Consider the following 230,686-nt stretch of genomic DNA (forward strand, 5'->3'; position numbering starts at 1 on the left):
TGAACATGCCCGAAACCGGTTATCTCGCCGTCTTCCTGATCGGCCTCCTTGGAGGCACTCACTGTGTATCGATGTGCGGCGGCATTGTCGGAGCGCTTACGGTACAGGTGCAGACGCCATCGAGTCGCAGTCGGCAGTGGCCGATTCATCTCGCCTACAACCTTGGCCGGATCACCACCTACACCTGCATTGGTGCCGGACTCGGCGCGCTGGGCTCGGTCGGCATGCTCTACGATGGCGTTCTGCCGGTCCAGATCACGCTCTACGTGCTCGCGAACCTCATGCTGGTGGCGCTCGGGCTCTATCTCACCGGATTCACCAAGCTGCTCGTTCCGGTAGAGCAGCTCGGTCACCGCCTGTGGCGCCGCATTCAGCCGCTGAGCCGTCGCTTCCTGCCTGCCCGCTCGGTCAAGCAGGCCTTGCCGCTTGGCCTGCTGTGGGGCTTCCTGCCTTGCGGACTGGTGTATTCGGTGCTGGCGACTTCCCTGGTAACCGGCTCTGCGCTGCGTGGTGGGGGGCTGATGCTGGCTTTCGGGCTTGGCACATTGCCCAACCTGATGCTGGCCGGCATGCTGTTCAAGCGTTTTCGTGACATCACGCGCAATGGCAAGGTCCGCTTCGCCTCGGGCTTGCTGGTGCTCGGCTTCGGCGTGTTTGGCCTGTTCCACGCCCAGACGCTGGGCGGGCAACTGTGGAGCGGAGTGGTGTGCGCGGTCTGAGCGCCGCCTTCAGAGCAATGGTTCAGCGCTGACGCGAGGTCTTACTCGCTCGACAGTGCGCGAAGGATCGGACAGGGGGCGGGGGCATCAGTGCGCTGACAGCACCCAACCAGTTCGGTGAGCGCGTTGCGCATTTCCTGCATCTGCCGGATGCGGGCATCCAGCAGTTCGATCTTGCTTCGCGCCAGTGCGCGCGCGCGGTCGCGGTCGGTGTCCTCGTTGAGCGCCAGCAGGTCATCGATTTCTTCAAGCGAAAACCCCAGTTGCTGTGCCCGGCGAACCGCGCGCAGACGGGCAAGTTCGCGCTCGCCATACACCCGATAGGCGCCGCGTTTCTGCTGAGGTTCTGCGAGCAGGCCACGGCGTTGATAGTAGCGGACGGTTTCCACGCCCACGCCTGCTGCCTTTGCAAGTGCGCCGATCGTAAGCCCCTTGCTTGTTTGCTCATTCATTGCTTGACTCCGTACATGAGTACGGGGTTTACACTGCGCTCTATCGAATCGTCCCGCAAGGGAGAAACTCAATGACCGCACAATCAACATCATCGGCAGGTCCGGCGCAATCAGCGTCCGCTAACGCAACGCTTGAACTCGCCATCAGCGGCATGACCTGTGCTGCATGTTCCACCCGCCTCGAGAAGGTGCTCAATCGCCTTCCCGGTGTCGAGGCCACGGTCAATCTTGCAACCGAGCGTGCAGTCCTCCACTTTGAGCCTGGCGCGCTTACGCTCGATGCGGCGAAAGCAGCCGTCGAACGTGCCGGATTTGGTGCGAGCGAGGCGGCCACCATTGTGCGTGAAGAGGCCCGTGCGAAGCAGAAAGCGGCGTGGGACGTCGAATTGCGGCATTTCTGGATTGCTGCGGCGCTCACCCTTCCTCTGGCGCTGCAGATGCCGGCCATGTTCGGCCTGTGGCCGGGCGGTGAGGTGCAGCACGACCTTGTACCGCGCTGGCTGCAGCTGTTGCTGGCAACGCCCGTCCAGTTCTGGCTTGGTGCGCGCTTCTATCGTGGCGCCTGGGCCTCGCTGCGCGGTGGCGGTGCGAACATGGACGTCCTCGTCGCGCTCGGCACCTCAATGGCGTATTTCTACAGTCTCGTGGTGACGCTGGCTGGACGGCACGATCTGCACGTGTATTTCGAAGCCTCGGCGATGATCATCACCCTGATTCTGCTCGGCAAGCTGCTTGAGGCACGGGCCAAGGCCCGCACCACGGCAGCGCTCGATGCCTTGCTGCGCCTGCAGCCGAAAATGGCGCGTATCGAACGCGATGGCATGCTGGTCGAGGTGCCGGTCGAGAGCCTGTCACCGGGTGCGGTGTTCGTGCTGCGCCCGGGCGATGCCGTACCGGTGGATGGCGTGGTCGAGGAGGGCAATTCGGCCCTGAACGAAGCCATGCTCACCGGAGAAAGCCTGCCGGTGGACAAGCAGCCGGGCGACAAGGTGTTTGCCGCCACGGTGAATGGCGATGCCGTGCTGCGTTGCCGTGCCACCGGCGTGGGTGCCAGTACCCTGCTGGCGGGCATCATCCGCCTGGTCGAGCAGGCGCAAGGCTCGAAGGCGCCCGTGCAGCGTCTGGCGGACCGCATTGCGGCGGTATTCGTCCCAGTGGTCGTGGCCATTGCCAGCCTCACCTTTGCAGCATGGTGGCTGTGGTCGGGCGATTTCCAGCTGGCCCTGATCAATGCAGTGGCAGTGCTGGTGATCGCCTGCCCGTGTGCGCTTGGCCTTGCAACGCCGACGGCGATCATGGTGGGTACGGGGCAGGGCGCGCGCGCCGGGATGCTGGTAAAGAACGCCGAGGCCCTCGAGCTGGCAGAGCGGCTGACGGTGCTCGCGGTGGACAAGACCGGGACCGTGACCGAAGGCAAGCCGGCCGTGACCGATGTTGTACCGACTGGAGGCTGGACAAGATCGACCCTGCTTGCGGCGGCTGCGGCGCTCGAGCAGAGCAGCGCCCATCCGATTGCCGCTGCGGTGGTTGAGGCCGCGCAGGCCGAGGGGCTGACGCTGGAGCGGACGAACGATGTTCGCGCCGTCGCCGGAAAAGGAGTGGAAGGCAGGGTGGGCGATCAGCTGGTCATGCTGGGCGCGCCCGCCTTTCTGGTGGCGCAGGGCGTTTCCGTTCCCGACGCAGACAGTACGCCGCTCGCCGCCGAAGGCAAGACGCTCGTCGCCGTGGCCATCGACGGCATGTATGCGGGGGTGATTGCGGTTGCAGATCGCGTACGCAGCGACTCGGCTGGCGCGGTCGAACGCCTGCAACGAAACGGTGTGAAAGTGGTGATGCTGACCGGTGATCACCCCGCAACGGCGAAGGCCATTGCCGAGCAGACGGGCATTGCGGAGTGGCGCGCCGGGGTTCTGCCGGCAGACAAGGCTGCTGCGGTGAACGCGCTGAGGGCGTCAGGCGAGCGTGTCGGCATGGCGGGCGACGGCATCAACGATGCGCCGGCGCTGGCGGCCGCGGACGTGTCGTTTGCGATCGGGGTGGGCGCCGACGTCGCGGTCGAGGCGGCGGACATCACCCTGGTGCGCAACAGCCTGCATGGTGTGGCCGATGCCATCGACCTGTCGCGCGCGACCTTGTCGAAGATTCGGCAGAACCTTTTCTTTGCCTTTGTCTACAATGTGCTCGGCATCCCCCTTGCTGCAATGGGGATGCTCAATCCCGTAGTGGCCGGGGCGGCGATGGCCATGAGCTCGGTATCGGTGGTCAGCAATTCATTGCTGCTCAAGCGCTGGAAGCCTGGGCGGTGAAAGCGGGTTGTTTCTCAAGGAGAATGAACGGTGACTGAAGTGACGATCAAGGTGGCTGGCATGAGTTGTGGCGGCTGCGTGCGCAACGTAACCGGCGTGCTCAAGGCGCTGGCCGGCGTGGATGACGCCGAGGTATCGCTCGAACAGGCCACGGCGACCGTGCGGTTCGACCCTTCGAAGGTCGATGTTGCCGGTTTGCGCCAGGCTATCGAGAATGCCGGCTTCGACTCGCCGGCGTGACCCGCTCTTATATCTTATAATTCGGACACTTTTTCCACGGGAGGGTTAAATGGGCTTAGACCTCGTAAAAGCCGGCAAGGACTTGCCGAACGATATCAACGTCATCATCGAGATCCCGGCGCAAGCCGATCCGATCAAGTTCGAAGTCGACAAGGAAAGCGGCGCAGTTTTCGTTGACCGCTTCATGGGTACTTCGATGCGCTACCCGATCAACTACGGGTACGTGCCGCACACCGTTGCTGGCGATGGCGATCCCGTGGATGTGCTGGTTGTGACGCCGTTCCCGCTGTTCCCCGGTGCAGTCATCCGCTGCCGTCCGGTGGGCGTGCTCAAGATGGAAGACGACGGCGGCATGGATGCCAAGGTTGTTGCAGTCCCCGTCTCCAAGCTCACCCCGCTGTACGACAAGGTGCAATCCACCGACGACCTGCCGGAACTGCTGATGAAGCAGACCGTGCACTTCTTCGAGCACTACAAGGATCTCGAGCCCGGCAAGTGGGTCAAGATCCTGGGCTGGGGCACGGTTGATGAGGCCCGTCAGGAGATCCTCAACGGCGTGGCCGCCGCAGCCAAGTAAGGCTTGCGACCGGCCCGGGCCGGTCTCGCACAAAAACCCGCTTTCGAGCGGGTTTTTTTATGTGGGACTGCCCGTGTCGTTGCCTTTCGGCAGCCACCGGTGCACACGCGCTTGTCGCCGTCAGGTCGTCAAAGGATCATAATCAGGGTGTTGAAACGACGATGATTGGCGATTGCCTCCGTCAATTCCTGCGGTGGTGCTCGCCATAAGGGGGCGTGTCATCATGAGCCACAAACATCTGAACCTGCTGCGCACGATCTTTCAAGACCCCGTCAACGGCAATATCCACTGGCGAGAAGTCGAATCCCTGCTGCAGAACCTCGGCGCAAGCGTCGAACCGGCGCATGGCGCGAGATTCCGTGTCGTGCTGAATCAGGTCGAATTCTTCCTGCATCAACCTCATCACAGCAGTACGTGCACCAAGCAGGACATCAAGATGCTGCGAGAGCACCTCGCGCATGCCGGCGTCAGTCCGTCTGCCTACGAAGAGCAAGCCAGACAGCAACAGTAGCCATGCGGTCCGGACACGCTCAGCCCGTTTCCACGGGCTGAGCGTGCTGCCGCTTGCATGGACCGAACTTCAGGCCAGCAGTTGCAGCAATGCCTTTGCGGCCGGTTCGGACGAGGCGGGGTTTTGCCCGCTGATCAACAGGCCGTCAGTGACGACGTAAGGCTGCCAGTCCGCTGCCTTGGCGTACAGGGCGCCGCTCTCCTTGAGCATGTCCTCGACCAGGAATGGCACCACCTTGGTCAGGCCAACGGCCTCTTCTTCGGTGTTGGTGAAGCCGGTGACCTTCTTGCCTTGCACGACCGGAGCGCCGGCGGCGGTTTTCGGGTGGCGCAGCACGCCGGGTGCATGGCAGACGGCAGTAACCGGTTTGCCGGCAGCCAGCATGCCCTCGATGAGCTTGATCGAGGCAGGGTCTTCTGCCAGATCCCATAAGGGGCCGTGCCCGCCGGGGTAGAACACGGCGTCGAACGCTGCCGCGGACACGCTGTCGAGCCGGCGTGTGTTGGCCAGTTCGTTCATGGCTGCCGGGTCGGCCTTGAAGCGTCGGGTTGCTTCGGTTTCGAAGGCGGGATCGTCACTCTTGGGGTCAAGCGGTGGCTGTCCGCCGAGGGGCGAAACCAGGGTGAGAGTGGCGCCGGCTTCCTTGAAGCTGTAGTAAGGGGCCGCAAACTCTTCGAGCCAGAATCCGGTTTTCTCTCCGGTCGAGCCGAGGGTGTCGTGTGAGGTCAGTACCATGAGAATGTTCATTTCCTGCTCCTGATCGTATAGCAATGTCTTATTGGGCCGGCGTGGGACCGGGCGCCCGGGATTTCCATCCATGGGCGCCGTCCTGCACGCCTGCATTGGCTCATCGCCCCTGCATCTGCGTCTGCGCCTGCGCCTGCGGGGCGAGATTGATCATGAATTTGCGACGCGTACCAGCAACTTGCCAAAGTTACGCCCTTCGAGCAGGCCCATGAAGGCTTGCGGCGCATTCTCTAGGCCGTCCACGATGTCCTCGCGGAACTTGATCTTGCCTTCCTTCAGCCAGGCACTCATCTGGGTGAAAAACTCGTTGTAGCGATGGCCGTAGTCATCAAAGATGATGAAGCCCTGCATCTTGATGCGCTTGACGAGCAGCGTGCGTGTGAGCAGGCCGAGGCGGTCGGGCCCAGCGGGCAGTTCGGTGTCGTTGTAGTGGGAGATCATCCCGCACAGCGGAACCCGTGCGCCGGTGTTGAGCAGGGGCAATACCGCGTCGAAAACCGCTCCGCCCACACTCTCGAAATACACATCGATTCCGTTGGGGCATGCCGCGGCCAGCGCAGCTGGCAGATCGGGGCTGCGGTGATCGATGCACGCATCGAAGCCGAGCTCCTCCACCACATAACGACACTTCTCGCTGCCGCCTGCGATACCCACCACGCGGCAGCCCTTGAGTCTCGCGATCTGGCCCACAAGTGCGCCTACGGCGCCGCTGGCGGCGGCGACCACGACCGTGTCCCCCGCCTTTGGCTGGCCGATGTCGAGCAGGCCCATGTAGGCGGTGAAGCCGGGCATGCCGAGTACGCCGAGCGCCATCGAGGGCTGAGCCATGTCTGGAGCGAGCTTGATCAGGCCGGTGCCATCCGAGATGGCGTAGTCCTGCCAGCCGGAAAAGGAGAGTACGAGGTCGCCCGCCTGATAGTCAGGATGTTGAGATGCCTCGACCTTTGCGACCGTGCCGCCGACCATGGTTTCGCCGATGCCGACCGGCGCTGCATAGGACGGACCGTCGCTCATGCGGCCGCGCATGTAGGGGTCGAGTGACAGATACAGGGTGCGCAGCAGCACCTGACCCGCTGCTGCTTGCGGAATCGGTGCTTCGTCGATGCGGAAGTTGGCGTCGACCGGCGCACCGACAGGGCGCGAGTTGAGCAGGATGCGGCGGTTGCGGGTGGTGTTCTGTTTCATCTGTTCAGTCATTTCAGCGTGCCCCTTCCAGAATGGTCCGGCTGACGGCCGGGGTGATGTCCTTGTGCTCGCCAAGCTTCGTCATGCCGTGGACCTCGAGCTGGGCGACGATGTTGTCGATGGCCTCAGTGCCGAGCTCGTAGTCGGCGAGCCGGGTCTTGACGCCGAGCGACTCGAAGAACTGCGCGGTGCGGCGGATGGCCTCGTCGATGCGCTGGTCCTCGGTACCGCTGTCGATCTGCCACACGCGGGCGGCGTACTGCAGCAACTTGTCGCGCTTCTGTTCGCGCTGAACGTTCAGAAGCGAGGGCAGTACGATGGCCAGGGTGCGGGCATGGTCGATGCCGTGAGCCGCCGTGAGTTCGTGACCGATCATGTGCGTCGCCCAGTCCTGAGGTACGCCGGCGCCGATCAGTCCGTTCAGTGCCATCGTCGCAACCCACATCAGGTTGGCCCGTACATCCGCGTCTTCGGGGGTCTCAAGGGCTTTTGGTCCGATCTCGATCAGGGTTTGCAGCAGACCTTCAGCAAAACGGTCCTGCACCATGCCGCCGACGGGGTAGGTGAGGTATTGCTCGACGGTGTGTACAAAGGCGTCGACCACGCCGTTGGCGATCTGTCTGCGCGGCAGGGTGTAGGTCTTGCTCGGGTCGAGCACCGAGAAGCGCGGGAACACGTGGGGGCTCAGGAAGGCGAGCTTGGTCTGGGTTTCGCTGCGGGTAATGACCGCTCCGCAGTTCATCTCGGAACCCGTCGCGGGCAGGGTCAGCACGCTGCCGAAGGGCAGTGCGCCCTCTACATTCTGGCCGTGGGTGAGCAGGATCTCCCACGGATCCCCGTTAAAGTTCACTGCGGTCGCGACGAACTTGGTGCCGTCGATGACCGAGCCACCGCCCACCGCGAGCAGGAAGTCGAGCTTTTCGCTGCGGATCTGCTCGACCGCCCGCATCAGCGTTTCGTAGGTCGGATTCGGCTCGATGCCGCCGAATTCGCGCACCGTTCGTGCGCCCAATGCCGATTTGACTTCATCCAGCGTGCCGTTCTTCTGCGCGCTGCTGCCGCCGTAGAGGATCAGCACACGGGCGTCCGATGGCACCAGCTCGGCGAGGCGGGAGATGGTTTCAGTGCCGAAAACGATTTTCGTCGGGTTGTAGAATTCAAAATTCTGCATTTATATATTTCCTGTAATAGACCGGTCGTCTTGGTGTTGGGTAAAAGTCGGCTTGTGAGGGTGATGCATAGCCGGAGAGGGTTTGAATAAACGGTAGAGCGTCTGTTCTGACGCTCAGGGAGCCTGTTTCAGCAGTTGCCGGGTGGTGGTCATGGCCGCTTCGAGCGCACTGCTGTCACGACGGATCTTGGTCAGTACCGTTGCACCCAGCCAGAGGTTGTAAAGCGTCAGGGCGCACTTGTCGGCATCGATTTCGGCGGGCAGTGAGGCGTCCTGCTGTGCCTCCCGAATGCAGCCGGCGATGAGTTCGACAATGCTGCTGGTGCCGCGCGCAAGTGCAATCCGCATCGGCTCCGAGATGTCTGACACTTCTCCGCCCAGTTTTACCGCGAGGCACTTACCGTCGGTGCCGTCGCTGGCCTGGGTGTCGAGCCACTGCTGCCAGTAATTCATCAGGCGCTCGCCAGCCGATCCGCCGCCGCTGTTCAACAGGTCGGACAGGCGCGAGCGATAGCTGGAGAAATAGCTGTCGAGCAGCGCTTCGCCGAACGCTTCCTTGGATTTGAAGTAGTGGTAGAACGAACCCTTGGGTACGTCGGCAGCCGACAGCAGTTCGTTGAGCCCGACGGCGGAGAAGCCCTTTCCCAGGATGATGGGTTTGGCGGTATCGAGAATGTGCTGACGCACGTCGGTGTGTTCGGTGACCATGGGGCGAACGATACACTCCATTAGACCGGTCGTCTAGTGCCTGGCTCCGTGCGGGGGCAGTTTTTCTGTAATGAAGCTCAGATCGGCGTGATCTCGCTCATGCGGCACTTGGCAGTGCCAAGGTCGGTTGAAACAAGCAAGGGATAGACGGCACCGTGATAAGGCCCGAACGTGCCGATGTTGAAGCCGATTACGCGGCCTTCGACCTGTCCGATCCGTACCCGGCGGCCAATGCAGTAGCCGTCCTGTATGGCGCTTGCGATGGCATGTTCGATGGAGCCATGCCAGTGGTTGGGGTCTTCGTTGCTGCGATCGCCGTCAACGATGACAAGTTGCGTCCTGTTCATGATGGGCCTCTGTCAGTTGTTCCAGACGGATTGCTCTTGCTATTACTAACGGCAACTGCGTCCCGGTCTTGACTTACTGTCGACTCAATAGTGCGCTCATGTTGTGCGCTTTGACACGATTGATCGATTTTTCGGTACGCAGAATCGCGATTTGTCGCTTTTTTGCAATCTTCGTGTGATTCATAGGGTGCCGGGTGATGATTCCCGGTGGCGCTGGACGCCTCATGTATTGCGAAAAGGCGAGCGTTCGGAGAGCTCGTCCAGATAGAACTGGATGCCAGTGCTCTCCTGCTCCAGAAAGCGGTCGACCGCATCGCGAAAGCGCCGGTCTGCGATCCAGTGGGCCGAGCGGGTGACGACCGGCTCAAGACCGCGCGACAGCTTGTGCTCGCCCTGGGCGCCGCCTTCGAAACGGCTCAGGCCATGGCGAATGCAGTAGTCGATCGCCTGGTAGTAGCACAGCTCGAAGTGCAGGAAGGGCAGGGGCTCGGTCGCACCCCAGTAACGTCCGTACAGGGCTTCCCCGTCGCAAAGGTAGAAGGCGCCCGCAAGCGCTTCGCCATCGCGCTCGGCGAGCAGCAGACGTACGCCGTCCGGCATGTCGCGGGCCAGCGTGGTGAAGAAGTCGGGGGTCAGATACGGGGTCGAGCGGTGCAGGGCGTAGGTCGTGGCGTAACAGCGGTAGAAGAACGCCCAGTCGGATGCAGTGGCCGTATGTCCGTCGAGCCAGCGTATCGACAGTCCGTGGCCTCCGGCGCGACGGCGCTCCTGGCGGATCTTCTTGCGCTTGTCGTGGTTGAGGTGGGAGAGGAAAGCGTCGAAGTCGGCATACCCGGCGTTATGCCAGTGAAACTGCACGCCGTTGCGCAGCATCATGCCGGCTTCGCGCATCCAGAGGCCTTCCTCCTCGGTCGGAAACAGCAGGTGGAAAGACGACAGTCCGCTGTCCGCCGCCAGTGCGAGCACCGCGGCGAGCAGCGTCTTGCGGTCGTCCGTGCTGCGTCCGAACAGGCGCGTACCGGGGATGGGGCAAAAGGGCAGGGCGGATAGCCATTTGGGGTAGTAATCGAGGCCATTGCGCGCGTAGGCGTCTGCCCAGGCCCAGTCGAAGACGTACTCGCCGTAGGAGTGGACCTTCAGGTACAGCGGCATGGCCGCGACCAGTTCGCCATCGTGCCAGAGGGTGGCGTGCTGTGGCGTCCAGCCGGTTTTTCCACCAACACAGCCGGTGCTTTCCAGCGTGCTGAGGAATGCGTGGGACAGGCAGGCCTGTCCGCCAGCGATGGCGTTCCATTGCGCAGCTTCGATGTCGACGAGGGATGGGATGAGATGGAAACCGTTTTTCTCGGACATTTTTCTGTCTTTACTGTCGGGCGGTGTTGGATGGCTCGCGACTGCCTGTTTTTTGTGCAATTGCAAAAAGTGCTTTGCATGCAACTGCTTGAGCATGGTGCCCCGCTCTTATCCACAGCTTTGCCCACGCAGTCTGTGAAGATTTTGGCGCTACGCACCGCAGCGGCACGGGCTCGACGCGGTATAGTTATATCCCATGAATACCACGCTTTCGATCGCTGTTGCCCAGCTTAATTTCACCGTTGGCGATCTCGCTGCCAACGCGGACCGCATTATCGATGCCATCGCGCGCGCGCGCGCTGCGGGGGCCGATCTGCTGTTGACGCCAGAGCTCGCGCTTGCCGGTTACCCGCCGGAAGACTTGCTGCTGCGCCCGGACTTCTATCGCGCCTGCGATCGCGAGCTGCAGCGCATTGCGCAGGCCGCAGACGGGCTGTGTGTCGTGGTCGGCCATCCGCAGCAGCGTGGTGAGCGACGCTATAACGCGGCCACCGTGATTACGAATGGTGAGATTGTCGCGACCTATCACAAGCACCTTCTGCCCAATTACGAAGTCTTTGACGAGCTGCGCTATTTCGAGGCGGGTTCGGATGCCTGTGTGTTCAGCCTGAAGGGCGTGAAGCTGGGCATCAATATCTGTGCGGACGTCTGGGCGCCGGGGCCTGCGGATGCTGCACGTGCGGCGGGGGCCGAGGTGCTGCTGTCGCTCAATGCCTCGCCTTACCATGTCAACAAGCAGGCGCTGCGCCATGAAGTCCTGCGCGAACGGGTAAGCGAAACCGGCCTGCCGGTGCTGTATTGCAACATGGTGGGTGGGCAGGACGAACTCGTGTTCGACGGTGGCTCCTTCGCGCTCGATGCCGACGGAGCGCTCGCCTATCAGGCCAGCGCATTCGAGGAGCGGGTCGATATCCTGGCCTTGCGCGACGGACGCTGGGTGTCGGATATCCGCTGCGAGCGGTCGGGGACGGAGGCCGAGGTGTACGAAGCCCTGCGGGTGGGCGTTCGGGACTATCTCGGCAAGAACGGTTTTCCGGGTGTGATCATCGGCCTGTCGGGCGGTATCGACTCGGCGCTCACGCTCGCGATTGCGGTCGATGCGCTGGGCGCAGACCGTGTGCGTGCGGTGATGATGGCCTCGCCCTACACCGCGCAGATGAGTCTTGACGACTCGCGCGAGATGGTGCGCCGGCTTGGGGTACGCTATGACGAGATTCCGATCGAATCGGTGATGAAGGGCTTCGAGGCGCTGCTTGCGCCGCAGTTCGAAGGCTTGGCGGCCGATACGACCGAGGAGAACCTGCAGAGCCGGATTCGGGGCATGATCCTGATGGCGCTGTCGAACAAGACCGGTGCCATCGTGCTGACCACCGGCAACAAGAGTGAAATGGCGACCGGCTACGCAACGCTGTACGGCGACATGGCGGGTGGCTTTGCGGTACTCAAGGACATTTACAAGACGCTGGTCTATCGTCTGTCGAACTGGCGTAATTCGGTCGGCGAGGTGATTCCGCAGAACATCATCGACCGTCCGCCGTCGGCCGAACTGAAGCCGGATCAGACCGACCAGGACAGCTTGCCCGAGTACGAGGTGCTCGATGCCATCATCGAGGCCTACATGGAGCGTGACGAGTCGCCGCGGGAGATCATCGCCGCAGGCTACCCTGCAGCAGACGTGCGGCGCACCGTGGGCATGCTCAAACGCAACGAATACAAACGCCGGCAATCCCCGGTTGGTATCCGCGTGACCCAGCGTGGTTTCGGCAGGGATTGGCGTTATCCGATAACATCGCGCTATCAGGACGAATATTGAGCGCGCATGCGTCATGGCCTTTACCGTGGCGCCAACCAGGAGAATGAAATGAAGAAAATCGAAGCGATCATCAAGCCGTTCAAGCTCGACGAAGTCCGTGAGGCCTTGTCCGAAGTGGGCATTACCGGCCTGACCGTGACCGAGGTGAAGGGCTTTGGTCGCCAGAAGGGCCATACCGAGCTCTATCGTGGCGCCGAGTATGTCGTCGACTTCCTGCCCAAAATCAAGGTCGAGATCGTGATCGGCAACGACCTGGTCGAACAGACCGTTGAGGCCATCATCAAGGCTGCGCAGACCGGCAAGATCGGCGACGGCAAGATCTTTGTGTCCTCGGTTGAGCAAGTGGTGCGCATCCGCACCGGTGAAACCGACGAAGCTGCCATCTGATCGGGCTTGCCCCGGCTCGGGTTGCCGGGGTTGTTCAGCGACGGGCTGCGTTCGGTGCCCTCATCAGCACCAGCAGGGCTCCGCCGCCGCCATCGTGCGGCCCCGCCTGGCAGAAGGCGAGAATCTCTTCGCGCTGAGCGAGCCAGCCGCGCGAGAGTTGCTTGAGAATGGACACCCGTCCGGGTGAGCCCAGTCCCTTTCCATGTATCACCCGAATGCAGCGCCGGCCCTGTTGCAGGCTGTGCGCGAGAAAGTGAGCGAGCGCATCGCGTGCTTCGTCACGGGTCAGACCATGCAGGTCGAGTTCGCCCTGGAGCACCCAGCGCCCGCGGCGCAGATCGGTCAGCACGCGTCTGGGCAGGCCGGGGCGAAGGAAGGCGGCCTCATCGCCCATATCCAGGCGGTCTTCAAAGGTCAGCGGGGCGGAGAGCGATTCGCTCAAGGCCTCGCGCTCGTCGGCTTCACGCTTGAGTGGTGCGGGAGCCGGGGCGTTTGTCGGTAGTTCGACCCGATTGCGGTCGTCGATCTGTTGCGCACCGCGTGCTGCGAGGCGGAACAGCTTGGAAGGATCGGACAGGTCGGCGTCAGGTGGCAGCACGACAGGTGGCATTTCGCCGGGAGCAAGGCTGGTCTTGTCTGTGGTCTCGGGTTCATCCGATGAGTAGACGCGGCGACTCGGCGCCTGTCCGAGAACGACCCGGCCACTGTCAGCAATCGGCGTGACGTCGGCATACGCTGCGTACAAGGGGTCGTCTGTCTTGCGGGCGGGGGCAGGTTCAGGCGCTGCCTCGGGCGTCTTGCTGCGCGGAACCGGGGCAGGGCGAGGCGTGTCGATTTCGGCGCGGTCCTGCCTGGCCAGCGGTGCGACGCCGGCCTGCGAGCGTCTAAAAAGCTCGAGATCGTCGGCGTCGGTTGGTGCATCCGGCGCCGGGGTTTGCTTTCTTGCCGTTTCGGCGGGCACGCCAGACGGTGCGGTGCGCCCCCTCAGGGCCGCGAGGGCCTTGAAAGGGTTGTCTGCACGTTTGCCTGCATCCACTTTTTTGGTGCTTGCGGATGCCGGGCGTGACTGGCGTGCCATCGGCGCTTGTGCGGCCCGGGCTCAGTGACCCAGCGCGTCGAGGTAACGCTCGGCGTCGAGCGCAGCCATGCAGCCGGTGCCGGCCGAGGTTACGGCCTGACGGTAGATGTGATCCTGAACGTCACCTGCGGCAAAGATGCCCTTAATGCTGGTCTGGGTTGCGTTGCCGTTGCGACCGCCTTCGGTGACGATGTAGCCGCCCTCCATCTCGATCTGACCCTCGAAAATGTCGGTGTTGGGCTTGTGGCCGATGGCGATGAACACGCCTTGCAGCGCCACGTCGCGCGTCTCGCCGGTGTTCACGTTCTTCACCCGCATTCCGGTCACGCCGGAATTGTCGCCGAGCACTTCGTCGAGGGTGGAGTCGAGCACGAGTTCGATTTTGCCGGCTGCAACCTTTTCCATCATCTTGTCGATCATGATCTTCTCGGCGCGGAACTTCTCGCGGCGATGGACCACGGTGACCTTCTTGGCGATGTTGGAGAGGTAGAGTGCTTCCTCAACGGCGGTGTTGCCGCCACCGACCACGGCCACGTCCTGATTGCGGTAGAAGAAACCGTCGCAGGTTGCGCAGGCAGACACGCCGCGACCGGCGAACTTTTCTTCCGACGGCAGGCCGAGATACTTTGCGGTGGCGCCGGTGGAGATGATCAGTGCGTCGCAGGTGTATTCGCCGGAGTCGCCGATGAGTCTGAACGGGCGCTCGGTCAGCTTCGCCGTGTGGATGTGATCGAAGATCATCTCGGTGTTGAAGCGCTCGGCGTGCTTCTGGAAGCGTGACATCAGGTCGGGCCCCATTACGCCGTCTGCGTCCGCCGGCCAGTTGTCCACCTCGGTGGTCGTCATCAGCTGTCCGCCCTGGGCGAGGCCGGTGATCATGACCGGGTTGAGGTTGGCTCGGGCCGCGTAGACAGCCGCGGTGTAGCCTGCGGGTCCGGAGCCGAGAATGAGCAGGCGGGCATGCTTGGTGGTCATTGTGTAGCGTTCCAGCGTGTTGGCAATGGCGCGAATTATAGCCGACCGACCGCACCGCTCAGATCAATCGATTCGATAGCCGCCGCCAATTGAAGGCAGGAGCGTGGAAGGCAGCGGACGGAGCGGCCTCGCAGCCGGTGACCGGAAAGCACCGGTGGTCTCGCGGCCCATGTTGAGCAGCGTTACCACCCATTCGTTTATACTCTCGCCCATCATATAAACTCAGACGATCGTTGCCGTTCAAACGCCCGCCAGACGGAGACTTCATGAGTCAAGCTACTTCGGTTTCAATCACTGCTCTCAAAACCTTCCCGCTGTTCGTCGGTTTTCCGGACGACGTGCTCGCATCGGTCGCGCGTGTTGCGATGATGCGGCGTTTTCCGCGCGGGCAGTCAGTGGTCCGTGCGGGCGATCGCACCGATTATGTCTATTTTGTATTGACCGGCAGCCTCAAGGTGGTGGTCAGCGACGAGGACGGGCGCGAGGTCATCCTGTCCATCCTCGGGCAGGGCGAACTCTTCGGTGAAATGGGCATGTTTGGCGAACAGCCCCGTTCGGCTTCGGTGGTGGCGGTGGTGGCGGCTGATCTGGTGATGATTTCCAAGCAGGATTTCCGCCAGCTGATGCAGGAAAACTTCGAAGTCGCATGGCGCATCATGTGCAATCTGGCTGAGCGTCTGCGCAATGCGGACCGAAAGATCGAAAGCCTTGCGCTGATGGACGTGTACGGCCGGGTCGCAGGTCTGCTGATCGAGATGGCCGAGGATGTCGATGGCGAGACGGTTGTGGTACGCAAGATTTCCAAGCAGGACATTGCCAAGATGATCGGGGCCTCGCGCGAGATGGTGAGCCGGGTCATGAAGGACCTCGGCCAGCAAGGGCTCATCGAAGAGACTTCGCAGGGCATTATTCTGCGTGACCGTCTGAGCGAGATCTGAGTATCGAAACCTGTCCCGAGGCACGCCGGCGGGCGCTGGCTGTGTGCCAGTTTGTTTCGCGGGGCAACATCGGGGGCGGCGGGGCCGGCTGATCGCATATAATCGGGGTCCGTCGTTCCTGTCCCGATTGCAGATCCTCCTGATGCTGTCTCGCTCGTCATCCCGTTCCCAGCCTCTGCCCGAAAAAATCTCGCTGTTGTTGCAGGAAGCTCGCTGGCTGATTCTGGGCGTGATGTCGCTCTATATCGGTCTGGTGCTGCTGGGCTACAACAAGGCCGATCCGGGCTGGTCCCACGCCTCTGCGGTATCGCGCGTCAGCAATCCCGGCGGACGCTTCGGTGCGTGGCTGGCCGATCTCCTGCTTTATCTCCACGGCATTTCGGCCTGGTGGTGGTTCGTCTTTCTCGGCTACGCACTGATGTGGGGGCTGCGGCGGATCAAGAAGCAGCTCACGCTTGATCGCCGCTCCTTCTTCTTCGTGTTCGCGGGCTTTCTGGTTGTGCTGGTGACCAGCAGCGCGCTCGAGTTTCTCCGTTTTCATTCGCATGGCGCATCCTTGCCGCTCACGCCCGGTGGTCTGTTCGGCATGGAATTCGGACAGATCGTGCAGCGCAACTTCGGCTTTACCGGCGGCACCTTGCTGCTGCTGGCGCTGATGGCGTCCGGCCTGTCCTTGTTTACCGGCATCTCCTGGCTGTCTGCTGCTGAGCGCATGGGCGGCCTGATAGAACAGGCGGTGTTTGGCACCCAGGACATGTGGAAGCGCTGGCAGGACCGCCGCGTTGGCCAGGAGGTGGCCCAGAAGCGTGAAGCGGTCATCGAGACCCGGCGGCGCAAGGTCGAGCAGGCGCCACCGCAGCCCCTCCGCATCGAGCCCGCAGTGGTCGAAGTGCCGCGTTCGCCACGGCTCGAGAAAGAACGTCAGCAGAAGCTGTTTACCGATGTCGGCGACGGCGCGATTCCGCCGCTGGGCCTGCTCGACCCGCCAACGGTCAATGGTGAACCGCCTTCGCCTGAGGCGCTTGAATTTACCTCGCGTCTGATCGAAACGAAGCTGGCCGATTTTGGCGTTGAAGTGAAAGTGCTCGCGGCCTATCCCGGCCCGGTCATCACGCGCTACGAAATCGAGCCTGCCGTCGGCGTGAAAGGCAGCCAGGTGGTGAATCTGGCCAAGGATCTGGCGCGTGCGCTGTCGATGGTGTCGATCCGCATGGTGGAAACCGTGCCCGGCAAGTCCTGCATGGCGCTCGAACTGCCGAATCCAAAGCGCCAGACCGTGCGTCTGTCGGAAATTCTCGGCTCGCGAGCCTACAACGACATGAATTCGCCGCTTACGGTGGCGCTGGGCAAGGACATCGGCGGTCAGCCGGTGGTCGCCGATCTGGCAAAGATGCCCCATCTGCTGGTGGCGGGTACCACGGGTTCGGGTAAGTCGGTCGGTATCAACGCGATGATCCTGTCGCTGGTGTACAAGAGCGAGCCCGAGCGCGTGCGCCTGATCATGGTCGACCCCAAGATGCTGGAACTGTCGATCTACGAAGGCATTCCGCACCTGCTGGCCCCGGTCGTGACGGACATGAAACACGCGGCCAACGCGCTCAACTGGTGCGTGACCGAGATGGACAAGCGCTACAAGCTGATGGCAGCGGTTGGTGTGCGTAACCTTGCGGGCTTCAACAAGGCTGTGGTGGAAGCGCGCAAGAACGAAACCCCGCTCACCAACCCGTTCTCGATCACCCCGGAAAGCCCCGAGCCGCTCGAAACCCTGCCGTACATCGTGGTCGTGGTCGACGAACTCGCCGACATGATGATGGTGGTGGGCAAGAAGGTCGAAGAACTGATCGCCCGTCTGGCACAGAAGGCGCGGGCAGCAGGCATCCACCTGATTCTTGCCACCCAGCGTCCTTCGGTCGACGTCATTACCGGTCTGATCAAGGCCAACGTGCCGACGCGTATTTCCTTCCAGGTGTCGAGCAAGATCGACTCGCGCACCATCCTCGACCAGATGGGTGCCGAGGCACTGCTGGGCATGGGTGACATGCTCTATCTGGCGCCGGGTACCGGCCTGCCGGTGCGGGTGCACGGCGCGTTCGTGGCCGACGAGGAAGTGCACAAGGTGGTAGATCACCTCAAGCGTCTGGGGCCGCCGGACTACATCGACGGGATTCTGGCCGCGCCCGAGGACGATCTCGAGGCTGCGCTTGGCAGTGGGGGCGAGGGTGGCGACACCGAAACGGATGCGCTCTACGACCAGGCGGTCGAGATCGTGGTCAAGACCCGTCGCCCCTCCATTTCACTGGTGCAGCGACACCTGCGCATTGGCTATAACCGTGCGGCGCGCCTCATCGAACAGATGGAGCGGGCGGGGCTGGTGTCGCCGATGGGCAGCAACGGCAACCGCGAAGTGATCGTGCCGCCGAAGGAAGGCGAATGAATATGAAAGCTCTCAAGCTCGCTGTGGCGATGGTGCTGACGCTTGCTGCGGGTTCGACACTGGCGGCAGACGCGATTGCCCAGTTGCGCCAGTTTGTTTCGGTGACGCGCAGCGCGGAAGGTGAATTCGAGCAGACCGTGGTGGCGCGCTCGGGGCGCAAGCCGCAGCAGGCGGCGGGCCGTTTCGCGTTTTCACGGCCGGGCAAGTTCCGCTGGGAATACGAACTGCCTTACCAGCAGCTGCTGGTAGGCGATGGCGAGCGCCTGTGGTCGTGGGACCGCGATCTCAACCAGGTTACGGTACGCCCGATCGGCGATGCGCTGGGCGCTACGCCGGCGGCGATCCTGTTCGGCCAAGGCGATCTGGAGAAGGACTTCGTGCTTGGCGAAGGTGGCGACAGCGACGGCCTGTCCTGGGTCGATGCCAGCCCGCGCAAGGCCGAGAGCAGTTTTGAGTCGATGCGCATCGGTTTGCTCGACGGCCAGCTCAAGCGCATGGAGTTGCGTGACAACTTTGGTCAGACCACGCTTATTCGTTTCACCCGCCTGCAGGCCAACCCCGCGCCGGACGCAGGGCGCTTCCGTTTTGTGCCGCCTGCCGGTGCTGACGTGATCGGTACGCCCTGACGCACTGCCGATGAGCGATCTTTTCGAATCACAATCGCCGCCAAGCGTGCCGCTGGCAGAGCGCATGCGCCCGGCCACGCTGGACGAAGTGGCCGGGCAGCGTCATCTGCTCGGGCCGGGCAAGCCGCTGAGGCTGGCTTTCGAGTCGGGCAAGCCGCACTCGATGATCCTGTGGGGGCCGCCGGGTGTGGGCAAGACCACGCTGGCGCGCCTGATGGCAAAAGGCTTCGATGCCGATTTTCTGGCTCTGTCCGCGGTGTTCTCGGGCGTCAAGGAGATCCGCGAGGCCATACAGCAGGCCCAGGCAGCCAAGGCGCGCGGCCGGCACACGATTCTGTTCGTGGACGAAGTCCACCGCTTCAACAAGTCGCAACAGGACGCCTTTCTGCCCTTCGTCGAACAGGGCCTCGTCACCTTCATCGGCGCGACCACCGAGAACCCGTCTTTCGAGGTCAACTCCGCATTGCTGTCGCGTGCGGCGGTGTATGTGCTCGAGTCGCTTGATGCGGAGACGATGAATGGGCTGTTCGAACGTGCGCGCCTGATCGCCTGCCCCGAGCTTGAAGTGGACGAGGCGGCGCGCGAACGCCTTGTCGGCTTTGCCGATGGCGATGGGCGTCGCCTGATGAATCTTGTCGAACAGATTCAGGTTGCAGCCGAAACGGCCGGTGTGAATCCGGTTGGTGCCGAGTTCGTCGATCAGGCCCTGTCGCGCAACCTGCGTCGTTTCGACAAGGGAGGCGAGGCCTTCTACGATCAGATCTCGGCCCTGCACAAGTCGATTCGTGGCTCGAACCCCGATGCCTCGCTCTACTGGCTGTGCCGGATGCTGGATGGTGGCGCCGATCCGCACTACATCGCCCGTCGTCTGCTGCGGATGGCGGTGGAGGATATCGGCCTTGCAGACCCGCGGGCGCAGGAGATCTGCCTGAACGCCTGTGCAACTTACGAACGCCTGGGCTCGCCCGAAGGCGAGCTTGCGCTTGCCCAGGCCGCCATCTTTCTGGCGTGCGCGGCCAAGTCGAACGCGGTGTACAAGGCCTACAATGCGGCGCGCAAGCATGTGGCCGAGTCCGGTTCGGAACCGGTTCCGCTGCACCTGCGCAATGCGCCGACACGGCTCATGAAGTCGCTCGGCTACGGCAAGACCTACCGTTACGCACACGACGAGCCCGAAGCCTATGCGGCAGGCGAGAACTACTTCCCTGAAGGCATGGCAGCGCCGGGCTGGTATCAGCCGGTGCCACGCGGAATGGAAGCGAAGATCGCCGACAAGCTCGCACATCTGCGCCGCCTGGACGAGGCCGCTGACGCGCGACCCGACCCGGCGCAGACTTCACGCTGACGACTGCGAAATGATGGATTTGATGCGGAGAGACTCAGTGCGGCAGAGGGTGGTCGGTCATGAACTTCGAGCACAGGTCACGCGCCACTGTGGCCTTGTCGGTTTCGCCACGAGCGTCGGCTTTCTCGATCAGGTCGAGCATGTAACGCGTCAACAGTACGACCCCTTCGGGGGTCTGCACCAGACCGCAGGCCATCTGAGCGGCCGCACAGTCGGGAATGCCTTCATGTTCGGCAATCAAGGCAACTTCGTCTTCAGTGAGATCACAGTAGTCCAGGCAGTCTCGAATGGATAGCATCCTTTACTCCTCCAGTTGTGTGCTGTCTGACGCAGCTTTGTTTCCCCATTCCATTTTATGCTTTGGCGTTTCATTTACAAGAAAATTTATGCTTTGAATGTGTTGTAAGCGATTGTTTTATATAATCAATTTGTGCAGTGTACCATTTTGGTGCAATCTCGAAATTCGCTTTTTGGCCCTTGGCTTAGACGCCTGAGCAACAGCAAGTTCTCAGCTGCCCTGTCTAAATATTTGATTCAAAACCGCTTCAGGAATAACCGATGCTCGATATCCAGATGCTTCGCTCTCAGCTCGACGTGGTGTCGGCCCGCCTGGCCACGCGCGGGCTTCAACTCGACACCGCTGCCTTCCTCGCGCTCGAAGAAGAACGCAAGCAACTCCAGACCCGTACCCAGGACCTGCAGGCCCAGCGCAACAGCCTGTCCAAGCAGATCGGCATGCTCAAGGGCAAGGGCGAAGATGCCTCCGCCGTCATGGCCGAGGTCGGCCAGCTCGGCGACGAGCTGAAGCGTTGCGAGCAGGCGTTGCCGCTGGTGCTGGAGAAGCTCAACGACTTCCTTTCAGGCCTGCCCAACCTGCCGCAGGAAAGCGTTCCGGTGGGCGAGGACGAGACCGCCAACGTCGAAGTGCGTCGCTGGGGAACGCCCGCTGCCTACGATTTCGAGGTCAAGGACCATGTCGACCTGGGCGCAGCGCTCGGTCTCGACTTCGATACCGGTGCCAAGCTTTCCGGCTCGCGTTTCACCTTCATGCGCGGCCAGATTGCGCGCCTGCATCGCGCACTTGCGCAGTTCATGCTCGACACGCAGACCGGCGAGCACGGCTATACCGAGTGCTACACGCCCTATATCGTCAATCGCGACGTACTGGTCGGCACGGGCCAGTTGCCCAAGTTCAAGGAAGACATGTTCTGGGTGCTGCGCGGGGGCGACGACGAGAGTCCCGAGCAGTATCTGATCTCGACCGCCGAGATCTCGCTCACCAACAGCGTCCGCGAACAGGTGCAGCCGGTGGATGTGCTGCCGATCAAGCTGACGGCCCACAGCCCGTGCTTCCGCTCGGAGGCGGGCAGTGCGGGGCGCGACACCCGCGGCATGATCCGCCAGCACCAGTTCGACAAGGTTGAAATGGTGCAGGTCACCCATCCCGAGCAGAGCGATGCCGCGCTCGAGGAGATGGTCGGCCACGCCGAGGCCATTCTGCAGAAGCTCGAACTGCCCTATCGTGTCATCACCCTGTGTACCGGCGACATGGGCTTCTCTGCCGCGAAGACCTACGATCTCGAAGTGTGGCTGCCCGCACAGAACACCTATCGCGAGATCTCCAGTGTGTCGAACTGCGAAGCCTTCCAGGCACGCCGCATGCAGGCCCGCTTCAAGAATGCCCAGGGCAAGAATGAACTGGTGCATACGCTGAACGGATCGGGTCTCGCGGTCGGTCGTACCCTGGTTGCCGTGCTCGAAAACTATCAGCGCGCGGACGGATCGGTCGAAGTGCCTGCGGTGCTGCGTCCTTACATGGGTGGTATCGAGGTGCTCACGCCTGGCGCCTGAGCCACCCTGCCTACTCCTGTCGGCTCAACCGCAGTTGCGGTGAGCCCGACAGGGTAGGGCTGACAACATGCAGGCGGGTCAGAATGTCGTGAAAGTTGCGCACGTTCTCGGTCATGATGACCGCCTCGCCACCCCGTGCGGGTCCCGACTTCAGGCGCGCCGCATACTCTGGCCGCGACATCAGCGGCAGCACGGACTTCATCTCCCACCACGAAGTTTCATCCTTGCCCAGCCGGCGAGCGATCGCGCGCGCGCCGTTGAAGTGCCCCATCCCCAGGTTGTACGCCGCTGTTGCCATCCACAGGCGGTCCGGAGATGGAATTTCGTCCGGCAGCTGGTCCACCATCATTGAGAAGTAGCGGGCGCCGCCCAGGATGCTCTCGCGCGCATCCAGGCGGTTGCTCACCCCGAGGCGGTCTGCCGTTTCCGAGGTCAGCATCATCATCCCGCGCACCCCGGTGCGTGAGGTGGCCAGCGGGTCCCAGTGTGACTCCTGGTAGGCCATGGCCGCGAGGTAGCGCCAGTCGATGCCGGTCTTCGCTTCTGCATCCTGAAAGTGCTTGAGGTAGCGGGGCAGGCGCTCCTGAATGCGGGCAAGAAAGGTGGTGATGTCCTGTTCGTCGAGTCGCCGGACGTGGCCGAAATAGCGGTCGGTGATGCGGGCAATCAGGCCGCCCGACCGCGCCTCCTCAATGAAGGTGGCAACGTGCCCGGCCAAGCCACCGTCACCTTCGATCGGCAGAGCCCAGGCAACATGGCTCTTGACGGGCAACTCGTAGGCCACGGTAAGTTCGGGCGCGATCTGTGCTGCCACGCTGTAATGAACGCGGTCGGTTGCGACGAGGTCGTGCCGGCCTTCGGCGAGCTGGGCGAGCAGCACCTGATCGCCCTCGCGTGCGGCGTACTTCGCGGTAAGGGTCGGAACCCGTCTGCGGATGCGATCGATGGTCTCCGACGATAACGAGCCCCTGCGCACGGTCACCGTGCGTCCAGCGAGATCGCTTTCACGCGTGATCTCGGGACTCCCCGCTGTGCCGACCAGAACATATTCGACGTCCCGCAGCGGTGCCGACCAGCGCAACGGAAAGCGATCATTGCGTGCGAGCCCGGCTGCAGCCATGTGGGCCTCGCCATTGAGTACGGCATCGATTGCCCGCGCTGCATCAGGGTAGATAACGTAGTGTACAGGCACCCCGAGAGATTCCCCGAGGCGCTCCAGCAAGTCGTGCTCAAAACCCGAGATCGTGCCGTCCTCGTCCTCCCGGTACGAGATCGCATCTATCCGCGTGGCGACCCGCAGCTCGCCCTGCGTCCGGAAGTCGGGCAGGCGGGCTGGCGGCTGTGGCTCACAGGCAGCAAGCAGAAGCGTGGAAAGAAACAGAAGGAAAAGGCGCAAGGGCGTCGTTTGCTCGATGAGGTCGCCGGATTCTGCGCGTAGCCTCTCCGATCTGCAATCAACCTGTGAGCCGTGCTGCGTTGCGCAATGCTGCTTTGATCGAAGTCATGAAACAGACTTGAGCGAGATGGTAAATTAGCGTTTCATTAAATACTGCTGGAACCCCCATGTCCAAATCCTTTACCCAGATCACCGGTGACGTCTCTTAAGCCCTTGGCAACCTGCGCTCCGAGATCCCCGACACCATGCAGGCATTCGGCGCCATGTCGAAAGCTGCAATGAAGGCGGGCGCCCTGTCTGCCCTCGACAAGGAATTGATCGCACTGGCGATCGGCGTCTCTTCGCGCTGCGACGCCTGCGTCGGTTTTCACGTCAAGGCGCTGATTCGTCTCGGTGTAACGCGCGAGCAGCTTATGGAAACCCTTGCCGTATGCACCTACATGGGCGGCGGCCCGGCCCTGATGTATGCAGCAGAAGCCGTGCGCGCTTTCGACGAATTTTCGCCCACGGCCTGAAATTCGTTCGAACCCCTTCACTTTTTCCGCGAATGGTCTATAATCGCGACCTTCGAGCGGAGAGGTGGCAGAGTGGTCGAATGTACCTGACTCGAAATCAGGCGTAGGTGCAAGCCTACCGTGGGTTCGAATCCCACCCTCTCCGCCAGTAACACCATAACGGCGCTATCCGGCGCCGTTTCTAGGTAAAGCGCGTCTAGCGCTTCTGCACGTGGTGTTACTCGGTGGCGTACAAGCACCAGCAGCATTTCTGATTTTTAGGAGATGTTGCGATGAGTTACTTGACGTTTCACCACGGTTCCTACTACTTCCAGCTTCGCGTCCCCAAGCCCCTCGTTGAGCACCACGGTCCGCTGATCCGAACCAATCTTCAGACCGTAGATGAGCGTTTCGCGAAGATAGTTGCGCTCAAACTTGCAGGCGACTGGCTCTCTCGTTTCGAAGCAGATCTCGCCGGTCTGGCTTCATCCGAGGTTGAAGCGATTGGTTCTTCCCTTGCGTCTCAGCACGTGGACATTTCAACCACGAGAAACGACAACGACGTCAGTATCGGATCCATTCCCTCACCGCTACCGAGGCGAAAGCCGCCCGCATCGGCTGCCAACACAGTATCTGACGACAGCTTGCTCGTTGGTTGGAAACGCATCGATCCCGACCGCGCGTCAACGACGGTTCGGGAAATGCGTGCTGCGATCCGTTTCTTTCGTGCCCAATGCAAGCTGCCTTGGTCCGAAGTGGCCCGTGCAGACATCGCAAGTTTTCGCGATCAACAGCTAAAGAAAGGGCTTGCACGAAAGACCGTTGCGAAACGTGTCGGCATGATCTCGACGCTGCTTCAGACCGGTTTCGATGCCGGGGTATTGCCCTCAAATGTTGCACGAGGCCTCAAGATACCCAAGGCGGACATCCCAACAATCGTGCGCCGAATCTTCACGGCTAACGAACTCACCCGCTTGTTTGATCTCCCTGCCTATCGAACGGGTGTTCGCCCTGCTGGCGCTGGCGGGGAGGCGTGCATCTGGATCCCGATGATTGCCCTCGCAAGTGGTCTCCGGCTTGAGGAGATTGCACAGCTTCGTACCATCGACATCCTGAACGACCCCGAGCACGGCGTACTGATTCGCGTCACAGATGAAGATCCCGAGCAACGGGTCAAGACCGAGGGCTCAAAGCGGATCGTTCCAGCCCACGCTCAGTTGATCCAGTCCGGGTTCGTAGATTACATCTCTGACGTCCGCGCAGCTCGGCAAAAGTGGCTATTTCCCGCACTTGACCCTGACCACGACGGTCGCCGAGGCGCGAACTTTGGGAAGTGGTTCATGCGCCAACTGCGCTCCAGAGGTGGGGTGAACGTTCAGGATCCACGACTCGTCTTTCATTCATTTCGCCACACGTTCAAGACGCTTTGCCGCGCTGCAGAGATTACTAAAGACGTGCATGACGCCCTAACAGGTCATGTCTCGGGTTCAGTCAGTCGCACGTATGGCGAAATGCCCATTGCTCCACTCGTTCGCGCTGTTGAACGGATCAAGCTTCCTGTCAACTTGCCGCGGATTGTTGGAGGTGTCCGCAATGATTGACCTCGCACGTTTGTCGCACAAGCAAACCGGGCTATATCGCAAAGCAACTAGAAAGATACTGAAACGGCAGATTACGGGGTTTGTCGATTGTGCCCTGCGCGCGCCTCGGCTTTGGATCCGGCTGCGTGCTGAGCCGCTTGTGCGTCGGCACATTGCAATAGATCAGGGTTGGAATACGGCGGTCTCTGGGCTTGCTGGCTCATTAGCGGGCTTCGCTGCCGATCTGGATTGCTTATTGTGTCGCGGGTATCAGAATGCGCTCGAGGTTTGGCTTGAAGTTCCTGAGCTCTGCGAGCGATACCTGGAGCACGGGCTCCTTAACCTGACTTTCGATTTTCTCTCCATTGAGCAGATTGGTACCAGTGTTGCCCGCGAGAGGCTCCTATCGGCACGGCATCATCTCGAAGTATGCATCCTGCAGCTAGCTGCTGCGGATGCACGAGCGTCTCGTGCCTTGGATGCATCCGCGAGCATCCCGCTTTTGCTTAATGCAATCGGTCGGAGCTCCGTCGGCTGGCCGACCGTTGGAGGCGCGGTGCTTCTCTTGCCCGAGTTGATGTTCGCGCGTTATCTAGAGCACCAAAGCGAAAGCTTCGAGGTCCGTGATCCGGGTAGCAGTCTGGTGAGCTTTGAGCTCGTTTCCAGGGGCGTAATCTTTCACTTCGACAGCGCATGCGTGAGCGATGACTCAGCGCAAAGAGGCGGGCATTACGTTGAACTCAGCGCGTCGCTCATTGAACAGCCCGGCAGTGTCGTTGCATTCATGCAGCACGTTGGAATACAGCTGCGGCGCGCCGGGGTCGGGCGAAGCGAAGATGCGCCCACGCTTGCTCAGTTACTCAGCCCGACCTCGCTCTGGCACGGCCGGGAGGGTACATGATGCCCCCATCAGCTTGTCATTTCCGAGCGGGCGGGTTGAGTGTCGATAACGAGACTGTTCAGGGTCGGGGCTGCACACATCAAGTCTTCAGCCGTCAACAGCTCAGCCGGATCGTAGTGCCTGTCGTGTATGTCGATATCCGCGTGCCCCAGGAGACGCCGCCGGACACGCGGATCAACTCCAGCGCGGCGAAGGTTCACCCCGGCGGTGTTGCGTGTGGATTGGAGAACAAGTCTGCGATCAGACGAGATCATGCGGAGGGTGCGGTTGAGACGCTTGCTCTCGGCGTTCCCAAAGTGCCCGTACTTGTCGGGGGTCGCGTCAGGAAAGAGCCTTTGACCGGACGCCACTCTCGCGTCGATCCACTTTCTAAACTCCGTGAGCCCAGTGAGATCGATTGGGATCTCACGGACCGATGTGCCGTTTTTCAGAGTGTGCTCATCATCGCTGAAAGCCACGGAGAACTGATTCCCGGCGAGATGCTCAATATCCGTCGCTTTCAGTTGAAGGACTTCGCCCAGTCGTGCGCCGGTGAGCGTCATGAGCTCCACCAGGCGGACGTCGTCCTCCGGAAGCTCGCGGTCTTCAATGGCTGTCCTGAACGCCTGAAGCTCTTTGCCCGTGAACGGGTGTCTTTTGCGGTGCATGAGGGCGGTCCGGGGAACGAAGCGTTTGCACAGTGTTCCCCCTGCTTCCGAAACCGGCGTTATCAACGATGCCAAAATCGTCAGCTTGTCGCGAATTGTAGTCGCCGTGTTTCCATCCTCTTGCCACTGAAGAGCAAGGCGTTCGAGATCTGCCGCGGTCAGCAATTCGACAGGCCGTCGTTGCAGCACGACCGCAAGCTGGAGCGCGATCCGCTCAAACTTGGCGCTTGTTTTCGGCCGGACCGGCTTGCTGAGCCGTTTGAGCCGATCACGCCGCAGAGTCTCGAGTTTTGCCGCATCTGTACCGAACACTTCGACAAGGGGCAGCATTTCGTCCGCGTTGACGCTCAAGTCCGTCAACTTTCGTGTGCCGTCGAGAACATCGAGCCAGTGTCTCGTGATCGAGACTTGGTCAGCATTGAAGGCGTCGACGAAGGCCCGCTGCTCAAGCTCACTCATGTCGAAAACAACCGAGTGGTTTGCTTCCAGTTCGCAAAGAGCGCACGCGGCCGCAGTCGATTCTCCCCGTTTTGCCGCATGCTTGAGCGTCAAGAGCGTCCTGTGACTCTCACTTTCCTCTCTGCCCCAAGCGTCCGCATCGGAAGCCCGAAGTGCGTCGAGTCGACGCTTCAATGCCCCGAGTTTAACCGCTCGAATCGACGCAAGCACGCGGTTGGTCATTCGTTCGTCGATGTGAATGCGTTCTATCTTGACGCACGTCCGCGTAGCCTGTCGCTCAGCCGAAGACATGCCTCTTGCGTCTGCAAAGCGCTTTATCCAACACGCCCACAGTTCCTTCGCACGAAGTTTTGCAGCCCCCTCCGATACTTTGCCGATCGCGACTCGGATCGTCGTTCTGTTCCCGAAGTTGGAGCGGAGTCCAGTCGGCACCCGGATCTGAAAAACCCACCGTTCTCGCTTGGTCTCATACGTCAAGTAGTTCGCTTTACACATCAACGTCTCACGGACCCACTTCGTGTCAGCAGCGAGACGAAGGGGGTGCGTCACGTGTTTGTGAGCTGCTGACTGCGAGTCTAGCGACTAGGGCGCGGTTCAAACGGGGCGGAACGAAAAAAGTGCGCCGAGGGGATAAGTGATGGGGAATCAGAAAAAATCTCAAAGAGTTGCGCCAGTTGCTATACGGGGTGCAGTCCCTACTGATGGACCCGCCGCTGGGTTGGTCGGACTGCCGCCCCCGGTCGACGCGCTCATTTCGCTCCTCGTCGAACGTCTCGTGCTTGATCTTGATCTTGAGCATGCGAAGGCGACGTCAAGATCTGGAGAAGATACGGAATGAGTACTTCGGCAACACTGCTGCAAGTGGCAGCGTCAACTTTGGCGTTCTATGCGCGCTACTCTGATGAATCACAAAGCCCGACGTCGATCGACGATCAACTTCGACGTTGCAGGGACATCGCCGAGCGACACGGTTACCCGACATCCAACGCCCTGGTGTTCACTGACGAAGAGGTGTCGAGCTTTCGAGCTGACAAAGCTGCGTCTCGCGAGGGCTATCGCAAGCTCATGGACGCCTGGGAGCAGGGGCGGATCGACATACTGATCGTCGATGAACTGAGCAGACTTGCGCGGAACGGGCGCCAGCAACTCGAGCTGTTTGAGTCGATCGACTCGACCGGGGTCCGCTTTTTGACAGCGAACGGGATTGACTCAGCGCTTGAGGGTTGGCGGTTGGTCTTCAACATACAAGGCATGATGGCTCAAGAAGAGAGCAGAGCGACGAGCTTTCGCGTGATACGCGGGATGCGCGGGCAGCTTGAACGTGGCTACATGATTGCGCAGCCCCCGATCGGCTATCAATCAGAGCGGGTCCTTGAGAATGGCCGCGAGTTGGGTACAAAGTGGAGTGTTGATGAGGCAAGTGCCAGCCTCGTGCGTGAAATGTACGCGCGGCGCGGCAAAGGTGAGTCGTTCGGAAGCATTGCTGCTTGGCTCAACGGGTGCGGAGTTCCCACGCCCCGCAACGGTCGACTGTGGCGAGCGGCTGGCATACAGCGGCTGCTAGAGAACGCCATTTATCGCGGTGAATTCATTCTGAACGGTAGCTCATTCGCGAAAACAAAGGCGAGGAAGCTTCGGAAGAAAACAAAATTGACCCCGCAGGCGATCTCGTTCGATCGCCCGCTGCTCAGGATTGTTTCCGATGAAGTGTGGTACGCAGCTCAACCCCGTTCAAGAAGTGGTGAGGGACGTACTCAGTACGGAGGTGGGCGAAATATCTACTCGGGGTGGATGCGCTGTGGTCACTGCGGTTCTTTGCTATCAGCGACGTCGGGCGGAAGCGCGTTCTCGTGCGGGGGGTGTATCTCGAACCGGCGAGCGGCTGATCCGGCGGCACCCGCCGCGGTTCCCACTATATCGAAGAGAGGCATCGAACAGGTCGTGCGACACGCCCTCAGCTACACGCTGAGTGCTGATCGGTTAGACGAGCTTCGTGAGCGCTTGAAAGAACGCCTTTCCGAGGACCCTGAGTCCGAACTCAAACGACTGCGGCTTGCCCGCGAGCACGCGAAGCAACGTGCGCAGAGAGTGCTGCGCTTGATCAGCCTGGATCCCGATTCTGACGAGCTGGCGGAGACCGAATACGCCGCAGCAAAAGATGCGCTGAAAGTCGCGGAGCAGGCGCTCAAACGAGCGGAGGGGTCCGCAGACGTGCTCCTGAAGCGAGATCTGGTAGCCCAGTTGAGCCTCACACCCGAGGATTTGGCCGGGAAGCTGCTTGATGGTGAACTTGAGGTCGCACATGTCAGAACTGTTCTATCCAGGCTTTTCTCGCACTTCGTGCTGACGGGACGGGAAGGGCGCGTCTCGATTTTTCATATCGAGTTTAGGCCGGGCGTGGCTGCCGCGTGGTTGACTGATAGTGCCGTTGTGGACGAGAGCATTTGCGCCCTCGAAGTGCGCATATCGTGCAGCGCAAAACGGCCGGTCGAGTGGAAACTTGAGGCGCAGCGGGTCAAACCGCGCTCACCACTACCCTCGGGTCCGGGTCACGAGGTCACGAGGTCACGAGGTCAATCGTAACGTTCCATAACGTAACGGAGCACAAACTACACACGCTGGCGGAGGCAAGAGATGCGACAGACGACGATTACAGCGGCTGAAGTAAGGGGGCATGCGGAGCAGATGCTTGCACGAGGTGAGCATCCGACCGCGCGTGCTATGCGTGCAGCGCTAGGTCGGGGAAGCATGGATACAATACTAAGGTTTCTGAACGAGTGGAGCGAGGTGCGTGAGCGGCAGAAACTCTCACCCGTAACACTTCCGGAGGAGATCGAGCGCGGGATTCAGAGCTATCTCGTTGAGCAGGTTTCTCGTGAGACAGCCGGGCTTCGACTAGCGCTCGACGCGTCGCGTCGCGACAATTCGGACCTGCTTGCGGAGTCGGCGGACTTGCTTGCGCGCTTTGAGATGAGGGAGCAGGAAATCCAGCGGCTTCAGGATCATTTGTCGAAATCAGATGGTCAGCTCTCGCTAATCAGGCAAGAGCTTAGCGAATGGCAGCTGCGGGCGTTGACGGCTGCCGAGGAGGCTGCTGCGTTACGTGCCAAGGTAAAAGATGCGGAGGCGCTATCCGCAAAGGTAGCCGAACTTCAATCAAATTTGGAGTCAGAACGGACATCGCGAATGGCTGCAGAAGTCATCGAACTGCGGCGGCGGTTGGCACGACCAAAGCAACGCAGTGCAAGCAGCTAGCTGTGCAGTCTCGGGAGTAGGGGTAATCTCAATCTTTTGGCATGGTTTCGGGATTGCACGAGGGTTGCGAAGGTTCTCCAGTGGCTACGAAATACGCTCTCATCGTCGCAGTGGTGACTTGAGCCAAAGATTTTTAGCGCCAGTGCGATTTGTAAGCCAAGGCGGAAGGCTGGTCGTCGGCCATTGCTGACGCTCATGGTCAGCGGAAGGAGTGGCTGCCATCAGGCAGTCAGCTGTCATCCAGGCTACTTTAGGGTCGAACGGCATCTTTCCCTGCTGCCGGCTGGCAGGATCCGACCCAATCGTGCCGTTCGTCTGCCTAACCAGACCCATCGGACGCCTCGAAACGTGGGGCGGTTCAGTGCTTCACGCGAAGGGAGGCCGGCCCATATGGGCAGATGCCTGCACAAGAACAACGCATCGCTCTTTCGCGCGTGTCACTGCGTTATAGAGCAAACGCCTCTTCTGGTCGTCGCTGCCACCCACCGCTGCCGGCCAGAGAACAATGACGTTGTCAAATTCTCGGTTCTTGGCACCGTGAACCGTCATCCCCTTCCATCCACGAACTTCGCTTCTTCGAGATTGACGGCGCTGGGTAAAGGATTGCTCGACCAACTTTACGACCTCATCCTTTGAGAACTCCACCTTCGACCTGGTCCGACGTTGAATCTCCAGCCATTCGGTCACATCCCTGGCTGTTCTAGCGTCACCAGCAGCCGCGAGGACGGCTGCGATAGAAGGACCATCAGCTTGGTCCGCAAGTTGGATCGTTGCGAGATACTCGGTTGCAGCTTTTGCTTCAGACTGTTCCCACGGGATGCTGTACGGGCCTGCACCTTTTTTGGTCTTGTTCTCAGCGGCCCAGGCCAATGCAGCTATGGCAAAAGCTCTATGGGTTGGCGTGATGATTGCAACACTCTTGCCTCCGCCGTACCAGCGCAAATTGGAGTTGATCCATGCACCAGCCAGCGGTGGAGTCGAAGTTTGCGCAATCACGAAGAATTTCTCTGACTTAGGCGCTTCGCCGGCGCGAATCGCTCGAGCTGCATTGAGCAACTCATCGACCTTAGTCCGACGCGGCTGCGTAAGTTCTTCAGGCGCGCATACCAGAGAGAGCCACGCGCATGCCGGATTGGGTCGAAGCTCCTCACTGAGGCATTGAAACTCGTCGGCAGCAACGAAGACCTCCAACCTGTTGGCCAGACCTGCAACCATGCCAAGACGATTCACGGTCATGTCTTGGGCTTCGTCCACGACAAGGATAGGAAACGTCGCCGCCACCCAGTTTCGGACCTCCTTGACCTGCGCGAGGGCACTGGCAGCTTCACATACGCTTTCGTACTCACTCGGTGCGATGTTCACAAAGCCGAGAGCGGCGGCAAGCGAACGCCAACGCCGAACCAGACGCCATGCAAAGCTGTCAATAGTCGCGCATTCCGTTTTGCCCTTCAGGTTCTGAAGCATCCCGAGACGCTCTTCCAAACGCCTACGAGATCCATGCATGAATGTGAGCGCTAGGACTTTCTGACCGACTTGGAGAGGTGTTGCGTCCAGATACGCAGACAGCGATTCCATGAGTTTGTGGGTCTTGCCGCAACCAGCACCACCGGTGAACGCGCGGACCGTCACGGCTGAAACACCCACACTCCATGGGCTCCGCGAACAAAGTGCTGAGTCGTTTCATCGCCAGCACAAGCAGAAGCCAGACCGCTCAGCAGGTCTGCCGCCCGCTTCCTACAGGCTGGCGTCGTAGCAATGGCTTCGGCAAGACTTTCATAGGCGATGATGTCCATCTTCTTCGTCTTCAGGTACGCCACTACCGCCGCACTCGAAGCAGGAGGCTGCGGAGATATATCAGCCAGCTTTTCTACCACTGTCGGCTCGTCCGCACTGAGAATCCACCCGATGGCATCCTCAATCATTGCGCCGTCGTGCCAACGGATGATCGCACTTGGCGGCGCGGCGCCTTGCCTTAGTTGATCCGCATAGTCCAGTCCAGCTGCGTCGCCGTCGACCAGACAGCACACGCACTTGTGAAGCCGCCGCATCAGTTTGTGAGTTTCAATGACTTTCGCATCTTCTGTGGGAACCACGCCGACTTCGATGCCGAAGGGGCGCCTCATCGTGTCGATCCATCCTTCGGTCATCATCAAAGGCCTAAGGATGCAGCGCAGTAGTTGGAAATCGGCTCTGCCTTCTGGAACGAGGAGTGCAGGTTGCATCAATGCACTCAATACATCGATCCGGCTGTGTTGGAAGAACTTGCGTTTCCAGTTCGGAGCCGCCGCGGTGAGTGGGCTTGCCAGGAATGGCTCGGCTGAAAGAACGCCATCATGCTTCTTTAAGATCAGCACCGAGGTCGGATCTGCGATGCTGGCAACGAGCGGCGAATGGGTCGTCACGAAGGTCTGAGTGGACAGCGCTTGAACACGCTGAACCAAGCGCTGCTGTGCAGAAGGTGGGAGATGGACTTCCGGCTCCTCCAGAGCCATCAAAAACTCACCACCGCTTGCAGCGCGGGCGCGACCGAGTTCGAGCAGCAGTAGTAGGCCTTGCATGGACACCAGGCCGCTGCCCTGTCTCGCCGCGGGAATACTGAAGCCATCGGTTCCAGCAAAGTGAGCTGAAACTGCCTCCATCACAGACCGGCTGTCGGTGCTGGTGAGCCGCAACTGGACTTTCGGAGCATTCGGAAATGAAAGCGCAAGCTCGTTGTTCAGATTCTGGATCAGCGGTTGAATACCGGGATCAGCGTCGATTGGCTGAGCTGGCGCCCGCAGACGATCTCGTTCAGCGAGCAGTGCATCCGCAGGTTGAGCAGCTGCCGCCAACACGGTGCGCTTGAAGAGCTCGTTCCCCCATGAAAAGACTTTGTCCCAGGTCCGGCTCGCACGCACGAGATAGAAGCTCAGCTCCTGTATGAGCTTGCCTGGGACGGAGGCCGGTGCCTCATCTGCGAAAGGATCGATGGGTTCATCGTGGTCATAAAAGTAGCGCACGGTCTCCACTGCCAAGCTGTCCTGATCGAAGCGCGCTTGAACGCCGAGCTGACAGCACAGCTTCCACGCAGGGTTCTTGCGCGCGGGATGCACATGGCCTGTCACCTCGTCAAGCCATTTGACAACCGCCCTCTCATCACGAAACCACTGGCTACTCTGCTCTGGGTCGTCACCGGGAAAATCGGTGACCGTTGCTACGACTTTGATCCTATCGGCAGCCTGTGGGTTGGACCCGAAGAAGTCATGCTCGGTCAGTTCGCGAACAAGGCGATCTCTGCCAAGCACGAGAGTCAAAGCTTCGATCAGGGTAGTCTTGCCGGTGTTGTTGTCTCCGACAAGAACGGGATGTCTGCCGAACTGCACAAAGCCACTTCTTACGCCCCGAAAGTTCTCGATTCTCAAGTTGGCTATTCGCATTCTTCTCTTCCTTTTTGTGGGTGTTCAGACCCACGGACTCAGTCTTCCAAGTGCCTTTACTCGCTAGGAGACTTCCAGCGCCGATGGCCTCCGTGACGCTCAGTCAGGAGACCAGGGCGGGTATGGGCAAAGCCCTTCTCGCCACTGCGATTACGGACGGAGTCGAACCTGCCCGCAGCCTCAATCGTGCTGACCAATGGGGACTGGGGTTTCGATTTCAGGCAATGCGCGCCGCAAGCCTCCATCGCCGCCAACTGACGGTTGCGGCGCCAGAAAGCAGCCGTCGACCAATGGCGGCTACTGGCCGATAATACGCGTTGAGCATCATCCCCGATAGCTGCTGGCCGCCATGAGTTCCGGAATCAGGCTCCGATTAACACCAGGGAGCGATCATGGATCAGTGAACATTCGGAAGCTTGGAACAAGGGGACGTTGGTTGGGCAGAAGGCGTCACTCACGCCCAAAGACATCTGGGCCATCGGCATCCACCTGAAGAACGCTCACGCGGTGCGCGACTTTGGCCATGTTCAACCTCGCGATCGACAGCAAGCTTCGAGGCTGACCGCAACGGCAGACACCGTCAATGGACCAATCGCCGAAGCCCGTTGCTGGGAAAATCTGGGCAAAGACCTATTTGTCGATATAAACGAGGGACAACGGTGACGAAAAAGAACACAAGTCAGCCCGACAAACCAGAAGACATCGCAGAGGATTTCTTCGACAAGGAGACTGACCCGGCGCCTAAAGGTGGGCTCGGCGATGGCCTCGAGCTTAGCGCCAAACCCGACTCCGACGCCGAGGCGATGCTGGTGTCACTAAATCAGTGCATCTATGGCGGCGAAGACTGCGTCGAGATCTATGCACATGGCGAGGCCTATCCCAAAGACGGGACGGAGAAGACCCGGAAAACGGTGCTTCTCGCACGTGTGACCGAGCGCGCGCTCACCATGTTCCCGCTGGTTTCGGCCTCGTATCGGCCCACGTTCCTGACCCCGAAGTATGACGAGTTGACCACGATCACCGTGCTAGCCGAAGAGGGTGAGCCCTGGTGGCTGCCTGAGGACATCATGGACTTCGACGCCATGCTCGAAAGCCTGCCCACTGGCTTTGGTCGCCACGCCAAATACGGGCTGGGCTTTAAGTGGGAGTACCGACTGATCCCACTCGCAATCCTCGAAATGCACGGCATCACCGAGCTAGTGATCGAGCCGGGCAATGGCGCGTCAGCAGAGCTGCCCAAGTTCAAGCTGGGCATCGACCGGTTCTCGGCGATCAAACGATCCATCGACTCGATCACCACGCGCTCACGAGCGCGGTCGCTGCGCGAACGCCAGTTGCTTGCCTTTAATGAGTTGCTGCACGTTGCCGATCCAGCCCAGTTCGAGCGGCGTTTCCCCAAGGTGGCGCCCGGCGAAATCTATGAGTTGGTCAAGCTAGGCGGGCGCGCGCAGAACCGCAGCCCCGGCGACCGCCTCGCGGCGGCCACGGTCATCCGCGATGACGCAGCCAAGATTGCCGCGGATCAGCCGTCGCAATTGCTGGAGCTCAAGGCAGTCATTGAGCAGGTTACGTTGAAGGAACTGATCGCCAAGATCGAAGACATGCTCAGCAAGAACCTGCCCGAGCCGAAGTGGCAAGCATTCTTCAAGGCCAACCCCTTCGTCCTGGGGCTAGCATTCCCCCATCCGGTGATCATGATTCAAGACCAGGCGCACGTCGGCGGCACGATGCTGCGTGGCGCTGGCGAGAGCATCGTGGATTTCTTGTTCGCACAGAGGTTTACCGGCAGCCTCGCCCTCATTGAGATCAAGCGCCCTGCGACCAAGCTAATTGAGACCAAGACATTCCGAGGCGACCTGCATGCGCCACACAAGGACTTGACCAGCACGATGGCGCAAGTGCTCGACCAACGCTTCCAGCTCTTGAACAACTTCGCAGCTAAGTCCCATGACCCCGGGCTCAAAGACACGCACGTTTCAGCGGTCCACTGCATCGTGATTGCCGGCACAGCGCCGACCGCGATCCAAGAAAAGCGCTCGCTGGACCTGTTCCGCCACTCCTCAAGGGACGTGGTTGTAGTCACGTTCGACGAACTACTGGACAAGCTGCGCGAGATTTTGCGCCTGATGACCGCGGGGGTGCCTGGACCTGCGCCGACTCCCGCCCCACCGGCAGATAACAATGACCTCTTTTGACGCCGATTCGACAGGTCGGCAAGCCCCCCCGATGACGAGCCAAAGCGCGTATCACCAAATCACAACGGGAGTTGGCTTTCACCGATGTTTGAAATGAGAAGCTGCTGCTTGGTAGTGCCAGCTATTGAATGTCCGGTAACTGGTGCAGTTCAGCCCGATTCCGCGCCTTAGGCCAAGGGCCGCTCCGGCCGATCAGCAGACCTTGGGCTGCGTACGAGGTCCCATTTGCATCAGTCCTCGTACCGTTCATAGGGCTTATATGCGGCGGTTGGCAACAACCTTTTCATCCCGTTCTGGGACCACAATGAAACAAATATGTGTTTGCCAATGTGAGTGTTTGTTGAGATGCTTTTCTAATGATTTCAGTACCTTGTTTGAAGCTCTTTGCAAACACGCCGGCTTGTGATCAAGACGCTACCGGTTGGTAGCCCCTCGGGCTGTAACTAGGATGTGTCTACGAGATACTGCAGCGATGAAACTTACGAGGAGGCGTGCCATGGACTGTGAGACGCTGCCTGATTTCTCAAGGCTATCGGAGGACGAACGTGCGTCGTATATCGACGAACTTGCGCACGATGTATGGTCTGACTCGGACGCTGCGGTGCAGTATCTGACGACGCCATCGAAACACTTTGGGGGAGTGTCGCCGGTAGATATTTCAAGATCGTCAGACGGTGCGAGCAAGGTATGTATTCAGCTGTTCAGGCTCTATTACGGTATTTTTCAGTGAGTGCTGATCTGATTTGTATTTCCTGAAGCAACGTACCTTGAGTCGAGTTCGGTAGCTCTCCTCTGGTTTCATGCCTCTGGCTCTCGGCAGGAGGCCACCACCTTGTTGCCGTCCAGATCGAGGATGTAGGCGGCGTATGCGTTTGGCGCGAATGGGCGTGGCCCTGGGGCGCCTGCATCGGTTGCGCCGAGCTCCATGGCACGTCGATGAAACTCTCTGATCGACGAACGGTCTGGCGCCAACAGGCCAATGGTTGTGCCGTTGCCATGGCTTGCTGTATTTCCGTCGCGTGGGTAGAGGACGATGAACTGGGGGTGCTCGTGACCCCAAGCGCAAGCCTTGCCTTCAACATGCATTAAACGCTTCATGTGCAGTGGTTCGAGTACGGCATCGTAAAACACCCTGGCACGCTCGAGGTCCGAAGTGCCAAGGGTTACATGGGTAAAAATGCTCATGATCGATTCCTTTGTGCGGGCGTCGTCGCAACTATCGTTTGCTGACCTTGATGTCAGTCGTTTCAAGGTCCCAAGTGTTCGGGGTCTTTCCTTCGTCTCTCAATTGATACTTGAGAACGCGACCCTGCGGATTCTTGGGCATTGAGTCGCGGAACTCGATATAGCGGGGCAGGGCGTAATAGGGAACGGAATCGACGGCCCATTTGAACAGGTCTTCTGGGCTCAGAGCACAGCCTGGTTTGAGGATGGCAGTGACTTTGACGTCGTCTTCGCCTTTGTCCGATGGAACAGCGTGAACCGCGACTTCCTCTATTGAGGGATGAGCGGCGAAGGCTGCCTCCATTTCGAAGCTGGAGATATTTTCCCCACGACGCCGCAGGTAGTCCTTTTTGCGGTCGACAAAATAGAAGAAACCTTCGTCGTCGAATTTTCCGATGTCGCCCGTGTGGAACCACATGTTGCGCATCAGCTTCATCGTGTCGGCAGGACGTCCCCAATATCCCATGAACATGATATCTGGGCGCTGGGGTCTGACGACGATCTCGCCCGGCGTGTTGGCGGGTAGTTCGCGGTCGAGGTCGTCAACGATGCGCACATCGAAATCCGCAATGCGCTTGCCTGACGAGCCTGGCGCTGCATATTCGCCACCAGGCAGCGATGTGATCACGCTTGCCTCGGTGAGGCCGTAGCCGTTGCCCCCCACTTGCTTTGCGCCAAAGCGCTCACGCCAGATTCGCTTCGAGTCCTCTGTAAATGGGTTTCCTCTGACGGTGTGGATCTGGCCGAAACAGCGTTTCATGGACTCGTTGTCGGGTGCCAGGGCGAGCAGACCACCCATACCTCCGAGGATTGACGCGATGGTGGCGCCGCTGCGCTCGACCTCCTGCCAGAAATTCGATACCGAGAATCGCTGTACGATTGCAACTCGCGCACCAACCATGATGTTCGACAGAATTCCAACGCACAGCGCGTTCATATGGAATAGCGGAAGCGGTGTGATCGTCACATCGTTCTCTGTAGCTGGACCTGCACGCAATTGAAGGCGCGCAAGATTACACATGTAGTTGTAGCTGAGCATGCACCCTTTGGAAGGTCCGGTTGTTCCAGACGTATAGACGATGCATGCAAGCTCCCAAGGGTTGGGCTTGGTTTCGATTGGAGTTTGGTCTGAACCGCGATGCTCATCCAGCGGTGCCATCTGAATTGAGCAGGGCGGAAGCTCGGTTGCGACGCCTCGGTACAGGATTAGACGCACATCTGACAGCCCGTCTGCCACCTGTGCAATCCGCTCAAGATAGGCCGCTTCGCAAATGACGATGGCAGCTTTGGAATCGGCGATCTGGTGGCGCAGGAACTCGCCTCGAAGAGCCGTGTTGACTGGCACGCTTACGGCACACAGTTTGTTGATCGACAACCAGCTGGTAACCGCGTCGATGTTGTTGTCGAGCATGCTCAGCACTGTATCGCCAGACTTGACGCCGAGCGTTGCGAGCGAGTTTGCAAAACACGTAGAAAGCTGATCTAGCTCGCCGTAGGTGAATAGCTCGCCACCGAAATCGAGCAGAACCCGGTCAGAGTGTGCGGCGACTGCGCGATCCAGCGCAGCAATTACCGTATCTTGCTGACCAACCGACCATGATTCCGGATTACCCATGCCTGCCATGCTCTCGTCTCCTGTGCCCAAGGGATGCCCTACCGGGCTTTGCGTGCCGTTAGAATGATTTTGGATGCAAAACATAAACATAAAACGTAAAACTGTCAAACAAACAACGGAAAGACTTCGGTCGCCTGGGCGAAGTGATGCCTCGCTTTCGCGAGAAGGCTACAATCCGGCTATGAAAAAGGGAGACGTAGCAATGGAGGATGTGAGCGCGATGCCTGAGGGTGACGTAGCGCCGAAGAGCGCGCGCACGAGAAAGGCCTCTGGCGCGGACGCGGGGACTGGCAAGGTGCGGGCGGTACGCCGGAATCGGCGATCCGACAGCACCATTCAAACAATTCTTGCTGCTGCAGAAGAAGTGATTCTGCAGTCAGGGGCGGATCGAATCTCCATACTCGACGTCTGTGTCCAAGCGGGGATTTCCCGCGGTACGTTCTACCGCTATTTTTCCTCACAAGAAGACTTGCTTGATGCTTTTTCGCGCCACAAGCGCGACCGCTTTCATAAGGCCCTTGGTGAGGCGCTTGAGCCCTACGTCGACCCCGATGAGCGCTTTGAGGCGGTAGTCCGCTTTATCGATGACTACCTCGAGAACAGCCGCTCAAGGCGCCTGCTGATTGTTGCACCTGAGTATGCGATGCGCTGGTTTCAGCGCATCTTCCATGACTCGGTTGTCCGTTTCCAGGATGCGCTAAGTCTCGTATTTGATGCTTGGGAGACCCGGGCAGGAATCGTTCTTGATCGTGAGCTTGTTTGCGAACTCCTTGTTCGCTACATCCTCAGTGAGCAACTTGTTCCCGCTGGTCCCGAGCGGAAAAATCTGCCACGTCGTCTTGAGCGGCTTGCCTCCATGTTGATGTCGGGGCGTATTGCACGACGCTGACGTCTGTCTGAAGGGCGCTTTGACTTGACGTCAAACCGAACTTCTTTGTCCCTTCCGCTGGCGTGCTTCAATCTTTATTGCATGTTCAATCGAACACTGCCATCAAAGAAGAAGATCCGGCCCCCCGGAAGGAGACTGCATGAATACGTCCAACCAGTACGACGTGGCAATTGTCGGTGGTGGTCACAATGGCTTGTCTGCCGCCTGTTATTTGGCTGAGGCAGGCAAGCGCGTGATCGTCATAGAGGCCCGAGACAAAGTCGGAGGGATGGCCTCCAGTGGTTACCTCATTCCCGAGGCGCCGCAACACCTGATTCATCCATGCGCACTCGACCTGATGTCGTTGCGTGTTCATCCAATGATGCCTCAGGAGTTGCAGCTTGAGCGGCATGGATTTCGTCAGGTCGAGATGTCGCCGGGTTACGTCTACGCGCATCCAGACGGCAGTTCTCTGATTTTCTGGCGAGACCCGGCGCAGACCGCAAATGAGATCGCACGCTATTCGGCGCACGATGCCGAGGAATTTCTGTCATTAATGACACTGGTCAATGCTTTTGTCGACATGGCCGTGCCCATGATGCGTGTTGATCCGATGCAGCGGAATTTCAGAGCAAAGTGGCAGGCTCTTAAGGCCGTGCTACGAAATCGTCATCTCAAGCCTGAGATCATGGCGCTGGTTGGTAGTCCGGCTTACACCTCGATCATGGAGCGCTTTGAGCATCCCGTCGTGCAATCGGCATTGTGCTGTTTGCTTGGCGCGGCGGGGCCGATCGCCAACGAGGCGACTGGGATTTACTTCGCTTTGCTCGGATTCATTCATCGCTTCGGTCTTGGACGCGCTGTGGGCGGCATGCAGACGCTGTCGAATGCGCTGGGTGCGCGGTTGGCCGAGCTTGGTGGTGAGATCATACTTTCTGCACCAGTCGCTGAAATCGTCGCGGAAGGTGGCAAGGCGACCGGTGTCCGGCTGAAGGACGGGCGCCTCATTAAGGCCCGTGCCGTGGTTGCGTCGATTCATCCCAAGATGGCGCTGGAGATGGTTACTCCGGGAGCGCTCGACCGTCGCACGTTGACGCGGGTTGCGCTGGCCCCGTCGAACGCGCATGGTGCATCCCCGCTAAAGGTCGATGTCGCGCTCAACGGACTGGTTAGCTATCAACGTCTCGAAGCAAAACGGAACGATGGGATCAGCTTGCGCAAGTGCGTGATTCTGATCGGTACCTCGGAAGGCGTGCTGGACAACTTCCGCTGCGCGGCTCGCGGAGAGGTCTCGAATCAGCCGTACATGTGGGTTACGGCCCCCACTGCCGTTGATCCGACACAGGCACCGCAAGGACAGGATGTCGCCTACCTCTACCCCGTCGCCATGCCGGTCGAGCCGCGTGAGGGCTGGGAGGTTCTTCGCGACACGGTTGCGCAGCAGGTGGTGGATCAGGCTGCCAACTACATGGAAGGCCTTAAGGAGTTCGAAATCGCCCGACGCATCGAAGCCGCACCGGATTTGGCCGCAAGGCTAAATGTACATCGTGGTTGTGTCGTGCATATCGACACCAGTACGACCCGGTCTTCATCAATGCGCCCTGCTGCGGGTCTTGGTGGCGACACCTTGCCCATCGCAGGTTTGTTTCTCGGCGGCGCGGGTATTCATCCTGGTGGCGGGGTCAACGGATTGCCCGGCCGTATTGCCGCTGGTCGTGTGAAGCGGTTCCTGGCTGCTTGATCCTCGGTGTGCCCGTACGGCGGAGGTGTGGCGGTTTCAGATCAGTTCCGCTGCTCGGGTGGCAGAGGACGCTTTAGTGAATGGCAGTCACTGCGCTTTGCCTCGATTGCAGCCATTACGAAATCCACCGAATAGCGCCGCCAGATGTCGGCATCCTCGTCGCGGTTTAAATCGAGTCCGCACAGGGTCGCTACCGTGTAGCGACTCACGTAGGCGCTTGTCGTTGTTTGCACCGCGGCAGCGAGGAAGAGGTCTGGATCGACATCCGACCGAAACTCGCCGGCCCTGACACCACGCTCGATGGTGTCGCGCATCTTTTCTTTCAGCTTGGGAGCGAGATCCGTAAAGCTGTTGCGCGGTGTGATGTGATTCTCGTGATAGCGAATTCCCTCTTGGGCGAGTGCGCTCAGCATTGGATCGCTATAGGGGCTGATCATGTGATTGAGTAACGTGCGCAGCGCCTCTCGCGGCGGAAACTGGTCCAGTTCGATGGCGACCAGATCGATCATAGTTGTTGCCGATGATTCGTCAAGCACGCACGCAAAAAGCTCCTCTTTGCTTCGGTAGTAGTGATAGACGAGTTGCTTTGTCACGCCCGCGGCCTGAGCGATGTCATCGATACGCGCATCTGCAAGGCCTTTGGCCGCAAAGGCCTGGCGCGCCGCTTCCGCAATTCGTCTCAGCGTCTCGCGTTTGTCGGGGGATGGACGCTCTGACGGCTTGCCTGAGTTTGTCATGGGATTCTGAAAGGGTAGGACATAAGGACAAGCGTAACGCACTTGACTCGAGGTCAAACGAAGCGCGGCCCAGATTCAGTCTTGGTGGACGATCTCACGATAACATGTGATCAGAAACTAAAAAAATGATCATATTTTACGGCCCAGTGCCATGTGAGCATAACAAGGAGACTGAATTGAGCAGCGATCTGAACGACCTCGACCTGAAGAGTGCCTATACGGCTGTTTCCGACACCTACAAGGGTACTGGAGACATCCACGCAGCCTGCCGCGAGATGCGTGACAAGTCTCCGATTTTTGTGGGTGACTTCATCAAGCAGTTTGGCGTGCCAACCAATGCGGGTTTGCAGCAGGGTACGCGTCCGACCTTCGCGCTTTTTCGTTATCACGATGTGATGAATGTGTTGCGTGATGCGACCACATACACAAACAGCTTCATTCTCGAGGGCTTGGGCGCTGCCTTCAGCGACGGTCTGTTCATTCTAGGCATGGACGGAGAGGCACACCGTCGCGTTCGCGCGCTGTTGCAGCCCGCGTTCATGCCCGACACCGTGAACAAGTGGCGTGACACGATGGAAACGCTGATCAGGAAGGATTTTCTGGAGCCACTCGTGCCACAGAAAAAGGCCGATCTGATGGAGTTCGGGCTCTACTTTCCTATCCGCATCATGTACGCCCTGATGGGCTTTCCGACCCAGGATACCGACAAGTACAAGAAGTACGCCGCCTGGACGCTGGCAATGGTCGGTGGGAATCAGATTGACCCGACCAAGGTGGAAGAGGCCCGCCGTAATGCTGGCACTGCAGCCAAGATGCTCTACGACTCAATCATGGAGGTCGTTGTTGCACGGCGTGCCGCAGGCAGCCAGGGTGACGACCTGATCGGCCGCTTGCTGCGTGCGGAATACGAGGGCGAGGGGCTCGACGACCATCAGGTCGTTACCTTCGTGCGCTCGCTACTGCCTGCGGCGGGCGAGACCACGACGCGTACCCTGGGGTCGGTGCTGACCTTGCTGTTCAACACACCGGGCACGCTTGAGCGCATCAAGGCGGATCGCAGCCTGGTGCCCAAGCTGATCGACGAGACCATCCGCTACGAGCCACTGGCAACGTTCAAGGTGCGCGAGGTCGCCAAGGACGTGGAGTTCTACGGCGTGAAGATTCCAAAGGGTTCTTTCGTGCAGTGTCTGGTTGTCTCGGCGAACCACGACGGCGAGATTTTCGAGAACCCGGATGTGTTTGATATTGATCGCAAGCAGAAACCTAGTTTCGGCTTCGGGTTTGGGCCGCATATGTGCATCGGTCAGTTTGTTGCTAAGGTCGAGATCGCCTGTGCGATCAACTCTATCCTCGACCTCTTCCCTAACATTCGACTTGATCCTGACATGCCGCCGCCGGTGATCGAGGGTGCCCAGTTGCGTGGCGCATCCCATGTGCACGTGATCTGGGATTGAGGCAGGAAGCGGCCCATGAGAACCTTCAAGACAATCCCTCAGCGAGGCGACTTCGCTTATCAATGCCTGGTTGCCCCGCAAAAGGTGAGCGGAACCAAGCTGGCGGACCTACGAGACCATTTCGGGCTAAAGCTCACAAAGCACATGCCGTTCGGTAGCGTACGGGACGAGGAGGGGCATATCTACTCAGTCGTGCGCGCGGTCAATGCTCCCAACAGCACGCCGAATCCGACCAAATTCATTTACCAGTCGACACGGATTGATAACGCCCATATCCGCGTGGACAAGGAACGGATCGCACCGCGGGCGATGACAATGTTTCCCAAGCGCTGGCTCGAAGGCGATACGGCGTGCTGGTCGAGCATTGACGGAGAGCCGGGTGAGCCGTGGCTGATCACCGCTTCCGGGGAGCGTTTCAGCTGGAAGGAGGACGGCCTCCTCGACATCGCCGGCTCGCTGATCGGAAATGGAATGCAGTGGTATTTACCCGGTGAGCATTGGGGCACCTTCTACGTATCACAACTCTACGATGTGGCTGGTACTTGCGAAGGACGCCCTGTGAAGGGGGTGATCGCGCTCGATCAGGCTTGGATGGCAGAGGGAGGCGCCATTCACTTCCAGAAAGACCTTGTAGTGAACAACAAGATGCACGTCATCTGGTGGAGTTTTGCCACAATTTACACGGACGGCAGTTGGGATGCGGGCTCGTTCATGGTGGGCCATGACAATCTCGGCTATGCAATCTTCCAGAATGATCGCGGCGAGGTGTACTGCACGACCGACATCGAGGGCGAAGTGCGACACAAGGACGGCAGCTACTTTGCCGAATACGCCCGTATCGTTGTCGATGGCAAGGAAGCGTGGGAGTTTTTACCCGATCCGAAGGGAGAGATGATGGATTTCGTCGGAGGCTTTCCCATCACCGCGCAGCAGGAGGGGCGATGGCGAAAAGTAGGTGACGAGCGCGAGCCCGATCGCTGGATGGCCTGGGGCGAATCGGATCGTCGAAATGGTTCGGCACGTAACCGGTATGGATGCGATCTCTGAGCTGCGATACCCCCTTCTCAACCCACTGACAGGACTGGACATGAGTATCGACGCGAACGCAATTGAGCACTTCATTCACACGCAGATTTCCTGCTGGAATCGTAATGATAAAGACGGCTTTCTTGCTGCCTATCGTGAAGCCGCTCCGGGAGGCCTGTCGATCGAGTATGTCGGCCGTCCGGCAGCAGACGGCTGGGCAGTTCTTGAGGGCATGTGGGAGCAGCAGAATGCAAAGATCGAGATTGAAGAGGTCACGATGATCGTGAATGCCAACGAAGCAGCCTGCCATAACCGGAACAAGGTGAAGGGTGCGAGCATGGCCATCGAGACTATCGAGGTCTATCGGTTTGGCGAGGACGGCACACTTTCCGTTCGCTACTTCATTCGTCACCCATGATCTGGGCGCTATCGACAGGCACGTCTGCGTCAGATAAAGTTGTACACAAAAATATAAAGTGATCAATAAAAAGGAGGCCTCAGCGATGGGACGTGTGGACCCCGCAGCAATCGAGCGCTTCATGCGCGGTCAGGTGACGTGCTGGAACGCCCACGACAAGCCTGGTTTCATGGCGCACTATCGCTCAGTCGCATCAGAGGCGCTCGATATTGCATACGCCGGACGTGACGAACAGCAGGACGGGTGGTTTGTCATCGAGGAGATGTGGGACAAGCACAACGAGCGCTTCGAGCTTGAGGTGCTCAACACCATCATCAACGGCGACGATGTCGCGGTACATCATCGCAACTGCATCCGTGGCACTGATCTAGTGATCGAGAGCATCGAAACCTACCGCTTCTCGCCTGGCAGGCTCTCGGTGTGCTATTTCCTCCAGCCGCCGTCGAGCGCAGAAGTCGATCTCGCGCAATTCCGCGGATTTGCCTGACGCTACACTGCTTGACTCAGGCCTCCATTCTTGCAGGAGAAATCTGTGGCGCGTATTCCGCCTGTTCCACTCGACGAGTTGCCGCCCGCACTTGCGGACGCTGTCGCGAAAGGTCTTGCAAACCGGATGCTGAGCTCCCCTGTGCCAGTGCAAGTCTGGGCGCATCGCCCTGACATTGCGCAGGCTTGGCTTGCGGCACTTGAGACAATGCATTTGCACGGAGTACTTGATGCGCGTCTAAGGGAGTTGGTGCGGCTGAGGATCGCTGCAATCACGACATGTAAAGCCTGCCAGGTCGCGCGGAAAAACGATGATGTGAGCGAGGAGGATATTTCGTGCCTCGGCAGCGACGATCCGCGCTTCTCTCCGACAGAGCAGGTCGCGTTGCGTTATGCCGAACTCTTTGCCGGTGACTATCTGTCGATCGACTATTCCATCTTCAAGCGATTGGGTGAGCATTTCACGGCAGCCGAGATTGTCGAACTCAACATGTTCTGCGCACTGATGCTGGCCGGAGGACGCATGACCTACGTTCAGCAGGCCTACGAGGAATGATGTGATGAGCGCTGCCGCGTGAATGCAGAGCCCGCGGAGCTGACTACTGATAGCAACCCCATGCGCGGTGCGCTCTTTGCCTTGATCGTTTGCCAGGTAGGTCTGCATGCGTGCCTGCAGGGTGCTCGTCTGGCGGTTCCGCTCTCGGTTCTGCGAATGGGCCATGACGCATGGTCGGTTGGCGTGGTGATGATGATGTTCGCCATTATTCCGGCCCTCTTTGCGATTTCGGCCGGACGTCTTGCGGATCGTCGGGGTTATCACTTTCCTGTCCGGATCGCAGCCGCACTCTCGCTCAGTGGCACTGTGATCGGCGCGTTGATGCCGAGTTTTGCCGGGCTATGCACTGCGGCTGCACTATGCGGAGGTGGCGCCGGCTTCGGCATGATCGCAATTCAACGTACGGCAAGCCGGTTTGCGCGCAACGACGCGGACCGGTTGCGGGTGTTCAGCTGGATTGCCTTGGCTCCCGCGCTTGCTGCACTGCTTGGCCCGCTGCTGGCGGGCACGTTGATCGATCACTTCGGCTTCCGTATTGCCTTCGTCGGTCTTGCCATGCTGCCGGTGATTTCGCTCCTTGTTACGTGCGCCGTTCCACATGAAGTGCCGGTCGCCATCGATGCCAGCGTACGGAAAAAGTATTCGGTGCGAGAGCTACTGAGAATGCCTGGTTTCGCACGTCTGCTATTCATAAACTGGCTTGTTTCCGCAAGTTGGGATGTGCACGGCTTTGCCCTTCCCGTGCTTGGCGTGGAGCGCGGCCTGAGTGCATCGACCTTGGGCGCGGTGCTTGCTGCTTACGCTGTGGCCTCGATGGCAGTGCGCCTGGTAATTCCGTTCATTGCGGAGCACCTTCCTCGCCGTCACCTGCTCCCCGGCGCGCTGGCATTGACCTGTCTTGTGTTTGCCCTCTATCCCTTGCTCGAAAGTGCATGGGCGATGGCGGGCTGTGCGGCAGTGCTGGGGATCGCATTAGGCGCGATTCAACCGGCGATTCTGACCACTCTGCACAATGTTACGCCACGACAGCATCACGGTGAGGCACTCGCGCTGCGCTCGATGTCCGTTCATTTGTCGATGATGGGGATGCCGCTGATCTTTGGCCTGATCGGCGCGAGCGTCGGTGCGGCTGCGCTGTTCTGGGTGATGGCGGTTTCACTCGGTATTGGCAGCCTGGAGGCCCGGCGCCTTGCGGCAGCACATGACTAGGGCAGGTTAGCGGAGGCGGATGGTCCGCGCTAAATAGTTACTTGGCGGCTGATAAGATATAAGGCACTATTCTAAAAAGTGTTCAATAAACGTCGAGGCGGGCCCGTGCAAATCCCGCCGGGACCGTCAAGACAGTAAGCCGACGAGGAGACAGATCATGAACAATGCCAAGAATGTGACGCTTGAGGATGCATTTGCCGGGGTGGCTGATAATTATCGTGGCGAGGACGTCGATCTCAACGCGATCTATCGCGAGATGCGCAAGAACTCGCCCATCATTGCCGAGAACTTCATGGGCAAGCTCGGTGTCCCGAACATCGCCGGCCTTGATGCCAATCGGCCCACGTACACCGTGTTCAAGTACAAGGACGTGATGAACGTGTTGCGCGATGCGACCCACTACACCAGTGGATTCATCGCAGAGGGACTCGGCGCCTTTTTCGACGGCCTGATCCTTACCGGTATGGATGGCGAGGCACACAAGAAGGCTCGGGGACTGCTGCAGCCGATCTTCATGCCGGATGTCGTCAATACGTGGCGCGACAGCAAGATGGACCCGATCGTGCGCAACGAGTATCTCCTGCCAATGGTGTCGGAGAAGAAAGCTGACCTGATGGAGTTTGCGCTCTATTTTCCGATTCGCCTTATCTATGCACTGATTGGATTTCCCGACGATAAGCCAGAGAAGGTCAAGCAATATGCGGCATGGGCGCTGGCGATTCTTGCCGGCCCTCAGGTCGACGCCGAGAGGGCTGCGCTCGCACGCAAGGCTGCAATGGAGGCGGCGAAAGCACTCTACGATGCAGTCATGGAGGCTGTGGTCGAGGTCAGGCGCAATGGCGCCGAAGGCAACGATCTGATCAGTCGGTTGATTCGTGCCGAGTACGAAGGCCGCAAGCTCGACGACCACGAGATCACCACTTTTGTTCGCTCGCTGCTGCCTGCTGCGGGTGAAACCACAACCCGTACCTTTGGCTCACTGATGGTGCTGCTGCTTGAACGCCCCGAGTTGCTCGAACGGATCCGCAATGATCGCAGTCTCGTGGGCAAGGCTATCGATGAGGCTATCCGTTTTGAGCCGGTGGCAACCTTCAAGGTGCGTCAGGCAGCGGAGGATATCGAGCTTGCGGGCATGCCTATCCCTAAGGGCGCAATGGTGCAATGCATCGTCTCATCGGCCAACCGCGATGAAGAGGTCTTCGAGAACAGCGAAACCTTCGATATCGATCGCAAGCTCAAACCGTCTTTCGGCTTCGGCTTTGGCCCGCACATGTGTATCGGTCAGTTCATTGCCAAGACCGAATTGCAGGTGGCGCTCAATGCAGTGCTCGATTTGCTGCCCAACATACGCCTGGATCCTGACTTTCCCGCGCCTCGTATTACTGGTGCGCAGCTGCGAGGGCCGCATTCAGTCAGGGTCATCTGGGATTAACCGAGGAGACGGCTAGTCGAGCCCGATTGCCCATGGGGGAGACCTCATGATGGTTTTCGGGCTCTGCCCTTTCGTGCGCTCCCTTCGCATGGGAAGCGTGCTGTTGGATGAAGACCGTAGCACCAAGGATTGTCTAGATGTCTGTCCAAACTGGACTCGCCAGAGGTCCAAATCTTCCCCCGCTTAATGTTGCCGCCCGTGCTGCGGCACAGGCTGCGCTTGCGGGCGAGACGCCGCAGCGCGACCGGTTGATCGAGTATCTGCACCGTCTGCAGGATGCGCACGGTGCGCTGTTCGCGGATCACCTCGCGGCACTGGCCGAGGCGATGAAGCTGGCGCGGGCCGAGGTGTATGAGGTCGCGACCTTCTATCATCACTTCGATGTCGTGGCTGAGGGCGAGGCCGCGCCGGCTGGGCTCACCGTGCGGGTGTGCGATTCGCTGACCTGCGCGATGCACGGCGGCGAAGAACTGGCTGGGGCGCTTGAAGGCCGTTTCGGCGCGGGTGTGCGGATACAGCGCGTACCCTGCGTCGGGCGTTGCGACTGCGCGCCGGTGGCGGTTGTGGGGCAGAACCCCGTTCATCAGGCGAGTGCGGACAAGGTGATGGCCGTGGTGGACGCCGATGATCGCGTCGAACCCGCGCCTGACATCATCGATTTCGACGCCTACCGCGTGGCGGGTGGCTACCACCTCTATGAAACGATGCGCAGCGGCGAACACGACGTCGACGAGGTGCTCGGCGTGCTCGACACCGCCATCCTGCGGGGCCTTGGCGGCGCGGGATTTCCGGCGGCGCGCAAATGGCGGACGGTGATGGCGCAGCCGGCGCCGCGCAACATGGCAGTAAATATCGACGAGGGCGAGCCCGGCACCTTCAAGGATCGCCACTACCTCGGGCGCGATCCGCACCGTTTCATCGAAGGCATGCTGATAGCAGCCCGCGTGGTCGGCATCGCCGCGATCTGGATCTACATCCGCGACGAATACCCCGCCTTGCGCAAAATGCTCATCACCGAACTCGACAAGGTGCGCGCAGCCTGGCCCGACCTGCCGCCGATCGAAGTGCGCCGGGGCGCGGGCGCCTATATCTGCGGCGAAGAGTCGGCGATGATCGAATCGATCGAAGGCAAACGCGGCATGCCGCGGCTGCGCCCGCCCTATGTGGCCGAAGTGGGCCTCTTCGGGCGTCCGACGCTGGTGCACAACCCGGAAACCCTGTGGTGGGTGCGTGACATCGTCGACACCAGCCTGGTGCAGGGCTACGACTGGCTGGAAAAGCGCGGACGCAACTGCCGTCAGGGCCTGCGCAGCTTCTCGGTCAGCGGCCGCGTGGCCAAGCCCGGCGTGATCGTCACCGATGCCGGCATCACCCTGCGCCAGCTCATCGACGAGCACTGCGGCGGCATGGAGCCGGGGCACGAACTCTACGGCTATTTCCCCGGTGGCGCCTCGGGCGGCATGCTGCCGGCGAGCCTCGCCGATGTGCCGCTCGACTTCGACACGCTCGCGCCCTACGGCTGCTTCATCGGCTCGGCTGCCATCGTCGTGTTCTCGCAGCAGGACAAGGCACGTGCGCTGGCCGAGAACGCCATGCACTTCTTCGCCCACGAATCCTGCGGCCAATGCACGCCGTGTCGTGTGGGCACCGCCAAGGCCGCCGGCCTGATGGCCGCGAAGACGTGGGATGCGCCGCTCCTTGAAGAACTGGGCAGCGCGATGATGGACGCCTCGATCTGTGGCCTCGGCCAGGCCGCGCCCAACCCGGTGCGCTCGGTGCTGCGCTATTTCCCGCATGAGGTGGGTGCCACGCCAGCCGATGCGCGCGCAGGGGAGGGCGCAGCATGACGACCTTCACCACTGGGACCCTCGCCACCGACACCATCGCCTTCGAGCTCGACGGCCAGACCGTCGAGGCCGCCCCCGGCGAAACCATCCTGCTCGCCGCCCGCCGCGCCGGCGTCGATATTCCGCACCTGTGCTACACAGACGGACTGCGTGCCGACGGCAACTGCCGCGCCTGCGTGGTCGAGATCGACGGCGAGCGGGTGCTCGCCCCGTCATGCTGCCGTGCGCCCAAGCCCGGCATGAAGGTCAAGGCCACAAGCGATCGCGCCCGTGCCTCTCAGCGCATGGTGCTCGAGCTGCTGCGTGCTGACGTCGCACCCGAAACCGAGAAAGTCGACTCCGAACTCGCGCACTGGTGCGACGAGCTTGGTGTCGGCGCCAGCCGCTTTGCCCCGCGCGAGCAGCCTGCAGCTGATATCAGCCACCCCGGCATCGCCGTCAATCTGGCCGCCTGCATCCAGTGCAACCGCTGCGTGCGCGCCTGCCGCGAAGAACAGGTCAACGACGTCATCGGCTACGCCCACCGTGGCGAAGCCTCGAAGATCGTGTTCGATCTCGACGTAAGCATGGGCAGCTCAACCTGTGTCGGTTGTGGCGAATGCGTGCAGGCCTGTCCGACCGGCGCCCTGCTGCCGGCGACCGTCAGCGCGAACGCAGCCGTGGCAGAGGCGACGGCTGCGCGCTACGTCCCAACGCGCAAGGTCGATTCGCTGTGCCCCTTCTGTGGCGTGGGCTGCCAGCTCACCTACCATGTGGCGGGCGAGGGTGCCGCGCAGAAGATCGTCTTCGCCGAAGGCCGCGATGGCCCCGCCAACGCTGGCCGGCTGTGTGTTAAAGGCCGCTACGGTTTCACCTACAGCCGTAACCGCGAACGCCTCACCGTGCCGCTGATCCGCAAGCCCGGTATCCCCAAGGGCGTGAATCTCGACCCCGCCAACCCGCTCGCCGCCTTCCGCGAAGCCAGCTGGGAAGAGGCGCTCGACTTCGCCGCCGCAGGGCTCGCCCGCATCAAGCGCGCGCACGGCCCGCACGCGCTGGCCGGCTTCGGCTCGGCCAAGGGCAGCAACGAAGAGGCCTACCTGTTTCAGAAGCTCGTGCGTACCGGCTTTGGCACCCACAACGTCGACCACTGCACCCGGCTGTGCCACGCCTCATCGGTGGCGGCGCTGCTCGAAGGCATCGGCTCGGGTGCGGTGTCCAACCCGGTGCGCGACGTCGAGTTTGCCGATCTCATGATCGTCATCGGCGCCAACCCGGCGGCCAATCACCCAGTGGCGGCAAGCTTCATCAAGAACGCCGCAGAGCGCGGATCGAAGCTGGTGATGATGGACCCGCGCCAGACCCCGCTCGCACGCCATGCCTGGCGCACGCTGCAGTTCCGCCCCGATGCCGATGTGGCGCTGCTGCTGTCGATGGCCTGCGTCATCATCGAAGAAGGCCTCACCGATCCGGCCTTCATCGCTGCCCGCACCGAAGGCTTCGATGCCTTCCGCGACGCCGCCCTGCAGTACCCGCCCGAGCGCATGGCGCCGATCACCGGCATCGAGGCCGACACCGTGCGCGAAGTCGCCCGCGCCTATGCCCGTGGCCCCAACAGCATCATCTTCTGGGGCATGGGCGTGTCGCAGCACACCCACGGCACCGACAACGTGCGCTGCCTGATCGCGCTGGCGCTGATGACCGGCCAGATCGGCCGCCCCGGCACCGGCCTGCATCCGCTGCGTGGGCAGAACAACGTGCAGGGCGCGTCCGACGCCGGTCTCATCCCGATGATGTTCCCCGACTACCAGCGCGTGGCCGAGCCCGAAGTACGCGCCCGCTTCGAATCCCTGTGGGGTGCGAAGCTGGCAGAAGAACCCGGTCTCACCGTGGTCGAGATCATGGACGCCGCCAGCGCCGGGCGCATCCGTGGCATGTACGTCGAGGGCGAGAACCCGGCGATGTCCGACCCCGATCTCGAACACGCCCGTGCCGCGCTGGCCGGGCTCGAACACCTCGTCGTGCAGGACATCTTCCTCACCGAAACCGCAATGCTCGCCGACGTCGTGCTGCCCGCCTCCAGCCTGTACGAAAAGTCCGGCAGCTTCACCAACACCGACCGTCTGGTGCAGATGTCGCAACCGGTACTGCCACTGCCCGGCGAGGCACGGCAGGACTGGTGGATCATCCAGCAGATCGCGCAACGCATGGGGCTGGCCTGGGATTACGCCGGCCCGGCCGAGATCTTCGGCGAACTCACCCGTGCCATGCCCAGCTACGCCGGCATCACCTGGGCGGCGCTCGAAGGCGAGGGCGCCGTGGTCGCGCCGAAAATCGCGGTCGAGGCGCCGTCGCAACCGGTGCTGTTCCAGACCGACTTCCCCACCCGCAACGGCCTCGGCCGCTTCGTCCCAGTCACGCCGCTGCCCGCAGCCGAACTGCCGGATGCCGACTACCCCATGGTGCTCATCACCGGTCGCGTGCTCGAACACTGGCACACCGGCAGCATGACGCGCCGCGCCGAGGTGCTCGACGCGCTCGACCCCGTGCCCTGGTGCGGCATGCATCCGGACGACATGGCAAAAACCGGCGTCAGCCATGGCGAGCACGTCGAGCTCGAAACCCGTCGCGGCCAGATCGAGCTCGAAGTCCGCGCCGACGAAGGCGTGCAGCGCGGCTCGGTGTTCATGGCCTTCTGCTACGTCGAAGCCGCCGCCAACCTGCTCACCCAGCCCGCCCTCGACCCCTTCGGCAAGATCCCCGAATTCAAGTACTGCGCCCTGCGGGTACGTTTCAAAGGGGTCAGAGTCGTTTGATCTGCAACGAGGTCGTTTGCACCGCTCTTAATATGAACAATATTAAAAAAAGTGTTTAACAAAATGACTTTCATGCTCTAAGATGAAGGCTCGATAACAGTTCGCGCATGTGACGCGAACCCAACTCCAAGAGGAGACACATGATGCAAATGGAAGACCTGATCCTCGTCAGCGTTGATGACCATGCGATTGAGCCGCGCGGTGCCTTCGACCGCCACATGCCCGCGAAGTACAAAGGTCGCCAACCCAAGGTCGAGAATCGCAATGGGCGCGATATCTGGGTATTCGAGGAGCAGGCCACCGGCTACATGGGCTTGAACTCGGTTGTTGGTCGGCCCAAGGAGGAGTACGGCATGGAGCCGCTCTCTTACGAGCAGATGCGTCGCGGTACGTGGGACATCAAGGCCCGCGTCGAAGACATGAACGCCAACGGCGTGCTCGGTTCGATCTGTTTCCCGACCTTTCCTGGCTTTGCCGGGCAGCGCTTCCAGGTTATGCCCGACAAGGCCGTCAGTCTTGCTGCAATCCAGGCCTACAACGACTGGCATCTGCACGACTGGTGCAACGCTGCGCCGGGTCGCTTCATCCCGCTGATGATGGTGCCATGGTGGGATATGCAGGCTGCTGCTGCCGAGGTTCGCCGCATGGCCGCGCAAGGCGTGCACGCGCTTACCCTCTCGGACAACCCCACCGTGCATGGCTATCCGTCCATTCACAACGCGCACTGGGATCCGCTGTGGCAAGCCTGCGAAGAAAACAACGTGGTCATCTGCTGCCACATCGGCACGGGCGTCAAGGCCGCCCATGCGTCCGACGAGTCGCCCATCGATGCGTGGATTACCTCGATGCCGATTTCAATCTCCAACTCGGCTGCCGACTGGATCTGGGCGCCGATGTGGAAGAAGTATCCCAAGCTGCGCATGGCGCTGTCAGAGGGCGGCATCGGATGGATCCCCTATCTGCTTGAGCGTGCTGACTTCACCCATAACCACCATCACGCCTGGACCAACTCAAACTTCGGCGGCAAAAAGCCGAGCGACATCTTCAATGAGCACTTCATCACCTGCTTCATTGAAGACGCGTTCGGTCTGCGCAACCTCGATTCGATCAATGTCGACAAGGTGACCTGGGAATGCGATTACCCGCATTCGGACTGCACCTGGCCGAATTCCGCAGATGTGTTCTGGAATCAGGCAAAGCATCTGCCTGAAGAGATCATTAACAAGATCACTCACCTCAACGCGATGCGCGAGTTTTCCTATGACCCGTTCGCGGTTCTGGGGCGCGAGAACTGCACAGTGGGTGCGCTGCGCGCGCAGGCCGGTCACGTCAGCATTGAGCCGGCGCTCGGACTCGGCGGTGCCGCCCCTGAACGCGATCCGACGAAGCCGGTGACCTCGGGTGACATCAACAAGATGTTCGCCTCGGCAGACGCTCAGACCGCGCTCTGAGTTGTTGTCCCCGCACCGGAAGCGTTTCCGCTCCCGGTTCTGTTCGGGGCCTGCGCCGTCGCTGACGGCGTGGGTCGCGTATCCAACGCCGTCTCCATGTGCTGACGGCTCATATGCGAACGCATCATGTCCATAGATCAGTTCAAATACAGCCGTATTCCGCCTGAAGCCGAGGCTTTGCGCGGCGATGTGCGCGCCATTCTTGCAGATGCACTTAAGGACTATCCGACGATCCGCCGGGCAGATTCGTGGATGGGCTTCGATGCCGAATTCAGCCGTCGTTTGGGTGCGCAGGGCTGGGTTGGCATGGCCTTGCCCAAAGCCTACGGCGGTGGCGATGCGAGCCCATTTGCGCGCTACGTCGTGATCGAAGAGTTGCTCGCCGCAGGGGCGCCTGTGTCTGCACACTGGTTTGCCGACCGCCAAAGCGGGCCGCAGATTCTTCACTACGGCACCGATGCTCAAAGGGACCGTCACCTGCCAGCGATTTGCCGTGGTGAGCAATTCTTCTGTATCGGGATGAGCGAGCCTAACTCGGGGTCGGATCTTGCATCGATCAAGACCCGTGCGGTTCGGAAGGGTGAAAAGTGGGTCATCAACGGACAAAAAGTCTGGACCACCAATGCCCATCGCTCACATTACATGATCGCGTTGGTGCGAACCGGTGAGAACAGCAAACGTCAGGAAGGCCTGTCACAGTTCATCATCGACCTGAGTCTTCCGGGTATCACCATCCGCCCGATCAAGGATTTGACGGGCTCTGAGCATTTCAATGAGGTGTTCTTCGACGATCTCGTGGTGGGTGACGACGCCATTATCGGCACCGAGGGGCAGGGCTGGTCGCAAGTGACGGCCGAGCTCGCATTCGAACGCAGTGGCCCCGAGCGTTTTCTGAGTTCCATAGCACTTTTGCATACCCTGATCGATGCGGTCGGAAAGCATCCCGATGCGCTCCAGGCCAAGGAAATTGGCCGCCTCGCTGCTCGACTAGTGACCTTGCGCCACATGTCGCTCGCTGTAACTGCGCAGCTGGCAGCTGGAAAAAATCCTGCCTGGGAAGCCTCTGTCGTCAAGGATCTGGGGGCAGTATTCGAGCAGGAGATTCCCGAATTGGCGCAATTGCTGTGCGAGCTTCCGCCAACATCGGCGGGCGGTTGCGACCATGCGCAGGTTCTCGCCTATCTGACCCAGATGGCGCCATCGTTTTCATTGCGCGGCGGTACGCGGGAGATTCTCCGCGGCATCATTGCGCGCGGACTGGGGCTACGTTGAACATGAGAGAGATTTTTGATTCCACCCTCGAGCGCCTGTTTTCGGATCTCGTCACCGTCGATGTCGTTCTAGCCGCCGAAGGCGGCAACTGGCCTACCGAGTTGTGGCAGAACATCGAGGAGTCTGGCTTCACCATGGCACTTGTTCCCGAGGAGCTCGGCGGCGCCGGCGCCAGTTGGGCCGATGTCTGCGGGATCATCCGGCTTTGCGGTCGCTTCAACCTTCCCGTGCCACTGCCTGAGGCGATGCTTGCCAACTGGTTGCTGGGCGCGAGTGGTCTTGAAGGCGTTGCCGGTACATTGAGCTTTGCTTCTGCTGGCGATCTGAGAATTGAGAATGGGGTTGTCAGCGGCTCTGTGACGGGTGTGCCCTGGGGGCGAGAGGTTTCCCGAATTGTGGCGATTGCCCAAGGAGAAGTGCCCACGGTGGTGCTCTTGTCGGTTGAGGCAGCAGGGCTCGAGCCTAGCGCCAATACTGCGGGCGAAGCGCGCGACACGTTTGTGTTTGCGTCGGTGAAACCGCTTGCTGCGGCGGCTTTGCCGACCGCGGTGGGTACGCGGGTACTCGAGACTGGCGGCGCTATGTTGCGGGCTGCGCAGATCGCTGGCGCACTTGAGGCGACGCTTAACCTCACTTCGACTTATGCCGGAGAGCGCGTTCAGTTTGGCAAGGCGATCGGCAGTTTTCAGGCGATCCAGCACCAGATTGCAGTGCTCTCCGAGCATGCCGCAGCATCGGTCATGGCTGCCGAAGCGGCCTTTGCCGAATCGGGCGACACCTTTGCAGTTCTGCAGGTGATGGCAGCCAAGATCTGCGCATCCGAGGCTGCGGGCATTGCTGCCAGCGTGGCGCACGGTGTTCACGGCGCGATCGGCTTTACTCACGAACATGCGCTGCATCTCACTACCCGCCGCTTGTGGTCATGGCGCAGCGAGTATGGCTCGCTCACCTACTGGTCGCAGCAACTCGGACGTGCCATTTGTGCAGGCGGCTCGGGCTCGCTCTGGCCAGCCATCACATGCGGCGCGCTTGCTGAAGCCAAGGAAGTCACTGTATGAAGCCATTTCTCATCACTGAGCGCGATGGCGCCATTCTTGTCGTACGCATGGATAGTCCGGAAACCCGGAATGCGCTTTCCGAACCGTCACAGATGCAGGCGTTTGTCGATCTGTGCGCCATGGTGCGCGCAGATCGCAGCGTGAAGGTTGTCGTGCTCACGGGCAACGGGCCGGCCTTCTGCGCTGGCGGCAACGTCAAGGACATGCGTGACCGCGGCGGCATTTTTGCGGGCTCGCCCTATGAGGTCCGCGAGAGCTACCGTAACGGTATCCAGCGTATCCCGTTATGCCTCTATGACCTGGATGTACCCGTCATCGCAGCGATGAACGGTCCTGCCATTGGCGCGGGGCTCGACCTCGCCTGCATGTGTGACGTACGCATTGCCGCCGACACGGCGAAATTCGCCGAGAGTTTCGTCAAGCTGGGAATCGTGCCAGGAGACGGCGGTGCCTGGCTGCTGCCTCGCATTGTCGGTATGCCCAAGGCCAGTTTGATGGCGCTGACCGGCGACATGATCGATGCGCAGACGGCTCTGGCCTGGGGGCTGGTCACTGAAGTCGTTCCGCTTGCCGAACTTGAAGCCTCAGCGATGTCGCTTGCGCGGCGGATGGCGTCCAACCCGTCGCACGGTCTGCGCCTCACCAAGCGCCTGTTGCGCGAGGGGCAGCATATGCGCCTCGATTCGCTGCTTGAACTGTCGGCAGCCTTTCAGGCGCTGGCACATCACACCGAAGACCACACGGAAGCGGTCGCAGCCTTCCTGGAGAAGCGCGACCCGGAATTCACCGGACGCTGAACGCGCACCGGCACAAAAATAGTCAGGAGACAGAAGGATGCGCTCGGTATTCAGGGAAGACCACGAAATGTTCCGCGAAATGGCGCGGCGCTTCATCGAAAACGAGATCGTGCCCCACCTGCACGAGTGGGAACAGGCTGGCATCGTTCCCAAATCGGTGTGGCGCAAGGCGGGTGAGGTTGGTTTGCTGTGTTCCACCGTACCTGAGGAGTACGGTGGTGCCGGTGGAGACTTTGGCCACTCCGCCGTGATGATCGAGGAACTTGCTCGGGTCAACGCGACTGCGATTGGCTTTACGACCCACTCCGAAATCGTCGCGCCTTACATCGTTGCCTATGGCACCGAAGAGCAGAAGCAGAAGTGGCTGCCGCGGATGGTGTCAGGCGAGATGATCGGCGTGATAGCGATGAGTGAGCCAGGCGTCGGATCCGATCTCCGCTCAATGCGAACCAGTGCGCGCCGGGATGGTGACCACTATGTCATCAACGGCCAGAAGACCTTTATCACCAACGGCGGCAACGCCGATCTTATGGTCACCGCCACCAAGCTTGACCCGAATGCAAAGGAGCTCACCCTCATTTGCGTCGAGGCGGATCGGGCGGGCTTCTCCAAGGGCCGTTTGCTTGAGAAGATCGGGCTAAAGGGCCAGGACACCTCTGAGCTCTTCTTTGACGACGTGCGTGTCCCAGCAGAAAACCGCCTCGGGGACGAGAATAAGGGTTTTGGTTACCTTACGCACCAGCTTGCATGGGAACGCACCATCATCGGCATCCGCGCGGCCGCATCAATCGAGGCCCTGATAGAGGACACGCTGCAGTACGTGCGCGAACGTCAGGTCTTTGGCAAGACCGTGTTCGATTTTCAGAATACCAAGTTCAAGCTTGCTGAATGCAAGGCACAGGCGACCATGTTGCGCGTATTCGTGGATGACTGCCTGGGCAAGGCGATGCGTGGAGAACTGTCGCCCGAGGTTGGCGCGATGTGCAAGCTGATGGGCTCTGAGATGCAAGGCAAGGTGCTCGATGAATTGCTTCAGCTCCATGGCGGCTACGGCTTCATGAGCGAGTACAAGATCAGCCGTGCTTGGGTTGACGCACGGGTTGCACGGATCTACGGCGGAACATCGGAGATCATGAAAGAGATCATTGCGCGCTCACTCTGATCGGTCGAAAAGAATGCGACAGACGGCAGGTTGCGCGGGTTTCTTCGACAATCGGGAGTTCCGTAGAGGAGCTTGTGGCAGCGTCACGCGACGTCGCCGAAGGCGCGCATGTGCAGGTTGATGCTGCGGTTACAACGGCAATTTCTGTCGAGCAGATGGTGGCAAATCTTGCGCTTATTTCGGCTAACGCTGAAGAAGTGCGTAATTCGGCCTCCGCAAGCCAAAGTGGCGCGCAGGCTGGCTTGCGATCCTTGTCCTGGCTGCCAGCGCTTCTCCAGCATCGCCGGACAGGGCAAGGGTATTGCGGCAGATGTCGAGGCCTCGGTTGAACGTCTGCGCGAAGTGGTCTTCAAACTGAATCACTCGGTGGCCAGATTCAATACCGTCTGAACACCGTCGATCGGAATGTACAAGGAATGACGCAATGACGAACGAACGAGTGGCAACCGATACCGACCACACCAGCGACGTCAGTCGCGCGGACGCCGAAGCTGCGGTGCGCACACTGATCCGCTGGGCCGGAGACGATCCGGCACGTGAAGGGCTGCTTGATACGCCTTCGCGTGTGGTGCGGTCGTACGAGGAGTTCTTTTCCGGCTACGCTCAGGATCCTGCCGAGATCCTCTCCCGCACTTTCTCAGAGGTTGATGGCTACGACGAAATGATCGTCATGACGGACATCCGATTCGAGAGCCACTGTGAGCACCATATGGTGCCGATCATCGGGAAGGCTCACGTTGGCTACCTCCCTGATCGCCGGGTCGTGGGTATTTCAAAGCTTGCCAGACTGGTTGAAATCTACGCTAAGCGCCTGCAGATTCAGGAGAAGATGACGGTGCAGATCGCTGATACCCTGCATTCGGTGCTCCAGCCAAAGGGTGTCGCAGTGGTCATTGAAGCCTCGCACCAATGCATGACTACTCGCGGCGTACACAAGCCGGGCGTGGGGCTGGTGACCAGTCGCATGCTTGGCGCCTTTCGAAAGGATGCGTCAACCCGGCGCGAGTTTCTTGCCATCGTCGGCATGTCGGCGGGCAACGTCCTGCCAAATACCTGAAGGGAGATCAGTCGTGAGCGAAAGCCCCCTTATCTGGAGTGATGAGCTTCTGCTCGGCTATGGGCCGATGGACGATATTCACGAGGAGTTCGTCGATATCGTACATGCCATGCAGGTTGTTGCTGACGAAGCGCTTCCTGCATTGCTGGATCGCTTCGCCGCCCACGCCGAACATCATTTCAGTGAAGAAGCCGCATGGATGAACTCGGGCGATTACCCTGCCCGCGATTGCCATGTCGACGAGCACGACAAGGTCATGGCCTCGGTGCGAGAGGTGCAACAACTGGTTGCAGCCGGCGATATCGACGTTGCCCGCCGCCTTGCGCGTGCCCTGGAGGAGTGGTTCCCTGGCCACGCCACCTACATGGACTCCGCCCTCGCACAATGGATGGTCAAGCGAAGCTCCGGCGGCGTACCGATCGTGCTGCGGCGGAAGGCGGCGAAGGTGGAATAGGGGGAGTGATCCGGCGACGGTGGCACGCGGAGTGTGGATTAATCGCAGTCGACATTAACCTTGGTTTGATCACGTTGAATGAGCAGCTTGACCTTCAACCGCGATAAACACACGTTGAGGCATTGAGCGTCCTGTTACGCAGACCTTCGAAGTAGGTGTCACTTGTGCAAGCCCCGATGCAGAGCTGGCTCCAGCCAACAACAAACCTAGCAATCGCTGACGATGCTGGAGCGGGGAAATGCGCATCAGGTTTGTCATGGCGGTAGGTCAGTCGGCTTGGCTAGTGAGGCAAGACCTTGCGCCGGGGGGCAAGCGCAAACGAACACCGCCTGCAGGTGGCGTTGAGCACCGTGCGACCGCCGCCAGCATCACTTCGATCGTTTCTTCAACGCAAATCAACCGGCCCTTAGGTTGAAGGCAGATGGTCGGCCGGAGCTGACGCTGAGCTGACCCTGATTCGAGGGCCGGTCTCGATCTCGAAGCGGCCATAGACGTCGAACTCGGTCCGACTGGCATGAGATTGCTAAATAGGCCAATGAGGGGCGTTAGTTGAGAGGGTTTGCATCGTGTATCAATATGCCAAGTAAAGTAGACTACGCAAATTCGGTGTCGCGTTTTAGATGACGTGGTGATACTGTCGATAGAGAGCACAGGCCAGAATCCAAGAAGCGATAAATGTCACAGCGGACCCATACGAGGCGCGCGGAGAGCGTTCAGGACAGCCTGGCAGTCTTACTCCGTGACCGTCCCATAGACGAGAAGAACGGCGCCAATGCCAGCCTAGGCTTCACCTTCCAGCAGTGGTGGGCCACCCTATCGATCGCCGAACTTCTTGGCGGCGAAGATGACTTCGCCGTGGGCGTCGAGGTCAAGGAGGACGTAGCGATCCTCGATTCCGCGCAAGCCCCCACAACAGTGGAGTTTTGCCAAGTCAAGAAGCATGAGCGCGAAGGCGTTTGGGTTCTGAAGGATCTTCACAAGAAGGGCAGTAAACGCAAGGACGGCACGCATGAGCATTCCATCCTCGCCAAACTGTATGCCCGTCGAGCGCAATTCGGGGCCTCCCGTGCAAATCTGAAGTTTGTCTCCAACATCGGGGTCAAGCTGCCCGACGAAGCTGGTGGGGCGTCCCTCGCTACCAATACAGACTTGTCCTCTCTGACAGCCGAGCAGCAGACGCTCGTGAAGCTCGCCATCAGTACTCAACTGTGCATCCCGGAAGTGGAGGTCGACTTGGCGGGCGTTCTGGTTTACAAGACCAATCTCCCGCTGGGTGAGCCAGAGATTTTCGTCAGTGGGAAGCTAGAGCAACTATCGTCCACGGGTCGGCTGCCGTTCCCGCTGAGTCATACGTCGGTGGCGGCGCGTGTCCTTGCCAGCGAAATACAGAGCCGGGCGTCCAGCACCACCTACGCACGCAACTTTGAAGAACTCAAGCTCCGCATCATCTCCAAGGCCCAGGCCTTGGACATCCTGGCCAATGTCGCACAGTCGAGGGCGCCGCTGAGTGAAATCCTAGACGAAGCCACTACCGAGTTGGATCGGGAGGGGCACCCCTTCATCGAGCGCAAGGACATCAAGGCCCACCGGGTCAGGGTATGCGCCGATGCATCCGACCGGACCAACATGATATTCAGCGGGGTCGCGAACGCGCTTCAGCGGGCTCGATTTCCAGTTGAGGCTGCCATCGGCGCGAAGGCGACGTTGGGCGAACTGATGAACCAGGTTGTTGAGGAGGCCCGGGCATCGAGCCTAGCCGAGTGCAGCGGCCTACCCTTGGGCTATATCCGCGCTGTGGCGCTACTGGTGCTATTCGATGCAATCGACCTCAATGTATTCACTGCTCCGGCTGGTTCGGAACCTAAGGAAGAAAAATGAACCAGCGCGTGACTTACAAGACGCTCTGGCTCGTGTCCGCGAGAGACGGGAGCGCCAGAAAGCAGCAGTTCAGTCAGAAGACGCTGCTGCTGGGACCGAACGGAACCGGTAAGTCGCGGATCGTCAAGAATCTGTATTGGGTTTTTGGGTGCAAGACTCGAAAGCGCGACGCAGGCATCTGGGATCCAGACACCGTCGCCGCCTTGGAGTTCGCGTATCGCGACACCAACTATATCGTTGTCCGCGACGGTAAGCGGCTTGGTATGTTCGAAGACAACGACCAGTTGCTCTTCTCTGCCGACAACATGAGTGCTTGGTCCAAGCAGATTGCAGCCTTTTTCGGCTTCGAGCTAAGGCTCAAGCGCCCCCAGAGTGCGACCTTCTCGCAAGCCGGACCAGAGTATATGTTCATGCCGTTCTATATGGACCAGGACGGTAGTTGGGGCGCCGGTTGGGATACCTTCGAACAGCTTACACAGTTCTCGAACTGGAAGGGCGCCACCTTCGAATCCTTCATTGGAATGAGGCCCAATGCCTACTTTCATGCGAAATATCTTTCGACCGAGATTGGTGACCGAGCCAATGAGCGGCGGAAGGAGCTCGAAGCGCACCGAGCAGCGTTCAAGCGGGTGCAAGACGTCCTGCCCAAGAACCTGCCGTCCCTCAACTTTGCCGCGTTCCGCAGCGAACTGGCCGAGCTTGGTCGCAAGGCGACCAAGCTCCAGCAAGATCAGGTTCGCATTCGCGGGCAACTGCTGGGTCTTGTCAACATTCGTGAGAAGGTGAAGTCGGAGCTGAAAATTGCCCTTGCGGCTTCCAGCGAGCTGAAGGGTGACTTTGCATACCTGACCGATCGCGCTGGCGAGTCCATCGAGTGCCCCACCTGTGGCACCGTGCACGAAAACTCCTTCCATGCACGCATTCTTCTCTCCAGCGATGCGGAGTCCCTGGGAGGTCTCATCATGGAGCTTCGGACACAGGTGGACGACATCGGCAGCAAGGAGGCCAGCATCCGCGCCAGCTTGCAATCAGTGGAGCGCGACATCGCCGAACTGGACAAGCTTCAACAGGAGCGGCGCGCCAAACTGAAACTAGAGGAGGTCCTCGCTTCTCAGAGCAAGAGGACACTCGACACAGCCTTCCAGCGTGTCAGCCGCGATCTTTCCGGGGCACTGAAGAAACTCGAGGCAGAGAAGGCGAAGGCGGACGAACAGGCCAAGAAGTTCGAAGACCCGAAGCGCCTGTCTGCAGTGCGCCAGTATTTTTCGGCGCAAGTATCGAGTCTGTCCAGCTTGGTCGACGTCCCCATAGATGAGCAGATCGGCGAACCGAAGCCCGGTACACGTGCGCAGTCTGGAGGAAGCTCCGCGCCTCGATCCATGCTGGCAGTCCACCTGGCCATGCTCGCGACCAACGCTGAATGGGGCGACTCCCCACTATTTCCCTTTGTCGTTGATACCCCGCAGCAGTCGGGCCAGGACGATTCCAATCTGACGAAGATGGTCCAAGTTTTGGGCAGAGCTGCCGGAGTTCACCATCAAGTCATATTGGCAGCGGAGCGCTTGCCAACGAGCGTACAGCTAGGAGACTTCGAAGTTGTACGGCTGACGGAGAAGAGACAGGTCCTTTCGAAGGACATTTTTGATGAGGCGGTGGCACGCCTTCAAGAGCCCCTATCGGCGCTGAGAGAGAGCCTAAGACCTGCGGTCCAAACCGCATGATGAACGGTACAGTGACCAACTCCAAAGTCATTGAGTGGTCAATTTTGGAGGACCGTACCCCGTTTTGAACGGCCATTCAGGTGGGCGCGCGCCAGACTGACCCGCTTGGCACACCCGCCGGACGCGTAGCCTGCCGGAATTGTTGCCCGCTACCGTGCCTGCCAGCGGCAGGCCGACTGGTCTCGTGATCAGACCTATCTATGGGGACAAAGACCGATGCTCTCAGTCCGTATCACCGAAGATAATCCTGCGCTCGCGACGCTGCAGCGGTCCTGGGCCACCGCCATATATTCTGACGAGGACGGCATAGGGCCCATGGGATCGTTGCACGAGGCCGGCGATGCGCTGGTCGCCCTCGCCCTGATCGAAGAAGACGGCCCCATCGTGCTGGGCAGTGGCGTCATGATTGGTCCGGGACTGGCAGTGGCGGCCACGCACGTGCTGGAAGAGTTCACCGCTCGGAACGCCGACCCGGTGCTGCTAACATTCGTGCCAGATGGGGCACGTGCCTGGCTTCCGCGCGAGCGGTCGACCGTGACGGGGCCCAGTGCCTTCGGAGCGGATCGCCGGATCGTCTCAGACATATCGCTGCTGGGCTGCACTCTGAACTCGGAGGCGCACGTGCACCATCCGCTGACGCTGGCGCCGCTGCGGGTCGCCCTGCCTCTGGTCGGTGAGCGCCTCTGGGCGTTCGGCTACCGCCACGGCGCGCTGCAAGACGCCGAGGCGCTGATCACACCGCTTGTAACGTCCGGAGTGGTGACCAAGGCCTATCCGCACGGCCGCGGCGAACGCATGCCTTCCGCGTGCATTGAGGTCTCGATGGATACCAAAGGCGGCATGAGTGGTGGACCCGTGGTCAACGCCAACGGCGAGCTGGTGGGCATCGTGTCGTCGTCAATCGACGGCGGGCCGTCCTACGTCACTCTGATCTGGGAGGCGCTTCGCCTAAAGGTCTCCAACAGGCTGTCGTCGCCTGCGTGGGGCGATATCGACCTGTTCGCGGCGCGGGCCCTAGGACTCGTGAAGCTCAAGGGCCGGGTCAGAAGGAGCAAGCGCGGCGACATTAGGATGGCGTTGTCCGAGCCCGAGGCCGAACTGATGGCAGTGTCGGTGGATCCCGCGCCAATGGTGTCGTCGCGGTCCACGCGCAGGCTGCTTGCCGATGCGCAGTTGGAGGAGTTCGAAGAACGGTGGCTTCCTGAGATAGAAACAGCAGCGGCCGACACCGCGCTGGCGCATCTGGAGAAGTTAGCGCTGCCGTCGGTGCACTGCTTCCTTGCGGCGTCTGCCGTGCCCGCAGCGTGCTTGGCACCAATCCGGGCGTTCGCCGTCGAGGACTTAGAGGGCTCAGAGGACCCCGACCTTCTGTCTGTGTGGGAGGATGAGGATGGTACCGTTGCCATTGCCGTTGCCTTCGATCTGCTGTCGGTCGTATGGACGGTGCAAGTGCCCGCTGCGGACTATCTGGCGGTGGCAGGGGACTACGACGCTCATTTTATTAACACTTCGGTCGATGGTCCGACGGCAAGCATGGAGCTAGTCCAGCGCTGCCACTTTGAGGCGGAGCTCACCCTCGATCAAGAGGCCGCGCAGTTTATGCAGGCATCGATCACGTTTTCCGGTGTCATACGGCCTAAGCGGCGTGCTCCTCCGAGTTAATGCCGACATCGGGTCGGGAGTAATCATTCCATATGGTGGGAAGCTGCCGTCGAGAGCGAGTCGTGGCCGAGCGGCAAGTAACCGAAGCATAGCTGCTCGACAAGCGCAACGCGTCCAGTGTCGGCTCAGGCCGATCAGCTGTCGTCGATGACTCCCCGTAGCCCACTCAACTCCCACATGTCTGAATCAAAAACTGCCTGAACGCATCCGCTGGACGAGCTAGTTCGGCGCCTCGTTTCCAGATCAGTCCCACCTCCATGTCGGGTACAACGTCGAGGATGGGGCGGGATTCGATTTTCTTTCCTTCGAGGGACCACGGGCGATACATCATGTCCGACAGTATGGTGACGCCGAAGCCGTGGGCGATCAGGCCGCGCAGGGCTTCTACTGCGCCGGTGCGGAAGGCGATGTCGGGAGCGATACCTCGGGCTTGCCAGTAGCGCTGCGTGGAGCGTTCGCCTTCGTCTACGGTGATCTGAATGTAGGGGTAGGCGGCGATGTCTTCCAGTGCGGCATTGTCCTTTTGCAGCAAGGGGTGGTCGGCTGAGGTCCATAGCTGACGCCGCGATCGCAACAAGACGTGGTGGCCAAAGCGTTCGCGTTCGGTGACGTTGGAGAGGATGACGACGCCGAGTTCAATCTCTTCGCTCTCTACAGCTTTCTCGATCTCGGCGCGGTTCATGTCGCGCAGGTCCAGTCCAAGGTCGGGATAGTTGGCGCGGAAACGAGCGAGCAGGGGAGGAAGAAAGTAGCCGAGCACGGTGTAGGAGGCGCCGATTCGGATCGCGCCCTTGAGGTGGTGGGCCTGGAAACGAGGTTCGCGCAGCGCATCTTCAAGCGAATCAAGAATGTGACGGGTGCGTTGATAGAAGCCGTGACCTTCGGCGGTGAGGCTGACTCCGTGCGGTTTTCGGTCGAAAAGGCGCACACCAAGCGAGGCTTCCAGCAACAGCACCGCGTTGGTGATGGCCGATTGGGAGACATGGGCTCGAGTGGCGGCCATTGAGAACTGTCCCGTTTCGGCTGCGGCGACGAAGTAGCGCAGTTGGCGCAGGGTGACACTGTTATCTGCTGACATCTGTTTTCCTGATACCAGAACTCATTATTCGTGACTTTACGATAGATGAACATGTTTCTACTATATGTTCAAATAATGAAGAACTGGAGACACGGATGAACTCACCACTTTCTGCAGAGGCTGCAGGGGCCATGGCGTCGGTCAGTCTTGACGACAAGTACACCAAGGCAGTTGGACGGGTGTATATCAGCGGCACCCAGGCTCTCGCGCGACTGCCGATGCTGCAGAAAGAGCGTGACCGGCTTGCCGGGCTGAACACTGCTGGGTATATCTCGGGCTACCGTGGGTCTCCGCTCGGTGGGCTTGACCTGGCCTTGTGGAAGGCCAAGAAACATCTTGCCAGCCACGATGTGGTCTTTCAGCCGGGTCTCAACGAGGATCTTGCCGCAACCGCAGTGTGGGGTACGCAGCAGGTCAATCTTTATGCCAATGCTCAGCGCGACGGTGTGTTCGGCATGTGGTACGGAAAGGGGCCGGGTGTTGATCGTTCGGCCGATGTGCTCAAGCACGCCAACGCCGCTGGAACTTCGCCACATGGTGGAGTGCTGATGCTGGCGGGCGACGATCACGCGGCCAAGTCGTCATCGGTCGCACACCAGTCGGAACACCTTCTCATTGCCTGCGGTATCCCGGTGCTGTACCCGGCCAATGTTCAGGAATACCTCGACTTCGGTTTGCACGCCTGGGCGATGAGCCGTTATTCGGGCCTATGGGTGTCGATGAAGTGCGTGACCGACGTGGTTGAGTCCTCGGCCTCGGTCGATATCGACCCGGAACGCTTGAAGATAGTGATCCCCGAGCATTTCGAGATGCCCGAGGGGGGACTGAACATCCGCTGGCCCGATACCCCGCTAGCGCAGGAAGCGCGCATGCTCGATTACAAGTGGTACGCCGCGCTCGAGTACATCCGTGCCAACAAACTCAACAAGGTTGTGATCGATTCGCCTAATGCGCGCCTTGGCATCATGGCCGCGGGCAAGGCTTATCTCGATGTGCGTCAGGCGCTGACCGATCTTGGTCTAGATGAGGAAGCCTGTCAGCGCATCGGCATCCGACTTTTCAAGGTGGGTTGCGTCTGGCCGCTCGACGCGCAGGATGCACGCGAGTTTGCGACCGGACTCGAAGAAATTCTGGTGGTCGAGGAAAAGCGCCAGATTCTCGAATACGCGCTGAAGGAAGAACTGTACAACTGGCGTGAGGATGTCCGTCCCCGTATCTACGGGAAGTTTGATGAGCGCAACAATGCAGGTGGCGAATGGTCAGTGCCGCGTGGGCAATGGCTGCTACCGGCGCGTTACGAACTGTCGCCTGCGATCATCGCCAAGGCAATTGCGCTGCGGCTTGATCGGGTTGGTCTGCCTGACGATGTGCATGCCCGCTTGATGGCGCGGATCGAGGTGATCGAGGCCAAAGAGCGCGAGGCCGCACGCCCGCGCATTACCGTCGAGCGCAAACCATGGTTCTGCTCAGGGTGCCCGCACAACACTTCCACCCGCGTCCCCGAAGGCTCGCGAGCGCTCGCCGGAATCGGTTGTCACTACATGGCGATGTGGATGGATCGCAGCACGGAGACCTTCACCCAGATGGGGGGGGAGGGTGTGAGCTGGCTGGGGCAGATGCATTTTTCCGGCGACAAGCATGTATTCGTAAACTTGGGAGACGGTACCTACTTTCACTCCGGGATGCTCGCGATCCGCGCCGCCATCGCAGCAGGCGCAAACATCACGTACAAAATTCTGTTTAACGATGCAGTGGCCATGACAGGTGGTCAGCCGGTTGATGGAACGCTTACCGTGCCCCAGATTGCCTGTCAGGTAGCTGCGGAAGGTGCCGGCCGGATTCTGATCGTTACTGACGAGCCGGAGAAGTATTCGGAGCGCAAAGGCTTGCCTGAGCACGTGACTGTGCACCATCGAGACGAATTAGATGCGCTGCAGAAGCAGTTGCGCGAGTTGCAGGGTGTGTCGATCCTGATCTACGACCAGACTTGTGCCACCGAAAAGCGCCGCCGCCGTAAGCGTGGTGAGTATCCCGACCCGGCACGTCGCCCCTTTATCAATCCAGCCGTATGCGAAGGCTGCGGCGACTGCTCAGTGGCGTCCAACTGCCTGTCGGTGGAGCCGGTGGAAACGCCACTCGGCACCAAGCGCAAGATCAACCAGAGTTCGTGCAATAAGGATTTTTCGTGCCTTAAGGGTTTCTGCCCGAGCTTCGTCACGGCCGAGGGCGCCCAGTTGCGCAAGCCGCCTGCGGTTGAAGCGAGCCGCACTGGGCAGTCGATAATGGTTCCCGAGCCAGTTCTTCCGTTGCTCGACAAGCCTTGCGGAATCGTCGTGACCGGAGTTGGTGGGACGGGCGTCGTCACCATCGGTGCACTCATCGGCATGGCCTCGCACCTCGAAAACAAGGGTGTCACCGTACTCGATATGACTGGTCTGGCACAGAAGGGCGGGGCGGTGATGAGCCACGTTCAGGTGGCGGCGACACCGGAAGAGATTCATGCCACCCGGATCGCGACCGGCGAAGCGAACGTGCTGATCGGCTGCGACGAGATCGTATCGGCCTCGGGCGAGGTCTTGTCGAAGGTGCGACAAGGATTGACCCGCGCGGTGGTCAACAGTGCAAGGACACCTGCTGCGGAGTTTCTCTCCAATCCGGACTGGAAGTTTCCCGGGGTGGCTGCAGAGAATGACATCCGTGCTGGCGTTGGCGAGGACTGCGAATTCATCGATGCGAATGCACTCGCGCTCCAATTGCTCGGCGATACGCTTTACGCCAATCCTTTGTTGCTTGGTTATGCATGGCAGAAGGGATGGTTGCCGCTGGGCAAGGACGCGCTGTTGCGCGCAATCGAACTCAACGCGGTTGCCGTAGAGAAGAACAAGCAGGCATTCGAGTGGGGGCGGCTTGCTGCGCATGATCGCTCTGCACTGCCTGCTGCACCGGCCGCCCGCACCACCGAAGCGGTGGTCATGGAAATGCCGGTATCGCTCGATCGTGTCATCGCGCGCCGGATCGAGTTGCTGACTGCCTATCAGAATGAAAGGTATGCACGGCGCTACAGCGATGCAGTTGCAAGCGTGCGCGAAGCAGAGCAGCGCGTGGTCGGGACTGGCAAGCTGCAATTGACCGATGCGGTCGCTCGCAACCTGGCCAAGCTGATGGCATACAAGGATGAATACGAGGTTGCACGTCTGCATGCTGACCCGGCTTTCCTCGACCAGTTGCGCCAGCAGTTCGAAGGTGAGCCCGGCCGCGACTATCAGCTCAATTTCTATCTGGCACCGCCCCTTAGTGCGAAGCGTGATGCCGACGGGCATCTGCTGAAGCGTCGCTATGGCAGCTGGATGATGGGCGCCTTCAAACTGCTTGCGCGCTTCAAAGGCTTGCGTGGCAAAGCGCTGGACCCGTTCGGGCGAACAGAGGAGCGTCGTCAGGAGCGTCGACTGGTGGCGGACTACCTGGCCTTGATTGAAGAATTCTCCACCTCACTCACTGCAGAAAATCTTTCCTTTGCGATCGATCTAGCACGCGTGCCCGAGATGATCAGGGGCTATGGCCATGTCAAAGAGCGAAACATGCATGAGGCGCATGTTCGGCAAACGGCGCTGCTGGTCAACTACCGCAAACACTCCCCAGGTGGCGCGGCGCCATCAGGACGGGGGGTACGGGAGGCACTGCGGGCCTGACTGTTTGAGCGGGGTCCCCTTACGTTGTTTCCCCTTTCGATTTCACCGACTGAGAGAACCATGAACAAAGTTTTTGCATCTGCGTCAGGCGCGCTCGCGGGCCTGCTTCATGACGAAATGACGGTTGCAGCAGGCGGGTTTGGGCTGTGTGGCATCCCTGAGAATCTTATCGTTGCCTTGCGCGACAGTGGCGTAAAAGAGCTGACTATCGTCGGTAACAATGCCGGTGTGGATGACTTTGGGATGGGTTTGTTGCTTCAGAACCGGCAGGTCAAGAAGGTGATTGCCTCCTATGTTGGCGAGAACAAGGAGTTTGAACGTCAGGTTCTCTCTGGAGAGCTTGAGCTGCAGCTCACGCCTCAGGGCACTTTGGCCGAAAAGTTCAGGGCGGGCGGGGCCGGCATTCCCGGTTTCTACACGCGGACTGGTTACGGCACGCTGCTGGCCGAAGGGAAAGATCTGCGATCTTTTGGTGGCAAGGAGTACGTCCTAGAGGAAGCCATCTCAGCGGACGTTGCCATCGTCAAAGCGTGGAAGGGCGACAAGGCGGGCAACCTCGTCTACAGGAAGACCGCACGCAACTTCAACCCGATGATTGCCACCTGCGGCAGAGTGACCGTGGCTGAGGTCGAAGAACTGGTCGAAGTCGGCGAGCTTGATCCGGACGATATCGAAACGCCTGGCATCTACGTCGACCGGATCGTCCTTGGCCCCAGCTACGTGAAACGCATTGAGTTCCGGACCGTTCAGGGTGCAGCAGCGTCCAGGAAGGAATCGGCTATCAGGCTGATGATGGCGCAGCGGGCTGCCAAGGAGCTGCGCGACGGTTACTACGTGAACCTTGGAATCGGAATTCCGACCCTGGTGGCGAACTTCATTCCGCCCGGAATCAACGTCACCCTGCAGTCCGAGAACGGCCTGCTGGGTATTGGTCCTTTCCCGTCTGCTGAGGCGGTAGATCCCGACCTGATCAACGCCGGTAAGCAGACCATCACCGCGATCCCGGGAGGCAGCTTTTTTTCCAGTGCTGATTCTTTTGCGATGATTCGCGGCGGTCATGTGGATCTGTCAATCCTTGGCGCACTCGAAGTCACGGACCAAGGTGATATCGCAAATTGGATGGTCCCCGGCAAGATGGTGAAGGGGCCCGGCGGTGCGATGGATCTGGTGTCTGGCGTGCGGCGCGTAATCGTGCTGATGGAGCACTGCTCCAAGGACGGCATGCCCAAGATTGTTCCGCACTGCACCTTGCCGATTACGGGCAAGGCCTGCGTCAACATGATCATCACCGATCTGTGCGTCTTCGACGTCATTCCCGGTCAGGGGCTTGTGCTGAAGGATCTCCATGAAGGCGTCAGCCTCGAGGAAGTTCGAGCCAAGACAGGTGTGCCGTTTGAGGTGCTGGCCTGAGCGTTCGTCATGGCCGGTTGAATATGAAAATTGCTTGGAGCAAACAATGAAGATCCTCGTACCCGTCAAGCGCGTGGTCGATTACAACGTCAAGGTGCGCGTCAAGGGTGACGGCAGCGGCGTCGAGCTTGCCAACGTAAAGATGAGCATGAACCCCTTCGACGAGATCGCGGTGGAAGAGGCCGTGCGGCTCAAGGAGGCTGGTATTGCGACCGAGGTCATCGCAGTGTCCTGCGGCGTTGCCCAGTGTCAGGAAACCCTGCGCAACGCCATGGCCATTGGCGCGGACCGCAGCATCCTGGTTGAAACAGAAATCGAGTTGCAGCCGCTTGCTGTGGCAAAACTGCTGAGGGCGCTGTGTGACAAGGAAGCGCCGCACCTGGTCATCCTGGGTAAGCAGGCGATCGACGATGATGCGAACCAGACCGGGCAAATGCTTGCTGCGCTTGCAGGCTGGCCACAGGCGACTTTCGCCTCCAAGGTGGTGTTTAGCGGCGAAAAGGTCACGGTAACCCGCGAAATCGACGGCGGTCTCGAGACGCTGGAGATGCCGCTGCCAGCTGTCATAACCACGGATCTGAGACTGAATGAACCTCGCTATGCGACCTTGCCCAACATCATGAAGGCGAAGAAGAAGCCCTTAGAAACAATCGTGCCAGCGGACCTCGGTGTCGATGTGACGCCACGCCTGAAGACGCTTCGAGTGGGAGAGCCACCCAAGCGTAGCGCCGGTGTGATGGTGCCAGATGTGGCTACGCTGGTCGAAAAACTAAAGAACGAAGCAAAGGTGATCTGATGACAATTCTTGTTATTGCCGAACACGACAACCACACGCTGAAGGGCGCCACACTTAACACAGTTGGGGCCGCGGCGAAGATTGGTGGCGAAGTACATGTGCTCGTTGCCGGTAGCGGCTGCGCCGGCGTTGTGTCTCAGGCGGCGGCAATTGCAGGCGTTGCGAAAGTGCTGCATGCAGAGGCTCTGCATTACGAAGCGCAGACTGCCGAGAACATCGCTGACTTGGTCGTGGCGATCGCAGAGGGGTACAGCCATATTCTTGCGGCCGCGACGCCAGCAGGCAAAAACCTTTGCCCTAGGGTCTCTGCAATGCTGGATGTTGCGCAGATCTCCGAAATCAGTGCAGTCGATTCGGCTGACACCTTTCAGCGTCCGATTTACGCAGGAAATGCGATTGCAACTGTGCAGAGTTGCGATTCGGTCAAAGTGATCACGGTACGCACGACCATGTTCGAGCCTGCAGGATTAGGCGGGAGTGCCGTCGTTGAAGCGGTGGCCGAACGCGACGACCTGGGGATGACACGCCTGGTTGTTCGTGAGCTGACTAAGAGCGAGCGTCCGGAGCTTGGCGCGGCGAGCATTATCGTTTCGGGTGGGCGAGGGCTTGGAAGCGGTGAGAGTTACCGTGAGATGCTTGAGCCGCTCGCAGACAAGCTTGGTGCAGCACTCGGCGCCAGTCGTGCAGCCGTTGATGCTGGCTTTGTGCCTAACGATTATCAGGTTGGTCAGACCGGCAAGGTTGTTGCGCCTCAGGTGTATTTCGCAATTGGTATTTCCGGCGCGATTCAGCACCTTGCCGGCATGAAGGACAGCAAGGTGATCGTGGCGATCAACAAGGATCCCGAGGCTCCTATCTTCCAGGTCGCTGACTATGGTCTGGTCGGTGATCTCTTCGCTGTCGTACCTGAACTGCTCAGGGCGCTCTGAAATCGGATTCTTCGGTGGGGCAGCGATCCCTCTCCCGCGAATTGCCCACCGAAGATAGCTTGACCCATCGGCCTGCGGCCGGTGGGTTTTTTTTGCTGAACATGATTGGTCACCGCATCCTCAGCGTGGAATGTATGCGTCGATGATCACGTCAATTTGCATAAAAATAGACGCAATACAGAAAAGTGTGCAAAAAAACTTGTATTCTGCTATTTGCTGAACTAATCTGACACAGGAATCAGTATTCCACATAAAGAATCTGCCGCTCGCTAGAAGTGGTGATCGATCGGTGACAGGAGGAGGCGTGATGATGATCAGGACACTGGTATTAAGCGTTGCAGCAGGGGTGATGCTTGCTGGGTCGAACGGCATGTTCCCCGGCTTGTTGATTGGTGAGGAGCTTGGATGTGATCGGTTGGCGCCTTGTGATCTTCAGGCTGTTCTGGACAACCATCATCATGCTTATCATCCGCATACGGAAAATACGCCCGACGATTTTTTCCGGCTCGCAAGCTTTGCGAGGTGAGCGGGACCTTCACTTCATTTTTCAGTACAGAATCGGGTGCTGTTTCGTTACTCAAGCTTCGGCGATGTAGCGTCGAGTCTCGCTCCGTCCATCGTGGCTGAGTGCTAGGAGTTGCTCTTCCAGTTCCTGGTCACGACGAGTTATCCGGTCGCGCTGGCGTAGATAATCGAGCCATGAGTCGACCAAGAAGCGTTCAATCTGCTGCTCCGGGTGTTCAAGGTCGCGATAAAGCCGCCATGCGATCGCACCATTGCGTTTGCGGGCAAGGCCGAGTTCGCGAGCCACGGCAATGAAATTTTCGTGGTGCTCTGCACGAATCGAATAGCGAATTTCGACCGCTACCGGTCCGGCGTTGTGGTCCAGCGTTTCCGCCTCGGCTGAGACGCAGTCTAGTGCAGCGCCTTCGACAGTACCGAAGTCATTCTCGGACCCGAGATGCATGTGGGCGCGTCCAGTCAGCATCAAGCCAACAACGATGCAGGCAGCAGCAATCCACAGACTCCCGGCGACCCCTGCGCGCTCCGCTACTGCGCCCCACAGGACGCCACCAGCCGCCATTGCTCCCATGATTACCAGCAGGTAGACGGAAGCCACGCGTGCGCGCACCCAAGCAGCCGCCGAGGTCTGGATGACCGTGCCTGAACTGGTGTTCACCGCCATCCATGCCATTCCGCCAATTGCCAAAAGTGCGCATGTCAGCGCTATGTCAGTGACAAACGGAATTAACGCGGTGACGGCAGCGAACGTTAAAGCGCCAATGGTGACGATTCGACGTACAGAAAATCGTTTGTAAAACCGTGCGATCTGGAGAGCCGCTACAACGGCGCCGACGCCAAGGCTGCCCAAAAGCAAGCCGAAGCCACCTGGCCCCAGACCCAACTGCTCTCGTGCCACGAGTGGAAGCAAGGCCCAGATTCCGCTGCCTGCGGTTACAAAAACAAATACGAGGCGCAAGGTCTGGCGAATCTGCGTAGAGTGCCGCATGTAACGCAAACCGCTGCGGATGCCGTTCCACATCCGTTCTGGGGGAAGGCTTGGCCGCGCGGTCGAGTCAGGCATTGCGCGCAGCAGGAGCAGCGAGAGCAAAAAGCCGAGTGTGACGAGTGCGAACAGGGTGGGTGTACCGGCCACGGCAATCAATGCGCCGGCGACTGCCGGGCCAACCACTCTGGCGATATTGGGCGTTACTGTGGATAGTGCTATCGACGCCGGAATTTGGCCTTTCGGAGCGCTGTCAATATTGGATGCCACCCATGCCGACATGCCAAATGCGTTACTTGTGCCCAGCGCAAACGTAAGCCCGAGCAATAGCCACGAGCCCATCACGCCCCCATAAGAGAGTGCGGTGAGGAGAGCAGCGCTAGCGAGAGAGCAGGACTGGGTGATGATCAGGAAGCGCCGCCTGTTAACCATGTCCGCGAGCACGCCGCTGGGCAGGCCAAGGAGAAAAGCGGGTAACGCCATGGCTGTCTGCACAAGCGACACCATCAGCGGAGAGTCGGGTTCAAGCTCGGTCATCCGCCAGGCTGCACCGATGTTCTGCATCCACATCGATAGATTGACAACGATTGCGGCGATCCACAGTGCGCGGAATGGAGGATGCCGCAACGGCGCCCAGGGGCTGTCGTCCTTCACTGGCGGGCGGCACCCATACGTTTCAGACTTTGATGCATGTTGGCGATTCGGGAGTAAATGCGCCGATAGAACTCGCGCTCACCGTTGTTGAAGCGCGGGTCGCCGTTGCGGCCGAATGCGGCGGAAATTTCTTTCCAGTCTTCTTGCTGGAGATGCGTACGTGCGCCGGGGATGATCTCCTGCTCTTCGACTGCGATGTGTTTGAGTTGGCCTTGGGCGAATGCGTCGACAACGCTTGCAAGGTTGTTAGCCTCTTCTTCGGGCGCGGAAACATAGCGGCCGAGCGCTTCCCTGACGCTACTCAGGTGCCCGTCGGATTCGCGGTGCTGTCGCTGAAGATCGGCGATAACCGGATCGAGTGCGGAGGTTCGACGCTGGAGCGCGGCGAAAAGATAGGCATCCTCCTTGGGATGATGGAGTTTTGCCGGGAACTCGCCAAGGTAGTTCAGCATGGAGTCGAGCAGGGTGACGTCTGCAGCTTCGCCTTCACGCAGCGTGCCTGCAAGCATGCGCATGCCGTATGACACAACCGCGATCGCTCTGTGCTCGTCCTTGATGATGGCGCACACCTTGGTCATGTCTGGGTTTGGATCGTTCTTTTCGACGGAGGAGACAAGCACCGGGACGCGGCTTGCGGCAAGAACTTTCAAAGTTTCCGATCCCAGCATCAGTCCTCCAATGCTGCGCGGACCGTGCGAGGCCATGAAGATGAGGTCACACCCCAGTTCGGTGGCTGCGGCGAGGATTGCCTCATGTGGGCGATTGCTCGGGCGACTGACGCATTGGCAGTCTATCTCGCTCGCACGTGCGGAGACTTCAGCTTTTGACAAAATCTCGCGCGCGCGACCGCCAAAGTCATCTTGGTAAAGCGCCGGATCAAGCAGGTGAATCAGTGCGCCATCTTCCGTGAGCGAGGCACTGGCGTCGATGTCAGCGTAGAAAAAGGTGATGCGCGCACCCACGCTGCGGGCGAAGTCAATCGCCTGGGAAACCGTCTGGCTGGAGAGATGCGTACCATCGGTGGGAACAAGAATATGGCTGTACATCGATGACTCCGGTGATGGATATGTGCGTCATCGCACGAGAGGAATTCGAGTAGGCGTGGGCGCGATCTGGCCGTCCTTGCAGACGCGGATGTTCAGCGCTTGAGGGCGAGAACTTCCGGGTCGAAAATCTCCTCAGGCGTCTTTACGCTGGGGCCGAGAATCGGGCCGACAATCTCATGGCCCCATGTCGACAGCTGCTCAGGGTTGAGTTCAAAGCCGTCTTCGTGCCACGGTTCGAGCTCCGTGATGCATTCGATGGCAAAACCCGAGGGGGTGAAATGATAGAAGGACATATGCGGGTCCTGAGTGTGCTGACCCAGCGTCATCATCATGTCGTGTCCGTGCTTCTTCACAAGGTCGTACGTTTCGCCCACATCACGCACGTTGCTCACAAAGAGCCCGATATGCTGCACGCCAGCACGACCCGGACCAAAACCGTAGGCGATGTCATGGCTGGTCTGGTTGTTGAGCTTTGAGCGGAAGAACCCGGTTTTGCCCTTTCCTGCCCCCGACCCGTACCAGTGCATGCCCATGATGCCGGTGAGAAAGTGATCAAGCTCCGGCGTGTATTCGGGCGTGATCAGCACGACGTGGCCGACGCCGCGGGCACCGCAGACGAATCCGCCGTGTGGCCGACCTGGAACGAAGGAACGCGGCGACCATTTTTGCGCATAAAACAGCTCATGCTGGTAGCCAACAGGATCGCGGAACCGGATGAGCTCCTTTACGCCGCGTGTCGCGCAGAGTTCGGCGTCTCCTACAGTGATCTCGATGTTGTGATTGCGAAAACGCTCAACGGCCGCATGAAACTCCAGTTTGCCGCGAGCCTCCCAGCCGATATAGGCAATTCGGTCAATCTTGCCGGGATGAAGCGCGATTCTGTGACGCCGGTCATCCAGCTTGAAATAGAGCGAATCAGGGTCGGATTCGGGAGCGTTACCGATCTGGAAACCCATAACCTTGGGGCCGTAATCGCGCCACTCGTCGAGTTTGGTGGTCTCGAAACCAAGGTAGCCAATGCCGATGATGTCCATGCTGTCTTCCTCCTAAGTTGTGAAGCCTGCGCTCGCGAATTCCACCGCGATTTGCACTGATTGCTTTCAGTTCGTTTGTGCCGAGAGGGCATTCATTCGCTGTTGGGCGGGAGAGGGCTGTCGGTGCAGTCAGACCGCCAGCAGCCCTCCGTCGATGACAAGATCAGATCCCGTCATGAAGCCGGCTTCGTCCGATGCAACATATAGTGCGAGGGACACGACCTCGTCAGGCTCACCCGGGCGATCCTGTAGTACGCCGTCGAGAAGGGCCTTGCGCATCACTGGGTTGTCCACGAACGCAGCCGTCCCCGGGGTTCGGACAAAGCCCGGACTGATGCTGATCGCACGGATGCCAACTGGAGCGCCCTCCACCGCGAGTTGGCGGGTAAAGGACACGACCGCACCTTTGGCCGCGCAGTGTGCGCTGATGCCGGCGACCCTCGAACCGGCCCACGCCGCAGTCGATGCGATGTTCAGGATCACTCCACCGCGAACGGCGAGGTGATTCCATGCGTACTTGGTGGTAAAGAAGATCAGGTCGATCTCGTTGCGGATGGTGTAGTGCCAATCCTCGATCGACATGTCTGCGACCGGAGCGAAGCGTGCTGCGGAAGCGTTGTTGTAGAGGATGTCGATCCGCCCGAACTGGTCTGCTGCGGACTGGACCCAGGCCTGTGCCTGGGCATGATCGCCAAGGTCGACAGGGGCTGCTCCATGAAGCTCGAAGCCTTCTGCGTTCATCAGACGGCGGGTCTCTTCGTGCGCTGCAGCGTCGGTGTCGCAACCAACTACGAGGGCGCCTTCGCGCGCGAAGCGTAGTGCGGCGACGCGACCCTGGCCACCGCCCGTGCCCGTGATAAGGGCAACTTTTCCTGAAAGGCGACTCATGTGCTATCTCCAGGGAACTGTGCAAGTCCGCGTGGTGGTGCCGGGTTCAGTCCGCGGGGGCTTCGATCTGAATCGCTTCCGCAGGGCATGCGGCAGCTCCCTCGATGGCAGCCTCTTCCTGGCCCTCGGGCACATACTCACTCTCAAGAAAGACGATACCGTCGGCATCCAGCTTGTAGACGTCGGGGCACAAGGCGGCGCATAGGCCGTATCCGCAGCAACGGCTGCGGTCAACAATGACTTTATGTTGTTTTGCGTTCTGTTCGCTCATGGCGTGTCTCCTGTTCTATGCACGATCTTCAAGATCGATGAAAAGATTATGCACAGAATTTAGAAAACTGTCACGTTTAACAACGAGCGAACATGGATCTACTTATCGGCTGTGTTGGAGGGGCCGGTGAAGCGCTAGATCAGGAGGTTGGAAAGCTTTTCCGCCAGACGGCGTATCTCCACGCCGATCTTCGTCGCTTCGTCGCCGATGTACTGACCGCGAAACATGACTGCCGATATGGTGAAGGACAGTTCACCGTATCGGTCATGGATGGGAGCCGCGATGGCCATGATGCCAGCTGAGAAGTAGCCGTCGTCCATTGCCCAACCGTGTTCGCGCGCGTGCTGAACCTGATCGCAGTATTCGCTGAAATCAAGCGGACGTGCCCAACGCATGCGATCGAATACGGTTCGCATGGCGTCCTCGTCGAGTTTCATGTGCGCCGCAAACAGTCGCCCACTCGCGCCCATAAGGATCGGAAGCCGTTGACCAATGGCCATGTCGATACGCAGATCGGTTGGACTTGTCTCCGATTTGACCAGGACGATCCGTTCGCTGCTCATCTGTCGCCACAGGGTGACCGTGACATGAAATCGAGCTGCGAAGTCCTGCATCAAGGGCTGTGCAACATCAAGCCGCTGGCCCTGGCTGACGAGATGCCCCACCAGTCGTGCGAGACCAAGACCCGGGGTGTACGTCTTTGACACGGGGTCGAAAGTGACCATTTCCTCACTGGCCAGCGTTCGCAGAATATTGAAGCACGTGCTTGGATTGATCGACAGTGCGCGCGCCATATCTGACGATCGCTCCGGCGAGCCGCTCTCCGTAAGGTGTTGCAAAATACGTATGGCATTAACGACCGGCTTGACGATCACTGTGCCCGTGCTGCGGGTTCCACTGTCGTCGTCTTCTCGCTCTTTCATCGCTTCTCCTCGACATGGTCAGCGTTTGACCGAATCGATCTTCAGTTTTATCTCTTTAAAGAATTTTATTCTGAATAAAGAATACTACGAAAGATACGAAAAGGCGATTCAAGATGCTGTGTGGGTGGATTGGCTGGATGTTTCCTGTAGCGTTCAGGGCTTGAAATAGCCGACAGCAACGATGTATCGATCCACAATCTTGAAAACCGTGCGTTTTGGTTCGGTCTTGCGGGTTACGGGATTCTTCCAGAGGTAGTCGAGTTCTCCGCTTTTGTCGCGCGCGGCTTGATCAAGCATTGGACGAATGATCGGTGTGCCAGCCTTATCGCGTAGTTCGCTCCCATCAGTGCCGACGAGGCGCGGCATGCTGCCGTGAGCGACGAAGTGACCGCTCTCCCGATCGATCACGAAGACATACAAATCGTCCTGTACGAACCGTCCGTCGAGCCGGTTGAATTCTCTGATTGCGCTTGACGGCTCGATTTCCATGGCTTCGACTGCGCGGTCCAGAAATGCGCGTGTCTGTTCGGGTGAGGAGCGATTGATGTAGTAGCCGACGGAGAGGATCCGATCCCCGACTTTCTCGAAGTAGGCATGCTTACGCTGCACCGAATTGTCGGCCCAGTTCAGCCAGCGATAGTCGACCTCTCCGTAACCAACAGTTCGCGCCTTATCCAGTATCTCTGCGAAGAACGGTTTGCCCGTGACGTCTCGCATCTGCGAGAGGTTGCGGCCGATCAAGGTCGCTGACGAACCGCCGCTGGTGAGCATTGTTCCATTGGTATCGAGCACGTAAACATAGAGTTCCTTGTCGGTGAATTCCCCCTGCCGTCCGAATTCCGCGAGCGCGCGGTCGCCGACCTCTTTAATACGTGATACGGCACGGGCAAGCAGTGCCTGCGCACGCACCGCATCAGAGGAGGTTTCAGTGATCCCCGCTGCGGAAGAGGTTGGTTCCTGAGCCGAACTCACTTGTGGTGTGGCGGCAGCGAACAGAATGAGTAATACGGCAAGCGTTGCGCGTTTCATTGTTGGTTCACCTCTCACGGTGTTTTTGTTCGGATGCAAATGAATGAAGAGACGTCTGGGCGTCTTCGTTCATTCCCTAACCAACAGGAGGCTTCCACCCAGGGGGCCTCCGCCGGCAGCAACAACTGAAACGTTATGCGGTTTGACCTGGCGATCTCCGGCACGTCCCCATAGTTGGCTGCATGCCTCGTGAACATAGCCAAGGCCGTGGGTGCGACCGCCGGAGAGTTGTCCTCCGTTGGTGTTGATCGGTAGCTCTCCATTTCGGGCGATGCGCTGCCCGCCTTCAACGTAGCGACCGCTTTCGCCGCGGGGGCACAGTTTCAAGCCTTCCAGCCAGAGCATCGTGAGAATCGAAAAGCCGTCATAGAGTTGTGCAGACCCTACATCGGACGGCTTCAGGTCGGTGCGCGCCCACATCATCTCGCCGACATCGCGGGCTGCAGTAGCGGTGAGGTCGATCTGATCCCATGACCATGGCTGGTGGAGTGCTGCACCCATGGCTTCGATGCGGATCGGACGGTTGGGGCCATCCTTTGCTGCGTCGGCACGCGACAGGATGATCGCGGTCGATGCATCGCAATGTACGTCGCAGTCGAGCAAGCGCAGTGGCGTGGAGATCATCCGTGAGGACAGATAGTCGTCCATGCTGAGTGGCGTTCTGTAGATCGCTTTTGGATTGAGCGCAGCGTTGGCGCGACAGGTCAGAGCGATCTGTGCAAGTTGCTCCGGAGTCGTGCCGTACTCATGAAAATGGCGTTGGGTGTAGAGCGCCATCAGATTGATTGCCGAGAGCACGTTAAACGGCGTATACCACTGCCAGAAGAAACTGCTGTCGCGCCCCACCGTCTTGTTCGTGAGTGCGCCGGCGTTCTTGTCGACCTGTCGCCGGCTGGCTTCGGTGATCGTGCGAAATACCAGTACGTGCCGACAAAGCCCGGCAGCAATGGCCATGGCGCCATTGATCACACCTGCCAGGGGGCCGGGGCCTTCGTATCCACCGCCATACCAATTGACCTTGAGCCCGAGCGTGCCGATCAGCGCATTGGGGCCGACCGGTGAAAAGGCATCACCATTATTGTTGTCACCCGGCCAGCAGGCGACGCCGTCAATATCGTCACGGGTCAGGCCCGCATCGGCGATGGCCTCAAGGCAGGCGTCCAGGGTCAGTTGCATCCCGGAGCGCGCAAGTGGGCGCCCAACGGCCGATTGACCGACGCCGCTGATTGCGACGTCTTTTTCGAAAATACGATCAAACATTACTCGTCCTTCTCGAACACGGGGAGCCATACGTCTTCTTGTTGTTCGAAGCGCACGCGTACCGGCATGTCGATGCGCACGGCCTCCGGAGGCAACCCAACGATATTGGTTACGAAACGTAGTCCCGTCTGCTCAGGCAACTCAACAATTGCCACCACGTAGGGGACATCGAGGTCGGGGCGCCAGGCCTGATGGTTGATCGTAAAACTGAGGACCTTGCCTTTGCCCGAAACCGGTTGAGGTGCGACCTCCCGGCTGCAGCAGCTCGGGCAGATCGGCGCGGGCGGGTGGAAGTAACGATTGCAGGCTGCGCACTTGTGTATCTGCAATTGCCCGCTTTCGCCGCCTTGCCAGAACGGCGCGCTATCCGCAGTAATCGCAGGAAGTTTTCGAGTCATGGATGTGTCCAGTCGATGTTTGACCCGTGGTCAAGCAGGGTCACACATTAACATATAGACAGAAGTTTAAAAACTGTCTAAAGTTTGTTCGTCAATGGTGCCTTCAGAGATTGAACGTTGAGGGCCATATCAGGATGAAAACGCACATGACTTGCAGACTCGAAGGCCGTTCTATTGTGGTAACAGGTGGGTTCGGCGCGCTTGGCCGCGCACTTGCCCGTCGCTTGATCGAGGATGGTGCGCGCGTTGCTCTGATCGATCGCGCAGTTGAGCCCGCAGGTGCGCTTCCGCCTGGGGTCTCTATCGCTATTGGTGCCGTCGATCTTGGTGATGAGTCTGCTTGTACTGCTGCATATGAGCAGGTCCGCGAAGCATTGGGTGCGATCCATGGGGTCGTGAATGTTGCGGGCGGCTTTACATGGGAGCCGGTCGAAACTGGCTCACTCAAGACATGGGATCGCATGTACGAAATGAATGTGCGCACCGCAGTGGTGAGCTGTCGGGCAGCCCTGTCTCACCTGATCGAAACGGGAAACGGACGCATCGTCAATGTCGGCGCACTTGCCGCACTCAAGGCGGATGTGGGTATGGCGGCGTACGCTGCATCGAAGTCTGGCGTACTCCGCCTTACCGAGTCGCTTGCTGAAGAACTCAAGGATCGCGGTGTCACGGTCAATGCGGTGATGCCGAGCATCATCGATACGCCAACTAATCGAGCCGATATGCCGGAGGCGGATTTCAGCCGTTGGGTGCCATCGGAGAAGATCTCCGCGGTGATTTCATTTCTGCTTTCGGATGATGCGTCCGCCGTGACCGGCGCAAGTGTGCCGGTGGCCGGAAGGGTGTAGGCAGGCTTTCACGGCCCCAACGGGTCGGCAGTCACCATCATCCAAAGACACAACAACGAAGGCCTGACCGGATTACCCGGTACGGGCCTCGCAAAAGGAGACACAGATGAGGTTGGTTACTTTTCGCGACGCAGTTGGCCATCAGCGTGCAGGCGCATTGATCGAGTCGGATACGCTGATCGTAGACCTTGCGCAGGCGAGCGGCATTCTGAATGGCTCGGCCTTGCCTGTGTTCGGAAGCACACTGGCGCTGGTTGAGGGCGGCAGCGAAGCACTGGCTGCGGCACGCGCGCTCGTTACGCGTGCCCCGACTGAGGCGGTCATTCCACGCAACACGGTGAAACTTTGTGCACCGATTCAGCCGCCACCGCAGATGCGCGACTGTTCATGTTTCGAACTGCATCTGAAGCAAGCCTTTGCTGCCGCTCGGCGGTCCAGGGTGGCACATCTGCCGGATCCGGAAGAGGCCTTGAGGCAGATGAACACGCGTGCGGACGAGCGCGTCATCGACACCTTTAACCGCCAGCCGATCTATTACAAATGCAATCGCTTCGCCGTGATCGGGCCGGATGATGAAGTGATCTGGCCGTCGTACAGCAAGGCGATGGACTTCGAGCTTGAGTTCGCTTGCTACATCGGGCGCAAAGCGAAGGATGTGCCGCGCGAGATGGCGCGTGACTACATTGTTGGCTACACGATCTTCAATGACATGAGTGCCCGCGATGCTCAGGCATTGGAGATGCCCGGAATGCTCGGGCCCGCCAAGAGCAAGGACTTTGATACCGGAAACGTGATGGGGCCCTGCCTCGTAACGGCCGACGAACTGCCTGATCCCTATGACCTGACCATGATTGCGCGAGTAAACGGCGAAGAGTGGGGCAGGGGGACGACGCGCGACATGCGTTGGACGTTCGAGGATGTGATCGCGCATATCTCCCGCTCGGAAACCCTGTACCCGGGCGAGGTTCTCGGATCTGGCACCGTCGGAAACGGGTGTGGACTTGAGCATCTGCGCTATCTGAAACCCAATGATGTGGTCGAGCTTGAGGTTGAGGGTATCGGTGTCCTGCGCACTCGCGTAACGCGACCCTGACTTCCCACAGCCGTCCCCCTGAGTTGAACGCAATTCATGCGTACCCGGCGTGATCCGGACAGACAAGTAAAAGTGGCCGGAAAGGCCTGATGAGTCGATCCCGTCCTTGTGGCGGTCTCTAACCCTGAGAGGAGATATCAATGTCAAGTAACGCAGGCTATACGCTGGCGGATGGCACCCGTTTGGAGGATCTCGTTAGCGTACCCACGCGCGAAGTTCAGATGCGTGCATTGTCCGATCCTGAGATCTATCAACTGGAGATGGATCGCGTCTTTGGCAGGACTTGGCTGTTGCTTGGCCATGAGTCGGAGATTCCGGCATCCGGAGACTTCATCGTTCGTGACATGGGGTCCGATTCCGTGATCGTTGCGCGGGCAAAGGATGGCGCAATTCATGTCTCGCTCAACGTCTGTCCGCACCGGGGCATGCGTATCTCCACCGTCGACGCGGGTAATACCCAGATTCACAAGTGCATTTACCATGGCTGGGCGTTCCGGCCAAACGGCGAGTTCATCGGTGCGCCGGTCGAGAAGGAGTGCATGCACGGCCGCATGATGCCCAAGGAGGAGCTCGGTCTGCCCCAGGCACGCGTCGCGTTGTATGGCGGAATCATCTTTGCGACGTGGGATATCGAAGGTCCGTCCTTCGATGAGTTCCTTGGCGATGCCAAATGGTATTTCGACACGCTGTTTGAGCGCAGCGACAACGGTCTTGAGGTGCTCGGCCCACCGCAGCGCTTTATCGTAAGAGCCAACTGGAAAGCTGCTGGTGAGCAGTCTGCTGCAGACGGATACCACACGCTCACCCTGCACCGCTGGTTGGGTGAGGTTGGCAACTATTCCAAGAGCGGCGATGGCGGCAGTGCCGATCTTTCTCCCGAGATGTATGGGGTAGAGGTCAGCTCGCCACACGGACATGCACTGCGATGCATCGATCTCGGCCGCAAGATCAAGAAACTCACCGGACTCGATCCGGCGGAGCTGAGCGTGGAGCAAAAGCTCGAGGCACTTCCGCCGCCTGGTGTAACGCGCGAAATGCTGCCGCAGCTGATGAAGCGACTGAGTAAGGAGCAACTTGAGGTCGTGGTGTCGATGCCACCTCAGGTTGGCGGGATTTTCCCCAATGTGCTGTTTGCTTTCGTGTACATCCCCCAGGCAGACGGAACGGTACTCGGTCTCACCCTGTTGCATGCCTATGTACCGAAGGGGCCCGATCAGCTTGAGTTCGTGAACTGGGTGCTGGCAGAGAAGGATGCGCCTGCCGAACTGAAGGAGAAGATGCTGATGCAGAGCATTCAGCTCTTCGGTACGTCTGGCATGGTCGAGCAGGATGACTCCGACACTTGGCCGCACATGACTCTGGCGGCAAAGGGTGCGCGCGGACGGCGCTCTACGCTCAAGTATCAGGCTGTGTATGAGACGGGTGCGCCGAAAGGCTGGCCGGGTCCCGGCATCGTCAATGAGGGCTTCACGAAGGACGACACCCAGTGGCACTGGTGGTTGTACTGGAATGAGCTGATGAACGCCCGCACCTGAACCAGACGAATTCCTAGGAGCCAGACATGAACGCTGCACAACACGAAGCTGAAAACACCGCCCCCACGCGTGGCGAATCCGTTCCGTACGGGAGCGAGACCTATAACCGCATCGTCAGCTTCCTCTATCAGGAGGCCGCGCTGCTCGACTCGATCCGACTTAAGGAGTGGGGATCAATCCTCGCGACAGACCTCGTCTACACCGCACCGCTGCGCCAGACTCGTCCGATGTCGCAGCAGGCGCAGTCGATCATCCGCACTGTCCAGCACTATCACGACAATTACCGCTCGATCATGGGGCGCATCATGCGGCTCACCGAGACCCGGAGCGCGTGGGCGGAGGATCCTCCGTCACGCACCCGCCGGATTGTCGGCAACGTGCAGGTTTTTGCGACCGCAGAGAGCGAAGAGTTCGAAGTGATCAGCAATCTGTTGATGACGCGCAGCCGTTTCGACTCGCCCGACATGGACCTCATCAGTGGCGAACGGCACGATGTTCTCAGAGCTGACGGTTCCAGCTTCAAACTTGCCCGTCGTGAGGTGATCCTCGATCAGGCGGTGCTCGGCACGCCCAACTTGGCGATTTTCCTGTAATGAGGGCGGGCGCTTTCATGGAGTGTCCAGCGGCGCCCGCAGTCAGCGCGAGGGGAGCAGGGCAATGACAGCAGGTGCAAACCGCGCGGCAATTAACCTCGATGAGTTCAGGCAGGGTTGGCAGATCGTCGCCCTGTCTGTGGTGGGCGTTGCGATCAGTATCAATGCGGCCCTGCTCTACGGTTTTGGCGTGCTGGTGATTCCACTTGAGCAGGCGTTTGGCTGGCAGCGCAGCAGCCTTCAGGCGGCCATTACCTTCCTTTTTGGCGGCGCAGTCATTGGTTTGCAACTGGTGGGCTGGCTCAACATGCGTTTCGGCATGAAGCGCGTCACGGTGCTTTCGCTGCTGTCGATGGCGCTGGGCTACCTGGCGACGACCTTGATTGGAGGGTCTATCTGGTCGCTCTATTTCGCGTTCTTCATGTTACCGATCATTGGCATGGGGGCGCTGGCAGTGACCTGGACGCAACTGCTCAATCTGTGGTTTCACCGCAACCGGGGTCTGGCGCTGGCGATCGGCCTCTCTGGCACGGGTATCACCGCTGCCTTGGTACCGCGGCTGCTTAGTTGGGGCGTGGACGCCTGGGATTGGCGTGCAGCCTTCGTGATTCTCGCGTTGCTCAACGTATTCGTCGGGATTCCGCTGACGCTGTGGTGGTTTCGATTGCCGGCCGTCGTGGACAAGGCGGCACACGGCAGGGATCAAGAGCCATTGTCCGACGCTGGCCCGCGGCTTCTGATCACCGGCATGAGCTTTGCGGAAGGCTTGGCGTCGCCTCGCTTCTGGATCTGCAACGTGGCGCTCTCGCTGGTCGTGTCGGCAGTGGTCGGCCTGGTTACCAGTACCGTTCCGATGCTGCGCGATAAAGGGCTCTCTGCTGCAGATGCCGCCGTCGTGTTCGGCTATTTCGGCGTGTCGCTCATATTGGGCCGGCTCGTGGTGGGCTATCTGCTCGACCGCTTGTGGCCGCCCGGTGTGGCAGCGATCAGTCTGTCGCTGCCTGCTGTCGGCTGTCTGATCTTTCTGTCGGGACAAACCGAACTTGGAATGCTGAGCGTTGCCGCAGCGCTCATCGGACTTGGTGCAGGTGCCGAGTTCGATATTGCCGCATTCCTCATCGCACGATACTTCGGTCTCAGAGAGTACGGTCGTCTGTTCGGCCTGCATCAGGGCCTGATTACCGTGGCTTCGGCAGCAGCCCCTTTGCTGTTTGCAGCGATGCTCAACCTCACCAGTACCTATTCGGCAATGCTGGTTTATTGCACTGCCGCCTCGCTATTGGGTGCCGTGTTGTTGCTAGCGCTCGGGCGTAGCCCTCTGTACGAGCTTCAACCCGAAGCGGCGAAGGCCTGAACTCATTCCTGTCACCAAATCGGAGAACCACGATGCCTACCATCAATGTGATTGAACACAACGGGATTGCACATCAACTTTCTGCAGACGTCGGTCAGTCGGTCATGCAAGCAGTGACCTTTGCCGGAATATCCAGCATGTCGGCTGATTGCGGCGGTGCCTGCGCCTGTGCAACCTGCCATGCCTACCTCGACGAAGCGTGGATGGACCGCTTCCCGCCAGTTCAGGAAACCGAGGATGCGATGCTCGACATCGTTCCGGAACGTCGTCCAAACAGCCGTCTGAGTTGTCAGCTGGTACTGACCGAAGGAATGGATGGACTGACATTACATCTTCCAGCAGCGCAGTTCTGAGTTGGCGGTCGAACAAGAACAAAAAACTGGAGGCAGGAACATGTCAATTAAATCAGTCGTGATTGTGGGGGCTGGCCATGGCGGTGTGCAGGTTGCCATATCCCTTCGTCAGGAGGGATTCACCGGTCGCATCGTGCTACTCAATGACGAGGAAGGCCTTCCTTATCAGCGACCGCCGCTGTCAAAAGCCTATCTGCTTGGCAAGATTGGTGAGAGTGCGATGCTTTTCCGCCCCGCGACTTTCTATGCGGAGCAGCGAGTCGAGCTCATTCATGACCATGCACATGCGATCGATCGCACGAACCGGCGCGTTCTGCTTACCTCGGGGGGCGTGCTTGACTACGATCATCTGGTGCTGGCAACGGGGGCTCACAACCGCCCTCTGAACATTCCTGGTGCAGAACTCGCGGGTGTGTATGGTGTAAAAACAAAGGCTGACGCCGACGCACTCTCACCGCTGGTGAAAGCTGCGAAGCATGTCGTCGTGATCGGTGCTGGGTTTATCGGCCTTGAGTTTGCAGCTGTCGCTGCTGCTGGCGGCGCGGCAGTAGAGGTGCTGGAACTCGGTGACCGCCCAATGGCGCGTGCGGTGTCTCCACAGATGTCAGATCTTTTCCGCTCCGCCCATGAATCGTGGGGCGTTCATTTCAATTTCCGCTGCGGTGTTGTTGCACTCGAAGGTGAAGCGGGGCAGGTCACTTCTGTCACGACCACGGATGGTCGCCGCCTGGTGGCCGATTTGGTGGTTTATGGCATCGGCGTTATTCCGAACGTACAGCTCGCGCTTGAGGCAGGTCTGGATGTCGATAACGGAATCCGGGTGAATTCGGCACTGCTGACGTCTGATCCGGCGATCTCGGCCCTGGGTGATGTGGCCGCCTTTCCGTGCGTGCAGAACGGCGAGCGATATACCCGCCTGGAGTCGGTACAGAACGCTGTTGACCAGGGCAAGTCGATCGTAGCCCGTCTGATGGGGAAGGCCGCGCCGTATGTCGCGCTGCCATGGTTCTGGACTGACCAGGGCGCACTGAAACTGCAGATAGCGGGTTTGTCGATCGGTGCCGACAACTATGTGGTGCTCGGTGATGCCGGTGCGCAGCAGATGTCCGTGCTTTGTTTTCGCGGCGAAGAGTTGATCGCTGTCGAGTCCTGCAATCGTCCAGGCGATCACATTTATGCCCGCAAGATCCTCGCGCGGCCACCGGCGCTCACGCCCGTCGTTGCGGCGGCTCAGGGGTTCGACCTGAAAACGTGGGAGGCGGAGAACCGCCGCTGAAATTCGGATTCGACGGCTTACTCCAGCGGCAAGCCGTCATCAAGCGGGCGAGGCGGTTCGTGGAGTGCCGCCGTCCTGACCGCGTGTATGTACCAATTGAGGAGATTGTCATGAAGAAAGTAATTGTGTCCGCTGCATTCTTCGGAGTGCTGGCAATGCCGGCGTGGGCCGGGGACGTTGAAACACTTGCAAAAGAGAAGGAGTGCATGAGTTGTCATGCGCTCGACAAGGATGCGATCGGTCCTGCTTTCGCCAGCATCGCGAACAAGTACAAGGGTAACGAAAGAGCCGAGGCCATGCTGGTGAGCACGGTATTGAAAGGATCGCCCAGTGCCGGTGGATATCACTGGGGTACCAAGAAGATGCCACCCCCCAGCGTACGCCAGAGCGTCAGTGCAGATGAGGCTAAGGCGCTGATTGACTGGATTCTCGCAATGTAGCGTCGTGGCGGCGTGAGTGCGGGGTCTGACTGCGGCGCTCACGTCATCTCCAGGGCTGGGTTGGCCACTGATTGCAATGTCGGTTGGTCAGCTCTTGATCAGAGGGCACGGTCAGCCGACAGAAGTGCCCGGAAGCATTGCTTGTCGGATATGTGCGACATGCGGTGTAGGTGATGTGAGTGGCCTCATTCATCCGGAAAAGCGTTGAAGCCATTCGCTGTCGTCTTGGCAAAGTGCCCAGCGCCGCTCACTGAAGTCCCAAGTCGAGCCCACGATGCGGATTGCCTGTTGGGCGCGTTCAGGCTGTTGGGCGTAACAGCGGCCGCTCGGTCGTGCATGCACTTCCTGATCAATGTCCTTGTTTCGCCCAAGCGAGATGATTGCACAGCGGCGAAGTACCAGCGCTGCTTCCGATTCGTCGGCTGGAAGTGTGCTGAGTGCCCAGCGAGCCATCCCTTCGCGAATGCTCACCCCAGTGTAGGGGGCGGGGCTGAGGATGCATGAATTGTGAATGTCCCACTTGAGCTGTAAGCCGTCGTCGCGCGCAAGCCTAGCCTGGGTTTCGCCGTTCTTGTAACGCGGAACCTCAATCTCGTAACCCCTGTAGTCATGGCCGCGCGCGGCCAGTGCGATCGCAAGCCCGGCCAAGTCGAACATGTGCGTGCACTGCAGGCTGGCGTCGGTATGGCGGCTGACTGAGTTCGCTATCGGGTTCAGCACCATGCCGACGAGTCCGGCAAGCGCGGCAGACGCTTCTGGACAGGCGCTGAACGGATGACGTGGTGCTTCCGCGCTGATTTTCTCGACGATGCCGTTGTGGTGGATCAGGGCGACCCGGAAGTGATGGAAGTCATCTTCGAGCACCGCGCGCACCTCTCCACCTTTGGGCGAGCGGCGAGCATTGATCTGTATGCGTCGTCTGAAGCAAAGCATGTTCTCGGTTCCTGTTGGGGGTGTGTTTGTTGTTTTAATGTGTACAATAACATCAATAGTGTTTAACAAAAATTGGAGGCGACAATGGGCTTGCTGACGAACAAGGTTGCGCTGATCACCGGCGCAGGCGGCGGCATTGGACGCGGCGTTGCCCGCCGTTTCGCGCGGGAAGGCGCAGCCGTGGTGATTGCCGAGATTGACGAGAAAAGCGGTGCCGAGGTGGCGCTGGAGCTTGAGTCACTTGGCGGGCGGTCATTGTTCGTTCGGACGGACGTGATGGAGAAGGCATCGGTTCTGGCTGCAGTGGACGCCGCGGTGCGGCATTTCGGTGGCCTTGATATCCTGATCAATAATGCATTTGTGCCGACGCCCAATGTCCGCTTTGAGGACAAGACTGACGAGATGCTTGAGCAGACCTTGACCTCAACGATCAAGGCGTCATGGTGGGCAATGCAGGCGGCCATGCCGCACATGCGCAATCGCGGTGGCGGCAAGATCGTGAATTTCTATTCGATCGATACAGAGATCGGTGCCTGGCTCCATGCCGATTACAACACTGCAAAGGCGGGAATTCTCGGCCTTACCAGGAGTGCCGCAGCTGAATGGGGGCGCTTTAACATCACCGTGAATGCCATCGCACCAACCGCAATGGGGGCGACATTCCACAAGCTGGCTGCCGAGAATCCAGGCTTCGCCGAGCGCGCTGCTGCAATGCGTCCGCTAGGTCGCTGCGGTGACCCCGAAGACGATATCGGCCCGGTCGTGGTTTTTCTTTCGTCGAATCTCTCCCGCTATGTCACTGGTGAAGCAATCCACGTCGACGGTGGCTTGCACTTGCCCGGGTACAACTCGAGACCCGCAGACGTGCCTGTCCGCGAGACCTGATTCAAACCATCACCGGCAGCGTGACGTGCGACCTGAAGTTCCGGGAGGTAAGACCATGAATGAGCCCGTTCGACGGGATGGAGAGCGAATCACCCGTAATCGGCGCTCGGATGCAACTGTCAGCCGAATACTGGCAGCGACCGAAGCGGTTGTGCTGAGTGGAGGCGCGGAGCGCATTTCAATTATTGAGGTGTGTGAACGTGCTGGTGTATCTCGCGGTACGTTTTACCGCTACTTCTCGTCACAGGACGACCTCCTGGATGCCTTTTCGCGTCACAAGCGTGAGGGTTTTCATCAGTCCATGCTGGCCGCAACAGAGCATCTGAATGACCCCGATGAGCGCTTTCGAGCTCTGATTGCCTACCTTGAGAACTACGTGGCTCACGGGCAGGCACGTCAACTGCTACTGGCTGCGCCCGAATATACCCTGCGTTTCTTTCAGCGCATTTTCAATGATTCTCTCGTCCGTCTTCAGGATGTTCTTCGCGTGGTCTTCGATTCTTGGGACGTGCAACTCGGAGTTCGCATCGATCGCGAACTGGTCTGCGAGATGCTGATCCGCTACGTCCTGAGCGAACAACTTGTGCCTCACAACCGAGTCAGTGAGGGAACAGATCGGATCGAGCGTCTTGTACGTTCTCTGGTGATGCCATCGATCGAGAGCACCGGCTTCGTCCCGAAGTAATCTCTGCAGTTGTGATTGGAGCTGATTTTCCTGGCTAGTGAATAAAAACATTAAACAGAATTGCAAAAACTGTTTATGTTTGGCATGATGACTTTCATCGATTCACAGACACCGCACGAGTGTCGCAGGCAGGAGACAACTAACAGCGTCTAGCGGCCACCCGCTGAGACAACGGCTGTCCCTTGTCCGCGAATGCGGCGCTCGCCGGGCCCACAACACGGCACAAGGAGACTCCAATGCTGATCGATCTTCACGCACATGCACCCCATCCCGATTACTACGATCAAGATCCCTACTGGGGCCCCGCATTTGAGTCGCAGCCGGATGGCGACATCAAGCTGCGTGTTGGCGACTGGGTACTCACGCTTGGGGCGCCTGAACGCAAAGCGGCTTTGCGCAAGGCCAAGGCCGAGGGTAACGCGCTGAACGTTCAGGAATACATGGCACGCTGGCGCGATCCGAAGGTGCGCCTCGCAGGCATGGATGCCGCGGGTCAGAATGCGCAGGTGCTGTCCGTACCTTCGCACTGCTACATGTACTGGACGGAACTCGAGTACGCGACTCGATTCTCGCGCAAGGCCAATGACGTTCTCGCGGAATACTGTTCGGGTGCGCCGGACCGTCTCATGTTCTGGGCGCAGGCACCGCTTCAAGACCCGAAAGTGGCAGCAGCGGAAATTCGTCGCGCCTGCACGCAGCTTGGTGCCAAGGGGCTCGGAGCGGGCGGCTCAAACTTTGGCGGGCTTGAGTTCGATTCGCCCGAGATGGATCCGGTTTGGGAGGCGCTGTGCGATCTCGACCTGCCCATGTTCATTCATGGCTATAACCAGTCAGTGACCTGGGGCAAGAAGGCCAATACCGACCGCTACGAAACGACCGCGATTGTCGGCATGAACTACGACGAGACCAAGGCGTTCTGGTATCTAGTCAATGGTGGCGTGTTTGACCGCTTCCCGAACCTGAAGGTCTACATCACGCATGGTGGTGGTTTTGTACCCTATCAGCTTGGACGTCTCGCGCAAACGAACCCCAACCTTGATACCCATCACAACAAGAAACCGGTCCTCGACTACCTGCGCAATTTCTATTTCGACGTCGAACTCCACGAACTGCCGATGCGTCAGGCCTTGATTGACGTGATCGGTGCGGATCGCATTCTCTACGGCTCGAACTTCGGCGGCAGCGATGCTGTTCGGCATGATCTGACCGAGGGCTTGCGTCTGTCTGACGATGATCTGCAACGTATTCGCTGGAAGAATGCCTGCGAACTCTTGCACCTTGATCCGGCAAGCGTTGGCGCGGTCGCCAAGTCTTTGGTGACGGCATGAAGCTCGCCCGTGCGTGTGCTCCCGGAGTGAATGGCGGTGCGCCATTCTGGGCGCTCGTCGGCGAGGGCCAGAAGCTGTTGCCCATCGCCGGGAGCTTCAATGAATGGGGACCGGCGCTGACGCGGGCGATTGCGGCGGGGCAGGCTGATGCCGGCCGAGCGGCGCTCCCGCTCACCGGCCAGAACTGCCCGTTAGATGCTGTTCGTCTGTTGCCTCCCGTGGAGCCGGTGAATCGTGTCGTAGTGGCTGGTGCGAATTACGCCAAGCATCTCGCGGATGACTTCGGCCTCAAGTCGCCCCCTCAGCCTGTAGCCTTTCTCAAGGCTTATGGTGCGCTGATAGGCGCAAACGACCCGATTCGCTATCCACCGTTGACGCGAGAGCTTGATCACGAGGTCGAGTTGGTCGTTGTGGTTGGTGACACGCCCAGCGGCACAGATCCCTTGGCTGCGGTGCTCGGATACGCGGTTGGAAACGACGTTTCAGCGCGGGACTTACAACGCAGCGGGCCACCGGGCATCGGTATGGACCTCTTTGCGGCCAAGAGTCAGGACAAAACGACAGGTGTCGGACCCTGGATTGTGACCCGTGACGAGTTTCCGCAAGGAAGTCCGAAGCTGCGGCTGACTCTGAAGGTCAATGGCGAGACGCGGCAGGACGGTCACACCTCTGAAATGACCTGGGATGTTGCGCAACTGGTGACCTTTGTGCAGATGCGCTCGAGCTTTGCTCCTGGGGACATTCTGTTTACCGGATCACCGGCTGGCGTCGGGCAGGGCACGGGCCGCTTCCTCAATCCCGGAGACGTCGTCGAGGCGGGTGTGGAGGGAATTGGCACGATAACCAACATCGTCGGGCCACGTGCCGACGCTTGAGGAGAAAGCCGAAATGGTCGACTTGAATGACAAGGTTGTAGTAGTCGGGGCGGGCCTGATGGGTACCGGAATTGCTCATGCTTTTGCCAGCAGCGGCTTTGAGACGCGCTTGGTCGATACCAGTGAAGAGGCGCTCGCCAAGGCACAGAAATCGATCCATGGCATTCTCGATAGCGGAGTAAAACTGGGCAAAATCACCGATGCCGACGCTGCTGCTGCAAAGGCGCGATTGACGACATGCACGATACTGAAGCAGGGCGCAGAGGGGGCAAAGCTGCTGGTTGAGACCGTGTCGGAGAACCTGGCTATCAAGAAAGCGGTTTTCGCCGAGGCGGTGCCCGTACTGCACGAGGCCGCTGTGATCGCTACCAATACGTCTGCGTTAAGCGTGACCGAGATTGCCGCTTCGGTCGTCACGCCGGAGCGGGTCATCGGCATGCACTTCTTCAATCCAGTGCACAAGATGAAGTTGGTCGAGCTGGTTCTCGGCATCGCCACTGACGAGGCAACAGTAGCCGCCAGCCGTGCGTGGTGCGATGCGATTGGGAAAACCTCCATCCTGGTCAACGAATCTCCGGGCCTGACCACTAGCCGCATGTCAGCGATGCTGGGTAATGAGGCGATGTGGATGCTGCAGGAGGGTACCGCCAGCGCCGAAGATATCGATACTGCGCTGCGAATGGGGTTCAACCATCCAATGGGGCCACTTGAGCTTGGCGATCTGACCGGTTGGGACACACGACTTGCGGTGCTGCGCTACTTGCATTCGACTTTGGGCGAGAAATTCCGTCCGTGCCCACTGATCATCAAGATGGTGGCGGCAGGGCGCTATGGACGCAAGACGGGTCATGGCGTCTACAAGTACGACGACAAAGGACAGCGAGTCCTTGGTTCAGGTTTGAGGGCGAGTAACCTATGAGCGATATCTTCATCGTTGATGCGGTCCGCACGCCAGTTGGAAAGTACAACGGGAGCCTGGCGGCTGTAAGGGCAGACCACTTGGGCGCGCACGTCCTGAATGCGCTTGTCGAGCGCGCCGGAATTACTGCCGCTGAAGTGGATGACGTCATTTTCGGGTGTGTCACACAGGTAGGTGAGCAGTCGGCAAACATCGCGCGGACTTCCTTGCTCGGGGCTGGTTGGCCGGCAACGATCCCCGGGCTCACGATCGATCGCAAATGTGGCTCTGGTGAAGTGGCGGTCCATGTCGCAGCCGGCCTGATTGCGTCGGGCTCCGCGCAAGTGGTTGTCGCAGGCGGTGCCGAAAACATGAGTCGGGTACGCATGGGTGGCAACCGCGAGATCTATGGCGAAGCTTTTGGCTGGATGGCAGCCGAGAGGTATGAGCTGACGAGTCAGGGCGAGGCTGCCGAACGTATTGCCGACAAGTGGTCGCTCAGCCGGGAGGCGCTCGACGCTTTCTCGGTCGAGAGCCATCGTCGAGCAGCCGCAGCAGCCGAAGCGGGGTATTTCCGTCATGAAATTGTTCCGGTGCCGGTCAGTGCGCTCAAGGAGCGTATGTATGCCGAGCCCACACCTGATGTTTTCGACGCGGATGAAACGATCCGGCCTGCAACCCGTCCCGAGAAGCTTTCAACGCTCAAGAGCAGCTTCCGGGAAGACGGCAAGTTGACTGCGGGAAACTCTTCTCAGATCTCCGATGGCGCCGCTGTTCTTTTGCTGATGTCCGGTGATGCGGTGAAACGCCTGAAGGTGAAACCGCGCGCGCGAATCAGGGCATTCACCACTGTAGGCTCCGATCCGACGCTGATGCTGACGGGGCCCATCGGCGCAACCCGCAAGGTTCTGAGCATGGCTGAGGTCTCAGTCGATGAGGTTGAGCTCTTCGAAGTGAATGAAGCTTTCGCACCTGTGCCCATGATCTGGATGAAGGAGCTTGGGGTGCCTCACCACAAGTTGAATGTAAACGGTGGGGCCATTGCCCTGGGGCATCCCCTTGGTGCGAGCGGTGCCCGAATCATGACCTCGATGTTGCATGAACTCGAACGTCGTGGCGGGCGATACGGTTTGCAGGCGATCTGCTGTGCGGGTGGTATGGGCACGGCGACGCTTATTGAGCGCCTTTAGGCGTTTTTCCCATCAGCCCGCTGCGGGAAAAGTGCCACGCATCGGATTGATTGTATGCAACGACAGTCAGTTCGTACTTCCGCAGGGGCCAGTAACGGAGGAAACGGGTCATGCATATTGATCTGAGCGACAAGAGAGTGATCGTCACCGGAGCATCGCGTGGCATTGGACGTGCAATAGCACGTGCTTTTGCAGCAGAAGGGGCTCGGGTTGCGATCTGTGCGAGAACCGCTGTTGCCGTTGAGGAAGTGGGACACGAATTGGCCCTGAAAACAAAGTCGGTGATCGCCCGTGCAGTGGATGTTACCGATACGCTGGGAGTGAAGGCCTTTGTTGATGAAGTGGCGGCGGAATGGGGCGGGGTCGACGTCCTGATCAACAATGCCGGCCAGGGCCGAGGCGGCAATCTCGATACGCTCACTCCCGAAATGATCCTCGAGCACGCGAACATCCTGCAGATGGGGCACTTCCGCTTCGTTCAGGCAGTAGTGCCCCACATGCGCAAGCAGCGCTGGGGGCGCATCGTGGAAATAAATGCATTGGCAGGTGTGATTCCCACACCTGACGGCATCCCTTCTGTCATCAACCGCGCCTCATGCGTGGCGCTTTCGAAGTCTCTAGGCATGTCCCTTGCCAAGGACAACATCCTGGTCAATTCGCTCAACATGGGATGGATTGACACCGGCCAGTGGGACCGTCATTTCCAGGAAGCCGGGCCGGGCGTATCGCGGGAAGAGTTCGATGAGATGGTCCTCAAGGTCGTTCCTCTGGGCCGGTTCGGAAAGCCAGAGGATGTAGCGGGGATGGCGCTTTTTCTTTCCAGTGATTATGCAAGTTTCATCAGTGCGGCATCGATAGACATTGCCGGTGGTCTGCAGGGTCAGATTGCTTATTACCCAACGCTAAAGCGCGAGTTCGCCGAAGCGGTCAAAAGACGTGCCGAACACGCATCGGATCTGTGATCCATTGCACACGTGAAGCTCGCCGGCAGCGATGTTTGGGGTCCGGTTAGCGTGAGAAATGGAGACGGGCGGGGGGCTTCGAGTTTGTGTTCCGATCCTCAGGTGCATCTGACTCAGTCAAAATTCTGAAATTAGAAACAAAATCCGGTGGTAGAATTTAAACAGAAATGGGATTACAATTCAGAAACCGTACAAAAGTATTGTTCGGACGCGCATTCCGAACCTGATGCGTAGCTGGCAAGGGTGCTTGAGGCAGGCAAAAACGATCCGATAGACGGGCGACCCGGATCGTAATAACGAGAGGAGACAGATTCATGATCAACAGGAACGAAACGACGGGCCGACGTTACGTGCTGCATGGCGTTGCTGCTGCGATTGCGCTTGCTTTTGGCGGGCAGGCGCTTGCATTTGAGATAGACACCGGAAACGATGACCTCAAGATGCGCTTCGACAACACGATTCGTTATACCGCCGGCGTTCGTATGGAAGATCGGGATTCGCGTCTGATGCGCAACGCGATCTACGACGAGGGTGATGCGAAGTTCGGGCGCGGCGATATGGTGACCAACCGTATCGATCTGTTCACGGAAATCGACCTAAATTACCGCGGGGAGTTTGGTGCGCGGGTCAGTGGCGCTGCCTGGTATGACCAGGCCTACGACGACGACAAGGTGACTGCGCCTACCGGAACGGCAACGGCTTACCGGGATAGTCGTTATAACAGCACGGTCAAGCGCTACGTCAATGGTCCGTCGGGCGAATTGCTCGATGCCTTTGTCTGGTCCAACTTCTACCTCGGTGATATCCCGGTAAATATCAAGGTTGGCCGTCAGACCAACGTCTGGGGTGAGGGCTTGCTGTTGGGGGCACATGCGATTTCCTACTCGCAATCGCCGGTTGATGGTGTAAAGGCCGTTTCGAACCCGGGTATTGAGACGAAGGAGGTATTCCTTCCGATTGGTCAGGTATCGGTGAATGCGGTGGTGACTGACAGCGTGACGCTGATGGGTCAGTACTTCTACGAATGGGAGCCGACGCGCGTTCCGCATGCCGGAACCTACCTGATGGGCGCGGATACTGCGCCGAGTTCCGACTTCCTTGCCTTCCCGATTCCGGGGGACTTCAAGGCCACGATTATCGACGCTAAGAAGCCCAAGCAGTCTGGTAACTGGGGTGTTGGCGCGCGCTGGAACTATGAGCCGCTGGAGTCGACCTTCGGCGCCTATTACCGCAAGTTCGACGACTACTCGCCGGAGCTCGGAGTGCAGCTTTCCAGCTTTGTTCCTTTCGGGCCGAGCTTTCTGCCGACCAAGGCCCGCTTCCTTTACCCCGAAGACGTCGAGATGTATGGCGTGAGTTTCGCACGAGTGATCGGCGGTGTGAGCGTGGGTGCAGAGCTCTCTTATCGCGTAAATGGGGCACTCAACACGCCTTCATCGCATACCCTTGATACTGGCGCACGCGGCGACACCTGGCATGCAGTGCTGAACGGAATCTACATGCTGCCGAAAACGGCATTCTGGGATACTGGCTCACTGATTGCCGAGATTGCCTATAACCGACTGGACAAGGTTACGAAGAACGAGCAACTCTATCGTTCCGTCGGTTCCAGCACCTGCGTCGACAGTCGCACCGGTGTGGCTGGGTCGGGAAACGAACGTGATGGCTGTTCCACTCGCGATGCGACCCAGATCGCGCTCAAGTTTTCTCCGCAGTACCTGAACATTCTGCCTTCATGGGATCTGACGGTGCCTGTGAGTTTGAGCTACGGGTTGTCCGGCAATTCGCCGACCTCAGGCGGTGGCACGGAGGGCGAGCTTCGCTGGTCGATCGGTGCGACCATGAACTACGCATCGAAGTACGAGTTCTCCTTGCTTTACTCTGATCGCACACTGCCGGTTAGGACGAGGATGGGCGCATCTGGCGAGGTGATTACCGGTGGTCAGGCCCATAGCAATTCTTCGGTCGGTGCAATCGATCGCGGCTGGCTGGCATTCACTTTCAAGACGGCATTCTGATTGACCGTATAGAGGAGACAAATAATGATCAAGAAGAAGCATCTAATTTGGGTGGCGATCGCTGCCATGGCGAGTCCGGTCCTTGCTGCTGTCAGTGCTGATGAAGCAAAGCAGCTCGGTACGACCCTGACCAAGTACGGCGCCATCAAGGCGGGAAACAAGGAAGGCACGATCCCTGAATATACGGGAGGCTTGACCACGGCGCCGGCAGATTTCAAGCCGGATAGCGGCTACTGGGCTGATCCCTACCGCGACGAAAAGCCCGTGCTGCGTATTGACGGCAAGAATGTCGACCAGTACGCGGAAAAGCTGAGCGCGGGTCAGCGCGAAATTCTCAAGAAGAATCCGTCGTTCTACATGGATGTGTACCCTACACATCGAAGCGCAGCCGTGCCCGACAAGGTGCTGGCCGCGACCGTGCGCAATGCGACGACCTGCAACACACTCAAGGACGGTCTCGCGGTCGATCCTGCGTGCCGGGGAGGTCTGCCTTTCGCGGTTCCGAAGACCGGTAACGAAGTGATGTGGAACCTGCTGCTGCGTTACAAGGCGGAAACAACCACAAAGTCGTCGCGCTCCTGGGTGGTCGATTCCAACGGCAAGGCTGTGATGACAGCTCAGCAGAAAACCCTTGAGGAGCATCCGTACTATCAGGACGATCTTGATGGGCGCGATCCGCAGATGTTCTGGCGGACCTATTCCGTGACTCAGGCTCCGATCCGCAAAGCGGGCGAACTGACCGGTCTGATGGATTTTCTTGATCCGACCGAGAAGCCACGCCGTGCCTGGAGCTACACGCCGGGCCAGCGCCGTATCAAACTTGCGCCCGAGTTCTCCTATGACACTCCCGTTTCGAGCATGGGGGGCGTGACACTGTTCGACGAGTTGTTTGTGTTCTCAGGTCAGATGGATCGCTTCGACTTCAAGCTTGTCGGCAAGAAGGAGATGTATGTTCCCTACAACGCCTACAAGCTCTACTTTGGCTGCGGTGTTCAGGAGCAGTTCATGGAGAAGCACCCGAATCCGGCTTGCTGGCGCTGGGAGCTGCACCGAGTCTGGGAGGTAGAGGCGACGCTCAAGCCGGGCTTCCGTCACGTCTATACCAAGCGGACGTATTACATCGACGAGGATAGCTATGGCGCCATGCTCTATGACGCTTACGACCAGAACGGTCAGCTATATCGCTCGATCTTCAATGCAATGATTCAGATGTATGACGTCAAGGCTCCCTATATCGTCAAGAACGTCGTGTTCGACTTCAACAAGGGGATGTATGCCCTGGTGAACGATGCGATCGAGGGCGGTTATGGCGTCATGAGCGAACCGTTGAAGAACCGGGAGCTCAGTCCCGAAGCGATTGTCGGACGCGAAACGGCGCGCTGATCGCTTTGACGATTGCGAAGGGCATCAGCGCACCGATGCCCGTCTTCAAGTTTTCCGGAGCGGCCATCAATGATGATCGTTCCGGGAAGGCTGGAAGCATCAATCTATCGTGACTGGAACGCATCCCTTGAAAAATTATCGAAATCGCATTCTCCCGCGTTTTGCGCGGATGGGCGTGGCCTGTGCGTTATTGAGCGCCGCCGCAGTTGCGATGAGCCTGACGCCGGTTGTTGCCGATGTGCTCGACATACCTGCGACCCTCTCGCCGCTCGCGTTGCGCAGTCCTGTGACGGGAATCGCGTCCTCTGGCGGTGTTGCGATCGCGGTGGGTCCTCGTGGCGTCGTGCTGCGGTCGACTGACAGTGGAGAAACCTGGAAACAGATCCAGGTGCCGAACAGCGCCGATCTTGCAAGCGTGCGTTTCACCGATGACAACACCGCATGGGTCATGGGGCATGACGGCATTGTGCTGCGCTCGACCGACAAAGGTGAAAACTGGACCCGAATACTTGATGGTCGCGTCGCGTTGAGTCTGATTGATGCTTACTACGCCAAACAGGCCGCCGCAGGTGATGAGGGCGCTGAGCGAGTGCAGGTCGAGATCGAGCGTGCAGCTGCGCAGTCGGCGACACCGGGTGTGCTGTCGTACCCTTTCTTCGATATCGCGTTGAATGCGGATGGTGAGGGTTTTCTGGTTGGTGCATTTGGTTTGTTGCTGCATACGACCGATGGCGGCGCAAGCTGGGAGCCCTGGCTTGAGCGGGCCGAGAATCCCAGAAGAATGCACCTCTACATGCTGAATACGGTCGGAAATGAGGTCTATCTTTCGGGTGAGCAAGGTGTAATGCGGCGGCTGGATCGTGCGTCAGGACAGTTCGTCACCATCGAGACGCCTTATGGCGGAAGTTTTTTCGGCAGCCTCGCCTCGAATGAGACCCTGATCGTGTACGGACTTCGTGGTACTGCCTTGGTAAGCACGGATGGGGGCCTGGAATGGAAACCAGTGAAGCTTAATGTCGATGCTTCCATTGTCGCCGCCTTGCCAGCAGCGGATGGGCGATTGGTGTGGGTATCGCAGGATGGACAGGTTCGCTTGAGTGATCGTGACGGCTCTTCTGTCACGGAGCTCGACATGCCCCGCGCCGGTGAAGTGCTGTCCGCTGCATTGGTTGCACCGAGACGGCTTGCGCTCGGCACTCACCAGGGTATTCGGTTAGTGGACATCCCAATGGGTCGTCCTTAGGCCGGATTCTCCTCAAAAAATCATCTATTCAAGAGATCTCCATGGCAGGCCATAGCGAAAACCCGGCAATGCCCATTGTCCGCGAACTGAAGGATTTTGACCTGCAGTCCGGAAATGGACTCGAACGGTTCATCTTCAACAATCGGGTTCTCGTGTTCCTCGCGTGCCTGATTGCTACCGTCCTTCTCGGCGTTGCTGCTTCGCGCATTGAGGTCAACGCGAATTTCGAGCGGATGATTCCGATCGGCAGCCCGTACATCCAGAACTACCTTGACAACAAGAGTGAGTTGCCCGGTCTTGGCAATACTGTGCGGGTCGTGGTCGAGAACAGAACGGGCGATATTTTCGACCGCGAATACCTCGATGTTCTGCGCAAGATCAATGACGACCTCTACCTTATCCCTGGGGTTGATCGTTCGTGGATGAAGTCGATCTGGATGCCGATCGTGCGCTGGCGTGAGGTCACGGAGGATGGCATCAACGGCGGAGCGGTCATGCCGTCAAATTACAACGGCGACGCGGAGTCGATCTCGACGCTCAGAGCAAATATCGCAAAAGCCGGCATTGTCGGTCGCCTGGTGGCGACCGATCTGAAGTCCAGCATGATCGTGGCCCCTTTGCTGGACATCAACCCCGATACCGGTGATGCCTTGAACTATGGGCAGTTCTCCAATGAACTGGAGCAGAAGATTCGCGCTTATGAAAGCGATCGGATCGGCATCCATATCGTTGGTTTCGCAAAGATCGTCGGTGACCTGATCGATGGTTTGCGCGAAGTGATGATGTTCTTTGCGGTTTCTGTGGCTGTGGCAGCGTTGTTTGTGTACATCTATACCCGGTGTGTGCGCAGTACGCTGTTGCTGGTGACGGTCGCCGTTATTGGTGTGGTCTGGCTGCTCGGCTTGATGCAACTGCTTGGCTACGAGTTGGATCCGTACTCGATTCTCGTGCCCTTCCTGATTTTTGCGATTGGTCTTTCCCACGGTGCGCAAAAGATGAACGGCATCATGCAGGACATCGGGCGCGGTACGCACAAGTATGTAGCCGCACGCTACACCTTCCGCCGCCTGTTCATGGCAGGGCTGACCGCATTGCTTGCGAACATCGTCGGATTCGCTGTCCTGATCATCATTGACATTCCGGTTATTCGCGATCTCGCACTGACCACCAGCGTTGGCGTTTCAGTCCTGATCTTCACCAAGCTTGTGTTGATCCCCGTCGCACTGTCCTATATGGGGGTCAGTGAATCGGCCGCGAAGCACGCCATGAACGATGGCAGCAATGATTCCGGGAAACAATCGTTAACGAGCAGGGTCTGGGTGCTTCTTGACGAGCTGACCGAGCGTCGCTGGGCACTTGTTGCGATTGCGGTTGCGGTGCTGATTACCGTGGTCAGCGGAGTGGTGATGCAGGATCTTCGTATCGGTGATCTGGATGCAGGGGCTCCGGAGCTGCGCCCGGACTCCCGATACAATCGTGACAACGCCTATATAACAGATAACTACGGGCTTTCGAGCGACCAGTTTGTCGTCATCATGAAGACGAGTGACGAGGGGTGCCGACTGTATTCCTCACTGCAGAAAATGGATGCTCTGTCCCAGGCTTTGCGGGCCGATCCGGCGGTGCAGACGACAACCTCATTGGCAGAGACGGTAAAATTCATCACTTCGGCGATGTTCGAAGGTAATCCCAAGTGGCTGACGTTGAGCCGCAATCAATCGATTGTCGACTCGGCTGTTTCAGCTGCGATCATTGGCACGCCCGATATCACCAATCAGCCGTGCTCGGTTTCGCCCTTGATCGCCTATTTGTCCGACCACAAGGCCGATACGGTCGGTCGTGTGCTGGCGACTGCCGAAGCATTTGCAAATGCTAACAACACTGCAGCGGATGCCAATGAGCCCGTTCAGTTCTTGCTTGCGGCGGGTAGTGCGGGGATTGAGGCCGCGACCAATATCGAGGTGCAAAAGAGCATTGTCACGATGTACCTCGCCGTCTATGGCGCGACGGCGTTGCTATGCCTGATTACCTTCAAGAGCATAAGAGCCACCATTGTTGCGCTCATACCGCTGGTGATGACGACGATCATTTGCAAGGCCTTGATGGTATGGCTCGGGATCGGTCTCAAGGTGGCGACACTGCCGGTTATTGCAGTCGGGGTCGGGGTGGGCGTTGACTATGCGCTTTACCTGCTTAGTGTCCAGATCGCGGTTCAACGTCATGGTGGCAGCTTGCGCATGGCTTACCGGCGCTCGCTGGATTTCACCGGTAAGGTCGTTGCGCTCGTTGGCCTTACGATGGCGGCAGGCGTTATCACCTGGGCGTGGTCGCCAATCAAATTTCAGGCGGACATGGGCATTCTGCTGACCTTCATGTTCCTGTGGAACATGCTGGGTGCATTGATCCTTATTCCAGCCCTGTCCCATTTCATGCTCAACCCGCAGCGCGGGAAAGCGTCGCATCCTGCATGACGATTATCTGAACACCCTTTCCGCGCGGTATCGCGAGGAAGATTCCGGATGAGTGCAGGGCGTGTGCTCCTGTCGCTCCAATTTTGGTGGTTTGCATGAGCTGCAAAAGGCAGTAGGGACTCGTGCGGCCAGATTGATCACGAATGGAGACAAATATGTTCGATCTGTTAATGAGTGCCGACATGATGGTGCCAGATCCTGATGGGATGGCCGACCTTCTTGCCGACAAGCTGGGTGTTCATAAGCATGAGCGTTGGCGCCAGGCTTTCGACAACCATCCGTATATTGCTCACTTTCTGAGGGTGCACAAGTCGCTCGCAGTCTCGCCGACAAGGGTTGAGCCACAGTGGCACCTCGACTTCGAGAACCCCGGTGATCCAATGTTCCACGAGTTCCTCGAGAGCCTGAAGGACTTTCAGGGGCGCCATCGTCCGATGATCACCCACTCGGTTGTGCTCGCACTGCACGGGCCAAAGTTCGACACTTTCGTCGAAAGGCTGATGCGTCGAGGCCTGGAATTCCGTATGGCCCAGCGCACGCCGGAGATGCCATTCGACCGACTGTGGCTGGGTGCAACGCCAGAGCGCCCGCGTTATCAACCGACGGTTGATGGCGGTCTCTGTATTGAAGTGATGCCGATGGAGCCGCTGCAGATGCCGGCGGAGACGTTCTCTGTACCGCCTGCGCAGCCGCGCGATGCAAAGCCAGGTGACATGGTGCGTGTTACTGCCCGAGGATTCCTTGTTCGAAACCTGAACGAAACCCTTCGCAAGTGTTCGGTGAATCTCGACTGGGAGCCGAGCGGCGAGATCGAAGCCCTGCACCGCGAGGGCTATTGTCGGGCAACCATGCCGTTTACCGTCGCCAACAGCGCGTCGCTCGACATCATCGAGCCGACCCGTTGGGACAGTCTTGCCGGGCACTACCTCAACAACTGGGGGCCGGGCTTGTACTACATCCGAATTGGTGTCACCGACCTGAAAGCCAAGGCTGAGGACCTCAAAGCTCGCGGGACGCGTTTTACCTGGGTGGAGGAGTCGGAAGCTGTTGGTGGCGGGTCATTGATTCGAGTCGACCCTGACCAGCTTCGCGGCCAGGTGTTCGAGTTTGAGGAGTGCTGAAATGGTGACGAGCATTGAGAAGCAGGGCGAGGCTGATCTGGAGACGACGCGGGTACGTGCGATAAACGCGGCGGTGACAGTGGAGCAGCGTGGCAGTGTCGGTTGGATCGTCCTTAACCGGCCCGCTCAGATCAATGCCATCAACGACCACATCCGAGTCGGTGTACCCGAGGCTTTGCGCGAGCTAAACGCGGATGCTGAGATACGGGTCATTGTGATCCGCGGTGAAGGGCCACGGGGGTTCTGCGCTGGCGCTGATATCAAAGAGCAACGCGGGGCGGAGACCGCAGTCCAGGTCCGCGGGCGAATGGAAGGGGCGCGCTGGATCGAAGCGTTAGATGAAACCGAGAAGCCTGTCATTGCTGCTATTCACGGATATTGCATGGGTGGCGGGTTGGAACTCGCGCTTGCATGCGATATCCGCTACGCGACGCCAGATGCGATTTTCAGCCTTCCAGAAACAGCCTTGGGCCTGATACCTGGCGGTGGGGGAACCCAGCGTCTTCCTCGTGTGGTCGGTCCCGGACGTGCGCTCGACCTGTTGCTGACGGGAGACAAGGTCAACGCGGAGCGCGCACGCGAGATTGGCCTCATTACCCGGGTTTCTACTAAGACTGAGTCCCTGCTTTCAGAGGTTGCTGATTTTGCGGCCAGCATCGCGGCGCGGTCACCGCTTGCGACCCTGTTTGTAAAGAGGGCCGCGCGTGCGGCTCTTGATCTTGATCTCAAGAAGGGGCTCGACCTCGAACTCGATCTGTTTGCACTTTTGAAGCCGAGTGAAGACGCGGCTGAAGCCGCGCTTGCCTTCAAGGAAAAGCGACCGCCGCACTTTGCTGGACGCTGAGGTGGGCATCACAGGTTTGACAAGAACAAAGATATTTGGAGACCGCAGTCATGAGTGATCGAAAACTTGAAGGGCGCGTGGCGATCATTACCGGCGCAGGTGGCGGACTTGGAGCCGAGTCAGCCCGGGTCCTGGCGATGCATGGTGCTAGCGTGGGTGTTATCGATATCAACATGGAGGCGGCCGAGCGCGTCGCGGCAGAGATCGTTGCCAGCGGCGGCAAGGCCTTGGCCGTGCGTACCGACGTCTCCGTAGAGGCGGACGTCAAGGCCATGGTTGAGGCCATTGTCGTCCGTTTCGGGCGTGTTGACGTGCTGTACAGCAACGCGGCCTTGTTGAGTGTTGATCAACGCCGACTTGATCGTGATGTAATTAATATGGACGTCGATGCATGGGATCGCGCCATGGGCGTGAACCTGAGGGGCGCGATGCTGTGTGCGAAGTATGCGGTGCGCGAAATGCTCAAGAACGAAAAGGGGTCGCTGATTTTTGCAACCTCCGGCCTTGGGGTTCAGGGCGATTTGTCGCTATCCGCATACGCAGCATCCAAGGCCGCATTGATCATGCTCAGCCGGTCCATCGCTACGCAGTATGGCAAGCAGGGTATTCGCTCCAATGCGATGCAGATCGGGTTGGCGCCGTCCGAGAATGCTCACGGCAGCATGCCCGCCGAGGTCATCCAGATTCTTCGCGACAACCATCTGACACCGGATGTGGGAACACCGCGCCAGATCGCGGATGTCGTTGCCTTCCTCGCCAGTGATGAAGCTGCATTCGTGACCGGGTCGACGCTGGTGGCAGATGGTGGGTTTTCCGCCCACACACCTTCACTGGTTGCGATGAAAGCGCTGTTTGCGCAGACCGGCGCGAAGGGCATGTGAGGAGCGTATCGTGAAAGCAGCCGTCATTAGCGAGCGGGGCGCAGCCCCCGCAGTGCAGGAGTTTCAGGAGCCGGTGCCACTGGATGGTGCCGTGCTGATCGAAGTCGATACCGCGGGTTTGGGTGGTTGGGACGTGTTGGGTGCTTATCGCATGGGGGTTGAATACCCCTGCGTGATTCGCGGCGAAGGGGTTGGTCGGGCCACAGATGGGAGGCGGGTCTATTTCGGCGAACGCTCGGTCATGCCTTTCGGGGCCTGGGCGGAGCGTACGCTGGTGCCCGAAGCCGAGGTCTGGAATGTACCCGACTGGGTGGACGATAGGACTGCGATCACGATGGGCATTGCTGCGACGGGTGCTCTGGTGCCGCTTGAGCATGCAAAAATCCGCAAAGGGGAGCAAGTGCTGGTGCTGGGTGCTACGGGTACGCTCGGGCAGGTAGCGCTTCAGCTCGCACGTTATCTTGGCGCTGGCAGGGTGGTGGCTGCAGCACGATCTGCGGAGAGTCTGCAGCGGCTAAAGGCCCGTGGCATTGCCGACGAGGTCGTTGTGCTCGGTGGCGAGGACGATGTCGGTGCGCTCAAGGCAGCGGCTGGCGAAGGCTTCGATGTCGTGCTTGATCTCGTCTGTGGTCAGCCGATGCTCAATGCGCTGAAAGCGACCCGCTGGGGGGCGCGCATTCTCACCATCGGAACCGGCGCTGGGCGTCAGGTCAATCTGGATATTGCCGATCTGCTGTTCCGAAGTCTCGCGTGTATCGGTACTGGCCAACGCCCCCCATCTGAGCGCAGGGAGATCTGGGAGCGCCTATTGCGAATTTCACGCGACGAGAACATTCAGGTCGACTACCTCGACTACACCCTGGATCAGGCTGCAGAGGCATGGGCTTCGCAGGTTGCCGGGCCACACGCCAAGATCACGGCACGTATCCGTGCCTGAGTTCAACGAAATGTTCGAAAAGAAGGTCGGACGTTGGTGGGCCGTCGCGCTGGCTGAGGCGGTGAAGGGCGACAAAGCCCTCGCCGTAACCTGCGAGGGTGAGCAACTGGCACTTTTCCGCAACGACGCAGGCGGGGTGTTCGCGCTGGAGGATCGCTGCCCCCATCGCCGCGTGCCCTTATCGCCCGGGCCGGTGAAGGCGAACGGTCTGCAGTGTCCCTATCATGGCTGGACTTTTGATGGCGCAAGCGGGGTGTGCGCTGACATTCCCAATCTGCGGCGGGATGAAAAAGTGCCGGCTCGTTACGCCGCGCGCGCTTTTCCAGCCATCGAGTGCAACGGCTTCATCCATGTATGGCATGGCGAAGGGAGGCCGCACGGGGAGTTGCCATGTTTTGGTTACCAGGCTTTTGGCCCCGAACGCAAGGGCGTTGCGGTTGTCGGGCTGGCTTTGCATGACTATCTGGATATGATGCTCGACGGCCCGGAGTGTCTGCTCCGCTTCCCCGGCGTGCAGATCACCGATTTCTTTCTTGGCGACCCGAGACGGCAGGGGCGGCATCTGGTGCTCGACCGCGGTGCAGTATGGACGGGCAAGGGGCCCGGGCCGGCCTTTGTGAGGGATTATCCTCTATGGTTGCGGACGCGGGTGCCGCTTGACGGCGGCGATATCCAGGTTGAGTTGATGACCTCGGACGAAGTCCTGCTCGTCAGTATCGTGATCGCCGCCAGTGCCAATCGTCGCGGCACAACCAGTCTGTGCTGGCGCGGCTTTCAGCGCCGAAACCCAGTTGCTGGGACATCGCTGAAATGGCGCGTGCGTCAGGCAATAGGCATGACCTTGTTCGATGTCTTTGGCGCCGTCGACGGCCGGGCGGTCGCTGCTGTCGAGGTGGCGCCTTCGATTGAGCGTCATGCCTTCGTCGTTGCAAGCACCTCACCGAATCCACCGACCTTTCTCAAAAAGAGTGCGGCATGAACGAGCAGGTTAATCAGAAGACCGTGCCGCACGAAGGTGAGGCAATTTCCAAGCGCGATTGGGTGCCGATCAACCTTGATTTGCGCGATACCTGGTTTCCTGTAGCTTACAGCGCCGATGTTGGTTCAAGACCCGTAAGACGGGTCGTTCACAACCAGGATGTCTATCTTTGGCGCGACGGTTCTGCGGTGCGCGCTGCCGAGTTTCGTCCAGACCGTCTGGAGGCGATGCGTTCTTGCGCAAGTGCTTTCACTGGTGGCTCGGGGCGTTATCCGGTCGTGGAGTGTTATGGCTATGTGTGGACCTGGTATGGCGATCCGGATCACGCTCAAGAGGAATTGATTCCGAATATTCCTTTTTTGCCGCGTGACGGTCAGGGCATTCCGCGCTACACGCAGCGCGCAGTGCGTTTCGACGCGGCGTCGCCACTGTCGGTGGAGAATCTCATCGACCTGACCCATGCCGACTTTCTTCATGCCAATGCGATTGGCGACGGTCAGTCGGAAAGTGATGAAGTCGAGGTGTTCTCGACCTCCGAGACGGTGACGCGCATCCGCAACGTGAAGCAAAAATCGGTAGCGCCGGTGATGCGCTGGATTGGCGGCGTCCGCGCCCGCTACCAGGATTTGCGTGCGGTGCTGCATGTGCATCTGCGTAATAGTGTGTGCGTGTCGTATCCTGAGTTCACGCCGGGATATGCGATTCCAAACGTGCAACCTTTTGTTCCGGTTGGGAAGCACCGCTCGAGGGTCGATCAGACCAATTACACGGTACATGCGCCTGCTCCTTTCCGGTGGTTGATGCCCAGGATCTCCTATGTCATTCAACCGCAGGACAACTCGGTGCTACGCCAGCAGAACGCACGCTATTTCGAATCAACCGAGCGACGTGATCTGAGTTCGCGCTTCGATGGGCCCGGCAATCGATATCGATTGTTGATGGCAAGGTTGGCTGAGCGTCAGAGACAAGGTGATTTGAGCTATGGACCGGATGCCGATCCTGGCGCAGATATCTCCGAAGTTCTCGGGTTCCGGGGCTGAAGACCCTGATTTCAGACCGTGCTTCGCCGACAAGTTACGCGGGGACGACCCTGATCCTGGCGGGCTTGGCGATGCTCGGGCCCTTCTCGATCAACACCTATCTGCCGTCGTTCGGCGAGATGGCGCACGTTTTCGCGGTTGATGTCGCAGCGATCCAGCAAACGGTAGCAATCTATTTTGCGGCGTTTGCTTTCATGTCCTTATGGCACGGCTCTCTGTCCGACGCCTTGGGGCGCAGGAGAGTTGTGCTGGTCGGATTGGCGATTTATGCGTTTGCTTCGCTGGCTTGCGTATTTGCGACACGTGTGGAAGAGCTTTGGGTGCTGCGCGCTTTTCAGGGATTCTCTGCGGGTGCCGGCATCGTCATTGGTCGGGCGGTGGTGCGCGATCTACACGACGGCCCGCAGGCACAGCGGATGATGTCGCATGTCGTGATGATGTTCGGGCTTGCGCCAGCGATTTCACCGCTGATTGGTGGGTGGTTGCAGGCCGCTTTCGGTTGGCGCTCGGTCTTTCTGTTTTTGTGTCTTCTGGCATCCGGTCTATTCGTCGCGGTACTACTGCGCCTGAATGAGACGCTCCCCATTTCGCGTCGGCAACCACTGCGGGTGAAGTCGCTCGCCTGCGGTTACCTCGCAGTGTTCGGTAATCTGCGCTTCATGGCGTGGTCGCTGTCGTATGCATCCATGTTTGGCGCTTCGTTCATCTATGTTCTCTCCGCACCGGTCTTCCTCATGCTCCATCTTGGGCTCAAAGAGACGGATTTTCTTTGGCTGTTCGGCCCTGCAACTGCTGGCATGGTGCTGGGTTCGGCACTGTCCGGCAAGATGACGCAACGTTGGTCGCGTGGCGCGACGATCTGGCGCGCGTTCATGATCATGAGCGGCGCAGTTGTCTTGAACATCGCGGTATGCCTGGTCGAGCCGGTCGGGATCGGCTGGTACGTGGTTTACATCCTGATTTTCAATATGGGGATGTCGCTGGCAATCCCGACGGTCACGCTGCGCGGACTCGATTGTGCGCCGGACAGGCGAGGCATGGCATCGTCTGTCCAGCTATTCGTGCAGACCGGGTTCAATGCGATCATCGCTTCGGTGCTCGCCCCTGCGCTGTGGGGATCGCTCATCTCACTGGCTTACGGCGCAGCGGGCCTTTTGCTGTGCGCAACTATCGGCGTAGTTGTTGCGTCGCGCATATCCCCGGCTGATTGATTCATGTGGCCGGTTTCGCTGCCTTGGTTCGGTGACGACTCTGCAGATAACCCCTGAACAGCAGACCCGGCATGCGGAGCAGGGTGCTCCAGCCAATCAGCTTGACCGCCTGCCAGCAGTCCTCGGGCTTGATCAGTATGGTAGTGGCCATCGAACCCATGATCTTGCCCTTCATGATCAGGGTCTCCCCGTCGCGCTGGATCGACTTGACTTCCATCATCTCGACCCCGTCCTTGCTGAACATCTTCATGGTGTGTTCCCGTGATTCCGAGCGTTTCCGCTCGCTCTGAAGGTGCCGGAGGGGCGTTGCGATGCGCCTCCGGCAGGTTCGTCAGGCGTCGATCAGTTTGTCGAAGTCCATGCCGAGGTTTTCCATGAGCACGCGTGCAACGTTGCGTCCGGACGATGCGGTGACGCCACCACCGGGGTGCGTGCTCGCTCCAGACAGGTACAGGCCTTCCACCGGGGACACGTATTGACCGAAGCCCGGTGCTGGACGGTTGCCGCCAATCTGCCAGTTGTAGGAGCCGAAGTGCAGGATGTCGGCACCGATCATGGCGTTGTTGTGACGCTCGATATCAAGCGGGGTCATCCATGAGAATCCGATGATGTTGTCATCGCTCATATTGGTGGTGAGCTTGCGCAGGTCGTCGAGGAACCCATGAGCGACCTCCTTGCCGATCTCGTCCCATTTTTTCGCCCCGCCCTTGACGTTATACGGAGCAAAGCCGTACATGTTGAGCACGCGCTTGCCTTCGGGCGCACGTGTCTTGTCAAAGACGTCCTGCATCACGTAGGCAATGAAATCTCGCCGTGGGATGCCGTATTCGAGATCGGAGAAGGCTCGGGCGAATTCTTCCCAGTTCGAATGCGAACGCTCGACCCAGAAGAAGTCGTCGACTGCCGGACCGACCTTGTACTGCGGGGCCTCGTGCAGTGCGAGATGAAGGTTGAACGGCTGAAAGCTGTTGCGCTTCAGACCGTGGATGCGGCGCTCGAAGCCTTCGGGCAGCGTTGCACCGGGAACCATGGCGGGGAACACCTGTTGCACGTGCATGGTCGAGATGACCGCCTTGCGCGCGACAATCTCTTCGCCCGACTGAAGCACGACACCGGTAGCCTTGCTGCCCTGCATGCGCATCTGCTTGACCGGGGCATTGGTGCGCACCACGCCACCATGAGACTCGAGGCATTCGCGCAGCTTGTCGGCAAATGCACCCGATCCGCCCACCGGGATGCCGACGCCGTAGCGGTGCATGAAGGGCAGGATGATGTAGAAGCCAAAGCCGGTGCCATTGTTGAACGGGTTCATCATCGCTTCGGACGCATAGCGCGCAAGCGCGATTCTGATCTTGTCGTTCTCGAACCATTCGCAGATGAAATCCCACGCGCTCATCGCCTGGGTGCGCATCAGGTCCTGCCCCACGGCGCTCTGCTCCATCATCACCGCCTGCGTACTTGCGCTTGGCGGGGTGTGGAACATGCCCATGACCATCATGTCGAGGTTCTGGAAGACCTGATGATTGAAGCGACGGTATGCTTCGGCGTCCTTTTGCGAGAACTTGGCGATGGCCTCACATGTTCGCTCGAGATCGGTATAGAACTCGAGAGTTGTGCCATCGTCATAGAAAATCGCGGTCATCTTGTCCGGGTTGATGTAGCGCAGTCCGAATTTCGACTTCAGCTCCAACTCGTCGTTTCGCAGCAGTGGGTTGGCCTGCAGCAGCGTGTGGGCGACGGAACATACGTCGTGCTTGAAACCCGGAACAGTCAGTTCGCGGGTCATTACGCCGCCGCCGACCTTGTCATTCTTCTCTACGACACAAACCTTGAGACCGGCTTTTTGCAGGTAGCATGCCGCGACCAAGCCATTGTGGCCGCCGCCGGCAACCACAATATCGAACTGATCACTCATTTTTCATCTCCCCCAAGTGCAAGTTGCAATGTGCGTGACGATGCGTGTCGCCTCCAGCAGGAGGCGACACCTTGCGATTGAATCGAATGTTGATGGGCCCGAGCTCGGGCCCCGGGCTTACAGTGCGGTTTCGGCGTCGGCCTGCTTGAACATCGCGTTGATGTCGCCCGAGGTGACCGGCTTGCCCGCTTCGCGTTTCGGTGCAGCGCCGCCCATGCCCTGGGTGGGCGCGGTATTGACGCCTTTCGCGGCCGCTTGAGCGCGAAGCGCGCCGACGGTGCAATTTTCGCGGCCGAGGATATCGAACGGCGCGTAGCTGTATTCACGCATCACGTTGAGGTGGGTCACCTTGTCGATGGTCGCATCGGGCAAGTGCTTGAAACTCTCCCAGACCACTTCCGGCGAATTGGGCCAGGTGCAGTCCGAGTGCGGGTAGTCACACTCCCAGCCAACCATGTCCTCGCCGATGTGCTTCAGGTTCTGCAGGCCGAAGTCGTCCTCGATGAAGCAGGTGATGATGTGCTCCTTGAACACTTCGCTCGGCTTCTTGCCGCCGAAGTCGGCATTGGTCCAGGCTTTGTGATGACGATGGGTGAAGTCCGCACGCTCGAGCAGGTAGGGAATCCAGCCGATGCCACCTTCCGACAGCGCCATCTTGAGTGTCGGGTATTTCTTCCACATCGGGGCCCAGATCCAGTCAGCAGCCGAGTTGGCGATCGAGATTGGCATCGAGGTGATCCAGGCATCGATCGGCGAGAGATCGGATGCGTGATCCGCTTTCACACCGGTGCCAATGTGACAGTTGATCACTACCGCGTTGTCAGCACATGCCTTCCATACTGGATCCCAGTATTCGTCATGGATCGAGGGGAAGCCGTGAAGTGCGGGGTTGTCAGACAGCGAGATGGCATGCACCCCGCCTTTTGCCATGCGGTTGATCTCGGCTGCGGCGGCTTGCGGGTCCCACCACGGAATCAGCGCCATCGGGATGAAGCGGCCGGGGGCTGCGTTACACCAGTCGTGAAGGTGCCAGTCGTTGTAGGCCTGGATTGCCGCGAGCGAGACGTCGCGCGCGTCAGGGTACTGCTGAAAGCGCTGGCCTGCGAAGCCGGGAAAGGTCGGAAAGCACAGTGAGCCGAGCACGCCGTTCGCGTTCATGTCATCTACGCGGGACTGAACGTCCCAAGTGCCGCGGCGCATGTGCTCGTAGCCGAGTGGCTCCATGCCGTACTCCTCCTTCGGGCGGCCAACCACTGAGTTCAGGCCCATGTAGCCCGTGGCACGACCTTCGAACACCCACACATCGCGACCCTTGAGGGTCTCGATATGGGGTTCGCGACCCTTGAACCTGGCCGGCATGTGGCGCGCAAAGGCGTTTGGGGGTTCGATTGCATGGTCGTCGATACTGACGAGGACGAGGTCTTCGAGTTTCATTGCGTGTCTCCGGTTTTTTTCGATCGTGCGGCCATTTATAGGGACGCACAGAGCCAGCCCCACCGCTTCCGGGGGGCGTGGATGTTCTTTGGACAGATCTAGAGAATGATTCCGAGGTTGGGCGTGCCAATGACGACCTGATCGAGCAGGATTTCACGGCGTGCCAGCATCAGCGAGTCACCCTCGCGGCGCAGGATGTCATGACGTTCGCAGGGGATCAGGTCGAAATAGTCGAAATCGAAACGGCTGCGGGTTACCAGCAGGTAGCTGTCGACCTTGAGTTCGTTGGGTTTGTCGGTTGTGTAGACGCGGACGTTGCTGACCATGCGCTTGACTCTGGACGGAGGGTCTTCGCCCCACGCACTTTTGGTGTCAGTAATGCGCTTCACCCGCATCATCATCGAGCCATAGTTCTCGTGGAGATGCTGAACGTTTCGCGAGTAGGTCTGTGCGAAATGGGCTGTCGATCGCGTGTGACGCAGGGGCGCGTTGTACTCGAGATCCTTGGTCAGCAACTCGGCCCATTCGCCGAGACGAAGATTGTCGAGCATCTCCGCTTCGTCGTAGAGGAAGTTGAGAACCTCGTTGTAGGCTTCACTGCCGATGGCAATGCGGTTTTTCCTGACGGAAGGCGGTAGCGGGGTGGGCTCGAGAAGTTCTTGAAGCATGGATGTCTCCAAATAGTCAGTCGTGTCGGACGTCATGTCGATCAGTTCTTGGCCGTCATGAGTTCGTGCCAGTACTGCCACCAGCGCCACTGCGTGTCGTCCTTGGTGAAGCCATCGCCGACGTCGCCGGGTCCGGGCCAGCCTTCGGGTTTTGCGTTTTCGTACATCGCCTGATACTTCAGGGTGATGTTCTTGCTGACTGCGCCCTTGGCGGCAAGGGTTTGATGTGGCCAGGTGTCGGAGTCGTCCTGTTCCACCATGCCGGAGGTGCCGAGGAGCTGGACGCCAAGTCGCAGCATCTGGGCCTTGAGTTCGGGCGGCGTGTCCTTTTCAGCGAGGATCCAATTGACGAACTCGAGCTTGTCAGGCCCCTTTGGAACGTAGGCGTGCAGTGCCATCACACCGATAACGCCATCGGGCGTGGGGATGTACACGAACTCAAAGAGGCCGTTGGGAAAGAAATTTCCGACTTGAGGGGGCCGCCAGGTCATCAGCTTGAGCTGATCCTCGCTGAAGCGCTCCATCATTTCAGGGAGCATGGCTGGCGTGATGCCGGGGGGGGGCAGGGCTTCGAGCTTTTCCTTGACTGACAGCTCGGATGGCTCCTTGCCTGTTAGCCGGCGGATTTTTCGGTCCAGTTCGATGCAGCGCATGGTGTGTGCGTGTGCCGTGTAGACTTCCGATCCATACATTTCGGGCGTCAGATCGCCGCCGCCACCTTCGCTGCCCGGCTTGCGGTACGGACCAACCTCAGAGAGCCAGCGGTGCAGGGTGAGCACATGGAAGCCGTCGGAAGCGGATTGTTCGCAGGCCGTTTTCCAGTTGGCTCGGATGGTGAAGCGCTGCGGGGGGCCGAGCACCTCCATGCCCTTGTTGGTGCGGCACCAAAGGGTGTCGAAATACCATTTCGCGTCGCCGAGGAAATCGTCAAAGCTCGGGCCGTCAATGTTCCAGGTCGCGAATACCAGACCGCCGTAGATCGCCACGCGGGCCTTCTTCAATCCCAGTTGCTCCTTGGTGAGCAAATTGCCGTGCATGCACTCCTTGTCCACCGGGGCGCCGATGAAATCACCGTTCGGCTTAAAGGCCCAGCCGTGATAGATGCAGACATGTACCGGGGTGTTGCCGACGTCGTGGGTGGAAATCTTCATCCCGCGGTGCGGGCAGACGTTCAGTGAAACGTATATGTTGTCGTCACTGCCCCGCGCCATCAGGACCGAGTCCGAGCCCATGTCCCGAACCACGAAGTCACCCTTGTTCGGGATTTCTGTTTCGTGTCCGAGGAAGACCCAGGTCTTGGCGAAGATGCGCTCCATCTCGAGTTCATACAATTCGGGATCGGACAGGGTCCGCATCTTTACTTCCCGAGTTTCCAGGTTGATGAGATCGGATAGCAGAGTGCCATCCGAGAGCCTGGGGTTTGTTGATTCAGTCATTCGTCCCTCCTCCTGAAGATTGCGGCGTTTCTTTAACAGTTATACACAAATTAGAAAAGTGTGTAACTTAAAGAGATTGTGCTCTCCAGAATCCTGCTGAGATTTGATTTAGGTCAACTAGAATTGCTACGTATCACTTCTTTTTCGTTCAGAAGAGGGATGGGGGGGCGTAAGGCCATTTATACGATCGGTTGAACTTGTTGGACAGTATGCTCAAATGTGATCCGAACTATTACTCGCTACCGGTGAGAGTCAGGTGGGCGGGTCAAGTCCGACAGGGGAGCTCGATTTTGTGGCGCGGCCAACTTCGACGCGAACTGCGACAAGATCAGCAGCGCGTAGCAACGAATCTGAGGAGTTCTCTATGGATCTTGGACTGAATGGTCGCAAGGCAATTGTCTGTGCGTCATCGCGGGGGCTTGGGAAGGCCTGTGCCATTGCACTCGCAAACGAAGGCTGTTTCGTCGTGATCAACGGGCGCGAAGCACGACAGCTTGAAACCACGGCGGACGAAATCGGAGCGATGACGGGGCGCCGCCCGCTCACGGTTGCAGCAGATCTCTCGACCGCAGAGGGCCGTCAGTTGCTGCTTGCTTCGTGTGGTGAGCCCGACATCCTAGTGACGAATAATGGTGGGCCGAAGCCCGGTCGGCTTGGCGATTGGGATCATGCCGCCTGGGTGGGCGCGCTCGAGGCCAACATGCTTTCCGCCATCCTGCTTATTCAGGCTGTTGTGGGTGGGATGCGGTCGCGGCGCTTCGGTCGGATCATCAACATCACCTCTGCGATGGTGAAGTCACCACGACTGCCGCTGGGCTTATCGACTGCAGCCCGTGCCGGACTGACCGCTTTCTCCAAAGCGCTCTCGACGGAGACCGTGCGCGACAACGTAACGATCAACAACCTGCTGCCCGAGCGGATTGAAACCGATCGTCTTCGCTACATGATCGACACGCTGGCGCGTGCGAAGGGAACTGGTCTCGAAGAGGCGCGTGCCGAGATGCTGCGACCCGTTGCAGCAGGTCGTTTCGGCCGACCTGAGGAGTTTGCGGCCGCCTGCGCCTTTCTATGCTCCGTTCAGGCTTCCTATATTTGCGGGCAGAATCTGCAGATCGACGGCGGCTCCTACGAAGGCCTGATCTAGCTTGTATCTGCACCCGAAGCTGTGACGCGACCGCGCACTTTCCAGTCAGCAGGTGCGCGCTCGGTCGCTTCGAAATCGAGTTCAACCTCGACGCCGTTGGGGTCGAACATAAACACCTGCCAAGTGCGGACGTCGCCAGGCGCACGGATAATTCGGTATGGAGTATCTGAGTGATCAAGGCGGTCCAGCGTCTCTGAAAACCCCTCGGCATGAAATGCCATATGATCAAGCGCACCGCGCCGCGGCTCAGGCATCTGGTCGACGCCAACGACGTGCAGCACGGCTTGCTTGCCCGCGTAAAGCCAGTAACCAGGCACCGGGAAGGGGGGGCGCGGGCCTTCTTCCAGTCCGAGTAGCTCAGTGTAGAAGCGGTGTGTGTTGTCGAGTTGATCTGTGACGATGGTGAAGTGATCCATGCGCTTTATCACATCCGCTCCTTGGCGTCGTCTCGTGTTCGAGCGCTTGCAAGTTCAGGCTCGACTAATCCTAATCTGATTGGACACGATTCTAATGCGGGTGACGAACTGTGTCGTCGTTCGCGGAGATGGCCGTTATCGCTCTGCGCACATCAATTTGTCCCACACCTTGTTTCTATCTGACGTTTGGACAAGCAAACAGGCCCGCTTGAAAAGCCTGTGGGCCTGTGTCAGTATTCGTGCGCTGCTGGTGTTACAGGTTGGTGTTACAAGGCGTCGAGGTCGTTAAGTAAGCTATTGATTTTTATATGGCTTTTTGGTGATCCTGAAGCATCCCACCCTCTCCGCCAAATATTCAAGCACTGAGCCCAATTCCGAAAGGTTTTGGGCTTTTTGTTTTTTTGCGACTTGTTAGGTGCTGGGCAGGAAGTGGGCAGGGATTCTGAAGATCTGCTGCTGATTTTCGGCGTGCCATTCATTGTGCGTACCCAAAAAAGCGCTTCCGCTACAGTGCCTGCATGCATGCATGGATGCGCGGTCAAAAATCCTTACCCCTGAACAACAGATCTTGGACGCAGACGATTCTATCTGCCAGTCTTCGTCCATCGCCCACAACTAGGCACTGCGATGGAGCGCTGCTCGAAAGACCTCCAGCACTCAGTGAGACATCGGGCGCGCAGCAAAGAATGTTTGCCTGCTGGCTGAAGGTTGCCGACACTACGACATTGTCAAACGGGAGCGAGGTCGAGAATGCCAGCATCTATTCCGCGCAAGATCTGCCAGACACGCTGCCCGAGGCGAACGAGGATCGCGCATCTCGAGGACTCAAGCCACAGTCACAAAAGGGATTGGGCAGAATCTTTGGAGCGCAGTATCGACTCGACGACGCTTCAGTTATTGCCCAACGCGGAGACGGACTTATCACTCGAAAGGGAGATGGACGGACGACATCTTTACGACCTGATAAAAGCGGTGCCGACCCGCTCGTCGCAGTTCGCCAGAAAGCCGATCAAGCACTGACTGCCAGCCTGAAGGGGGGCGTCGTTCAGGCGGGCGAGGAGTTCTTTGTGGAGCAGGAAAATGGACAAGGGCTGTAACAAGGAAGAAGCACTCGAGCAGAAGTCGATGCAGGAACAGGTCGACACGGCGATCAGCGAGATGCCCCTCAATCAGGAAGCACTCGAGGCGATCAACCGCAGACGCGTCAAGGCCGGGTTGTCGCTAATATCGAAGGTCGAGTACGACGCAGCGCACAAGGCGGGGTAAGCCTCACCGGGGGGTATTTCAGTCGGGCGCGTGACTTTCCCAGATGCTCTGGACGGACCTTACTCCTCGCCACTGCGCTGCAGCTCATTGGCATCACAGAATGATAAGCGCGCGGAAGTCGTTGACGTTTGTACGTGTCGGGCCGGTTACCACTGTGTCGCCGAGCGCTTCGAAGAAGCTGTGGGCGTCATTGTCGCAAAGGCTGTCGGCGGGGCGCAGCCCCAGCGCCCAGGCTCGGGACAGGGTGTCAGGGGTGATTATCGCGCCGGCGATCTCTTCTTGGCCGTCAACCCCGTCGGTGTCACCGGCAAGCCCGTATACGCCAGGCGTATCGTCGAGGGCGAGGGCGAGGGCGAGAAGGAATTCGACGTTGCGGCCTCCGCGTCCGGCACCGCGCACCGTGACGGTCGTTTCGCCGCCGGAGAGCAGTACGCAGGGAGACGTGAAGGGCTGGCCGCGGCGGATGATCTGGTGCGCTATGCCGGCCATGACCTTGCCCACATCTCGTGCTTCGCCTTCAAGGCTGTCACCGAGGATATGCACAGCAAGTCCGGCCGCACGGGCGACCTCGGCTGCGGCCTCGAGAGCGTGTTGCGGAGCGGTGACGATGCTGGTTTCGTTACCCGCAAAAACGGCGCTTCCGGGCTTGAGGCTTTCACCGCGGGCGCTTTCAAGCGCCTCGCGCACTGTGTTCGGCAGTTCGATGCGATAGCGGCGGACGATCGCGAGTGCGTCCGCACACGTCGTCGGGTCGGGGACTGTCGGGCCAGACGCAATGTTGATCGGGTCGTCGCCGGGAACGTCGGAGAGTAGCAGAGTGATGACGCGCGCCGGGTGGCAGGCGGCGGCCAAGCGGCCGCCCTTGACTGCGGAGAGGTGGCGCCGGACGCAGTTCATCTCGGAGATCGTCGCGCCGGATCGCAGGAGCTCACGATTGACGGCCTGCTTGTCCGCCAGCGTCAGACCTTCAAGCGGGGCGGTCAGCAGCGCTGAGCCGCCGCCGGAGATCAGGCATAGCACCAGATCGTTGGGGCTGAGGTCGCGCACTTTTTCTAGCATTCGCGCAGACGCGGCCATTCCCGCCGCGTCTGGGACAGGGTGGGCGGCCTCGACGATGTCGATGCGATCACATGGCACGGCGTAGCCGTAGCGGGTGATGACGAGGCCTTCGAGCGGCCCGGTCCAGTGATCCTCGACTGTGCGTGCCATCGCCGCCGAGGCCTTGCCAGCACCGATCACCACCAGTCGGCCGTTCGGTGGCCGGGGGAGGTGGGGTGGGACGCAGTGGGCTGGCTGTGCGGCGGCAATGGCCGCGTCGAACATGCGGCGCAGCAAGTCACGGGGGGCAGGCATCATCAGTAGGCGCCCTCGACGAGATTGCGCGGTGTGCCGGCGACGAATTGCTCGATGTTGTCTATCAACTGGTCGGCCAGCGTTTTCTGTGCTTCGTCCGACGCCCAGGCGACATGGGGCGTGAGAATGACGTTGGGGCGCGCGGCGATACGCATCATCGTGCTGTCGGCGGCGGGGGGTTCGCCGACGGTGACGTCGAAGCCGGCGCCGCTGATCAGACCCTCGTCGAGCGCCTGTACCAGCGCCGCTTCGTCGACGAGGCCGCCGCGCGCTGTATTGACGATCAGCGGGCGGCGGGCCATGGCGCGGAATTCGGGCATCGAGACCATGTGGCGGGTGTCGGGCGTTAGCGGGCTGTGGAGGGTGATGATGTCGCTGGTGGCGAGCACCTCCTCCCACGGGGTGTATAGGTGGCCGAAGCCGCACTTGCCTTTGTGCGCAGCGAATAGCGGCACCATGCCGAAGGCGCGGGCGAGTGCGGCCACACTCTGGCCCAGTGCGCCTTCGCCGATGATCCCAAGGCGGGCACCGGCCAAGTCGTGGATGGGGTGGTTAAAGAAGCAGAACTGCCCCGATTTTCGCCATTCGCCCCGGATCACGTCGTCGCGGTAGGCGACGATATTGCGCCGTAACGCCAGGATCAGCGCGAAGGTGTGCTCGGGCACGGTGTTGACGGCATAGCCGCGGATGTTGGCTACGGCAATGGCGTGGCGCTGGCACCAGGCCTTGTCGACACAATCGGTGCCAGTCGCCGCCACGGCGATGAGGCGCAACTCGGGCAGTTGTTCGAGCACGGCGGCAGTCAGCGGCACCTTGTTGGTGATGGCTATCGTGGCGCCGGTGAGGCGGGCGACCACCTCGTTGGCGCCGGTGTGTTCGTGAGTGACCAGTTCATGCGCAAAGTTTGGCGTGCGCAGCGTGATCTGCGGGGCGATGGTGGCGCGGTCGAGAAAGACAATCTTGTGCATGGGGTAGCGTTCCTGAAGGGGGTCAGAGGTGGCGCTTGGCCTCTGCAACGATGGCTGCAGGGGTGATGCCGAAGAGCGTGTACAGCTGCTCCGCGGGGCCGGAGGCACCGAAACCGCTCATGCCGACGAAGCCGCCGCGCTGGCCAAGGTACTGGTCCCAGCCGAAGCGCATGGCGGCCTCGACGCCTACGCGAACGGTGTCATTGCCGAGCACGGCGTGGCGGTAGTCGGCGTCCTGAGCATCGAAGAGCGACCAGCATGGCATCGACACCACGGCGGTGGGGATGTTGTCGGCTTGCAGCAGATCGCGGGCGGCCAGCGCCAGGCTCACCTCGGAGCCGGTGGCCAGCAGCGTGACGGCGCGAGGCCCGCCTTCGGGTTTGGCGAGCACATAGGCGCCACGGCGCGACAGATTGTCGTCGCTGTGGCGGGTGCGTACCGTGGGCAGCGCCTGGCGAGCGAAGATGAGGCTTGCCGGGGTGTGGCGACAGTCGAGCGCGATTTCCCAGCATTCGGCGGCTTCGACCGCGTCGGCCGGGCGCATCACCAGCATGTTGGGCATGGCGCGCAGCGCGGCGAGGATTTCGACCGGCTGGTGTGTCGGTCCGTTTTTGCCGACGCCGATGGAGTCGTGACTGAACACGAATTTGACCGGCAGGCCCATCAAGGCTGCCATGCGCATTGCCGGACGCTCATAATCGGAGAAAGCGAGGTAGGTCACGGCCAACGGGATGGCTCCGCCGTGTGCCGCGATGCCGTTGGCCATTGCGCCCATGACATGTTCGCGCACCCCACAATGTACGTAGGCGCCGGCACGGTCTTCGGCAGTGAAGGCGGCGAGGCTGCGCTTGTGGGAGGTGGGGGCTTCGAGGTCGGCGCAGCCGACGATGCGCTCGGGCAGGATCTCGACCAGCAAGTCGTTGATCTCGGCCGAGGCGAAGATGCCGGGCTTGGGCTCGGTGTCGGCGGCGGCGCGTTGCTTGTAGCTCAGCAAGACCTCGCGCCATCCGGCGGGCAGCTCACCGGCCTGGACACGCTCGAACTCGGCGCGATCGTCGGGGCTCAGGGCGGCGAGGCGTGCGCGCCATGTGGTGTGGTCTGCCGCGCTGCGCCGGCCGGCAGTGCGCCAGGCCGCCAGGAGGTCGGCGGGAATCACGAACGGCGCATGAGGCCAGCCGAGCAGTTCGCGCGCGGCGTCGGCATCGTCGGAAAACAGGCGAGCGCTGTGCCCGCCGCGCTGGCCCTGTACGCGTGGGATACCCCTGCCGATCGTAGTGCGGCAGGCGAGCAGGGACGGGCGCGAGTCTTGTTTGGCGAGCGTGATGGCAGCGGAGACAGCATCGACGTCGTGGCCGTCGAGCTCGATCACCTGCCAGTCGGCGGCGCGGAAACGGGCGGCGACGTCTTCGCTGATCGACAGCGCGGTAGCGCCATCGTCGGTGATCTTGTTGTCGTCCCAGAACAGCACCAGTTTGCCGAGGCGCAGGTGGCCGGCGAGCGAGATCATCTCCTGACCGACACCCTCCTGCAGGCAGCCGTCGCCGACGAAGGCGTAGGTGTAGTGGTCGACCACTGCCGTGCCGAACCGGGCGCTCAGGTAGGCCTCGGCCACCGCCATTCCAAAGGCGTTGGCGATGCCCTGGCCGAGCGGGCCCGTGGTGACCTCGATGCCGCAGGCCGGGTCGATCTCGGGATGGCCGGCGCAGTGCGAACCCAGTTCGCGGAAGGTCTTGACCTGATCGAGGCTGATCTTCTCGTAGCCGGTGAGATAGAGCAGCGAATAGAGCAGCATCGAGCCGTGGCCGTTGGAGAGTACGAAGCGGTCGCGGTCGGGCCAGGTGGGGTTGGCCGCATCGAACTTCAGGTGGCGGGTGAACAGTGCGGTGGCGATCTCGGCCATGCCGAGGGGCACGCCCTGGTGGCCTTCGCCGGCATGGACAATGGTGTCCAGGGAGAGAAAGCGGATGGCGTTGGCCATCGCGTCTGAAGTGGTGTTCTGCATGGACGTAGGTCTCCTGGGGCCGGCGTCAAGGGCTGGCGGGCCGCGTTGTCGTGAGAATTCGGGGGCGGAGGCGGGGGCGTCAGCCCGGGCGTGGCGGGTTCATGATGAGAGCCGGATCGCAAGGGCGAACGAGATGGACAGCAGCGCCACCAGGTTGCCGGCAATCACGATCGCGGCCACCTTCTCGGGCTCCTGGCCGTAGCGCTCGGCGAACATGTAGTTGAGCACTGCCGGCGGCAGCGCCCCGAACAGCAGCAGCACGTCGGTTTCCGCCGAAGACAGGCCGAAGATCCAGCAGAACAGGGCGGCCAGCAGCATGCCGGTGGCCGGCGTGGCGATGGCACCAACCAGACCAATGCGCCATTCGGAAAAGGGTGCGGCATTGAGCCGTACCCCCAAGGCGAAGAGCATCAGCCCGGCGGATACATCGCCCATGACCTTGAAGGAGGACAGCACGGGTGGCCACAGGGTGGCGCCGGTGGCACTCACGAAAATGCCCCCCGCGCCGGCGATGAACACCGGTTCGCGCAGAACCCGCCACAGTTTGAGGCTGTTGCCCAGCCACATGCTGGAGATGGTGAAGTGCAGAACGTTCTCGATCAGGAACAGGATTACCGCCGCCGGCAGCGCCTCGTGTCCGAAGGCCAGCAGCAACAGCGGCAGGCCCATGTTGCCAGCGTTCTTGAACATCAGCGGTGGCAGCAGTGTGCGCGGCGCATAGCCGAACGCACGTGCGACGGGCAGGCCCAACAGCCCCGAGCCCAGCACGATGATCGTGCCGCCGATGGCCACCATCTTCACGTCGGCGAACGAGAAGGACTGGCTGGCCAACGCCGAGAAAATCAGCGCCGGCACGAAGATGTCCATGTTCACCTGATTGGTGGCGAGCATGTCCGGCCGGTGGCGTCGACCGTAGAGGAAACCTACTACGATCACCGAGAAGACGGGGAAGACGATGCTGGCAATGTCGAGGAACATGGCGGTCGGGGTCGGCGCGGTGCGCAGACCGGGTGGCATCTGCGCGGGTGGCCATCATCGGGTGCCGTTGAGGGCGTAGTAGCTGCGGATCACCTGACTGTCGTCGGCGCGGCCTTCGCCGCGGCCCGAGGTGGCCAGGAACAGCTGGTGGGCGACAGCCGCAATCGGCAGGGCGGCCTGGGCTTCGCGGCCGGCCTCAAGGACGATGCCCAGGTCCTTGACGAAGATGTCCACCGCGCTGCTGACCGCGGGGTCGTCCTGCAGCATGCGCGGTCCGCGATCCTTGAGCATCCAGCTGCCGGCGGACGAGCCGCCCATGATCTCGAGCAGGATGTCAAGATCGACGCCCACCTTGGCTGCCAGGGCGAAGGCCTCGGCGACCACGGCGATGTGCACACCGCACAGCAGTTGGTTGACCGTTTTCACCGTGGCGCCCTGGCCGGCCCGATCGCCGACATGGAAGAGGCGCTGGCCGAGCGCCTCGAACACCGGATGGATGCGCGCGTAATCTTCGGCGGCCCCCGCGGCCATGATGGTCAGCGAGCCGGCGGTGGCGCCGGCCGTGCCCCCGGACACCGGGGCGTCGATGAAGCGGCAGCCGGCCTCGGTCACGCGTTCGGCGATGCGTGCGACCGCGCCCGGTGGGCAGGTGGCCATGAGGCACACGATCGCGCCCGGCGACATCGCCGCCAGGGCCCCGGCGCCGAAGAGGACGGCTTCGGCCTGCGCGGCGTTCACCACCATCAGGATCAGCGCGTCGGCGCCCCGGGCGCCCTCGGCAGCACTGAACGCGCGCACCCCCCCGGCCGCTTCCAGCCCGGCCAGTGCGGTCTCGTTCAGGTCGATGCCGCGCACCTTGAAGCCGGCGCGGAGAAGATTGTGGGCCATCGGGAGCCCCATGGCCCCGAGGCCGGCGAAAGCGATGTCGTTCATGTGAGCGCTCATGTCAGTAGATGATGATGCTGGGTACGTAGGAGACCAGACCAAGGACGATGAGCGCCACCAGATAGAACGGCCACAGTTCCTTTGCGATGGCGCCGACGCGCTCCTGCGAGATTGCCGCGGCGATGAATAGCGTGGTGCCCACCGGCGGGGTGAAGAGGCCGAGGCTGAGGTTCACCGCCATCATGATGCCCAGCTGGATCAGGTCGAGACCGATGGCGTTGCCGATGGCGACGAAAGTCGGGCCCAGCAGGAGAATGGCCGCGGGCAGGTCGAGGAACATGCCGACCACGATCATGATGATGTTCATCATCAGAATGATCAGGAATGGCGACTCGAGCGTGGTCATCGCCCAGTTGGCGACCGCGGTGGGCACCGACTCGACCGTGAGCACGAAGCCGACCAGGTTGGACGCCGCAATCACCAGCATGACCACTCCGGTGGTGACCGAGGTGTGGACCAGTGCATCGTAGAAGCGCGCCCAGGTCAGATCGCGATACACGAACAGGCCCACCATCAGGCCGTAAAAGACCGCCAGCACGCTCACTTCGGTGGGCGTGGCAATGCCGGCGCGCAGCAGGACCACGATGAATGCGGGCATGGCGAGTGCTGGCAAGGCGGTGGCTGTGGCGCGCAGGATGTCGCGCAGCGTGACCGTCTGGGCCAGTCGCTTGAAACCGCGCAGGCGCCCCGACAGGTAGCAGGTGAGCATGAAGCCGCCGCACAGCAGCAGGCCGGGCACGACCCCCGCGAGGAACAGCGAGGCGATGGATTCGTTGGACACCGCGGCGTACAGGATGAGGGGGATCGACGGTGGGATCAGGCCGGCGATGACCGAGGACGAAGCGGTTGCCGCAGCGGCGAAGGCCCCCGGGTAGCCCTCGCGCTTTTGCCAAGGGATGAGCATGGAGCCGAGCGCCGAGGCCTCGGCCACGGCGGAGCCCGACACGCCCCCGAACACCGTGGAGCCGACCACCGTCACCTGCCCCAGTCCGCCGTGGAAACGCCCGACCAGCAAGGTGGCAAAGTTGATCAGCCGGCGGCCGAGCTCGCCGCCCATCATCAGGCTGCCAGAGAGCATGAAAAAGGGAATGGCCAGCAGCGGGAAGCTCTGCGTAGGCTGGAAGATCTTGACCACGGCAGCCACGCTCGGCATGCCGCCGACGGTGATGGCTGCGAGGCCGGAGCTGACGATCAGCGCGTAGCCGACCGGCAGGGCCAGCGCCAGCAAGGCGCCGAAAACGAGGATCATCATCAGAGTCATAGGTCCTCCTCGATATGATGGACGCGAACCGAGAGCGGATCGGCGGCCTGCAGCACACGCACCATGGCGGTCAGTGCTGTGATGCCGAGCCCGACGAAGCCGAAGATCATCGCCAGATAGGCCCACTGGGCCGATATGCCTGTGACCGGGTAGGCCTCGCTGCCGGTGATCTCGATTACATCCATACCGACCCAGGCGAGGTAGAAGAAGGTGGCGGCAATGAGGATCTGGTGGGAGACCAGCAGGATCCGGTTGCCGCCCTTGCCGAGCATGCCGTTCAGGGCGGTGACCGCAATGTGCTGGCCACGTTGAGCCGCCATGACGACCCCGCCCATGACGAGCCAGGGAAACAGGATGTTGGGCATCTCGGTTGGCCAGCCCATGCCCTGATTGGTGAGGTAGCGGACAATCACCTCGGCCATCAGCGAGACGAACATGACGGCCAGAGAGCCGATCGCGAGCACCGTGCTGATGCCCACGATCGTGTTGTCCACCCACCGCACCACCAGGGCTGCAGGGCTTTCGGGCGCTGCGGCCAGCGGCGTGTGGGTGGTGTCCATTACTTGGCCGCCTCGGTGACGATCAGCTTGACCATGTCCGGGAACTTGGCCGCCCACTCGTCATAGACTGGCTTGGTCTGGGCGACGAACGGGGCCTGATCCACCGTGTTTAACTGGACGCCAGCGTCGGCCAGCTTCTTGCGAAGGTCCGCATCGGCCGCCAGGGACATGTTCCGGTTCAGCGTGCCGGCTTCGACCGCCGCTTCGCGCACCGCCTTCTGGTCGTCCTTGGACAGAGTGCCGAAGATCATCTTGCTGGCCAGCAGCGGCGTGGCTTCGTACTTGTGGCCGGTCAGGGAAATGTACTTTTGTACCTCGAAGAGCTTGGAGGAATAGATGTTCATCAGCGGGTTTTCCTGGCCGTCGAATACCCCCTGCTGGAGGGCGATGTACAGCTCGGAGAAGGCCAGCGGGGCCGGGTTGGCGCCCAAGGACTTGAAGATGGACAGGGTCATGGGGTCAGGCGGCGTGCGCAGCTTGACGCCGGCCAGGTCGTCAGGTTTGGTGATCGGGCGCACGTTGTTACTCACCTGACGGATGCCGTTGTCCCACAGGGCCAGCAGTACAAGACCTTTTTTGTCGGCGTATTCGCCGAGTTTCTCGCCCACCGGCCCATCGACCACCTTGTAGGCATGCTCCAGGTCGCGGAACAGGAAGGGCAGGCCGAGCAGGCCGAATTCCGGCACGATGTTCGAGGTGGTGCCCTGGGAGTTGGCGCTGAAGGCCATGGTGCCCAAGCGCATGTTGGTGAGGGACTCGGCGTCGTCGCCGAACTGGGCGCTGCCACCGACTTCGACCTTCACGCGGCCGCCGGTTTTCTGCGCCACCAGTTCGGCGAATTTGAGCGAGGCTTCGGCCTTGGGGTTGCCTGGGGCGGCATTGTGCGACAAGCGCAGGACGGTCTGCGACCACGCGGCGGAGGAGGTCATGGCCAGGGTGGCGGCCAGTGCGATCAGTGTTTTTTTCATCATGTGTCTCCGTTCTCTTTCTGAAGTGTGGTGGGCCTGTCGTGCCGGCCGGCCCGTTGCTGATCCGTTGGGATCGGGTGGAGGCCCCGGAAGAGGATGGGCCGAGGCCTCCGGCTGAACAGCGTCAGCCGTGAATCAACATGCCGCCGTTTACATCGACGGTGATGCCGGTGCAGTACTTGGACAGATCGCTGGCGAGGAACACCACGCAACCGGCCACGTCGTTGGGCTCGCCGATGCATCCCAGCGGGATCGAATCGAGGATGGCGGCGCGCTTGTCCTCTGGGATCTTGCCCTTGTTGATGTCGGTGGCGATCAGGCCCGGGGTGATGCAATTGACGCGGATGTTGTCACCGCCGAACTCGCGTGCCATGGCCTTGGCCAAGCCGAGCACGCCGGCCTTGGCGGCCGAGTAGTGCGGGCCGCCGAGAATGCCGCCACCGCGCTGGGCGGATACCGACGAGATGCACACGATGGCGCCCGACTTCTGCTCGCGCATGGAGGGGATGGCCGCCTGCGACATGTATAGCGTGCCGCGCAGATTCACGTCGAGCACTGCGTCGTAGTTGGCGCCGGTGATGTCGAGCGTCTTGATCGGCTGGGTGATGCCGGCGTTGTTGAGCAGGACGTCGATGCGGCCCAGGCGCTTGAGCACCTCGCCGGCGGCGGCCACGCACGAAGCCTTGTCGGTCACGTCGGCTACCAGGCCGATGTGTTGCGGCCCCAGTTCGGCGGCGGCGGCGGCCGGGTCGGCCTGTTCGAGGTCGAGAATCGCGACGCGGGCGCCGTGGGCGGCCAGCATGCGGGCAGAGGCGTAGCCCAGGCCGTTGCGGCCGGCGCCACCGGTGACGATGGCGACCTTGTCTTGGAGAAGCAGCGGTTGAGTCATGGTGAGGTCCTTGGTTGGGGTCGGGGGCGTCAGGCCAGCCACATCTTGATGGTCTTGGCCATGGCTTCGGTCGAGATGCCGTATCGGTCGTGCAGGGTGGGCAGCGCGCCGGCGTCGAGGAAGGCGTCGGGCAGGGCGATCTGGCGGAACTGTGGGCTCACGCCTGCGGTCAGCAGCGCGGTGGCGACCGCCTCGCCCAGACCGCCAACGGAGGTGTGGTTCTCGGCCACGACCACCAGGCGGCCGGACCGGCTCGCCTCGGCCAAGATGGTGGCCGTGTCCAGCGGCTTGATGGTGGGCACATGCAGCACGGCCACGTCCACCTGGTCGGCGGCGAGCGCGGCAGCAACCTCGAGCGAGCGCATGGTCATGATGCCGGAGGCGATCAGCAACACATCGTTGCCGCCACGCAGCAGCTTGGCCTTGCCCAGCTCGAATTTGTAGTCGTATTCATCCAGCACCAGCGGCACGTTGCCGCGCAGCAGACGCATGTAAACCGGGCCGTTGTGGGCCGCGATGGCGGGCACTGCCTGTTCGATGTCGAGCGCATCGCAGGGATCGATCACCGTCATACCCGGAATGGCGCGCATCAGGGCGAGATCTTCCGCGGCCTGGTGGCTAGGGCCATAGCCAGTGGTCAGGCCCGGCAGCGCGCAGCACAGCTTGACGTTGAGGTTTTCTTCGGCGATCACCTGATGCACGAAGTCGAAGGCGCGCCGGGTGGCGAACACCGCGTAGGTGGTGGCGAAGGGCATGAAGCCTTCCTTCGCCATGCCGCCAGCGGCAGCCATCAGCAGCTGCTCGGCCATGCCCATCTGGAAGAAGCGCTCTGGATAGGCTTGCCCGAACAGATGCAGGTCGGTGTACTTCGCCAGATCGGCGGTCAGCCCGACGATCTCGGGGCGCTGCTCGGACAGTTCAACGAGGGCCTTGCCGAACGGTGCGGCAATCGTTCGCTGCCCTTCGGAAGCGATGGACGCAATCATCGCCGATGTAGTCAGTCGCGGTTTCTTGGCGGTGGAGGTACTCATCAGGCGGCTCCTTGGGCGCGGTCGAGGATGTCGATGGACTCTTGCCATTCGGGTGGATCGACGCGGATAAAGTGATTTTTCTCACGGGCTTCAAGAAAGGGCACCCCCTTGCCCATGAGCGTGTCGAAGAGGATGACGCGAGGCTTGGCTTCAGCCAGCGCACGTGCGGCATCGAAGGCGGCGATCACGGCCGGCAGATCGTTGCCGTCCACCCGCTGCACATGCCAGCCGAAGGACGCCCACTTGTCGGTCAGCGGCTCGAAGCCCATCACCTGACTGGAGGGGCCGTCGGCCTGCTGATTGTTGATGTCCACCAGACAGATCAGGTTGCCCAGACCGTGATGAGCAGCGCCCATGGCGGCCTCCCAAGTGGAGCCTTCGTCAAGTTCGCCGTCCGACATCGAGTTGTAGACGAAGGCCGGGTTGCCCTTGAGGCGCAACCCGAGGGCCATGCCTACGGCGATCGGCAGGCCTTGGCCGAGCGACCCACCGGAGATTTCCATGCCTGGCGTGTAGGTCGCCATGCCGGACATGGGCAAGCGACTGTCGTCGGAGCCGTAGGTGTCCAATTCGTCCTCGGGAATGATGCCTGCCTCAATCAGGGCCGCGTAGAAGGCGATGGCATAGTGACCGTGGGAGAGCAGGAACCGATCGCGTCCCTCCCACTTCGGATCCTCTGGGCGGAAACGCATGGCATGGCAATAAGCCACGGCGAGGACATCGGCGTAGCCGAGGGCCTGGCCAACGTATCCCTGTCCCTGCACTTCGCCCATGCGCAGCGCAAATCGGCGGACCCGGTACGCATGCTCGGTGAGCTTGGCCTCAAGGGCGGTGTTGCTGTGTGTGTTCATTCAATTCTCCTCATCCCCTAGCCGTCAGGTGTAGTTGGCGTCATGGCATGGATCGCGTTTTGCGAGATCGCTCTCGGTCGCCGGGACCAGGAATTCAGCCCTGCCTCCGACCACGCCGGTCAGTGATTACAGCTTACGGACTTGAAAAATCAGGCTCAAACGAATAAAAGAGGCAAATAGATGAATTGAATTTATGGATCCGTTGCGATGCACAATCGAATATCCCTCAAGGCCATACAGGCTTTTGAAGCCGCCGCGCGCTTCGAATCCTTCGCACTTGCTGCAGACGACCTGTTCGTAACACCGTCCGCGATCAGCCATCAGGTGAAGCTACTGGAGGAATTAGTTGGTGTGCGCCTGTTCCATCGGGTGCATCGGGCAGTAGTACTCACCGATGCCGGCAGACGGTACGCAGAGGAGATTTCGGCCGCTTTCGGGCACATCGATGCAGCAACCCGGAGCGTGGCGGAGGCGGAGAAGAGCGACATTCTCTCCATTCACTGCACGCCGAGCTTCGCCACTCAATGGTTGATGCCACGACTGGCGCGCTATAGCTCGTTGCAATCAGACGTGGATGTGCGGCTGAACGCGTCGGTGTCGCCGGTCGATCTAATGAAAGAGGAGTTTGACTTGGACATCCGGTACGGAATGCGGCAACTTCAGCCAGCGGGTACCCTGGTGCTGCCGTTACCGCCGGAGACCATTGTGCCCCTGTGCTCGCCCGCACTGATCACCGAGGATCGGCCGCTGCGTTCTGTGGAGGACCTGGAAAAATTCATGTTGATACATAGTGTTCGTTGTGTGGTGACTTGGCGCGATTGGATGCGGCAACATCGGAAAGTGAAGCTCGACATTTCGCGCGGGCTGCGTTTCGATCGTTCGTTCATGTCCATCAGCGCGGCAGTCGATGGACTTGGTGTCTGTTTAGACAGCCTGCTTCTTGTCGAACGGGAAATTGAGAGTGGGCGTCTTGTTGCGCCGTTCGGTCGCGAGGGTTTGCAGGTGCAAGCCTATACGTTCAATGTATTGAAATCGAAGGTCGATCTGCCAAAGATTCGGAGCTTTCAACATTGGCTTTTCAGCGAGCTCGCTGAACGTGACTCGACCACTCAGGCTCGGTTCATGCCGGTCTGACTTAACATGATTCAAATGTCAGGGGCCGACATTAGCGGTGTGGCATCGCCCGTTTCCATATCAGCCTGTTAGACGGTCACCGCTAGGATGCGTGTTCGTCAGGGGGCGGCCGATGGATTGAACTCGCGTTGATCCGTTTGTACTCGGCAACCGTCTCCAGAAAAGCGGCGAGAATGGGTGACTGGTCACCCTTTCGATAAATGCAGCTCAGATCGACGAAGAAACCGGGTGGGGTATCGTGCATCGGGAGATAGACAACCCCAGGAAACTGCAGGGTCGTGGCCGAAGTGGACACGAGGCATACACCGAACCCTCCCGCGGCAAGCGCCACCCCTGTGACGGCATCTCCCACCTCCTGTGAAACGAGCGGCTCGAAACCACTGTCCGCACACTGACCTGCCCCGATTCTTCGGACCACGAGTTACTTGAGACGAATGGCCTCATGGTCGTTGCCTGACTGGTTCTGAACGTACTGCGCCGGGGGCAGGTATCCCAGCGCAGAATGCGGTCGTACTTCGTTGTAATGACGGCGCCACTGCTCGATGACGACGCGCGCCTCAAGGCGGTTGCGAGAGTATTCCATGGATAGGCACTCGTCGCGGAACTTGCCGTTGAAGCTTTCGTCGGTGCCGTTTTGCCATGGCTTGCCCGGCTGCGACAGCGCCATCTGCAATCCCTCATCGGTCGCCCACTGGAGCAACCGCGTCGAGACGAACGCCGGGCCGTTGTCCGAGCGCAATGCTTTCGGCGCTCCGCGTTCGCTGATCAAGCGGCTCAAGACATCGAAGACGCGCTCCGAGCGGATGCTGCCCGCGACGTCGATCGCCAGCGCCTCGCCACCATTTTTTTGCCGTGATCTCCTTCATCACGTCGATCTCCAGATCCCGCTCGGCCAGCATCTTCTTGAGCCGCGCGTTCTCGGCCTCCAGCTGCCGCAGTCGCTTGACCTCGTTCGAGCTCATGGCGCCGAAGCGCTTGCGCCACGTGTAGATCGTCTGCTCGCTCACTCCGTGCTTGTTTGAGACATCCGCGACCGGCGTGCGGTCGGCCTCCCGCAGGATCTTGACCATCTGTTCATCTGTAAAACGGCTCTTGCGCATGACTTCCTCTTCTTCTTGGAAGCCATCCTCTCAAGTTTCAGCTGGCCCGAAAAGCCTGGAGCAGGTCACTCTGACGGAAGCCGTCAACCGCGGCGCCGTCATGAAAGTGCTGCTGAAACCTTGGGAGGATGAGGTTCTGCGTCGTCACGTGCAGGAAGCCTTTGAGTTTCAGTTGCGACAATTAAACGAATGAATGGCAGGGTGCGGAGGGGGAAGCCGAAGTTCAACGAGACGGAGGAGTCCTGAACTGGTTTGGGCTGTCTGCGGCGCAGGCTGCGTCCTCACTGCCATACGGACAGGCGCACGTCGCCGCCAAGTTCATGCGGATTTACACTGCCGCTAACACGGTCTATGCTTTTTTAGACGCACGGCATGGTTTGAAGCCTTTTTTCAAGGGGACCAGGGCAGTGATTCTGAGAGGGACTTTTCGATTCGATTTGCATGCACTCGTGAGGATCGGCTTATTGCTGATGTGCAGTGCCGTGCTCGCATCCTGCGCGATACAAAGACCGATGGGTCTGGCGGCACAGACGCCGCCGACGTGCGAAGAACTGGAAAACGCCTGTCGCTCGACCTGTTCCGGCCCCACGCGTTGCAATATCGATTGCGATGCGATCTGTATACAGGATGTCCACGCCACGCATTGCCAGTACGATAGCGGGGACCACAGCTGTCGTTACACGCCCTGCAACGACGGAACATGTGAAGACTCGGGTTCCACGCAACCCACTTACAGCGATTGCCTGGCGCATTGCGCAAACGCAAGTTCGTCGGGCCGGGCTCAGAGCGTGGTCCTGGACCTCGTGCTGTTGAATTGCGCTCATATAGGTGCGCCGAATTGTGGTGGCGGAGACCTTGAAGACCAACAAGGATGTCACTATGTGCCCGCAACCGGAGCATGTCATGCAGTCAGTTGTCCCAGTGACCAAGAACACTGCTCGGATGTCGGCTCCAGTCAGCCGAATGAAAATGCGTGTTTCGCACATTGCTCGGCCAATCCATGACCCTTGCGTCGCTGCTCGTGGGTGCGTGGTCCACGTCAAGGTCGGCTCATGGCCGGATGCTGCCGCAATTCTGATCTTAAGGAACGAGTTGGCTAGCTACGCAGACTGACTAGGACGAGGACGTACCCACGAGAATCTTCGCCAAGGATTGCAGGTGAGATCCTGCTGAAGCAAGCAACAACTCTGGTACAGAACACTGGTACAAATGGCTTTCGGTGTGTATACGTAAGCGTTTGTTTATATTCAGTTGTTGTCTTATTTGAGTGTCCCATTCTCTCCACTATTTTCCCTGGTAGCTGTGAAATCACCGGCATTTCAGGAGGTCAGGGGAAGCAGCACAGCCTGATGTACCACACGCAGTGACCACACGCAGTGACCACACGTCCCACCCGTCCTGGACTGGGCGGGGCCTGTCGTTTCTGGATCTCAGAAGCATCGTGGTGTGGTACGGAGGGAAACGATAGCTCGTCACGATTACCGAGGTTCGTATCTCTAGAGAGCAGCATGCAGGGGCCCGCCTCAAGTGCTGCGGGAAGCCCGAAAAAGATTCAGTTGGGAGCCGGACTCATGCAGTGATCTGCCCAGTGTCCTATGGGGCGGAACCGCTGGAACGGACAGTCGGGATGCAATGCGGGAGCACCGATAACCTCAGTGTTCAGATGTATGTCGTAGGCTTTCTGGGTGTGTGGCGCATGTGCAGCGACAGGCCCAGCGCGCCCAAGTGGCTCGCGTTGCGGCTGAGAATTGTCTGGGATAGCGGGAGTAGTTCGCGCTCTTCAAACTCGGCGTGAGCCCGATACTGGGTAACGAGGCGCTCGATCGCAGCCACATCAAGGTGGCTGTCCTGTCCCTTGGCGACGCGCTTGAGCTCGGGTTCGAGGCGCTTCCAGGTGGATTCCAGTTCGCGGTGTTCGCTGGTGAGTTGTTTCGCGAGGGCCTGGACGTGTCTGCGCTCGTCGCCCTCTTCGGCACTCTCCAAGACTGCCGGAAAAAGCTCCCGCTCCTCGTCCAGATGATGCTCGAAGATGGCTTCGCGAAAGAATTCCAGCGCACTGGCTGCGATCTCTCTCGCGCGCTTGGCGGGTTCCAGCAGCGCGGGGAGTTCGTTAAGCATCTCGAGCTTTCTCAGGATGCCCTCATGACAGTGGGAGAAATCCTCGAGTGGTTCGTTCTCTTTCTTTGTATCGGATGGCTTGGACATGATGGTTCCATTGAGTCTGATTGGAGGATGTATGCGGCGCCCGCTGTGGCGTGGGCGGATTCCATTCAGTTGCCGGCCGTCAGCGCCGGTAGCCAGGTTGAGATCTCGGGTACGGCTGCGATCAGGATCATTACGAGCATGACAATGGCAAGGAACGGGGCGGTCGCGCGAAACAACGGTCCCATGCGGATGTCCGCCTGGACGATGGCGATGTAAAGTCCCGGCCCAACCGGCGGGGTTACCAGACCGATCACCGTGGCCAGTGTGCACACCACGCCAAAGTGAATCGGGTCGATTCCAAGGCTGCTTACGACCGGCATCAGCAGCGGCACCACTACGATCAGCACGCTGATGCTTTCGAGGAACATGCCGAGGACAAGCATCATCGCGATGACCAGCAGCAGGAAGATGAAGGGCGAATCGGTGAGCCCCTTCATGTACTCCACCACCATATCCGGTACGCCCTGGAATGCCAGCACCCAGCTCAGCACCGAGGCTGCAGCGATCAGGCCGGTGATGGTGGCCGTGTTTGTGCCCACCTCAAGCAGGATTCTTCCGAGATCGCGTACATGTATTTCGCGATAGACGAGTCCGAGTGCCAGCGCGATGATTGAAGCGACCGCTCCGGATTCGGTCGGCGTCATTACGCCGGCCATGATCCCGCCGATTACGACCACCGGAATCACGGCGGGCACGAGTCCTTCAAGCAAGACCTTGAATGACGCTGAACGTCCGGTTCTCGTCCCGGAGGGCAGGCCGGGGCCGAATACGCCGTAGAGGAAGATCACCAGCGCAAGTGCGGAAACCAACAGGATGCCCGGTACGATGCCGGCGATGAACAGAGGCGCGATCGGCTGAACTGCGACCACGCCGTAGATGATCATCAGCATGGACGGGGGGATGATCGGCCCGAGCAGGCCGGCGGATACCGTCACCGCGCCCGAGAACGCACGGTCGTAACCCTTGCGCTCCATTGCCGGGATCATCACTTTGCTCATCACCCCGATTTGCGCGACGGCCGAGCCGAGGATTGACGCCGCCATTGCGTTGGTGAAAAGGTTGGCATATGCGAGCCCGCCCTTCAGTCCGCCAACCAGGACCTCGGCAACCGCGATCAGGCGCTGAGTAAGCCCTGCCTTGTTCATGATCTCGCCGACCAGCAGAAAGAGCGGAATCGCGAGCAGGCTGTTGATTTCCAGCGCGCCATAGAACTGGATAGGGATTGAGTCGTAGAGCACGGCCAGATCGCTGGTCGCCATGAACACGATGGCGCTGGCGAGGATGGTGCCGACGATGGGCAGGCCCGCAAAAAGCAGGATAAAGAACACGACCAAGGTGATCACTTTGCACCTCCGGCGAAGGCGCGCAGATCGCGCAGGATTGCGGCAAACTGGTGCCAGCTCATGATTGCGACGGCCAATGGCAGTACCGCGTAGTTGTACCAGCGTGGCAACTGCGTGGTTGCGCCCAGTTCGATGCGCACCTCGGGACGGCTGATCCATTCCCAGCCGAGCCAACTCATGAACACGAATAGCGCCAGCATCACCAAACCGAGTGCAGCGGCAAGGGCGTGTCGTGCCCGCGGCCGCAGCGCATTCGGTAGAAAATCGATTGTCACCAGCTGGTTGTGATGCACCAGCAAGGACAGACCGAAGAGGGTGGCGAAGACCAGCATCTGGACGGAGATCTCCTCAGCCCAGAAGATCGGTGCGCTGAAAAAGTAGCGCATCACGACCTGCAGCATCATGATCGCGGCGATTGCGCCTGTCAGGGTAATGACCAAGCCGCGCTCGATCACTGCCAAGCCCTTGTCGGCTTTTTGAATGGTTTCGTACATCAGGACGGACTCCTTGGTGCGACGTGACAAGGCCAGCGAGGCCCGATTAGGGCTGCCCGCTGTCCCGTCAGGACTTCTCTCGGTACCGTTGCAGGCGCGCTCAGAGGTCCTTGGCCTGTTTGTAGAAGTCCGCGATCAGCGGATTCTTTGCGATGTACGGGTCGCGCACCTTTCCGCCCACGGCTTGGAAGGATGCGATGTCGCCATCGATCACCTTCGCGCCATCGGCCTTTGCCTTCTCAAGATTGCTCGCATCCGCGTCGATCGCGGCCTTGAACCCCCATTGTTCGGCGTCGGTCACGACCTTGGTGATCATGTCGCGCTCGGCTTGTGTGCGACTATCCCACCACTTCTTGGAGACCACGATGACGGCCGGGAAGGCCATATGATTCGTGAGTGTCAGGTTGGGTGCCTGCTGATGGAATTTCAGTCCGACGAGCGCATCCAGATCCACGTCGACCGCGTCGAGCAGTTTGGTTGTCAGCGATGGCGCAACCTCGGACAGCGGCATCGCGGTCGGGGCGGCACCATTGGCGTTCCACCAATCGTTATAGACCGGGCTCGGGAATGAGCGGATCTTCTTGTTCCTGAGGTCTGCAGCCGACCGCACCGGATCCAGCGAAAGCACGTGACGCATGCCGGCGAACGCGTAGCCCAATCCAACCAGGCCGGTCTTGTCCAGCCGCTTGAGCATCTCTTTCGCGGCCGGCGTACTGGCGGCGCGCGTGGCGTGGGCGACATCCTTGAAGACGTAGGGCAGCGACCAGCCCAGGAAGGACTCTTCGCGATTGGCCAGGCCGCCCACGGTGAAGATGCCGAACTGCTGAGCGCCCGCCTGCATCAGGTTGATCATCTGTGCCTCGTTGCCGAGTTTCTGCAGAGGGCTGACCGCAACCTTCATCTTGCCGCCGGATGCGGTGGCAAGGTCGGTGGCGATCTTTTCCGCGACCTGGTTCCACACATGCGTCGGCGGCGTGATGTGGCCAAGTTTGAGTGATTGAGCTCCGGCGCCCAGTGCGGCAGTGGTTAGGGCGATGCCTGCGACAAGAGCACGTGCAAGTCTTGTGAATTTCATCTTTGTCTCCTCGGGGGGTACGGGATTTATATGAGTGTGTCTGTCATTGGGCGTCGGGTTGCACGGCTGGTGCAGCCCGGCGAAACGCTTCAAGTTCGCCGCACGCACGGTCGACCGCAAGAATGCTGGGGTAGGGGCTCAGATCGAGCTTGAAGCGGCGTGCGCTTTCGATCTGCGGCACCAGATACACGTCTGCGAGAGTCGGCGTGGTGCCAAAGCAAAATGCACCGCGTTGCTTGTCCGCTGCCAGCAGGGTTTCAAGTGCATCGAAGCCCGCTTGGATCCAGGTCTGGCACCACGTCTGCACTGCCGCCTCGTCGCAACCCAGCGTTTTCTTCAGATACTCAAGGATGCGGCGGTTGTTGATCGGGTGGATGTCACAGCCGACGATCGCTGCCAGCGCCCGCACTTGCGCCCGTGCGTTCGGATCTGCCGGCAGCAGCGCGGGGGTCGGGTAACGCTCCTCCAGCCACTCGATGATTGCCGGAGACTGGATCAGTGTCATCTCGCCCTCAACCAGCGCAGGCACCAGTGCCTGTGGATTCACCGTTTTGAACGCGGCCCCCAGATGTGCTTCGGTGCGAAGGTCGACGGGTACGTATTCGTACTCGATTCCTTTCAGGTTGAGGGCGATCCGCAGGCGGTGCGAGGTGCCACTGCGAAAGAAGTTGTACAGTTTCACGACGGTATCCTCGGTTCAGCTCTTCGCCAGGCAGTTGTCGACGTTCCATCCGTACAGCCACTCCATCGCATCGTAAAAGCGCTCCGGGCTGCGGCCCTTCCACAGGTCGTTGCGCACGAGGCGCTCGACGTCCTTGGCGTGGTAGATGCGCCCCATCTCCCGCGATGACAGCACGATGCGCGCGGTACGGGCGATACGGGAACGCTGGTAAAGATCGAAGGCCTTGGGGAAGTCGTTGTCCTTGACGCGCAGCGCCTCGCCAAGTGTCACGGCATCTTCCACCGCCATGCATGCACCCTGTGCCATGTACTGCGTCGTCGGATGCGCGGCGTCGCCAAGCAGGGTGACACGTCCATAGGTCCATTGTCCGATCGGTTCGCGGTCGGCAGTAGCCCAGCGCTTCCAGCTTTTGGGCAGGTCGATCAACTGGCGGGCTTTTGGACAGATGTCCTGGAAGTAGCTTTGCACCTCTTCCGGACTGCCTTCGGTGACGCCCCATTCTTCCTTGTTGCGGCTGTGAAAGGTGACGACGACGTTGTACTGCTCGCCGCCACGCAAGGGGTAATGCACCAGATGGCAGTTTGGTCCGACCCAGATGCTGGCTGCGTTCCACTGGAGGTCTTCCGGGAAGTCCTTGCGGTCGACGACCGCACGGTACACCACGTGACCGGTGACGCGAGCGGGGTCACTGACATACTGGGCACGTATCACCGACTTCACGCCGTCAGCACCAATCAATGCGATCCCGCGGTGCGCGACCCCGTTCTGGTCGAACACAGTGACGCAGTCCTCATCCTGCTCGACACGATCGACGCGTGTTGAGGTCAGGAACTCGACCTGGCCCGTCTCCTGCGCGCCTTCGAGCAGCGAAAGGTGCACGTCGACGCGGTGGATCACCGCATACGGGTTTCCAAAGCGCTTGCGGAAGGTTTCATCGGTCGGGATCCGACCAACAAGTGCGCCATCGACTGCGTCATGCATCACCATCTCGTCGGTAAAGACCGCGCGGCTGCGAGCCTTGTCGCCGATACCCAGCGCATCAAATGCGTGGAAGGCGTTGGGACCGAGCTGGATGCCGGCGCCGATCTCGCCGATCTCGGGTGCCTGCTCCAGCACCTTGACCGAAAACCCCTGACGTACCAGTGCGAGTGCTGCTGCCAGGCCACCGATGCCGCCGCCCGCGACGATCACGGGAAGTTGTTGATTCGTCATCCTTCTCTCCTCTCTCTTCTCGAATCGGGTTTCGGGCAGACCAGAGCCCGAGTCCCCGTGACTTACTCGGCTGCGCCGATGCTCAGTTCGATGTCGCCAACATGATCGATGTGACCGACAAGCCTGTCCCCGGACTTCACCGCACCGACACCCTCCGGGGTGCCGGTGTAGATCAGGTCTCCCGGCTGCAGGTGGTAGAACTTCGACAGGTCTGCGAGCAGCTCCGGGATGCTCCAGATGAGCTGCGTGAGGTCGGCGGTCTGCCGACGCTGGCCGTTAACATCGAGGGTGAGGGCGCCGCTTGAGAGCACACCGAGCTTGCCGATTGGCACGATCTCGCCACATACCGCGGAGAGCTCGAAGTCCTTCCCCAGATCCCATGGGCGTCCCTTTTCTCTGGCGACCAGTTGCAGGTCGCGGCGGGTCATGTCGAGGCCCGCGGCGTAGCCGTAGATTAGGCTGGATGCATCGGCTTCTGCGACGCGGAAGCCGGGAGCGCCGATGGCAACAACCAGTTCCATCTCATGGTGGTAGTTTGACGTGCCGGTCGGATAGGGCACGGTGGCGCCCGACTCGACCAGAGTCGACGCAGACTTCGTGAAATAGAAGGGCTGAGCATTTGCCTTGTCGACCGGCACGCCCATCTCCACAGCGTGTGCGTGGTAGTTGCGGCCGACGCAGAAGATGCGGTTGACCGGGTATCGCTCGGCGATGCCGCGTACCGGGAGTGACGGGACGGGGGGCGGGTTCCACAGGTAGCTGACTTGAGTCATTTCAGTGCTCGCTTTCTTTCGTTGGGATTGGAATCAGGTGCGAACTTCATACACACCGAGCTTCTTGTGCAGCGGTGTTTCGTCGGCGACGAAGATGAACGCGGGTTGTTCTGCGGATCGATTGGTCAGCACCACGGGCGTGTAGCCCGGTGCGCAGCAGGTGTCGGCTTCGGCGAGCGTGAATGCGCTGTCCTCGATGCTGATGTCGCTGCATCCCTCTATCTGGTGGAACACCATCGCGGGTGAGCGTGCGGGCAGGCGCAGCGTCTCGCCGGGTCGGAGCATCAGTGCCGAGTAGCCCAGGATGGCCTGGCAGTCGGCGCCGGTTTCCGGATTGACGTAAGCGACCTGTACGGCCTCCAGGTCGGGTTCGGCAGCGTTCATCGCGATCAGCGCGGCACGGACTTCAGCCCACGGATAGCGCAGCATGGGGAAGGACTTGCCTGAGCGGGCGAACACCGGTGATGGCACCACTCCGCCACGCTGGTAGGCGCGCTCCGTGGCCTCTGCAGTCACCGTCTGGGCTGTGCCTTCGGTGACGTAGGATGCCTCGACGTAATACACCAGCGGCAGATCAAGCACGTCCAGCCAAACCACTGGGTCTGTGCCATCGTGGCCGTGTTCGTGCCAGAGGCCGGTTGGCGTCAGTATCAGGTCGCCGCGGCTCATCGGGCACTTCTCGCCGTCGACCGTCGTATAGGCGCCGTCGCCCTCAACGATCATTCGTACCGCGTTCGGCGTGTGCTTGTGTGCCGGAGCCCATTCGTTCGGCAGCAAGAGTTGCATGCCGAGATAGATCGACGAGCTGGCCTGCATCTTTTCCAGGCCATGGCCGGGATTGGCGAGTACGAGTACCCGGCGCTCGGCTTTCTCGATCGGCGTCAGCTCGCCTGCCTCGATCAGCAGTGGGCGAAGGGCTTCGTAAGACCACTGAACCGGCTGCGTGCGACGGGCCGGTTTGCCCGGGGGCAGCACGGCGCGCAGGCTGGGCCAAAGCGGAACCAGGTTCTGTGCGGTGAGGGCCGCTCGGTAGGCCTCAGGCAAATCGTCAAGTGTTCCAAGTTCCTGCATTTCGTTCGTTCCTCCATCGGGGAAGGGGGCCGGATCAGTGCTGGATGCTTCGTTCCGGCAGCTGGGCAATGGCTGGTTTGCTGCGATGGGTGGAATTTATCGACGCATAAGTATTCCGTCCATGCAATGCGCGGAATACAATCAAGTCAAATTTCGAATAATGGGGGTGCGGTGACGACACCAGAGTTGCGGTTGCTGTCGGTATTCGATGCGGTCTACAAAACGCGTAGCGTGAGCCGCGCCGCTGATGTTCTGGACCTTGGCCAACCTGCAGTCAGCATTGCGCTGGGCAAGTTGCGTGAGCACTATGCAGATCCGCTGTTTGTGCGCACCTCGACCGGCATGGAGCCGACGCCGCTTGCGGAGGAACTCGTTCAGCCTGTTCGGACGGCACTCAATGCCCTTGATGAAGCGCTTGGCCACCGCCACGTGTTCGATCCGGCCATGTCCGACCGAAGCTTCCGAATCTGCATGACCGACATCACGCACCTGGTTTTGCTTCCCAGGTTATGGCAGCGCCTGCGCGCGACGGCGCCGGGGATCGGGATCGAGATCTCTTCGCTTTCTCCAGACACGGGGCGACTGCTTGAAGCCGGTGATGCCGACCTGGCGGTCGGCTTTATCCCAGCCCTCGAAGCGGGTTTCTATCAACAGGCACTGTTTCGCCAGCAGTATGTATGCCTCGCGAGCGCCGACCACCCGCGTATCCAGGGGGGACTCAGCCTGGCGCAGTTCGAAGCCGAGGGGCATGCGGTTTTCAGCACTTCCGGCACCGGTCACCAAGTCATCGACCAGGAAATGGCCCGCCAAGGCATTCAGCGCCGGATTGTCCTCAAGATCCCCAATTTTCTCGGGGCAGCCTTTGTTGTCGAGCGGACCGACTTGCTGATGACCATCCCTCGTCGGCTTGGCGAGCTTCTTCGTGGTCGTGGTGAGTTCAGCATTTTTCCGATCCCGTTCACGCTACCCGCGTTCACAGTCAAGCAGCACTGGCATGCGCGCTTTCACAATGACCCGGGGAACCGCTGGCTTCGCGGACAGATCGCCGAATTGATGTCAGAGATCAAGGGGCCGCAAGCGGGACCTGGCCTGACGGAGTGATTTTTCGGTCTGAGGATCGGCGCCTTCAGTCTGCTCAATATGTAAAACAGATGACCGCTGAACCCATTGGATTCTGCGACTGGCAAGCTGTCTCACTGAAGGGGCGGGGGGAATCAACCAGGAGCCGCGTTGATTCCCCCTTATCCCACTTGTGATCTCTTTCAGGCTGGCGGCCGTGCGCTCGGAACTGGGCGTCACTGAAAGCCTGTGCCGATATCCACTTCGCTACAGCGGTGAGGACGGCCAATCAAATCCGCGCTTTGCCGTAAGGTTTGGCCGCAACACAACTGATGCGCGTGGTCGTTGGCATGCGGAAGGCACTGGCCATGCTGAGCGCGACGCTACTTCACACACTGTCCATTGTTGACCGAAATTCGTCGTTCCGTTCGAGGCGCGCAAACAAGTTGCGCCCTGCGGCATCAACTGCTTCGAACGCTTATTACTCTTCGTGTGTGAGGCCCAGTGCTTCGCGCAAGGTCTCGGCTGTCGCGGCGTAGTTCACTGCGACGATTCGGTTGTTTTCCAGTCCGATCAAGGTCACCACATCTTCCCGCCGCGGGAAATCCGACAACAGCGCTTCATCCAGCACCACGCCCACCGTGAACGGCTGCTCGCGCAGTGACGGCAGTGCGAAAGTGCGGGTGATGAGGCCGGGCATCCTGCTCATGTCGGCCAGGTAGACGGCATGGCGGGTGGCCAGGAAACCTTTGGGCTGTTGGCCGAGGACCTCCATTGCGATGTTCGACGCCTTGCGGCCGGAGGCGAACAGCACCAATCGGGTAGCTGCGGCGATGCCCCAGGGCTGGTCGTGCTGATCTTTTGCGACCAGCGGTGGCATCGCTTGACCAACCGCTAGCGGCTCGGCCCATGAGATCAGGGGCAAGGTCAGTGCGCACGCGATAAGGAGGTGCTTGAAGTTCATCATTGTGGTGTTCTGACTGAGGCGTTGGCGTTTCTGCAGGCGCTGGGACGCGTCCCTTGTGAGTTTGCCGCGGCGCGCTGCTTACGCAAAATGAGTTGTCCGGTGCAGGTCGCCAGCTGTTCATCCGCTGTCACCATCAGTGTTGATGAGGTGATCTGCCATTTGGGCGAAGACATGGATCAGACCGTCGCGCATCTCGGCGTCGGCCACCTGCTCGGTAAGTGCTTCCGTCATGCAGAGCATCCACTCGTCGCGCATGCGCTGGTCCACCACATAGGGCGCGTGGCGCATGCGCAAACGCGGATGGCCTTTTTGGGCGATGTAGAGGGCGGGACCGCCGAACCAGCCCGACAGGAATTCGAACAGACTTTGGGTGCTGCCAGCGAGGCTTTCCGGGTGAATCTTGCGCACTGCATAGGCTTCGGGGAGCGTGTCCATGAGCTCATAGAAGCGGGTCACCAAGCGGTGCAAGGCGGGCGCGCCACCAAGCGCTTCGTAGGGGGTGAGTGTGCTTGGAGGTGTAGTCATCGATATTTCTTCAGGTAGGTGCTTTCGAAGAGCCTTTTGATCCAGTGAAACAGGCGCGTCGGCGGCAGGATGATCTGGCGCTGAGCATTACGAAACACCAGCGTGCCGTGGTCTATCGCATCGATGATGCAGATCAGCTCAATCTTGAAGGTGTCGCTGGGCGTACCGCCGCGCAAACCTGTCAGCAGATTCTCTGCTGCGGCTGCAGCCTGCAGGTCGGCCATGTGGGCCTGCCTGGGCATCCAGTCCGGGCCGGGGAAGCTGCCAGAGTCGCCGACAACATACACATGCTCGGTCCCGGCGACCCGACACTGCGCATCCGCTTGCAACAGGCCGCCCGGAGAGCGCGCCAGTTCGGTCTGATCGAACCACGCGTTTCCGGTCATGCCGGGCATGAACAGGATGAGATCGGCGGGGAATGAACCACCTTCGGTCAGCACGCGCTTGGCCTCGAACCCCTTCATCTTGTGGCCCAAGTGGGTGCGGATATCGCGCCGCTTCATCTCGGCGAGCAGGTGCTTGACCGCCTTCGGGCCGAGCCGGTTGCCTGGCTCGCTGGATGGGTTGAAGAACACCAGTTCGAATTTGTCGCGCCGGCGTTCGCGCCGGAGTTGTTCGTCAATGCCGAACAGAAATTCGAACATCGGGCCACCGCGCACCGCAGTGGGCTCGTTCGGGTTGCCGGCGAAGCCTACGGCAATGGTTCCTTCCTGCAGTGCCTGCAGGCGATCACGAATCTTCTCCGCGGCCGCAATGCCTTCACAGGGGGTGATGGCGTGTTCGATCCCGGGCAGCTTCTTGATGAACCGCCCGCCGCTGGCGATCACCAGTGCGTCGTTCGGGATTTCACCAACGGTGGTGTCCACCAGACGCCCGCCATTACGCAAGCCGGTCACCTCGGCCGCCATGTGGCGAACGTTCATGCGCTGGAAAAAATTATTGAGGGGCACGATCAGCTGCTCGCGTGTTCGCAGGCCACTGGGGATCCAGATGATGCCGGGCAGGTAGTGCAGCTCGGCTCTGGGGGCGATCAAGGTGATTTCTGCCTCGCGGTCGCGCTTGCGGATTTCGCGAACGCTCGAAAGCGCGCCAAAACCGGCACCGATGATGGTGATTCTGAATGGACTTGTCATGTATTCGGGCCTTGGGAGTTCAGCACGCTTGAGATACGCCGCGCACGGCTGTCAGAAGCGCCGGGTTGCATGTCGGCTGTTGGGTGCGTCGGTCAGGGTGGATCTCGGTGAAGTGCATATCCGGTTCTTGCCTTCTGACCTGTGTCCTGCGCACCCGTGTGCAGGCGAGGTAGCGCCGTGCTGATATGCGCGCAGAGAGCGGCAAAGGTCGGGGCGATGACCAAGGGCCGAATCCTTCAGCGTTGAAAGCTGCTTATCCACGCGAGCCATTCCTGGCAATAGAGCCATTGATCCAACCACTACCCACGCTGGGCTCAAACCAGTCTGGATACAGAGCAATCATGTCCATGTACTTGCTTCCCTGGATGTAGCGCCTGCGGGGGAATGCCCGTCAGGCGGACTATCCCTCCTTAAACAAGAAACATGCCAATGAGCCGATGGTTAATGAGGTGATAAGAATCAATAATTTAAGACTTATCCGCCGCCACTGAGATCTACGGGCTCTACAAATTGCGCCACTATGGCAGATGGCGCTGCCATGAATGGCAGGGCAGAACTGAGTCGAGCGGCTTGATCTGCGGGCGCACCCGCCCGACGTTTGCTGCCAGATCGATGCCGGACCTGAGCAAGTGCAAACCCGGTCAGCACACGATCACGGCAGGGGCGTGCTGCGGGTCGGCGCGTGGATGGTCAGCGATGACGATTCGGCGCCGCCGCTCCATGAGAGCATGCTGGCTTCGGTGATATGGAGGTTGGGGTCGTCGTGTCTGCGACAGTCGGCCTTGGACGCCGCGTTGCGGCTGTCTTCACCCATTCGGTATGTACGGTTTGCCGGGCTCAAGAAAAACGCGCCGACGAGTTGGCACTGGGGGCGATGCGTTGAGAAGGGCAAGGTAGCTGCCGGGTCAGCCAGGTGCGACATCGGCGATTCGTGTGCATCGACGATACCGCTCAAGCAGGTTGGCTCGGGTTGAAGATGGTTGTGCAGGTGAAGTCACTGAACTTACGAGGCACTCTGCCAGCGCGAGAGGTTTGGCGACTGCTCGACCCGGCAGCCGCCGCCGCCCGCCGGGAATCAACAGCCTCGCTGCTTCCTTGAAGAGGATCAGCCCAGGGTGGTGTCGAGCACCATCATCAAGGCAAGGCCGGCCATCAGGCCGAGGGTGGCGCTCGTCTGTTGCGCGTCTGTGCCACGGTTTCGTAACCCGCTTGCAGCAGGCCCTGCGTTCAGTAACGCACGCCGTCCGGCGGCGTAAACGAATCGATTGCGTTGAGGTAGGCTGCGCGGGCGAAGGCGCTCGGGTCGGGCGAGTTCTGCTGGCTCATCGACCCCTTCAGCTGCGCCACCGAGTCGTATTCCCGCTCTTCGAGCCAGCGGCCGATGCCCTGCAGGATGTCGTGCAGGGCCTGCGGTCCGCGCTGCAGCAGTGCGCTGGCAAGATGCACCACATCCGCACCGGCGAGCAGCATCTTGAGGGCATCGTCGGCGCTATGCACGCCGCCGGTGGCCGCCAGCGACAAGCCTGTGCGGCCACGCAGAATGGCGATCCAGCGCATCGTGAGCAGGGCGTCGGCGGAGCTTGAAAGCTGCACGCGATCGACCACCGTGAGTGTCTCGAGGGCGATGTCCGGCTGGAAGAAGCGGTTGAACATGGATACGCCCGCGGCACCGGCCTGTTCTGCCCGCTGCACAAAATTCGGCAGCGACGAGAAAAAGGGCGACAGCTTCATGCTGATCGGCACGCTCACCACTGCCTTCAGAGACTGCAGCAACGAGAGGTAGCGGTGTTCGATTTCGGCCGCGGTCACACCCGGATCGCTCGGCATGTACCAGGCGTTCAGCTCGAGCGCATCGGCGCCTGCGGCCTGCATCTCCTTGCCCAGCTCCACCCAGCCATCGGCCGACGAGCCGTTCAGGCTTGCCACCACCGGGATGGAGAGACGCGACTTCAGCTGCTGGATCTGTTCCAGATAGGTGTCGAGCCGGCTCTGGTAATCATGACCGGCGGGCAGGTGTCCCGCCGACTCGCCGAAAGCGTCGGGGTTGAGCAGAAAGCGGTCCATCATCTGCTCGTCACGTTTTACGTCCTCCTCGAACAGCGAATGCATCACCACGGCTGCAGCGCCGGCATCTTCGAGGTGCAGCATCGCATCCAGTTCGTGGCTGAGCGGCGTGGAGGAGGGCACCAGCGGATTCTTCAGCGCCAGGCCCAGATAGGTGGTGGATAGATCAGGCATCGGGCGTCTCCTTGGTTGCGGCAGCGTCTTTGGCGGTTTCGTCGAGGGCCACCTCGGGCGGCACCATTTCGGAGAGTTCCACGTATTCCTGATGGCGCAGGCGCGCGTCCTTGCCCGCCTGTACGATGAAGCTGGCAGACGCCTTCGGATTGAGCCGCTCGAGCACGGTGAATCGTGCCTCGGTGCGGGCGAAGTCGCCGAACGGAATGCTGGGTGCGGCGCTATCGACCGACAGGGGATTCTTGCCCCGTTCGCGCTGGCGTGGGTCATAGCGCAGCAGCGGCCAGTGTCCGGACTTGACCGCGAGGGCCTGCTGGCGATGGTTGTGCTGCATGTCCACGCCGTGGGCGATGCACGGACTGTAGGCGATGATGATTGATACCCCGGGATAGCTCTCGGCCTCGATGAAGGCCTTGAGCGTATGCACGTCCTTGGCCCCGTAGGCGACCTGGGCGACGTAGACGTTCTCGTAGTCCATGGCGATCCGGGCGAGATCCTTCTTGCGGTTCGGCTTTCCGCCGGCGGCAAACTTGGCGACTGCGCCGCGCGGCGTCGCCTTGGAGTTCTGGCCACCGGTGTTGGAATAGACCTCGGTGTCGAGCACCAGGATATTCACGTTCTCGCCCGAAGCCAGCACATGGTCGAGGCCGCCGAAGCCGATGTCGTAGGCCCAGCCGTCGCCGCCGATGATCCACACGCTGCGGCGGATGAGATAGTCGGCGATCGTCGCCAGTGCCTCGGCGGCCGGCGTGGCAAGCGCAGACAGCTGTGCCTTGAGTGCGGCGACGCGTTGCCGCTGCTCGTGAATGCCGGCTTCGTCTTCCTGGTCGGCCTCCAGCACGGACCGGACCAGCTCCTCACCGAGAACCGGCGTCATCTCGTGCAATTTCACCTGTGCAGCCTTGGCCAGCTGGTCGGTTGCCAGGCGCATGCCGAGGCCGAACTCGGCGTTGTCCTCGAACAGCGAGTTGCTCCATGCCGGGCCCCTGCCTTCGGCGTTGGTGGTGTAGGGCGTGGTTGGCAGGTTGCCGCCGTAGATCGACGAGCAGCCGGTGGCGTTAGCCACCATCATGCGGTCGCCGAAGAGTTGCGTGGCGAGGCGGATATAGGGTGTTTCGCCACAGCCCACGCAGGCACCCGAAAACTCGAACAGCGGCGCCAGCAGCATCGAGCCCGGCACGGTGGTGCGCTTGGCCAGCTTGCGGTCATAGTCGGGCAGTTTGACGAAGAAGTCCCAGTTCTCGGCCTCGTGCTCGCGCAGCGGGGCCTGCTCGGCCATGTTGATCGCCTTGCGCGAGACGTTCGACTTGTCGCGGATCGGGCAGATATCGACGCACAGCGTGCAGCTGGTGCAGTCCTCCGGTGCGACCTGGTAGGTCATCTTCCAGCCGCTCGGGTAGTCCTTGCTGCGGATCGCCATCTGCTTGAAGGTCGGGGGCGCCCCGGTGGCGAGCTCCGCCGGGTAGGCCTTGACGCGGATCGCCGCGTGAGGGCACACGAATACGCACTTGCCGCACTGCGTGCACAGGTCGCTCTCGACGACCGGAATCTGCAGCGCGAGGTTGCGCTTCTCGTAGCGGGCGGTGCCGGTCGGCCAGGTGCCGTCGGCGGGAAACAGCGATACCGGCAGCGTATCGCCCTTGCCGGCGATCAGCGGCAGGGTCAGCCTGCGTACAAACTCGGATGCCTGCGGCTCGCTGCGCGCCTGGGTACTGCTCGCAGCGCTGTCATGGGTCTGCGGCAGGGCCACTTCGTGCAGGCAGGCCAGGGTCATGTCGATGGCGCGGTAATTCAGTTCGGCGATGCGACGTCCCTTGCGACCGTATGTCTTTTCCACCGCGTGCTTGATCGCGGCAATGGCTTCGTCCTGAGGCAGAATTCCCGAAATTGCAAAGAAGCAGGTCTGCATCACGGTGTTGATGCGCCGCCCCATGCCGGCGTCCTGCGCCACCTGATAGGCGTCGATCACATGCAGGTGGATGCGCTTGTCGATCAGTTGTCGCTGCATCGTGGCGGGCAGCGTTTCCCATACCCTGTCCGGCGCGACCGGGGTATTGAGCAGAAACACGGCGCCCGGCGCGGCGTGCGATAGCAAGTCGTGGGTTTCGAGAAAGAGCGGCTGATGACAGGCCACGAACTTTGCATCGCCCGCGCCGGTGAGGTAGGTCGAACGGATCGGTTGGGTGCCGAATCGCAGGTGCGACACCGTCATCGCCCCCGACTTCTTGGAGTCGTAGACGAAGTAGCCCTGTGCGTTGAGCTCGGTCTCGTCGCCGATGATCTTGATCGAGTTCTTGTTGGCCGAAACCGTGCCATCCGACCCGAGACCGTAGAACACCGCGCCAAAGGTCTCACGCACTGCGTCGGTACGGAAGCCCGGGTCGTATGGCAGCGACAGATGCGTGACGTCGTCCTGAATGCCCACGGTGAAGCGTCGTTTCGGGCTCGGCTCGTCAAGGGCGGCGAACACCGAACACACCATCGCCGGATTGAATTCCTTGGAGGCCAGCCCATAGCGGCCGCCGATGACCTTGGGCAAACGGGCAAACCGTGGCGCCTCGCCGGAGGCGTTCTCGGCCAGTGCCACCATCACGTCCTTGTACAAGGGTTCGCCCTCGGCGCCTGGCTCCTTGCAGCGGTCGAGCACCGCAATCGCGCGGGTTGTGGCGGGCAGGGCGGCAACCAGCGCTTCGGGTGCAAGGGGCCGGAACAGACGCACCTTAAGCAGGCCGACCTTATCGCCCAGCCGATTCAGGTGCTCGACGGTTTCCTGTGCGGTTTCAGCGCCGGAGCCCATGAGCACGATCACGCGCTCGGCATCGGGCGCACCGACGTAGTCGAACAGCCTGTATTCGCGTCCGGTCGCCGCGGCGAACTGATCCATGCAGGCCTGCACGACGGCAGGGAAGGCATCGAACCAGGGGTTTCGCGCTTCGCAGGCCTGAAAGAACACATCGGGGTTCTGCGAACTGCCGCGCAGTACCGGGTGTTCCGGCGACAGCGCACGCTCGCGCTGGGCGGTGATGCGGTCCTGCGGCAACATGTCGCGCAGCAGCGCATCATCGACCGGAACGATCTTGGCGACTTCGTGCGAGGTGCGGAAACCGTCAAAGAAGTGCAGCACCGGGATGCGTCCGGCAAGGCTGGCTGCCGAAGCGATCACCGCCATGTCCTGCGCTTCCTGAACCGAGTTCGAGGCCAGCAGCGCGAAGCCGGTGCCGCGCGTCGCCATCACGTCCGAGTGGTCGCCGAAAATCGACAGCGCATGTGTTGCCACCGCCCGCGCCGCGACATGAAAGACCGTCGGTGTGAGTTCGCCGGCGATCTTGTACATGTTGGGGATCATCAGCAGCAGGCCCTGCGAGGCGGTGAAGGTCGTCGCGAGTGCGCCGCCCTGCAAGGCGCCATGCACGGTGCCGGCCGCACCGCCCTCCGACTGCAGTTCGACCACACGGGGAACGCTGCCCCAGACGTTGGTCCTGCACTGTGACGCCCATTCGTCCGACAGCTCACCCATGCCTGACGAAGGGGTAATCGGATAGATGGCGATCACTTCCGAAACGCGATACGCCACATTGGCAACGGCTTCGTTGCCGTCGATGGTTAGCATGAGGTTCATGTCAAATCCCGCCCTGAAGAGTGTGCGGCGTGCGCGCGGAGAAGTGTCCGCGCCGTGAATGCTGCGTCGCAGCATCCTCATTCTACGAGGATTTTCGACCAGGGTCTGGTTCAAATGTCATTATTCGACCACTGGTTCGGGAAAACGAGCGATGCAGGATGGGTGGACTGCCGTTGGCCGGCTTTTGAATGATGTTGCGAAGCAATGCGCATGACCCGGAGGCATGCTGGGCCGCTCTGCAGCCCATTCGGTCAGCCTTGAGTTGTCTGGCGCCCGCAGCGCGGGCGGTCCGGTATCTCTATGGGGATGTGCTGAAAGTCAGTCTTCGGGCGTACCCCATTCCTGAAGAAATCTGGCGACGAAGTCCTGCATGTATTGCGTGCGCTCCTCGGCGCGCGCGCGGCCGCTGGTGGTGTTCATGCGGTCCTTGAGCAGGAAGAGCTTCTCGTAGAAGTGGTTCAGACTCGTTCCCTTGGCAGCCTTGTAGGCCTCGGCTGTGGCGTGCATGACCGGCGCCTCGTCCGGGTCATACATCAGGCGCCCGGCGTGGCCGCCGTAGGCAAAGCAGCGCGCGATGCCGATTGCGCCGATGGCGTCGAGGCGGTCGGCATCCTGCACGCACTTGCCTTCGAGGGTCTTCATTTCGGTATGGACGCCCGCACCCTTGAATGAGATCGTCGCAACAATGTCCGTGACCTGATCGATCACGTCCTGCGTCACGCCCTCCTGCCGCAGCAGGCGCGCGGCCTCGATGGGGCCTTTGGTGTCATCGCCGTCATGAAATTTCCAGTCCGCGATGTCGTGGACCAGCGCGGCCAACTCCGCCATGTCCACGTCCGCGCCTTCCTGCGCTGCGATCTGCCGCGCGAGTTTTCTGACCCGGTTGATGTGGTGCCAGTCGTGACCGGAGCTTTCGTCCGCGAATTTTGACTTGATGTGTTCGGCGACGCGCTCGACGAGCCTGCGTTGGGGTGTGTTCATGCTGGGGAGGAGTCCGGATCGGTCAGCAGTTCAGTGCTGCGCGGATGATACCAAGCGGAGCCACCCCGGCCGGCACCCGTCTGCAGACGGATTCCCTGACAACCGGGGGCGGCCAACGCGCATCGGGTGTCACGCTAGTCCTGACGTACCGCCCCGGCCAGGGTGACGGGCAGCAGGAAAGATGTTTTCTCCACCACCCGCGTTTCGGGGGCTTCGAGGTCGTGAATCGTGAAATGGATCTGCTGGCTGCCGCGCAGGGACGAATCTGCCGCGCCGGACACGCTCACCGACAGGCTTGTGATGCTGCCCGCGGCTGCTTCGAAAGTGTCGCTGCTCTCCAGACGGATGTCCGCCGGGCCTTCAACCTGCACGCGAAAGCGGCGGGGCTGCTCAAGCATGTTGGCGACCTTCAGGATGTAGTCGTTCTCGATTCGCCCCGCATCATCCAGTCGCATCAGGGCGTGGCGGTCGCGCAGGATATCCACCGCAAGCGGGGTGCGTTCGATCAGCATCCACACGCCGGTCACTGCGAAGAGCACAAGCGTGGCCAGGTAGACCTGGACCCGAGGACGGAGCAGGGTGGGGCGCGGGGTGGCCTTCGGTGCGGACAACTCGCGTTCTGTTGCGAAGCGGATCAGGCCCTTGGGTGCGCCGATCCGTGTCATGACCTCATCGCAGGCATCGATGCACAGCCCGCAGTTGATGCACGCATATTGCAGGCCCTCGCGGATGTCGATGCCGGTCGGGCACACCTGAACACATACGCCGCAGTCGACGCAGTCGCCCTGAGGTGTGCGCTCGGGCTGGCGCCTGGAAAGTGCTCCGCGTGGTTCGCCGCGCAGCACGTCATAGCTGACATTGCGCGTGTCGGGGTCGCCCATCACACCCTGGAAGCGCGAGTAGGGACACATGTGCATGCACACCACCTCACGTGCGAACCCGGCCAGCAGGTAGGTGAATGCGGCATAGAAGAACACCCAGAATCCCTCCCATGGGCCGAGTTCGGCCGGCAGGCGCGCGAGCAGGTCGCGAATCGGGGTGAAGTAGCCGACAAAGGTGATCGCCGTCCACAACGCAATCGAAAGCCAGATCACGTGCTTGGTGGTCTTGATCGCAAGTTTGCGCAGGCCGGGCGGGGACTGGTCCAGTCGCATCCGTGCCAGGTGGTCGCCCTCCACCCTGGTCTCGACCCAGCGAAAGATGGCGGTGTAGACGGTTTGCGGGCAGGCAAAACCGCAGAACACCCGCCCGGCCAGTGCCGTGGCGAAGAAGAGGCCGGTTGCGGCGACGATCAGCATCACCGCGAGCAGCATCGCGTCCTGCGGCCAGAGGACGAGCCCGAACAGGTGGAACTTGCGTTCTTCGATGTCGAACAGGACGGCCTGCTGGCCGCCCCATTCCAGCCAGCACAGACCGTAGAAAATGATCTGCGTGATCCACACCATGGACCAGCGCAAGGTGTTGTATCGGCCGGCGGTGGTGCGAGGGTGAATCTTCCCGGTCTTGTTGTAGAACTCGATCCGGGCGCCTTGGGCTTTGTTGACGCGCGCGTGCATGAGGGCTTTCTCCGTTGCGACCCGAATCACCTTCAAAATGAGGTGTTCCGGGCGGTGGCGCGAGTAAACCATCGGGCTGGCGAGCGTTACAGTCTCAGATTGTCGCTAATTCGACCAGAACAGTTTGGAGGGCTGCACCGGTTGGAAGCGAACGGGGCCGGATGCGCCGGAGCCCGGGTCAGCGCTTGATCAGCTGCCCCAGCTTCATCACCGCTGCCTCCACACTTTCTGACCAGGGATGGCCGAAGTTGAGCCGGATACAGTTGCGGTAGGCCTGTTTGGCCGAGAACAGCGGGCCGGGGGCGATGCTGATGCCGGCGTCGAGCGCGTCGCGATGAAGAGCGAGGGCATCGACGTCGTCCGGCAACGCGACCCACATGAAGTAGCCCCCGCGCGGCCGGGTGATGCGCGTGCCGGGCGGAAAGTGGCGGTCGAGCGCGGTCGCCATCTGCACTTCCTGCATCTCGAGGGCTGAGCGCAGTCGGCGCAGGTGGGTGTCGAACGCGCCCTGTTTCAGAAAATCGGCAATCGCGATCTGTACCGGGATTGTCGTCGCAAGGCTGGCGGAGAACTTCAGGCGCTGGATCTTCTGTGCAAATCGGCCGGCAGCGACCCAGCCCACGCGGTAACCGGGCGCAAGGCATTTCGAAAACCCCGACACATGCAACACCAGGCCGTCGCTATCGAGCGCCTTGGTCGCCAGCGGCGCCTCACGCCCGAAATAGAGTTCGGCATAGGTGTCGTCTTCGATCAGTGGCACCGCGTGGCGACGCAGCAGCGCGATCAAGGCCTTGCGCGAGTCGTCAGGGACCAGGCTTCCCATGGGGTTCTGGAAGTTGAGCATCAGCAGGCAGGCTTTCACCGGATGATGGCGCAGGGCTTCTTCGAGCGCGCCAAGGCTGACGCCCGTGCGCGGATGGGTGGGAATCTCGATCGCGCGCAGGCCGCGGCGTTCGATCATCTGCAGACTGGCATGGAAAGTCGGGGATTCGATGGCGACGAGGTCGCCGGGCGAGGTCGTCGCTTCAAGGCAGAGATTCAACGCCTCCATTGCGCCGTTGGTGATGACGATCTCGCTCGGCTGCAATGATGCGCCACGGGACAGGTAGCGCAGTGCGATCTGACGTCGCAACTCCTCATTGCCCGGCGGCAGATCGGTCACCGTTGCACGCGGATTCATGTGACGTGCAGCGGCGGCAAGGAAGCGCCCCAGCTTGTCCAGCGGGTACAGGTCGGGGCTCGCGAAGCTCGAACCCAGCGGCACCACGGATGGATCCTTCACCGATTCGAGAATCTCGAAGATGAAGTCGCTGACCTCGAGCTTGGTCGCAGCGCCTGCTGGCCGCGTGATCTCCGGTTCCGGCATCCCGGTGAGCAATCTTGGCCGCACGTAATAGCCCGACTGCGGGCGGGCCTCGATCAGGCCGCGACTCTCCAGCAGATAGTAGGCCTTGAGAATGGTCGACGGGCTCAGGCGTTGCGACTTGCAGGCACTTCGCACCGACGGCAGGCGGTCGCCGACCCGAAGCACGCCGTCGGCGATGCGCCTTTCGATGTCGGATGCGAGCTGTTCGTACAGGTTCATGGCTGGTGCACTGCGTGAATATTGGTGATGCGTCAATGCGTCTGAGACTTGTGGCGCCGGGTCTTCGCCTGACGCATCGTGCGTAAAACGATTCCCCAAGCCAAAGTCGGGCACCGATAATAGTCGCATGAAACGAATCGACTTCAACTCGATGGCCTACTTCGTGGCCGTGTGCGAGACCGGTGCCATCGCCAAGGCCGCAGAGCGCGAGCATATCGTGGCGTCCGCAATCAGCAAGCGGCTGGCAGAGCTGGAGGCGGATTTTGGTGTTCCCTTGCTCGAACGCGGCGCGCGCGGCGTGAAGCCCACTGCCGCCGGGGAGGCGCTGCTGTTTCACGCGCGCACGGTGTTACGCAGCGTCGACCGTCTGCATGCAGAGCTTTCGGAGTATGCGCAGGGTGTGCGTGGCCATGTCCGCATGCATGCAAACATCTCGGCGGTGGTCGAGTTTCTGCCGGAAGATCTGCGCGTGTTCATGGCAAACAATGAAGGCATCAAGATCGATCTGCAGGAGCACCTGAGCGCCGACATCCTGCGCGCAGTGGAGGAGGGGCGCACGGATCTCGGGGTCGTCTCCGCGAGTGACGAGGTCGAAGGGCTCGAATACTTCCCCTACCGTCAGGACGAACTCGTGCTCGTCGTTCGTCCGGATCACCCGCTGGCGGCGAAGCGCGAAACCGGATTCTCCGCCAGCCTGGCTTATGACCATGTCGGCCTGAGCCAGAACAGTTCGCTCTACACCTTGCTCGAGCACGCAGCCGCCGAGGCAGGGCTGACTCGAAGACTGCGGATTCATGTCACATCCTTTGATGCGCTGTGCCGGATGGTGGATGTGGGTCTTGGGGTCGGCGTTGTGCCGCGCCGGGTCGGCAACTTCTTCGCGTCCGCGCTCGGCCTCAGGCTTGTTGGCCTCACCGACGTCTGGGCAAAGCGGAACCTCCACATCGTTGTGCGCGATGTCGCCAGTCTGCCGGCCGCAGCGCGGCTGCTGCTCGATCACCTTGTTCGGGCCGACGCCGAGGTTGCCGTGTCGGCCGCGGGCTGACCGGAAGGCATACTGCGCAATTGACGTCGGGCACGCCGTTTCAGCGTCTGCGCGAGTTTTACGAAGGCCTTGCCCAACCCATGGTTGTGCCAAAATCGGAAACAAGGGCAAGCAACGCAGTTGCATCGTGCATGTGTGGGCATCCTTGCGTGGCAAGGTGAGGCACTTGCGGACTTCCGCTTACGACCCGAAGCGGCCCTTGCCTTAATGGGAAAGCGGACGTTTAACGTCTGAATTCAGGGGCGCACAGCCGACAGGCGGAGCGCCCTCTGCAACGATGGGTTAGCCCTCTTCGAGTTCCCTGAGATATTTGCCCTCAAAACGTCGTTCCCGTCAGAAATTCAGATGTTTACCACAATGACCGACGACGATCTTCTTCTCCTGAGCCAACCATTCAAAGTGGACGCGTAGGGTTTCGGCCAGGCTGTCTTTCACCCCGTGCTTCAAGTGCTTCTCCATTAGGAAGTCGCGCCCACGGTAGCTAAAAGTGCGGCGACGTTTGCCGTCGCTGCTCAAGGCACTGGCCTCATTGGCTGCATAAGCGTTTTGCCCAAAAACGGCTTTAGCCTGTTGATCGCTTTTGCCGTCAGCAAGTTGCTGCCAATATTCGGTTGCGAGCTTTTGCAACAGATCGAAGGCTTTCGTCCCCTGATGGAACCCTCCACGATCAGATTCTTTCGCTGAGCCCTTGGCTGTTTCCAGGAAAACAATCCGGTCAGAATAAAGCGTGGCGATCAAATCTACAGCCTGTAGGAGACTGGGGCTTCCCTTGAGAACAGCGGCAACAGAGTCGCGCAAGGGTGCTAAGACCTCGGCAACGCCTTCCACGCCATCGTCACTTGATTGCACGCCACTCAACGCATGTTTGAGGTTGGCGATATCTGCCTGAAGCGCTCGAACCTCTTGTTCCTTTTCTTCGTAACTAGAACGAATGCGTGCGAGTTCTTTGTCCTTGGACTGCAGTTCCTGATCGGCAGACTCCAACAGATCGACGTATTCAGTCAGCTCCGCTGATTGATCGCCAGCTTTGGCCCGCTCAATCATCTGTGCCAACTGGGCACGAAGTGCAGCTTGCCCCACTATCTCTGGCGAAATATGCCGCCACGAAAATGGCAGATTAGTGCGATGCGCTACCGTGGATAAGACCTCGGATTCTATCGAATGACCGCTTTCTAAAAGGTCGGTAACCTCATCAGGGCGCAACAGTACTGTTTCATAGAAGAACCCGCGATCGCCTTGCCGGCCGGGAAAAACAATATTGAGCGCCCCACCAAAAGCCATGAAACGACGTCCAACAAGCTCTTCAATGGCAAATGTATCTTCATCTGGCGGCACGCAAACGACGTCGGCCAATCCCACTAAGATTGAGCGCAAGCGCTCGGGAGCGACCGGGTATTCGTAATCGCGATTGGCGCTCAGTATCACAATCGGATAATCCCGCTCGTTGCGCTCCACCTCACGCAGAAACGCTGATGCACTCTCTAGCGTGAGTTGTTTGACCTTCAAGCCAGGGGTTTGCCCAAGAGGGCTGCATGACTGGATGAGTTGCTCGACCAGTTTGGGGCGAGTCACTTGAATCGAAGCGGTAACCCTTGCGCTGATTTCGTCAGTCTTCAGCAGTAACGAGCACTCGATATGCTTCCCAATGGATTCCTGGTGTAGACCTATTTCGGTGATCCAGCGCCTGCCCGAAATCCTTTCGTCCCGATGGCTTAGCTGCGCACAAAACCAGAAGGGATAGATCCTTCCATTGTCGTCAGACAACGTGGCGCGCGAGGTCAACGTACTGCCGTCCTTGAGTTTAAGCTCTCGAATGCCCTCGGCAAGCCGGCCGGCATCGACATAACTCTTTGCTCGTCGCCCCACCCATTTGGCGATGAGTTGAACGATCTGCTCCGGCCCCTGCGCCGGTTCAAACAGGAAATTATTGACGTATACGAGCATGATCAGATGCCATGAGAGGGATTTGTTCTAGGGAGACAGAAATGCCGCATAACATCGCCCCAGCGAAGCAGACGAAATCAGCGTACCCACTAGCGATGAACGGTTTGCGCGATACCAATCTGGACTCATAACAAATCGTGAGGTCCGGAACGGGACGTTTCTGTCTTCAGCGCCCCAGCATACGGCCCGAACACAGCTATGTCTATCGGGTACCAGAAAACAAGCGCCCCCCATGGTCTCGGAGTCTTGCTGTGAGCGTATCCGGGCCGGTGTCGTCCGCGCTCGCAGGCGACTGGCCGCTTTCATGTGAAACGCCCGAATGACCGCTTCTGGCCGAGGCTGTGTAAAAACGGTCGCCGATGCGCCAAGAATCGGTCGTTCCGGCGCTCTGCGGCGGAAGCGAACGAATTTGCAGGCGGCAAATCAGCTCAATTGAACTTCGAAAAGGCCCTTTCAGGCCTTCATCGCCACCATCAATGCCTCATTTCCTATCAACTTCATCACCCGTTTCAGGTTTTACGCGAGGACGTGCAGACTTATCTCCGTTCTGACGCGTTCGAGGCCCTTGGTCAGGAAATGCGTCGCGCCCATCCATGCTTTGAGAGTACCGAAGGGATGCTCCACCGTTCGGCGTCGAATACGCATGCTGTCGGGCGCCCGGTCTAGCCGGGCCTGCATGACCTCGAGTTCTTCCTCATGCACCCAGCGGCTGACACGCCGGTAGTCACTTGGCGTGCACTGGTCCTTGATAGAACATCCCGGACAGTGTGAGCTCCAGTAGCGATGCATCGTCAGTCCTGCCTCAACGCGGGTGAAGCGCCAGATCAGGCGCTCGCCAGCCGGGCAAATGTATTCGTCGTTCTCTCGGTCATACACGAAGTCCGACTTGTCGAAACGGCCGTCGGCTTTCGCGTTGGAGGTCGCGCTTTTCGGAACCAGGGGCACGATGCCGGCCTTGTGGCAGGCGAGGATTTCCTCACTCTTGTAATAGCCCCGATCGGCAATCGCGGTGAGATAGTCCACTCGCATGGCCTTGCGGACCTGCTTGCCCATCTTGCTCAGTTGGTCCCGATCCAGACCGTCGTTGGTCACCTCATGGGCAACGATCAGATGGTTCTTCGTTTCGACGGCCGTCTGCACGTTGTAACCCACGATGCCCGTGCCCCGCGTCTTCATGGATCGGGCGTCTGGATCCGTGAGGGAGATCTGCTTGTCGGGCGTGTTCTCGAGCTGGACACCGATCGCCTCGAGTTCCTTCATCCGCGCCTCCAGTGTCGTGATCTTGTCCTGCAGCCGCTCCTTCTTCGCTTGGGCCACCGCCGGCTCTTGCCGGTCGGCGGTATCCATCTCGACGAGGTAACGCTCGATGCTGGATTCGATCTCCTGCATGCGCCGTTGGAGCTTGGCGCTGGTGAAGTTGCGGTCGCGGTTGTTGACCGCCTTGAACTTGCTGCCGTCGATTGCCACCACCGCTTCGGCGAAGAGCCCCAGTTCTCTGCACAGTACGACGAACTGGCGACAGACCCCGCGGATCCCCTTCGGATTGTCCTTGCGGAAGTTGGAAATGGTCTTGAAGTCGGGCGTCAGACGCTCGACGAGCCACATCAACTCTAGGTTGCGCTGCGCCTCGCGCTCCAGGCGCCGACTGGACTGAATCCGGTTCAGGTACCCGTAGATGTAGAGCTTGAGCAGCGCCGTCGGGTGATAGGCCGGTCTGCCAGTAGCTGCTGGATCAACGCCAGCGAACCCCAACTTGCGCAGATCGAGTTCATCGACGAAGACATCGATGACCCGAACCGGATTGGTCTCGGAGACGAAGTCATCTAGCCTCTCAGGCAGCAGCGCCCCCTGTGTGCGGCTCTCACCTTCGATGAATCGCTTCATGGCCACTGATCACGCTGCTAGTAATGCCCATATCACATCCTAGCGACCGTTTTTACACAGCCTCGGCCGGTAGCGGACGAGCTACCTCACAGGCCATAACGACCGCTCAGACCGACCTGCTTCCGGTCGAGAAAGACTCACCACTCAATGGCGACCGTCGCCTGCTGAATCGAACGCACTCCTGGGTTATCAGCCACGATCACCGTCCCAAACGAAACCACCCGGATACGGCCCGGGCATTCTCGACTTCAACGACCTGGAACAGTTGAATCGTATTAGCCATCTCCGAATGAGATGGCTGGCATGGCAATTGACCGTTATTCAGGCTTTCCCATCTCTGCAAGTATTGCGTCACCGCAATGGAACGCATGACCTGGAGCAACGAGAATGGGAAAGACCCTCTACGAAAAAGTGTGGGATGCGCATGTCGTCAAGCAAGGCGACGACGGCAGCTGCCTGATCTACATTGATCGTCACATCATGCACGAGGTGACCAGCCCGCAGGCCTTCGAAGGTTTGAAGCTGGCCGGGCGCAAGGTGTGGCGCACGAGCAGCGTAATTGCCACGCCGGACCACAACGTGCCGACCACCGCGCGCTCGAAGGGCATCGCGGACGAGATCTCGGCGCTTCAGGTGTCCACGCTGGTCGATAACTGTGCCGACCACGGGATTCCCTTCTTCAGCCTCGAAGACCGGCGCCAGGGCATCGTGCACGTGATCGGGCCGGAGCAGGGCGCAACCCTGCCGGGCACGACCATCGTCTGTGGCGATTCGCACACCAGCACGCATGGCGCGTTTGGCGCGCTGGCCTTTGGCATCGGCACGTCGGACGTTGAGCACGTGATGGCGACGCAGTGCATGCTGATGAAGAAGTCGCGCAACATGCTGGTCCGGGTGGAGGGTACGCCGGCTGCAGGCATCACCGCCAAGGACATCGTTCTCCACATCATCGGCGCTATCGGCACGGCGGGCGGCAGCGGCCACACCATTGAATTTGCCGGGAGTGCAATCCGGGGCTTGTCGATGGAAGGGCGGATGACCGTGTGCAACATGGCAATCGAGGCGGGTGCCCGCGCCGGCATGATCGCGGTGGACGATACGACCATCGATTATCTGAAAGGCCGTCCCTATGCCCCGGCCGGCGCGGACTGGGATGCGGCGGTGGCGTCGTGGCGCGGTTTGCATTCCGACCCGGACGCGGTGTTCGACCACGTTGTCGAGATCGATGCCTCGACAATCGAACCCCAGGTGAGCTGGGGTACCTCGCCCGAGATGGTGTTGCCCGTCAGCGGGCGGATTCCCGACCCGGCCGCCGAGCGCGATCCGGGCAGGCGCGAAGCCATGGAGCGTGCGCTGACCTACATGGGGCTGGAGCCAAACACCCCGATTGGCGACATTGCCATCGACAAGGTCTTCATCGGCTCGTGCACGAACGCCCGCATCGAGGATCTGCGCGCCGCGGCACGTGTGGTCGAAGGTCGCCAGGTTGCGGCCAATGTTTCGCTGGCGATGGTGGTGCCCGGCTCCGGACTGGTGAAGGCGCAGGCCGAAAAGGAAGGGCTGGACAGGATCTTTGTGGCGGCCGGTTTCGAGTGGCGCGAGCCGGGCTGTTCGATGTGTCTGGGGATGAACAACGATCGCCTGGCGGCGGGTGAGCGCTGCGCATCGACCTCGAACCGCAACTTTGAAGGACGCCAGGGTGCGGGTGGCCGAACCCATCTGGTGAGTCCGCAGATGGCTGCGGCGGCTGCGGTCAGCGGCCATTTCATCGACGCACGGACCCTTGGCTGAGGAGGCATCATGGAAAAATTTGCCATTTTGAACGGATTGGTCGCACCGCTTGATCGCGAGAACGTCGATACCGACGCCATCATTCCCAAGCAGTTTCTGAAGTCGATTCACCGCACCGGATTTGGCGCGTTCTGTTTCGATGAGTGGCGCTACCTCGATCGCGGCTACATCGGCATCGACCCGGCCAGCCGCAAGCTGAATCCTGCGTTCGAACTCAACCGCGCGCGCTATCAGGGCGCCAGCATTCTGCTTGCGCGCAAGAACTTCGGTTGCGGTTCGTCGCGCGAGCATGCGCCGTGGGCGCTCGAGCAATACGGGATTCGGGCCATCATTGCGCCAAGCTTTGCCGACATCTTCTTCAACAACTGCTTCAAGAGCGGGCTGCTGCCCATCGTGCTGCCGGAAGCAGTGGTCGGCCGCCTGTTTGCGGAAGTCGGCGCGGAGGAGGGCTACCGCCTGACGGTTGACCTTGAGCAGCAGGCAGTGACGACCCCGTCGGGCGAGTCGATTCCCTTCGAGGTCGATCCCTTCCGCCGCCACCGTCTGCTCAATGGCCTCGACGACATCGGCGAGACCCTGCTTGAAGCGGATGCGATTGCAGCCTTCGAGCGGGCGCATCTGGCGCGCTCGCCCTGGCTCGATTATCGGCTGGCAGACTGAGCCCGGCCCAGCCTGTCCCCGCCTTCGGCATCGCACGGGTCGAGGGTGGGGACAGCGCGTTGTGGTCCCCATAACGGATTTCGATAACAGCCATTGCGCATGAGCGCTTTCGCGCGTGGCCGGGCTCGTGGAGAATGTGCCCGGGCCGGTACCGGCGCCAGCGCTTCACCTACCAGATTCCCTCGCGGCGGCGCAGGCCAGTGGGGCCGCCGGAGTCATGCGTGCTCGAAATTCTCTCCATCACCAGCCCGATCTTCATCCTGATCGGCCTCGGATACTTTGCCGTGCGTGCGGCCTTGTTCTCGCGCGCGGACATGCGCGTCCTTGGCACTTTCGTCATCCGGTTTGCCTTGCCCGCGATGCTGTTCAAGGCGCTATCGGAGCGTCCCTTTGACGAGGTGATGAACTCGGGTTACCTGATTGCGTATGCCCTCGGCTCGCTGGCTGCGATGGGCGCTGCAATCCTGCTCGCGCTGAAATGGCGCAAGCGCGATTTTCTGAGCAGCGTCATCATCGGCATGGGCGCTTCATCGTCGAACAGCGCCTTCATCGGTCTGCCGGTGGCCGTGCAGGTGCTGGGGCCGGTTGGCTCGGTGGCAATGGCGCTGTGCCTGCTGGTGGAGAACCTGCTGATGCTGCCCCTGCTGCTCATCATGGCGGACCGCGCCGGGCACAAGCGCGCGAGCATTGTGGCCATGCTGCGGGGAACGCTCGCAAGCCTGTTCAGGAATCCGATGCTGGTGGCCATTGCGATCGGCTTTGCCTTTGCCCTCTTCGGTCTGGCGCTGCCGGCGCCGCTTTCCAAGGTGGTCGACATGCTGTCGTTCGCATCGGGGCCGCTGGCGCTGTTCGTCATCGGCGGCAGTCTTGCCGGAATGGGCGTGAAAGGAATGGTCGCCGATGTCACGCTGATCACCGTGGCCAAGCTGGTGCTCCATCCTGCTGCGGTGCTGATTGCCGTGTTGCTGGTACCCGGCATCGGTCCCGAACTGCAGGCCGCCGCGGTGCTGATCGCCTGCGTGCCGATGTTCAGCATCTACGCCATCATGGGGCAGAAGTACGGACTTGAGGGCATGTGCTCGGCTGCGCTGGTGGTGGCGACGGTGGCGTCTTTCGTGTCCATCAGCATCATCATCTGGGTCATGGAGCTGACGGGCTTCATTCCGGCGCTGAGTTGAGCACGGCAGGGGGCTCAGGCGGCGGGCGTGCCCTGCATCGGGATCGTATTGCCCTGATAGCCATCCCGCAACAACATGCGCATGAACGCGTCTGCCGCCGGAGACAGTGTCGTGTTGCGCTTGCGGATGACGACGATCTTGCGCTTGATCGTCGGCCCTTTCAGTGGAATGCGGATCAGCCCCGGTCTTGCGCCGACCTCCAGCGTGGACGAAGGCAGGATCGCCGCGCCCACGCCGGCTGCGACCAGACCGATTGCGGTTGAAAGATGGCGGACTTCATAGCGGCCGGAGATGTTGATCCCGTGCTTTGCCAGCTGCACATCGAGCGCGAGCCGGTTTGCGCTCATCGTGCTGATCGCGATCAGGTCCGCCTCGTGCAGGTCGGACCAGACCACATGCTCGCGCTTGCTCAAGGGATGCTCTTCGCGGCAAAAGAACATGTAGGGGTCTTCCAGCAGCTGAAGCTCCTCGAGCTCGGGGTGGCGGTCGGTCGGCAGGCCAATGCCGAGTTCTGCCTGCCCATGGAGCACCGCATCGCGCACCTCGAAGCCGCTCGCGTCGATGATGCGGATGCGGTTTCCGGGGTACTCGACGGCATAGCGACGAATCGCGACCGGCAAGGCCTGTGAGGCCATCGTCGGGATGCAGGCGATGGTGAAATTGCCCTTGCCTCGGCTCGACATGTCCTTGAGCGTGCCGACCGCCCGTGTGACCTCTCCCACGATCGACTTCGCCTGTGGCAGGAACTCCCGTCCGACCGCCGTGAGCTCCACGTAGCGGGTGGTGCGGTCGAGCAGTCGCAGGTCGAGATAGGCCTCGAGTTTCTGCAGGCGGCGGGTGAGGGCGGTCTGGGTGACATGCAGATGCTCGGCCGCTTTGCTGAACCCGCCCAGTTCTGCGATGGCGACAAAGGCCTGAATGCCGTCGAAGTCGATCTTCATCCTGCGTGTCTCCACACTAAGTAAAAACTCTACTTATGCAAGGATAGCAATAATCTTAAAATTTATTGCATTTCCGTACTTCTGCGTGCCGCCCTAACATTCATCAAAACAGGCACAGCCAACGGTGCAGGAGACAAACGGATGAAAAGCATACCTTGCGTTCTGATGAGAGGTGGGTCCTCGAAGGGCCTGTTCTTCCTCGCTCAGGATTTGCCTGCATCCGTCGCCGAGCGTGACCGGCTGCTGCTGGCCGCGATGGGGTCGCCCGATCTGCGCCAGGTGGACGGCATGGGTGGCGGCGACAGCCAGAGCAGCAAGGTGGTGATCGTCGGGCCGTCGAGCCGGCCGGACGCCGATCTTGAACATCTGTTTGCGCAAGTGTCGGTTGCCCGCAACTTCGTCGATGTGCGGCCCAACAGCGGCAACATGCTGTCCGGCGTGGCGCCCTTCGCCATTGAAGCGGGCCTGATCGCAACGACTTCGCCGACCACCACGGTGCGCGTGCTCAACCTCAATAGCGGCAAGATCGCCGAAGTGACCGTGCACACGCCCGGCGGCAAGCTCACCTACGAAGGCAGCTGCCGGCTCGATGGCGTGCCCGGCAGCTTCGCGCCGATCGGGCTGCGCTTCCTCGACCCCGCCGGCACCCGCACCGGCGTCCTGCTGCCGACCGGCAAGGCCCGCGATGTGATCGGCGATGTCGAGGTCACCTGTATCGACTGTGCCATTCCGCTGGTCCTGGTCAAGGCCGAGGCACTGGGCAAGACAGGTCACGAATCCAAAGCGGAACTCGATGCCGATACGGCGTTTTCCAGCCGGCTGAAAGCGATTCGCCTCGAAGCCGCCACGCTGATGGGGATCGAGGACCGCGAAAGCGTGGCCCTCCCCAAGATCGCCATCGTGGCCTCACCCCGCCATGGCGGCAGCATTGCAGCGCGCTATTTCTCACCGAAATGGTGCCACGCCACGTTCGGTATCTCGGGGGCGCTGGCACTGTCCGCCGCCTGTCATGTCGGCGGCTCGGTGGCCGAAGATCTCGTCGAACTCGATATCGATCACCCCGGCCAGATCGTGATCGAGCACCCGAGCGGCACCCTCACGTTCAAGGTGCAACTGGCAGAGCAGAGTGCCGCCCCGATTCCCGTTTTTCGCAGTGCCACTGTCGTGACGACCGCAAGGCCGTTGCTCAGTGGCGAAGTCCTGGTGCCGGCGCGCGCTGCCGCACCGCCGGGTGCGCTGCCAGCGTGAGGGCAGAGCCGCTGTTCCGATAGACAAAATAACGACCGAGAGTGAAGAGACAAGCCATGAAGCATTCACCATTCCTTGCATCCATGACCCGAAGGTCCTCAGAGATCGGGCGCCCCACGCCCGCGGGATTTCACAACACAGCAACGAGCTGAACACCACATCAGGAGGAGCACACATGACTAAAACAACGATTCATCGCCGCAATTTCCTCGGCATGTCCGTCGCCCTTGCGACTGCCGCCTTCATCTCGCCCGTGCCGGCCATGGCCGGTGCAGTCGACTTTACCGACAAGACCATCGAGTTCGTCATGCCGTTTGGCGTCGGTGGCGGGTCCGATACCTGGGCCCGCTTCAACGCTCCCTTTCTGTCCAAGCACCTCCCCGGCAAGCCGACCGTGGTCGTCAAGAACCAGCCCGGCGGTGGCTCGATCACCGGTGCCAATCAGTTCGCTTCCCGCGCCCGGCCGGATGGTCTGAGCATTCTCGGCACTTCGGGTTCGACGCAGTTTCCCTACCTGCTGGGCGATCCCCGCGTGAAGTACGACTACAAGGACTGGACAGTCGTGCTGGCTGCGCCGACCGGCGGTGTCGCCTATATCAGCAGCAGTTTTGGCGTGAAGTCACTCGCCGAACTGGGCAAGCTCAAGGGCCAGCGCCTGATCTTTGGAAGCCAGGGCTCGACGTCGCTCGATCTCGTTCCGCTGCTCGGCTTCCGCCTGCTTGGCCTTGAGGTGCACCATGTGTTCGGCATGAAGAGCCGTGGAGAAGGTCGCCTCGCATTCGAGCGTGGTGAAGCCAATATCGACTATCAGACCACGTCGGCCTACCTGAAGAGTTCACTCCCCATCGTTCAGGAAGGGAAAGCTGTCCCGCTGTTCAGCTGGGGCGCCACGGACGACGACGGCAAGCTCATCCGTGACCCGAACTTCCCGGATCTGCCGCACATCGGCGAAGCCATCGAGATCGTTACCGGCAAGAAGCCATCCGGCACCGAGTGGGAGGCGTTCAAGTCCTTCCTGATCGCGGGCTTCCCTGCCCAGAAGCTGCTGGTACTGCCCAAGGGCACGCCTGACGCCATCGTCGAGGCCTACCGTGAGGCGGTGCGCAAGATGAAGCTCGACCCCGAGTACATCGCCGCAAAAGACGAGGCGCTTGGCGGTTACGAGCAAGTGACCGACAAGGCCGGCGAGTCGCTCTTCAAGGAAGGCACGACGATTGATCCGAAGGCCCGGGACTGGGTCCGTGCGCTGCTCGAGAAAGAGTACAACACACGCTTCTAACGCTGACGGGCGTCAGGGTGGCCGCAGCTGGCCGCTCTGATGCCCCGGCCACTCAATTCTGGAGTTTCCAATGCTAGAAGCCATGCAGAGTGCCTTCGTCGGCCTGCTCTCGTTTGAGCACGCCGCCTACATGCTGCTCGGTATTGTTGTCGGCCTTGGCGTGGGCATTCTGCCCGGCCTCGGCGGCATTGCAGGCATGTCGCTACTGATGCCCTTCATCTACGGAATGGATCAGGTTTCCGCGCTTGCCATGCTGGTGGGCATGGTCGCCGTAATTCCGACCGGCGACACCTTCACTTCCGTGCTCATGGGCATCCCCGGTTCAAGCGCCAGTCAGGCCACGGTCCTGGATGGATTTCCGCTGGCCAAGAAAGGGCAGGCGGCCCGCGCACTGAGCGCCGCCTTTTCGGCGTCATTGCTGGGAGGGGTGTTCGGCGCGCTGATGCTGACCGGCTTTGTCGTTGTCGCCAAGCCGTTGATCCTGTCCTTTACCACGGCCGAACTGTTCATGTTTGCCCTGCTGGGGCTGTCGGTGGTTGGTGTGCTTGCCGGCGAGAGCATCATGCGTGGTGTCATCGCGTGCGGTCTCGGCCTGATGGTCGGCGCCATTGGCGCAGCCCCCGCGACTGGCGAGAGCCGTTTCGACCTCGGCATTGATTATCTGATCGACGGTGTGCCGCTGGTCATCATTGGCCTGGGGCTGTTCGCGATTCCCGAGATCGCCGATCTGATCCGCCGTTCCCGCCCGATCGCGGCTGAATCCGGTCTCGGTGCCGGCTGGCTGCAAGGCGTGGTCGATACCTTCAAGAACTGGTTCCTGGTGCTACGTTGTTCGGCACTGGGCACCTTCATTGGCGCCATTCCGGGCCTCGGCGGCGGGGTGGTGGACTGGATCGCTTACGGTCACGCTGCGCAGACCAGCAAGGATACGTCCAACTTCGGCAAGGGTGAGATCAAGGGTGTGATCGCACCGGAATCGGCCAACAACGCACTGCAGGGCGGCGCGCTGATGCCGACACTGCTGTTCGGCATTCCGGGTTCAGGCAGCATGGCGGTGTTCCTCGGCGGCATGGTTCTGCTCGGCCTGCAGCCCGGTCCGTCGATGGTCACCACCGACCTGGAGCTGACCTACACCATCGCCTGGACGCTGGCCCTCTCGAGCATTGTTGGTGCTGCCATCTGCTTCTTCCTTGCCGTGCCCATTGCGCGACTGACCTTCGTGCCCTTCAACCTGATCGCACCCTTCATGATCATGATCATCTGCTTCGCGGCCTTCCAGGCGCGGCGCGATCTGACCGATCTGCTGGTGCTGTTCGCGGTGGGCATCGTCGGTATCTTCCTGCGCCGCTTCGGCTGGCCGCGGCCTGCGTTCCTGATCGGCTTCGTGCTCTCGAGCCAGGCTGAGAACTATCTGTATCAGGCGCTTCAGTTCTACGGCTGGGAGTTCGTCCAGCGTCCGGGCGTGCTGATCATCGGCGGCCTGACCATCGCCTCCACGCTGATGGCCCTGCGCAGCCGGGTATCCGAAGAAGGTGCGGTTACCAAGGAGGCCCGCGGCGAGGAAACCGATCGGCCGGTGCTCGGCGGCGCCGACAAGGCGGAGCGTCGTCCGCAGATCGTGTTTGCCGTGCTGTTGCTGGCGACCTTCCTCTACGGCGTGATGAGCAGCGCACCGTTAAGTTTCCTGGGATCGGTGTTTCCCTTCTACACCTCGGCACTGATGGTCGCCTTCAGCGGCTACATGGTGATGATGCTCGTCGTTGGCAAGCCGGGACACAGCGCACATTTCGACCAGGAGGTGGCTGCCAAGGCAAAGGGCGCGGACGACGGCACCACTGTCTGGCCGTCCGTGGGCTGGTTCGTGTTCCTCTTCGGGATGACCTCGGTGCTCGGTTTCATCATCTCGATCGCGATCTTCATCACAAGCTTCCTGATGGTGCGCACACAGCTCGGTGTTGCGCGCAGCCTGCTCTACACGGGGCTCTGCATCGCGTTCATGAGCACGCTTGGTCACTACCTGACGCTCGACTTCCCGGCGGGCGTACTGCAGCACTACGTGGAAATGCCGTGGCCGCTCAAGTAAGCCCGCCTGCTTACCAGGTCTCAGCCACATTTTTGTGATCCCGCACCTGTCCGTCAGCCCCATTGGCGGGCGACAGGCAGGTGCTCCGCCCGAAATCCGACGGAGGACGTAACACCATGAACCTAAAGGACTGGATCGGACGCTCGGAAGAAGTCTCCGACATCGCCACCGCCACCCCTTACGCCGCCTTGTCGGCAACCTTCGACCGCCCGGCAGAGCGTCCTGCTGTTGGCACGCCACTGCCCGGGCTGTGGCACTGGCTGTACTTTCTGCCACTGCACCGCCAGTCCGAGATCGGCCCGGACGGTCACGCGAAACGGGGTGGCTTCCTGCCTCCCGTGCCGCTGCCGCGCCGCATGTGGGCTGGCAGCCAATTCACCTTCCATAAGCCGCTGCGAATCGGCGACGTGATGACGCGCACCTCGACCATCCACGATGTTAGCGAGAAGAGCGGTCGCACCGGCCCGCTGGTGTTCGTCAAGGTGCGCCACGAGATCCGCCGCGAAGGCGAAACCGATATCGCACTGACCGAGTTTCACGACATCGTCTATCGCGAAGCGGCCAGGCCCGACGACGTCGCGCCGCCGCCCAAGGCTGCCCCGACGAGTGCTGCCTGGGAAAAGAAGTGGGTGCCGGACGATGTGCTGCTGTTCCGTTACTCGGCGCTCACCTTCAACGGTCACCGCATCCACTACGACCGCAAGTACGTCACCGAAGTCGAGGGCTATCCCGGCCTGATCGTGCACGGTCCGATGGTCGCCACCATGCTGCTCGACCTGCTGCGTCACCAGTTGCCCGATGCCGAGCTTGCCAGCTACGAGTTCCGCGCCGTGCGCCCGGTGTTCGACATCAACCATTTCTTCGTCTGCGGCGAACCGCTGCCTGACGGCAAGACCTTCCGGCTGTGGGCCAAGGATCACGAGGGCTGGCTGACGATGGACGCCACCGCGGTGATCAAGTGAGGAATGCGAAATGAGACCGCTTGAAGGCATTACCGTCATTACCCTGGAGCATGCGATTGCCGCGCCCTTTGCCACCCGCCAGCTGGCGGATCTGGGCGCGCGGGTGATCAAGGTTGAACGTCCCGGCGTGGGCGACTTTGCCCGTGGCTACGACGAGCGCGTGCGCGGGCTGGCATCGCACTTCGTTTGGACCAACCGCTCCAAGGAGAGCCTTACGCTCGACGTCAAGGATCCGGAAGCCCAGACCATCCTCAAGCGCCTGATCGTCGAAGAGGCCGATGTGGTGGTGCAGAACCTCGCGCCCGGCGCGGCGGCGCGGCTCGGATTGTCCTATGCGGATCTGTCCGCACTCAAGCCGGAGATCATCGTCTGTGATATCTCTGGGTACGGCGGCGACGGCCCGTATCGCGACAAGAAGGCGTATGACCTGCTGATTCAGAGCGAGTCCGGCTTCCTGTCGGTGACCGGAACCGAGGACGAGCCCTCCAAGGCCGGCCCCTCGATTGCCGACATCTCGGCCGGCATGTACGCCTTCAGCAATATCCTTGCCGCACTGCTGCAGCGCCAGAAAACCGGCCGCGGCCAGCACCTCGACATCTCGATGCTCGAGAGCCTGGTCGAGTGGACAACCTATCCGCTCTATTACGCATTCGACGGCGCGTCGCCCCCGCCACGCACCGGCGCGAGCCATGCCACGATCTACCCCTACGGCCCGTTCCCGGCCGGCGATGGCAAGGTCGTGATGCTGGGTCTGCAGAACGAGCGCGAGTGGGCGGCCTTCTGCGACAAGGTTCTGCTGCGTCCCGAGCTCGCCGCGGAAGCGCGTTTCTCCAGCAACTCAAAACGCAGCGCAGCACGCGCCGAACTGCGCCAGATCATCGTCGATGCCTTCGCCAGCCTGAGCAGCGAGCAGGTGATCGAGCGCCTGGAGGCGGCCCAGATCGCCAATGCCCATGTGAACGACATGCATGCGGTGTGGGATCACCCCCAGCTCAAGGCGCGCAAGCGCTGGCGTGAGGTCGGTACGTCGGCAGGCGTCGTGCCGGCGCTGTTGCCGCCAGGATCGTGGGAGGAGTGCGAGCCACGCATGGACCCGGTGCCGGCGCTGGGCGAACACAGCGCATCCATTCTGGCCGGCCTGGGCTACCCGGAAGATCGCATCGCTGCGCTCAAAAGCGCCGGCGTGATCTGAGCGCGCGCAGGAGGCATGCGATGACACTCCCGATCACCTACCTGTTCGTTCCGGGCAACCGTCCGGAACGCTTCGACAAGGCCTGTGCCGCAGGGGCTGGCGCCATCGTGCTCGATCTCGAGGACGCCGTGGCCCCGGCGGACAAGGCGCTGGCCCGCAACGCGATCGCCGACTGGATCGCGGCACACCCGGAAGCGGCTGCGCGCGTCGTGGTGCGCATCAACGACACGAACTCGGCCTGCTTTGCCGACGATGTGGCGCTGATGAAAGCGCTCGGCATCGTCCACGTCATGCTGCCCAAGGTCGAGTCTCCGGGGCAGGTGGATGCGCTGGTCGGTGCGACCGGCGCGGCGGTGAAGGTATTGCCGCTGATCGAGTCCGCCCGCGGCGTGGCCAACGTCGACCGCATCGCCGCGGCCGGCGGGGTGCAGCGCCTGGTCTTCGGCACGCTCGATTACGGCGTCGATCTCGACCTTTCAGGCGACGACCTCGGCCTGATCTATCCGTCGTCGCGGATCGCCATCGCTTCTCGCTGCGCCGATATCGCCTCGCCGGTCGCCGGCGTCACGCCGACACTGGACGACGAGGCGCGCATCCGGGCCGATCTGGCCTTCGCGCGTGCCTTCGGCTTCGGCGCCAAGTTGTGCATCCATCCCAGACAGGTGGCGGTGATTCATGCCGCCTGTCTGCCCTCTGCGGAGGAGCGGAACTGGGCCGAACGTGTGCTGGCCGCTGCCGAAAGCGGCGAGGGGGCCGTTCAGCTCGACGGAAAAATGATCGACCGGCCGGTGGTGCTCAAGGCGCAGGCAATTCTTGCGCGCAGCACCCACGGCTGAACAACACGACGACCCAACGCATTTCCACATTCAGAAACAGATTTCGAGGAGCATCCATCATGGGCGCCAGCATCATCGACTCACAGATCTTCGGCAACATCTTCAGCACCGACGCCATGCGTCAGGTCTGGTCCGACCGCAACCGCACCGAGAAATACCTCGACATCGAGCGCGCACTGGCGGTCGTGCAGGGCCGTCTCGGCATCATCCCGCAGGAGGCCGCAGACGAGATCATCAGCAACTGCGACATCAACAAGATCGACATGGACAAGCTGCGCGAGCAGACCGAGCGCATCGGCTACCCGGTGCTCGGCGTGGTGTCGCAGCTCAATGCCCTGTGCCGTGACAAGCTCGGCGAGTACTGCCACTGGGGCGCAACCACCCAGGACATCACCGACACGGCAACGGTGATGCAGATCCGCGAAGGGCTGGAGATCATCGACGGTGAGCTCAAGGGCATTTCCGACGCACTGGTGTCGCTGTCGAAGCGTTACCGCGATACGCCGGTAATCGGTCGCAGCAACCTGCAGCAGGCGATTCCGGTGACCTTCGGTTTCAAGACCGCTGCCATCCTGGCCGGCATCGAGCGTCACCGCGAACGTCTCAACCAGTTGCGCCCGCGCGTGCTGATGGGCGAGTTCGGCGGTGCCTGCGGCACGCTGGCCTCGATCGAGACCGGTGCCATGGAAACCCAGGCCGGCCTGATGGCCGAACTGGGGCTGGCGCAGCCGGACATTGCCTGGCACACCGTGCGCGACACCATCGCAGAAGTCGGCGCCTTCCTCGGTCTGGTCGGCGGCTCGCTGGGCAAGATCGCGATGGACGTGAAGCTGATGATGCAGCATGAGGTCGCCGAGGTGTACGAGCCCTTCGCACCCGGTCGCGGCTCCAGCAGCACCATGCCGCAGAAGCGCAACCCGATCTCCAGCTGCTACATTCACGCCGCGGTGTCGGTGGTGCGCCAGCACGCTGCTGCGCTGATGGACGCGATGATCGCCGACCATGAACGCTCGACCGGCCCGTGGGAGATCGAATGGATCGCCTTGCCGGAGGCCTTCTGCCTGCTCGCCGGTGCGCTCAAGCAGACCCGCTTCGTGCTCGAGGGGGTTGAAGTGGACGAGGGCAACATGCGCTCCAACATCGACCTGACCAAGGGCCTGGTGATGTCGGAGGCGGTGATGATGGGCCTCGGTCCCTACATCGGTCGCGAATATGCACACGACCTGGTCTATGACCTGTGCCGTGAAGCGATCGGGACCAACCGTCCGCTGCTCGACATCCTCGCCGAACACCCGGAGATCAAGGTTCACCTCGACCGCGATGCGCTCGCAAAGCTGTGCGATCCGGCGAACTACCTCGGCCAGGCCGGGGTGATGGTGGACAAGGTGCTTGCCCGCGCGGCGGCTCAGTAGTCGTGATGAGCGGCGGCTTTTCGCTCGTGGATCGCCTCGCACGCTGGCAACTGGATTGCCCGACCCTGGTCGATCCGGTGCTTGGCGCGCGTACCGGGCCTGTGCCCGAGACCGTGCGGCCTCCAACAAGTGAGGCGCCCGGCGACGAGCTGGCGCCGGTGGCGATTCTCAGCGAGAACTGATATTTGCTGATTTCGGGCATGGCGTCTGCGCCATGCCCATTGCGTTTGTGCACACATGGAGCCATGTGCGATGGAACTCAGGCAGTTGCGTTACCTGCTGCGCACGGTCGAGCTGGGCAGCATCAGTCAGGCCGCGCTCGATCTCGGCGTTGCGCAGTCCGCCATCAGTCTGCAGATCCAGAAGCTCGAGAGCGAACTCAGCACGCGCCTGCTGCAGCGAACGAGCTGGGGGGTGGAGCCGACCGAGGCCGGGCTGGCCTTCGTCGCCCATGCGCAGCTGAGCTTGCGCCATGCCGAAGAGGCTGCACACGCCGCGCAGGCGTCGCGCCTGTCGGGTCTGGTCAGCGTTGGGCTGGCGCCGACGAGCGCAGGGGTGCTCGGTTTTGCGCTCATTGATGCGATGCGGGCGCAGTACCCGGATATCCGCATCCGCCTGGTTGAAGCCATGTCCGGCCATCTCGGCCAGATGCTCAACGCCCGTGAGCTCGACATGGCCGTGCTGTTCGACGGCGAGCACGGCCGGCGCTGGAGTGTGCGGCCCTTGCTCAACGAGCGTCTGTTGCTGATCCGCAGCGCGGCGGTGGAGTCGTCGCTGCCGTGCCGCCTGGCCGAGCTGAAGGACGTGCCGCTGGTGTTGCCGACGCATCGTCATGGTCTGCGGCGTGTGATCGACACCGCCTTCAGCGCCTGCAAGGTATCGCCGAAGGTCGTGGCCGAGGTCGATTCGCTGTATGTGCTGATGGACATGGTGCGCCACGGCATCGGTGCCACCGTGCAGCCGTGGGCGGCGCTTACGCGTCAGCCCGAAGCGGATGCCCGCCTGCGCTGGGTGGAGCTTGCCGATGCCGGTCTGTCACGGCCCAATCTGCTGTGCAGTCTGTCCGAGGACGAGATGTCGCCTGCGGTGCTCGCAACCCGCGCCCTGCTCGTGAAACTGGTGCACCAGCTGGTCGAGAACGGCGGCTGGCGCGGGGTTGAGCTTATCCATCTCGATTCGAGATAGGCGAATCTCGGAGTGGCTTTGGGCAGGCGTCCGCGTCCGCGAGATAGTTCGTTCATCGCAGGCGCCCGACCTGAATCAGGGTGGCGCCCGGGGACACAGGAGTGCTTGAAATGACTGAATCGGATTCAAACATGGTGGATGTGCTGGTGATCGGTGGCGGCAACGCCGCGCTGTGCGCCGCACTGGTCGCCCGCGAAGCGGGGGCCTCGGTGCTGGTGCTGGAGGCGGCGCCACGCGAATGGCGGGGCGGCAACTCCGCCCACACCCGCAACCTGCGCTGCATGCACGATGCCCCTCAGGATGTGCTGACCGATGCCTACCCGGAAGAGGAGTTCTGGGAGGACTTGCTCAAGGTCACCGGCGGCATCACCGATGAGAAGCTGGCACGGCTGGCAATTCGCGAGTCGTCGCGCTGTCGCGACTGGATGCGCAGGCACGGGGTGAATTTTCAGCCGTCGCTGTCGGGCACGCTGCACCTGTCCCGCACCAATGCCTTCTTCATGGGCGGTGGAAAGGCGCTGATGAATGCCTATTACCGCAGCGCCGAAGCCCTGGGCGTGCGGATCCGCTACAACGCGCCGGTCGAGCGTCTCGAACTCGAAAACGGCGAATTCCGCGCGGCCTGGGTTGGCAAGGAACGCTTCGCCGCCCGTGCCTGCGTGATGGCCGCCGGTGGTTTCGAGTCCAACCGCGAATGGCTGCGCGAGGCATGGGGACAGAATGCCGACGGCGAGTGGCCGGCGGACAACTTCGCGATTCGCGGCACGCGCTTCAATCGCGGTGTGCTGCTCAAGTTCATGATCGACGCCGGCGCCGACAGCATCGGCGACCCGTCGCAGTCGCACTGTGTGGCGGTCGATGCACGCGCGCCGCAATACGACGGGGGCATCTGCACCCGCATCGACTGCGTCTCGCTGGGCATCGTGGTCAATCGCAATGCCGAGCGCTTCTACGATGAGGGCGAGGATTTCTGGCCCAAGCGCTATGCCATCTGGGGCCGTCTGGTGGCGCAGCAGCCGGGGCAGATCGGCTTCTCGGTGATCGATGCCAAGGCCAACGGACGCTTCATGCCGCCGGTGTTTCCGGGCGAGACGGCCAGTACGCTCGAGGAACTGGCGCGCAAGCTCGGCATCGACGAGGCCACTTTCGTGCGCACCGTGCGCGCGTACAACGCCGCCTGCCGCATCGGCACCTTCGACCACACCGTGCTCGACGACTGTCACACCGAGGGAGTCGTGCCGGCCAAGACGCACTGGGCCCTGCCCATCGACAAGCCGCCGTTCCGCGGCTACGCGCTCAGGCCCGGCATCACCTTTACCTATCTCGGACTGAAAGTGAATGAGGCGTCGGCCGTGCATTTTTCCGGCGTACCCAGCACCAACCTGTTCGTCGCCGGCGAAATGATGGCCGGCAACGTCCTCGGCAAGGGCTACACCGCCGGTGTCGGCATGACCATCGGAACCGCGTTCGGCCGCATCGCCGGCGCCCACGCTGCAGCGGCAGCGCAGAAGCAAGGAGTTGAACATGCAGCGGCTTGAAGCACTGGCGCAAGAGGCAAGCGAGCTGGCCATGGGGCGGGTGATCCCGATCGCCAGCGCGGCCGAGCAGGAAGTGGGGCGCATCATGCAGATCTGCAACGCCTGCCGTTACTGTGAAGGGTTCTGTGCGGTGTTTCCGGCCATGACGCGTCGCCTGGCCTTCGAGCCGGCCGATGTGCATTACCTCGCAAACCTGTGCCACAACTGCGGTGCCTGCCTGCATGCCTGCCAGTACGCACCGCCGCACGAGTTTGCGGTAAACGTGCCGCAGGCGATGGCGAAGGTGAGGGCGACGACCTACTCCGACTACGCCTGGCCAGCGGGCTTCGGCAAGCTCTACCGCAACAATGGCGTGACCGTGGCGATGGCGTTGGCGGGTGGTCTGGCGCTGTTCCTGGTGCTGGCAATGGTGCTCAAGGGCGGACTCTTCCATGAACCGCTGGCGGGCAACTTTTACGCCATTTTTCCGCACAACCTGCTGGCGGGCATGTTCGCACCGGTGTTCCTGTTTGCAGTGCTGGCACTGGGAATCGGGGTTGCGCGCTTCTGGCGCGAGGTGTCGCCCGGCAGCGCAAGCGGTGCCGCGATCGCGGAGACCACGCATGACGTGCTGCGGCTGAAGTATCTGGATGGTGGTCACGGCCTGGGTTGCAACAACGAAAACGACGCCTTCACCCTGATGCGCCGGCGCTTCCACCATTTCACCTTCTACGGCTTCATGCTGTGCTTCGCAGCGACGAGTCTGGCCACGGTGTATCACTATTTCTTCGGCTGGGAAGCGCCCTACGATTACACCAGCTTGCCGGTGCTGCTCGGCACGGTGGGCGGGATCGGCCTGCTGATCGGTCCGGCCGGCCTGTTGTGGCTCAACCTGAAGCGTCATCCAGAGCATGGCGATGCGGCACAGAAGCCGATGGACCGGGCCTTCATCGTGCTCTTGTTCATGGTGAGTCTGACGGGGCTGGTGCTCCTTGCCGGACGCGAAACGGGCGCGATGGGCTTGCTGCTGGCAGTGCATCTTGGCGTGGTGATGGCCTTCTTCCTGACCATGCCCTACGGCAAGTTCGGCCACGGCTTCTACCGCAGCGCTGCGCTGCTGAAGTGGGCGATCGAGAGACGTCGGCCAAACCCGGTCGGCGTGGGTAGCGAGTAATGCGCACGCGCCAGGATGACCCACCGCCTGCGCGGACGGAATCGCTCCGCAGGTCGTCCTGGCGCGCGCTGCAAAGCCCCGCGTATCGTCGCTACTTTCTGGGCCAGTCGCTGTCGCTGCTGGGTACCTGGATCCAGCAGGTTGCGCTGGGCTGGCTGGTGTATCGGCTCACAGACTCCACCGCACTGCTCGGCGGTGTGGCGTTTCTGAGCCAGGCGCCGCAACTCCTGCTCGCACCTTTCGTGGGCATCATCATCGACCGGGCCGACCGCAAGCGGCTGATGCTCGTCATTCAGAGCCTGATGCTGGTACAGGCGGTGGCGCTTGCCGCGCTCACCTACCTCGACCTGATTCAGCCCTGGGTGATCCTGGTCGCCGCGGCGGTTCTCGGGGTGCTCAACAGCTTCGATGCACCGTTGCGCCACGCGCTTGCCGGGCAACTGGTCGCCAGACGCGAGGATATTCCGAATGCGATTGCGCTCAATGCGCTCACCTTCAACCTTGCCCGCTTCATCGGGCCGCCGCTGGCCGGCCTGTTGCTGGGCCTCAGCTCCGAGGCGTTCTGTTTTGCAGTCAATGGCCTGTCCTTCGTCGGCGTGATCCTTGCGCTGCTGAGCATCGACACCCCCTCAGAGCGTCCGCACGCCGTGCCTTTCGGTTCTGCGCTGCGCGAAGGTTTTGAATACGTGCGCGGCAGCGTGCCGGTGGGCGGCCTGTTGCTGCAGGTCGCCTTGCTCAACTTTCTCGCCGCGAGCTATCTGCCCATGATGCCGGCCTTTGCCCGCGACGTCTTTCATGGTGGACCGGACATGCTCGGTGCATTGCTGGGCAGCGCCGGGGCGGGGGCGCTCGGGGCATCGCTGTATCTGGTGACGAGGCACTCGGTTCGCGGTCTCACCGGCACCATCGCGAGTGCAAATCTGCTTGCTGCCTGTGCGCTGTGCGGATTCGCATTGACTGACGCCGCCTGGCTCGCGTGTCTGCTGCTGTTTCTGCTGGGTTTTGGCATGATTGCCAGCAACGCATCGACGAACACCATCCTGCAGACCATTCTGCCTGCGGGCCTGCGCGGACGGGTGCTGGCGCTCTATACCGCAGCCAATCTCGGGGCGGCTGCCGCGGGCGGGCTGGTGGCAGGCTGGGTGGCCGAGCGCGCAGGTCCGGAGACCACGCTGCTCGCAGCCGGCGGATTGCTGCTTGTGGTTGCGCTGCGCTTTCGCTTCGGACTGGAGCACCTGAGGGTTCATCTGCGCCCGCTTTACGCCGAGCTCGGCATCACGCATGTCACACCAACGATGGGAAGGAAGGCTGCATCATGATCCGGGTCACCGTACTTGACGACTACCAGGGCATCGTCTCAGAACTCGATGCGGCCCGGATGCTCGATGGCGTCGGCGCCGAGCTCAATGTGCTGACGACGCATATCGACGACGAGGCCGCGCTCATCGACGCCTTGCGCGGCACCCACTGTCTGGTGCTGATACGCGAACGCAGTTCGATTACCGCTGCGGTGATCGCGGCCTTGCCTGATCTCAAGCTCATCGTGCAGACCGGCAGGCTGTCCGGGTGCATCGATCTCGACGCCTGCAAGCAGCATGGCATCGTCGTGAGGGATGGAACCGGCAACCCGATTGCACCGGCCGAGCTTACCTGGGCACTTGTCCTGGCTGCATCGCGCCGAGTGGTTCCGTACGCCGTCCGACTTGATGCGGGTGTCTGGCAGCGCAGCGAAGACCGCATCGAGAATGAACAGCTCGGGCGTTCGCTGCATGGACGAACGCTCGGTGTGTGGGCGCACGGCAAGATCGGCTCCAGGGTCGCGGCTTTCGGCAAGGCCTTCGGCATGAAGGTGGTGGTGCATGGTCGTGAGGGTTCGCGGGCCTCGGCAGAGCAGGCCGGTCATACCTTCATGGCGGATCGCCGCGCATTCTTCGCCTGCGCCGATGTGCTGAGCCTGCAGCTTCGTCTCAACGACGACACCCGCCACATCGTCACCCTCGAAGACCTGATAGCGATGCCGGGTGGCAGTCTGCTGGTCAATACCAGCCGCGCCGAGCTGATCGCGCCAGGCGTTCTGCTGACCGCGCTGGCCACCGGCCGGCCGGCGCAGGCGGCGCTCGACGTGTTCGAAGACGAGCCGTCGGGCGCAAGCCTGTACGCAGGACACCCACAGGTCCTCGCAACACCACACCTTGGCTTTGTCGAACGCGACACCTACGAGTCCTACTTCGGCGAAGCCTTTGTGCACGTGCGGCGATTTATCCAGGGCTGAGTCCGCCTCAAGGGACGTGCAGTCTGTTACAAATGCGTATATCGCATCAATCAGCTTCTTTGTTTCATTTCAGGTAAAAAACGTTTCGCTTGAAAATTCGCTATTGACGACATTTCCGGTCGAGCGAGACAAACATGCTGAAGACGATTCGTTGCACCCTGATGCGCGGAGGTACCTCTAAGGGGCCGTATTTCCAGGCCCATGATTTGCCGGCAGAGCCTGCAGAGCGCGACCGCGTGCTGCTGGCTGCGATGGGCTCGCCCCATATCCGGCAGGTCGATGGCATCGGTGGTGGGGATACCCTGAGCAGCAAGGCGGTGGTCGTGAGCCCGTCCTCGCGCGAGGGCATCGACATCGAGTACCTTTTTGCGCAGGTCTCGGTCGATCAGTCCACCGTGGACACCATGCCCAACTGCGGCAACATGCTCGCAGGCGTCGGCCCCTACGCCATCGAAAACGGGCTGGTGAAGGCGGGTGATCCGGTCACCACGCTGCGCATTCTTAACCGCAACACGGGCAAGGTGGTCGAGGCCATCGTGCAGACGCCAGGCGGAAAGGTGAGCTACGAAGGCGACACCCGCATCGACGGTGTGCCCGGCAGCGGAGCGCCAATCGTCCTCAACTTTCTCGATGCGGCGGGTGCCAAGACCGGCAGGCTGTTTCCGACCGGAAACCGGATCGATGTGGTCGACGGCATTGCGGTGACCTGTATCGACTTCGCGTCGCCGCTGGTGTTCGTGGCGGCGGAATCGCTTGGCCGGATCGGCCATGAGTCGAAGCAGGTGCTCGACGCCGATACCGGCCTGAAAGCCCGCCTGGAGAAGATCCGGCTTGAAATCGGCCGGCGCGCGGGGCTGGGCGACGTGAGCGCTTCGGTGCTGCCCAAGATCGCGCTGGTCGCCACGCCGGAGCGCGACGGCAGTATCACCTCACGTTACTTCACACCGTGGACCTGCCACTCGGCCTTCGCGGTGACGGGCGCGCTGTGTCTTGCGGCCGCATGCAGTATCGAGGGCACCGTTCCCGCCGCTTACGCACGACGCAATGCAGCCGATCCGAACCTCATCACCATCGAGCATCCCGCAGGCGGGCTCAGCATCCGCATGGGACCGGCGGCCGATTCAACGCCGGAGAACCCGGAGTTTGCCGTGGCGGGCCTCGTTCGCACTGCACGGCCCCTGTTCATTGGCGTCGTGCATGTGCCGATGACCGCAGCCGGGCTTGCTGCCTGAACATCACGTCGCGTGCGCCGAGGGGCGTGCCCCCTTCGGCGCGGCACAGAAGGCCCTGCCCATCTCGCGCCATGACCTTTACTTGTCGCCAAGTCGGGCGAGCTCAGCCTCCACTTCATCACAACGTGCTCTCGCCTTCTCGAAAGCCTTCTTCAGCTGTGCGACCTTCTTCAATGCTTCCTCATCCTGAATGGCACTGTAGCTTGGGGTGACGTCTTCCTTGCTTTCCTTGTAGATTGCTTGGGCCTGGCAGCTTGGGCAGATACGGACGTCAGACATGGGGCTGGCTCTCCAATGAGTGGGGTCGGGGCACTGGCGACGGTGGGCCCGCCGCAGCGGAGCGTCGCCAGTGCGAGGCGAATCAAAGGCCGAGCTGAGCCACAAGCGCGGCTTCCACCGGCATCGCATCGCGACCGAGCAGGCGGGCAAAGTCGCCCGTCTGGATGTCGTAGCCGCCGCGGTCCATGGCGGCGAACATGCCTGCCAGCGCGTCGGCCAGCCACTGCGGCATGCCTGTCGCTTTCACCAGTATCGACGCATAGTCGCTCGTCGGCAGTGAGTGGTACGCAACCGGCTTGCCGGTGCGCGTTTCCAGTACGGCGGCGATGTCTGCCATGTTCAGCGCGGTCGGGCCGGTCAGTGTGTAGGTCTTTCCCGGATGACCTCCCGTCGTGAGTACCTTGGCAGCGGCTGCGGCCAGGTCGGCGCGACGGATGAAGCGTGCCTTGCCGTGTTGGTTGGGCGACGCGACGCCGCGTTCGGCATAGCCATTGAGGAAGGCGGGCAGGATGTCCGCATAGACACCATGGCGCAGGATGGTGAATTCGAGGCCGCTTTCTGCGAGGGTGCGCTCGGTGTCGGCGTGGATGCGTGCAAAGCCGAATGGCGAATCTTCCGCGGTATCAACGAAGCTGGTGTAGACGATCCGCTTCACCCCATTGCGCACGGCCGCTGCGATTGCGTTGCGGTGGTGCTCGATGCGGACGTCGATCGGCGCGTCACCTGACACCAGGTACAGGGTGTCGATACCGTTGAAGGCAGCGTCGAGGCTTGCGGGGTCGGCGTAGTCGGCCTTGCGCAGCTGCACGCCTTTCGCTTCGAGTGCCGCGGCGGCGTCTGGTTTGCGCGTCCCGGCAACGATCTGCGCTGCGGGGGTGCCGCTTTCGATGAGGGTATTGATGACTGCGTTGCCGAGTTGGCCGGTGGCGCCAGTGATGAGAATCATGATGTGCTCCTGAGGTGGTTGAGGTCCCGATGGGATGGGACGCATATTGCCTATCCTCAAGATGTAGATAAACGCCGGTAATGTCATATGATTGATACGTTCAGTACATAAATAGAGGTCAGGATATGGATCGGCTGCAGTCCATGAAGATTTTTGCCTGCGTGGTCGACAGTGGCGGCTTTTCGGCGGCTGCCGATCAGCTGGGTCTGTCGCAGGCTCAGGTCACGCGCCATGTTGCTGCGCTGGAGTCCGACCTTGGATTGCGTCTGCTCGAACGCACGACACGACGCATGCATCTGACCGAGATCGGCGAAGCCTATCTGGATCGCTGCCGTCGTATCCTGGCGCTGGTCGAGGAAGCCGACACGATGGGTGAGGCGCACCGGGGTGAGCCGCGGGGGGTGCTGCGGCTGACCAGCTCGGTGTCGTTCGCGCGCGCGCATCTTGCGCCGGCGATTGCCGAGTACATGCAGCTGTTTCCGGAAACGGGCTTCGACCTCATTCTCAGCGACCGCACGCTCAACATGGTGGACGAGGGCATCGACCTCGCCTTCCGCATCACCCATGCGGTTGACCCCGGGTTGGTCGCACGCCCGCTGGCACCCTGTCGCGTGGTGGTGTGTGCGTCACCGGGCTACATCGAGCGCAATGGCCGCCCTGAGCGCCCTGAAGACCTGCGCCATCACGACTGCCTGAGTCACAGCTACTTCAAGCGCAGCATCTGGCCGTTTCGCGGTGCGGGCGGGGAGCAGAGCATCGCAGTGCGAACCCGTGTGGCGGGTGACGTTGATTTTCTGCATGCGCTGGCATGCGCCGGGGCGGGGGTGGCACACCTGCCCTCATACCTGGTCGGCGATGACATTCGCGCCGGCGTGCTCGTCCCCTTGCTTGAGGAATACGAGATGCCGTCGCCTTCGGTCTATGCGGTGTATCCGAGCCGCCACTATCTGCTGCCAAAGGTGCGGAGCTTTCTCGACTACTTTGCCGAACGTGTTGGCGACCCGCCACACTGGGATCGCGGCTGGTCGGACAGCGCGCCACAATAAATGCTTATATCGCAATAAAGTCAATCGATAATTCATTTCTGTGCAATAAACGCTTTGCTCATACTTTGCCTCACTGCGACGGCACACGGACCTTGCGCCAGTCTGCAGCGCTGCGACAGCAGCTCCAAAACACCGAGGAGGCAACATGAAGCAAAAGAAGATTTCGCTGCTGGTGCAGGTGCTTGTCGGGAGCACGTTGCTCTCCGGCATCGCGACCGCAGCCGACCTGGAAGGGCATTCACTCGAAATGAAGGTGCGTGGCATCTATTTCGACCGCGACTACGAGACCGATACCAATGACCGCAGCCAGTCGGCCCTGGGTCTGCAGCTGAACTACGAGTCGCCGTATTTCGGCGACGTCATTGGTTTCGGTCTGTCCGGCTACAGCGTCATCAAGTTTGATGCCAGTGGTCGCATGACGAGCGATGTGCTCAAGGTCAACAGTGACGGCGATGCGCAGGATGGCTTCGGCAAGATTGGCCAGGCTTTCATCAAGTTCAAGTACCAGGACTTGGCGAAGGCAAAGCTCGGACGTCAGCTGCACAAGAGCATGCTGCTGTCGAGCTCGGGCAGTCGCGCGATTCCCAACACCTTCTCGGGTGGCACGGGCGAAATCCGGCCATTGAAGGGCCTGAGCATCTACGGTGCGATGTATGACGAGTGGTCGCCGCGCGCAGACGCCCACTTCTACAAGTTCAAGACCGACAAGTCCGACGAAGGCGACATCGACTACATCGGCATCCTGGGTGCCAGCTACGAGAATGGACCGTTCAGCGTCGATCTCGAGTACCTCAACGCGAAGAATTTCCTGAGCAAGACCGGTCTGGTGGCGGCCTATACCTTTGCACTACCCAACAAGTCTTCTCTCAAGCTGACCGGTGGCATTCACACCTCCAGCGACGACGGCAAGCTGTTTGTGACGGCTTCGGAGAGCGCCGAGCTGGACGATGAGGATGTGCCGGGTTCCGCCAACAAGAAGAGCGACAACGACGGGCAGGGCATCTACATTGCAGCGGACTGGAAGATGGGCAACCTCGCGCTGGGTGCCGCAGTGTCCAAGTTCGACGGCGCCTGGATCGAAGACAACTTCGCCGGCGATCACGGCACCAATCCCTTTCCCACGGGCGGCGTGCTTGCCGACTTTTCGAACCGTGACGAACTGGTGTGGATGGCGTCCGTCGGCTACGACTGGAAGGATTTCGTCAAAGGCCTGAAAACCTCGGTCAGCTACAAGAAGGGCACGGGCGCCAAGAACAGCCATGTGCGTTCGCGCGGTGAGGCAGACGAAAGCGAGCTTGCGGTCGATGTGCGCTATCAGATTCCCGTGGTCAAGGGGCTCGGCGTTCGCTACACCTACCTCGACTACCGTTCGGACAAGACCGGACGACTCGATGGTGTGAAGGAAGACGAGATCGATCATCGCTTCTACATCGATTACACCTACCGCTTTTTCTGATTGAGCGGTCTCCTCTGGCGCCGTGGGGTTCATCCGGACCGCCCGGTGCTTTTTGTATCCGTTTGGACAAAGGGCTTGATGGCGCCTTTTGAGGCGGGGTGTTAGACCGTATCATGCGGGGCATGGGATGCGCGGCTGTGCCATCAAGCTCGCCGCACGCATCGCCGATACGCCAGCGCCCCAGGATACCAATTCATGATTCCGCCCAATGCCGAACCCATTCAGGATGAGTTGACCGACCTCGATGCGCGTATCAGCGCGCTCGGTGCGGACATCTGGATTGGCGCAGAGCCGACCTTTACCGACCGTTATTCCGAATCTGCAGAGTGGCTGCAACTCGCGCTTGGCGGCGAGAAGGAGGCGCGCGCAGCGGAGTTGTTGCGCGATTTCTCCACCAGCTTGCCTGGCTGCGCACTGTTGCGGACGATCGGGCGCCAGTATCCGGGCGAGCCGAGCGCGCGCTGGAGTCTTGGCGTGCTTGCCCGTCGCGATGGTGCCGCCCTGTGGCAGGGGCCGCCAGACCCCTTGCTGGTGTCAGAGCCCTGTGCGCTCCACGACATCGAGCATTTCAGCCTGTGCCTGCTCGAGCACTGCGCTGCACGTGGCTGGGCGGCCGAGACACGCTTGGGTGCGACCGACTGGCGCGTGGTCACGCGGTGCGACGAGCATCCGATCGGCATTGATGAAAGCTCCGCGGCGCTGTGCTTCAGACCCTCGCTGCATTCCGCCCCGATTCCCGCCGAAGGCCTGCGCGACGAGCTCGCCGAATCCGGTCATTTCCTGCTCCTGCTTGCGAACCTGCCGGATGCCGAGGGCGGCTGGCCGGTGGTCGAACTCCCGGCGGTGACCGACCCTGCAAACTATGCAGCGCTGCTGGAAGTCGTGGCAGAGGCTGCCAAAGCCGCCGGCATCAACGGTCTGGTGCTGCGCGGCCATCCGCCGCCGCTGGACGCCGGGATGCACTGGACCAGCCTGACGCCTGACCCCGCGGTGATCGAAGCCAACCTCGCCCCGGCAACCGATCTGGAATCCTTCTATCGCGTCAATGCCGCGCTGTTTTCCGCGGCAGAGAACCTCGGCCTCTATCCCTATCGCCTGTACTACAACGGCGGTGAGGCCGATTCCGGGGGCGGGGGGCAGCTCACCCTGGGCGGCCCCACTGCGCAAAGCAGTCCGTTCTTCGTTGCGCCGCATCTGCTGACCCGGCTCGTCCGCTATCTGAACCGGCATCCGGCGCTGTCGTACTGGTTTGCACCGGACTCGATCGGCAGTGGCAGCCAGGCACCGCGCGCGGACGAAGGCCCGCAGGAGCGGCGGGTCGAGCTCGACGTGGCGCTCGAACAACTGGAGCGCCTCGATGCGCCCGAGCCTGGCCTGCTGTGGGCCAGCCTGGCGCCGTTTCTTGCGGATTCGGCGGGCAACAGCCACCGCAGCGAGATCAACATCGAGAAGTTGTGGAACCCCTATCTGGGCGCGCGCGGGATGGCCGGCCTGGTCGAATTCCGTGCCCTGCGCATGGCTCCGGATGCCGAATCCCTTGCAGCTGAAGCGGCCTTGCTGCGCGCCCTGATCGCGCGCCTGATGCACTTCCCATACGACAAGCCGCTGGTCGACTGGGGCAAGCAGCTGCACAACCGCTTTGCGCTGCCGTGGTATCTGGAGCAGGACCTGCGTGCCGTGCTGGCGGATCTCGAAGCCCACGGCCTTGGGCTGGGTGCGTCGATTACCGCGCGTCTGGTGGACGATGCCCGCAGGGAGCTTGGCCATCTGGAATGGGAAGGGCTGCAGGTGCGGGTGATGGGCGCACTCGAATTCTGGCCGCTGATCGGTGATGTCACCACCCAGCAGCCCTCCGATTCACGCCTGGTCGATGCCAGCACGACACGCATCGAGTTGCGCGTCATCGCGCCCGAGGCCGAAGGTCTCGACGGGTTGAAGCTCCAGGTCAATGGCTACGCCGTGCCGCTGCGGGCCGAGTACGATGGCGCCGCACCTGTGTGTCTGGCCGGTGTGCGCTATCGCAGTTTTGTTCCGGTGCATGGACTTCACCCGGCCCTGCCTGCGCAGGACGGCGTGGCGCTGGTGCTGACGCATCCGCGCAGCGGAAATGCGCTGCGCCTCAGCCTGTACGACTGGCATCCGCGGGGTGAGGCATACGATGGACTGCCGGACAGCCGGGCCGAGGCGCGGCGTCGCCGTGCCGAGCGTCTGGTATCGGAAACCGTGGATGCGCAGACGCTGCCGGAAGTGCGCGAGGCGCCTGCACCCGCTTATTCCGAATACTGCTTCGACTTGCGGCGGGTGTAGGCGTCTTTCTCAGCAGCAGGTGTTGTAGTCAGGGTCGATTGCGGCCATGTATCTGGCAACGTAGTCGGCGAAGGGGCCGGTCTGTTCGGTTTCGATCTGTGCCTGACGCTCGAGCGAGTCGCGCGCCGACTGCTCGAAGGCCTGATGCGTGGCGTTGTCGAGTGGGCGGGCGCGAAACGCTTCGGCGTGCATCCTCGACTGCTTCATGGCGAACTCGAAGAAGCTGAGGTGATCCTTGCTCAGACTGCGCAATACCCGTGCAGATGGGGTCAGTTCGGGGTTGTGCAGCTTGGCGCGCTGCGCTTCGAGCGCGTCGCGATGAAGGGTGCCGCCATGTGCGGCGTCGAGAATGGCAGCGCAGGGCGCCATGCACTCGATCAAGGCGATGCCCCATTCAACCAGTTCGCGCGGGGTGCCGTTCTGATGCAGCGTCAGGCCCGGACGGCGGCCTTCCTTGACGGTGTGGCCGAAGTTGTCGGTGCATTCGCGGCACTCCTCGCCCGGCATCACGGGGCTGTCTTCAAGCGCACAGTAGAGCAGGAAAGTGTCGAGAAAGCGCGAGGTGGTGATGTCGATACCCAGCGGGAGGAAGGGGTCGATGTCGAGGCAGCGGACCTCGACGTACTGCACGCCACGAGAGCCGAGCGCCTGGATGGGCCGCTCGCCGGGACAGGCGACACGCTTGGGCCGGATCGTCGAGTAGTACTCGTTCTCGATCTGCAGCACGTTGGTGTTGAGCTGAACCCACTCCCCGTGCTGCCGGGTGCCGATGGCGACGTAGGGCGGGTAGGGCGTCGACACCGCTTCGCGAAGACTGTCGAGATAGCTCTCCAGACCGTCATAGCACGGCTGGATGCTGGCCTGCGCATTGTTCTGGTAGCCGAAGTCGCTCATGCGCAGGCTGGTCGCCCACGGCAGATACAGGGTGTTCTCGTCGAGGGTGTCCAGATCGTGCAGGCGGCCTTTCAGGAAACCCTTGCACACGGCCGGCGAAGCGCCGAACAGATACATCAGCAACCAGCTGTAGCGGCGGAAGTTGCGGACCAGCGCGATGTAGCTTGCCGACTGGTAGTCCTGCGCCGGGCGGGTGTCGCCTGCGGCCTTCTGCAGCAGGGGCCACAGTGCGTCGGGCAGGCTGAAGTTGTAGTGGATGCCGGCAATGCACTGCATCGCCTTGCCGTAGCGGACTGCAAGCCCCTTGCGGTAGACGTGCTTGATCTGCCCGGTGTGGCTGCTGCCGTACTCGGCGATGGGAATGTCGGCTTCGTCCGGCAGCTTGCTCGGCATCGACTGGCACCACAGGATTTCGTCGCCGAGCTGGCTGTAGGCGTAGCGGTGGATGGTGTCGAGTTCGGCAAGCGTTTGCTCGGGGTCTTCCTCGGCTGCGGTGATGAACTCCAGCAGGGCCTCTGAATAGTCGGTCGTGATCTGCGGGTGGGTCAGCGCCGAGCCCAGCGTCTGCGGGTGCGGTGTCAGCGCCAGCTGGCCGCTGGGTGCCACGCGCAGGCTTTCCTTCTCGAGCCCGTGGCGGCAGTGACGCAGCAGGTCGAGGTGCTCGGGCTTGTCGAACAAGGCCAGACGGCGCGAAAGTAGATCGTTCAAGAGTCGAATTCCTGTTTTTCTGTCCAGCCACAATGGGGGCGATAAAGCCCGTAAACAAGGGCTGGCGCAATCTAGGGTGGCAGGTCCGAAAGCCCGCGCAGACCACTGGCAGAGGGGTGTCTGTCGGACCCCGGTGTCTGCTTCTTACAGACGCTCCGGTAAACGGCAAGGCGCGACGTCATGCGTCGCTGCCCGGTCCGGATCGCACAGACGATCCTTTGCTCCAAAAATGAATGCCGAACTCTACCGTCGAAACCGGATTCGCGAAACTGCGACCGCGAGTAGGGTCATGTGCGGCGGGCGCGCAATGCGACCGGGTTCAAACGGGCGTGATCGTCAGGCTTCCATTTCCGAAGTTCTCCGGCGCAACCGCAACTGCATACAGCCTGTGCTTGTTGCGCATGAAATTGCCGATGACTTTTGCCTGGGTGGCGACGATCATGCCGACATCGTCCTGAGTCTGCAGGGTATTGCCATTGAGGGCGCAGTTGACCCCTGCATAGTGGTCAAGGTCACTGTCGATGTGGTTGTCGGCGACCCGCAGGTTGGCACAGACCGGCAGAATGCCGCGCGCGTTCGCGACCACATCATTCAATACCCGCTCGCTCAGACGCAGGCCGCCGAGGTGATTGCGCTCAAGGGTCAGGTTGCCGGCGGGCTCAAGGCCCACCTCGGCCTGGTTGATGGCGCCACTGAGCCGGCCGAGCAGGTCGCGACCCGGGAAGGGACTGTCGTCACCTTCGCCGTACAGGGTGATACGGCCGCGCAAGGTGTTGTTCACCAGACTGGCATCGCCGAAGTCCCTCAGTGTGAGGGCGAACACCGGCGTACTGGTGAGCATCGCGTTGCCCAGTTGCTCAAGCTGTGCGGCGAGCGCGAACGCGCTTCCGTTGGAGATGCCCAGGCGCATGGCGTTCAGGGCGACGAGTTCGCGCTGACTGAGGCCGGCGTTGGCAGTGCCCGACACGCGGATCATGTTGGCGATTGCCCCCGAGATCCGCTTCTTTTCTTCGGCGCTGAGCCTGGACAGTTCCGCGGCGAACTCAGGCAGCTGGCCGTCGATGATGGCCGTCGGACGGAACGCGCCCTTGAAGGCGGAGAGATCGCCGACCTGTTCGAGCAGGCGTTCAAGCGTTCTGCTGTCGTTGTTGTCTGCCAGCACGCGGCTGTCCTCGATGACCAGCCGCTGGCTGCCGCCAACGCGCAGCAGGCTGTTGCCGGGGGTGGCACTGCCGACACAGTCGAAGCGGGTCAGGCGCAGATCAGCACAGTCCGTAAAGCTCAGGCTCTCGAGGTTCCCGGTCCTGATCAGGGTGAAGTCCTGCAGCGCGAGGGCGCCGAAGGTATTGAACTGGAACACCTGATCGCGCACCAGAAGGCGGCTGGCGGGGCCGCAGCCGTGGATCAGCACGCGGTGGCGACGGCTGCCGGTGACGCTGAGGTCGTCCTCCAGCGTGTGCTGCCCCGGGAGCAGGCACAGGCAGATGTTGAGCTGATCCTTTTCCAGCAGGGTTCGCAGCGCCTTGTCCAGTGACGAAAACTGCCCACCTTCGCCCACGGTAAGGCAGCAGCCACCTCCGCCGCCCTGGGGACGTTTGCACAGGGCGTCGATGGCTTCCTGCACGCTGAAGGCTTTTGCACTGAGGAGATCGGCACAGCCGGAAGGGTCGTAGGCGACCTGGCTGGCGAGTGCGAGCTGGGCGCTGAAGTGTACCGGCAGGTAGCGCCCGGCAACGGGCTGGCCGGCCACCAGCAGTTCCGCCTTCGCACGCTGCACCGGCTTGGCAGGATCGCAGGCGAGTGACCACACGATGGAGGCGACGCCGTCGGCCTGTGTCGTGGCAATCTCGGTATGGGTTCCGTTGGGCAGCGTGCCGGCGTCGACGGTGAAGCGGACCTGCGCGTTTGCGACCGGGAACTGCCCGTTCGACACGCCGACGCGCAGCGGGCTGGGGAGCGCGACCGTGGGCGGCGTGTTGAGTGGATTGGGCTTGACGCTCTGGCCGTCGCCGCCAACATAGTCGAGGCGGGTCAGCTCGGTGAGTGCCGGGAACAGCGGACGGCAGTCGGCAAGTGCGCTCCAGGCGCCGCCCTGAAAGCCAAGCAGGGCGAGCCGGGCGAATGCGCGCAGCACCCCGGCCGGGGCGACAAAGGCGGGTTTGCCGCCGTCCTGCGGCCATTCGATGCTGGCGGTGGCCGTGCGTGCGGGGATCAGCCAGTAGTCGCCGATGCGGTAGCTGCCGGTGGCAAACTTGAGCTCGATGCCGTCCTGGGCGAGCTCTTCCCAGCCCGTGTTCGGGTTGGCGACCGAGCTGGTCTTCAGTTCAGCCACGCCGTCCCAGCGGCGCACGCGCGGATTGTCCGGGAACAGTGCCGCGTCGAGCGCGTGGCCGATGCGCTGCGACAGGTCAACGGTGACCACATTGCCGTCGGTGCGGATGACCGGCACCAACGGGCCGGGCTGGCCGAGCAGCTCGTGTGTGTCGTCGATGAACTCGACCCAGCATCCGGCAGTGATTGCGAGCACGTCGTCGCGGCCGATGCTGGCGACTTCGAACTCGTCGGCGATCGGATCGTCGAGCCAGCGCACCACCCGGCTGACCAGGCTGCCGTTGTCGCGCGACCACTTGTAGCGCGCCTTGCCGGTCACGCTGCCGTCGTCGTGGATCTCAACCCGGTAGAGATGGTTCTCGAGCAGGCGGTAGCCGGCTTCCGGTGGCAGCTGGCAGGGTGTCTTCGGCGGGATCGTGGCTTCGGCGCGTGCCGCAAGGCGACCGTCGGGCGGCGTGGTGAGCGCGGTCCATGCCGGAATCGCTGACAGACAGCTCAGTGCCGCGCCGACGTCGCCGGCACGCAGCAGCCTGACCTGCCACACGGTTTGCTCGCGGGTGCAGGTGTCCGGTCCGCCGAGCGCCACTTCGCGCATGCTGGTGTCGCCTGCGGACAGGTCGGTGGTGCTCAGGTGGCGTTGCCACACTTCCAGATAGGCGAGATAGGTGCCGGCAGCGGGCGCGGCGGGGGCGCCGTTGTTGCCGAACACCACCACGCCGTCGATATCCGAGGCCTTGATGCCTTTTGGCGGCAAGGGCAGCAGCGTGGCGCTGCCCGGCAACACCGCAGAGGCAATGGCAGGCAGATCCGGCTGCTTTGCGACGCTGGCGGCGGCGTTGTTCTCGCACAGCAGGCCGTCCACATACAGGTGCCCGGCCGAGATCGTGAGGTCCTTGCCCGCAGGGGTGATGGCGAATCCGGGTTTGGCGATCGGCACTGCGACCGTGCCCAGACTGTCGACGGTTTCGGTCTCCAGACGGCGGTTGAGGATGTCCTGCTGCTCGTTCCAGTCGGCATCGAGCTGCACGCGCCCCTGCTGCATGCGCACCGTGCGGTAGCGTCGTGCGGGGTCGAAGGTGCTGCGGCTCAGATCGGCTTTCATGATGTCTCTCCCGGTGGTCGGGTGTGATCGATTGACAGGTTGGCGGTGTGGCTCAGGTCACGAACAGCGGCGCGGCCTCGAGACCGAAGCGCAGATATTCTTCAAGCGTCAGGCGCAGGTTGGCTTCGCGCTGCGCCTGTTGCAGCAGATGCCACACGCCCATCTCGGCGCCGTCGTCGGCGCCGCGGCGGATCTCGGTGGCGGTTCCCTGTGTGAGCTGGCCGTAGGCCGGGGTACCGAAGCGGGTGCTGGTGAAGGCGGGGCTCACACGGCGTGTTTCGCGCTTGGCCTCGGCGGTGGACAGTCCGTCGATGACGAGGTCGGGCTGGCAGCGGTGGCGGCGCGGCGTGGCGGATTTGGGTGGCAGGTAGCAGTAGCGCACGCAGCCTTCCTGACGTCGCGCGATGCTGACCAGTCCGTCGAGAATGCTGTTGGTGGCTTCCAGCCGCCCGGCGGTGGTGGAGCCGAACAGGGTGCAGGCGCTGACGGCAAGCGGGCTGTCGTCCACATCCACCGCAGCGCCGCCGCTGCCATCCACCAGGCAGTCGCGCAGGCTCAGCGCAGCCATGGGTTTCTGGCTGCGCACCGGACCGCACAGGCAGCGATACAACCCGAGCTTCAGATCGGTGGCGGTGCCGCTGTGGGCAATGCCGCCGCGCGCCGGTACCAGACTGCAATGGCGCAGACTGACCGCGCGCAAGGCGCCTTGCAGCTGCAGCTTGCCGTCGATCAGCAGACCGCCAAGACTGAGTCGTGTGCTGGCGTTGCCCTTGAGCTGAATGTCGCCCACCAGCACCGGGCGCCGTCCCTGTGCCGCCTCGATGGCGAGATGGGTGTCCGGGAGGTCGAGCGCGGGCGAGAGCGTTTCCGTGGCGTCGGTGTCGAGCGTGATCAGGGTGCGGCGACCGGCAATCACCCGGTTGGCGGCATCGGCCGGGTTGGCGGGGGCGGCGAAGGCTGCAGCCAACGTCGGTGTGGCGGCACTCGGAATGTGCAGATGCACGTCGAAATCCGCCGGGTTGCAGAGCAGGGCGAGCGGGTCGGTTTCGGTCGGATCGGGACGGGGGTCGAAGGGGCCGGCGCCGACATCGCCCGGAAAACCATAGGCGTACGCAAGCTCGACAGCGCCTGCCGTCACCCCGGCGGGCAGGGCAAGGCGGCCTCGCTGCGGATCGATGCCGACCAGCATGCCGCCGGCCGCGGGGAAGGTCCGGTCCGGCCGGCCGGGCTTGTTTGCACGCACGGTGATACTGGCCGGCGGATGGCGCCAGTCTTCGGGGGCGACGCCGGGGATCGGTCCGAGATCGCAGATCACCAGGTGCTCGACCGCAACGGCCTGTCCATCGACCCACACTTTGAGCACCGGGCCACCGGCCTCGTCGGCAAAGTACCGGTCGTCGGGCTCTTCACCGTCGGTCAGTGCCTGGCGGCGCGCTTCGAGCTCGGCGTGCAGGTCGCGCCAGCGCAGCGGTTCGGGGACGTTGATCGCTTGCGCCAGATGGCTGATGTCGTCCTCGGTGCGGGCGCGGTTGAACAGGGGCTGGGCCAGCCCCAGCGGATCGAAGGTATAGAAGCCGGGGCGTGTCGTGGCCGGGCGTGCGCTGCAGCGCTGCAGCGGATAGGCCTGCAGCCGCCACAGGAACAGTCCGATGTTGGGCAGGTTGTAGCGCCCCACAGGCAGCGCACGTACGTCTGCGGTATGGGCTTCGACCCCAAAGGGGCTGTCCACCCGGTCGAGCAACAGCGGCCGGCGCAGGTCCGGTGTGCGAAGGGCATGAGGGCGTGGGTGGTTCGTGTGCTGGGTGGTGGCGACCTGCTCGAAGAACTCCACCGCGCGCGCGCGCCAGCCGGTGCTGTCGTAGGCAAGCTCTTCCAGCACCAGCGCTGTGCCTTTGCGGCGGCGCAGGCGCAAGGTGTTGGCAACCAGTGCGCGCGGCCCGAAAGCAGCGGTGCCGCTTACCGGGTACAGCGCCCGCACGCCAAGCAGATCGCCGATATAGGGCACGACCCAGTCGTCGCAGGTTTCGATGAAGGCGTTGTCGTAGAGCCGCTGCAGGTCGGCCTCAAGGAGCGCGCCCTGGCCGGCGATCACGCCGAGCAGCGCGCGCAGCGGGCCACCGAGTTCGGCGTCGCGTTCGCGATAGAAGGCAGGCAGCAGGTCGAGCAGGGCGTCGGCGTCGAGTTTCATGATCCATGCTCCAGCAACGTGACCGCAGCGGGGTCGATCAGCAGCAGATCGGCCGGCTGCAGGGTGTTGCCCTGCCAGTGCGCGGTGCGTGCGGGCAGCTGTCCGTCGGGGCCGGCGACGGTCTGCGGACCGAGGCCGTCGCCGATCCGGGTGATGCGGTCGAGGTCTGCGCCGGTGACGCCGCTTACGCGCTGCAGGCTGGCGAGGATCTCGCTACCACTCACCGGCTGGCCGAACTGGCGGGCCGCGAAGCCGAAGTCGTGTGCGAGTGCAGCCGCTGCCGCGGCAAGGACGGTTGGAGCTTCATGCTCAGGGTCGATCCACAGGCTTGCGCTGAGACCGAAAGTCAGCATGCGGCAGGGGCTGACCCGGAGCGGCTGATGCGGCGGGCGGGCGGCGTCGATGGCGTCGAGCAGGTTGCGGTAAAGCGTGTCGCCAGGCGCGAGCGCGGCCCCGTCGGCACCCGCCACGGTGAGATGAACGCGGCGCTGCTCGCCGTCCCACAACCACACGGCCTGCGCCTTGCCGATTCCGGTGTAGGCGGCGGCGAAGTCCTCGAAGTCGCGCAGCGAGACGATGCGGTCCAGGGTGCGCACCGTGAGCGGCGCGTTGCTGCGTGCGGCGTCGCCGGCCTCGGCATCCGTGCCGCCGCTGGCCTTGACCGGGTTGATGACGGCTTTCAGGCCGGGCGGGCGGCTCAACAGCAGGCTGATCTGCTCTGCAGCCACATTGCCCGCCTTGCCCAGACCGACCCGGTAACGCGCCTCCACGTTGCCGCTGCCGCTTGGCAGACGCGCACCATGCACGCCGTCGCCGAACTGCACGCTGGCACCGCCGTTTTCGTCCAGGCGCACGGTGTAGCTGCGCTGGTCCGGGCCGGCGGCGGTGAATCGTGGCACCAGCTTCCACAGCAGGCCGTCCACCCTGACTTCGAGGGTGCTCGCGGTGCCGCTGGGGGTGGCCGCTGCGATATGAGTGAGTGGCGGCTGGCGCAGACTGAAGCGCTGCAGGCTGCGGCTGGCGTCGCCGCTGCCGAGCGCTTCGGGCTGGATGCGCATCTGCTTGCTGTCGCCCTGACTGGCCGGCGCGAGGTTGGCATTGATGCGCACCGTGGCCGGCAGATAGTCGTGGGTGAGGTCGGTGTCGAGATGCAGAAGGGTGCACCCCGCGCTGCGGTCGTTGCGCTTGATGCGCGCGACCTCGGCAGCACTGTTCAGGCTGACGCGGTAGCGCTTGAAGTCTTCGAACTCGAGTTCGGCGCTGAGTCGGTCGCGCGCGATCCGGATGGCAGCGAGGGCATCGCCCTGTTCCAGCCGCTGGCGCGCCGCGCTGTTTGCCGGCACCTCGGCCAGCACCAGACCGGACAGCGCAATCCAGCGTTCCGCAGGCAGATCGGGGTGATAGCCCGCGAGTTCGATGAGATGGCCGCGAACGAAGCCGGACAGGGGGCGCATCGCCCAGCTCATCTCCTCCGACTGTCCGAACAGCGTGGTTGCGCGCAATTGATCGTTGAAGAGCTCGGGGATGCTCTCTCCCTGCAGGGTGAGCCGGGTGGATGTGGCCGACAGGGTGAAATCGGCGCGGGCGTCCTCTTCGGCCGTCCTGATGCGGTAGGCCTCCTCGTAGTTCGGGATGGACATGACGACCCAGCCACCTGCGAGCCATTTCGGATAGCTGGCGTCGAGATGAACCGAATGGATGTCGCGCGGGTACAGGCGCTGCGTTGGAATCACCGCCTTTGACACGCCGCTGGCAGACCATTCCAGCCTGATCGAGGCCGCGCCGCTGGCTTCATAGTATTCAAGGCGTATGTCGTGCTTGTGGTCGGCAGTGAGTTCGGCCTGACCTGTGCGTTCGGTCGGGCTCTGGTTGATCCAGAAGTCGACGATCAGTCGGCCGTCGATCCACAGTCGCACACCGTCGTCCGCAGTGACATGGAAGGTGTAGACGCCGGTTGTCGGGGGTGAGACCCAGCCGCTCCAGCGCACCGAGAAGTTGTCGGCAGGCATGGCCGCATCCGGCGCGCCGGCATGCCAGTCGAAGTTCACCACTGCGTCGGTGCGGGTGAGGACGCGCTGACGGAAACCCTTGCCGCGGTAGTACTCGCCGTAAAGCCCGGTACCGCTGGCCGTCGTGGTGGGTGGGTCGGAAATGTCGGACAGGGTAAAGCCGGGCCATTCCGGATGCTGTCCGATCGGCGGCTTGCTGTCTTCGGCGAGGCCGAGATAGGTGGCGCGCAAGCCCGAGGGCATGGCCCGCCAGTCGGGCGCGTTGTGACCGAACAGGTGAGCGCGGCCACGCAGGACAAAGCAGCGCGGATTGGTCGCTGCCGGACGCACCCCGCGCAGCGGACTGCCAAGCCCGTGATCGAGGGTCACAACGGTGTAGCCGATGTCGCTGGTGTCCGCCGGGTCTGCGGGCAGCACCTCGCGGATGCGGGTGACGCGGCGGAAATCCCAGTTCTCGTTGCCCGGGTCCTTGCTGCGCTCGTCGCCGACGATCAGCAGCGCATCGCCCTGCTGCAGACGGGTGGCGGTGCCGGCAAGGTAGATGTGGCGCCCGCCCATGCGTGGCGGTACGGCCTCGCTGGCCAGCACCGGCAGGGCATTCCAGCGCGCCTGCGCATCGACCGCCTCGAGCGTTTCGAACACCTGCGCGCTTTCGTCCTGGGCGGGAATGCTCTGCGCCCGGGTGCCGACGTCGATGCGGGTGCTGGCAGGGGCGCCGGGCGCAGTTTCGAGGGTGAAGGCGAGCCAGGTGGATGCAGCAACGCCGGGGCGCAGTTCGTAGCCGATGGCGCGCGCCAGTTCGAGGATCGAGCGGCGTTCGGTGGCGGTGCGCAGGTAGTGCTCGTTGCCGATACGTTCCTGGTAGAAGGCGAGCACGTCGAGGACGGCCGCCCAGCTGTCGAGCAGTGCGATGGCGGGGTCGTTGCTGGCACGGGTGGTCAGCGCAGCCAGCGCCGGTTCGCGCGCGAGGTCTGCGAGCAGGCTCTGGCGGAAGCGGCCGTGGGTGCCGATGCGCAGCGCGAGCGCCGGCTGGCCGGGGGGCTGGGCGGTGGCGTCCGGCGTTAGCGGGACGAGACCGGTGCAGCAGCCGCAGTTCTCCGGGGTGCTCATGATCCGCCCTCCACGATGAAGCTGATCTGGCCGTTCTCGGGAAAGCTCGGGTCGCTGTCGGCACGCAGGACTTCCAGCGATCCTGCGCTGATCAGGCCGGCGTCGCGCTCGCCATTGGGTTTGCGGCCCCAGCGCTGGAAGCGCTTCACCTGCACCGACGCCACGCCGGCGATCGCTGCCGCTTCTGCGACCACGGCCGAGAGGTAGAGCGGAGTGCCGAAGGTGAAGCGGTCGGGGTGGAAGAAGCCGGGGGTGCCATCCCGGGTCTGGCCGGAAGTAAAGGCGGCGATCAGCGCGGCCTTCACATCGGCGGCGAAGTAGCTCGTGCGGGCACAGACCTGCAGCTGGATGTCGAGCGGCACATGGACCGGGTCGGCGAAGGCGAGATCGTGACCGGCAAGGCGGAAGCGTTCGAGAAAAGCGCGCAGCTCGATCTTGAACGCCTGGTCTACCGGCAGGCCGCCACGCCGGTCCACCATCAGGAACACGGTGTGCCAGCTGCCGGTCCAGCGCAGGCGCGCGGCGGCGCGCTGCACAGCGGGGTGACGCTCGGCGACGCGGGCGTAGTCGTCGGTGGTAACGGCGCGTTCCTGAGTGCGGAAGGCTTCGGGGGCGTTGAGCCGGATCGCGTCGAGCGCTTCGGCTTCGGCACCGCCTTGCGCCGGCAGCGGATTGCGCAGGCCGACGATGCCCAGCTTCAGCGCGGCATCGTCACTCACCAGCGCAGTGATGGCGTCGGCGCCGATATTGCCCTGGCTGCCTCCGCCCAGACGGTAACGCGCAAGCAGGCGCTGACCGGCGGGCGGCGCGGCGCCGAACCGGTTGTCGCCAAAGCGCAGCCATGCGCTGCCGTCGTTTTCGGTTTCGACCACGAACTCGCGCGCAAAGCGCTCGCTGCCGAGCAGGTCGCGCACCGGTGTCCATGCGCTTGCGGCCGGGTCGGGCTGATCGCCGAACACGGCGGCATCGTCGGCCTGCAGGCGCATGTTCGACGGCCGGGCACGGCGCGCATCCTGACGCAGCGCGGCGCTGGCCGAGAGCGACGCGGACATGGCGCGGTCGTGATCGTAGGGTTCGCTGAAGGCGAGGCCGCCATCCTTCAGCCGCGGTCGCCACGGGCGGCGCAGCGCGCTGGTGCCGCCATCTGCAACCGTGTCGGGCAGGACGGCCTGCCACGGGCGCGTCAGGCCGTGGTCGGCCAGCACCACGTTGCCGCGGGCAAGGGCAATCGCCTCCTTGACCACGGCGCCACCGACATCGAACTCGTGGCTGACGCACAGCGGGAAAGGCAGCGCATCGTCCTGATGCCAGTTCACCAGCAGCAGGGCAGTATTGGTGAGATCGTCGTGGCCGGTGCCGACCGAGGTCAGTCGCACCGGGTGACGGTGGCTGCGGTCGGCATCGGCGGGCTTGCCGGTAACCGGGCTGAGAATCTCTTCGAGAATCAGCACATCCCCCGGCACCAGCGCCAGCGGCGGGGTGTTGACCAGGGCGGCTGCGGTGGCGTCGCGCGCAAGGCAGTAGCCGGGGTCGGCGAAGTCGTGGATCGCGATGCGGCTGTGGGCGGCGTGCAGTACCTGATCGTGCAGGGTCTCGAAGACCTCGATGCCGGGCAGCGGGAGTTCATCGAGCAGTGCCGTGCGCCGCACCGGTGCGCCACCATCGGCGAGCGCAAGCAGGGTGGTGCCGGCTGGCAGCACGCTGCCCTCGGCTGGTGCGCCCGCATCAAGGGTGACGAAGGTCCGCGCATTGCAGCCGTCGTGAATGGCGTAGTCGAGCAGGCGTGCGTGGCGGCGCAGGGAGCTGCGGCGGCGGGCGGTGCCGAGATAGGCTTCGGTGGCCACCGCGTCCTGGGTGTAGGACAGGTGATCGCCGACGTAGGCGAGGGTTTCAATCAGGGCCACGGTGAAGTCGGCCGGGCTGCGCTCGGTGAAGTCGGGCACGAGCTGCGCCATGCGGTCGAGCATCAGCTTGCGGAAGCTGTCGTAGTCCTTGGCGAGGTAGTCGAGGCGAGGCTCAGGGGGTGATACCGGCGGGCAGGTGGCGTCGTCTGCACAGTCGAACTCCGACGGGCAGCCGGCCTTGAAGTTGATGCGGATGCTCGACAGGCAGATGTCGAAGCCCGGAGCGGGCGCATCGGGCTCGGCGGGGTTGATCAGCGACAGGGTGTACCAGGAGAAATCGCCGGCCCTGTCCACCGTAATGCGGATCTCGTTCCCGGTGAGCACCGGGTCTTGCGCGAGCCGGATGCCGGTGATGCGGACACCGCCGTCGATGCGCACGTTTGCGCGCGAGATGTCCGCCACCGGATGCACGCACACCACGCGCAGGCTTCGCTGGTCGACAGACGCGATCTCGACGTAGTCGATGCCGTTCCTGCCCGGCGGCTGCTGATCACGCAGGCGCTGCAGGCGGCGCGGGTTGTCGCTGCGGAACTGGCGTTTCATGGCGCACCCCGGCTGAAGCGTGCCAGGCGGCGGTCCTGGCCGCTGCGGCTGACGTACTGCACCTCGACCGCCAGCAAGGCGTCGTCATGCTCGACGGTGACCGCTTCGACCACGATGCGTTCGCCCAGCCATTGCTGAAGCGCGCTATGCACGGTCATCTGCAGGGCGGCGGCCAGGGTGTCGCTGTTCGGAGCGAACACCAGTTGCAGCAGGCCGCAGCCGAAGTCGGGGCGGTTCACCCGCTCGCCCGGAATGGTGAACAGCACCTGCTCGATCATGTCGCGCAGGTGGGTGTCCTCGTCCGCTTCGGCGCTGCGGCCGCGGTGGTCGGGCTGGAAGGGAAAGTGAAGGCTCATCTCACATCCCCGTGACCCGCGTCTGCGTCGTCGCCACCGTCATCGGCGTGCCGGTGGGGGCGCAGATCGAAGGCGAGCTCTGCAGCAGCGCGGGCTGACCGCCGATGAAGACGCGTGTTGCGCCCATCAGCCATTGCCCGCTCACGCACGGACCGTTGCCGGCGGAGGGCGGCGGCATGGCGCAACCGGCGATGACATAGGGCGCGCCGAGCGTGGTTGCGGGCTGGCCGGACAGCAGCACCCGTGGATTGGGTGAGCTCGGTGTGGCCTGACCGCCGTGGGCACAGAGGACGGTGGCACCGAGGTGGAGGAGGAATCCGGGCATGTTCGTATCGTCCTCGTCGTTGTTGTCAGATCACCGTGAGGGCGCCCTGATTGATGCTTACCGTCGGGCCGGTGAGCATGATGGTCGCGCCCTGGCCGTTGGAGATGGTGATCCCCACCTCGTTGATGGAGATCATCGCGCCGGTCATGGTCTTGAGCAGGATGCCGCCGGTGGGGCCGGGCAGATCGGAGATCATCAGTCCGTTCTGGTTGCCGGTCTGCAGCACGATGCTCGGTGAAACCGGCAGACCGGCCAGTGCCAGCGCCGGGACTTCGGCCGCAGAACCCCAGAAGCCGCCGACCCAGATCGGATAGTCGGCGTCGCCCTGTTCGAACTCGACCCACACGCCGGCGCCGATCTGCGGCAGCACGAAGGCGCCGCTCTGTATGCCGGCGAAGGGCACGCAGGGCATGGCCCAGGATGACAGCGCCGGGCCGAGCACATCCGGCACCTGAACCTGGATGCGGCCCATCTGCATGGGGTCGATGTTGTTGACCACGACCCCGCGGAACTTGCCGAAATGACGTGTCTTCTCGCTCATGCGGGCACCAGTGGCAGGGTGGAGACAAGGCCGTTGCGGGCCAGTGAAAACGACTGCCGGAACTCGCCGGCCTTCAGACTGCTGCTGACCCGTTTCACGTAGTACAGGCCGTCGAACGCCATGCCGGCGCCGCGCACGCCCACCAGCTGGCGAGCCTTCAGGATGTGGCCGTAGCGCAACACGTCGAGGCTGCCGTTGCCGGTCACGGCGTCTGCCGAGGACGCGGCTGCAGCAGCCAGGCCCTTGCCCAGGGCCGCAATCGGCGACAGTTTGGCGGTCTCCTTCATCAGCTTGAGGCTTTTGACCATGGGCGGAATCAACCCGAGCGGCGGGTTGGCGAGGCTGACGTCGGGCACCGGCAGCGGAATCGGAAACTTGGTGATCGGGTTCTGGATGAACACGATCGGCATTTCCGCATCGGACTGGTTGACCGCGAAGGAGAGCGACTCCACGTTGGTGTGTACGTCCATGCCGGTGTTCAGCGCTGGCTGCACCGGGCCGAGACGGATCTCCGGCCCCCAGTAGGCAATGTTGGCACCAGGCAGCGGTCCGGGCTCGATGTAGAACACATGGCCCGCGTCGCGGGCGAGCTGGCGGGTGTAGGCGAGGTCGGTGCCTTCGTGGGTGGGAATGCGGTCGACCGGAATCGGCACGTCCTCGAACACCGAGGGGATGATCACCGGCAACATGCCGTACAGCCCGTAGCGGGCGACGATCAGCGCCACGCGCGCGGCGGGCGGCATGGCCGGATAGGGCAGGCCGCTCATGTCCTGCTTGTCCATGGCCACGGTCAGATCCTCACCGGTAATGGTGAGGCGTCCCTGACCCGGCTCGTTGCCGCCGCTGATCTCCTGGCGGGTGATGAGTCCGTCCATCAGTACCGTGGGAAGGCTGTTGAGCGTGGCCACCAGGATGACCCGCAGCCAGGGGACCTGCCCGCCTGCGATCAGCAGCAGGGTGTGCAATGGCGAGCGGCTGTCGATGGCGAAGGCGAGCTGGAAGCCGCTCGGGCTGCCTGCCGCCGAGGTCACTTCGACGCTCTCCAGTGCGTCCATGACCGGCTTCGGTGCGGGCACGGGCACGCCCGGTCCCACCAGCAGCGTAAGCTGGATGCCCTTAAGCACCGCCGCCACCATTGCCAAAATTGCCGCCGCCGCTGAGTCCGGCAGGCAGGGTCAGGCGCAGCACGCGGCCGGGGGTTTCCAGCTCGTCCGGAATCTGCGCATCGTTGCCGTCGGCGATGCGCCAGAACTGCACCGGGTCGCCCAGATTCGCGGCCGCAATGCGATCGAGGCGCTCACCGGCCTCCACCCGCACTTCGCCCATGCTCACCAGGCTGGCGGGGTCGGGGATGAAACGGCGGCGCAGAAAGACGCGCTTCTCGCCGTCGGCTGTCGTCAGTTCGCCCGTGGCCACGCCGGCGTAGCGGCTGTTGGGGGGAAAGCGTTCGATGCTCATGGCAGTGACGCCAGCCCGACGGAGGACAGGCTGCCGGTGGCGGCCCCCGCGGCGAGACGTTCCTTGCGTTGCTGATAAACCATGTACAGGTGTCCTCCCTTGTCGCCGAAGCCCAGATCGCCCACATGCAGCACCCGCAGACCCAGCGAAACCCTGGCTCGGATCGGGTTGAGGCTGGCGTCGAAGGCTTCCTCGGTAACCGAGAAGTCGGTAATCCGCACCGGCACCACGCGCTCCCGGCTCCACACGAACAGGGTGAGCGGTGCGACGGTGGGCGCGATTTCGAGCGTGCCGAGACTGGCAAGCAGGTTGTTGTGGATCAGCGCCGCGCTGTCCGGATAGACGATGGTCTCGAGTGCGGCGAGCTGGCCGTGGATGCCGGATGCGGTCACCGCCGGATGCTGGTCGGGGACTTCGAGCTGGTCGGTGGCGTCGATCTCGGCGTCGAGCCTGATGGTCTCGGTCGGCGGTCCATTGAGCCGCAGGGCTTCGGAAAACGTCCCGCTCTGTTCCGAGGTCTGCGGCTGCAGCGTGCGGCTCAGGGTCTCGGGGTTGTACTGCAGCGAGATCACGCGCTGCACCGCGCCGCTGGACGGATCGATCAGGATCAGGCCGCCGCGCAGCAGGCGGGGCGAGAGGGGGCTGCTCATTTGCTCAGACTCCCTTGTCGGGTCTTGCTGTCCATGTTCGCGAGGTCGTCGGGCAAGGTGCCTTTGGCATCGCAGTCCATGTAGAAGATGTCGTAACCGGTAAGTGGGCGGTTCGCGTCGTAGGCTTCCTGAAGACCAAAGTCACGCAGTTCCTTCAGCGCATCGTCCTTGGTCGTCGCGGTCAGTTCGGTGGAGGCGCTGTTCGAGATTGCCTGGTAGGTCTTGCCGTGCTTCAGCAGGGCCATCGCGTGCGCCGCACGGCCGTTGTCGCTTGGCTTCACCGCCATGTAGCCGATCGGCGTGAAGCCGCTTGCCGTGAGCAGGCGCACGCCGTAGGTCGCCAGCACATCGCAATCGACCTTGAGCTGCGAATTCCGCGGGCCCGCTGCCGTCAGCTTGGTGAGGTGCCCCGATTTGTCAGGCTTGATGTCCTCGGACGCATCCGGCAGTACATGCCAGGTGAAGGCCTCCGTGATCTGCTTGAACAGTGCCTTCGCTGCTGCCGGGTTTCCGGGATTCTGCTTGTCCACCGCCTGACCGATCTTCTCGGTGTTTGCTTCAAGCCAGGCCTTGAGGACACCGATGCTGCGCGATGCCGGTGCCGGGATCGCAATGCCGGAAGCCTTCGACAGCGCGAGAACGTCTTCGACCGTGACGCGCTGTTTGTTGCCGATGGACCACGCCAGCGTATTCGCATCCGGATTGATCGTCTTGCCGCCAGTCTGGATCTGCGCACCCTCGACGAAGTAAGCCTGTTCCGACACAGCCCGCAGCAAGGCGCTGCGCTTGTCCGTCATCATCCATTCGGTGAAGTCGGTTCGGCTCGCAGGATGGTAGAACATCACCTGGGCAAGCTTCAGGGGCAGATCAGCGTCGGTGGCATAGGCCTTCACGACGACCTTGAGCGCTGCATTGACCTTTGCCGCGCCCAGCTTGGCCGCATATTTGCCCTGATCGGTCGTCAGCCGGGTGAACAGACCATGATCACCAAGCGAACTCGCGTTCGCTGCCTGGAACTGAGCGATGGTGGTGATCTGCGCTTCCGATACCTTGGCGGGATGGCCGAGTACGGTCTGATAGACAAACTTGCGCTCGCCTGAATCGGTGATCTTCGGGGCGAGTGCCATTGCCTGGTCGATGAATCCGGCAGCTGCGAGGTCTGTCGCGAGCATCTGCGCACGGGATTCCTTCTGGAAGACTTTCGGGCCGCTGTTATCCAGAATCCGTCCAGCCAGTTTTTCAGCCTTCTGGAAGTTGCGCTTCCATTCGGCCTTGGCCTTTGCGTCCTTGGGCTCCTCGAGCAGATTCATGTCCTTGTCGTGGGTGATGGAGAATCCGTAGCTCTGGAGGTTCATTGCATAGTCCGGATGGGTCGGGTCGAGGCCCTTCGCGTCCGTCACGCGTTTTGCCAAGGCCTCGTCGATCTCCTCGTCCAGCGTCTTGTGCTCAAGGCGGGGACGCGCTTCGCCAGCCTGTTGCACAACATGCGCGAGCTCATGGGCCAGCAGCGCGCGGCCGGCTGCGCTGCCGGGAGACCATTGCCCCGGCGCGAGGGCGATGTCCGAGCCCCATGTGATGGCGCGGCTGCCCGCCGCACGCACGGCCTCTGCGCTTGCACCGGTCGCAAAGATGCGCACACGGGAGAAGTCGTGTCCGAATCCGCGTTCAAACTGCGCGCGCAAGGCCGGCGGGATTGGTTGCGGGCTGCCCTTGGGGAGCGGGCTGTGCGTGCCCGAGCGGTCGGGTATCAGGCTGCGCTCACGCACCGGTTCGGTGTGGCCGGCGAGGGTGTCGAATGCGCGGATCGCACTGCGATCGGCAGCGGACTCCCGTGCCGGGCGATCCGGCGCGGATGCGGTGTCGCGAATCGAAGCGGTGTGCAGGCGGTTCATGACGTTTCTCCGCCAGTCCCGGTGCCGCCCGCGGGAGGCTTGATGTTGAGCGCCTCCACAGTGGTGCGGGCGAGCGTCTCGGCTCGCAGGTCAGCTGTGCTTCCAGTTTTGACACTGCTGCGTGCCGGGACGAGTGAAGACGCCGACACACCGCTCGCGATACGGGCTGCGATCTGCTGTTCGAGGGCGGCGATGTAGTCGCGCTGCTGCGCCGGGCTGAAGCCGGGGGGGAGGCTCAGATGGTCGATGTGAAGATGAAACTTGCTCATGTCCATCCCCTCGTCTCTGCATCGGTCAGTGGGTGCTCGCGTTTCGCGGCATCGCCATGAGCGGCCTGGAGAAGGTGCTGCATGCCGATGGCGTCGCCGGCGTCAGCGGCAAGAAACGCCGCAGACAGCGCAATGTTGCGGATGCTGCCACCCGTGACCGACAGCCGGGCCAGCTTGTCGAAGTCGAGTGTGGCGGTGGGGGCTGCCGGCGGAAAAGCGCGTTTCCACAAGGCGAGGCGCTGCCCTGAATCGGGAAACGGAAACTGAACGACGAAGCGCAGGCGGCGCGTGAAGGCGCTGTCCAGGCTCGACTTCAGGTTGGTGGTGAGGATTGCAAGGCCGTGGTACGACTCCATCCGCTGCAGCAGGTAGCTGATCTCGATGTTTGCGTAGCGATCGTGGCTGTCCTTGACCTCGCTGCGCTTGCCGAACAGCGCGTCGGCTTCATCGAAGAGCAGGATGGCGCCGCAGTCTTCGGCTGCGTCGAAAATGCGACGCAGGTTCTTCTCGGTCTCGCCGATGTACTTGCTCACCACGGATGACAGGTCGACGCGGTAGAGGTCGAGTTGCAGGGCGTTGGCCAGGACCTCTGCCGCGAGCGTCTTGCCGGTGCCGCTCTCGCCCGCAAACAGCGAGGCCAGACCGAGCCCGCGACTGCCTGTCCCGGCGAAACCCCAGCGCTCGAACACGACATGACGCTGGCGGACGTGTGCCGCGATCTGCCGCAGGACGCCAAGCTGCGCATCGGGCAAGACCAGATCGTCCCAGCCTGCCTCGGTCGACAAACGCTGCGCAAGGGCGTCGAGCGCGCTGTTGGTCTCCTGCCTGCAACGCTGCCACAAGCCCGACCCGGTGGCGGGTACTTGTGCGCGGTTCGTGTGCGATACATTGGACGCTTCGCGGGCGATGGCCTGCAATGCGTGGCTGGAAAGACGGAAATGGCTTGCAGTGCGCTCAAGCTCGGCGCTGTGGTGCTCGACGGTTTCCGCATCGAGCGCGTCCGTCCACAGCGCGTGGCGCTCCCCGCTGGCGGGCTTGTCCACGCGGAAACGGCGTGCGGGTCGCACCGTTGCCAGGCCGCTATTGCCGCACGCGAAACAGGTCCCGCCGACATGCTCGAGAAAGCCGCGCGCCGCAGCGGTTTCATCAGGACTGTCGGTGGTGAAGGACATGATCAAGGCCACGCCAAGCAATCGTGCTTCGCGTGCCCAGAGCGTCTGCAGTGCGCTGCGTTCATCCGCTGCGCGCGGAATGTCCTCTGCGTTCAGCACCCGGCACCCAAGGCCGAGGGCGCTTGCTGCGCGCGCGGCGATATCGCGCTGAGCCATCGGATCGTCGCCCTCGAACAGGATGAGGGGCGGTGTCCGGCGATTCGACGCTGCGTCCGTCAGGGTATCGATCACCTGCCGGGTCACCAGCCTGTGGCTCGGCGGCTGCAGGTGCGCTGTGTCGACCGTTGAGACAAGCGGTGACAGCCGGCGGTCAAGTTCGTTGATGCCTGCCAGGAAGTGGAGAATGCGTTCGTCGATGCGCAGCCGTGCCGTCGCGAGGCCTGGCGTGGGGTCGATCTCGATCAGGCGCCAGTGGCGCAGCGGCGAATGCGGTGACAGCGCGCTCCAGTGCGGTGCCTGCAGCGCTGCCAATGCGAGCCCGAAGCTCGCCCAGGGGCGGCCCTCATCACCATGCCCGTGCGCACATGCCAGTGCCACTCCGGCATCCATCTCGACGCCTGCACACAGCAACAGCAGATCGCGCTCGAAGCCTGACAGGTCGAAGCTGCTTGTGAGCTGGTCAATGGCGCCGTGCTCGTGCAGTGCCTGCACATGCTCGGTCGAGCAGGCGTGGGTCAAAGGGACGGCGGTGGCTTCCGGTTGCAGCAAGGCCCTGAGGCGTGCGAACTCATGAACCAGCAGTTGTTGGTTGGCGCTGACCCAGTCCGGAGCCATGGGTGCGTTCATGGCAGTGTGATCCTGCGGTCGAGATAGGACACCGGTGTGCTCACACGGTCGATGATCGTGCTCTCGAAGCCATCCACCCGCAGGCGCACGAGGTGCGTGGTGCCGGGCGCAGGGGCGTTGTGTAGCTTGAAGGTGAGCCGGCTGCTTGGGGCGAAGACCGGATCCGCACTGAGCTCGTGATCGCCCAGGATCAAGGAGACCGATTGCCCCGGTCGCAGCGCCGGGACGACATCCATCATCAGCGTGACGGTCGTGCCGTCACGGACTGCACTGAAGGGGGGCAGCACCGGCGTCGGGGCCAGCGCAAGCGGCAGCTGGTTGGTGGTGCGCGCGTGGTCGTCTTGCGGGCGCAGCAGGGACATGCTCAGACGGTAGAGGCCGGCAGGCAGATCGGGTGGGACGGTGAAGCGGATCTGATTGCTGTTGCCGCCGTCGATCGCGAGGCTGCGACTGAGCTGCAGCGCCGCTATGCTCAGCGTGACGTGGCGGTCCGCGCCGTCCAGGTGATGGCCGTCGACACGAACCTCGCTGCCCGACGTCGCCACCGGATGGCCACCGGCCGGAATCACGGCCTCGAGCGTTGGCAGTGGCGGTACCTTCCCGGTGAACACACTGATTCCACGCTCGCGTCCCGATGCCGGTTCGACGCCGCCTCTGCTGAGTACCGGAAGCGCGCTGCGCGCCGGCCTGATCGATTCGATCAGCACCACCGACACCTGGAAGGCCGCCGTGGGCCGGTAGCGTGCCTGCAGCGCGGACCACAGGCGGGACATTTCCTCGCTGCCGATTGCCGATGGCGTGATTCTGAGCAGTTCCACCTGCTCGGCAAGGTCCGCACTGCGCAGGCTCTGGTAGATGGTGGGGAGAATGGCACCGTCGACGATCTCGGGCTGCAGTGCGCGACGGATTGCTTCGCGCGGAATGACCGGGTTTTCGTGCAGCAGCTGGAGTGCGTAGCCGAGCAGCACTTCGGCCTGCAGGTCTGCGCGTCCATAGGCCGTCAGCAGGTAGTGCAGGTCGAGCGCCAGCGGCGGGTTGCTGATGCGCCCGCCGGCGCTGTCGCGGCTGGGCAGGGCAGCGTTGCGCCACGCCGGATTGGGCGTCACCTGGTGCAGAAAGAGGTTGAGCTGTGGCGCCGTCTTGTCGTCCAGCGACACCGTGTCGGGTGCGCCGGCGCTGACCATCACACCGGCGCCCAGTGCGTCGTTGATGGCATGGTCGATCAGGCCCGAGTCCAGCAGGTCCTTCAGGACCGCAGTGACAGCGGCAATCGCAAGCGCATTGCTCATGATCCGCCTCCCTGACGACGGGCGAGATAGTCGGAGAGCGACAGTGGCGCCGGGCCGCAACGCTGCGGCGGCGGAGGCGCCGGGCGTTGCGGAGGATTGATCTCCAGGCGACCGATCGTGATGTGGACCTCCGGTGCCGCATCCGTGTCATCGGCCGGCTTGCGTGGCTGCGCCTCGCTCCGCAGGCGTTCGGACGCAGCAGCCAGCCGGACTGGCGATCCAGCTGCCCGCGCAGGCAGCGGGCGGGTCGGCACGGCGTCGTTTGCGGTCGGTTCGGCCTCGTCCTGTACGGCTGGCGTGGGTTGTCTTGCGGGCGAAACCAGACGCTCGATCAGGCTGTCGAGGTCCCGGCTTGAGCCAGCACGCAGGGGCGTCGCGGCGGGCTGTACTTCCGACTGCGGCTGGCGTGCCTCGGGTGGTGCGAGCGCAGCGGGACGTGTGCGATGAGGCGCGTCCGTGAATGGGGCGTCGAAGGCTGGCGCTGAGTCGGTGTCCGGTGTTGAGCCGCTGCGGGTGGGCTGAGCGCGCTGGCGCTCGGGTGCGGGACGGTTCTCGCGTTCGCCTGGACCGGGCGTGTCGGGCTTTGCCAGCGCTGCGTGCTGGAGGGCGGCGGCGCGCGGGGCCGGGGAGGGGAGCAGGGGCTGTGGCGTGCGTGCGGCGTCTGCCATGTGCGGGGTGGGCGTCATGGTCTGAGCGTGAGCGGCGTCGCGGTCTGGTGTGGAACTGCCGTTAGTGTCCGGCTGTGACAGGCCGGGCTCGAAGGTCGGCGCGGGGCCTTCTTCCATCGGGGCGCGTGTTGCGGCGGTCGCATAGGGCAGCGTTGCACGGCTGCGCGCCCGGTGGCTGATGCCGAGGCTGCGTCTGGCGAGTTGAAGGAGATATCCGCTCATGTCGCCCTCAACCGATCAGGTCCAGATAGGCGGCACGCCGTGCCGGGCTCAGGGCGAGGATGTCGGCTTCGCGCCAGCCGTAGGCGAGGGCCAGCCGATGGACCGCATGCAGCAGCTCGCGTGCGCGGGCGCCGAGTTCGTCCCAGAACCAGCTGCCGACATCGAGCAGGGCGTCCCAGTGCTCGCCGCATTCGCTGCAGTGCATGCCGAGACGGATGTTTGCTGCCGGGTCCAGGTCTTCCATCAGGGCTTCGAGCGCGGCGGCCTGTGCGGCCGAGATGTCTTCGCTGCCCGCAACATGGCAGCGCGCGAGCAAGTGCCGGGCGACGCGCTCGGGGTCGTCCGCCGCGAGCGCGAGCGCCTGGTCGCGGCTCGAAGGCAGGCGCCATTGACCGCCATCGAGCTCGATCAAGGCATCGTCCGCTGGCAGCGGCAGTGCGGCCAGCAGCGTGTCGCCATCAACCGAGAACTCCATCATTGCGCCACAGCGCGGGCAGGCATCGTAGCCGTCGAGCTGCGCGCCGAAGGTGGCGTTGCGCAGTGCCAGCAGGCGGGCTTCGCGCCAGCCCACCGGATGGTCGGCAAGCCCGTCCGGCGCCTCCTCGGGCAGTCCCAGGGCGAGCGCAAGCAGTGCGCGGTCTATCGGATGCCGGGACTGACCGGCGTCCCACAGATAGAGGAGTTGCGAAGCGCTGAGTGGCCGCATAAGCGGGCTCCGTCAGGCCGGCTCGACGTAGCTGGGTTCACTGGGTTCGCTCACTTCGTAATCCCGCTCCCAGCCCTCGTTCTCGAGCTTGATCTGCTGTATCGCCACCGCGTTGGCATTGGCGTCGAGGTCGGGCAGGGCCTGATACTCGGACACCCAGCAGCGGAACACCTTGTACGCCAGCGCGAGCTGGCCGGCTTCGTTGTAGACCTCGATGATCAGGTCCTTGCGGAAATCCTTGAGCGAGACTTCGCTGCCCAGGCCCGAGCCGAGGTTCCAGACCTTGTTGGCCCACTGCTCGAAGTCCTTGTCGTGGGTGACGCCGCGCTCGAGCGTGATGGCGTCGAACTTGCTGCGTCCCGGCGACTTGCGCGAACTGGACGGGTCGCCCCCTTCGCGGTGCTCGACGACTTCGGTGCTGCGTTTGAGCGCGGACACCTTGCTGATGCCGGCGACGTAGCGGCCGTCCCATTTCACGCGGAATTTGAAGTTCTTGTAGGGATCGAACCGTTGCGAATTGACGGTGAACTGCGCCATGGTGCGGCCTCCTCGAATGCGATGACGGGTATGCGGGGCGATGGGTCAGTACGCCTACACCTGAATCTGTCCGGCGAGTTGCTGAATGCTGATGACGACGAATTCCGCCGGTTTGAGCGGCGCGAAGCCGACCAGGATGTTCACCACGCCGCGGTTGATGTCGTCCTGCGTCGTGGTTTCGCGGTCGCACTTCACCAGGTAGGCGTCACGCGGTGAGGAGCCCTGGAAGGCACCCTGGCGGAACAGCCCGTTCATGAAGGCGCCGATATTGAGCCGGATCTGCGCCCACAGCGGTTCGTCGTTGGGTTCGAACACCACCCACTGTGTGCCGCGGTAGAGCGACTCTTCGATATACAGCGCGAGCCGTCGCACGGGCACGTACTTGTACTCCGAGCTCATCTGGTCCGCACCGCGCAAGGTGCGCGCGCCCCAGCACACTGCACCATAGACCGGGAAGGTGCGCAGGCAATTCACGCCGAGCGGATTCAGGCTGCCGTTCTCACCGTCGGTGAGCGTGAGCGCCAGCGACTGCACGCCGGACAGGTTGGCATCGGTGCCGGCGGGCGCCTTCCACACGCCGCGGCTGCCGTCGGTACGGGCGTACAGGCCGGCGATCGTGCCGCTCGGCGGTGTGAGCCGCGGCTTGCCGTTCTTGAGCGGGTCGGCCACATGCGTCCAGGGGAAGTACACCGCGGCATGATCGGATTTCGGCAGGTCGGTGCCGGACGCCGACTGCACCATGGTGGCCACGTCGGTGGCCGAAGGCGGGGCGTCGATGATGAAGAAGGCCCTGCGCTCCTGGCAATAGCTGGCTGCATCGGTCAGCACGCCACTGTCGGTGATGCCAGGCATGACCAGCAGGTTGAACAGGTCCACGTCTTCCAGTGCGTACAGACCCTCGCGCTTGCTACGACTGCCGATGAACGCGGGGTAGATGTCGGCCGCGGCATAAGGGGTCTCGCTGCCGCCGCCGAGGAAGGCATCGGTGGGCGGCGGCGACAGGACGGCGCCTGTGAGCAGGTGAAGGCCGGTTGCGATGTCATTGCTCGCGGCGGCGCTCACGGCGATCGCCGAGCCCGCGCCACGCGAACCGGACGCAAGCACCAGGATGCTGCCCTGAACGCTCGCCACGAAATCGCGATAGGCGGGGTTGCCGGGTTTGAGCGCACGAACCGCTGCCTGCAGACGGGCTGCGACATCGGCCATTTTCGCCCCGAGGTTGGCGCCGGCCGCCGGGGCAACGCCGATATCCACAAGGTCGGGCCCGTAACCGTCGAGGCTGATGCGAAGGCTGCTGTGCGTCGCATCGGGCAGCGCGTCCAGATCGTTTGCGGCGAACGCACCGCTGGTCAGCGTTGCGGGGTCGGGCAGTCGTGCCGGACGGATTGCGGCGACCGCATCGGCTTCGATGCCGCCTGCAGCCGCACCCAGCTTGAGCACGCCCGCAGCATTGTTGCGCGCGCCGGCCAGCACCCGTACCGAGGAGAACTCGCCCCCGCTGCCCGAACCCAGAACGAGGGTGGAACCGGTGCGGGTGCAGGTGAAGTTGAGCAAGGCCGGCTTGCCTGCGGCCTGTGCCCGAACCTTGGCCTGGATGGCCGCGGCAAGGGTGGTCAGGCGCTGGATGGCGGTGCCGCCGGCAATGTCCGCCGGCAGCGTGATGCTGACGGTGACCGACGGCAAGCCGTTGACCACCACCCGGAAGTCCGTATGTGTAGCGTCAATCACGGTAGCAACATCTGCAATCGCGCCGCTGGTCGAAGTGCCGGCGGGCAGTCCGTCGAGGGTTGCCTGAGGGACATCGCGGCTGACCTTCACCAGTTGCGACACGCCATTCACCAGGTCCGGCAGATAGCGCGCATCGGCCGAATTCATGGACACGTTGGCGTACTGCTCTGCGCGCCCGTCGCTGCTGCGGATGACGCTGAGGTTGAAGGTGCTGTCCGGCAGTGCGGTGGTGTAATCCACCCGCAACTGGATGTCGTTGCCGGATACACCGGCGTCGAGCGCGGTGACGGTGAGCACGTTGGCTGCGGTACTGCTGAGCAGGGTCCGGCTCGCGGGTGAGGCGTCCTTGACCACGCGCACGATCCACGCGTCCGCGCCGCCGTTGCCAAAAAACTGGCGCACGCCGTAGCTCATCTCGGAGTCGGCGGACAGGCCGCCAAAGTTGCGCTCGAAATCCGCGAAGCTGTGGATGCGAACCGCCTTGTTGACCGGACCGCGCGGTGCGGCACCGAGGAAGGCTGCAACGGAGGTGGCAACGCTGGAAATGGTGCGAACCCCGCTCGGAATTTCCTGGATGTAAACCCCGGGGGCGGCGAACTGGACGGGCATGACGGGCTCCTTTTCCGGGGCTGCCCCGATGGGCCACCCCGTCGTGATCGGGCAAAGCCGAACCGGTTGGAGACTGCATCCCGTGCGCAACGGTGCGACCGGAACCCCTGATCGATCCAGCTTCCTGGAACACCCTCAAAGGCGGGCGGAAAGATGCGCATGCGGTCTGCTCGGCCGCCGTGACGGCGCACGGCGGCTTGCGTTCCTGAATCAATCATCCCATTCACATCGGTCAGTGCGGGCGCGGACGAAAACGCCATGCGATGTGGCTGCCCGGCCTGCTGGTGACAGTCAGCATCTGGCCGGCCCCGGCTCTTTTCGGACAGGCAGGATGCGGCTTCGCGGCGTCATCTGGACGTACTTGCTCCCGGTGGCGTCGCCGATGCTGATAGCTTGAACTTAGACAAGGAGCAGTGGAAACTCAATGTGATATTTTTGCTTGACATGCCGGATTCGATGGGGGGTTGCGTGCTGCGACGAGGGTGCACCTCAAGCCACTCAAGGGCGGAGTCATCAGGCGTGATGCGGGGACGCGCTCAGGCGGGCGTGTCCGCGGCCACCGCCGCCATGTGGCGGTTGCGACCGGATCGTTTGGCGGCATACATCGCATCGTCGGCGGCGCGCAGCAGGGTTTCGATGGTGGTGCCGGCCTCTGGGAAGCGCGCAATGCCGATGCTCGCGCCGATGTGTATCGTTTCGCCCTCTATCGTCAGTGGCTGCGAGAGTGCGTGCAGGATCTTGTCGGCCAGCATGTCCGCATCGCCGGGCTCGCGCAGGCTGGGAAGGATGATGGTGAACTCGTCACCGCCAAGGCGCGCGACGGTGTCGCTTTCCCTGACCTGGGCCTGCAGGCGTTCGGCCACGGCAATCAGCAGGGTATCGCCTGCGGCGTGTCCAAGCCTGTCATTGACCGCCTTGAAGTGGTCCAGGTCGAGGAACATCAGGGCGCCGCTGCGGGCCTCCCTGCGCGCCAGCGCCAGTGCCTGGCCGAGGCGGTCGATAAAGAGCCCCCGGTTTGGAAGGTCGGTCAGCGGATCGTGATGGGCGGTATGTTGCATCCGCTCCTCGGTGTTCTTGCGCTCGGTGATGTCTTCGAGAATGGCGACGTAGTGTGTGACCGTTCCATTGGCATCAAGCAGGGGCGTGATGGTCTGGTCCACCGTGTAGCGTGAGCCCGTGCTGTGGGTGTTGATGAGTTCGCCATGCCAGGTCTTGCCGGCGCTGATCGAGTCACGGAAACGTGTATGGAGGTCCGGGTTGTCGTCCTTGGCGCTGAATATCATCGGGTTTGCACCCAGGATCTCGGCATCGGAGAAGCCGGAAAGGGTCGAGAGCGCGCGGTTGCCCCACAGAATCGTGCCGCTGCCGTCGGTGATATAGGCCGCATTGGCGACATTGGCCAGCGCGGTGTTCAGCAGGGTCAGCCACTCCTGCTGTACGGCGGACTCGAGTGAGACACCGACGCGATCTGCAAGGCCTTTGAGGACCTCCAGCGTGCTGGCGTGTCTGAATTGCCCTTTCCGACGACCGTAGAACGTGAGAACGCCCCAAGGCTTGCCGCGCAGCATCAGGGGCAAAAGGATGGATTCTCCGGCGCCGAGCGCATGGATGCTGCCCTCGCAGCCGTGACATCCGGCGTCGGCGAAATCCACGATTTCCGGTTCGCCGCTGCGCATCACCTTGGAGGCAGGCTGGCAATGAGGTGCGTCGTCCCAGCGCAGGGCGGCCTTGCTCAGAGCCTCGAGTGCGCCGCTGGCCTCGGTGTCCGAGGTGGCGATCACGGTAAGGCGGCCGTCTTTCTCCGCGCGCCCGATCCAGGCTCCGATAAAGTCGAAGATGGGTACGATGCGCTGGCAGAAGATACGCGCAATTGCGGCCAGTTCGGTCTTTTGCTGCAGGAGCAGATTGTCCATGCGGTTGAAGGTGGCCCCGATTGCGTTATTGCGCTCGTGCTCTGTCGTGTCCCGGGCGTAAACTGCGACGCTCTCGACCCTGCCGTTGTCGTCCTTGACCGGATAGAGGTTGTTGTCGAAGAAGCGTCCGTCGCGGCGGTCGTTCAGGTGCGTGGGCTCTCCGCTGATCACGACCTGCTGTATCGCGGCATTACGTGGTGCGACCAGTGCAGGTGGCAGATAGTCGAAGAAGTTCCGGCCACTCATGTCTTCGGGAGTCAGGTTGAAGCGCTGTGCGGCACAGGCGTTGATCTCGAGAATCACACCCGCGGGGTCGAGGAGCAGCACGGATTCGCTGCTTGCGTCCAGGAGCGCACGCATGCGCGCCCGGCTTTCGCGCACTGCCTGCGAAGACTGCTTCTGCTCGCTGATGTCGCGGACGAAACACACTGCTGACCACTTTCCATTGAGCCTGATGGCCGAGACCGACAGCGAAGCGGCAAACTCGCGGCCATCCCGGCTGCGACCGGTTACCTCGTGCTGCCTGCCATTGCGCTTGTAGTCGTCGCTTGCGATGAACTCGGAGAATTCTGCGCTGGCCCAGCCCATGAGGCGTTCAGGGATGACAAACTCAAGTACGTCACGACCGAGCACTTCGTCTGCGCTGTAGCCGTAGATCCGCCCGGCGGCGGGATTCCAGTACGAAATGCGTCGCTGTTCGTCGATCAGGAAGATCGCGTCCTGCGCCGTGGTGCAGATATTGCTGAAGCGTGCTTCGCTGTCACGCAGTGCCTGCTCTGCCTGCTGTCTTTCGGTGAGCTCTGCTTCAAGTTGCCTGTTCGCGGCCCTGAGCTCGGCCGTGCGTCGGGCGACCGCTTCCTCGAGATGCTGCTCGCGTTGAGTCTGTGCCGCTTCGTGCGCCTCAAGCTCGTCGAGCATCCGGTTGAAGCCGGTGGCGAGTTCGGCAAGTTCTCCATGACCTTCGACAGGCAGACGTTCGGCCTTGCCCCATGGTGCACCGATACCACGCATCGCCCGTGTGGAACGTTGGAGCGGGAGCGTGATGCTGCGTGCCACGAGCGAGGCGAGCAGCAACAGGACGATGCCGGCAATGCCCGTGCGCAGCACGGTGTTGGAGGTCTGATTCCAGATCGCTGCGTCAACGTCTTCAACGAATACACCGGAACCGATGACCCAGCTCCACGGCGCCACATTACGGACATAGGAGAGCTTCGGATAAAGCTCCGCGGGCTGATCGGGCGAGGACGCGGACCGGGGCCAGACGTAGCTCAGGTAACCATCTCCGCCGTGCTCGGCGAGTGCGCGGAGGGTTGCCTGCGTGTCCCTTGTCCCGTGCGTCGGTACCTGGGAAGGATCCGGGAGCGAACGCAGGTCCGGCACAAAGGTGAAGCGGGATGCGTCGAGCAGGCGACCCTCGAGCCTGGGCTGCAAGGGGTGCATCACCACTCTTGGATCCTTGCCGCTCATGTCGGCAATCCAGAGGTACTCGCTGTCCGAACGACGCATGGCACGAACGGCGCTGATCGCCGCACGTTGTGCGTCGGCGGCCGACAGCGTGCCATCCAGCTGCAGTGCGTGGAAATGCAGCATGACGTCGTGACCGGACACGACGAGGCTCTTGGTCTGAAGCTCCCTTTCGCGCCAGAGGGCATCGCGCAGCGCCATTCCATCGAGCAAGGCGCCGAGTACGACGCTACCGACCAGTATGGTCACGATCAACCATATGCGGTTGCGAACGCTCAAACGACTCAACCTGGAAAACATCAGAACCCCCTGCCGCAGTAGCTGTCCTTTCGCGCTGCCTTTCAGCGTGTCGGTGATCGCCTGCAGATCACCAGAAAAGGCTGTGGCTCCGTCCGTATTATCTAGGTCGTTCGTTATATTTCAGGTTGACGCAGGTCACACGTTTGATCGCAAGTTGAGGGAAGCGAACGTGCGCTGTGACGTAGTGCTTCCCTCGCGCACGCTCAGGCTCGTTCCGGGTGGCCGCGGCGCGTGACGGCGGTCGCCCCGGCGCAGCCTCAGACGTTCTCGGTGAAATGAAGATAGGGCAGGGTGTCAGTGCCGATGCGAACGCGATGGACCTCGGTCAGACCGTTGGCCTTGATCAGCACCGTGTATGCGCCGTGGTCGAAGGGGCCAATCATGCTGTCGGCGTCGAGCGCGATCTGGACGAGCTTGCGGCCGTCGCGGTCAAGCACGCGGACGTCCGCTCTGGTCTGCCCTGCAATCGGCGCCGCGGACGGCGCGGGAAGTGCGAAGCTCAGCGGATAGGCATCCGACTGACCGCCTGCAGCCACGTTGTGGGCGTACTTGTTGTCTTCCTGCCGGTCGGCAGCAAGCCTTGCGTTGTCGCTGCCCGCGCTGGCAGGTGCAACATTGGCGCCGATGGCGAAGGTCGCCGCCGCCAGTTGAAGGAAATGCCGCAGCACACGGCGCGAAATACGGTGTCTGTTTCTCATGCGTCTCTCCGGTAAGTTTGGCTGCAGGCGCTCCCTGCAGCCGTCTGGGGTAGTCGAGGTTCAGCCGAGTTCGATGGGAATGAAGATCCGCGCATCCTCGCGCTGGATGAGGATTGCCGCATGCTTGCCAAGGGCGGCGAGGTCCTTGCGCAGGCCTTCGACGCTGATCACGGGCTTCCCGTTTACGGCGAGGATGACATCGCCACGCTGAATGCCGGCATGGGCTGCGGGTCCGGTGGAGTCGAGTACGAGCAGGCCGGAACTGGTTTCGATCTGCTTCTGTTCTTCGGGGCTGAGCGGACGGACCGCCACGCCGAGACGTCCCTGGTCCGTATTCTGACCGTCGGTTGCGGCAAGCTGTGCGGACATCAGTTCGCCCACGGTCGCCGTCAGTTCGCGGCGCTTGCCCTGACGCCAGATCTCCACCTTCACGGATTCCCCCGGCGCGATGGCTGCAACCTTGGGTGGCAGTTCAGCCGAGCTTTCAACACGCTCGCCGTTGAGCCCGATAATGATGTCGCCGGGCTCGATGCCTGCCTTGGCAGCAGGGCCGTCGGTGTCCACCCGGCTCACCAGCGCACCATGCGCGGTTTCCAGTCCGAACGAGTTCGCCAGTGCCTGGTTCAGATCCTGGACGGAGACACCCAGCCGGCCGCGGGTGACCTTGCCATGTGTCACGAGCTGATCCCGGACCTGCGCGGCGACATTGATCGGAATCGCGAACGACAGACCCTGATAGCCACCGGAGCGGCTGTAGATCTGCGAGTTGATGCCGATGACCTCGCCCTTGAGGTTGAGCAGCGGACCACCGGAGTTGCCCGGGTTGATCGCAACGTCGGTCTGGATGAACGGGACGTAGCCTTCGTCGGGCAGCGAGCGCGACTTTGCCGAGACGATGCCTGCGGTCACACTGTTCTCGAAGCCGAAAGGCGCGCCGATGGCCAGCACCCATTCACCGACCCGGGTCTGGCTCGGATCGCCGAGCGGTACCGTGGGCAGATCCCTGGCGTCGATGCGCAGCACGGCGATGTCGGTGGGTCTGTCGATGCCGATCACCTTGGCGGTGAACTCGCGCTTGTCCATCAGCTTGACCGTCACCTGGGTGGCGTCGGCGACCACGTGTGCATTGGTGAGGATGACGCCGTCGGCGCTGACGATGAAGCCCGAGCCCATGCCGTGGGTGATCTGCTCGCCGTCGGGTATCTGGATCTGGGGGCCGAAACGGCGGAAGAATTCGTAGAAGGGATCGTTCGGGCTCATCCCTTCGAAGGGCGACTGTCCGCGCGCGGAGGTCTTCACCGTGCCCTCGACACTGATGTTGACGACTGCGGGACCGTAGCGCTCTGCGATGGACTGGAAGTCGGGCAGCGTCAGCGTGGCAGGCGGGCTGGACGAAGACGAGGCCGAAGCGACGATGGATGCGGGGGCCGCGTGCGCGCTGCCGACGGAATGGTTGGCGAAGTTGTATCCGCCAATGGCAAGTGCCGCGACGGCGACTGCAACGCCGGAAAGCTGGATGACCTTGGTTTTCATGTCGGGCTCCTTTAACCGATGCGGGCTTCACAACCCGCGACAGCTGCAATCTAAGGTGCGTCGACTTAAACCAGACTTAAGACACTTGCGCTTGTCGCTCGGCGGGGAAGCACAGACCGACCCTGAGCCCGCCGTGGGGCGAGGTGTCGAGCACGAGACTCGCGCCATGGCGCTCGGCGATGCTGCGAACGATGGCAAGCCCCAGGCCGCTGCCGCTTTGCTCCACTTCGGCACGGCGATAGAAGCGGTCCAGCACGCGATCACGCTCTTCGGGCGGAATGCCGGGGCCGTTGTCGCTGACGCACAGCCAGTGCGAGGCCGGGGTCGTGGGGTCGGTAAACACCGTGACGTCCACCCGCCCGCCGGCCGGGGTGTAGCGAATCGCGTTGTCGATCAGGTTGCCGACCAGGGTGCGGAGGGCGGCCGGGTCGGCCTGAACCACGGCGGCCTCGTCGAGCGTGTCCGCACCGAGGTCGATCTGGCGTGCGTCTGCGAGCGAAGCATGGTCGGTGAGGCCTTGGCGCGCGATGTCGGCGAGCACGACCGGAACGAACTTTGCGCTCGCGTCGGCGCCGGGTTCCTGGCGGGCCAGCGTCAGCAGTTGCTGTACCAGGTGCGTGGCACGCTGCAGACCGGCACGCAGCTCTCCGAGCGCAGCCTGACGCGTGGCGTCGTCGCTTGCGCGTTCGGTGAGCTGAAGCTGGATCTGCAGCGCAGCGAGCGGCGTGCGCAGTTCGTGTGCGGCATCGGCTACAAACGCGCGTTGTGCGCTCATGGCCTGATCGAGCCGGTGCAGGAGGTCGTTGAGTGCAAGCACCAGCGGCCGCGCTTCTTCCGGCACCTCGGCGGCGGGGAGGGCGGAGAGAGAGTCGGCGCGTCGGGTGCCGACCTCGCGTGCGAGCTGCTCCAGCGGACGCAGGCCGCGTCCGACCAGGTACCAGATCAGGGCGCCGAGCAGGGGAATCAGGACAAGGAGCGGAATCAGTGTGCGCAGCGCCGCGTCGGCCGCCATCCGGCTTCGCACCGACATCGGCTGTGCAATCTGGATGACCTGGTTCTGCAACGGAATGGAGAACACCCGCCATTTGCCTTCGGTGGTGTCGACCGTGTTGTAGCCGAAGCGCGCGAGCGCCGGGAGTACGCTGTGCGGTCGCGAGAGGTAGAGCCGCACACCCTGGGCGTCCCAGATCTGGATGACGAAATCGAATGATTCTTCAGGCGATTCCATCGGTGGTGGCGGAGGGGGTTGCTGGCCGAAATGCTGGTCGCGCAGTGACAGCGCGAACTGGCGCAAATGGTAATCCATCAGTTCGTCGACTTCGCCCCGCGCGGTGCGGTAGGTCGCATAGCCGGCGATTGCGAACACCACGGCGATGGCGCTCAGCAGCGAGACCAGCAGGGTGCGACGCAATGAGTTCATGTCCGCTCCTGCAGGTAGTAGCCGACACCGCGCAGATTGCGTACCCAGTCGGCACCGAGTTTGCGCCGCAGGCCGTGGATATGAACCTCGATCGCGTTGCTTTCCACTTCCTCTTCCCAGCCGTAGACCCGCTCTTCGAGTTGTGCCCGCGACAGCGGTTTGCCAGGCTGTTCGAGCAGTGCCCGCAGCAATGCGTACTCCCGTGCCGACAGACGCACAACCTCGCCGTCAAGTCTGACTTCATGCGTGGCCGGGTCGAGCGTCAGCTCGCCGTGGACGATCAGCGGCGCGGCCTGTCCGCGCTGGCGTCGCAGCAATGCCCGCACGCGGGCCCCGAGTTCATCGAGATCGAAGGGTTTGACGAGATAGTCGTCGGCACCCGCGTCGAGGCCGCGGATGCGGTCAGCAACCGCGTCGCGTGCCGTCATGACCAGCACCGGCAGCGTATTGCCGGCTGCACGCAGGTTCTGCAGCAGTTCGATGCCTCCCCGGCGCGGCAGCCCCAGATCGAGCAATAACAGCTCGTAGGGATTGTCCTGCACTGCCAGTTCTGCAGCGACGCCATCGCGCACCCAGTCCACCGCATAGCCGTCCTGCCGCAGCGCCTGCTGCACGCCGGCACCAATCATCGGGTCGTCTTCAATCAGCAGGAGTCTCACGTCGGGGGGCAGGCGGTCCGGTCGGGAAAGAGGTGGATTCTAATCGAGGTCCTTGCTTGCGTCGGATTTCGATGCAGGCAGCTTGTCGCGATCTGCCTGCATCTCGGGTGATTGCCGGACGCTGTCGCTCGGATCTGACCGGGCGTTGCGTGGCCGGGGTTCAGCGCGGCTTCACCTCGAAGCGGACGGGCGCCGTCTTCGCCATCACTGTTCCCGGCGCGCTGTTGCTCAACATCTCGAGCGATGCGCTGTAGCTGCCTGCAGGCGGGTTGAGCCAGACTTCGGTTTCGCCACCGGTCAGATCGATGACGACTTCGTCGCCTTTCGCCGGGGCGAGACGCAGCCGGAAGTGCCCGGTGTCGGGTTCGGTGATCTCGGTGTGCGAGACGTTGTAGCCGGCCGCATGCATGGCGACAGCAAAGGGCGGGCTGATTCTGCTGGCGCTGCGGGGCGACAGCAGGCTGATTTCCGTGCGCTTGAGCGAATCGATGGTCTTTCCACTGCTGCCAGTGACGTTCACGACGAGTTCGTCGCTATAGACGAAGTTGGGGATGTGTCTGTGATCGGCAAACACCAGGCGCAGGCTGTGCTTGCCCGGCGGCAGGTCGAGGATGGCTTCCATCTGGCCCTTGCCGAAGTGGATGTACTGGTCGTTGAAGGGCAGCGGCTCGGTAAAGTTGAGGGGGAGCCCGCGGTCGATCAGCAGATGGTGGTGTCCGGTGCTTGCCACGGGTTTCTTGATTGACGCGATGCCGATGCCGGTGAGCCCGAACTTTGCGACAAAGGGCGATTGCACCTCGGCGCCTGATTCGAGATTGGAGAACCATGCGTTCTTGTCGAGGCGCGGGTTGTCGGTGACCCACGGATGTCTGGCCTCCGCTGCGGTGGTGGCCATGAGCAGGGCTGAAATCAGGATGAGAGGGCGCGCACTGTATTTATTCTTCATGTTTGTTGTCCTGGGGTCGGTGCGCGTACGCTACAAAGGACGTCAGAGGGCGTCAAGCTGCAGTTTTCGAGGCCGAGACAGTGCCGTCCGCCTGGGAATGTCTGGCCTTGAGGCCGGCATGCATTGTGCCGGGTCGGGGTGCAAGGGCCAGTAGCGCGGCGCGCTCATGTCCCTGCGGGCGGACCCCCTGTTCGGCGATTCGATCATCAGGTCGCGGGCTCCGTTATGCTGGCAGCGCGCAAGCGAGTGCGGCGTACGCGGGATCGTGCAGGGAGAATGGATGTTGCAAGGCGTGTTGATGACAAGCGTGGCGACTGGGGTTGCGCACATGCTTCGCCGCTGGGTGCCTGACGTCGCCATGGCGGCAGGCAGTGTGCGTTGCCTGCAGGATGCTCGCGAAGTGGCTGCGGCATGCAGCCCGTGGGGGATGCGGGCAGGTACGCCGGAGCGTGCGCGATGATCGAAGTGCTGGAGTCCTTGTGGCCGCTCTTCGTACTGATCGTCGCAGGGTATTACATGCAGAAGCGCGGGTTTCCGGGGCAGGCCTTCTGGCCCGGCGCGGAGCGCTTCAATTACTTCATTCTGTTCCCTGCGTTGTTGTTCAAGAGTCTGGCCACCGCGCCCTTGAATGACCCCGCTTTGCCACGCCTGCTCACCGCAGTCGTGCTTGCATTGGCCGTGTGCAGTGCCGGACTGCTGGTCGCGCGCCGGGTTCATGCCTGGCCTGCGGCACGATTCGGTGTGATGCTGCAGGGCACGCTGCGCTTCAACACCTATCTCGGGTTGGCCGCGATAGGTGGCTTTTTCGGCAAGGAAGGCCTGCTGCTGGCGGCGGTGATGCTGGCGCTTCTCGTGCCGATCGTTAACGTGATGGCGGTACTTGCCCTGTCTGCGGGCAGGGATACCAGCCTCAAGGCGCTGCTGCTCCCGATCGTGAAGAATCCGCTCATCCTCGCCTGCCTCGCGGGGGCGCTGGTCAATCAGTCCGGCGTCGAGATCAAGTGGGGTACGGACCGGCTGCTGGCGCTGCTGGCCGGAAGCAGTCTGCCGCTGGGCCTGCTCTGTGTCGGTGCCGCTCTGAAGCCGGGCGAGCTCCATGGCGAGGTGGGCGCCCTTGTCACGAACAGTCTGACCCGGCTCCTGCTGGTCCCGGCGATCGCGTTCGGCTGTGCCGTCATCGTGGGACTGCCAGCCATCGAGCGTTCAATCCTGGTGCTCTTCTTCGCCTTGCCGACGGCACCAACCGCATATGTGCTGACCCGCCAGCTGGGCGGCGACAGCCATCTGATGGCCGGCATCATCACCCTGCAGACCTTGCTCTCCGCCGCAAGCCTGATGCTTGTCCTGATCCTGGTGGTTTGATGCTTACGAAATGACGAGTCCGGCTCGGCGCGCGGGCTGGCGGGTGAGTTTGAACCCGCCAGCCTCCGAGCGTCAGGGGGTATCGACCCTGATGCGATCGCTCAAACCGCCAGCCCGGCCGTCTCGTCCAGTCCAAGCATGATGTTCATGCACTGGATGGCAGCACCCGAGGCGCCCTTGCCGAGGTTGTCGAAACGCGCAGCGACGAGGATCTGGTCTTCGTGACCGAAGGCGAAGATCTCGGCACGGTTGGTGTCGTTGCAGGTGGTCGCGGGCAGAAAGCCGTTGTCCAGCATCGGCGCCGGGTCCGACGGCATGACCTTGATGAAGGTCTCGCCGGCGTAGTACTCGGCGAAGAAGCGCTGGATGTCGGCTGCGGACACCTTCTGCTTGAGCAGGCGCGGCAGCAGCGGCACAGCCACCACCATGCCCTGGGCAAAGTTGCCGACGATGGGGGTGAACAGCGGCTTGTTGGCGAGGCCGGTGAGCGTCTGCATTTCGGGCAGATGCTTGTGGGCGAGGCCCAGCGCGTAGAAGCGCGGGCTCTTCATGTTGTCGCCGAGTTCGCCGGCTTCTTCGTAGCTGGCAATCATCTCCTTGCCGCCACCGCTGTAGCCAGTGATGGAGTAGGTGCTGGCCGGGTAGTCGGCGGGCACGATCCCGGCGGCGACGAGCGGGTGCATCAGCATGATGAAACCGCTGGCATGGCAGCCCGGCACGGCGACCTTCTGTGCATTCTTAACGCGTTCGCGCTGCCCCGGATTGAGTTCGGGCAGGCCGTAGACCCAGTCAGGGTTGGTCCGGTGGGCGGTGCTGGCGTCGAGGAAGCGGGTGCGGGTGTTGCCCGGGGCGAGCAGCGAAACCGATTCCTTCGATGCCGCATCGGGCAGGCACAGGAAGACGACGTCGGCCGAATTGACGAACTCGGCCTTGACGGCCGGGTCCTTGCGCTTGTCTTCGGGGATGGTCAGGATTTCGATTTCGTCGCGGCCGGAGAGGCGCTCGTCGATCTTGAGACCGGTGGTGCCGTGACGACCGTCGATGAAAACCTTGTAAGTCATGCGTGTGCTCCGCTGGGCATTTACTCAAGCCCGTATTCTATGTCCGTTTTGATGAAGGGCTGGCGTCGGATGCAGCGCCAGTGGGTTCCGGGCCGGACGAATGCCCGCCACGCAAGCCACGGCTGTTTCAGTGCCTGCCTGTGTCGCGCATCCCGAGGCCTGTATCTCCCCGGCACAGGCTGAGGCACACTGGCGAGGGAAGGCGAGGGCGCAGTTGCCCGCTTTTTCTGGTCTGAGTCTGGCTGCGTCAGCGATGCGGGCAAGCACTCACCGGGTTGAAAACAGAACAAGACCGAGGAGACTCGCATGATCAAGCATGAATCCGGATCGAACGTCTTGAGCCTGCTGGAGGCGGCGCACGAGATGAGCGCTGGCTCATTGGCCGAGCACGATGCCGAAGTGTTGCTGGCAGCGGCCATTCAGCATGGCGACCTGCACGCCAACATAAAGCGGTGGGCAACGGAACAGTGGGAAGGGCGGCAGCTGCCGGGAAACATCAACCGGCTGGAGACCTACATCCAGCGCGACGATTTCGATGCATGGCGGAAAAAGCTGGACCAGGCCTGACCAGCTGGCACGCTGGCCCTCCGGGCCTGCCGACGAGCCGGATCTTCAGTGCCTGATCCCGTTGCTGGTGGGAATGGGCGCACAGCAGGTCTGCGAAAAAAGGAAACCGGATGCGCGCACCTTGCCCGTCATCCGGTCACCTTGCCGTGCTTGAACTCAGCGCGAGAAATACCCCACACCGATCAGGCGCCCGTTCTGAGTGCTGAAGTAACTGTGCTTCTTTTCCAGACGGCCGGTCAGGGGGTTGCGCCAGTTGTATTCGTACTCGCCCTTGCCGTCCTTGCGCGCCAGCGCCAGCATTTCGCGCCCGATCTCGACACCGTCCGGTGACTTCTGCGCGTTGGCGTCGGTGCCGACCAAGGCTGGGTTGGCGCCGTGGGCCAGAACCTTGCCAGAGGCGATATCCACCACGACCACGTACAGGTCGTCGCGCACGAAGGGGCCCTTGAAGTGCTGGAATGCGGTGAGTGCGGCAGCTTCGTCGTCGATCATCGCCTTCATCGCACGCTTCAGCAGGCTTCTGGCCTGAGCCGCCGTGGCGCGCGGGGCGTAGTAGCCAACCGCAACGATAATGTTGCCCACGCGTTGGAACGTGGTCAGCTTGGGTTCGCTCTTGCTGTCGGCCGGGTTGAACCAGTGGTATTCGATGCGGCCGTGATCGCTGGCCTTTGCCATCTCGAGCATCTCGCTGAAGAAGGGGCGACCGTCGAGATCGGTCTCGGTCAGCACGTTCTGCCCGATCAGCACCGCAGAGGCGCCGCCACTGGCGAGAAAGCGGCCGCTCATGTCGAGTGCGTACACGTAGAGGTCACGATCGATGAATTCAGCCTCGCGACTGAAGGCGTCCACCCCCATCACGCCGTTCTTGCGTACATGTTCCACCGCGCGTTCGAGCAGTGCGTTGGCGCGTTCGGCCTGAGGGTTGCCGTAAACGCCGGCAGGGGTTTCGGCGCTCGTGACTGCAGCAGGCTGCGCTGCGACTGATGCAGTGGGCTGGCCGACCCCGATCAGGGTGGCCAGCGCGATTGCGTAGACGGGGCCTTGGTTCAGCGACATGATGAGTCTCCGTTGATGGCTTTATGCGCAACAAATGCCGTTAGGTGTCCGGCCGGCGTCGATGCACCGGCCGGGATTCACGTTCAGTAGCCGACCATCGAAGGCAGCCACAGGGAGATTTGCGGGAAGAAGGCGATAAGGAAGATCGAAATGGTCGACACGATCACGAATGGATGGATGCGGGCGACGATCGCTTCGATGCTTGATCCGCCGATGCCCGAGGCCACGAACAGGTTCTCGCCCAGCGGTGGGGTCATGAAGCCGACCGACAGCGTGCAGATGATGACGATGCCGACGTGGGTGGGGTCCATGCCGAGGGTGTACATCACCGGCAGCAGCACCGGCACGAGAATCATGATGGCCGCCAGGGTCTCCATGAACATGCCGACGAAGAGCAGGAACACGATGATCATCGACCAGATGAGGTAGATGTTGTCGGTCAGGCTGAGCATCGAGTCCGCGATGGTTGCCGGGATGCGCTGCTCCACCAGCAGGCGGCCGAACACGGTCGCGGTGAAGAGGATCAGCAGCACGCGGCCGGTGATCCAGGTCGTGGTGCGCAGCGAGTTGAGCAAGGACGCGAACTTCAGCTCACGGTGCAGGAAAATGCCGACAAAGAGCGTGTAGAAGATCGCCACGATGGCCGATTCTGTCGGGGTGAACAGGCCGGCGTAGATGCCGCCGAGAATGATCACTGGCGCCAGAATGGACCACACGCCCCTGCGCAGCGAGCTGCGAATATCGGAGAAGGACCACTTCTCGGTGAGACCAACGTAACCGTGCTTTTTCGAGATGAAGTAGTTGATCACCACCAGGCTGCCCGCCATCACGATGCCTGGAACAACACCGGCAACGAACAGCTTCGGAATCGACACCGACGCGAATTCACCGTACTTGGCGACGGCGTCTGGCGGTGGCATCAGGCCCATGGCCGAGATGCCGAAAATCACCATGGGGATGGAGGGCGGAATGATGATGCCAAGACCACCCGAGGCGGCAGTGACGGCCGAGGCGTAGCTGCGGTCGTAGTTGCGCTTGGTCATGGCCGGGATCATCAGCATGCCGACGGCCGCCGTGGTAGCCGGGCCGGAGCCGGAGATGGCACCGAAGAACAGGCAGGCCAGAACGGTGGCGGCTCCGAGGCCGCCGGTGATCGGGCCGGCAAGGGTTTCGGCGATATCAACCAGCCGGCGCGAGATACCGGCGGCTTCCATCAACGCGCCCGCGAGCACGAAGGCGGGCAGGGCCATCAGCGGGAAGCTGCCCACCGAGGTGAAGGCGATCTGCACGAAGGCGATCGGGTTCTTCTCTACCGCCATGAAGGTGGCGAGTGCCGCGCCACCCAGTGCAATGGTGATCGGCGCCCCAAGCAACAGCATGAGGAAGAATCCGCCGAACAGGATTTCTACGATATAGGCGTCCATGTGTGTTCTCTCTGCGGGTGGCCGTGATTATTGTTGTGTGGCTGCGGTTTTCTTGAGCTTTTCGATCTCTTCGGCTTCCGGGTCCATCAGTTCCACGCCCTTGAACAGGGTGAGGTAGAGGTTCCACAGAATGCGGATCGACATCAGCGTGAAGGCGATCGGCAGGATCATGTAGAAGTACTTCATCGGCAGCCCGAGGGTCTGCGACTTCCAGAACAGGTTCATGCGGTTGAACACGAAGTCGTAGCTCAGGTACACGAAGTACATGTTGAAGCACACCCACAGCACGTCCGACAGGGCCATGCAGACCTTGCGCACGATGGGCGGAAAGAACTTGAACTGGAAGGTGACGCGGTTGTGGGCCGACATCTTTGCCGCCACGGTTGCACCGAGGTAGGCGAACCAGACGAACATGTAGGTTGCGAGCTCTTCACCCCAGGGCAGCGAATACTGGAAGAACTGGCGCAACAGGATCTGTACGAACAGCAGCACCACGAAGCAGGCAAGCAGCGCTTCCGCCAGGTACTCCTCGATATTTCCAACGAGCTTCAGAGCGACGTTTTTGATGGACATGGCAGGCTCCGCGGAATCAGAAGTGCAAAAGCAGTGATCGGGCCGTGAGCGGGCAGTGCAGCAGCGTCGTTCGGCATATCGATCAGGGGCAGGTGCAGAAAGGGGCGCACCTCGGGAAGAACACTGCCGGCGCATTGACGCGCCGGCAGTCCGGGACTCAGCGGCCGAGCGACTTCAGGACCTTGTCGAGCTTGTCCTTGCCGCCGATGCTGTCGTAGAACTTCGGCCACACCGTGGTGGTGGCCTTTTGAATGAACTCCTTTTCACCGTTGGCAGCGTCGCTGATCTGCATGCCCTTGGCGGCGAGATCCTTCTTGATCTTATCTTCGGTCTCGAGCAGGTACTTGTAGCTGTGCTCGGTGGCTTCACGACCGGCTTCGAGGATGGCCTTCTGTACGTCAGGTTTCTGATCCTGGAAAACGGACTCGCTGACGATCAGCGGCTCGAGCGAGAAGATGTAGCGGATGTTGGTGACGTATTTCTGCACTTCGTTGAACTTCATCGCCGAGACGGTGATGTAGGGGTTGTCCTGACCATCGACGACGCGCTGCTGCAACGCGGTGAAGGTTTCGGACCAGGCCATCGGTGTCGGGTTGATGCCCCAGGACTGATAGGTGGCGATCATGATCTCATTCTTCGGTACGCGAACAACCAGACCCTTGAGGTCGGCCACGGTGGTTACCGGCTTCTTCG

The 230,686-nt window shown here is 61.6% G+C and carries 197 protein-coding genes, 1 tRNA gene and 3 pseudogenes (1 of these 201 cut by a window edge); 102 read left to right on the top strand and 99 right to left on the bottom strand.

The annotated features are described in order from the left end of the window. Positions 1-5: 5 nt before the first annotated feature. On the top strand, positions 6-719 hold the full coding sequence (locus CEW83_RS02205; protein ID WP_108947887.1) for a sulfite exporter TauE/SafE family protein: 714 nt from the start codon (positions 6-8) through the stop codon (positions 717-719). A 41-nt stretch (positions 720-760) separates the two neighbouring features. Here CEW83_RS02205 and CEW83_RS02210 read toward each other — a convergent pair whose 3' ends face one another. After that, complete coding sequence (locus tag CEW83_RS02210) at positions 761-1,171, bottom strand: MerR family transcriptional regulator (RefSeq protein WP_108947888.1); 411 nt, start codon at positions 1,169-1,171, stop codon at positions 761-763. A gap of 71 nt (positions 1,172-1,242) precedes the next feature. On the opposite strand from CEW83_RS02210, the gene CEW83_RS02215 reads away from it, so the two are divergent. From CEW83_RS02215 to CEW83_RS02230, 4 genes are all read left to right on the top strand, one after another. Further along, positions 1,243-3,477, top strand: a complete 2,235-nt coding sequence (locus CEW83_RS02215; RefSeq protein ID WP_108947889.1) for a heavy metal translocating P-type ATPase — start codon at positions 1,243-1,245, stop codon at positions 3,475-3,477. Between the two features lie 30 nt (positions 3,478-3,507). Continuing rightward, a complete protein-coding gene (locus CEW83_RS02220; protein ID WP_108947890.1) occupies positions 3,508-3,717 on the top strand; it encodes a heavy-metal-associated domain-containing protein in 210 nt (69 codons plus the stop codon). A gap of 49 nt (positions 3,718-3,766) precedes the next feature. Then, on the top strand, positions 3,767-4,294 hold the full coding sequence (ppa, locus tag CEW83_RS02225) for an inorganic diphosphatase (protein ID WP_108947891.1): 528 nt from the start codon (positions 3,767-3,769) through the stop codon (positions 4,292-4,294). A gap of 223 nt (positions 4,295-4,517) precedes the next feature. Next, complete coding sequence (locus CEW83_RS02230) at positions 4,518-4,805, top strand: hypothetical protein (RefSeq protein WP_108947892.1); 288 nt, start codon at positions 4,518-4,520, stop codon at positions 4,803-4,805. Positions 4,806-4,874: 69 nt separating this feature from the next. Here the strand turns inward: CEW83_RS02230 and CEW83_RS02235 are convergent, their stop codons facing one another. The 6 genes from CEW83_RS02235 to CEW83_RS02260 form a co-directional block, all read right to left on the bottom strand. Next, on the bottom strand, positions 4,875-5,552 hold the full coding sequence (locus CEW83_RS02235; protein ID WP_108947893.1) for a type 1 glutamine amidotransferase domain-containing protein: 678 nt from the start codon (positions 5,550-5,552) through the stop codon (positions 4,875-4,877). 150 nt (positions 5,553-5,702) lie between these two features. Next, positions 5,703-6,737, bottom strand: a complete 1,035-nt coding sequence (locus tag CEW83_RS02240; protein WP_108951140.1) for an NADP-dependent oxidoreductase — start codon at positions 6,735-6,737, stop codon at positions 5,703-5,705. Between the two features lie 13 nt (positions 6,738-6,750). Further along, positions 6,751-7,908 carry an iron-containing alcohol dehydrogenase gene (locus CEW83_RS02245; protein WP_108947894.1) on the bottom strand — a complete coding sequence of 386 codons (1,158 nt, stop codon included), beginning with the start codon at positions 7,906-7,908 and terminating at the stop codon, positions 6,751-6,753. A 114-nt stretch (positions 7,909-8,022) separates the two neighbouring features. Beyond that, positions 8,023-8,616 carry a TetR/AcrR family transcriptional regulator gene (locus CEW83_RS02250; RefSeq protein WP_108947895.1) on the bottom strand — a complete coding sequence of 198 codons (594 nt, stop codon included), beginning with the start codon at positions 8,614-8,616 and terminating at the stop codon, positions 8,023-8,025. 77 nt (positions 8,617-8,693) lie between these two features. Continuing rightward, positions 8,694-8,963, bottom strand: coding sequence for a hypothetical protein (locus CEW83_RS02255; RefSeq protein WP_108947896.1), 270 nt, complete (start codon positions 8,961-8,963; stop codon positions 8,694-8,696). A 222-nt stretch (positions 8,964-9,185) separates the two neighbouring features. Then, complete coding sequence (locus CEW83_RS02260) at positions 9,186-10,316, bottom strand: GNAT family N-acetyltransferase (RefSeq protein WP_108947897.1); 1,131 nt, start codon at positions 10,314-10,316, stop codon at positions 9,186-9,188. Positions 10,317-10,512: 196 nt separating this feature from the next. Between CEW83_RS02260 and CEW83_RS02265 the strand changes: the two genes are divergently transcribed. Continuing rightward, positions 10,513-12,129, top strand: a complete 1,617-nt coding sequence (locus CEW83_RS02265) for an NAD+ synthase (RefSeq protein ID WP_108947898.1) — start codon at positions 10,513-10,515, stop codon at positions 12,127-12,129. Positions 12,130-12,177: 48 nt separating this feature from the next. Further along, a complete protein-coding gene (locus CEW83_RS02270) occupies positions 12,178-12,516 on the top strand; it encodes a P-II family nitrogen regulator (protein WP_108951141.1) in 339 nt (112 codons plus the stop codon). A gap of 34 nt (positions 12,517-12,550) precedes the next feature. Here CEW83_RS02270 and CEW83_RS02275 read toward each other — a convergent pair whose 3' ends face one another. Both CEW83_RS02275 and trxB read right to left on the bottom strand, forming a co-directional pair. Then, the gene (locus tag CEW83_RS02275) at positions 12,551-13,594 is read right to left on the bottom strand and encodes a Smr/MutS family protein (protein ID WP_108947899.1); all 1,044 of its coding nucleotides are present in this window, start codon (positions 13,592-13,594) and stop codon (positions 12,551-12,553) included. A 21-nt stretch (positions 13,595-13,615) separates the two neighbouring features. Further along, entirely contained in the window at positions 13,616-14,569 is a 954-nt protein-coding gene (gene trxB / locus CEW83_RS02280) for a thioredoxin-disulfide reductase (protein WP_108947900.1), read from the bottom strand. Between the two features lie 266 nt (positions 14,570-14,835). Here trxB and CEW83_RS02285 point away from each other — a divergent pair, with 266 nt between their 5' ends. From CEW83_RS02285 to CEW83_RS02300, 4 genes are all read left to right on the top strand, one after another. Then, the gene (locus tag CEW83_RS02285; RefSeq protein ID WP_108947901.1) at positions 14,836-15,507 is read left to right on the top strand and encodes a Crp/Fnr family transcriptional regulator; all 672 of its coding nucleotides are present in this window, start codon (positions 14,836-14,838) and stop codon (positions 15,505-15,507) included. Between the two features lie 142 nt (positions 15,508-15,649). Continuing rightward, complete coding sequence (locus CEW83_RS02290) at positions 15,650-17,941, top strand: DNA translocase FtsK (protein ID WP_108951142.1); 2,292 nt, start codon at positions 15,650-15,652, stop codon at positions 17,939-17,941. Next, entirely contained in the window at positions 17,938-18,567 is a 630-nt protein-coding gene (gene lolA, locus CEW83_RS02295) for an outer membrane lipoprotein chaperone LolA (protein WP_108947902.1), read from the top strand. The genes CEW83_RS02290 and lolA overlap by 4 nt, the downstream gene beginning before the upstream one ends. 10 nt (positions 18,568-18,577) lie before the next feature. Beyond that, positions 18,578-19,912, top strand: coding sequence for a replication-associated recombination protein A (locus tag CEW83_RS02300; protein WP_108947903.1), 1,335 nt, complete (start codon positions 18,578-18,580; stop codon positions 19,910-19,912). Positions 19,913-19,946: 34 nt separating this feature from the next. On the opposite strand, the gene CEW83_RS02305 is transcribed toward CEW83_RS02300, so the two are convergent. Further along, positions 19,947-20,210, bottom strand: a complete 264-nt coding sequence (locus CEW83_RS02305; protein WP_108947904.1) for a hypothetical protein — start codon at positions 20,208-20,210, stop codon at positions 19,947-19,949. Positions 20,211-20,470: 260 nt separating this feature from the next. Here CEW83_RS02305 and serS point away from each other — a divergent pair, with 260 nt between their 5' ends. Beyond that, the gene (gene serS / locus CEW83_RS02310) at positions 20,471-21,763 is read left to right on the top strand and encodes a serine--tRNA ligase (protein WP_108947905.1); all 1,293 of its coding nucleotides are present in this window, start codon (positions 20,471-20,473) and stop codon (positions 21,761-21,763) included. 10 nt (positions 21,764-21,773) lie between these two features. Here the strand turns inward: serS and mltF are convergent, their stop codons facing one another. Beyond that, positions 21,774-23,159, bottom strand: a complete 1,386-nt coding sequence (gene mltF, locus CEW83_RS02315) for a membrane-bound lytic murein transglycosylase MltF (RefSeq protein ID WP_108947906.1) — start codon at positions 23,157-23,159, stop codon at positions 21,774-21,776. A 221-nt stretch (positions 23,160-23,380) separates the two neighbouring features. Here mltF and CEW83_RS02320 point away from each other — a divergent pair, with 221 nt between their 5' ends. The 4 genes from CEW83_RS02320 to CEW83_RS02335 all read left to right on the top strand — a co-directional run bounded on the left by CEW83_RS02320 (position 23,381) and on the right by CEW83_RS02335 (position 26,134). Then, positions 23,381-23,674, top strand: coding sequence for a carboxymuconolactone decarboxylase family protein (locus tag CEW83_RS02320; protein ID WP_234419053.1), 294 nt, complete (start codon positions 23,381-23,383; stop codon positions 23,672-23,674). Positions 23,675-23,732: 58 nt separating this feature from the next. After that, positions 23,733-23,822 (top strand) — tRNA-Ser (locus tag CEW83_RS02325). A 124-nt stretch (positions 23,823-23,946) separates the two neighbouring features. Continuing rightward, on the top strand, positions 23,947-25,254 hold the full coding sequence (locus CEW83_RS02330; RefSeq protein ID WP_108947907.1) for a site-specific integrase: 1,308 nt from the start codon (positions 23,947-23,949) through the stop codon (positions 25,252-25,254). Further along, positions 25,247-26,134 (top strand): hypothetical protein, encoded by an 888-nt coding sequence (locus CEW83_RS02335; protein ID WP_108947908.1) that lies wholly within the window; start codon positions 25,247-25,249, stop codon positions 26,132-26,134. The genes CEW83_RS02330 and CEW83_RS02335 overlap by 8 nt, the downstream gene beginning before the upstream one ends. 8 nt (positions 26,135-26,142) lie before the next feature. Here the strand turns inward: CEW83_RS02335 and CEW83_RS02340 are convergent, their stop codons facing one another. Then, on the bottom strand, positions 26,143-27,333 hold the full coding sequence (locus CEW83_RS02340) for a tyrosine-type recombinase/integrase (RefSeq protein ID WP_159099362.1): 1,191 nt from the start codon (positions 27,331-27,333) through the stop codon (positions 26,143-26,145). A gap of 741 nt (positions 27,334-28,074) precedes the next feature. Here CEW83_RS02340 and CEW83_RS02345 point away from each other — a divergent pair. Together CEW83_RS02345 and CEW83_RS02350 are read left to right on the top strand one after the other, a co-directional pair. After that, positions 28,075-29,823, top strand: coding sequence for a recombinase family protein (locus CEW83_RS02345; protein WP_108947910.1), 1,749 nt, complete (start codon positions 28,075-28,077; stop codon positions 29,821-29,823). Between the two features lie 51 nt (positions 29,824-29,874). Next, positions 29,875-30,495, top strand: a complete 621-nt coding sequence (locus tag CEW83_RS02350; protein WP_108947911.1) for a DNA-binding protein — start codon at positions 29,875-29,877, stop codon at positions 30,493-30,495. Positions 30,496-30,861: 366 nt separating this feature from the next. Here the strand turns inward: CEW83_RS02350 and CEW83_RS02355 are convergent, their stop codons facing one another. Together CEW83_RS02355 and CEW83_RS02360 are read right to left on the bottom strand one after the other, a co-directional pair. Beyond that, the gene (locus CEW83_RS02355) at positions 30,862-32,070 is read right to left on the bottom strand and encodes an ATP-dependent helicase (protein ID WP_234418958.1); all 1,209 of its coding nucleotides are present in this window, start codon (positions 32,068-32,070) and stop codon (positions 30,862-30,864) included. Between the two features lie 50 nt (positions 32,071-32,120). Continuing rightward, on the bottom strand, positions 32,121-33,911 hold the full coding sequence (locus CEW83_RS02360; RefSeq protein ID WP_108947913.1) for an ATP-dependent nuclease: 1,791 nt from the start codon (positions 33,909-33,911) through the stop codon (positions 32,121-32,123). A gap of 659 nt (positions 33,912-34,570) precedes the next feature. Between CEW83_RS02360 and CEW83_RS02370 the strand changes: the two genes are divergently transcribed. Further along, complete coding sequence (locus CEW83_RS02370) at positions 34,571-36,106, top strand: Shedu immune nuclease family protein (RefSeq protein WP_108947914.1); 1,536 nt, start codon at positions 34,571-34,573, stop codon at positions 36,104-36,106. A gap of 496 nt (positions 36,107-36,602) precedes the next feature. Next, positions 36,603-36,836: an antitoxin Xre/MbcA/ParS toxin-binding domain-containing protein gene (locus tag CEW83_RS21725; protein ID WP_159099363.1), complete on the top strand. Its 234-nt coding sequence runs from the start codon at positions 36,603-36,605 to the stop codon at positions 36,834-36,836. Between the two features lie 68 nt (positions 36,837-36,904). Here the strand turns inward: CEW83_RS21725 and CEW83_RS02380 are convergent, their stop codons facing one another. Both CEW83_RS02380 and CEW83_RS02385 read right to left on the bottom strand, forming a co-directional pair. Continuing rightward, positions 36,905-37,291 carry a VOC family protein gene (locus CEW83_RS02380; protein ID WP_108947916.1) on the bottom strand — a complete coding sequence of 129 codons (387 nt, stop codon included), beginning with the start codon at positions 37,289-37,291 and terminating at the stop codon, positions 36,905-36,907. 31 nt (positions 37,292-37,322) lie between these two features. Next, positions 37,323-38,954, bottom strand: coding sequence for an ATP-dependent acyl-CoA ligase (locus tag CEW83_RS02385; RefSeq protein ID WP_108947917.1), 1,632 nt, complete (start codon positions 38,952-38,954; stop codon positions 37,323-37,325). A 193-nt stretch (positions 38,955-39,147) separates the two neighbouring features. Here CEW83_RS02385 and CEW83_RS02390 point away from each other — a divergent pair, with 193 nt between their 5' ends. Together CEW83_RS02390 and CEW83_RS02395 are read left to right on the top strand one after the other, a co-directional pair. Further along, on the top strand, positions 39,148-39,834 hold the full coding sequence (locus tag CEW83_RS02390) for a TetR/AcrR family transcriptional regulator (RefSeq protein WP_199915269.1): 687 nt from the start codon (positions 39,148-39,150) through the stop codon (positions 39,832-39,834). A gap of 139 nt (positions 39,835-39,973) precedes the next feature. Next, positions 39,974-41,554: a phytoene desaturase family protein gene (locus tag CEW83_RS02395; protein ID WP_108947918.1), complete on the top strand. Its 1,581-nt coding sequence runs from the start codon at positions 39,974-39,976 to the stop codon at positions 41,552-41,554. Between the two features lie 41 nt (positions 41,555-41,595). Here CEW83_RS02395 and CEW83_RS02400 read toward each other — a convergent pair whose 3' ends face one another. Further along, complete coding sequence (locus CEW83_RS02400) at positions 41,596-42,291, bottom strand: TetR/AcrR family transcriptional regulator (RefSeq protein ID WP_234418959.1); 696 nt, start codon at positions 42,289-42,291, stop codon at positions 41,596-41,598. A gap of 176 nt (positions 42,292-42,467) precedes the next feature. Here CEW83_RS02400 and CEW83_RS02405 point away from each other — a divergent pair, with 176 nt between their 5' ends. The 19 genes from CEW83_RS02405 to CEW83_RS02495 all read left to right on the top strand — a co-directional run bounded on the left by CEW83_RS02405 (position 42,468) and on the right by CEW83_RS02495 (position 66,026). Beyond that, positions 42,468-43,745: a cytochrome P450 gene (locus CEW83_RS02405; RefSeq protein ID WP_199915189.1), complete on the top strand. Its 1,278-nt coding sequence runs from the start codon at positions 42,468-42,470 to the stop codon at positions 43,743-43,745. Positions 43,746-43,760: 15 nt separating this feature from the next. Then, positions 43,761-44,792, top strand: coding sequence for a hypothetical protein (locus tag CEW83_RS02410; RefSeq protein WP_108947920.1), 1,032 nt, complete (start codon positions 43,761-43,763; stop codon positions 44,790-44,792). A 40-nt stretch (positions 44,793-44,832) separates the two neighbouring features. Beyond that, the gene (locus tag CEW83_RS02415) at positions 44,833-45,189 is read left to right on the top strand and encodes a hypothetical protein (RefSeq protein WP_108951145.1); all 357 of its coding nucleotides are present in this window, start codon (positions 44,833-44,835) and stop codon (positions 45,187-45,189) included. Between the two features lie 85 nt (positions 45,190-45,274). Further along, on the top strand, positions 45,275-45,676 hold the full coding sequence (locus CEW83_RS02420; RefSeq protein ID WP_108947921.1) for a hypothetical protein: 402 nt from the start codon (positions 45,275-45,277) through the stop codon (positions 45,674-45,676). A gap of 45 nt (positions 45,677-45,721) precedes the next feature. Further along, complete coding sequence (locus CEW83_RS02425) at positions 45,722-46,231, top strand: carboxymuconolactone decarboxylase family protein (RefSeq protein WP_234418960.1); 510 nt, start codon at positions 45,722-45,724, stop codon at positions 46,229-46,231. 60 nt (positions 46,232-46,291) lie between these two features. Next, on the top strand, positions 46,292-47,440 hold the full coding sequence (locus tag CEW83_RS02430) for an MFS transporter (RefSeq protein ID WP_108947922.1): 1,149 nt from the start codon (positions 46,292-46,294) through the stop codon (positions 47,438-47,440). 157 nt (positions 47,441-47,597) lie between these two features. Further along, positions 47,598-48,872 carry a cytochrome P450 gene (locus CEW83_RS02435; protein WP_108947923.1) on the top strand — a complete coding sequence of 425 codons (1,275 nt, stop codon included), beginning with the start codon at positions 47,598-47,600 and terminating at the stop codon, positions 48,870-48,872. Between the two features lie 137 nt (positions 48,873-49,009). After that, complete coding sequence (locus CEW83_RS02440; protein WP_108947924.1) at positions 49,010-50,719, top strand: NAD(P)H-dependent oxidoreductase subunit E; 1,710 nt, start codon at positions 49,010-49,012, stop codon at positions 50,717-50,719. After that, complete coding sequence (gene fdhF, locus CEW83_RS02445; RefSeq protein ID WP_108947925.1) at positions 50,716-53,514, top strand: formate dehydrogenase subunit alpha; 2,799 nt, start codon at positions 50,716-50,718, stop codon at positions 53,512-53,514. The genes CEW83_RS02440 and fdhF overlap by 4 nt, the downstream gene beginning before the upstream one ends. A 140-nt stretch (positions 53,515-53,654) precedes the next feature. Continuing rightward, positions 53,655-54,965, top strand: a complete 1,311-nt coding sequence (locus tag CEW83_RS02450; RefSeq protein ID WP_234418961.1) for an amidohydrolase family protein — start codon at positions 53,655-53,657, stop codon at positions 54,963-54,965. A 126-nt stretch (positions 54,966-55,091) separates the two neighbouring features. Then, on the top strand, positions 55,092-56,237 hold the full coding sequence (locus tag CEW83_RS02455; RefSeq protein WP_108947926.1) for an acyl-CoA dehydrogenase family protein: 1,146 nt from the start codon (positions 55,092-55,094) through the stop codon (positions 56,235-56,237). A gap of 2 nt (positions 56,238-56,239) precedes the next feature. Continuing rightward, the gene (locus tag CEW83_RS02460; protein WP_108947927.1) at positions 56,240-57,295 is read left to right on the top strand and encodes an acyl-CoA dehydrogenase; all 1,056 of its coding nucleotides are present in this window, start codon (positions 56,240-56,242) and stop codon (positions 57,293-57,295) included. Continuing rightward, entirely contained in the window at positions 57,292-58,092 is an 801-nt protein-coding gene (locus CEW83_RS02465; protein WP_108947928.1) for a crotonase/enoyl-CoA hydratase family protein, read from the top strand. The genes CEW83_RS02460 and CEW83_RS02465 overlap by 4 nt, the downstream gene beginning before the upstream one ends. A gap of 67 nt (positions 58,093-58,159) precedes the next feature. Next, entirely contained in the window at positions 58,160-59,254 is a 1,095-nt protein-coding gene (locus CEW83_RS02470; protein WP_199915190.1) for an acyl-CoA dehydrogenase family protein, read from the top strand. Positions 59,255-59,678: 424 nt separating this feature from the next. Beyond that, on the top strand, positions 59,679-60,311 hold the full coding sequence (gene folE, locus CEW83_RS02475; RefSeq protein WP_108947930.1) for a GTP cyclohydrolase I FolE: 633 nt from the start codon (positions 59,679-59,681) through the stop codon (positions 60,309-60,311). Positions 60,312-60,324: 13 nt separating this feature from the next. Then, complete coding sequence (locus tag CEW83_RS02480) at positions 60,325-60,765, top strand: bacteriohemerythrin (protein ID WP_234418962.1); 441 nt, start codon at positions 60,325-60,327, stop codon at positions 60,763-60,765. Positions 60,766-61,440: 675 nt separating this feature from the next. Further along, positions 61,441-62,643 (top strand): dsDNA nuclease domain-containing protein, encoded by a 1,203-nt coding sequence (locus CEW83_RS02485; protein WP_108947932.1) that lies wholly within the window; start codon positions 61,441-61,443, stop codon positions 62,641-62,643. Further along, positions 62,640-64,364 carry a hypothetical protein gene (locus tag CEW83_RS02490; protein ID WP_108947933.1) on the top strand — a complete coding sequence of 575 codons (1,725 nt, stop codon included), beginning with the start codon at positions 62,640-62,642 and terminating at the stop codon, positions 64,362-64,364. Before CEW83_RS02485 ends, CEW83_RS02490 begins: the two co-directional genes overlap by 4 nt. A gap of 216 nt (positions 64,365-64,580) precedes the next feature. Then, entirely contained in the window at positions 64,581-66,026 is a 1,446-nt protein-coding gene (locus CEW83_RS02495; protein WP_108947934.1) for a S1 family peptidase, read from the top strand. 166 nt (positions 66,027-66,192) lie between these two features. Here the strand turns inward: CEW83_RS02495 and CEW83_RS02500 are convergent, their stop codons facing one another. Continuing rightward, a complete protein-coding gene (locus CEW83_RS02500) occupies positions 66,193-67,104 on the bottom strand; it encodes a LysR family transcriptional regulator (RefSeq protein WP_108947935.1) in 912 nt (303 codons plus the stop codon). A gap of 95 nt (positions 67,105-67,199) precedes the next feature. Between CEW83_RS02500 and CEW83_RS02505 the strand changes: the two genes are divergently transcribed. The 6 genes and pseudogenes from CEW83_RS02505 to CEW83_RS20950 all read left to right on the top strand — a co-directional run bounded on the left by CEW83_RS02505 (position 67,200) and on the right by CEW83_RS20950 (position 74,454). Beyond that, the gene (locus tag CEW83_RS02505) at positions 67,200-70,793 is read left to right on the top strand and encodes an indolepyruvate ferredoxin oxidoreductase family protein (protein WP_108947936.1); all 3,594 of its coding nucleotides are present in this window, start codon (positions 67,200-67,202) and stop codon (positions 70,791-70,793) included. Positions 70,794-70,853: 60 nt separating this feature from the next. Then, positions 70,854-71,549, top strand: a pseudogene (locus CEW83_RS21685) (CoA transferase subunit A); the annotation flags it as partial. Positions 71,550-71,585: 36 nt separating this feature from the next. Beyond that, positions 71,586-72,203: a CoA transferase subunit B gene (locus CEW83_RS21690; RefSeq protein WP_420094096.1), complete on the top strand. Its 618-nt coding sequence runs from the start codon at positions 71,586-71,588 to the stop codon at positions 72,201-72,203. 46 nt (positions 72,204-72,249) lie between these two features. Beyond that, on the top strand, positions 72,250-72,999 hold the full coding sequence (locus tag CEW83_RS02515; protein ID WP_108947938.1) for an electron transfer flavoprotein subunit beta/FixA family protein: 750 nt from the start codon (positions 72,250-72,252) through the stop codon (positions 72,997-72,999). Further along, positions 72,999-73,928 carry an electron transfer flavoprotein subunit alpha/FixB family protein gene (locus tag CEW83_RS02520; RefSeq protein ID WP_108947939.1) on the top strand — a complete coding sequence of 310 codons (930 nt, stop codon included), beginning with the start codon at positions 72,999-73,001 and terminating at the stop codon, positions 73,926-73,928. The genes CEW83_RS02515 and CEW83_RS02520 overlap by 1 nt, the downstream gene beginning before the upstream one ends. A 307-nt stretch (positions 73,929-74,235) precedes the next feature. Continuing rightward, positions 74,236-74,454 (top strand): hypothetical protein, encoded by a 219-nt coding sequence (locus tag CEW83_RS20950; protein WP_234418963.1) that lies wholly within the window; start codon positions 74,236-74,238, stop codon positions 74,452-74,454. A 51-nt stretch (positions 74,455-74,505) separates the two neighbouring features. Here CEW83_RS20950 and CEW83_RS02530 read toward each other — a convergent pair whose 3' ends face one another. From CEW83_RS02530 to CEW83_RS02570, 9 genes are all read right to left on the bottom strand, one after another. After that, positions 74,506-76,089 carry an MFS transporter gene (locus CEW83_RS02530; RefSeq protein WP_108947941.1) on the bottom strand — a complete coding sequence of 528 codons (1,584 nt, stop codon included), beginning with the start codon at positions 76,087-76,089 and terminating at the stop codon, positions 74,506-74,508. Then, positions 76,086-77,135, bottom strand: coding sequence for a universal stress protein (locus CEW83_RS02535; protein WP_108947942.1), 1,050 nt, complete (start codon positions 77,133-77,135; stop codon positions 76,086-76,088). The genes CEW83_RS02530 and CEW83_RS02535 overlap by 4 nt, the downstream gene beginning before the upstream one ends. Before the next feature lie 92 nt (positions 77,136-77,227). After that, on the bottom strand, positions 77,228-78,169 hold the full coding sequence (locus tag CEW83_RS02540) for a VOC family protein (RefSeq protein WP_108947943.1): 942 nt from the start codon (positions 78,167-78,169) through the stop codon (positions 77,228-77,230). 129 nt (positions 78,170-78,298) lie between these two features. Beyond that, positions 78,299-79,057: an SDR family NAD(P)-dependent oxidoreductase gene (locus tag CEW83_RS02545; protein ID WP_108947944.1), complete on the bottom strand. Its 759-nt coding sequence runs from the start codon at positions 79,055-79,057 to the stop codon at positions 78,299-78,301. Positions 79,058-79,103: 46 nt separating this feature from the next. Beyond that, the gene (locus tag CEW83_RS02550; protein ID WP_108947945.1) at positions 79,104-79,328 is read right to left on the bottom strand and encodes a ferredoxin; all 225 of its coding nucleotides are present in this window, start codon (positions 79,326-79,328) and stop codon (positions 79,104-79,106) included. Between the two features lie 134 nt (positions 79,329-79,462). After that, positions 79,463-80,251 (bottom strand): IclR family transcriptional regulator, encoded by a 789-nt coding sequence (locus tag CEW83_RS02555; protein WP_108947946.1) that lies wholly within the window; start codon positions 80,249-80,251, stop codon positions 79,463-79,465. 153 nt (positions 80,252-80,404) lie between these two features. Next, a complete protein-coding gene (locus tag CEW83_RS02560; RefSeq protein ID WP_108947947.1) occupies positions 80,405-81,280 on the bottom strand; it encodes a cache domain-containing protein in 876 nt (291 codons plus the stop codon). A 69-nt stretch (positions 81,281-81,349) separates the two neighbouring features. Further along, positions 81,350-82,570, bottom strand: a complete 1,221-nt coding sequence (locus CEW83_RS02565; RefSeq protein WP_199915191.1) for a thiolase family protein — start codon at positions 82,568-82,570, stop codon at positions 81,350-81,352. Next, positions 82,540-82,938 (bottom strand): Zn-ribbon domain-containing OB-fold protein, encoded by a 399-nt coding sequence (locus CEW83_RS02570; protein WP_108947949.1) that lies wholly within the window; start codon positions 82,936-82,938, stop codon positions 82,540-82,542. The genes CEW83_RS02565 and CEW83_RS02570 overlap by 31 nt, the downstream gene beginning before the upstream one ends. A 146-nt stretch (positions 82,939-83,084) precedes the next feature. Between CEW83_RS02570 and CEW83_RS02575 the strand changes: the two genes are divergently transcribed. The 8 genes from CEW83_RS02575 (at position 83,085) to CEW83_RS02610 (ending at position 90,430) form a co-directional block, all read left to right on the top strand. Further along, the gene (locus tag CEW83_RS02575) at positions 83,085-83,786 is read left to right on the top strand and encodes an SDR family NAD(P)-dependent oxidoreductase (RefSeq protein WP_108951148.1); all 702 of its coding nucleotides are present in this window, start codon (positions 83,085-83,087) and stop codon (positions 83,784-83,786) included. Positions 83,787-83,892: 106 nt separating this feature from the next. Then, positions 83,893-84,879: a fumarylacetoacetate hydrolase family protein gene (locus CEW83_RS02580; protein WP_108947950.1), complete on the top strand. Its 987-nt coding sequence runs from the start codon at positions 83,893-83,895 to the stop codon at positions 84,877-84,879. Between the two features lie 140 nt (positions 84,880-85,019). Continuing rightward, positions 85,020-86,414, top strand: coding sequence for an aromatic ring-hydroxylating dioxygenase subunit alpha (locus CEW83_RS02585; protein ID WP_108947951.1), 1,395 nt, complete (start codon positions 85,020-85,022; stop codon positions 86,412-86,414). A 26-nt stretch (positions 86,415-86,440) separates the two neighbouring features. After that, entirely contained in the window at positions 86,441-87,007 is a 567-nt protein-coding gene (locus CEW83_RS02590; protein ID WP_108947952.1) for an aromatic-ring-hydroxylating dioxygenase subunit beta, read from the top strand. 64 nt (positions 87,008-87,071) lie between these two features. Beyond that, the gene (locus tag CEW83_RS02595) at positions 87,072-88,361 is read left to right on the top strand and encodes an MFS transporter (RefSeq protein WP_108947953.1); all 1,290 of its coding nucleotides are present in this window, start codon (positions 87,072-87,074) and stop codon (positions 88,359-88,361) included. 32 nt (positions 88,362-88,393) lie between these two features. Then, positions 88,394-88,714: a 2Fe-2S iron-sulfur cluster-binding protein gene (locus tag CEW83_RS02600; RefSeq protein ID WP_108947954.1), complete on the top strand. Its 321-nt coding sequence runs from the start codon at positions 88,394-88,396 to the stop codon at positions 88,712-88,714. 40 nt (positions 88,715-88,754) lie between these two features. After that, the gene (locus CEW83_RS02605) at positions 88,755-89,990 is read left to right on the top strand and encodes an NAD(P)/FAD-dependent oxidoreductase (RefSeq protein ID WP_108951149.1); all 1,236 of its coding nucleotides are present in this window, start codon (positions 88,755-88,757) and stop codon (positions 89,988-89,990) included. Between the two features lie 110 nt (positions 89,991-90,100). Beyond that, the gene (locus CEW83_RS02610) at positions 90,101-90,430 is read left to right on the top strand and encodes a c-type cytochrome (RefSeq protein ID WP_108951150.1); all 330 of its coding nucleotides are present in this window, start codon (positions 90,101-90,103) and stop codon (positions 90,428-90,430) included. 189 nt (positions 90,431-90,619) lie between these two features. Here the strand turns inward: CEW83_RS02610 and CEW83_RS02615 are convergent, their stop codons facing one another. Then, positions 90,620-91,303: a DUF2889 domain-containing protein gene (locus CEW83_RS02615; RefSeq protein WP_234418964.1), complete on the bottom strand. Its 684-nt coding sequence runs from the start codon at positions 91,301-91,303 to the stop codon at positions 90,620-90,622. 144 nt (positions 91,304-91,447) lie between these two features. Here CEW83_RS02615 and CEW83_RS02620 point away from each other — a divergent pair, with 144 nt between their 5' ends. The 18 genes from CEW83_RS02620 to CEW83_RS02705 all read left to right on the top strand — a co-directional run bounded on the left by CEW83_RS02620 (position 91,448) and on the right by CEW83_RS02705 (position 112,314). After that, complete coding sequence (locus tag CEW83_RS02620) at positions 91,448-92,248, top strand: SDR family NAD(P)-dependent oxidoreductase (RefSeq protein ID WP_108947956.1); 801 nt, start codon at positions 91,448-91,450, stop codon at positions 92,246-92,248. 55 nt (positions 92,249-92,303) lie between these two features. Then, positions 92,304-92,933: a TetR/AcrR family transcriptional regulator gene (locus tag CEW83_RS02625; RefSeq protein WP_108947957.1), complete on the top strand. Its 630-nt coding sequence runs from the start codon at positions 92,304-92,306 to the stop codon at positions 92,931-92,933. A 236-nt stretch (positions 92,934-93,169) separates the two neighbouring features. Next, on the top strand, positions 93,170-94,261 hold the full coding sequence (locus CEW83_RS02630; protein ID WP_108947958.1) for an amidohydrolase family protein: 1,092 nt from the start codon (positions 93,170-93,172) through the stop codon (positions 94,259-94,261). After that, entirely contained in the window at positions 94,258-95,136 is an 879-nt protein-coding gene (locus CEW83_RS02635) for a fumarylacetoacetate hydrolase family protein (RefSeq protein ID WP_108947959.1), read from the top strand. The genes CEW83_RS02630 and CEW83_RS02635 overlap by 4 nt, the downstream gene beginning before the upstream one ends. 13 nt (positions 95,137-95,149) lie before the next feature. Continuing rightward, positions 95,150-96,055: a 3-hydroxyacyl-CoA dehydrogenase gene (locus CEW83_RS02640; RefSeq protein ID WP_108951151.1), complete on the top strand. Its 906-nt coding sequence runs from the start codon at positions 95,150-95,152 to the stop codon at positions 96,053-96,055. Then, entirely contained in the window at positions 96,052-97,224 is a 1,173-nt protein-coding gene (locus CEW83_RS02645) for a thiolase family protein (protein ID WP_108947960.1), read from the top strand. The genes CEW83_RS02640 and CEW83_RS02645 overlap by 4 nt, the downstream gene beginning before the upstream one ends. A gap of 110 nt (positions 97,225-97,334) precedes the next feature. After that, the gene (locus tag CEW83_RS02650; protein ID WP_108947961.1) at positions 97,335-98,186 is read left to right on the top strand and encodes an SDR family oxidoreductase; all 852 of its coding nucleotides are present in this window, start codon (positions 97,335-97,337) and stop codon (positions 98,184-98,186) included. Positions 98,187-98,500: 314 nt separating this feature from the next. After that, complete coding sequence (locus CEW83_RS02655; protein WP_234418965.1) at positions 98,501-100,204, top strand: DUF1302 domain-containing protein; 1,704 nt, start codon at positions 98,501-98,503, stop codon at positions 100,202-100,204. A gap of 24 nt (positions 100,205-100,228) precedes the next feature. Next, the gene (locus CEW83_RS02660; RefSeq protein ID WP_108947962.1) at positions 100,229-101,587 is read left to right on the top strand and encodes a DUF1329 domain-containing protein; all 1,359 of its coding nucleotides are present in this window, start codon (positions 100,229-100,231) and stop codon (positions 101,585-101,587) included. A gap of 127 nt (positions 101,588-101,714) precedes the next feature. Continuing rightward, complete coding sequence (locus tag CEW83_RS02665) at positions 101,715-102,830, top strand: YCF48-related protein (protein WP_159099366.1); 1,116 nt, start codon at positions 101,715-101,717, stop codon at positions 102,828-102,830. A gap of 41 nt (positions 102,831-102,871) precedes the next feature. Next, complete coding sequence (locus tag CEW83_RS02670; protein ID WP_108947964.1) at positions 102,872-105,301, top strand: efflux RND transporter permease subunit; 2,430 nt, start codon at positions 102,872-102,874, stop codon at positions 105,299-105,301. A gap of 155 nt (positions 105,302-105,456) precedes the next feature. After that, positions 105,457-106,422 carry a lactoylglutathione lyase gene (locus tag CEW83_RS02675; protein ID WP_108947965.1) on the top strand — a complete coding sequence of 322 codons (966 nt, stop codon included), beginning with the start codon at positions 105,457-105,459 and terminating at the stop codon, positions 106,420-106,422. A gap of 1 nt (position 106,423) precedes the next feature. After that, the gene (locus tag CEW83_RS02680; RefSeq protein WP_108947966.1) at positions 106,424-107,266 is read left to right on the top strand and encodes an enoyl-CoA hydratase/isomerase family protein; all 843 of its coding nucleotides are present in this window, start codon (positions 106,424-106,426) and stop codon (positions 107,264-107,266) included. A gap of 50 nt (positions 107,267-107,316) precedes the next feature. Further along, positions 107,317-108,147, top strand: a complete 831-nt coding sequence (locus tag CEW83_RS02685) for an SDR family NAD(P)-dependent oxidoreductase (RefSeq protein WP_108947967.1) — start codon at positions 107,317-107,319, stop codon at positions 108,145-108,147. Positions 108,148-108,157: 10 nt separating this feature from the next. After that, positions 108,158-109,084: a quinone oxidoreductase family protein gene (locus tag CEW83_RS02690; protein WP_108947968.1), complete on the top strand. Its 927-nt coding sequence runs from the start codon at positions 108,158-108,160 to the stop codon at positions 109,082-109,084. Between the two features lie 10 nt (positions 109,085-109,094). After that, on the top strand, positions 109,095-110,063 hold the full coding sequence (locus CEW83_RS02695) for a Rieske (2Fe-2S) protein (protein ID WP_108951153.1): 969 nt from the start codon (positions 109,095-109,097) through the stop codon (positions 110,061-110,063). Next, positions 110,060-111,103: an aromatic ring-hydroxylating dioxygenase subunit alpha gene (locus CEW83_RS02700; RefSeq protein ID WP_108947969.1), complete on the top strand. Its 1,044-nt coding sequence runs from the start codon at positions 110,060-110,062 to the stop codon at positions 111,101-111,103. Before CEW83_RS02695 ends, CEW83_RS02700 begins: the two co-directional genes overlap by 4 nt. A 56-nt stretch (positions 111,104-111,159) precedes the next feature. Next, entirely contained in the window at positions 111,160-112,314 is a 1,155-nt protein-coding gene (locus CEW83_RS02705) for a multidrug effflux MFS transporter (RefSeq protein WP_267896513.1), read from the top strand. 1 nt (position 112,315) lies between these two features. Here the strand turns inward: CEW83_RS02705 and CEW83_RS02710 are convergent, their stop codons facing one another. The 5 genes from CEW83_RS02710 to CEW83_RS02730 all read right to left on the bottom strand — a co-directional run bounded on the left by CEW83_RS02710 (position 112,316) and on the right by CEW83_RS02730 (position 117,767). After that, the gene (locus tag CEW83_RS02710) at positions 112,316-112,564 is read right to left on the bottom strand and encodes a hypothetical protein (protein WP_108947971.1); all 249 of its coding nucleotides are present in this window, start codon (positions 112,562-112,564) and stop codon (positions 112,316-112,318) included. An 81-nt stretch (positions 112,565-112,645) separates the two neighbouring features. Then, complete coding sequence (locus CEW83_RS02715) at positions 112,646-114,229, bottom strand: phytoene desaturase family protein (RefSeq protein WP_108947972.1); 1,584 nt, start codon at positions 114,227-114,229, stop codon at positions 112,646-112,648. Between the two features lie 117 nt (positions 114,230-114,346). Beyond that, complete coding sequence (locus CEW83_RS02720; RefSeq protein WP_108947973.1) at positions 114,347-115,663, bottom strand: amidohydrolase family protein; 1,317 nt, start codon at positions 115,661-115,663, stop codon at positions 114,347-114,349. A gap of 98 nt (positions 115,664-115,761) precedes the next feature. Beyond that, the gene (locus tag CEW83_RS02725) at positions 115,762-116,331 is read right to left on the bottom strand and encodes an aromatic-ring-hydroxylating dioxygenase subunit beta (RefSeq protein WP_108947974.1); all 570 of its coding nucleotides are present in this window, start codon (positions 116,329-116,331) and stop codon (positions 115,762-115,764) included. Positions 116,332-116,372: 41 nt separating this feature from the next. Beyond that, complete coding sequence (locus CEW83_RS02730) at positions 116,373-117,767, bottom strand: aromatic ring-hydroxylating dioxygenase subunit alpha (RefSeq protein ID WP_108947975.1); 1,395 nt, start codon at positions 117,765-117,767, stop codon at positions 116,373-116,375. Between the two features lie 364 nt (positions 117,768-118,131). Here CEW83_RS02730 and CEW83_RS02735 point away from each other — a divergent pair, with 364 nt between their 5' ends. Beyond that, positions 118,132-118,911 carry an SDR family oxidoreductase gene (locus CEW83_RS02735; protein WP_108947976.1) on the top strand — a complete coding sequence of 260 codons (780 nt, stop codon included), beginning with the start codon at positions 118,132-118,134 and terminating at the stop codon, positions 118,909-118,911. On the opposite strand, the gene CEW83_RS02740 is transcribed toward CEW83_RS02735, so the two are convergent. Continuing rightward, positions 118,908-119,327 carry a VOC family protein gene (locus tag CEW83_RS02740; RefSeq protein WP_234418967.1) on the bottom strand — a complete coding sequence of 140 codons (420 nt, stop codon included), beginning with the start codon at positions 119,325-119,327 and terminating at the stop codon, positions 118,908-118,910. The two genes, CEW83_RS02735 and CEW83_RS02740, sit on opposite strands and share 4 nt — an antisense overlap. 686 nt (positions 119,328-120,013) lie before the next feature. Between CEW83_RS02740 and CEW83_RS02745 the strand changes: the two genes are divergently transcribed. After that, positions 120,014-120,424, top strand: a complete 411-nt coding sequence (locus CEW83_RS02745) for a hypothetical protein (RefSeq protein ID WP_108947978.1) — start codon at positions 120,014-120,016, stop codon at positions 120,422-120,424. Continuing rightward, on the top strand, positions 120,408-120,593 hold the full coding sequence (locus CEW83_RS02750) for a hypothetical protein (protein WP_108947979.1): 186 nt from the start codon (positions 120,408-120,410) through the stop codon (positions 120,591-120,593). The genes CEW83_RS02745 and CEW83_RS02750 overlap by 17 nt, the downstream gene beginning before the upstream one ends. A 93-nt stretch (positions 120,594-120,686) precedes the next feature. On the opposite strand, the gene CEW83_RS02755 is transcribed toward CEW83_RS02750, so the two are convergent. The 11 genes from CEW83_RS02755 to CEW83_RS02805 all read right to left on the bottom strand — a co-directional run bounded on the left by CEW83_RS02755 (position 120,687) and on the right by CEW83_RS02805 (position 132,399). Next, a complete protein-coding gene (locus CEW83_RS02755; protein ID WP_108947980.1) occupies positions 120,687-121,949 on the bottom strand; it encodes a glycerate kinase type-2 family protein in 1,263 nt (420 codons plus the stop codon). Further along, positions 121,949-122,914, bottom strand: coding sequence for a D-2-hydroxyacid dehydrogenase (locus CEW83_RS02760; protein ID WP_108947981.1), 966 nt, complete (start codon positions 122,912-122,914; stop codon positions 121,949-121,951). Before CEW83_RS02760 ends, CEW83_RS02755 begins: the two co-directional genes overlap by 1 nt. A gap of 22 nt (positions 122,915-122,936) precedes the next feature. Continuing rightward, positions 122,937-124,916 carry a transketolase gene (tkt, locus tag CEW83_RS02765; RefSeq protein ID WP_108947982.1) on the bottom strand — a complete coding sequence of 660 codons (1,980 nt, stop codon included), beginning with the start codon at positions 124,914-124,916 and terminating at the stop codon, positions 122,937-122,939. Between the two features lie 99 nt (positions 124,917-125,015). After that, a complete protein-coding gene (locus CEW83_RS02770) occupies positions 125,016-125,933 on the bottom strand; it encodes an AEC family transporter (protein ID WP_234418968.1) in 918 nt (305 codons plus the stop codon). 15 nt (positions 125,934-125,948) lie between these two features. Continuing rightward, complete coding sequence (locus CEW83_RS02775; RefSeq protein ID WP_108951154.1) at positions 125,949-126,827, bottom strand: NAD(P)-dependent oxidoreductase; 879 nt, start codon at positions 126,825-126,827, stop codon at positions 125,949-125,951. A 13-nt stretch (positions 126,828-126,840) separates the two neighbouring features. Next, positions 126,841-128,100 carry a TRAP transporter large permease gene (locus CEW83_RS02780; RefSeq protein WP_108947984.1) on the bottom strand — a complete coding sequence of 420 codons (1,260 nt, stop codon included), beginning with the start codon at positions 128,098-128,100 and terminating at the stop codon, positions 126,841-126,843. Next, complete coding sequence (locus tag CEW83_RS02785) at positions 128,097-128,660, bottom strand: TRAP transporter small permease (RefSeq protein WP_108947985.1); 564 nt, start codon at positions 128,658-128,660, stop codon at positions 128,097-128,099. The genes CEW83_RS02780 and CEW83_RS02785 overlap by 4 nt, the downstream gene beginning before the upstream one ends. Beyond that, positions 128,660-129,631, bottom strand: a complete 972-nt coding sequence (locus CEW83_RS02790) for a TRAP transporter substrate-binding protein (RefSeq protein ID WP_108947986.1) — start codon at positions 129,629-129,631, stop codon at positions 128,660-128,662. The genes CEW83_RS02785 and CEW83_RS02790 overlap by 1 nt, the downstream gene beginning before the upstream one ends. Before the next feature lie 121 nt (positions 129,632-129,752). Further along, on the bottom strand, positions 129,753-130,517 hold the full coding sequence (locus tag CEW83_RS02795; protein ID WP_108951155.1) for an SDR family NAD(P)-dependent oxidoreductase: 765 nt from the start codon (positions 130,515-130,517) through the stop codon (positions 129,753-129,755). A gap of 29 nt (positions 130,518-130,546) precedes the next feature. Beyond that, complete coding sequence (locus tag CEW83_RS02800) at positions 130,547-131,548, bottom strand: transketolase family protein (RefSeq protein WP_108947987.1); 1,002 nt, start codon at positions 131,546-131,548, stop codon at positions 130,547-130,549. Beyond that, positions 131,548-132,399 carry a transketolase gene (locus CEW83_RS02805; protein ID WP_108947988.1) on the bottom strand — a complete coding sequence of 284 codons (852 nt, stop codon included), beginning with the start codon at positions 132,397-132,399 and terminating at the stop codon, positions 131,548-131,550. Before CEW83_RS02805 ends, CEW83_RS02800 begins: the two co-directional genes overlap by 1 nt. A gap of 207 nt (positions 132,400-132,606) precedes the next feature. Here CEW83_RS02805 and gcvA point away from each other — a divergent pair, with 207 nt between their 5' ends. Then, on the top strand, positions 132,607-133,533 hold the full coding sequence (gene gcvA, locus CEW83_RS02810) for a transcriptional regulator GcvA (RefSeq protein WP_108947989.1): 927 nt from the start codon (positions 132,607-132,609) through the stop codon (positions 133,531-133,533). An 82-nt stretch (positions 133,534-133,615) separates the two neighbouring features. On the opposite strand, the gene CEW83_RS02815 is transcribed toward gcvA, so the two are convergent. Further along, on the bottom strand, positions 133,616-133,951 hold the full coding sequence (locus CEW83_RS02815) for a LysR substrate-binding domain-containing protein (RefSeq protein WP_108947990.1): 336 nt from the start codon (positions 133,949-133,951) through the stop codon (positions 133,616-133,618). Positions 133,952-133,954: 3 nt separating this feature from the next. After that, positions 133,955-134,633: pseudogene (locus tag CEW83_RS02820) on the bottom strand (integrase core domain-containing protein). Between CEW83_RS02820 and CEW83_RS20955 the strand changes: the two are divergent. Then, positions 134,632-134,826, top strand: a complete 195-nt coding sequence (locus CEW83_RS20955; protein WP_159099367.1) for a hypothetical protein — start codon at positions 134,632-134,634, stop codon at positions 134,824-134,826. The pseudogene CEW83_RS02820 and the gene CEW83_RS20955 sit on opposite strands and share 2 nt — an antisense overlap. 1,466 nt (positions 134,827-136,292) lie before the next feature. Here the strand turns inward: CEW83_RS20955 and CEW83_RS02825 are convergent. From CEW83_RS02825 to CEW83_RS02860, 8 genes are all read right to left on the bottom strand, one after another. Continuing rightward, positions 136,293-136,838 (bottom strand): hemerythrin domain-containing protein, encoded by a 546-nt coding sequence (locus tag CEW83_RS02825; RefSeq protein WP_108947991.1) that lies wholly within the window; start codon positions 136,836-136,838, stop codon positions 136,293-136,295. Positions 136,839-136,903: 65 nt separating this feature from the next. Next, positions 136,904-138,181, bottom strand: coding sequence for a TRAP transporter large permease (locus tag CEW83_RS02830; protein ID WP_108947992.1), 1,278 nt, complete (start codon positions 138,179-138,181; stop codon positions 136,904-136,906). Further along, positions 138,178-138,675 carry a TRAP transporter small permease gene (locus CEW83_RS02835; RefSeq protein WP_108951156.1) on the bottom strand — a complete coding sequence of 166 codons (498 nt, stop codon included), beginning with the start codon at positions 138,673-138,675 and terminating at the stop codon, positions 138,178-138,180. The genes CEW83_RS02830 and CEW83_RS02835 overlap by 4 nt, the downstream gene beginning before the upstream one ends. A gap of 100 nt (positions 138,676-138,775) precedes the next feature. Beyond that, complete coding sequence (locus CEW83_RS02840) at positions 138,776-139,750, bottom strand: TRAP transporter substrate-binding protein (RefSeq protein WP_108947993.1); 975 nt, start codon at positions 139,748-139,750, stop codon at positions 138,776-138,778. Positions 139,751-139,793: 43 nt separating this feature from the next. After that, positions 139,794-140,432, bottom strand: coding sequence for a maleylacetoacetate isomerase (gene maiA, locus CEW83_RS02845; RefSeq protein WP_108947994.1), 639 nt, complete (start codon positions 140,430-140,432; stop codon positions 139,794-139,796). A 15-nt stretch (positions 140,433-140,447) separates the two neighbouring features. Beyond that, a complete protein-coding gene (locus tag CEW83_RS02850; protein WP_108947995.1) occupies positions 140,448-141,644 on the bottom strand; it encodes a 3-hydroxybenzoate 6-monooxygenase in 1,197 nt (398 codons plus the stop codon). Positions 141,645-141,706: 62 nt separating this feature from the next. Continuing rightward, positions 141,707-142,417: a fumarylacetoacetate hydrolase family protein gene (locus CEW83_RS02855; protein WP_108947996.1), complete on the bottom strand. Its 711-nt coding sequence runs from the start codon at positions 142,415-142,417 to the stop codon at positions 141,707-141,709. Positions 142,418-142,450: 33 nt separating this feature from the next. Beyond that, entirely contained in the window at positions 142,451-143,488 is a 1,038-nt protein-coding gene (locus CEW83_RS02860; protein WP_108947997.1) for a cupin domain-containing protein, read from the bottom strand. Between the two features lie 192 nt (positions 143,489-143,680). On the opposite strand from CEW83_RS02860, the gene CEW83_RS02865 reads away from it, so the two are divergent. Next, a complete protein-coding gene (locus tag CEW83_RS02865; RefSeq protein WP_234418969.1) occupies positions 143,681-144,589 on the top strand; it encodes a LysR family transcriptional regulator in 909 nt (302 codons plus the stop codon). A 439-nt stretch (positions 144,590-145,028) separates the two neighbouring features. Here CEW83_RS02865 and CEW83_RS02870 read toward each other — a convergent pair whose 3' ends face one another. The 9 genes from CEW83_RS02870 to CEW83_RS02905 all read right to left on the bottom strand — a co-directional run bounded on the left by CEW83_RS02870 (position 145,029) and on the right by CEW83_RS02905 (position 157,151). Beyond that, positions 145,029-145,514: a hypothetical protein gene (locus tag CEW83_RS02870; protein WP_108947999.1), complete on the bottom strand. Its 486-nt coding sequence runs from the start codon at positions 145,512-145,514 to the stop codon at positions 145,029-145,031. Between the two features lie 117 nt (positions 145,515-145,631). Continuing rightward, the gene (locus tag CEW83_RS02875; RefSeq protein WP_108948000.1) at positions 145,632-146,039 is read right to left on the bottom strand and encodes a group II truncated hemoglobin; all 408 of its coding nucleotides are present in this window, start codon (positions 146,037-146,039) and stop codon (positions 145,632-145,634) included. Further along, complete coding sequence (locus tag CEW83_RS02880; RefSeq protein WP_108948001.1) at positions 146,036-147,172, bottom strand: NAD(P)/FAD-dependent oxidoreductase; 1,137 nt, start codon at positions 147,170-147,172, stop codon at positions 146,036-146,038. Before CEW83_RS02880 ends, CEW83_RS02875 begins: the two co-directional genes overlap by 4 nt. Positions 147,173-147,824: 652 nt before the next feature. Then, positions 147,825-147,986 carry a hypothetical protein gene (locus CEW83_RS20960; protein ID WP_159099368.1) on the bottom strand — a complete coding sequence of 54 codons (162 nt, stop codon included), beginning with the start codon at positions 147,984-147,986 and terminating at the stop codon, positions 147,825-147,827. A 413-nt stretch (positions 147,987-148,399) separates the two neighbouring features. Beyond that, positions 148,400-149,410 (bottom strand): dihydroorotate dehydrogenase-like protein, encoded by a 1,011-nt coding sequence (locus CEW83_RS02885; RefSeq protein ID WP_108948002.1) that lies wholly within the window; start codon positions 149,408-149,410, stop codon positions 148,400-148,402. Then, positions 149,403-153,029 carry a pyruvate:ferredoxin (flavodoxin) oxidoreductase gene (nifJ, locus tag CEW83_RS02890; RefSeq protein ID WP_108951157.1) on the bottom strand — a complete coding sequence of 1,209 codons (3,627 nt, stop codon included), beginning with the start codon at positions 153,027-153,029 and terminating at the stop codon, positions 149,403-149,405. The genes CEW83_RS02885 and nifJ overlap by 8 nt, the downstream gene beginning before the upstream one ends. Before the next feature lie 318 nt (positions 153,030-153,347). Then, positions 153,348-154,010 (bottom strand): HD domain-containing protein, encoded by a 663-nt coding sequence (locus CEW83_RS02895; protein WP_108948003.1) that lies wholly within the window; start codon positions 154,008-154,010, stop codon positions 153,348-153,350. Between the two features lie 134 nt (positions 154,011-154,144). Next, complete coding sequence (ccoG, locus tag CEW83_RS02900; protein ID WP_108951158.1) at positions 154,145-155,566, bottom strand: cytochrome c oxidase accessory protein CcoG; 1,422 nt, start codon at positions 155,564-155,566, stop codon at positions 154,145-154,147. Between the two features lie 178 nt (positions 155,567-155,744). After that, positions 155,745-157,151, bottom strand: coding sequence for a PLP-dependent aminotransferase family protein (locus tag CEW83_RS02905; protein ID WP_108948004.1), 1,407 nt, complete (start codon positions 157,149-157,151; stop codon positions 155,745-155,747). Between the two features lie 127 nt (positions 157,152-157,278). Here CEW83_RS02905 and CEW83_RS02910 point away from each other — a divergent pair, with 127 nt between their 5' ends. After that, complete coding sequence (locus CEW83_RS02910) at positions 157,279-158,196, top strand: LysR family transcriptional regulator (RefSeq protein WP_108948005.1); 918 nt, start codon at positions 157,279-157,281, stop codon at positions 158,194-158,196. A gap of 333 nt (positions 158,197-158,529) precedes the next feature. On the opposite strand, the gene CEW83_RS02915 is transcribed toward CEW83_RS02910, so the two are convergent. Together CEW83_RS02915 and CEW83_RS02920 are read right to left on the bottom strand one after the other, a co-directional pair. Then, positions 158,530-160,140 (bottom strand): hypothetical protein, encoded by a 1,611-nt coding sequence (locus tag CEW83_RS02915; protein ID WP_108948006.1) that lies wholly within the window; start codon positions 160,138-160,140, stop codon positions 158,530-158,532. A gap of 453 nt (positions 160,141-160,593) precedes the next feature. Continuing rightward, positions 160,594-162,024 (bottom strand): annotated as a pseudogene (locus CEW83_RS02920) (IS1182 family transposase). A 387-nt stretch (positions 162,025-162,411) separates the two neighbouring features. Here CEW83_RS02920 and leuC point away from each other — a divergent pair. The 3 genes from leuC to CEW83_RS02935 all read left to right on the top strand — a co-directional run bounded on the left by leuC (position 162,412) and on the right by CEW83_RS02935 (position 165,653). Further along, positions 162,412-163,815, top strand: coding sequence for a 3-isopropylmalate dehydratase large subunit (gene leuC / locus CEW83_RS02925; protein WP_108948007.1), 1,404 nt, complete (start codon positions 162,412-162,414; stop codon positions 163,813-163,815). A 9-nt stretch (positions 163,816-163,824) separates the two neighbouring features. Further along, positions 163,825-164,475, top strand: coding sequence for a 3-isopropylmalate dehydratase small subunit (leuD, locus tag CEW83_RS02930; RefSeq protein WP_108948008.1), 651 nt, complete (start codon positions 163,825-163,827; stop codon positions 164,473-164,475). A 221-nt stretch (positions 164,476-164,696) separates the two neighbouring features. Continuing rightward, positions 164,697-165,653 (top strand): AEC family transporter, encoded by a 957-nt coding sequence (locus CEW83_RS02935; RefSeq protein ID WP_108951159.1) that lies wholly within the window; start codon positions 164,697-164,699, stop codon positions 165,651-165,653. Positions 165,654-165,667: 14 nt separating this feature from the next. Here CEW83_RS02935 and CEW83_RS02940 read toward each other — a convergent pair whose 3' ends face one another. Next, complete coding sequence (locus CEW83_RS02940) at positions 165,668-166,594, bottom strand: LysR family transcriptional regulator (RefSeq protein ID WP_108948009.1); 927 nt, start codon at positions 166,592-166,594, stop codon at positions 165,668-165,670. Positions 166,595-166,735: 141 nt separating this feature from the next. On the opposite strand from CEW83_RS02940, the gene CEW83_RS02945 reads away from it, so the two are divergent. The 14 genes from CEW83_RS02945 (at position 166,736) to CEW83_RS03005 (ending at position 182,986) form a co-directional block, all read left to right on the top strand. After that, complete coding sequence (locus CEW83_RS02945) at positions 166,736-167,842, top strand: 4-oxalomesaconate tautomerase (RefSeq protein WP_108948010.1); 1,107 nt, start codon at positions 166,736-166,738, stop codon at positions 167,840-167,842. Between the two features lie 175 nt (positions 167,843-168,017). Beyond that, positions 168,018-169,121 carry a Bug family tripartite tricarboxylate transporter substrate binding protein gene (locus CEW83_RS02950; protein ID WP_108948011.1) on the top strand — a complete coding sequence of 368 codons (1,104 nt, stop codon included), beginning with the start codon at positions 168,018-168,020 and terminating at the stop codon, positions 169,119-169,121. Positions 169,122-169,191: 70 nt separating this feature from the next. After that, complete coding sequence (locus CEW83_RS02955) at positions 169,192-171,204, top strand: tripartite tricarboxylate transporter permease (RefSeq protein WP_108948012.1); 2,013 nt, start codon at positions 169,192-169,194, stop codon at positions 171,202-171,204. Between the two features lie 116 nt (positions 171,205-171,320). Next, positions 171,321-172,166 carry an FAS1-like dehydratase domain-containing protein gene (locus tag CEW83_RS02960; protein ID WP_108948013.1) on the top strand — a complete coding sequence of 282 codons (846 nt, stop codon included), beginning with the start codon at positions 171,321-171,323 and terminating at the stop codon, positions 172,164-172,166. Positions 172,167-172,176: 10 nt separating this feature from the next. Further along, positions 172,177-173,358: a CaiB/BaiF CoA transferase family protein gene (locus tag CEW83_RS02965; protein ID WP_108948014.1), complete on the top strand. Its 1,182-nt coding sequence runs from the start codon at positions 172,177-172,179 to the stop codon at positions 173,356-173,358. A 20-nt stretch (positions 173,359-173,378) separates the two neighbouring features. Further along, positions 173,379-174,194: an HpcH/HpaI aldolase/citrate lyase family protein gene (locus CEW83_RS02970; RefSeq protein ID WP_108948015.1), complete on the top strand. Its 816-nt coding sequence runs from the start codon at positions 173,379-173,381 to the stop codon at positions 174,192-174,194. 59 nt (positions 174,195-174,253) lie between these two features. Next, positions 174,254-175,606 (top strand): class-II fumarase/aspartase family protein, encoded by a 1,353-nt coding sequence (locus tag CEW83_RS02975; protein WP_108948016.1) that lies wholly within the window; start codon positions 174,254-174,256, stop codon positions 175,604-175,606. 5 nt (positions 175,607-175,611) lie between these two features. After that, positions 175,612-175,788: a hypothetical protein gene (locus CEW83_RS20965; protein WP_159099369.1), complete on the top strand. Its 177-nt coding sequence runs from the start codon at positions 175,612-175,614 to the stop codon at positions 175,786-175,788. Between the two features lie 70 nt (positions 175,789-175,858). After that, positions 175,859-176,791 carry a LysR family transcriptional regulator gene (locus tag CEW83_RS02980; RefSeq protein WP_108948017.1) on the top strand — a complete coding sequence of 311 codons (933 nt, stop codon included), beginning with the start codon at positions 175,859-175,861 and terminating at the stop codon, positions 176,789-176,791. Between the two features lie 110 nt (positions 176,792-176,901). After that, positions 176,902-178,329 (top strand): FAD-dependent tricarballylate dehydrogenase TcuA, encoded by a 1,428-nt coding sequence (gene tcuA, locus CEW83_RS02985; RefSeq protein WP_269807849.1) that lies wholly within the window; start codon positions 176,902-176,904, stop codon positions 178,327-178,329. Then, on the top strand, positions 178,316-179,482 hold the full coding sequence (gene tcuB, locus CEW83_RS02990; RefSeq protein WP_108948018.1) for a tricarballylate utilization 4Fe-4S protein TcuB: 1,167 nt from the start codon (positions 178,316-178,318) through the stop codon (positions 179,480-179,482). Before tcuA ends, tcuB begins: the two co-directional genes overlap by 14 nt. Next, positions 179,482-180,801: an MFS transporter gene (locus CEW83_RS02995; protein ID WP_108948019.1), complete on the top strand. Its 1,320-nt coding sequence runs from the start codon at positions 179,482-179,484 to the stop codon at positions 180,799-180,801. The genes tcuB and CEW83_RS02995 overlap by 1 nt, the downstream gene beginning before the upstream one ends. After that, entirely contained in the window at positions 180,798-181,754 is a 957-nt protein-coding gene (locus CEW83_RS03000; protein WP_234418970.1) for a D-2-hydroxyacid dehydrogenase family protein, read from the top strand. The genes CEW83_RS02995 and CEW83_RS03000 overlap by 4 nt, the downstream gene beginning before the upstream one ends. Before the next feature lie 134 nt (positions 181,755-181,888). Next, complete coding sequence (locus CEW83_RS03005; RefSeq protein ID WP_108948020.1) at positions 181,889-182,986, top strand: 4-oxalomesaconate tautomerase; 1,098 nt, start codon at positions 181,889-181,891, stop codon at positions 182,984-182,986. Between the two features lie 78 nt (positions 182,987-183,064). On the opposite strand, the gene CEW83_RS03010 is transcribed toward CEW83_RS03005, so the two are convergent. After that, positions 183,065-183,265, bottom strand: a complete 201-nt coding sequence (locus CEW83_RS03010; protein ID WP_108948021.1) for a hypothetical protein — start codon at positions 183,263-183,265, stop codon at positions 183,065-183,067. 82 nt (positions 183,266-183,347) lie between these two features. After that, complete coding sequence (locus CEW83_RS03015; protein WP_159099370.1) at positions 183,348-184,211, bottom strand: SDR family oxidoreductase; 864 nt, start codon at positions 184,209-184,211, stop codon at positions 183,348-183,350. Positions 184,212-184,354: 143 nt separating this feature from the next. Here CEW83_RS03015 and CEW83_RS03020 point away from each other — a divergent pair, with 143 nt between their 5' ends. The 3 genes from CEW83_RS03020 (at position 184,355) to CEW83_RS03030 (ending at position 189,020) form a co-directional block, all read left to right on the top strand. After that, positions 184,355-185,257: a LysR family transcriptional regulator gene (locus CEW83_RS03020; RefSeq protein ID WP_199915192.1), complete on the top strand. Its 903-nt coding sequence runs from the start codon at positions 184,355-184,357 to the stop codon at positions 185,255-185,257. 145 nt (positions 185,258-185,402) lie between these two features. Then, complete coding sequence (locus CEW83_RS03025) at positions 185,403-186,713, top strand: OprD family outer membrane porin (RefSeq protein WP_108948024.1); 1,311 nt, start codon at positions 185,403-185,405, stop codon at positions 186,711-186,713. 195 nt (positions 186,714-186,908) lie between these two features. Continuing rightward, complete coding sequence (locus CEW83_RS03030; protein ID WP_108948025.1) at positions 186,909-189,020, top strand: transglutaminase family protein; 2,112 nt, start codon at positions 186,909-186,911, stop codon at positions 189,018-189,020. Positions 189,021-189,029: 9 nt separating this feature from the next. On the opposite strand, the gene gshA is transcribed toward CEW83_RS03030, so the two are convergent. The 25 genes from gshA to CEW83_RS03155 all read right to left on the bottom strand — a co-directional run bounded on the left by gshA (position 189,030) and on the right by CEW83_RS03155 (position 223,950). After that, on the bottom strand, positions 189,030-190,622 hold the full coding sequence (gene gshA, locus CEW83_RS03035) for a glutamate--cysteine ligase (protein WP_108948026.1): 1,593 nt from the start codon (positions 190,620-190,622) through the stop codon (positions 189,030-189,032). A 319-nt stretch (positions 190,623-190,941) separates the two neighbouring features. Continuing rightward, positions 190,942-194,055 carry a DUF6519 domain-containing protein gene (locus CEW83_RS03040; protein WP_108948027.1) on the bottom strand — a complete coding sequence of 1,038 codons (3,114 nt, stop codon included), beginning with the start codon at positions 194,053-194,055 and terminating at the stop codon, positions 190,942-190,944. A gap of 52 nt (positions 194,056-194,107) precedes the next feature. Then, positions 194,108-196,243, bottom strand: coding sequence for a hypothetical protein (locus tag CEW83_RS03045; protein ID WP_108948028.1), 2,136 nt, complete (start codon positions 196,241-196,243; stop codon positions 194,108-194,110). After that, positions 196,240-199,362, bottom strand: coding sequence for a putative baseplate assembly protein (locus tag CEW83_RS03050; RefSeq protein WP_108948029.1), 3,123 nt, complete (start codon positions 199,360-199,362; stop codon positions 196,240-196,242). The genes CEW83_RS03045 and CEW83_RS03050 overlap by 4 nt, the downstream gene beginning before the upstream one ends. Further along, on the bottom strand, positions 199,359-201,809 hold the full coding sequence (locus CEW83_RS03055; RefSeq protein WP_108948030.1) for a putative baseplate assembly protein: 2,451 nt from the start codon (positions 201,807-201,809) through the stop codon (positions 199,359-199,361). The genes CEW83_RS03050 and CEW83_RS03055 overlap by 4 nt, the downstream gene beginning before the upstream one ends. Continuing rightward, the gene (locus CEW83_RS03060) at positions 201,806-202,165 is read right to left on the bottom strand and encodes a GPW/gp25 family protein (RefSeq protein ID WP_108948031.1); all 360 of its coding nucleotides are present in this window, start codon (positions 202,163-202,165) and stop codon (positions 201,806-201,808) included. The genes CEW83_RS03055 and CEW83_RS03060 overlap by 4 nt, the downstream gene beginning before the upstream one ends. 1 nt (position 202,166) lies before the next feature. Further along, positions 202,167-202,490 (bottom strand): hypothetical protein, encoded by a 324-nt coding sequence (locus tag CEW83_RS03065; RefSeq protein WP_108948032.1) that lies wholly within the window; start codon positions 202,488-202,490, stop codon positions 202,167-202,169. Between the two features lie 25 nt (positions 202,491-202,515). Then, positions 202,516-203,031, bottom strand: coding sequence for a phage baseplate assembly protein V (locus tag CEW83_RS03070; protein WP_108948033.1), 516 nt, complete (start codon positions 203,029-203,031; stop codon positions 202,516-202,518). After that, positions 203,028-204,155, bottom strand: a complete 1,128-nt coding sequence (locus CEW83_RS03075; RefSeq protein WP_108951162.1) for a hypothetical protein — start codon at positions 204,153-204,155, stop codon at positions 203,028-203,030. Before CEW83_RS03075 ends, CEW83_RS03070 begins: the two co-directional genes overlap by 4 nt. Beyond that, on the bottom strand, positions 204,148-204,489 hold the full coding sequence (locus CEW83_RS03080) for a hypothetical protein (RefSeq protein WP_108948034.1): 342 nt from the start codon (positions 204,487-204,489) through the stop codon (positions 204,148-204,150). The genes CEW83_RS03075 and CEW83_RS03080 overlap by 8 nt, the downstream gene beginning before the upstream one ends. Next, positions 204,486-205,139, bottom strand: coding sequence for a hypothetical protein (locus CEW83_RS03085; RefSeq protein WP_108948035.1), 654 nt, complete (start codon positions 205,137-205,139; stop codon positions 204,486-204,488). Before CEW83_RS03085 ends, CEW83_RS03080 begins: the two co-directional genes overlap by 4 nt. After that, positions 205,136-207,031, bottom strand: a complete 1,896-nt coding sequence (locus CEW83_RS03090) for a DUF4157 domain-containing protein (RefSeq protein WP_108948036.1) — start codon at positions 207,029-207,031, stop codon at positions 205,136-205,138. Before CEW83_RS03090 ends, CEW83_RS03085 begins: the two co-directional genes overlap by 4 nt. Next, on the bottom strand, positions 207,028-207,300 hold the full coding sequence (locus tag CEW83_RS03095) for a hypothetical protein (RefSeq protein ID WP_159099371.1): 273 nt from the start codon (positions 207,298-207,300) through the stop codon (positions 207,028-207,030). The genes CEW83_RS03090 and CEW83_RS03095 overlap by 4 nt, the downstream gene beginning before the upstream one ends. Next, positions 207,297-209,258 carry an ATP-binding protein gene (locus CEW83_RS03100; protein ID WP_108948038.1) on the bottom strand — a complete coding sequence of 654 codons (1,962 nt, stop codon included), beginning with the start codon at positions 209,256-209,258 and terminating at the stop codon, positions 207,297-207,299. Before CEW83_RS03100 ends, CEW83_RS03095 begins: the two co-directional genes overlap by 4 nt. Next, positions 209,255-210,547 carry a DUF4255 domain-containing protein gene (locus CEW83_RS03105; protein ID WP_108948039.1) on the bottom strand — a complete coding sequence of 431 codons (1,293 nt, stop codon included), beginning with the start codon at positions 210,545-210,547 and terminating at the stop codon, positions 209,255-209,257. The genes CEW83_RS03100 and CEW83_RS03105 overlap by 4 nt, the downstream gene beginning before the upstream one ends. Continuing rightward, positions 210,544-211,437, bottom strand: coding sequence for a hypothetical protein (locus tag CEW83_RS03110; RefSeq protein WP_108948040.1), 894 nt, complete (start codon positions 211,435-211,437; stop codon positions 210,544-210,546). Before CEW83_RS03110 ends, CEW83_RS03105 begins: the two co-directional genes overlap by 4 nt. A 7-nt stretch (positions 211,438-211,444) precedes the next feature. Then, the gene (locus CEW83_RS03115) at positions 211,445-212,143 is read right to left on the bottom strand and encodes a phage baseplate protein (protein ID WP_108948041.1); all 699 of its coding nucleotides are present in this window, start codon (positions 212,141-212,143) and stop codon (positions 211,445-211,447) included. Between the two features lie 12 nt (positions 212,144-212,155). Beyond that, positions 212,156-212,680, bottom strand: a complete 525-nt coding sequence (locus tag CEW83_RS03120; RefSeq protein ID WP_108948042.1) for a phage tail protein — start codon at positions 212,678-212,680, stop codon at positions 212,156-212,158. Positions 212,681-212,734: 54 nt separating this feature from the next. Continuing rightward, positions 212,735-215,017 carry a phage tail sheath subtilisin-like domain-containing protein gene (locus tag CEW83_RS21290; RefSeq protein ID WP_108948043.1) on the bottom strand — a complete coding sequence of 761 codons (2,283 nt, stop codon included), beginning with the start codon at positions 215,015-215,017 and terminating at the stop codon, positions 212,735-212,737. Between the two features lie 536 nt (positions 215,018-215,553). Continuing rightward, entirely contained in the window at positions 215,554-218,643 is a 3,090-nt protein-coding gene (locus tag CEW83_RS03130; RefSeq protein WP_159099372.1) for a PAS domain S-box protein, read from the bottom strand. Between the two features lie 308 nt (positions 218,644-218,951). Continuing rightward, positions 218,952-219,392, bottom strand: a complete 441-nt coding sequence (locus tag CEW83_RS03135) for a hypothetical protein (RefSeq protein ID WP_159099373.1) — start codon at positions 219,390-219,392, stop codon at positions 218,952-218,954. Positions 219,393-219,452: 60 nt separating this feature from the next. Further along, positions 219,453-220,925 (bottom strand): DegQ family serine endoprotease, encoded by a 1,473-nt coding sequence (locus CEW83_RS03140; RefSeq protein ID WP_108948046.1) that lies wholly within the window; start codon positions 220,923-220,925, stop codon positions 219,453-219,455. 76 nt (positions 220,926-221,001) lie between these two features. Further along, on the bottom strand, positions 221,002-222,345 hold the full coding sequence (locus CEW83_RS03145) for an ATP-binding protein (RefSeq protein ID WP_108948047.1): 1,344 nt from the start codon (positions 222,343-222,345) through the stop codon (positions 221,002-221,004). Continuing rightward, positions 222,342-223,004, bottom strand: a complete 663-nt coding sequence (locus CEW83_RS03150; RefSeq protein ID WP_108948048.1) for a response regulator — start codon at positions 223,002-223,004, stop codon at positions 222,342-222,344. The genes CEW83_RS03145 and CEW83_RS03150 overlap by 4 nt, the downstream gene beginning before the upstream one ends. A gap of 160 nt (positions 223,005-223,164) precedes the next feature. Further along, a complete protein-coding gene (locus CEW83_RS03155) occupies positions 223,165-223,950 on the bottom strand; it encodes a DUF4399 domain-containing protein (RefSeq protein ID WP_108948049.1) in 786 nt (261 codons plus the stop codon). A 456-nt stretch (positions 223,951-224,406) separates the two neighbouring features. Between CEW83_RS03155 and CEW83_RS03160 the strand changes: the two genes are divergently transcribed. After that, entirely contained in the window at positions 224,407-225,312 is a 906-nt protein-coding gene (locus tag CEW83_RS03160) for an AEC family transporter (RefSeq protein ID WP_108948050.1), read from the top strand. 101 nt (positions 225,313-225,413) lie between these two features. Here the strand turns inward: CEW83_RS03160 and argC are convergent, their stop codons facing one another. Beyond that, entirely contained in the window at positions 225,414-226,373 is a 960-nt protein-coding gene (gene argC / locus CEW83_RS03165) for an N-acetyl-gamma-glutamyl-phosphate reductase (protein WP_108948051.1), read from the bottom strand. A gap of 306 nt (positions 226,374-226,679) precedes the next feature. On the opposite strand from argC, the gene CEW83_RS03170 reads away from it, so the two are divergent. Beyond that, positions 226,680-226,940 carry a hypothetical protein gene (locus CEW83_RS03170; protein ID WP_108948052.1) on the top strand — a complete coding sequence of 87 codons (261 nt, stop codon included), beginning with the start codon at positions 226,680-226,682 and terminating at the stop codon, positions 226,938-226,940. Between the two features lie 156 nt (positions 226,941-227,096). Here CEW83_RS03170 and CEW83_RS03175 read toward each other — a convergent pair whose 3' ends face one another. From CEW83_RS03175 to CEW83_RS03190, 4 genes are all read right to left on the bottom strand, one after another. Further along, positions 227,097-227,996 carry a cache domain-containing protein gene (locus tag CEW83_RS03175; protein WP_108948053.1) on the bottom strand — a complete coding sequence of 300 codons (900 nt, stop codon included), beginning with the start codon at positions 227,994-227,996 and terminating at the stop codon, positions 227,097-227,099. Between the two features lie 83 nt (positions 227,997-228,079). Then, entirely contained in the window at positions 228,080-229,420 is a 1,341-nt protein-coding gene (locus tag CEW83_RS03180) for a TRAP transporter large permease (protein ID WP_108948054.1), read from the bottom strand. 27 nt (positions 229,421-229,447) lie between these two features. Then, on the bottom strand, positions 229,448-229,993 hold the full coding sequence (locus CEW83_RS03185; RefSeq protein ID WP_108948055.1) for a TRAP transporter small permease: 546 nt from the start codon (positions 229,991-229,993) through the stop codon (positions 229,448-229,450). A 157-nt stretch (positions 229,994-230,150) separates the two neighbouring features. Then, positions 230,151-230,686: the 3' portion of a TRAP transporter substrate-binding protein gene (locus tag CEW83_RS03190; RefSeq protein ID WP_108948056.1), read on the bottom strand. 460 nt of this gene lie beyond the right edge of the window; only the last 536 of its 996 coding nucleotides appear in the window; its start codon lies beyond the right edge, outside the window; its stop codon occupies positions 230,151-230,153.

The organism is Parazoarcus communis (assembly GCF_003111645.1).
In the GTDB taxonomy this organism is placed as follows: Bacteria; Pseudomonadota; Gammaproteobacteria; order Burkholderiales; family Rhodocyclaceae; genus Parazoarcus; species Parazoarcus communis_A.

Excerpts from the sequence above, each read along its gene's own strand:
- CEW83_RS02205 (WP_108947887.1), top strand. The coding sequence starts at position 6 with ATGCCCGAAACCGGTTATCTCGCCGTCTTCCTGATCGGCCTCCTTGGA.
- CEW83_RS02210 (WP_108947888.1), bottom strand. The coding sequence starts at position 1,171 with ATGAATGAGCAAACAAGCAAGGGGCTTACGATCGGCGCACTTGCAAAG.
- CEW83_RS02215 (WP_108947889.1), top strand. The coding sequence starts at position 1,243 with ATGACCGCACAATCAACATCATCGGCAGGTCCGGCGCAATCAGCGTCC.
- ppa (WP_108947891.1), top strand. The coding sequence starts at position 3,767 with ATGGGCTTAGACCTCGTAAAAGCCGGCAAGGACTTGCCGAACGATATC.
- CEW83_RS02230 (WP_108947892.1), top strand. The coding sequence starts at position 4,518 with ATGAGCCACAAACATCTGAACCTGCTGCGCACGATCTTTCAAGACCCC.
- CEW83_RS02235 (WP_108947893.1), bottom strand. The coding sequence starts at position 5,552 with ATGAACATTCTCATGGTACTGACCTCACACGACACCCTCGGCTCGACC.
- CEW83_RS02240 (WP_108951140.1), bottom strand. The coding sequence starts at position 6,737 with ATGAAACAGAACACCACCCGCAACCGCCGCATCCTGCTCAACTCGCGC.
- CEW83_RS02245 (WP_108947894.1), bottom strand. The coding sequence starts at position 7,908 with ATGCAGAATTTTGAATTCTACAACCCGACGAAAATCGTTTTCGGCACT.
- CEW83_RS02250 (WP_108947895.1), bottom strand. The coding sequence starts at position 8,616 with ATGGTCACCGAACACACCGACGTGCGTCAGCACATTCTCGATACCGCC.
- CEW83_RS02255 (WP_108947896.1), bottom strand. The coding sequence starts at position 8,963 with ATGAACAGGACGCAACTTGTCATCGTTGACGGCGATCGCAGCAACGAA.
- CEW83_RS02260 (WP_108947897.1), bottom strand. The coding sequence starts at position 10,316 with ATGTCCGAGAAAAACGGTTTCCATCTCATCCCATCCCTCGTCGACATC.
- CEW83_RS02265 (WP_108947898.1), top strand. The coding sequence starts at position 10,513 with ATGAATACCACGCTTTCGATCGCTGTTGCCCAGCTTAATTTCACCGTT.
- CEW83_RS02270 (WP_108951141.1), top strand. The coding sequence starts at position 12,178 with ATGAAGAAAATCGAAGCGATCATCAAGCCGTTCAAGCTCGACGAAGTC.
- CEW83_RS02275 (WP_108947899.1), bottom strand. The coding sequence starts at position 13,594 with ATGGCACGCCAGTCACGCCCGGCATCCGCAAGCACCAAAAAAGTGGAT.
- trxB (WP_108947900.1), bottom strand. The coding sequence starts at position 14,569 with ATGACCACCAAGCATGCCCGCCTGCTCATTCTCGGCTCCGGACCCGCA.
- CEW83_RS02285 (WP_108947901.1), top strand. The coding sequence starts at position 14,836 with ATGAGTCAAGCTACTTCGGTTTCAATCACTGCTCTCAAAACCTTCCCG.
- CEW83_RS02290 (WP_108951142.1), top strand. The coding sequence starts at position 15,650 with ATGCTGTCTCGCTCGTCATCCCGTTCCCAGCCTCTGCCCGAAAAAATC.
- lolA (WP_108947902.1), top strand. The coding sequence starts at position 17,938 with ATGAATATGAAAGCTCTCAAGCTCGCTGTGGCGATGGTGCTGACGCTT.
- CEW83_RS02300 (WP_108947903.1), top strand. The coding sequence starts at position 18,578 with ATGAGCGATCTTTTCGAATCACAATCGCCGCCAAGCGTGCCGCTGGCA.
- CEW83_RS02305 (WP_108947904.1), bottom strand. The coding sequence starts at position 20,210 with ATGCTATCCATTCGAGACTGCCTGGACTACTGTGATCTCACTGAAGAC.
- serS (WP_108947905.1), top strand. The coding sequence starts at position 20,471 with ATGCTCGATATCCAGATGCTTCGCTCTCAGCTCGACGTGGTGTCGGCC.
- CEW83_RS02330 (WP_108947907.1), top strand. The coding sequence starts at position 23,947 with ATGAGTTACTTGACGTTTCACCACGGTTCCTACTACTTCCAGCTTCGC.
- CEW83_RS02335 (WP_108947908.1), top strand. The coding sequence starts at position 25,247 with ATGATTGACCTCGCACGTTTGTCGCACAAGCAAACCGGGCTATATCGC.
- CEW83_RS02345 (WP_108947910.1), top strand. The coding sequence starts at position 28,075 with ATGAGTACTTCGGCAACACTGCTGCAAGTGGCAGCGTCAACTTTGGCG.
- CEW83_RS02350 (WP_108947911.1), top strand. The coding sequence starts at position 29,875 with ATGCGACAGACGACGATTACAGCGGCTGAAGTAAGGGGGCATGCGGAG.
- CEW83_RS02355 (WP_234418958.1), bottom strand. The coding sequence starts at position 32,070 with ATGGAATCGCTGTCTGCGTATCTGGACGCAACACCTCTCCAAGTCGGT.
- CEW83_RS02360 (WP_108947913.1), bottom strand. The coding sequence starts at position 33,911 with ATGCGAATAGCCAACTTGAGAATCGAGAACTTTCGGGGCGTAAGAAGT.
- CEW83_RS21725 (WP_159099363.1), top strand. The coding sequence starts at position 36,603 with ATGGACTGTGAGACGCTGCCTGATTTCTCAAGGCTATCGGAGGACGAA.
- CEW83_RS02380 (WP_108947916.1), bottom strand. The coding sequence starts at position 37,291 with ATGAGCATTTTTACCCATGTAACCCTTGGCACTTCGGACCTCGAGCGT.
- CEW83_RS02385 (WP_108947917.1), bottom strand. The coding sequence starts at position 38,954 with ATGGCAGGCATGGGTAATCCGGAATCATGGTCGGTTGGTCAGCAAGAT.
- CEW83_RS02390 (WP_199915269.1), top strand. The coding sequence starts at position 39,148 with ATGGAGGATGTGAGCGCGATGCCTGAGGGTGACGTAGCGCCGAAGAGC.
- CEW83_RS02395 (WP_108947918.1), top strand. The coding sequence starts at position 39,974 with ATGAATACGTCCAACCAGTACGACGTGGCAATTGTCGGTGGTGGTCAC.
- CEW83_RS02400 (WP_234418959.1), bottom strand. The coding sequence starts at position 42,291 with ATGACAAACTCAGGCAAGCCGTCAGAGCGTCCATCCCCCGACAAACGC.
- CEW83_RS02410 (WP_108947920.1), top strand. The coding sequence starts at position 43,761 with ATGAGAACCTTCAAGACAATCCCTCAGCGAGGCGACTTCGCTTATCAA.
- CEW83_RS02415 (WP_108951145.1), top strand. The coding sequence starts at position 44,833 with ATGAGTATCGACGCGAACGCAATTGAGCACTTCATTCACACGCAGATT.
- CEW83_RS02420 (WP_108947921.1), top strand. The coding sequence starts at position 45,275 with ATGGGACGTGTGGACCCCGCAGCAATCGAGCGCTTCATGCGCGGTCAG.
- CEW83_RS02430 (WP_108947922.1), top strand. The coding sequence starts at position 46,292 with ATGCGCGGTGCGCTCTTTGCCTTGATCGTTTGCCAGGTAGGTCTGCAT.
- CEW83_RS02435 (WP_108947923.1), top strand. The coding sequence starts at position 47,598 with ATGAACAATGCCAAGAATGTGACGCTTGAGGATGCATTTGCCGGGGTG.
- CEW83_RS02440 (WP_108947924.1), top strand. The coding sequence starts at position 49,010 with ATGTCTGTCCAAACTGGACTCGCCAGAGGTCCAAATCTTCCCCCGCTT.
- fdhF (WP_108947925.1), top strand. The coding sequence starts at position 50,716 with ATGACGACCTTCACCACTGGGACCCTCGCCACCGACACCATCGCCTTC.
- CEW83_RS02450 (WP_234418961.1), top strand. The coding sequence starts at position 53,655 with ATGATGCAAATGGAAGACCTGATCCTCGTCAGCGTTGATGACCATGCG.
- CEW83_RS02455 (WP_108947926.1), top strand. The coding sequence starts at position 55,092 with ATGTCCATAGATCAGTTCAAATACAGCCGTATTCCGCCTGAAGCCGAG.
- CEW83_RS02460 (WP_108947927.1), top strand. The coding sequence starts at position 56,240 with ATGAGAGAGATTTTTGATTCCACCCTCGAGCGCCTGTTTTCGGATCTC.
- CEW83_RS02465 (WP_108947928.1), top strand. The coding sequence starts at position 57,292 with ATGAAGCCATTTCTCATCACTGAGCGCGATGGCGCCATTCTTGTCGTA.
- CEW83_RS02470 (WP_199915190.1), top strand. The coding sequence starts at position 58,160 with ATGTTCCGCGAAATGGCGCGGCGCTTCATCGAAAACGAGATCGTGCCC.
- folE (WP_108947930.1), top strand. The coding sequence starts at position 59,679 with ATGACGAACGAACGAGTGGCAACCGATACCGACCACACCAGCGACGTC.
- CEW83_RS02485 (WP_108947932.1), top strand. The coding sequence starts at position 61,441 with ATGTCACAGCGGACCCATACGAGGCGCGCGGAGAGCGTTCAGGACAGC.
- CEW83_RS02490 (WP_108947933.1), top strand. The coding sequence starts at position 62,640 with ATGAACCAGCGCGTGACTTACAAGACGCTCTGGCTCGTGTCCGCGAGA.
- CEW83_RS02495 (WP_108947934.1), top strand. The coding sequence starts at position 64,581 with ATGCTCTCAGTCCGTATCACCGAAGATAATCCTGCGCTCGCGACGCTG.
- CEW83_RS02500 (WP_108947935.1), bottom strand. The coding sequence starts at position 67,104 with ATGTCAGCAGATAACAGTGTCACCCTGCGCCAACTGCGCTACTTCGTC.
- CEW83_RS02505 (WP_108947936.1), top strand. The coding sequence starts at position 67,200 with ATGAACTCACCACTTTCTGCAGAGGCTGCAGGGGCCATGGCGTCGGTC.
- CEW83_RS21690 (WP_420094096.1), top strand. The coding sequence starts at position 71,586 with ATGGCGCAGCGGGCTGCCAAGGAGCTGCGCGACGGTTACTACGTGAAC.
- CEW83_RS02515 (WP_108947938.1), top strand. The coding sequence starts at position 72,250 with ATGAAGATCCTCGTACCCGTCAAGCGCGTGGTCGATTACAACGTCAAG.
- CEW83_RS02520 (WP_108947939.1), top strand. The coding sequence starts at position 72,999 with ATGACAATTCTTGTTATTGCCGAACACGACAACCACACGCTGAAGGGC.
- CEW83_RS20950 (WP_234418963.1), top strand. The coding sequence starts at position 74,236 with ATGATGATCAGGACACTGGTATTAAGCGTTGCAGCAGGGGTGATGCTT.
- CEW83_RS02535 (WP_108947942.1), bottom strand. The coding sequence starts at position 77,135 with ATGTACAGCCATATTCTTGTTCCCACCGATGGTACGCATCTCTCCAGC.
- CEW83_RS02540 (WP_108947943.1), bottom strand. The coding sequence starts at position 78,169 with ATGGACATCATCGGCATTGGCTACCTTGGTTTCGAGACCACCAAACTC.
- CEW83_RS02545 (WP_108947944.1), bottom strand. The coding sequence starts at position 79,057 with ATGAGTCGCCTTTCAGGAAAAGTTGCCCTTATCACGGGCACGGGCGGT.
- CEW83_RS02550 (WP_108947945.1), bottom strand. The coding sequence starts at position 79,328 with ATGAGCGAACAGAACGCAAAACAACATAAAGTCATTGTTGACCGCAGC.
- CEW83_RS02555 (WP_108947946.1), bottom strand. The coding sequence starts at position 80,251 with ATGAAAGAGCGAGAAGACGACGACAGTGGAACCCGCAGCACGGGCACA.
- CEW83_RS02560 (WP_108947947.1), bottom strand. The coding sequence starts at position 81,280 with ATGAAACGCGCAACGCTTGCCGTATTACTCATTCTGTTCGCTGCCGCC.
- CEW83_RS02565 (WP_199915191.1), bottom strand. The coding sequence starts at position 82,570 with ATGGCTCCCCGTGTTCGAGAAGGACGAGTAATGTTTGATCGTATTTTC.
- CEW83_RS02570 (WP_108947949.1), bottom strand. The coding sequence starts at position 82,938 with ATGACTCGAAAACTTCCTGCGATTACTGCGGATAGCGCGCCGTTCTGG.
- CEW83_RS02575 (WP_108951148.1), top strand. The coding sequence starts at position 83,085 with ATGACTTGCAGACTCGAAGGCCGTTCTATTGTGGTAACAGGTGGGTTC.
- CEW83_RS02580 (WP_108947950.1), top strand. The coding sequence starts at position 83,893 with ATGAGGTTGGTTACTTTTCGCGACGCAGTTGGCCATCAGCGTGCAGGC.
- CEW83_RS02585 (WP_108947951.1), top strand. The coding sequence starts at position 85,020 with ATGTCAAGTAACGCAGGCTATACGCTGGCGGATGGCACCCGTTTGGAG.
- CEW83_RS02590 (WP_108947952.1), top strand. The coding sequence starts at position 86,441 with ATGAACGCTGCACAACACGAAGCTGAAAACACCGCCCCCACGCGTGGC.
- CEW83_RS02595 (WP_108947953.1), top strand. The coding sequence starts at position 87,072 with ATGACAGCAGGTGCAAACCGCGCGGCAATTAACCTCGATGAGTTCAGG.
- CEW83_RS02600 (WP_108947954.1), top strand. The coding sequence starts at position 88,394 with ATGCCTACCATCAATGTGATTGAACACAACGGGATTGCACATCAACTT.
- CEW83_RS02605 (WP_108951149.1), top strand. The coding sequence starts at position 88,755 with ATGTCAATTAAATCAGTCGTGATTGTGGGGGCTGGCCATGGCGGTGTG.
- CEW83_RS02610 (WP_108951150.1), top strand. The coding sequence starts at position 90,101 with ATGAAGAAAGTAATTGTGTCCGCTGCATTCTTCGGAGTGCTGGCAATG.
- CEW83_RS02620 (WP_108947956.1), top strand. The coding sequence starts at position 91,448 with ATGGGCTTGCTGACGAACAAGGTTGCGCTGATCACCGGCGCAGGCGGC.
- CEW83_RS02625 (WP_108947957.1), top strand. The coding sequence starts at position 92,304 with ATGAATGAGCCCGTTCGACGGGATGGAGAGCGAATCACCCGTAATCGG.
- CEW83_RS02630 (WP_108947958.1), top strand. The coding sequence starts at position 93,170 with ATGCTGATCGATCTTCACGCACATGCACCCCATCCCGATTACTACGAT.
- CEW83_RS02635 (WP_108947959.1), top strand. The coding sequence starts at position 94,258 with ATGAAGCTCGCCCGTGCGTGTGCTCCCGGAGTGAATGGCGGTGCGCCA.
- CEW83_RS02640 (WP_108951151.1), top strand. The coding sequence starts at position 95,150 with ATGGTCGACTTGAATGACAAGGTTGTAGTAGTCGGGGCGGGCCTGATG.
- CEW83_RS02645 (WP_108947960.1), top strand. The coding sequence starts at position 96,052 with ATGAGCGATATCTTCATCGTTGATGCGGTCCGCACGCCAGTTGGAAAG.
- CEW83_RS02650 (WP_108947961.1), top strand. The coding sequence starts at position 97,335 with ATGCATATTGATCTGAGCGACAAGAGAGTGATCGTCACCGGAGCATCG.
- CEW83_RS02655 (WP_234418965.1), top strand. The coding sequence starts at position 98,501 with ATGATCAACAGGAACGAAACGACGGGCCGACGTTACGTGCTGCATGGC.
- CEW83_RS02660 (WP_108947962.1), top strand. The coding sequence starts at position 100,229 with ATGATCAAGAAGAAGCATCTAATTTGGGTGGCGATCGCTGCCATGGCG.
- CEW83_RS02670 (WP_108947964.1), top strand. The coding sequence starts at position 102,872 with ATGGCAGGCCATAGCGAAAACCCGGCAATGCCCATTGTCCGCGAACTG.
- CEW83_RS02675 (WP_108947965.1), top strand. The coding sequence starts at position 105,457 with ATGTTCGATCTGTTAATGAGTGCCGACATGATGGTGCCAGATCCTGAT.
- CEW83_RS02680 (WP_108947966.1), top strand. The coding sequence starts at position 106,424 with ATGGTGACGAGCATTGAGAAGCAGGGCGAGGCTGATCTGGAGACGACG.
- CEW83_RS02685 (WP_108947967.1), top strand. The coding sequence starts at position 107,317 with ATGAGTGATCGAAAACTTGAAGGGCGCGTGGCGATCATTACCGGCGCA.
- CEW83_RS02695 (WP_108951153.1), top strand. The coding sequence starts at position 109,095 with ATGTTCGAAAAGAAGGTCGGACGTTGGTGGGCCGTCGCGCTGGCTGAG.
- CEW83_RS02700 (WP_108947969.1), top strand. The coding sequence starts at position 110,060 with ATGAACGAGCAGGTTAATCAGAAGACCGTGCCGCACGAAGGTGAGGCA.
- CEW83_RS02710 (WP_108947971.1), bottom strand. The coding sequence starts at position 112,564 with ATGAAGATGTTCAGCAAGGACGGGGTCGAGATGATGGAAGTCAAGTCG.
- CEW83_RS02715 (WP_108947972.1), bottom strand. The coding sequence starts at position 114,229 with ATGAGTGATCAGTTCGATATTGTGGTTGCCGGCGGCGGCCACAATGGC.
- CEW83_RS02720 (WP_108947973.1), bottom strand. The coding sequence starts at position 115,663 with ATGAAACTCGAAGACCTCGTCCTCGTCAGTATCGACGACCATGCAATC.
- CEW83_RS02725 (WP_108947974.1), bottom strand. The coding sequence starts at position 116,331 with ATGCTTCAAGAACTTCTCGAGCCCACCCCGCTACCGCCTTCCGTCAGG.
- CEW83_RS02730 (WP_108947975.1), bottom strand. The coding sequence starts at position 117,767 with ATGACTGAATCAACAAACCCCAGGCTCTCGGATGGCACTCTGCTATCC.
- CEW83_RS02735 (WP_108947976.1), top strand. The coding sequence starts at position 118,132 with ATGGATCTTGGACTGAATGGTCGCAAGGCAATTGTCTGTGCGTCATCG.
- CEW83_RS02740 (WP_234418967.1), bottom strand. The coding sequence starts at position 119,327 with ATGGATCACTTCACCATCGTCACAGATCAACTCGACAACACACACCGC.
- CEW83_RS02745 (WP_108947978.1), top strand. The coding sequence starts at position 120,014 with ATGTTTGCCTGCTGGCTGAAGGTTGCCGACACTACGACATTGTCAAAC.
- CEW83_RS02750 (WP_108947979.1), top strand. The coding sequence starts at position 120,408 with ATGGACAAGGGCTGTAACAAGGAAGAAGCACTCGAGCAGAAGTCGATG.
- CEW83_RS02755 (WP_108947980.1), bottom strand. The coding sequence starts at position 121,949 with ATGATGCCTGCCCCCCGTGACTTGCTGCGCCGCATGTTCGACGCGGCC.
- CEW83_RS02760 (WP_108947981.1), bottom strand. The coding sequence starts at position 122,914 with ATGCACAAGATTGTCTTTCTCGACCGCGCCACCATCGCCCCGCAGATC.
- tkt (WP_108947982.1), bottom strand. The coding sequence starts at position 124,916 with ATGCAGAACACCACTTCAGACGCGATGGCCAACGCCATCCGCTTTCTC.
- CEW83_RS02770 (WP_234418968.1), bottom strand. The coding sequence starts at position 125,933 with ATGCCACCCGGTCTGCGCACCGCGCCGACCCCGACCGCCATGTTCCTC.
- CEW83_RS02775 (WP_108951154.1), bottom strand. The coding sequence starts at position 126,827 with ATGAACGACATCGCTTTCGCCGGCCTCGGGGCCATGGGGCTCCCGATG.
- CEW83_RS02780 (WP_108947984.1), bottom strand. The coding sequence starts at position 128,100 with ATGACTCTGATGATGATCCTCGTTTTCGGCGCCTTGCTGGCGCTGGCC.
- CEW83_RS02785 (WP_108947985.1), bottom strand. The coding sequence starts at position 128,660 with ATGGACACCACCCACACGCCGCTGGCCGCAGCGCCCGAAAGCCCTGCA.
- CEW83_RS02790 (WP_108947986.1), bottom strand. The coding sequence starts at position 129,631 with ATGATGAAAAAAACACTGATCGCACTGGCCGCCACCCTGGCCATGACC.
- CEW83_RS02795 (WP_108951155.1), bottom strand. The coding sequence starts at position 130,517 with ATGACTCAACCGCTGCTTCTCCAAGACAAGGTCGCCATCGTCACCGGT.
- CEW83_RS02800 (WP_108947987.1), bottom strand. The coding sequence starts at position 131,548 with ATGAGTACCTCCACCGCCAAGAAACCGCGACTGACTACATCGGCGATG.
- CEW83_RS02805 (WP_108947988.1), bottom strand. The coding sequence starts at position 132,399 with ATGAACACACACAGCAACACCGCCCTTGAGGCCAAGCTCACCGAGCAT.
- gcvA (WP_108947989.1), top strand. The coding sequence starts at position 132,607 with ATGCACAATCGAATATCCCTCAAGGCCATACAGGCTTTTGAAGCCGCC.
- CEW83_RS20955 (WP_159099367.1), top strand. The coding sequence starts at position 134,632 with ATGACTTCCTCTTCTTCTTGGAAGCCATCCTCTCAAGTTTCAGCTGGC.
- CEW83_RS02825 (WP_108947991.1), bottom strand. The coding sequence starts at position 136,838 with ATGTCCAAGCCATCCGATACAAAGAAAGAGAACGAACCACTCGAGGAT.
- CEW83_RS02835 (WP_108951156.1), bottom strand. The coding sequence starts at position 138,675 with ATGTACGAAACCATTCAAAAAGCCGACAAGGGCTTGGCAGTGATCGAG.
- CEW83_RS02840 (WP_108947993.1), bottom strand. The coding sequence starts at position 139,750 with ATGAAATTCACAAGACTTGCACGTGCTCTTGTCGCAGGCATCGCCCTA.
- CEW83_RS02850 (WP_108947995.1), bottom strand. The coding sequence starts at position 141,644 with ATGACGAATCAACAACTTCCCGTGATCGTCGCGGGCGGCGGCATCGGT.
- CEW83_RS02855 (WP_108947996.1), bottom strand. The coding sequence starts at position 142,417 with ATGACTCAAGTCAGCTACCTGTGGAACCCGCCCCCCGTCCCGTCACTC.
- CEW83_RS02860 (WP_108947997.1), bottom strand. The coding sequence starts at position 143,488 with ATGCAGGAACTTGGAACACTTGACGATTTGCCTGAGGCCTACCGAGCG.
- CEW83_RS02870 (WP_108947999.1), bottom strand. The coding sequence starts at position 145,514 with ATGATGAACTTCAAGCACCTCCTTATCGCGTGCGCACTGACCTTGCCC.
- CEW83_RS02875 (WP_108948000.1), bottom strand. The coding sequence starts at position 146,039 with ATGACTACACCTCCAAGCACACTCACCCCCTACGAAGCGCTTGGTGGC.
- CEW83_RS02880 (WP_108948001.1), bottom strand. The coding sequence starts at position 147,172 with ATGACAAGTCCATTCAGAATCACCATCATCGGTGCCGGTTTTGGCGCG.
- CEW83_RS20960 (WP_159099368.1), bottom strand. The coding sequence starts at position 147,986 with ATGGGTGAAGACAGCCGCAACGCGGCGTCCAAGGCCGACTGTCGCAGA.
- CEW83_RS02885 (WP_108948002.1), bottom strand. The coding sequence starts at position 149,410 with ATGCCTGATCTATCCACCACCTATCTGGGCCTGGCGCTGAAGAATCCG.
- nifJ (WP_108951157.1), bottom strand. The coding sequence starts at position 153,029 with ATGAACCTCATGCTAACCATCGACGGCAACGAAGCCGTTGCCAATGTG.
- CEW83_RS02895 (WP_108948003.1), bottom strand. The coding sequence starts at position 154,010 with ATGAACACACCCCAACGCAGGCTCGTCGAGCGCGTCGCCGAACACATC.
- ccoG (WP_108951158.1), bottom strand. The coding sequence starts at position 155,566 with ATGCACGCGCGCGTCAACAAAGCCCAAGGCGCCCGGATCGAGTTCTAC.
- CEW83_RS02905 (WP_108948004.1), bottom strand. The coding sequence starts at position 157,151 with ATGAACCTGTACGAACAGCTCGCATCCGACATCGAAAGGCGCATCGCC.
- CEW83_RS02910 (WP_108948005.1), top strand. The coding sequence starts at position 157,279 with ATGAAACGAATCGACTTCAACTCGATGGCCTACTTCGTGGCCGTGTGC.
- CEW83_RS02915 (WP_108948006.1), bottom strand. The coding sequence starts at position 160,140 with ATGCTCGTATACGTCAATAATTTCCTGTTTGAACCGGCGCAGGGGCCG.
- leuC (WP_108948007.1), top strand. The coding sequence starts at position 162,412 with ATGGGAAAGACCCTCTACGAAAAAGTGTGGGATGCGCATGTCGTCAAG.
- leuD (WP_108948008.1), top strand. The coding sequence starts at position 163,825 with ATGGAAAAATTTGCCATTTTGAACGGATTGGTCGCACCGCTTGATCGC.
- CEW83_RS02940 (WP_108948009.1), bottom strand. The coding sequence starts at position 166,594 with ATGAAGATCGACTTCGACGGCATTCAGGCCTTTGTCGCCATCGCAGAA.
- CEW83_RS02945 (WP_108948010.1), top strand. The coding sequence starts at position 166,736 with ATGAAAAGCATACCTTGCGTTCTGATGAGAGGTGGGTCCTCGAAGGGC.
- CEW83_RS02950 (WP_108948011.1), top strand. The coding sequence starts at position 168,018 with ATGACTAAAACAACGATTCATCGCCGCAATTTCCTCGGCATGTCCGTC.
- CEW83_RS02955 (WP_108948012.1), top strand. The coding sequence starts at position 169,192 with ATGCTAGAAGCCATGCAGAGTGCCTTCGTCGGCCTGCTCTCGTTTGAG.
- CEW83_RS02960 (WP_108948013.1), top strand. The coding sequence starts at position 171,321 with ATGAACCTAAAGGACTGGATCGGACGCTCGGAAGAAGTCTCCGACATC.
- CEW83_RS02965 (WP_108948014.1), top strand. The coding sequence starts at position 172,177 with ATGAGACCGCTTGAAGGCATTACCGTCATTACCCTGGAGCATGCGATT.
- CEW83_RS02970 (WP_108948015.1), top strand. The coding sequence starts at position 173,379 with ATGACACTCCCGATCACCTACCTGTTCGTTCCGGGCAACCGTCCGGAA.
- CEW83_RS02975 (WP_108948016.1), top strand. The coding sequence starts at position 174,254 with ATGGGCGCCAGCATCATCGACTCACAGATCTTCGGCAACATCTTCAGC.
- CEW83_RS20965 (WP_159099369.1), top strand. The coding sequence starts at position 175,612 with ATGAGCGGCGGCTTTTCGCTCGTGGATCGCCTCGCACGCTGGCAACTG.
- CEW83_RS02980 (WP_108948017.1), top strand. The coding sequence starts at position 175,859 with ATGGAACTCAGGCAGTTGCGTTACCTGCTGCGCACGGTCGAGCTGGGC.
- tcuA (WP_269807849.1), top strand. The coding sequence starts at position 176,902 with ATGACTGAATCGGATTCAAACATGGTGGATGTGCTGGTGATCGGTGGC.
- tcuB (WP_108948018.1), top strand. The coding sequence starts at position 178,316 with ATGCAGCGGCTTGAAGCACTGGCGCAAGAGGCAAGCGAGCTGGCCATG.
- CEW83_RS02995 (WP_108948019.1), top strand. The coding sequence starts at position 179,482 with ATGCGCACGCGCCAGGATGACCCACCGCCTGCGCGGACGGAATCGCTC.
- CEW83_RS03000 (WP_234418970.1), top strand. The coding sequence starts at position 180,798 with ATGATCCGGGTCACCGTACTTGACGACTACCAGGGCATCGTCTCAGAA.
- CEW83_RS03005 (WP_108948020.1), top strand. The coding sequence starts at position 181,889 with ATGCTGAAGACGATTCGTTGCACCCTGATGCGCGGAGGTACCTCTAAG.
- CEW83_RS03010 (WP_108948021.1), bottom strand. The coding sequence starts at position 183,265 with ATGTCTGACGTCCGTATCTGCCCAAGCTGCCAGGCCCAAGCAATCTAC.
- CEW83_RS03015 (WP_159099370.1), bottom strand. The coding sequence starts at position 184,211 with ATGATTCTCATCACTGGCGCCACCGGCCAACTCGGCAACGCAGTCATC.
- CEW83_RS03020 (WP_199915192.1), top strand. The coding sequence starts at position 184,355 with ATGAAGATTTTTGCCTGCGTGGTCGACAGTGGCGGCTTTTCGGCGGCT.
- CEW83_RS03025 (WP_108948024.1), top strand. The coding sequence starts at position 185,403 with ATGAAGCAAAAGAAGATTTCGCTGCTGGTGCAGGTGCTTGTCGGGAGC.
- CEW83_RS03030 (WP_108948025.1), top strand. The coding sequence starts at position 186,909 with ATGATTCCGCCCAATGCCGAACCCATTCAGGATGAGTTGACCGACCTC.
- CEW83_RS03040 (WP_108948027.1), bottom strand. The coding sequence starts at position 194,055 with ATGAAAGCCGATCTGAGCCGCAGCACCTTCGACCCCGCACGACGCTAC.
- CEW83_RS03045 (WP_108948028.1), bottom strand. The coding sequence starts at position 196,243 with ATGAAACTCGACGCCGACGCCCTGCTCGACCTGCTGCCTGCCTTCTAT.
- CEW83_RS03050 (WP_108948029.1), bottom strand. The coding sequence starts at position 199,362 with ATGAGCACCCCGGAGAACTGCGGCTGCTGCACCGGTCTCGTCCCGCTA.
- CEW83_RS03055 (WP_108948030.1), bottom strand. The coding sequence starts at position 201,809 with ATGAAACGCCAGTTCCGCAGCGACAACCCGCGCCGCCTGCAGCGCCTG.
- CEW83_RS03060 (WP_108948031.1), bottom strand. The coding sequence starts at position 202,165 with ATGAGCCTTCACTTTCCCTTCCAGCCCGACCACCGCGGCCGCAGCGCC.
- CEW83_RS03065 (WP_108948032.1), bottom strand. The coding sequence starts at position 202,490 with ATGCCCGGATTCCTCCTCCACCTCGGTGCCACCGTCCTCTGTGCCCAC.
- CEW83_RS03070 (WP_108948033.1), bottom strand. The coding sequence starts at position 203,031 with ATGAGCGAGAAGACACGTCATTTCGGCAAGTTCCGCGGGGTCGTGGTC.
- CEW83_RS03080 (WP_108948034.1), bottom strand. The coding sequence starts at position 204,489 with ATGAGCATCGAACGCTTTCCCCCCAACAGCCGCTACGCCGGCGTGGCC.
- CEW83_RS03085 (WP_108948035.1), bottom strand. The coding sequence starts at position 205,139 with ATGAGCAGCCCCCTCTCGCCCCGCCTGCTGCGCGGCGGCCTGATCCTG.
- CEW83_RS03090 (WP_108948036.1), bottom strand. The coding sequence starts at position 207,031 with ATGAACCGCCTGCACACCGCTTCGATTCGCGACACCGCATCCGCGCCG.
- CEW83_RS03095 (WP_159099371.1), bottom strand. The coding sequence starts at position 207,300 with ATGAGCAAGTTTCATCTTCACATCGACCATCTGAGCCTCCCCCCCGGC.
- CEW83_RS03100 (WP_108948038.1), bottom strand. The coding sequence starts at position 209,258 with ATGAACGCACCCATGGCTCCGGACTGGGTCAGCGCCAACCAACAACTG.
- CEW83_RS03105 (WP_108948039.1), bottom strand. The coding sequence starts at position 210,547 with ATGAGCAATGCGCTTGCGATTGCCGCTGTCACTGCGGTCCTGAAGGAC.
- CEW83_RS03110 (WP_108948040.1), bottom strand. The coding sequence starts at position 211,437 with ATGAGCGGATATCTCCTTCAACTCGCCAGACGCAGCCTCGGCATCAGC.
- CEW83_RS03115 (WP_108948041.1), bottom strand. The coding sequence starts at position 212,143 with ATGCGGCCACTCAGCGCTTCGCAACTCCTCTATCTGTGGGACGCCGGT.
- CEW83_RS03120 (WP_108948042.1), bottom strand. The coding sequence starts at position 212,680 with ATGGCGCAGTTCACCGTCAATTCGCAACGGTTCGATCCCTACAAGAAC.
- CEW83_RS21290 (WP_108948043.1), bottom strand. The coding sequence starts at position 215,017 with ATGCCCGTCCAGTTCGCCGCCCCCGGGGTTTACATCCAGGAAATTCCG.
- CEW83_RS03135 (WP_159099373.1), bottom strand. The coding sequence starts at position 219,392 with ATGAGAAACAGACACCGTATTTCGCGCCGTGTGCTGCGGCATTTCCTT.
- CEW83_RS03140 (WP_108948046.1), bottom strand. The coding sequence starts at position 220,925 with ATGAAAACCAAGGTCATCCAGCTTTCCGGCGTTGCAGTCGCCGTCGCG.
- CEW83_RS03145 (WP_108948047.1), bottom strand. The coding sequence starts at position 222,345 with ATGAACTCATTGCGTCGCACCCTGCTGGTCTCGCTGCTGAGCGCCATC.
- CEW83_RS03155 (WP_108948049.1), bottom strand. The coding sequence starts at position 223,950 with ATGAAGAATAAATACAGTGCGCGCCCTCTCATCCTGATTTCAGCCCTG.
- CEW83_RS03160 (WP_108948050.1), top strand. The coding sequence starts at position 224,407 with ATGATCGAAGTGCTGGAGTCCTTGTGGCCGCTCTTCGTACTGATCGTC.
- argC (WP_108948051.1), bottom strand. The coding sequence starts at position 226,373 with ATGACTTACAAGGTTTTCATCGACGGTCGTCACGGCACCACCGGTCTC.
- CEW83_RS03170 (WP_108948052.1), top strand. The coding sequence starts at position 226,680 with ATGATCAAGCATGAATCCGGATCGAACGTCTTGAGCCTGCTGGAGGCG.
- CEW83_RS03175 (WP_108948053.1), bottom strand. The coding sequence starts at position 227,996 with ATGTCGCTGAACCAAGGCCCCGTCTACGCAATCGCGCTGGCCACCCTG.
- CEW83_RS03180 (WP_108948054.1), bottom strand. The coding sequence starts at position 229,420 with ATGGACGCCTATATCGTAGAAATCCTGTTCGGCGGATTCTTCCTCATG.
- CEW83_RS03185 (WP_108948055.1), bottom strand. The coding sequence starts at position 229,993 with ATGTCCATCAAAAACGTCGCTCTGAAGCTCGTTGGAAATATCGAGGAG.